A 186,993-nucleotide genomic window follows, 5' to 3' on the forward strand; every position below is an offset into this window, starting at 1 on the left:
CCGGCGATCTCGTCGTCGTAACCGGCGTCACCGGGCCGGAGAACAAGGGTCTCTGCAGTGGTCATACGGGCACTGTGCCCGCATAACCTGACAGGTTCCGTCAGGTTTCGGTCAGCTCTCCACCGAGTCGGTGACCGATTCGGCGACCGAGTCGGTGAGCGCCGCGTTCTTCTTCGTCCGCTCCCGCACCAGCGAGACACCGACCACGAACACCGCGACGAGCAGCGAGAGCAGCACCTGCTCGCGGCCGGCGTCGTCGGTCAGCATGTAGACGAGGACGAAGGAGATCGCCGCGATCGTCGCCCAGGTCAGGTACGGGAAGAGCCACATCTTCACGACGAGCTTCTCCGGCTGCTCGCGCAGGATGATGCCGCGCATCTTCAGCTGGGTGAAGCAGATGACCAGCCACACGAACAGGGCGACCGCGCCGGAGGAGTTGAGCAGGAAGTTGAAGACGGTGTCCGGCCACTGGTAGTTGAACCAGACGGCGAGGAAGCCGAAGACGACGGAGCCGAGGATCGCGGCCCGCGGCACACCCCGCGAGGTGGTCTTCGCGAACGCCTTGGGCGCGTCACCGCGCTGGCCCAGCGAGAACGCCATGCGGGAGGCCGTGTACAGGCCCGAGTTGAGGCAGGACAGGACGGCGGTCAGCACGATGACGTCCATGACCTGACCGGCGTGGGGGATGCCGATCGAGTTGAGCGCGGCGACGTACGAGCCCTCGTCCACGATGGACTTGTCGTTCCAGGGCAGCAGCGTCAGGACGATGAAGATCGAGCCCAGGTAGAAGATGCCGATGCGCCAGATCACCGAGTTCGTGGCCTTGGTGACGGCCTTCTGCGGGTCCTCGGACTCACCGGCGGCGAGCGTGACGATCTCGGAACCCATGAACGAGAAGACGACCATCAGCACACCGGTGAGGATCGCGCCCGGCCCCTTGGGGAAGAAGCCCCCGGAGTCGGTCAGGTGCGCCAGACCGCTGCCCGGGTTGTCGGAGCCCGGCAGCAGACCGAACACGGCGAGCAGACCGACGACCACGAACGCGCCGATGGCGACGACCTTGATCCCGGCGAACCAGAACTCGAACTCGCCGTAGGAGCCGACCGCGGCCAGGTTCACCACGGTGAGCACGAGCATGACGAGCAGGGCCCAGCCCCACTGCGGCACGGCCGGTATCCAGCCGTTGAGGATCTTCGCCCCGGCGGTCGCCTCCACGGCGAGCACCACGACCCAGAAGAACCAGTACAGCCAGCCGATGGAGAAGCCGGCCCAGCGCCCGAGCGCCTGGTCGGCGTAGGCGGAGAAGGAGCCAGACGTCGGCCGGGCGGCGGCCATCTCGCCCAGCATCCGCATCACGAAGACGACCATCGCGCCGACCAGCGCGTACGAGATGAGGATGGCGGGGCCGGCGGCGGCGATGCCGGAGCCGGAGCCGACGAAGAGGCCGGCGCCGATGACGCCGCCGATGGCGATCATCGACAGGTGCCGGTTCTTCAGGCCGGCCTTGAGCCCGTCGCCGCTGTCCGGCGAGCCGCTCTCGAGGGTGTCCGTGGTGGGGGCTGACTGCGTGGTCATGCACGGGTCCTTAGATCTGGTGCAAACGAGCGTTCACATTCAAACCACGACAAGGCCGCCGGCGGAACCCCTGAGTCCGTATCGTTGCCAAGCCCGTACCGGCGGCCCCGCCTCGCGCGCGGCGCCGCACCCGGAGGCGGCCCCCCGGCCCCCGGCGTGCCACACTCGGACGCATGCGCGTGTACCTCGGCTCGGATCATGCCGGCTACGAACTCAAGAACCACCTGGTCGAATGGCTCAAGGCCCACGGCCACGAGCCCGTCGACTGCGGGCCCCACATCTACGACGCCCTCGACGACTACCCGCCCTTCTGCCTCCGCGCCGCGGAGAAGACGGCCGCGGACCCGGAGTCGCTCGGCATCGTGATCGGCGGCTCGGGCAACGGCGAGCAGATCGCCGCGAACAAGGTGAAGGGCGTCCGTGCGGCGCTCGCCTGGAGCGAGCAGACCGCCGCGCTCGGCCGCGAGCACAACGACGCCAACGTCATCTCGATCGGCGGCCGCATGCACACCCAGGAGGAGGCGACGAAGTTCGTCGAGATCTTCCTGAGCACGCCGTACTCGGGCGAGGAGCGGCACCAGCGCCGGATCGACATGCTCTCGGCCTACGAGACCACCGGCGAGCTCCCCCCGATCCCGGACCACCACCCGAAGTAAGCCTCTCCGGCCTTCGAGGAGCGGGGCCCGGGACACAGCCCCGTGACCCGGACCCCCGCTCCGCCGGACCCCGCCCGCCCCGAGAGGAACCCAGCGTGCCCGAGGGCCACACGATCCACCGCCTGGCCCAGGACCACGCCGAACGCTTCCAGGGCACGAAAACCCAGGTCACCAGCCCCCAGGGCAAGTTCTCCGACGCCGCCGCACTCCTGAACGGCCAGGAACTCACCCGCACCGAGGCCCACGGCAAGCACCTCTTCCTCGGCTTCGGCCCCGCGGACTCCTGGGTCCACATCCACCTCGGCCTGTTCGGCAAGTACACCCTCGGCGAGACCCCCGCCCCGCCCCCCACCGACACCGTCCGCCTGCGCCTGGTCAACGCCACGCACTACTCGGACCTGCGCGGCCCCACCACCTGCGCCCTGATCACGGACGCCGAGAAGCAGGCGATACACGACCGCCTCGGCCCCGACCCGCTGCGCCCCGCCGACGGCCCCGCCAAGGCGTACGCCCGGATCTCCCGCAGCCGCACCACGATCGCCGCGCTCCTGATGGACCAGAAGATCGTCGCCGGCGTCGGCAACGTCTACCGGGCCGAGGTCCTCTTCCGGCACGGCATCGACCCGTACGTCCTCGGCCGCGACATCGATGAGGCCCGCTTCACCCAGCTCTGGGACGACCTCGTCGCCCTCATGCGCGAGGGCGTCCGCCACAACCGCATCGACACGGTCCGCTCCGAGCACACCCCCGAGGCGATGAACCGCCCGCCCCGCGTCGACGACCACGGCGGCGAGGTCTACGTCTACCGGCGGGCGAACCAGCCCTGCCACCTGTGCGCCACCGAGATCCGCACCGCCGAACTCGCGGCTCGCAACCTCTTCTGGTGCCCCGCCTGCCAGCCCACCGGCGCCCGTTGAACGCCCCCTTCTGATTCCGGCCCGACCCGCAACCGGGTACGGTGCCCGGAAAGGGGGACAAGTGGGACCACCCGTGCGCAGGTCCAGGCCGCACGGATAAGGTCCACGAGCAATGGCGGTACGACGAGAACGGCACGGGCGCGAACAGCGCGCGGAGGCCGACACGCTTCCGGCCCGGTTGAAGATGCGCATGCACCGGGTCCGCACCGCCGTGCGCAAATCCGGCGTCGACTACTTCCGCGGGGACGGCTCGGACTGGATCGCCCTCGTCGGCCTCCTGCTCACCGTGCCGGTCATCGCCTGCTTCACGATCCTCGACCCCGTCTGGTGCTCACCGGCCGTCCTCGTCCTGCCGATCGTCGCGGGCGGACTGCTGCTGCGCCCGGCCAGCCTGCTCGGCCTGTACGCGGCGGCGGCCGTCGCCCTCATCGTGGAGTCCGTCCAGCTCGGCCCCTACGCCGAGCGCACCGCCGCGGTCACCCCCGGCACCGTCCTCACCGTCGCCGCCTGCGGCTTCTTCGGGCTGCTCATCGCCCAGTTCCGCAGCCGCGTCGGCGTGCCCTGGCGGCGCGGCGGCACCATGCTCTTCGACCTGCGCGAGCGGATCCGCACCCAGAGCCGGCTGCCCAAGCTGCCGCAGGGCTGGCACCGTGAGATGGCCCTGCGCCCGGCCGGCGGCCAGTCCTTCTCCGGCGACTTCGTGGTCGCCGCCCGCACGAACAACGGGCGCACGCTGGAGGTCGTCCTCACCGACGTCTCGGGCAAGGGTATGGACGCGGCGTCCCGGGCCCTCCTGCTCGCCGGCGCGTTCAGCGGCCTGCTCGGCTCGCTCCCGCCGCACGCGTTCCTGCCCGCGGCCAACGGATACCTCCTGCGCCAGGACTGGGACGAGGGCTTCGCCACCTCCATCCACCTCGTCCTCGACCTCGAATCCGGCGACTACGAGCTCTACTCGGCCGGTCACCCGCCGGGCCTCCAGCTCAACGCGGGCACGGGCCGCTGGGAGGAGAAGGCCGCGGAGGGCCCGCTGCTCGGGGTCTACGACGGCGCCGAGTTCGACGCGATCAAGGGGACCCTGCGCACGGGTGACGTGCTGATGCTCTTCACGGACGGACTCGTGGAGACCGCCGACCGGGACATCTCGGAGGGCATCGACCGCCTCACCGGCGAGGCCGACCGCTATGTCACCGGCGGCTTCCACGGCGCGGCCTGGCACCTCATCGAGGCGGTAGCCAAGGACGTCAACGACGACCGGGCGCTTCTGCTGATCTGCCGGGACACAGGTCCGCTGGGCTGACGGTCTCGTCGCCGGGTGCGGGCCGGTGGGGCGTCTCGCGCAGTTCCCCGCGCCCCTGGAAGGCATGCGGCTTCGCCGCGCCTTCCCCAGATCACAGGCTCCCCGAGCCTTGATCGGGGAAATGCGCCCGAAGGGCATGCATTTCAGGGGCGCGGGGAACTGCGCGACCAGCCCCCACCGGCCGGTGGCCGCCGACGAACAGACGAACCTACGGCGAACCGGCGACCTACACCCCGGCGCCGACCCGCCCCTCATCCCGCACCGAAGGGGCCCGCACCGGCATGACCCGCCCCAGCCAAGCGGAGCGCCCCGCCGCCAACGGCCCGAGCACGGCCAACACCAGCACATACCCCGCGATGAACGGAGAGAGCCGCGCATCCAGCCCCGCGCCGGCGGCCATCGTCGCCAGGATCAACGCGAACTCCCCCCGAGCGAGCAGCGTCGTGGAGACATTCGCCGCGGCCTGAGGCCCGAACCCGTACACCCGGGCCGCCCCCATCCCCGCCAGCACGTTCATCACCAGCGTCAGAGCGACAGCGACCAGCACGGGCCACACCACACTCGGCAGGTCCCCGGGGTCGATCGACAGCCCGAACGCGAAGAAGAAGATCGCGCCGAACGCGTCCCGCAGCGGATGGACCAGCGTCCGGATCCGGTCCCCGGACGCAGTCGAGCCCAGCATCAGGCCGACCATGAACGCCCCGATCGCGTCGGCGACCCCGAACCACTCGGAGACCCCGGCCACGAACACGGCCGCGCCGAGGAAGGAGATGACGAGCAGCTCGTCGTCCTTGACGGCGAACAGCCGCCCCACGACCCGTGTCCCGAACCGCGCCGCGAGCGCGAGCAGCAGCAGGAACCCGAAGGCTTTCCCGCCGTCGAGCACGGCGGCGGACAGCGAGTCGGCGCCCGACAGGATCGGTTGGAGCGCCGCGAGGTACAGCGCGAGGAAGATGTCCTCGACCACGATGATGCCGAGGATCGGTCTGGTCTCCGGGTTGCCGAGGCGCCCGGTGTCCACGAGCACCTTGGTGACGATCGCGGACGAGGAGATGCCGAGCACCCCGGCGAGGACCAGAGCCTCGGAGGTGCCCCAGCCGAGGGCGAATCCGAAACCGAGGCCGGCGCCGACGTTCAGCGCGAGATACGTCCCGCCCGCGAGGGCCATCTTGCGACCGCCCTCGCGCAGGTCGTCCACGTGGAACTCCAGGCCGAGGTAGAAGAGCAGCAGGACCAGGCCGAGCGCGGAGAGCATCTCCAGGTCGTGCGGGTCCGAGAGCAGGACGACGCCCGGCGTGTGCGGGCCGAGCAGGATCCCGGCCAGGATGAACAACGGGATGGTGGGGAGTCCGATGCGTCCGCCGAGGCGGGCGAGGACGGCGGCGGCGAGAAAGGCGCCGCCCATGGCGATCAAGGTGTCTGCGTGTCCGATGGGCCCGTTCCTCCTGAGGCGAGAACTTTGGTCAAGGGATCGTCAAGAAAGCGTCAATACTTAGCTTACCAAACGACTTTTCGGGACCGTGAGGCCCGCGCGGGGAACGGGTCGGCCTAGGCTCGCCCCATGCGGACGCTGACCCTGGCAGAGATCGAGGCCGTGGCCCGGCAGGCCCACGCGGCCCAGACGGACAAGGCCGGCCGCCCCTACGCGGAGCACCTCCAGGCCGTCGCCGGGGGAGTGGAGCGGCGCGGCGGCACCCCGGACCAGATCGCCGCCGCCTGGCTCCACGACGCCGTCGAGGACGACGCCCTGAGCTCCGAGTGGCTGGACTCCGCCCCGCTCACGGACGCCACAAAAGAAATCGTCCGCGCGCTCACCAAGCGCGCGGACGAATCTCCGCAGACCTATGCCCGTCGCATCCTCGACACCCCGGGCGCCCGCCTCGTCAAGGAGGCGGACCTGGCGCACAACGCCGACCCGGCCCGCCTCGCCGTCCTCGACGAGCCGACCCGCACCCGGCTGACCGCCAAGTACGCGCGGATGCGGGCCCTGCTCGGGCTCTGAAGCTCAGCGGCGCGAGCGCGCCAGCTCCGCCGCGTCCTTCTTGAACGCCCACTCCATCTTCGGCTCCATCGCGAACCGGAAGGCCCGCTGCACGGGGGGCGTGCACAGCAGTGTGACGACCGTCCCCGCGATGACGGTGACGGCGACCTCCCCGAGCGGTTTGTGGATCCACTCCCCGTCGAACCAGCCCCAGAACCGGGAGCCCTTCGCGAGGAAGCCGTGCAGCAGGTAGCCGTACAGGGTGCCCGCGCCCAGCACGGTGAACCACATCTTCCGCCCCGGCACCCAGGCGAAGAAGCACGCGGTCAGCACCATCGAGCAGCCGAACAGGGCGAGCGTCATCACGACACCGGCCCACCACGGCGCCCCCAGCTCCTGCGCGCTGTCACGGTGGTAGAACCAGGCGGACGTCATCCGCGGACCGGCCCAGTACGCGAGCACGAGCGCGGCCAGGAAGACCGGCACCGCGATGATCCGCACCTCGCGCCGCCGCACCAGCTGGAAGTGCTCCGGCTTGAGGAACAGGCCGAGCACGAAGAACGGCAGGAACTGCAGGACCCGCTGGAGGTCCAGGTCGTCGCCGATGTCGGGCGAGATCGAGGCGAGCACCGCGATGCCGAGGGCGACCGGGATCGGCCAGCGGATGACCTTCCACAGCGGCGTCGTGAGCCGCCACACGAACAGCGCGACCAGGAACCAGGTCAGGTACCAGGGGTCGAGCAGGCTGAACGGCTGCGACGGGTCGTCGTCCGCGTACCGCTTGAAGAAGGTGTAGGCGATCTCGAAGATCACGTACGGCACGGCGACGCCGGTGATCAGTCGCCGCAGCCGGTCCGGCCGCATGTCGAAACTGCGCGAGAAGTAGCCGGACACGATGATGAACGCCGGCATGTGGAACGTGTAGACGACCATGTAGAGCGCCTCGGCGGCGCGGCTGCCGTCCGTCAGGGGCTCCCAGGAGTGCCCCATGGCGACGAAAACGATCGCCAGGTACTTCGCGTTGTCGAAGAACGCGTCCCGCTGTTTGGGGGCGGGGGCCGCCGGGGAGGCGGCTGCGGGGCGCGGATCGTGCGGGGCTCGGGGGGAGGGCGTCGCGTCCACGGTCGGTGCGGCCGGAGGCAGCGGCTGACTGCGGTGCGACCCGTGCGCAGTGCGGAACATCTGAGGCACCCTAGTGGCGCCTGTGCGATTTCGTAAAACTCCCGACGTCATTCCCGCTTTTCTCTCGGGCGCGCTCGGGATTCACGCGAGCCGAGATGGGTGTGTCAGCCATGGATCCGTCATGGACTTATTGCCGACCTGTCCGGTATCGCGCTTTTCATCCCACTTAAACGGTGCATAACATCCGTTACCGACCCGGCAAGTTGTCGCATTGGTCACTATCGTCCCCGAGCGGTGATCGCATGGATAACGGGCGGTGATCGCGCGATGCTGCGCGTCGCCGAATTCTGAGGATTCTCTTTAATTTGCTCGCGACCGCGCCGCGTGCGTGGGTGTGATCACGCCGAGGGGAAAGTGAGGAAATGGCGCACGGGACCTGGGCGGACCTGCGGCGGGCGTGCGAGGGGCATGTGTGCGCCGCATGTGCCCCATGGAAACGATCAAGCCGATTTCGCCGGCGCTCCCACCCCCGCCCCCGGCGCGCCGACCACCCCGCCCACGTGCGCTGCTCGTGCGCCCCGGGGGTGCCCGGGCCCCGCTCCCTCACGCGCGCGTGGCCGACGATGCGTCACCGGCCGCATACGGAGCCCGCGTTGGTGGCACGATGGTTCTGGCGGGGGGTGTGGGGCTGTACCCCCCGGGCCGGGAGAGCGGACCGACCTAGGGTGTGATCAGTGTGGCCATTTCGCTGTCAGTGGTGCTGTTGTTGGCGATCGTCCTCGTCGTGCTGATGCGAGGTGGTTCGATCAAGGCGGGGCCCGCCATAGTGGCGGTCCTCTTCGGCTTCTTCCTGGCCTCGACCGGAATGGCGCCCGCGATCAACAACTTCCTCAACTCCGTCGCGTCGAGCATCGCCGCGATCAAATTCTGAGCGGCCGGACGCCGGGAGCGAAAAAGCCCCCGGCCCGGTCCACCTGGGTTGGATCCGGGCCGGAGGCCTTGGAAGAGAGCGGGCGACGGGAATCGAACCCGCGTAGCTAGTTTGGAAGACTAGGGCTCTACCATTGAGCTACGCCCGCACGCAGGACACCAGATCTCGGTGACCGCGGTACGCAGGCATCGTAGCGGGTCCCCGGGCCGGACCGCACACCCGTTGTCCGACTCGCGCCGGCCGCCCCGTCCACACCCTGCGCCCCACCCCCTGCAAAGGGGGGAGTAGCACTGCCTGCGGGCATGTACCCTACGTGTCGCACCGACGGGGTGTGGCGCAGCTTGGTAGCGCGTCCGCTTTGGGAGCGGAAGGCCGTGGGTTCAAATCCCGCCACCCCGACCAGCGTTCCGGACGGCCGCCCACCGGCGGCCCCCACGCTCGTCGTCGGCTCCGCGGGGCTCCCCATGATCGCGTTGTGGGTCGACTCCTGCTTGCCGTTACTATGCAAGCTGCGTGCCCGTGTGTCTCTCAGACCGTGTCTCTCAAGACCGGGCAGGAACCCAGAAGTCAGCCCCCAAGGAGACCGAACCGTGAAGAGCGCCGTGGAGACCCTGAACCCGACCCGGGTTCGGCTCAGCATCGAGGTGCCCTTCGAGGAGCTCAAGGACAGCCTCGACGCGGCGTACAAGAAGATCAACCAGCAGGTCACGGTGAAGGGCTTCCGCAAGGGCAAGATCCCGGCCCGCGTCATCGACCAGCGCTTCGGCCGCGGTGCGGTCCTCGAAGAGGCCGTCAACGACGCGCTTCCGAAGTTCTACACCGAAGCGGTCAACGAGGCGGAGCTCAACGTCCTGGGCCAGCCCGAGGTCGACATCACGGAGCTGAAGGACGGCGAGACGCTGAACTTCACCGCCGAGGTCGACGTCCGCCCGACCATCGAGATCCCGGACTACTCCGGCATCGAGGTCGAGGTCGACGCGGTCGAGGTCACCGACGAGGACGTGGACAAGTCGGTCGAGCAGCTCCGTGAGCGCTTCGCCTCCACCTCCCCGGTCGAGCGTGCCGCCGAGGACGGCGACGTCGTGACGATCGACCTGGAGGCCAAGGTCGAGGGCGAGGTCCTCGAGGACGGGGTCGCTTCCGGCGTCTCCTACACCATCGGCTCGGGCGAGCTGCTCGACGGCATCGACGAGGCCGTGAAGGGCCTGGAGGCCGGTGGCGAGGCCACCTTCACCTCCGAGCTCAAGGGCGGCTCCGCCGAGGGCAAGGAGGCCGAGGTCACCGTCAAGGTCACCCAGGTCGCCGCCCGCGAGCTCCCGGCCCTGGACGACGACTTCGCCCAGCTCGCCTCCGAGTTCGACACCCTCGACGAGCTGAAGGCCGACAGCCGCAAGCGCCTCGAGAACATGAAGCAGTACGACCAGGCCACCCAGGCCCAGGAGCGCGTCCTCGAGAAGCTGCTCGAGCTGGTCGAGGTCCCGGTCCCCGAGAAGCTGCTCGAGGACGAGGTCCAGACCCGCAAGCACAACCTCGAGCACCACCAGCTCGGCCAGATGGGCCTCGACATCGAGAAGTACCTCGAGATCCAGGGCAAGACGGTCGAGGAGTTCGACGCCGAGACGCGCGAGCAGGCCGTCAAGGGCATCAAGACGCAGTTCGTCCTGGACGAGCTCGTCAACAAGGAGAAGCTGAACGTCAACCAGGAGGAGCTCACCGAGCACCTCATGCGTCGCGCCGCTTCCTCCGGCATGTCCCCCGACCAGTTCGCCCAGGCCGTCGTCGAGGGCGGCCAGGTCCCGATGCTGGTCGGCGAGGTCGCCCGCGGCAAGGCCCTCGCGGTCGTCGTCGAGGCCGCCACGGTCAAGGACACCAACGGTGAGGTCGTCGACCTCGAGGACGACGAGGAAGAGGTCGCCGAGACCGTCGTCGCCGACGCCGAGTCCTCGGAGCCCTCGGAGGAGCAGGCCCAGGCCTGACCCCCGTAGCACCACCTGCAGCAGGCCCCCGGGACCCCGTCCCGGGGGCCTGCTGCACCCCACGCCCGGGGTCACGACCAGTAGCCCTCTGGGGGCGCGCGGGGTGTGCCCTTCAGGGGCGCGGGCCTGTGTCCGTTCAGCGACTCCGTCGCGGGGCGCGCCCGGCATGCCTCTGGGGGGCGCGCGGGATGTGCCCTTCAGGGGCGCGGGGAACTGCGCGACCAGCCCCGTACAAGCCGCACCCGCCGTGAGACCGCCAACGGCAGACGCGACCGCGCCCCCGCCGAGGGGCCGATCGCAACCCCGGCCGAGTCATGACCCCGCACCCCAGCGGAGCGCATGCGCTCACAGCGAACAGTTCCATTCCCGGGATTCCCCGGAGGGGCCCGCGCGTTAGGGTCCATGAATACGAGGGCAGGGGAGTCCCCGAGCGAGGGCCCCGGCCTCAGTTAGAGACGCGAGACGGCGCGCTAGCCGTCAGAGACGAGCAGGTGGATACGTGACGATTCAGATGCCTTCCGCCGCCGGCGAGCCGTCCATCGGTGGTGGCCTCGGCGACCATGTCTACAACCGGCTGCTCGGCGAGCGAATCGTCTTCCTCGGCCAGCAGGTCGACGACGACATCGCCAACAAGATCACCGCGCAGATGCTTCTCCTGGCAGCGGACCCGGAGAAGGACATCTACCTCTACATCAACAGCCCCGGCGGCTCGGTGACGGCCGGCATGGCGATCTACGACACCATGCAGTACATCCCGAACGACGTGGTCACGATCGGTATGGGCATGGCGGCCTCCATGGGCCAGTTCCTGCTCACCGGCGGTACGGCGGGCAAGCGCTTCGCGCTCCCGAACACCGACATCCTGATGCACCAGGGCTCCGCCGGCATCGGCGGCACCGCCTCCGACGTCAAGATCCAGGCCGAGTACCTGCTGCGCACGAAGCAGCGCATGGCGCGGATCACGGCCCAGCACTCCGGCCAGACCGTCGAGACGATCATCCGTGACGGCGACCGCGACCGCTGGTACACCGCCGAGGAGGCCAAGGAGTACGGCCTCATCGACGAGATCATCACTGCCGCTACGGGTGTTCCGGGCGGCGGCGGCACGGGCGCCTGATCCCCGCGATCAGCACCGGCCGACCCAGCCCACTGCTTCCTTCACCAGGACGGAACACCGCCATCATGAACAACATCCCCGGCAGCGGCCTCTACACGGGCCCGCAGGTCGACAACCGCTACGTGATCCCGCGCTTCGTCGAGCGCACCTCGCAGGGCGTGCGCGAGTACGACCCGTACGCGAAGCTCTTCGAGGAGCGCGTGATCTTCCTCGGCGTGCAGATCGACGACGCGTCGGCCAACGACGTCATGGCGCAGCTGCTGTGCCTGGAGTCGATGGACCCGGACCGCGACATCTCCATCTACATCAACAGCCCCGGTGGCTCGTTCACGGCCCTCACGGCCATCTACGACACGATGCAGTTCGTGAAGCCGGACATCCAGACGGTCTGCATGGGCCAGGCGTCCTCCGCGGCCGCCGTGCTCCTCGCCGCCGGCACCCCGGGCAAGCGCATGGCCCTGCCGAACGCGCGCGTGCTGATCCACCAGCCCTCCGGCGGCACCGGCCGTGAGCAGCTCTCCGACCTGGAGATCGCGGCCAACGAGATCCTCCGCATGCGCACGCAGCTGGAGGAGATGCTGGCCAAGCACTCGACGACGCCGATCGAGAAGATCCGCGACGACATCGAGCGCGACAAGATCCTCACGGCCGAGGACGCGCTCGCGTACGGCCTGATCGACCAGATCATCTCGACGCGCAAGATGAACAACGAAGCGATCGCGTAACCGCACGCTGTATCGTCTGCCGTTCCCCGGCACGGTTCACGTCGAAGTGAACCGTGCCAAGGGGGGCCCGAACGGGGGGCCCGGCAAGGTACCGTCGGATACAGGCACCAGGAGCCGCTTGTGCGAGCGTCTCCCAGGCGAAGGGGAAGCACCTCGTGGCACGCATCGGTGACGGCGGCGATCTGCTCAAGTGCTCGTTCTGCGGAAAGAGCCAGAAGCAGGTCAAGAAGCTCATCGCAGGCCCCGGTGTGTACATCTGCGACGAGTGCATCGACCTCTGCAACGAGATCATCGAGGAAGAGCTCGCGGAGACGAGCGAGGTGCGCTGGGAGGAACTGCCCAAGCCTCGCGAGATCTACGAGTTCCTCGAGAGCTACGTCGTGGGCCAGGAGGCCGCCAAGAAGGCGCTCTCCGTGGCCGTGTACAACCATTACAAGCGCGTCCAGGCCGGCGAGAACGGCGGAGCGCAGGGCCGTGACGACGCGATCGAACTCGCGAAGTCCAACATCCTGCTCCTCGGCCCCACGGGCTCGGGCAAGACACTTCTCGCCCAGACGCTGGCGCGCATGCTGAACGTCCCGTTCGCGATCGCCGACGCCACCGCCCTCACGGAGGCGGGCTACGTCGGCGAGGACGTCGAGAACATCCTGCTGAAGCTGATCCAGGCCGCGGACTACGACGTCAAGAAGGCCGAGACCGGGATCATCTACATCGACGAGATCGACAAGGTCGCGAGGAAGAGCGAGAACCCCTCGATCACCCGCGACGTGTCGGGCGAGGGCGTCCAGCAGGCCCTCCTGAAGATCCTCGAGGGCACGACGGCCTCCGTCCCCCCGCAGGGCGGCCGCAAGCACCCGCACCAGGAGTTCATCCAGATCGACACGACGAACGTGCTGTTCATCGTGGGCGGCGCGTTCGCCGGTCTGGAGAAGATCATCGAGTCGCGGGCCGGCGCCAAGGGCATCGGCTTCGGCGCGACGATCCACTCCAAGCGCGAGCTGGAGGAGAAGGACCAGTTCCAGGAGGTCATGCCGGAGGACCTGGTGAAGTTCGGGATGATCCCCGAGTTCATCGGCCGTCTCCCCGTCATCACCTCGGTCCACAACCTCGACCGCGAGGCCCTGCTCCAGATCCTCGTCGAGCCGCGCAACGCGCTGGTGAAGCAGTACCAGCGCCTCTTCGAACTCGACGGCGTGGAGCTGGACTTCGAGCGTGAGGCCCTGGAGGCCATCGCCGACCAGGCCATCCTCCGCCGCACCGGCGCCCGAGGCCTGCGCGCCATCATGGAGGAAGTCCTCCAGTCGGTGATGTACGAGGTCCCGTCCCGCAAGGACGTCGCCCGCGTCGTCATCACGGCGGAAGCTGTCCACTCGAACGTGAACCCGACCCTGATCCCGCGCGACGCCCGCGGCACGGGCAGCGGCGAACAGAAGTCGGCGTAGCCGCACGGCGGTTGGCGCGAGCTGACAAGGAGAGGGGCCCCGGTCGGACAACCGACCGGGGCCCCTCTCGTCACGTTTCCGCGGGTGCGTGTCAGGCCTTGACGCGGACCTCGGAGCGGAACTTCGCGGTGAGTTCCGAGGCGGCCTTCAGGTCGGGCGACTTGCCGGACATCATGTCCGCGACGTCGGCGCTGACGACGATCGCCATGGTGCTGTTGTCGCTCCAGATGCACACGGGCATGTGCATCTCCTTGGGGCCGGTCGCGCTCGCGCTGCTGCCGGGCTCCATCTTCATCTCCTGGCACTTCAGGATGAAGTCGTCCGTGCTGTAGTCGGTGGGGCTGCCGACGAGCGAGGCCTTGTCGTCGCTGCTGTCGCTGCCCTTGGCGGCCTCGAGGGCCCCCTTGGTGAACATGCCGTCGACGAGCTTCTCCGGGTCCTCGATCTCGCCGTAGGCACCCTGGAAGCTGATCACCTTGGTGGCCAGCGGGTTCGACGCGTTCTTGGTCCCGTAGGCGGCGTTGACGGGCGTGCCGTTCTTCAGGCCTTCCTTCTCCGCGTCCTTCATGTCCTTGGAGTCGAAGCCGTCGTTCTCCTTCGCGTCCTTCTGGTACTCGCCCAGGACTGTCGCCGGAGTCGTCAGCTTGTGCGGGCCGTCGTCCGCGACCGAGGCGCCGCCACCGCCGCCGAAGACGAAGTACGCGCCGACGCCGATCGCGGCCACGACCGCGACGGCGCCGATGATCAGGCCGGTCTTCTTGCCGCCGCCGCCACCGGCCGGCGGGGCCGGCGGGTACTGGCCGCCGTACGGGGCCTGCGGCTGCTGGCCGTAGGGGCCGGGCTGCTGCGGCTGGCTGTAGCCGCCCTGCTGCGGCGGGACACCCTGGGGAGCCTGCTGGGGGTAGCCGTAGCCGGGCTGCGGCGCCTGGGGCTGCTGGCCGTACGGTCCCGGCTGCTGCGGCTGCTGGCCGTAGGGCCCGGGCTGCTGGGGCTGCTGGCCTCCGTACGGGCCCGGCTGGTTGTAGCTCATTACTGGGGTTCCCTCCCGCTGTTTATGTGCTCCCGACATCCTGACGTACGCGCGTGCGGATCGGTCCCCCGGATTCGGTTTCAGTACGGGACTGTGACCCCTCTAAACTGACCCCGTGACCGAGAACACTCAGCAGCAGACAGCGCCCACCTCCGAACTGCCGACCCAGTACGCGCCGGCCGAGGTAGAGGGGCCGCTGTACGAGCGCTGGGTAGAGCGTGGGTACTTCGAGGCGGACGCGAAGAGCGAGAAGCCGGCGTACACCATCGTCATCCCGCCGCCGAACGTCACGGGCTCGCTCCACCTGGGCCACGCCTTCGAGCACACGCTGATCGACGCCCTCACCCGCCGCAAGCGCATGCAGGGCTACGAGACGCTGTGGCAGCCGGGCATGGACCACGCGGGCATCGCCACGCAGAACGTCGTGGAGCGCGAGCTCGCCAAGGAGGGCAAGTCCCGCCACGACCTGGGCCGCGCGGCGTTCGTCGAGCGCGTCTGGGAGTGGAAGGCCGAGTCCGGCGGCCAGATCGCCGGCCAGATGCGGCGCCTCGGCGAGGGCCTGGCGTGGAGCCGGGACCGGTTCACCATGGACGAGGGCCTGTCCCGCGCCGTCCAGACCGTCTTCAAGAAGATGTTCGACGACGGCCTCATCTACCGCGCCGAGCGCATCATCAACTGGTGCCCGCGCTGTCTGACGGCGATCTCCGACATCGAGGTCGACTACCAGGACGACGACGGCGAGCTCGTCTCCATGAAGTACGGCGAGGGTGACGACACCATCGTCGTCGCCACGACCCGCGCGGAGACGATGCTCGGCGACACCGCCGTCGCCGTCCACCCCGACGACGAGCGCTACGCCCACCTGATCGGCAAGCAGATCAAGCTGCCGCTGACCGACCGGTCCATCCCGGTCGTCGCCGACACGCACGTCGACCCGGAGTTCGGCACCGGCGCCGTCAAGGTGACCCCGGCGCACGACCCGAACGACTTCGCGATCGGTCAGCGCCACGACCTGGAGGCCATCGAGGTCCTCGACGAGCGCGGCGTGATCACCGCCCACGGCCCCTTCCAGGGCCTGGACCGGTTCGAGGCCCGCTCCGCGATCGTCGCCGCCCTGCGCGCCGACGGCCGGATCGTCGCCGAGAAGCGCCCCTACGTCCACTCCGTCGGCCACTGCTCGCGCTGCAAGACGACGCTGGAGCCGCGTCTGTCCCTGCAGTGGTGGGTCAAGGTCGAGACGCTCGCCAAGGCCGCGGGCGACGCGGTCCGTGACGGCCGGGTCGACATCCACCCGGCCGACATGTCGCAGCGCTACTTCGACTGGGTCGACAACCTGAACGACTGGTGCATCTCGCGCCAGCTGTGGTGGGGCCACCGCATCCCCGTCTGGCACGGTCCCGACGGCGAGCTGGTCTGCGTCGGCCCCGACGAGGAGCCGCCCACGGGCGAGGGCTGGAAGCAGGACACCGACGTACTCGACACGTGGTTCTCCTCCGGCCTGTGGCCGTTCTCCACGCTCGGCTGGCCCGAGCAGACCCCGGACCTGGAGAAGTTCTACCCGAACTCGGTCCTGGTCACGGGCTACGACCTGATGTTCTTCTGGGTCGCCCGCATGATGATGTTCGGTCTCTACGCGATGGACGGCCAGCCGCCGTTCCGCACGATCGCGTTCCACGGCATGGTCCGTGACGAGAACGGCAAGAAGATGTCGAAGTCGTTCGGCAACGTCGTGAACCCGCTGGACTGGATGGACAAGTACGGCTCCGACGCCCTGCGCTTCACCCTGGCCAGGGGCGCCAACCCGGGCATCGACGTCCCGATCGGCGAGGACTGGGTCCAGGCCTCCCGCAACTTCGCCAACAAGATCTGGAACGCGACCCGCTTCGCGCTCATGAACGGCGCGACGGTCGAGGGCCCGCTGCCCGAGCCCGAGCAGATGTCGGCGACCGACCGCTGGATCCTGTCGCGGCTCAACAAGACGGTGGCCGAGGTCGACGGGCTCTACGACGACTACCAGTTCGCCAAGCTCAGCGACGCGCTCTACCACTACGCGTGGGACGAGGTCTTCGACTGGTACGTCGAGCTGTCGAAGACGACGTTCATGGCGGGCGGCGAGCAGGCCAAGGTGTCCGGCCGGGTCCTCGGTGAGGTCCTGGACGTGACGCTGCGCCTGCTGCACCCGATCGTCCCGTTCGTCACGGAGACGCTGTGGACGACGCTGACGGGCGGCGAGACGGTCGTCCTGGCCGAGTGGCCGAAGGACTCGGGCTTCCGTGACGAGGCCGCGGAGAAGGAGATCGAGACGGTCCAGCAGGTCGTCGTCGAGGTCCGCCGCTTCAAGGCCGAGCAGGGCCTCAAGGCCGGCCAGAAGGTCCCGGCCCGCCTCGCCCTCGAAGGCAGCGCGCTCGCCGCGCACGAGGCCGCCATCCGCCAGCTGCTGAAGCTGCAGCCGGAGGGTGACGCGTTCGCCGCCAGCGCCACGCTGCCGGTGGCCGGGGTCGAGGTCGCCCTCGACCTGTCGGGTGCGATCGACGTGGCCGCCGAGCGCAAGCGCCTCGCCAAGGACCTCGCCGCCGCGGAGAAGGACAAGGCCGCGGCCGAGGGCAAGCTGGGCAACGAGGCGTTCCTCGCCAAGGCCCCGGACAACGTCGTGGACAAGATCAAGGGCCGCCTGGCCAAGGCGGACGAGGACATCGCCCGCATCCAGGCCCAGCTGGACCGCCTCCCGCAGGCGTGACCCGACCCCGTACGACGGCCGAAGGCCCCCGGAACCGAAGGGTTCCGGGGGCCTTCCCCGTGGGGCGGGCGGTCAGCGCGGTCCCGGGCCCTTGTCCTTGCCGCGCACCACGGGGACGAGGCTGCGCACGGCGAGGCCGGCGGCGATCAGGGTGAGGCAGCCGACGATCAGGGCGAGGATCGCGAGCGGGGACGAACCGGTGGCGGCGAGGGTGCCGGTGCCGCCACCGCCGAGTATCGCGGCGTCCGTGGGCTTTCCGTACATGGGTGAACTCCTGTCGGTGGAAACGGTGTTGACGGTGGTGCGGGTTCAGGTGGCGACCCAGCGGGCCTCGCGGCGCAGGGCCAGGTCGAGCAGGGAGCGCAGGAACACGGCCTGGCGGAACGCGTCGTAGAGCAGCTCCGGGACCAGGGGAGCGGCGAGCAGGGAGGCCCGCCAGCCGAGGCGGCGGACGGTCAGGGTGCGTTCGACGACGAAGAGCAGCGTGATCGCCGTCCAGAACACCGAGAAGCCCTGCCAGCCGACGAGGGTGAGGCTGAGCACGGCGAAGGTGGCGAACAGGCCGAGGGCGAGGGCGCCGACGCCGAGCTGCAGCTGCTGGCGGAAGTAGGGGGCGGTGACCGGGGTCCAGCCGTAGTCGCGCAGGTTCTCCAGGGCGCCGCGCTGCCAGCGCAGCCGCTGGTGCCACAGCTTGCCGAGCGAGGGCATGACCTCGGTGACCAGCCAGCAGCCGTCGGGGGAGACGGTGCGGTGGCCGAGCGTCTTGACGGCCTTGGTGATCTCGTCGTCCTCGGTGAGCGAGGCCAGCGAGTAGTAGCCGTCGCCGCCGCCGACGGTGCCGGCGAGCCGGGCCGCGCGGACCTCGCGGAGCACGGACGCGCGGAACAGGGTGCCGGTGCCGGTGAGGACGACGGCCTCGTTCTTCTTGCGGCGGATCTCGCCGGCGTAGCGCTGGTACTCCATGCGCTGGAGCAGGCCGAGCAGGCCGCCGCCGGGCTCCCCGTAGAAGATGCCGCCGACGGCGCCGACCTCCGGGTCGGCCATCGCGTCGACGGCGCAGGCGACGAAGTCGGGGTTGAGGACGGTGTCGGCGTCCTGCACGAGGACGTAGGCGTCGTCGTCGAGCTCGTCGAGCAGCGGGCCGAGCGCCTGGTTGAGGGCGCCGGCCTTCTTGTCGCGGTTGTCGGTGGGCACGAAGACCTCGGCCCCGCAGTGCGCGGCGATCCGGGCCGTCTCGTCCGTGCAGTTGTCGGCGACGACCACGATGCGGTCGGGGCGCGAGGTCTGCCGGTACAGGCCGGCCAGGGTGGCGACGATCCGGTCCTGTTCGTCGTGTGCGGGGATGAGGGCTACCAGGGACATGGGAGACGACTGTGGGGCGTCGTGGTGGCCGCGGCGGCGCGCTCAGGTCGCGCGCGGGTCGCAGAGCGCGGCGCGGGACGGAACGGGGCTTTGGGCCCGGGACCTACGCCCGCGCGGGCCGGGGCGGCACGTACCGGTAGCCGACGCCGCGGACGGTCTCCACGGGGGCGTCCTGGCCGGTGGCACGGGTGATGCTGCGGCGCAGGCGCAGCACGGCGTGCTTGACCTTCGTGGAGTCGCCGTCGGGGCGGGACCGCCAGGCGCGGGCGAGGAGCTGCTCGGGGGTGAGCACCTGGCCGGCGTTGAAGGCGAGCGCGAACAGGAGGTCGAACTCCAGGGCGGTCAGCGGGACGAAGGTGCCGGCGAGGGAGGCCTCGCGGGTCAGCAGGTCGAGTCGCAGGACGCCGTCGTCGAGGAGCTGGCCCGCCGGGTCGGCGGGCATCGCGCGCCGCAGCCGGGCCAGGATCAGCGCCTTGGCGAAGGGGAGCGGCACGTCGAGCCAGAGCACGTCGTCGGCGCCGGCCTCCAGGGCGCGCAGCGCGGTCCGCTCGCGGTAGGTGCGGTCGAGCGCCATGACCCGCAGGTCCTCGGTCATCTCGCGGACCCGCTGCAGCACGTCCCACGGACCCGGGTCGCGCAGCCGCAGGCTGAGCAGCAGCAGGTCGGGCCGGTACCGGTACAGGTCGCGCAGCGCGTCCTGCCCGGTGTGCACCATGCGGTACGTGAAGCGCGCGTCCCGCAGGGTCGTCAGGACGTGCGGCGGGGCGTCGGCCGGCGCCGCGACGAGGAGCAGCGGCAGAGCGCGGCCGGTCGCCGTCATACCGTGCGCAGCCCCAGCCGGACGAGTTCGGCCTCGGCGAGGGCGTCCAGGGTCGCCGGGTCGCCCTCGCGCCAGCCCTCGGCGAGGCTGCCGGGGGTGGAGTCGGGCAGGGCGCCCGCGGTGCGGCCCACGTCGTCGAGGGGGCGCAGGAGGGTGCGCAGGGCGAGGAGTTCGCGGCCGTCCTCGGTGGCGGCGAGGTCGCGGGCGGCGGCGGCCTGCCGCACCCAGCGCAGCCGCCGCGGCAGCCACAGCGTGAGCAGCAGCCCCACGGGCACCACGAACAGGGCGACGGCGGCGAGCAGCGCGAGCGCCTGGGCCGGTGCGGGGCCCGCGGGCGTCGTGTCGGCGAGCCGGTCGCCGGCCAGCGCGACGTCGTGCAGGGTGCCGTTCACGCGCGGGCCGAGCAGCGGCAGCCGGGCGTTCGCGTGCGGGGCGGGGCGGTCCGGCTCGGAGATCAGCCGGTGCGCGGCGACGGCGGCCGAGGCCCAGCCGCCGGTCCACAGCAGGACGGCGCCGTCACCGAGGATCTGCCGTGTGCGACGGCCGGGTTGATGTGCGTACCACATGGTCAGATTGGACCCCCGGGCTCCGGGAGGGGAGGCGAACCGCGCCGAGCGGGCGGGGCGGTTTACGGCGGATGGACGCGTGCCCCGGGGACGGGGGGCGGCGGTGTCGGCGGGGCTCCGTAGACTGGCGGGTGTGAGTGACCTCCCCCCGCACGACAGCAGCGACGACCACGAGCCCGACGGTGTGCCCGGCGCCCCCGACGCCTTCGACGACATCGTCGGCGAAGAGACGACCCGTGATCCCGACCTCGCGGTGATCGAGGCGGGCAGCCGCACCCTGCGCACCCAGGGCGGCCCCCCGCAGGGCGACGGGATCCCGGCCCGCCCCGAGGAACCCGAGGTGGAGAAGGCGCTGCGCGCGGTCGAGGCCGACCTGGCCACGCGCTGGGGCGAGACGAAGCTGGAGCCCTCCGTCAGCCGCATCGCCGCGCTGATGGACGTGCTGGGCGAGCCGCAGCGCGCGTACCCGTCGATCCACATCACGGGGACGAACGGGAAGACGTCGACGGCCCGCATGATCGAGGCCCTGCTCGGCGCCTTCGAGCTGCGCACCGGGCGGTACACGTCGCCGCACGTGCAGTCCGTCACCGAGCGCATCAGCCTGGACGGCGCCCCGATCAGCCACGAGCGCTTCATCGAGACGTTCGAGGACGTCAAGCCGTACGTCGAGCTGGTCGACGCCCAGCAGGAGTACCGGCTGTCGTTCTTCGAGGTGCTGACCGGCATGGCCTACGCGGCCTTCGCTGACGCCCCCGTGGACGTCGCGGTCGTCGAGGTCGGCATGGGCGGCAGCTGGGACGCGACGAACGTGATCGACGGCTCCGTCGCCGTGATCACGCCGATCGACCTGGACCACACCGACCGGCTCGGCTCCACGCCCGGCGAGATCGCGGGGGAGAAGTCCGGGATCATCAAGCAGGGCGCCACGGTGATCATGGCGCAGCAGCCGGTGGACGCCGCGCAGGTCATCCTCAAGAAGGCCGTGGAGACGGACGCGACCGTGGCCCGCGAGGGTCTGGAGTTCGGCGTCGTCGCGCGGCAGGTCGCGGTCGGCGGGCAGCTCGTGACGCTGCGCGGGCTCGGCGGCGAGTACGAGGAGGTCTTCCTCCCGCTGCACGGCGCCCACCAGGCGCACAACGCGGCGGTGGCGCTCGCCGCGGTCGAGGCCTTCTTCGGCATCGGCTCGCAGCACACGCGCCCGCTCGACATCGACACGATCCGCACCGCGTTCGCCTCGGTGAGCTCGCCGGGCCGCCTGGAGGTCGTGCGCCGCTCGCCGACCGTGGTCCTGGACGCGGCGCACAACCCGGCGGGGGCGCGGGTCACCGCCGAGGCGATCGGTGAGGTCTTCGACTTCAGCCGGCTGATCGGTGTCGTCGGCGCGAGCGGCGACAAGAACGTACGAGGGCTGCTGGAGGCCTTCGAGCCGATCTTCGCGGAGATCGTCGTCACGCAGAACTCGAGCCATCGCGCGATGGACGCGGACGAGCTCGCCGCGGTGGCCGTCGAGGTGTTCGGGGACGACCGGGTGGTCGTCGAGCCGCGGCTCGACGACGCGCTGGAGGCCGCGATCACGCTCGCCGAGGAGGAGGGCGAGTTCGCGGGCGGGGGCGTGCTCGTCACCGGGTCCGTGATCACGGTCGGCGAGGCCAGGCTGCTGCTGGGGAAGGGCTGATCCGCTGTGCGTACGTTGTGTTCCTCGACCCTGATCGGTGAGTTCTTCATCATCGGGTTCGCCGGGCTCGTGGCCATGAAGGACCCCGATCTGTCGTCCGGGCTCGTGTGGACGGTGTGCGGGGTCGCGATGCTGCTCAGCGTGCTGCTGTGCGGGATGGTGACGCGGCCCGGGGGTGTCCAGCTGGGCTGGGCGCTGCAGATCCTGCTGGTGCTGAGCGGGTTCTTCGTGCCGCTCATGTTCTTCCTGGGGCTGTGCTTCGCGGGGTTGTGGTGGGCCTCGGTCCACTTCGGGCGCCGGATCGACGAGGCGAAGCTCCGCTGGGCCGCCGCGCAGAAGTCGTCCGGCACGGCTTGATCGGGCCGCGCCGTAGGTCCGGTCGTTTCGTCGCCGGGTGCCGCGCCGTCGTGGCTGGTCGCGCAGTTCCCCGCGCCCCTGGAAGGCATGCGGCTTCGCCGCGCCTTCCCCAGATGGCAGGCGCCCTGCGCCTTGATCGGGGAAATGCGGCGCGCAGCGCCTGCATTTCAGGGGCGCGGGGAACTGCGCGAGGAGCCCCACCGGCCGCTCTCGGCGACGGGACCGCCGGAGCTACGGCGAGGGGCCGGGCCCAGGGCACCCCATGACCCCCGTAAACTCAGCCGCACCGCACCACAAGGCCGTACAAGGAGTCCAGCCGAATGACCCAGCGCACGCTCGTCCTGCTCAAGCCCGACGCGGTCCGCCGTGGCCTGATCGGGGAGATCATCGGCCGCATCGAGCGCAAGGCCGGGTGGACGATCAGCGCCCTGGAGCTGCGCTCCCTGAGCCAGGAGACGCTGGAGCAGCACTACGGCGAGCACCAGGGCAAGCCGTTCTACGAGCCGCTGGTCGCGTTCATGTCCTCCGGCCCCGTCGTCGCGCTGGTCGTCGAGGGCGAGCGGGTCATCGAGGGCGTGCGCCAGCTGGCCGGCCCGACGGACCCGATCGCGGCCGCCCCGGGTTCGATCCGCGGCGACTTCGGCGTCATCGTCCGGGAGAACCTGATCCACGCCTCGGACTCCGAGGAGTCCGCCGAGCGCGAGCTGAAGATCTTCTTCCCGGGTCTCGTCTGATCCGACCGATCCATGAGCGGCCCGAGAAATCAGGCCGCTCTTTGGCATATGCGCCCCGATCGGGGGAACGCGACCCCCCGTCGGCACGTCCCCAATAGCGGGGCGGGGATTCATCTGCTGACAATGGCGAAGACCCTCGCGCCGCGCGTGTGCAGGCGAGACTACGATGGAGCCTCGCACGCGCGCACCGCGTCCAACCTCGCCATCCTGACAAGCAATCAAACGCTCCACTTGGGAAGGCCAGACGAATCCTGATGGGGAACTCAATGTCGTTCATCGGCCGTGACATGGCTGTCGACCTCGGGACCGCCAACACGCTGGTGTACGTCAGGGGCCGCGGGATCGTACTCAACGAGCCGTCCGTGGTCGCGATCAACACCAACACCGGTGGCATCCTCGCGGTCGGCGCCGAAGCCAAGAAGATGATCGGCCGCACGCCGGGCAACATCGTCGCCGTGCGTCCGCTCAAGGACGGTGTGATCGCCGACTTCGAGATCACCGAGCGCATGCTCCGCTACTTCATCCTGAAGATCCACAAGCGGCGCTACCTCGCCCGGCCTCGCGTCGTGGTCTGCGTACCCTCCGGCATCACCGGCGTCGAGCGCCGCGCGGTCATCGAGGCCTCCTCGCAGGCCGGCGCGCGCCAGGTGCACATCATTGAGGAGCCCATGGCCGCGGCCATCGGCTCCGGCCTCCCGGTCCACGAGGCCACGGGCAACATGGTGGTGGACATCGGCGGCGGCACCACGGAGGTCGCGGTCATCTCGCTCGGCGGAATCGTCACAGCACAGTCGATCCGGGTCGCCGGCGACGAGCTGGACAACGCGATCATCCAGCACATCAAGAAGGAGTACTCGCTCCTCCTCGGTGAGCGGACCGCCGAGCAGATCAAGATCACGATCGGTTCCGCGTACGACCTGGACTCCGACGAGCACACCGAGATCCGCGGCCGCGACCTCGTGTCCGGACTGCCCAAGACCGTCGTCATCTCGGCCGCCGAGGTGCGCAAGGCGATCGAGGAGCCGGTCAACGCGATCGTCGACGCGGTGAAGACCACCCTCGACAAGTGCCCGCCCGAGCTCTCGGGCGACGTGATGGACCGCGGCATCGTCCTGACCGGCGGCGGCGCTCTGCTGCGCGGCCTCGACGAGCGACTGCGCCGTGAGACCGGTATGCCGATCCACATCGCCGAGGACCCGCTGGACTCGGTGGCCCTCGGTTCCGGAAAGTGCGTGGAGGAGTTCGAGGCGCTCCAGCAGGTGCTGGACGCCCAGCCGCGCCGATGAGCGAAGCGCGCACACCTTAAAGGGTGGGTCCGCCGCACGAGTGCCTGCCACTTCGTGCGGCGGATCGTTGATATATAGGCAAGACAGCGCAATCCATCACAAGGCGGCGCACGATGCCACACGACACTGCGCGACCTCACGACGACATCGCAAGACCATAAATATTTCCCCGACATCCCAGACACACCAGATATCCCAGACATACTGAGTGACCCGTTTTCTGATTTCTGATTGAGGAAGGCACGGCCGCCGCACGTGAGGGACACACGAGAGAGCCGGCTGCTCCTGGTGCTGCTGATCGCCATCGCGTTCGCTTTGATCACGGTGGACATCCGGGGTGGGGAGGACTCGCCGGCCCAGGGTGCCCGCCAGGCCGCCGCGAAGGTCTTCGGCCCGGTGGAGAACGGCGTCTCCGGAGCGGTCGATCCGATCGGCAACGCCATAAGCGCGGTACGCGACTCCGGAGCCCGGCACGACCGGATCAGCCGGCTCGAGCGGGAGAACGCGGCGCTGAAGGCGAAGCTCGGCAGCGACGACCGCAACCGCAGCAAGATCCACCAGCTCGACAGCATGCTGAAGACCGCCGGAGCCGGCCAGTACGGCATCAAGGGGGCGCAGGTCATCGCCATAGGGTCCGCACAGGGCTTCTCCTGGACCGTGACCATCGACGCGGGAGCCAGTGACGGCATCCAGCGCGACATGACGGTCCTCAACGGGGACGGCCTCGTCGGCCGCGTCACCACCGTCGGCCCGAACACCGCGACGGTCCTGCTCGCCAACGACCCCGACTTCACCGTCGGCACCCGCATGGAGAAGACCGACGAGCTCGGCTTCGCGTCCGGCCAGGGCGACCGCCCGCTGCGTGTCCAGCTACTCAACGGCAAGGCCAAGGTCAAGAAGGGCGACCGCCTCGTCACCTTCGGCTCGCAGGCCGACAAGCCCTTCGTACCCGGCGTCCCGGTCGGCCGGGTCGTCCGCGTGGATCCGTCCGGCGGCGACCTGACCCGTACCGTCTACGTCCAGCCGTACGTCGGCTTCACCAAGCTCGACATCGTCGGCATCGTCGTCCAGGCCCCGCGCTCCGACCCGCGCGACCAGGTCCTGCCCGCCAAGCCGAAGCCCGCGCCGACCGTCACGGTCACCGCGACCCCGTCGGCGCCCGCCAACGGCGAGAACCCGGCCCAGAACAACCCGGCGGGGAACAACGAAGCCGGCGGCGACCCGGCCAGGAACAACCCGGCAGACAACAACGCGGCCGGCGACAACGCGGCCGACACCGACCAGTAGCAGGGGGACCCGAGAAAGATGCGCGTCAACCGGATCCTCCTGTCCTCCGTACTCGTCGTCGTCGCCCTGGTCGTCCAGGTCTGCATCCTGTCCCGGCTCCAACTGCCCGGCGCCGTACCCGACCTGCTGCTCCTGACCGTCCTCGGGCTCGCGCTCGTCTACGGACACGTCGGCGGCGCCCTCGTCGGCTTCGGCGCCGGACTCCTCGCCGACATCGCCCCGCCCGCCGACCACGCGGCCGGCCGCTACGCCCTCGTCCTGTGCGTCATCGGCTACCTCGCCGGCCTCGCCAAGCCCGACAACGGACGGCTGCGGACCGCCTCGGGCCCCATGCTCGTCGTGGTCGCCGCCGCCGTCGGCACCACCCTCCTGTACGCGGGCGTCGGCGCCCTCGTCGGAGACACCGCGGCCCGCCATGTCGGCCTCGGCAGCCTGCTGTTCACGGCCGCGCTCTACGACCTGCTGCTCGCCCCGTTCGTCGTGCCCGGCGTCATGGCCCTCGCCAGACGCGCCGAGAACGATCCGCTGGCCGACAGCTCGGGGGGCAGCTCCAAGGCCACCGACGTCTCCGCCGGCTGGCTCTCCTCCGGCACCGGGCTGCGCATCGGCAGCCAGCGCGGCGGACTGCGGATGAAGGCCGTGAAGGCGCGCTCGGCGCGCGCCGGACGCATCAAGGGGGTCAAGCGCCTGTGACCAACATTCCTGAGACCGGACGGACGCCCCGCGTCCAGATCCGCCTCATCGTGCTGCAGATCCTCGTCCTCTCGCTCCTGCTCACCCTCGGTGGCCGCCTCTGGTATCTCCAGGTGCGCAACGGGGACGAGTACGCCAAGGAAGCCTCCGGCAACCACGTCCAGCAGGTCGTCACCCCCGCCGTGCGCGGCTCGATCCTCGACGCCCGCGGCATCCCCCTCGCCGACAACGAGACCCGCCTCGTGGTCTCCGCCTCCCGCACCGACCTGATGAAGATGGAGGACGACGGCAAGGGCGTCCTCACCAAGCTCGCCGACGTCCTCGGGATGAAGCCCAAGGAGGTCATGGAGAAGGTCCGGCTGTGCGACGCCAAGACGCCGCAGCCCTGCTGGAACGGCTCGCCGTACCAGCCCATCCCCATCACCGACGAGGCCACCCCCAAGCAGGCCCTGCAGATCCGCGAGCGCGGCGAGGACTTCCCCGGCATCACCGCCGAACCCACCGCCGTACGCCGCTACGCGGGCCCCGGCGGCTCCAACACCGCACAGGTCCTCGGCTACCTCTCCCCGGTCACCGACGCCGAGATCGAGCAGGCGAAGGACACCGAGTCCCCCTACCTGCGCTCCGACCAGGTCGGCCGCTCCGGCCTGGAGCGCACGTACGACAAGGAACTGCGCGGCAAGGCCGGCGTCACCCGCTACGAGGTCGACAACCTCGGCCGGGTCATCGGCCGCGCCAAGAGCGACGACGCCCAGCCCGGCGCCAACGTCGTCACCTCCATCGACGCCCGCGTCCAGTCCGTCGCCGAGTACGAGCTCAACGAGGCGATGAAGGCCGCCCGCCACGAGTTCGACAAGAACACCGGCGAGAACTACAAGGCCGACTCCGGCGCCGTCGTCGTCATGGAAGCCAAGACCGGCCGCGTCGTCGCCATGGCCTCCAACCCGTCCTACGACCCGAACGCCTGGGTCGGCGGCATCAGCGGCAAGGACTACGCCAACCTCACCGGCAAGAAGTCCAACTACCCGCTGCTCAACCGCGCCACCCAGGGCCAGGCGGCCCCCGGCTCGATCTTCAAGGTCGTCTCCACGACCGCGGCGGTCAACGCGGGCTACCCGTTCAACGGCCGCTACCCCTGCACCAGCTCGTACTCCATCGGCAGCCAGGTCTTCAAGAACTTCGAGTCGGAGAACTTCGGCCCGATCAACCTCGGCCGCGCCCTCGAAGTCTCCTGCGACACCGTCTTCTACGGACTCGCGCACAACGAGTGGAAGAAGGACGGCGGCACCAAGCCGAAGAAGAACGCCAACGACTGGTTCTTCAAGACCGCCAAGCAGTTCGGCCTCAGCAAGAAGACCGGCATCGACCTGCCCAGCGAGGTCAGCGGCCGCATCCCGGACCGCAAGTGGAAGCAGGACTTCTGGAAGGCCAACAAGGACGCCTGGTGCAAGGCCGCCAAGAAGGGCGGCGACTACATCCAGCGGCTCTCCTACGAGAACTGTCTGGAGGGCAACCAGATGCGCGCCGGTGACGAGGTCAACTACTCCATCGGCCAGGGCGACACCCTCGTCACCCCCATCCAGATGGCGTCCATCTACGCGGCGATCTCCAACGGCGGCACCCTGCACCAGCCCCAGGTCGGCAAGGCGGTCATCAGCCCCGACGGCAAGCAGACCACCGAGCTGCAGCCGAAGGTCAACGGCAAGCTGCCGATGACGAAGAAGACCCGCGACGAGATAGACCAAGCACTGGCGGGAGTGGCGACCCGCGGTACGGCGGCCTGGCGCTTCGGCGGCTGGCCCCAGGACAAGATCCCGATGCACGCCAAGACGGGTACGGCCGAGGTCTACGGCAAGCAGACCACCTCGTGGTTCGCGACGTACACCAAGGACTACTCGATCGTCATGACGATCTCCCAGGGTGGTACGGGTTCCGGCGCGTCCGGCCCTGCCGTCCGCAAGATCTACGACGCCATCTACGGCCTCGACGAGAACGGCAAGCAGAACAAGAAGAAGGCCCTGCTGCCCTCGCCGCAGACCTCCCTGCCGAAGATCGGGTCCGACGGCTCGATCGACGCGCCGAAGATCGAACCGTACGCGCCGCAGAAGGAGGAGCCGCCCGCCGAACAGGAACTCGCCGCCGGGCCGCCCGCCTCCACGTACGGCAGGAGGGACTGACCACCCATGGCCAACGGCTTCTCCGTCTCCGGGTACGGGCCCCAGCGCTCCACCATGTCGCGGCTCATGGCCCGCGACTCGCTGGCCCGCCGGCTCGACTGGCCCATACTGCTCTCGGCGATCACGCTCTCGATGATCGGCGCCGCGCTCGTCTACTCGGCGACCCGCAACCGCACCGAGCTCAACCAGGGCGACCCGTACTACTTCCTCTTCCGGCACCTGCTCAACACCGGCATCGGGCTGGCCCTGATGGTCGGCACGATCTGGCTCGGCCACCGCACCCTGCGCACCGCCGTCCCGATCCTCTACGGCATCTCCGTCTTCCTGGTGCTGCTCGTCCTCACCCCGCTCGGCGCGACGGTGAACGGCGCGCACGCCTGGATCATCATCGGCGGCGGCTTCTCGCTGCAGCCCTCCGAGTTCGTGAAGATCACGATCATCCTCGGGATGGCGATGCTGCTCGCGGCGCGCGTCGACGCCGGTGACCGGGAGCATCCCGACCACCGGACCGTCATGCAGGCCCTCGGGCTCGCCGCCGTCCCGATGATGATCGTCATGCTGATGCCGGACCTCGGGTCCGTCATGGTCATGGTGATGATCGTGCTCGGCGTGCTGCTCTCCTCCGGGGCGTCCAACCGGTGGGTGCTCGGGCTGATCGGCGTCGGGGCGGCCGGGGCCGTCGCCGTCTGGAAACTCGGCGTCCTCGACGACTACCAGATCGCCCGGTTCGCCGCCTTCGCCAACCCGGCGCTCGACCCCGCCGGCGTCGGCTACAACACCAACCAGGCGCGCATCGCGATCGGCTCCGGCGGACTGACCGGGTCCGGGCTCTTCCACGGCTCGCAGACCACCGGGCAGTTCGTGCCCGAGCAGCAGACGGACTTCGTGTTCACCGTCGCCGGTGAGGAGCTCGGGTTCCTCGGGGCGGGCGCGATCGTGCTGCTCCTCGGTGTCCTGCTGTGGCGGGCCTGCCGCATCGCCCGCGAGACGACCGAGCTGTACGGCACGATCGTCGCCGCCGGCATCATCGCCTGGTTCGCCTTCCAGGCCTTCGAGAACATCGGCATGACGCTCGGCATCATGCCCGTGGCGGGCCTGCCGCTGCCCTTCGTCTCGTACGGAGGCTCGTCGATGTTCGCGGTGTGGGTGGCGGTGGGGCTGTTGCAGTCGATCCGGGTGCAGCGGCCCATGTCGGCGTAGCCCTCCGGGGGTTCGGCGGTTCTGGGGCGCTCGGGGCGGGGCTGTTATGGCGCCCCGGCGCCGGGGGCCCCTGGTCCAGCGGGCCTGCGCTGCGGCGGGGTCGTCGTCGGGGCCGAGGGCGTGGCCGTTGAGGCGGCGGTGGTCGTTGCCGGGGCCGAGGGGTGTGGCTGTTGGGGCGGGGGGCGTCGCCGGGTGCCGCGTCGTCGTGGTTGCTCGCGCAGTTCCTCGCGCCCCTGGCGGTGCCTGTCTGGCCCGAGGCGTTTCGCCTCCCGGCGCTGGCTCTCTGGCCTGGCCCGCCCCCTGCTCCCACCCACCCGCCCCCTCCGGGGGCGTCGGCCCGGCGCCCGGCCTGGGGGCAGCACCCCATCTCCGGGGCGCGGGTTCAGGCCCGCCTGGGACGGGTGGGTCAGCCGGGCGCCCGGCGCCGGGTGCGCGATTCGGTTGGCCTCGGCGACAAGGGCTGCCGCCGTAGGGGTTGAGGATCGTCCCCGGGTGCCGGGCCGTCGTGGCTGGTCGCGCAGTTCCCCGCGCCCCTGGCGGCGCCTGTCTGGCCCGGCGCCTTTCGCCTCCGGCGCGGGCTCCTCTGGGTTGGGTCGCCCCAGCTTCCAGTCACCCCTCCCGGTGCCCGGCCTTGGGCAGCAGTTCAGTGCCGGGTACGGGTTCCGGTGGCGTCGGCCGTGGGGCAGGACCTCAGCTTCGGTTCTGATGCGGGCACCGCGTCACCTTGGACCGTCACGCAGTACCTGCGGCCCGGCGTCTTCGCCCTCGGCCCCTCCAGGGGCGTTCAGCGCAGGCCTCCGCCTCGGGAAGTGCGCCCAGCCGGGGCGTGTGCTCGGTTGCCCTCGCCGTGGGTCGGCGCTTCGGGCCCGGGGGGCTGGTCGCGGACTCGGGGCACAGCCGTACATCGATGCAGCCCGTGCCCTGGTGGGGTGTGCCAGGTGCGGGGCCGACGGCCCCCGGAGGGGGCGGGCGGGTGGGAGAGGGGCTGGGGCCAGGCATGGGTTCGGGACGGCGTCCCGGGCGACCGGTGACCGGTTCGGGGCGAGCATCGTCGCCGGGTGCCGGGTGCCGGGTGCCGGGTGCCGGGTGCTGGGTGCCGCGCAGCCCGCGCCGGGGGGCCTTTCCGGTGCGACCGTGTGGCGGTGCCGCATGTCGATGCAGCCCCGCGCCGGAGGCGGTTGCCGTGCTCGCTGGGCCCCGTACGCCCCCGTCGGGCGGCGTGGTCTTTTCGGGGGCGGGGTGGGCGACTAAGTTCGGGTTATGGCGGAGACGAAGCGTGAGGTCGAGCTGAAGTACGACGCCCCGGGGGAGTCCTTCCGGCTGCCTGATCTGCGCAAGGTGGCCGGAGTGCAGGGCGTCGTCGGCAAAGGCGTCGTGGAGCTCGACGCCGTGTACTACGACACCGCCGACCAGCGCCTCGCCGCCGACCACGTCACCCTGCGCCGCCGCACCGGAGGCAAGGACGAGGGCTGGCACCTCAAACTGCCCGTCTCCCTGAGCGAGGGCATCCGCGACGAGGTGCGGGCCCCGCTGACCGACGGGCCCGTACCCCGCACCCTCGCCGGCCTCGTCCGCTCCCGCGTCCGCGACGACGCCCTCGTCCCTGTGATCAGGCTCCGTTCGACTCGCGAGGTGACCGAGCTGACCGGCGCGGACGGCACCCCGCTCGCCGAGGTCAGCGTCGACGCCGTCCGCGCCGAGCGGCCCGGCGGCGAACATCCCGTCACGTGGACGGAGGTCGAGGTCGAGCTCGCGGACGACGCCGACCCGGAGCTGCTCGCGAAGGTCGGCAAACGGCTGCGCAAGGCCGGCCTGCACCGCTCCGCCGCCCCCTCCAAACTGGCCCGCGCCCTCACCGAGACCGGCGCGGCACACGAACCGGCCCCGGAGCCCGAGGCCCCGGGCAAGAAGGCCGGCGCCCACGTCCTGGCCCGCCTGCGCGCCCAGCGCGACGCCCTCGTCGACCTCGACCCGGCCGTCCGCCGCGACCTCCCCGACTCCGTGCACCAGATGCGGGTCGCCACCCGACGGCTGCGCAGCGCCTTCAAGACGTACAAGAAGGTCCTCGACCCGGACGCCACCGGGCCGCTCGGCGAGGAGCTGAAGTGGCTCGCCGCCGAGCTCGGCATCGACCGGGACCGCGAGGTGCTGACCGACCGCATCACCGCCCGCATCGACGCCCTGCCCCGCCCCCTGCTGCTCGGCCCGGTCCGCGGCCGGCTCCGCACCTGGGCCACGGCCCGCCGGCACGGCTCGCGCCGGCGCACCGTCGCCGTACTCGACAGCAAGCGGTACCTGGCCCTCCTCGACGGGCTCGACGCGCTGCTCGCCGATCCGCCGCTGCGCGCGAAGCAGGCCGCCCGCCCGGCCGCCGAGGCCCTCGCCGACGCCGCACTGCGCGACCACGCCAGACTCGCGTCCCGCGTCGAACACGCCCTCGCCCTCGACCCGGGCCCGGACCGCGACCTGGCGATGCACGAGGCCCGCAAGGCCGCCAAACGCGCCCGGTACGCGGGAGAGACGGCCGTGCCCGCGCTCGGCAAGAAGGCGAAGCGCTTCGTCCGCCGGATGAAGGACGTCCAGACGCTGCTCGGCGACCACCAGGACAGCGTCGTCGCCCGCGAGGCCCTGCGCGACCTCGCGGCGCAGGCACACGCGGCGGGGGAGAGCGCCTTCACCTGGGGCCTGCTGTACGGGCAGGAGCAGGCGACGGCGGCGCGGCGGGAGGACGAGCTGCCGGGCCTGTGGCGAAGGGCGGCGGAGGTCCGCCTTTCGGCGGGTTAGGCTTGAGGGTCTCCCTTGTCAGCTCACGAAGGTCCACGGTTATGCCTGCCGAAGCCGCCGCCGCGGCGCCCCAAGCCGTCGAGTCTGTGTTCCCGCAGCTCGAGGCGCTGCTCCCGCATGTGCAGAAGCCGATCCAGTACGTCGGCGGAGAGCTCAACTCCACGGTCAAGCCGTGGGAGTCCTCCGACGTCCGCTGGGCGCTGATGTACCCCGACGCCTACGAGGTCGGTCTGCCCAACCAGGGCGTCATGATCCTCTACGAGGTGCTCAACGAGCGTGAGGGCGTCCTCGCCGAGCGCACGTACAGCGTGTGGCCGGACCTCGAGGCCCTGATGCGCGAGCACGGGGTGCCGCAGTTCACGGTCGACTCGCACCGCCCGGTGAAGGCCTTCGACGTCTTCGGCCTCAGCTTCTCCACCGAGCTGGGCTACACGAACATGCTGACGGCCCTGGACCTCGCGGGCATCCCGCTGCGGTCCCAGGACCGTACGCTCGAGGACCCGATCGTCCTCGCGGGCGGCCACGCGGCGTTCAACCCGGAGCCGATCGCGGACTTCATCGACGCCGCGATCATCGGCGACGGCGAGCAGGCCGTGCTCGACATGACGGAGATCATCCGCGCGTGGAAGGCCGAGGGCCGGCCCGGCGGCCGCGAGGAGGTCCTTTTCCGCCTCGCGAAGACGGGGAACGTGTACATCCCCGCGTTCTACGACGTCGAGTACCTGCCCGACGGCCGCATCGGCCGCGTCGTGCCGAACAAGTCGGGCGTCCCGTGGCGCGTGTCCAAGCACACGGTCATGGACCTCGACGAGTGGCCGTACCCGAAGCAGCCCCTCGTGCCGCTCGCCGAGACGGTGCACGAGCGGATGTCCGTCGAGATCTTCCGCGGCTGCACCCGCGGCTGCCGTTTCTGCCAGGCCGGCATGATCACGCGCCCCGTGCGGGAGCGAAGCATCACCGGCATCGGCGACATGGTCGAGAAGGGTCTCAAGGCGACCGGCTTCGAAGAGGTCGGCCTGCTGTCCCTGTCCTCCGCGGACCACACCGAGATCGGCGAGATCGCCAAGGGCCTCGCCGACCGGTACGAGGAAGACAAGATCGGCCTGTCGCTCCCGTCGACCCGCGTCGACGCGTTCAACGTCGACCTGGCCAACGAGCTGACCCGCAACGGCCGCCGCTCGGGCCTCACCTTCGCCCCCGAGGGCGGCAGTGAGCGCATGCGCAAGGTCATCAACAAGATGGTCAGCGAAGAGGACCTCATCCGTACGGTCTCGACCGCGTACGGCAACGGCTGGCGGCAGGTGAAGCTGTACTTCATGTGCGGTCTGCCGACCGAGACCGACGAGGACGTCCTGCAGATCGCCGACATGGCGATGAACGTGATCCAGAAGGGCCGCGAGGTCTCCGGGTCCAACGACATCCGCTGCACGGTCTCCATCGGCGGCTTCGTGCCCAAGCCGCACACCCCGTTCCAGTGGGCCCCGCAGCTCTCCGCCGAGGAGACGGACGCCCGCCTGGAGAAGCTCCGCGACAAGATCCGCGGCGACAAGAAGTACGGCCGCTCCATCGGCTTCCGCTACCACGACGGCAAGCCCGGCATCGTCGAGGGCCTCCTCTCCCGCGGCGACCGCCGCATCGGCGACGTCATCCGCGCCGTCTACGAGGACGGCGGCCGCTTCGACGGCTGGCGCGAGCACTTCTCGTACGACCGCTGGATGCAGAGCGCCGACAAGGAGCTCGCCAAGTACGGCATCGATGTCGACTGGTACACGACGCGCGAGCGCACGTACGAGGAGGTCCTGCCCTGGGACCACCTGGACTCCGGTCTCGACAAGGACTGGCTCTGGGAGGACTGGCAGGACTCCCTCGACGAGACCGAGGTCGAGGACTGCCGCTGGACCCCGTGCTTCGACTGCGGCGTCTGCCCGGCGATGGACACGAACATCCAGATCGGCCCGACCGGCAAGAAGCTGCTCCCGCTCACCGTGGTGAAGTAGGTGAAGTAGCCGCGCCCGCCCACGCGTTGGAGCCCCCTTCCGATCCGGAAGGGGGCTCCCGCGTGTCCGGGGGTCCCGCCCCCGGCCCGTACCTACTTGCTGACGGCGAAACGCATCAGGGCGTGCTCGTCACCCTGCTTGATCTTGCCGGTCGTGTTGATGACCTCGAGCTTCCAGGTGGCGCCGACGCGGATCGCCTTGGCCACCGCGCAGCCGTTGTCCGACGTCAGCAGGCTCGGCCAGATGTCGGCGACCTGCTGGGTGCTGCCGCCCGTCGCGTCGTACACCTTGAAGCTGATGTTGCGCGCCTTGTTGAACGCGCTGCCCTTCTTGTACGCCGCGGCCACGAACACGATCGACGTGATCTGCTGCGGAACCCGCGAGAACTCGACGGTGACCGTCTCGTCGTCGCCCTCGCCCTTGCCCGTCTGGTTGTCGCCGCTGTGCACCAGCGAGCCGTTGCCCATCGGGTCGAGCGAGTCGAGGCCCGCGAGGCGCACCGGGTCGTTGCCCGACATCGCTATGGCGATGAGGTCGAGGTCCGTGCCCTGCTTGCGGCGCAGGGCGCCGAGAACCCCGCCACTGCTCCCCGAAGTGGGGTCCCAGGACACCCCGATGGACAGGTGGGTCACACCGTCCAGGTCCGCCGGGCCGTCTTCCTTCGTGAGCGTGATCATGCGGGTTCCCCTCCGAATGTCTGGATCTCTACTGCGCAAAGTGTGCCTATACGAGACGGTTCCCGTCCACGCGCGTGGACCGACACGCCCGATCCGGTGGCCCTTTCGTGCATCCGTTCCGTGTGTGACGGCGTCTCAACAGGCATGGAGCGCACGGACATGGAGAAGCGGCGCGGCGAGCCCGAGGGCTGCCTCGTCGCCGCGATCCGGCTGCCGGTGCGCATCGTGGCGCTCGTCGTCGTGGTGCCGGTGCGGCTGGTCTGGGACGCGCTCGTGGTGAGCGGCCGGTTCCTGTACGAGAAGGCGCTCGTGCCGCTGGGCCGGGGTCTCGGCCTGCTGCTCGGGTTCGTCCTCGTGTGGCCGCTCGTGATGCTGGGCCGCGCCCTCGCCTGGCTGTGCCGGGTGCTGATCGCGATCCCGGCGCGATGGCTGTACGCCCATGTCCTGACTCCGCTCGGTCACGGCCTGGCCTGGCTGACGCGGACGTTGATCGTGGCGCCGGCGGTGTGGCTGTACTCACATGTGCTGGTGCCGCTGGGGCGCGCGGTGCTGACGGGGCTGCGGTGGCTGGGGCTCGCGTTCTTCGTGTGGCCCTGGGTGGCGCTGTGGCGGTACGTGCTCACGCCCCTCGGCCACGGCCTTGCCTGGCTGGGCCGCATGCTGATCATGGTCCCGCTGACCTGGCTGTGGCAGTACGTCCTCGCACCGGTCGGACGGGCCCTCGCCTGGGCCGCGGCCGGACTCGGACGCGGGCTCGCCACCCTGCTGCGCTGGGTGTTCGTCGTGCCGCTGGTCGCCCTGTGGCGGTACGTCCTCACCCCCGTCGGCCGCGCCCTGCGCGTCGTCGGCCGGGAGATCATCGACGCGCTCGCCATCGCCTGGCGCATCGCCGGCCGCATCTCGCGCGCCGTCGGCCGGTTCCTGGGACGGCTGCTGCGCTGGACGTTCGTCGAACCCCTCCGCTGGACGTACCGCGCCGTGCTCACCCCGCTGGGACACGCCGTACGGGACCACGTGTGGCGGCCCGCCGCGCGGATCGGCCGCGAGGTGCGGGCCAGTGTCCGGCAGGCCCGGGCCGAGGTGCGGCGCGCGCTGTTCGGCGCGCCGAAGCGCCCCGAGCGGGCCGCGGAGCCCCAGGTCGGGGACCGCAGGGAACCTCACAGCGCGCAGGCACGTACTCTTGGTAGGAGTACGACCCCTCTCACGAAGACCGATATTCACTAAGGACAGGGACACTGGGCAAGCGACAGCCCGTAGGCCCGCCGCCCGCACCCGCGGTGCAGCGCATCCGACTGCGCTACACCAAGCGCGGCCGCCTCCGGTTCACCAGCCACCGTGACTTCCAGCGCGCCTTCGAGCGTGCGCTGCGCCGTGCCGAGGTGCCCATGGCGTACTCGGCGGGATTCACGCCGCACCCCAAGGTGTCGTACGCCAATGCCGCACCCACCGGCACGGGCAGTGAGGCCGAGTACCTGGAGATCGCGCTCACCGCGCAGCGCGACCCCGAGAAGCTCCGTCAGTTGCTCGACGAGTCGATGCCCGTGGGCCTCGACATCATCGACGCCGTCGAGGCCCGCACCTCCGGCCTCGCCGACCGCCTCACCGCCTCCGTGTGGGAGCTGCGGCTCGACGGAGTGAGCGTCGAGGAGGCGGCACGGGCCGCCGAGACGTTCCGCGCCGCCGAGACCGTCGAGGTCCAGCGGCGTACGAAGAGCGGCATCCGGACGTTCGACTCCCGGTCCGCCGTCGTGAGCCTGGAAGCCGTCGCCGCATCCGATGATCCGGTTGATAGGCCCACCGACAAGGCCTGTGCGATACTGCGCCTGGTTGTTCGGCACGTGACGCCTGCCGTTCGACCCGACGACGTCCTGTCCGGTCTCCGCGCCGTGGCCGACCTGGCGCCGCCGGTCCCCGCAGCGGTGACCAGGCTGGCGCAGGGGCCTTTCGATGAAGAGACCGGCACGGTGACCGACCCGCTCGCGCCCGACCGCGAGGCAGACCAGGCCGCCCCACACACGGGGGCCGCAGGTTCTGCCGCCGCGCCGGCGCCTGCCGTGGAAGGTTCCGCGTAAGGCGGTCGTCGTAGCGCCGCCCTCGTACTCGGGAGCCACCTGGGTCGGGCAGCGCACCCACCCAAGGACTTTCGCCAGGCCGGTACGTACATGGCGTACCGGAACCGGCGAGAACAGACAGAGAGCCCCCGTGCGGCGCCCGCGCCCCGGACCGGCGGCACCGCGATCGACACGGTCGCGTGAGCCGCGGACGTCACCGGTCATGGATCAGGCGCGGCGCCCGGGGGCCTGACGGGAGATCCACCCGCATGCCCGAGCCGACCGAACCCACCACCCCTGCCGCGGACAGCCCCAGCGACACCCTGCCCCCGCGCCGCCGGCGCCGGGCCGCGTCGCGCCCCGCCGGACCGCCGCAGGCCGCAGCCGCTGTCGAGCCCGAGCTCGACACCACCGAGGAGACCGCCGACGAGGCCGAGGAGGCCGCCGCCGGGACCCCGGTCGCCGAGGCCCCCGAGCCCGAGGCCGCCCCCGCCCGCCCGCGCCGCCGCGCCACCCGCCGTGCCTCCGCGCCCGCCGGTGCGCCGGCCGCCGCCGAGCCGGTCGCCGAGGAGGCCCCCGCCGCCGAGCCGGTCGCCACCGAGCCCGTCGCCGCCGAGGAGCCCGCCCCGCGCCGCCGCCGTCGCGCCACCCGTACGGTGTCCGCGCCCGAGGCCGTCCAGGCCGCCGAGCCGGTCGCCGAGGAGCCCGCGCCGCGCCGTCGCCGCCGTGCGACCCGCGCCGTCACCGCCCCGGAGGCCACCGAGGCCGCCGAGGCCGCGCAGGTCACCGAGAGCGCCCCCGCCGAGGCCGTCGCCGCGCCCGAGCCGGTCGAGACGCCCGCCGAGGAGCCCGCCCCGCGTCGCCGCCGCCGCGCCACCCGCGCCGTCGCCGCCCCCGAGACCCCCGCGCAGGCCGAGGCCGCCCCGGCCGCCGAGCCCGTCGCCGCCCCGGAGCAGGCCGAGGCCGCCGAGGAGCCCGCCGCCGAGGACGCGGCCCCGCGCCGCGGCCGTCGCCGCGCCACCCGTACGGTGTCCGCGCCCGAGGCCGTCCAGGCCGCCGAGCCGGTCGCCGAGGAGCCCGCGCCCGCCGCCGAGCCCGCCGAGGAGACCGGCCCGCGCCGCGGCCGTCGCCGCGCCACCCGCAAGGCCGCCGGCGGTTTCGCCGAGCCCCGCAGCTCGAAGCAGGACCGTGCCAAGGGCGACTCCGAGGGCGGTCGCCCGAAGCGTCCGTCCGTCGCCGTGTTCCAGGCGCCGGTCTTCACCGAGCCGATGTTCCAGACGCCCGAGCGCGCCGCCGCCGCGGCCGCCGCCGAGGCCGCCGAGGTGCCCGAGCCGGAGGCCGAGGTCGAGACCGAGGTCGTGGCCGAGCCCGCGCAGCTCGCCGCCGTCGAGGAGGAGCAGACGCCGCGCCGCCGCCGTCGCCGCCGCGCCGAGAGCGAGCAGCCGGCCGCCGAGCGCCGCCGGCCCGCGGCCGAGCCCGCCGCCGACACCGAGGCCGAGGCCGAGGTGGAGGAGCCGGAGGAGCAGGCCGACGAGCACGACGACCACGACGAGCACGACGAGCGGCCCACCCGCCGTCGCCGTCGCGGGGGCCGTCGCCGTCGCCGCGGCGAGTCCGCCGACTCCGACAGCGACTCCGAGGCCTCCGCCGACGAGGAGGGCGAGGACGAGGACACCGAGGAGCAGGACGCCGAGGAGCACGAGGACGCGGCCGACGAGCAGGACGGCTCCGGCGGCTCCAGCAGCAGCCGTCGCCGTCGCCGCCGCCGCCGTCGCGCCGGTGACGCCGCCACGGACACCGAGGCGGGCACCGACGACCCCGAGCGCACCGTCGTCAAGGTCCGCGAGCCCCGCAAGAAGGACGACAAGCCCGTCTCCGTCGACGAGGTGCAGTCCATCAAGGGCTCCACGCGCCTGGAGGCCAAGAAGCAGCGCCGCCGCGAGGGCCGCGAGCAGGGCCGCCGCCGCGTCCCGATCATCACCGAGGCCGAGTTCCTGGCCCGCCGTGAGGCCGTCGAGCGCGTGATGGTCGTCCGCCAGAACGGCGAACGCACCCAGATCGGCGTGCTCGAGGACAACATCCTCGTCGAGCACTACGTCAACAAGGAGCAGTCGACCTCGTACGTCGGCAACGTGTACCTGGGCAAGGTCCAGAACGTGCTGCCGTCCATGGAGGCCGCCTTCATCGACATCGGCAAGGGCCGCAACGCGGTGCTGTACGCCGGTGAGGTCAACTTCGAGGCGCTCGGCCTGGCCAACGGCCCGCGCCGCATCGAGACCGCCCTCAAGTCCGGCCAGTCCGTCCTGGTCCAGGTCACCAAGGACCCGATCGGCCACAAGGGCGCCCGCCTGACCAGCCAGGTCTCGCTGCCCGGCCGCTACCTGGTCTACGTGCCCGAGGGCTCGATGACCGGCATCAGCCGCAAGCTGCCCGACACCGAGCGCGCGCGCCTGAAGACCATCCTCAAGAAGATCGTCCCCGAGGACGCGGGCGTCATCGTGCGCACCGCCGCCGAGGGCGCGAGCGAGGACGAGCTGCGCCGTGACGTCGAGCGTCTGCAGGCCCAGTGGGAGGACATCCAGAAGAAGTCCCAGCAGATCTCGACCTCGTCGCCGAGCCTGCTGTACGGCGAGCCGGACATGACCGTCCGCGTCGTGCGCGACATCTTCAACGAGGACTTCTCCAAGGTCATCGTCAGCGGTGACGAGGCCTGGGAGACCATCCACGGCTACGTGAACCACGTGGCGCCCGACCTGTCCGACCGGCTGTCGAAGTGGACCTCCGAGGTCGACGTCTTCGCGACGTACCGGATCGACGAGCAGCTCGCCAAGGCGCTCGACCGCAAGGTGTGGCTGCCCTCCGGCGGCTCCCTGGTGATCGACAAGACCGAGGCGATGATCGTCGTCGACGTCAACACCGGTAAGTTCACCGGCCAGGGCGGCAACCTCGAAGAGACCGTGACCAGGAACAACCTGGAGGCGGCCGAGGAGATCGTGCGCCAGCTGCGGCTGCGCGACCTGGGCGGCATCGTCGTCATCGACTTCATCGACATGGTCCTGGAGTCCAACCGCGACCTCGTCCTGCGGCGCCTGCTCGAGTGCCTCGGCCGGGACCGTACGAAGCACCAGGTCGCCGAGGTCACCTCGCTGGGCCTGGTCCAGATGACCCGCAAGCGGGTCGGCCAGGGCCTCCTGGAGTCCTTCTCCGAGACCTGCGTGCACTGCAACGGCCGCGGCGTGATCGTGCACATGGAGCAGCCGACCTCCGTCGGTGGCGGTGGCGGCGGCAAGCGCAAGAAGCGCGGTCGTGGCGCCGGCGCCGGTGAGCACACGCACGAGCACGAGGCGGCGCAGACCGAGGCCGCCGAGGTCGTCGAGACGGAGGCCGAGGTCGCCGCCGAGGCCGCCGAGCCGACGGCGCTGCCCGAGCCCGACTTCCGGCCCGACGAGGAGCTGTACTCCAGCCCCGCCGAGGCGGAGGCCGCGGCCGGTCGTGGCCGCTCGCGCCGCCGCGCCACGCGCCGTGCGTCGGCCCCGTCCGGTGCGCCTGCCGCTCCGGCTCCGGAGCCGGTCGTCGCGCAGGCCGAGCCGGTCGCGCCCGTCGCCGAGCCCGAGCCTGTCGCCGAGCCCACCGTCGAGCCCGAGGCGGCGCCCGCGCCGCGTGCCCGTCGCCGGGCCGTGCGCAAGGCCAGCGCCCCCGCCGGTTCGCCGAAGGCGTCCGCCGAGGACGTCGTGGTGACCGTCACGGAGCCGGTCAAGGAAGCCGTCAAGGAGCCGGAGCCCGTCGTGGCCGAGTCGGAGCCGGCCGAGGCCGCCGCCCCGGCCCGTCCGCGCCGCCGCGCCGTCCGCAAGGCCACCGCGCCCACCGCGCCCGAGGAGACGGCCGTCATGGTCGTCCCCGCGGCCACGGAGGAGCCGGCCGCCGCGGAGGAGGCCGAGGCGCCCGCCGCCAAGAAGACGGCCCGTAAGACGGCCAAGAAGGCGACGGCCAAGAAGGCCGCGACGACGAAGAAGGCGGCCACCAAGAAGACGGCCGCCAAGAAGACGACGGCGAAGAAGGCCGCCACCACGAAGAAGACCGCGACCAAGAAGACGGCCGCGAAGAAGACGGCTGCGGCTGTCGCCGACGAGTCGTAGGACTCGGCCCGGTTCGGAACGCCCCCGCACAGCTCGGCTGTGCGGGGGCGTTCTGGTTCTCCCGCGTCCCCGGGGCCCGGCGGGGCGCTCTTGCTGGGCCGAGTTTGACCCGGTAGTGGAGGACCCGTAATCTTGACCGTCGGCGTGTCCATCGGACTCGCCTCACTCCCGTAAACCTTTTTCCTCCGGGATCTTCGAAGATTTCTTCGGGGCCGGAGAGGCTGCCTCGTGCGGCTGGACTGCGGGGGTCCCGTTCCGAGCGAGAGAGAGTTCCGCGTGTACGCCATCGTGCGCAGCGGTGGTCGCCAGCACAAGGTTGCTGTCGGCGACATCGTTGAGGTTGACAAGATTTCCACCGCCAAGGTCGGCGACACGGTCGAGCTCTCGACCCTGCTCGTCGTGGACGGCGAGTCCGTGACCAGCGACCCGTGGGTGCTGGCCGGCATCAAGGTCCAGGCCGAGGTCGTGGACCACCACAAGGGCGCGAAGATCGACATCCTTCGCTACAAGAACAAGACCGGCTACCGCCGTCGTCAGGGCCACCGCCAGCAGTACACGGCGATCAAGGTCACTGAGATCCCCGCGGCTGCGAAGTAAGGGACTGAGACAAGATGGCACACAAGAAGGGCGCATCGTCCACTCGGAACGGTCGCGACTCCAATGCTCAGCGGCTCGGCGTGAAGCGCTTCGGCGGTCAGGTCGTCAACGCCGGTGAGATCCTGGTCCGCCAGCGTGGCACCCACTTCCACCCGGGCAACTCCGTCGGCCGTGGCAAGGACGACACGCTGTTCGCTCTCGCCGCCGGTGCGGTGGAGTTCGGTACCCACCGCGGCCGCAAGGTCGTGAACATCGTCCCGGTCGCCTGAATCGCCTGACGGCTTTTCTGACCCGGATTTTCGCGAGGCGGACCTCACTTCCCTGCGGGGAAGCGGGTCCGCCTTTCGCGTGTTGAAGTAGAGACATTCCGTTCGTATCTGGAGGCACTGAACCATGACCACCTTCGTGGACCGCGTCGAGCTGCATGTCGCCGCGGGTAGCGGGGGCCACGGCTGTGCCTCCGTACACCGGGAGAAGTTCAAGCCGCTCGGCGGCCCCGACGGCGGCAACGGCGGCCGTGGCGGCGACGTGATCCTGGTCGTCGACCAGGACGTCACGACGCTCCTCGACTACCACCACTCCCCGCACCGCAAGGCGACCAACGGCGCGCCCGGCGCGGGCGACAACCGCTCCGGCAAGGACGGCCAGGACCTGATCCTGCCCGTGCCGGACGGCACCGTCGTCCTCGACGCGCAGGGCAACGTGCTGGCGGACCTCGTCGGCCAGGGCACCACCTACGTCGCCGCCCAGGGCGGCCGCGGCGGCCTCGGCAACGCGGCGCTGGCCTCGGCCCGCCGCAAGGCCCCCGGCTTCGCCCTCCTCGGTGTTCCCGGCGACGTGCAGGACGTCGTCCTGGAGCTGAAGACCGTCGCGGACGTGGCGCTCGTCGGCTACCCGAGCGCCGGCAAGTCCTCGCTGATCTCGGTGCTCTCGGCCGCCAAGCCGAAGATCGCCGACTACCCGTTCACGACCCTGGTCCCGAACCTGGGCGTGGTCACCGCCGGCTCCACCGTCTACACGGTCGCCGACGTGCCCGGTCTGATCCCCGGCGCCAGCCAGGGCAAGGGCCTCGGCCTGGAGTTCCTGCGCCACGTCGAGCGGTGCAGCGTGCTGGTGCACGTCCTCGACACGGCGACCCTCGAGTCCGACCGTGACCCGGTCTCCGACCTGGACATCATCGAGGCGGAGCTCCGGGAGTACGGCGCGGGCCTGGAGGACCGGCCGCGTGTCGTCGTCCTCAACAAGATCGACGTGCCCGACGGCCAGGACCTCGCCGAGATGGTCCGGCCGGACCTGGAGGAGCGGGGCTACCGCGTCTTCGAGGTGTCCGCCGTCGCCCACAAGGGCCTCAAGGAGCTGTCGTTCGCGCTGGCCGAGCTGGTGGCCGCGCACCGTGCCGCGCAGCCCAAGGAGGAGTCGACCCGGGTCGTCATCCGTCCGAAGGCCGTGGACGACGCGGGCTTCACCGTGGTCCGCGAGGAGGTCGGCGGCGAGCCGCTGTTCCGCGTGCGCGGCGAGAAGCCGGAGCGCTGGGTGCGCCAGACCGACTTCAACAACGACGAGGCCGTCGGCTACCTCGCCGACCGGCTCAACCGCCTCGGCGTCGAGGACTCGCTGATGAAGGCCGGCGCCCGCAACGGCGACGGCGTCGCCATCGGCCCCGAGGAGAACGCGGTCGTCTTCGACTGGGAGCCGTCCGTGACGGCGGGCGCCGAGATGCTCGGCCGCCGTGGCGAGGACCACCGCTTCGAGGCCCCGCGCCCGGCTGCCCAGCGCCGCCGCGACCGGCAGGCGGAGCGGGACGAGGCGCAGCAGGAGTACGAGGGCTTCGAGCCCTTCTAGAGCAGATACCGGCGTCGGTGAAGCCGGTACGTGCGAAGGGGCGGGCCCGGAGGATCTCTCCTCCGGGCCCGCCCCTTCGCACGTCGTGCGACAACCTCAGGCCGCTCAAGGCGCGCCGCCCGTGAAGGTGACGGTCGTTGCGCACCGGCGATATGGCACAGTCGCACCCATCGGTCACCACGGAAGGGAGACGTATGAACTGGCTCGTCACGGGCGGCGCCGGGTACATCGGCGCGCATGTCGTCCGCGCGCTGCGCACCGGCGGTCAGGACGTCGTCGTCTACGACGACCTGTCGACGGGGCTGCGCGAGCGCGTGCCCGGCGACGTGCCCCTGGTGGTCGGCAGCGTCCTGGACGGCCCGCTCCTGGAGCGCACGCTGCGCGAGCACGCGGTGGCCGGGGTCGTGCACATCGCGGGCAAGAAGCGGGTCGCCGAGTCCGTCGAGCGACCGCTGCACTACTACCGGGAGAACGTCACGGGACTCCAGGTCCTGCTGGAGTCGATGGCCGCGACCGGCGTCGACCGCCTCGTCTTCTCCTCGTCGGCCGCCGTCTACGGGATGCCCGATGTCGACCTCGTCACCGAGGACACCGACTGCCGGCCGATCAGCCCGTACGGCGAGACCAAGCTCGCGGGGGAGTGGCTGATCGCGGCGGCTGCCCGGGCCCACGGACTGCGGGCCGCGTCGCTGCGCTACTTCAACGTCGCGGGCGCCGCCGCACCGGAGCTGGCCGACACCGGCGCGTTCAACCTGATCCCGATGGTCTTCGAGAAGCTGGAGGCCGGCGCCCCGCCGCTGATCTTCGGCGACGACTACGCCACCCCCGACGGCACCTGCGTGCGCGACTACATCCACGTCGAGGACATCGCCTCCGCCCACCTCGCCGCCGCCCGCCGCCTGGCGGACGCCGCCGAGGGCACCGCGCTCACCCTGAACATCGGCCGCGGCGAGGGCGCCTCCGTACGAGAGATGGTGGACCGCATCCTCAAGATCACCGGCCGGGACTCGGTCGTCGCCGAGGTCACCGCGCGCCGCCCCGGCGACCCGGCCCGGGTCGTGGCCGCCGCCGACCGCATCCGCGCCGAACTCGGCTGGAGCGCCCGGCACGGCATCGACGAGATGATCGACTCCGCCTGGCGCGCCCGGAGGCACCCGCACGCCTGACCGAGGGCACGAAGAAGGGGGCGGGGGGGGGGGCGGGGGGGGGGGGGGGGGGGGGGCGCCGCCCCGCCGGGGCGGGCGGGGCGGGGGGGGGGGCCGGGGGGGGCGCCCCCCCCCCCCCCCCCCCGGCGCGGCGCCCCGCCGGCCCCGCCCCCCGGCGCCGCCCCCCGCCCCCCCCCCCGGGGGGCCCCCCCCGCGCCCCCCCCCCCCCCCCCCCCCCGCCCCCTTCACGTTCCGCGAGGTCAGCCGGCGACCGTGTTCTCCGGCGCGTCCTCGTCGACCAGGGTCATCGGCTCTGCGGGGGAATCGTCGCGTTGTATCGGAATCTCCGCGGCCTCCCGGGCCTCGGTCCGCACCCGGCGCTCGTCGGCGCGACCGCACAGGGCGCGCACCGCGCCGTTGAACCGGTCGATCGACGGCGGGTCCGACGGGCCCAGCAGGTGCTCCTTCAGCTCCAGGCGGGCCTCGGCGTACACGTCCTCGGTCTCGCCGCGGACGGTCGCGAGCAGCCGGGGCACCTCGACGGCCTCGGGCGTGAGGATCGTCGCGGCGCTCACGGTCGGGAAGCCGAGCCGGAACTCGGACTCCGACAGGCCGGAGGTGTTCGCGACGGCGTACGGCTTCTCGCTGCTCAGCCAGTCGGAGACGACCGAGGAGACGTCGGAGATCAGCACGTCCGCCTGGTTGAAGCAGGTGAAGATCGCCGGGCGGGCCTCGGTGACGATCAGGTGCTCCCACTCGGGGAACGACGCCCAGTACGCCTCTTCCCACGCGGTGGTCGCCGCGCGCACGGCGGCGCTGCGGCCCGGGTCGGGCTCGCCCTGCAGCATCATGCGCTCCATCTCGTCCGCGCTGGAGCGGAACGAGGTGGAGGTCAGCCGGTGCAGCTCGGCGGCGCGCTCGGTCAGCTCGGCGGCGGCGCGGGCGTCGGGCCGGGCCCCGGAGCGGCGGGTGTTCGCCTCCAGGATCATCGCCTTGATGCGCTCGTTGGCGGCGCCCGCGGCGGGGACCTGCGAGCCGGTCATCGGGTGCGGCTTGTAGATCAGCCGGACCCGGTCGTCGGCGAGCAGGTGCCGCACGATGTTCTCACCGGCCAGGACGACCGAGGTGTTGCCCGGGTTGCCGTCCCAGCCCTCCCAGGTGGGGGCGTACAGCACGGTGGTGAAGGGCTTGTCCTGCGCGGCGCCCGTGCCGATCTCGATCGGCGACAGCTGCGGGCGGCCCACCTCCACGACGTCCTTGTCCTCGACGCCGACGTCGGCCTGCTGGTAGCGGTCGCGGGCCGCGGGGCCCGCCACCCACACCTCGTCGTACGCCTTCGCGTACGGGTTGCAGGAGCTCAGCTTGTCGGACTCGCCGTGGTTGATGAACGCGTGCTTGATCGTCGGGATGCGCAGCACCTGGGAGGTCTTCGCGGCGTTCGCCGGGTGCAGCATCATCTTCAGCGTCGAGTTCTCCAGGGAGAACATCGTGGCGACCTTGGGGAAGCAGATGATCGGCACGTCGGTGGCGTCGATCTTGTTCACCATGAAGCGCTCGCGCAGCACGATCAGCGGCTTGCCGTCGACGTCGGCGAGCGTGGAGAGCCACATGTTCGCCTGGTACGCGGAGGTCGTGCCGCCCGAGAAGTACATGGCGACGGTCGGCCGGTAGGCGGCCAGCCAGTTGTCCAGCCACTCCATGACCTGCTCGTCGGAGAGCCGGCGCTTCTTCGGAAGCAGCCAGGTCGCCAGGTAGAACGTTCCGCCGAGGAACAGGGCGAGCGCGATGCCGATGCCGATGCCGCCCCACAGCGCGTTCGTCGTGGCCGCCGTCACGAGCAGGCCCGCGGTGGCGGGGATCGAGAACGTCAGCAGGCGGTGGCTGGAGCGGCGCGACAGGATCCGCGGCGGGGCCGAGGACAGGCGCAGGGCCGAGGTGTCGATGTTGCGCGTGACGATCGGCAGCTGGCGGCGCCGGCGGACCAGGACCGCGGCGGCCTGGCACGCGAAGTGCAGCACGTACACGCAGAGCAGCGCGATCAGCAGCGGGGCCTGCTCGCCGAGCGGCTCGATGCCGTCGATGCGCAGCAGGCCGACGAGGATCAGCATGTCGCGCAGCAGCTGGCGCACGGTGACGTCGAAGCGGACCTTGCCCAGGAGCGAGAGCAGGCCCGGCTGCCGGTACTGCAGATACACGTCGAGGGCGAGGCCGGCCGCGCTCGTGGCCACGAACAGTGGCACGTGGGGCACGAGCGCACTGACGAGCTGGGCCGCATAGAGCGCGAACATCGCGAACAGCGCGGAGAGCTGCAGGATGCGGCGGGGGGCAAGGCCGGCGGAGGGCACGGGCTGGGCTCCTGGCAGGAATTCGAGGGTGGGGGAGGCGTGTGGGGTGTGGAACCGGCGGGTTGGGGGCCCGTCGGAAGAACGCTGACCACAGACCGTATGACTTTCGGTGCCCCCGTAGCAATCTTCCGTGACACCAATCACCAGTAAAATGGATAAAACGTACAGAACGTGGGGGCGGCATTCTGGTCACACAACTGTGCGACTGCTGTGCGTCACGGTGTCCGCTCTGCGAAACCGGAAAGCGTCCAGGACGCCCGGTCGCGTAGATTGCGGAGCATGTCAGGGGCAACAACAGGGGCGGCAACAAGCGTGACAACCGGGGCAACGACCGAGGCGTCGGGCACGACACGGCAAGGCGTGGCGGACGCCCGCCGGATCGTCGTCAAGGTCGGCTCCTCCTCTCTCACCACCGCCGCCGGCGGCCTCGACGCGGACCGCGTCGACGCCCTCGTCGACGTCCTCGCCCGGCACCGCTCCGGCGGGGAGAAGGAGATCGTGCTCGTCTCCTCCGGCGCCATCGCCGCCGGACTCGCCCCCCTCGGCCTCACCCGCCGCCCCAAGGACCTCGCCCGCCAGCAGGCCGCCGCCAGCGTCGGCCAGGGCCTCCTCGTCGCCCGCTACACCGCCTCCTTCGCCCGCTACGGCGTCCGCGTCGGCCAGGTCCTGCTCACCAGCGACGACATGGCCCGCCGCGCCCACCACCGCAACGCCTCGCGCACCCTCGACCAGCTCCTGGCCATGGGCGCCCTCCCGGTCGTCAACGAGAACGACACGGTCGCCACCGACGAGATCCGCTTCGGCGACAACGACCGGCTCGCCGCCCTCGTCGCCCACCTCGTCCACGCCGACCTCCTCGTCCTCCTCTCCGACGTCGACGGCCTCTACGACGGCGACCCCAGCAAGCCCGGCACCTCCCGCATCGCCGAGGTCCGCGGCCCCGCCGACATAGCGCACGTCAAGATCGGCTCCGCCGGGAAGGCCGGCGTCGGCACCGGCGGCATGGTCACCAAGGTCGAGGCCGCTTCCATCGCCGCCGCGGCCGGCATCCCCGTCGTACTGACCTCCGCCTCGCACGCCGCCGACGCCCTCGCCGCCCGCGACACCGGCACCTACTTCCACCGCACCGGCCGCCGCAGCGCCGACCGCCTCCTCTGGCTCCAGCACGCCTCCACCCCGCAGGGCGCCCTCACCCTCGACGCCGGCGCCGTACGGGCCGTCGTCGAGCGGCGCACCTCGCTGCTGCCCGCGGGCATCGCGGCCGTCGAGGGCGAGTTCAGCGCCGGCGACCCCGTCGAACTGCGCGACGAGACCGGCCGGGCCGTCGCCCGCGGCCTCGTCAACTTCGACGCCAAGGAGATCCCCCAGCTGATCGGCCGCTCCACCCGCGAGCTCGCCCGCGACCTCGGCCCCGCCTACGAGCGCGAGGTCGTGCACCGGGACGACCTCGTCCTGCTGCGCCCCTGAACCCTCGCAAGACCCTCACGACGGCCCGGCCGAACCTTCGAAACGGCCGGGCCGGACCTTCGAAACAGCCCGGACGGGCGGCCGAAAGCCTGCCCCCCGCGGGGGACCTTCCCCAAAACCGCCCCACGAAGCTCTGTCGCCTGCTCAACTCTTTGCAGGGGTACCAACGCAGCCAGTCCGCACGACCATTGCGCAAAGGAGGCCGTCGTGAGACGAGCGCGCCCGGGGGCGACGTCCCGAGGGACGGCGGAGCGGACGCTGACGAGCGTGACCGCGGGGGAGACCTTCCCCGCCCAGACCCCCGCCCAGACCCCGGCCCCGGACACCCCCGCCGACAGCGCCGGGACCACCGACGAGGGCCCCCGCCTGTGGCACGTCACCCTCAGCGTCTCCGGCGCCGAGGCCCCGATCGCCGAGGTCCGCCGCGCCCTGGAGCAGCTCGCCCACGACCACCCCTTCCTGCTGACCAGCCGCTACGCCGCCGACCACGCCGAGATCCGCTACTGGGAAGAGGCCCGCGACCTGCACGACGCGGCCGCCGTCGCCCTGCGCCTGTGGGGCGAGCACCGCCGGACCTCCCGCCTGCCCCCCTGGGAGATCGTCGGCCTGGAGGTCATCGACCGCACCACCTACCACCAGCGCATCGCCGCCGGCTACGGACCGCTCCCCGCGACCCCGGTCGGCATCCACCCCTTCTGACGGGCCCGGGCCGCACCCGTTTTCGGCCATGTCTCACCCCCCGGAACAGCGGCTGGACACACCGCCGTGCCCAGTACCCTGCGGGGTATGACGCTCAACCCGTACGACTCGATGACCCCGGTCACGCAGGCCGCCTACCGCGCCCGCGCCGCCGCCCACGACATCGCCTCCCTGCCGCGCGCGGAGAAGGACGACGCCCTCGGCGCCATCGCCGACGCCCTCGAAGTCCGTACGGCCGAGATCATCGAGGCCAACGCCAAGGACATCGCCAAGGCCCGCGAGGCCGGCACCAGCGAGTCGATCATCGACCGGCTCACCCTCACCGCCGAGCGGATCCGCGCCATCGCCTCCGACGTCCGCGACGTCATCGCCCTGCCCGACCCCGTCGGCCAGGTCGTCCGCGGCAACACCCTGCCCAACGGCATCGACCTGCGTCAGGTCCGCGTCCCCCTCGGCGTCGTCGGCATCATCTACGAGGCCCGGCCCAACGTCACCGTCGACGCCGCCGCCCTCTGCCTCAAGTCGGGCAACGCGGTACTGCTGCGCGGCAGCTCCTCCGCCTACGAGTCCAACACCGCGCTCGTCCGCGTCCTGCGCGACGCCGTCGGCGGCTCCGGACTGCCCGCCGACGCCGTCCAGCTCGTGCCCGGCGAGTCCCGCGACTCCGTCACCGAGCTCATGCGCGCCCGGGGCCTCGTCGACGTCCTCATCCCGCGCGGCGGCGCCTCGCTCATCAAGAACGTCGTCGAGAACTCCACGGTCCCCGTCATCGAGACCGGCACCGGCAACTGCCACGTCTACGTCGACGCCACCGCCGACCTCGACATGGCCGTCGACATCCTGATCAACTCCAAGGCCCAGCGCCCCTCGGTGTGCAACGCGGCGGAGACCCTCCTCGTCCACCGCGACATCGCCGACGCGTTCGTGCCCCGCGCCCTCGACGCCCTCGCCGACGCCGGCGTCACCGTCCACGCCGACCCGCGGATCCTCGCCTACGCGGACGCCTCCAAGGCCACCGTCGTCGAGGCGACCCCCGAGGACTGGGACACCGAGTACCTCTCCTACGACATCGCCGCCGCCGTCGTCGACGACCTCGACAAGGCCGTCGAGCACATCCGCCTGTGGTCCTCCGGCCACACCGAGGCCATCGTCACCACCTCGCAGCAGGCCGCCCGCCGCTTCACCCAGCTCGTCGACTCCACCACCGTCGCCGTGAACGCCTCGACACGCTTCACCGACGGCGGCCAGTTCGGCTTCGGCGCCGAGATCGGCATCTCCACCCAGAAGCTGCACGCCCGCGGCCCCATGGGCCTGCCCGAGCTGACCAGCACCAAGTACATCGTCACCGGCGACGGCCACATCCGCTGACCTGTGCGGACCCGGGGCAGGCGGCGGGGAATTCCGGTGAATTCCCTTACCGTCTGCCCAAATTGACCCTTCCGGTCTACTCTGGTCGGGTGCCGGAGGACGTGGGGGGCACGCCGTCCCCGGACGGCTGGGAGCCCGACGACGACCACGACCGCGGGGGCTGGGACGAAGAGTTCGCCTCCGTGGTCTTCGACGAGGACTTCGTGCGAAGCGCCGAGGTCCACGAGCCCACCGCGGTCGAGCGCCTGCTCGCCGCGGCCCAGGCCCGCGCCGAGGCCCAGGAGGCCGAGGCCCGCCGCGCCCGCACCCGCCGCGCCCGCGACGACGACTTCCACGACGACGGCTACGGCTACGACGACACCGGCGAGTTCGGCCCCTTCCGCGACGACGCCGACGACCTCTACGAGGAAGAGCTCGACCGGGACGGCCGCACCGGCCCCTACTCCGGCGGCATGACCCGCTGGCGCCGCCCCGTCGCCTGGGCCCTCGCCCTCCTCATGGGCATCGGCATGGTCGCCCTCGCCTTCACCGCCGTCTACCGCGGCGCCTCCGCCGGCCGCTCCGACGACCGCGTACCGCCGCCCGCCACGACCGAGCTGGAGAAGAACCTCCCGGCCCGCCCCTCCGCCTCCGCCGCCCCCTCCCGGCCCGCCGTCTCCGCCGTCCCGCGCACCCCCTGACCCCACCCCGGCCGGCGGAGACGCAGCCGCGCGACCGGGCCGCACACCAGGGCCCCGCAGCGGAGCCGCCCATGACGTTTACCGGACCGCGCCGCGACCTACCCTGAAGGTATGAGCGGGCCAGGAGACCCACCGGAGGGGACGCCGGACGGCGCCCCGGGCGGTGGCGGAGCGAGCGAGGACGAATACCGATCCGTCGTGTTCGACGAATCGTTCATACGCGCTGCCCGCCTCCAGGAGTTCTCCGCCGACGAGCGCATCGACGACCACACCCCGGCCGTCCGCCGCACCCCCACCCTGCGCCGCGGCCTGACCCGCCAGGCCGTCCTCCTCGTCGTCCTCGTCCTGCTCGCCTTCGGCACCGCCATCTACATGGGCGTCCGCAGCCCCTACCGGACCGCGCCCCTCGGTGCCCGGCACGTCGACCCGCTCCGCATGACCGTCATACCCCTCGCGCCCAGCGGCCCCGTCCCCGGCGCCGACGGCGCCGCCGAGCTCCTCGCGCACAGCCCCGCCGCCTCGTTCGCCACCGCGGCCGACGGCATCGACGAACCCCGCGACACCCCCGGCACCGCCCACTTCTCCGACGGCCAGGTCCGCACCGCCCTCGACCTCGCCAAGCAGTACCTCGTCGCCTCCATGCTCGACCCCGACGTCCTCACCGGGGGAGCCGTCCGGCCCGTCCGCGCCCTCGTCGACCCCCAGCAACTGCCCCAGTTCGACCGCAGCCTCGCCCGCCCCGCCGCCGACGGGCGCTACGCCGCCACCGGCTGGCTGCTGCGCTTCGACCCCGACCAGGTCCGCCTCGCCGGCCCCGGCATCCGCGTCCACGGCACCCTCGACGTCGACGAGAGCGACGCCAACAGCCTCGACGTCCTCTCCGACCACACCTTCGTCTACGCCCTGCGCCCCGCCCACGGCGGCCCGCACGCCCGCGTCTCCCTGTTCACCGTGCGCCGCGCCGTGCACTTCCGCTTCGACCGCGACGACCTGCGCGGCCGCACCGCCGAACTGCTCGCCTCCACCGTCCAGGCCGGACCGCTCGCCTGCGCCACGGACTCCGCCGCCCGGCTGCACCCGCTGCTCGCCGGGCAGCGCGCCGGACGCTCCGGGGAGCAGGACCGCCCGGCCGGCACCGACCCGTACGCGACGGGCGGCCCGGCCGCGCTGTGCGGGGCGCTCGCACCGGGCGCCCAGCCGTCCCTCAAGCCCTGAACCCGCTCCCCGGGCCCGCAGGCCTGCGGATCACTCGTCCTCGTCGGTGCCGTGATTCCCGCTGTTGCCCCCGCCGTTCCCGTTCCCGTTCCCGGAGCCGTTCGCGCCGAAGTTCCCGAAGCCGCGCCGCACCCGGCCGCCCAGGTCGCCCGCACCGCCCGCGAGGTCGCTGACCAGCTTCATCAGCGGGTCCTTCGAGTTCTTCACGTGGTCCGTGTAGTGCGCGGCCGACTCGCGGAACGAGTCCGACACCTTCGTTTCCTTGTCCTCGCTGCGGCGCGGGTAGTGCCCGTCCATCAGCCGCTGGTAGTCCCGCGTCTCGGACCACTTCTTCAGCTCGGCGGCCCGCACCGTCGTGAACGGGTGCGAGCGCGGCATCACGTTGAGGATCTTCAGGACCGAGTCGCGCAGATCGCCCCCGGCCTCGTACTCCTCGGCCTGCTTCAGGAACGCGTCCACGTTCATCTCGTGCAGGTGGTTGCCGCCCGCGATCTTCATCAGGCCGCGCATCGACGCCTGGAGGTCCTGGCCGACCAGGAGACCCGCGCGGTCCGCCGACAGCTCGGACTTGCGGAACCACTCGCGCAGCGCCGTCACGATCGCCATGATCGCGAGATTGCCCAGCGGGATCCACGCCACGCGCAGCGCCAGGCTCGTCAGGAACAGCAGGATCGTCCGGTAGACCGAGTGCCCGGACAGCGCGTGCCCGACCTCGTGGCCCACCACGGCCCGCATCTCCTCCTCGTCGAGCAGCTCGACGAGACCCGTCGTCACCACGATGATCGGCTCGTCCAGACCGATGCACATCGCGTTCGGCTGCGGGTCCTGGTTCACGTACATCGGCGGGACCTTCTCCAGGTCCAGGATGTAGCAGGCGTCCCGCAGCATCGCGTTCAGATGCGCGAACTGCTCGTCGGACACCCGCACCGAGTCCGACAGGAACAGCAGACGCAGGCTCCGCTCGGGCAGCAGCCCGCTCAGCGCCTTGAAGACCGTGTCGAAACCGCTCAGCTTGCGCAGGGCGACGAGGGCCGAGCGGTCCGCCGGGTGCTCGTACGCCCGCGAGGAGATCCCCGGGAAGCGCCGGCGCTGCCTGCTCGGAACGTTGTCGTGCTGCTCGTTCGGTACGTCGGGCATGCGTCCCCCATGTCGATGGCCGGTCGATCGTGTCGACGGCGATTCGGTGTTCGGTTGTGCCCCCGAGGCGGAGTCCACCCTAGGCGGAGATACCGTGGCGGGGCAGCACACAGAAGGAGCGAACCGTCATGGATCATGCCGAACACCTCATCGCCGTCGCCGCGGCCCAGCAGGGCGCGGGCAATCTGTTGCGCATCGTGATCGTGGTGTCCGTCCTCGGTGCGGTGTTTCTCGCCTGGTTCCTGCTGCGCGGCTACAAGCGAGACGAATGACACCACCGGGATGGTTCCGGACACGCGCGGCGATCCGTGGCGCCCGTACGGCAGAGTCGGCGTGAGCACCGCGGAGGGGCCCGCATACGATGGGTCAGAAATCTTTATCCCGATCCCACACCGGATAGGTCCTGCTGAAGATGAGCCTCCACGCCACCGCTGCCCAGCTGGCCACTCTCGCCGCCGAGGGCGGCGAGCACGGCGGCAACCACGAGAGCATCAGCCCCCTCATGACGGGCGGCGCCGCCTTCGTCATCCTCGTTCTGCTGCTGTGGATCACCACCCGCTTCAACCGCGACCGCTGAGCCCGGGCGAGGTCACGGGAACCGGGCCAGTAGGCTCTGCTCGCATGGGAGCGCAGGACATGCCTACCGGCCCGGTCAACAGCCCGGCCGGCGGCCCGGATCGCGAGTGGGACTCGCCCGCCAAGCGGCGCCTCGGCGTCATGGGCGGAACGTTCGACCCGATCCACCACGGACACCTGGTCGCGGCCAGCGAGGTCGCCGCACAGTTCCACCTCGACGAGGTGGTCTTCGTGCCGACCGGACAGCCGTGGCAGAAGAGCGACAAGCACGTGTCGCCCGCCGAGGACCGCTATCTGATGACGGTCATCGCGACCGCCGAGAACCCCCAGTTCTCGGTGAGCCGCATCGACATCGACCGCGGCGGTGCCACGTACACGACGGACACCCTGCGCGACCTGCGCGCGCTCAACCCGGACACGGACCTCTTCTTCATCACGGGCGCCGACGCCCTCAGCCAGATCCTGACCTGGCGGTACACCGAAGAGCTCTTCTCCCTGGCACACTTCATCGGCGTCACCCGGCCCGGCCACACGCTCGCCAACCCCGGACTCCCCGAGGACGGCGTCTCGTTCGTCGAGGTGCCCGCGCTCGCCATCTCGTCCACGGACTGCCGTGACCGAGTCGCCAAGGGCGACCCGATCTGGTACATGGTGCCGGACGGTGTGGTGCGCTACATCGACAAGCGCCAGCTGTACCGCGGCGACTGAACCCTGCACCGCCGAGAGGGGCATCGGTGAACGACCGATACGACGGTTACGACCAGCAGAATTACGAGCTGGTCGGCTACGACGAGTTCGGCCGGCCTGTCTACCGGCCGGCTCAGCAAGCGCCGTCGTACGAGCAGAACGCAGGGTACGGATACGGCTACGACCCGTACGCGGCCGGGCAGCAGCAGCAACAGCAGCAGGCCCCGCAGCAGCCGCAGCCGCAGTACGACCCGTACGCCGGCCACCCGCAGCAGGGCGGCGGCTACGACCCCTACGGCGCCGCCTCCGGCACGGCTCAGCAGCCCCGGCAGACCGAGCAGGCCACCGCGTACATCCCGCAGCAGGCGCCGGCGCCGGAGCCTTCGCCCGCCGCGCCGGAGCGCCGGGACGACCGCGACCACGGCGCCGAGCAGTTCGACTTCGTCGAGGAACCGGACGAGAACTCCGAGGACGTCATCGACTGGCTCAAGTTCACGGAGTCGCGCAGCGAGCGCCGTGAAGAGGCCAAACGGCGCGGCCGCAACCGGATCACCGCCCTCGTCGTCGTCCTCGCCCTGTGCCTCGTCGGCGGCGTCGGCTACCTCGGCTACCAGGGCAAGCTGCCGTTCCTCGGCGGCGACGCCACCAAGAAGGACGGCCCGGCCGCGGCCGGACCGCAGAACCGCGACGTCATCGTCGTCCACCTGCACAACACCAAGGGCGGCGGCACCTCCACCGCCCTCCTGGTCAACAACACCACCACCGGCCAGGCCACCACCGTCCTGCTGCCCAACGCGCTCGCCCTCAGCGGCGAGGACGGCAGCGCCACCACTCTCGCCAAGTCCGTCGACGAGGACGGCTCCGCCGGCACCGGCGACGCCATCGACACCCTCCTCGGCACCGACATCGAGGGCACCTGGCGCCTCGACACCCCCTACCTCAACAACCTCGTCGAACTCGTCGGCAACATCGAGGTCACCACGAACACCGACGTGCCCGACCCCGCCAAGAAGGGCACCTTCCTCGTCCACAAGGGCCAGGAGCAGACCCTCTCGGGCCCGGCGGCCGTCGCGTACGCCACCTACCGCGCCAAGGGCGAGGCCCAGACCGCGCAGCTCCTGCGGTTCGGCCAGGTCATGCAGGGCGTCCTGCGCAAGCTGTCCTCCGACCCGCAGGCCGCGACGACGACCGTGCAGACCCTCGCCCAGATCCTCGACCCCTCGCTCACCGAGAAGGACCTCGGCGCCTTCCTCGCCAAGCTCGCCGACCACGCCAAGGAGGGCGACTACAAGACGGCGCTCCTCCCTGTCGGCCAGGACGGCACCCTCTCCGAGGCCGCCGCGAACTCCGTCGTCGAGGACGTGCTCGGCGGCACCGTGAAGGCCCCCGCCGAGGGCGACGCCCTGCGCGTCGGCGTCAAGAACGCCACCGGCGACAAGGCCCGGTCCGAGAAGGCCCGCATCACCCTGGTCAACGGCGGCTACACCTTCGTCGAGGCCGGCACCGGCACCACGGCCGCCACCTCCCAGGTCACCTACGCCGACGCCGCCCGCAAGGCCGACGCTGTCGAGGTCGCCAAGACCCTCGGCCTGCCCGCGAGCGCCGTGAAGAAGGGCAAGGCGGTGGCCAACGCGGACGTCACCGTCGTCATCGGCCAGGACTACACCGGCGGCAGCTGAACCCCCGGCCGGCGCCCCGCGGCAGGGGCGCCGGTAATGCAGTGAGGCGTGTCGGCGGTCCGTGAGACCCTTGGAGTACCCGCCCGTGCGGGCCCGCACGGGCCACGCCGGGGGTCCTGACCGCCGACCGAAAGCCTTGTAGTGACCGCCACCGACCGTTCCATCGAGCTCATCACCGTCGCCTCCCAGGCGGCCGCCGACAAGCTCGCGCACGACATCATCGCCTACGACGTCAGCGACGTGCTGTCCATCACGGACGCCTTCCTGCTGGCGTCCGCGCCCAACGACCGCCAGGTCAAGTCGATCGTCGACGAGATCGAGGAGCGGCTCAGCAAGGAGCTCGGCGCCAAGCCCGTGCGCCGCGAGGGCGACCGCGACGCCCGCTGGATCCTGCTCGACTACGTCGACATCGTCGTGCACGTCCAGCACAGCGAGGAGCGTGTCTTCTACGCCCTCGAGCGCCTGTGGAAGGACTGCCCCGAGCTCGACCTGCCCGAGGACGCCAAGGCCACCCGCGGCAAGGGCGCCGAGCACGCCGAGCAGACCGCCGCCGCCGACGCGGGGGAGCTGCTTTGACCCGCTCCGCACGGGGGCGGCGGGTCATCCTCTGGCGGCACGGCCAGACGTCCTGGAACCTGGAGCGCCGCTTCCAGGGCTCCACGGACATCGAGCTGACCGAGACCGGCCTCGGCCAGGCCCGGCGCGCCGCCCGGCTCCTCGCCTCCATGAAGCCGGACGCGATCGTCGCGTCCGACCTCAAGCGGGCCGCGGCCACCGCCGCCGAGCTCGCCGCCCTCACCGGCCTCGACGTCACGCACGACGAAGGCCTGCGCGAGACGTACGCCGGCGAGTGGCAGGGCCTCACCCACGAGGAGATCATCGCGCGCTACGGCGAGCAGTACGCGGCGTGGAAGCGCGGCGAACCCGTGCGGCGCGGCGGCGGCGAGCTGGAGACCGAGGTCGCCGACCGGGCCGCCCCCGTCGTGCTGAGCCACGCCGACAAGCTGCCCGAGGACGGGCTCCTTGTCGTCGTCAGCCACGGCGGCACCATCCGCACCACCATCGGCCGTCTCCTCGGCCTGGAGCCCCACCACTGGGAGAGCCTCGGCGGCCTGTCGAACTGCTGCTGGTCGGCCCTCGGCGAGGGCGCCCGCGGCTGGCGGCTGCTGGAGCACAACGCGGGCACGCTGCCCGAGCCGGTCCTCGGCGACGACGACTGACGCGGCCCACGCACGGCGGTGAGGCCGGTCCCCGCAGGCCACGGGGACCGGATTTCACTTTCTGGCTGGTGGCAGGCTAAAGTTCTTCTTGTTCGGCCCGCCGGGGAGAAACCCGGAGGGAAGAACAGAAGCAAGGGGCTATAGCTCAGTTGGTAGAGCGCCTGCATGGCATGCAGGAGGTCAGGAGTTCAATTCTCCTTAGCTCCACAGCAGATCCCGCCCGATCGATCCGATCGGGCGGGATCTTTTTTCATCTCCAGGAGTCCTCCCGGGGCGCCGGGTCCTCCCGGTGGCCGCGGATCCGGGCGAGCCCCTCCCACGACTCCGCGTCCACCGGTGTGTAGACGACGATCCGGCACTCCGGCATCCCGTCCACCGACAAGGACGTCGACGTCATCCGCAGCTCCACCGGGACCGCCCGGTGCCGGAACGTCTTCACGCGTGGCCCCGGCGGCGCCACGTCCCCGCTCTCCCACATCCGCGTGAACTCCGGACTCGCCGCCGCCAGCTCCCGCACGAACTCCTCCCACGCCGGCTCGCCCACATGCCGCCCGTACCCCGAGCGCAGCGTCGCCACCATCACCGGCAGCTCCACCTCACGGAACACCAGCGGGCAGGTCAGCTCCGGTGCCACGAACAGCGTCCACAGCGCGTTCGTCCGCGGGCCCATCGTGGCCGGCCACAGAATGAACAGGTCCCGGTAGGCGGCGTTGGTCGCGAGCAGGTCGAAGCGCGCGTTGTAGACCACCGCCGGCAGCCGGTCCATCGCGTCCAGGACCGCCTGGAGCTCCGGCCCCACCGCCACCGGCGCCGCCTCCCGCGCCGGCTCGTACGGCACCTCCGCCAGGTGGTACAGATGCTCCCGCTCCGGCAGATCGAGCCGCAGCGTGCGCGCCACCGCGTCCAGGACCTGCGCCGACGCGTTGATCGGACGGCCCTGCTCCAGCCACGTGTACCAGGTGACCCCCACCCCGGACAGCTGCGCGACCTCCTCGCGGCGCAGCCCCGGCGTGCGCCGCCGCGGGCCCGCCGGCATCCCCACGTCCTGCGGACTCACCCGCGCCCTGCGCCCCCGTAAGAACGCCGCGAGCTCCGGCCTGCGGCGATCCCCCGGCCGCGGGTGCGCGCCGCCGTGCCGCGATCCGTGCTGCCCAGTGGTCATCGTCGTCACATCCCCCATCCTGTGCTCCCGCGCCGCGCCCCGGAAGGCGCCTGCCGGGTGGTGCCGGTACCAGCATCAGCGGGCTCTCGGTACCCGTGCCGTACCCGCGTCAGTGTTGCCGCCATGACGACAACCGTCCCGGAAAGTCCTCAGCCACCGAAGCCCGCCCCGTCCCCAACTCCCGTATCCAGTAAAGCCCCTGGCGCCGACACCGGGCGCGGCCGGCTCCTCGCGGTCGTGCTCGCCGCCCAGTTCATGGCCGTGCTCGACGTGTTCATCGTGAACGTCGCCGCACCCACCGTCCGCACCGAACTGCACGCCTCCGGCGCCGCGTTGCAGCTCGTCGTCGCCGGATACACCATCACCTACGCCGTCCTGCTGATCACCGGCGCCCGGCTCGGCGACCGCCACGGGCACCGCCGGGTCATCCTCACCGGCCTCGCCGCCTTCACCGCCGCCTCGCTGGCCTGCGGTCTCGCGCAGAGCAGCGGCCAGTTGATCGCGTTCCGCATGACGCAGGGCGCCGGCGCGGCTCTGATGATCCCGCAGGTCCTCAGCCTCGTGCAGCGCCACTTCAGCGGCGAGGCCCGCACCCGCGCCCTCGGCGCGTACGCGGCCGTCCTCGCCGTCGGCGCCGCCGCCGGGCAGGTCCTCGGCGGCCTCCTCGTCAGCGCCGACCTGTTCGGCACCGGCTGGCGCGCCGTCTTCCTCGTCAACGTGCCCGTCGGCCTGGCCCTCCTCGCCCTCGGCGGGCGCGCCCTGCCCCGCGACCCGGCCCGTACGGGCCGGCCCGCCCGCGCCCTCGACCTGCCCGGACTCGTCCTGCTGGGCGGCGCCGTCAGCCTGCTCACCGTGCCGCTCGTGCTCGGCCAGGAACAGGACTGGCCGCTGTGGGCCTGGCTCTGCATGGCCGCCTCCGTCGCCGTGTTCGCCCTCCTGTGCGTCCACGAGTCCGCCCTCGCCCGGCGCGGCGGCGACCCGATCGTCGCCCCGCGCGTGCTGCGCCTGCCCGGCATCGGCACGGCCGCCGCGCGCATCCTGACCGTGATGGCCGTCAACGCCGGCTACCTGTTCGTCCTCACGCTGCACGTGCAGAGCGGGCTCGGCTACAGCGCCCTGCGCGCCGGACTGACCTTCGCCACCACCGCCGTGTCCTTCGGAGCCGTCGGCCTCACCTGGCGCCGCTGGCCCGCCCGGCTGCAACCCGCCCTGATCCCCGCCGGGTTCGCGCTCACCGCCGCCGGGACGCTCGGCACCGGCCTCGCCCTGCGCGACGGCACCGGCGGCGGAATCGCCCTGTACGCCGCCTTCGTGACCACCGGTGCGGGACTCGCCCTCGGCTTCGGACCCACCCTCACCCGCGCCCTCGCCGGAGTGCGCCCGCAGGACGCCGCCGACGCCAGCGGACTGCTCACCACCGTGACCCAGCTCGGCCAACTCGTCGGTGTGGCAGCCTTCGGCACACTTTTCCTCGGCCGCGTCGAGTCGACCGGGGTGCCCGGCCCGTACAGTTCGGCGGACGCCCTCCTGACGTGCGCGTACGCGCTGGCCGCGGCGGCCGTGCTCGGTGCCGTGTCCGGACTGGTACGCCTGCGTCGCTGACCGGGGAGCCCGGGCCGTGGCAGAATCGGACGGCCGGAAGGGGGCTGCGTCCGATCGACGATTACGGCCTGGACGGGAGGGAGCGCGCGATGCCCTTGAGCATCTACGAGGAGGCCGACCGCCTCCTCGCTGTGACCGTGCCTCCCACCGCGTCCGCCGCCCGCGCGCACGCCCCGCTTCCCCTCGACTGTCCGTCCTGCGGCTCCTCCCACGTCGCCCAGATGCTGGGCGACAACGGCGGGATCTCGTACGTGTGCACGGCCTGCGGCCACAGCTGGAGCTGAGCGGAACGACATGGGGTCACACAGGAGGAAGTGCGACTGGTGCGGCAGCGGCACGCCCATCGTGCGCGACATGGAGCCGGTGAACGCCGAGTACCAGTACTGGTGCGAGGAGTGCGCGCGGGCGCTGATCATAAAAGGCGACCCGATCGAGACGTATCGGGAACTGGAGGGCGAGCCGATCTACGGCCGCCTCCTGGACGAGCACTGCACCCTGAAGCGCTTCTACTCCTTCGCCAGAGCCTGAGCCGCAGCCGGATTCCGTGGGGCCCGGAGCCCTCCGGAAACCGATTTGGTGAATCACGGGGGTGACCGTGTAATGTTGGCGTCGCCGCCGGGGAAACCGACAGGAACACCGGGTGGAACACCGCAAGGGGCTATAGCTCAGTTGGTAGAGCGCCTGCATGGCATGCAGGAGGTCAGGAGTTCAATTCTCCTTAGCTCCACAAGAGTTGGAAGCAGTAAGAGAAGCGGGCCGTCCGATCGGACGGCCCGCTTCTTCGTGTGCCGCCTCTAGCGGCGCGCGCGGCTGCGGCCCGGCGGCAGGGCGGGTGGGAGCGGCGGCCGGGGCGGGAGCGCCGCCGGGTCCTCCTCCAGGCGCAGCGCCAGCGCGGGGCAGCGGTGGACGGCCCGTGCCGCGTTCGCCTCCGCGTAGCGCGGCACCGCCGTCTCCGCGACCGTCGGGAAGCCGTCGGGGCCGAGCCGCAGCAGCTCCGGCACGATGTCCGCGCACAGGCCGTGGCCGCGGCACAGCGTCCAGTCCACCGCGAGGCGCTTCCCGGACGGCGAGGAGCCGGCGGGCGCCTGCGCGTGCAGCGGCAGCACACCGAGGACCGGACGGCCGCAGCCGGCGCCCAGCACGTGCGCGGCCAGGTCGTCGGTGAACGCCGCGATCGTCGACTCGATGAACGCGGCCGAACCGTCCGGGTGCTTGCACGCCCCGCGCCGCTTCACCGCGCGCGTGACCTCGCGCAACGCCTCAAGCGCCGTCGGCCCGCCCCCGCTCAGGACGTCCTCCAGGCCGCGCGCCGCCGCCGGCAGCCCGAGATAGCAGGGCCCGCACTGGCCGGCGCTCTCCGCCGCCAGCCACTGCGCCACCTTCAGCGACTCGCCGAGCGGGCAGGTGTCCGGGCCGATCGGCAGGATCGCGCCCGCCCCCAGCGCGCCGCCGCACGCCTCCAGGGAGGCGCGGGACACGATCGCGTCCTGCGCGCCGACGCCGTCCAGCCACTTGCCGTGATAGCCGCCCGTGAGCACGCCCTGGGGGAGCGGAGGAGCGCCGGCGAGCTGGAGCACGTACCTCAGCGGGACGCCGGAGGGCACCTCCAGGACCATCGGGCGGGCGACCGCCCCGGACAGTGTCAGGAGCACCGTGCCCGGCTCGTCGTGCAGGCCGGTGCGGCCGTAGCGCTCCGCCCCGATCCGGGCGGCCACCGCGAGCTGGGCGAACGTCTCCGCGTTCGACAGCAGGGTCGGGGCGCCGCCCACGCCGGAGTCGGAGGCGCGGACCTTGCGGCCCGGGGGCAGCGGCGGGCCGCCGTCCGCCGAGCGGATCAGCGCCGAGGACTCCCCGGTCACCATCCGCACCGGATTGCGCTGCACCCGCGCGCGCAGCGGCGCGTTCCGCCGGTTCGACAGGCCGCGCTCGGCCAGCGCCGTGCGCATGGACGCCTCCGTCGAGTCCCGGGTGACGCCGACGACAAGGGTGCGGGCGCCGATCGCCTCGGCGGCCAGCAGGGCGCCGTCGAGGATCAGGTGCGGGGCGCGGTTGAGCAGCACGGTGTCCTTGCGGCAGGCCGGCTCGTCCTCGCTGCCGTTGACCACGACGACGGGCCGCACCCCGCGCCGGATCGCCGACTCGGCGACGGCGCGCAGCTTCTTGGCGAAGGGGAAACCGGCGCCGCCCCGGCCGCGCAGCGACACCGCCTGCGCCAGGCGCGCCAGGCGCTCCCCGGGCATGGGCTCCAGGGGGCCGTGCACCTTCAGGTGCATGTCGAGGTCGAGCCGCTCCACGAGGTCGAACCCGGAGGTGAGCTGCGGCAGGCCGACGACGCGGACCTCGGGGACGTCGGGCAGTGCCGTGTTCACCACGTGCCTCCGTAGGGCTGGCTTTCTTCAGAGGGCCAGGTAGGGGGCGGGGGAGCACCCCAGGGCTCTCCCGCGGCGGGCGCCTGGAAGGGGGCCTCGCAGGAACCCGTCTCTTCATAGGGCGCGTGGTCGTCATAGGGCGCGTGGTCGTACCCGTACGTCGCCGGGGGCGGGGCCTGCGCGGGCGGCGGGGGTGACGGGGTGGGCCAGCGCTGCGCGGGCGGCGGCTCGCGGTGCTGCCGGGGCGGCGCCGCGGACACGGCCCGGTAGGCGGCCGAGAAGCCGACACCGGCGGGGGCTCGCGTCGGCGGGGGCGCAGGGGTGGCTTCAGGCCGTACGAAAGGCTCCGTGGAGGGACGTGCGGGCACCTCCGCGGCCGGGGCGGCGGGGCCGGGGTCGAGCAGGGCCAGGATGCGCGCCGCCACCGCGCGCTTCACCTGCGGCGGGGCCGCGCGCAGCGCCACCGCCCCGGCGACGGCCACCAGGCACAGGCCGTAAAGGACCACCACGTACGTCTTGGGCGGCCGGCCCGCGTACAGGCCGTGGATCAGGGCCAGGCACCAGGCCGGGTAGGCGAGCATGTGGGTCGCGCGCCAGCGGGTCGCGAGGCGGGCCGGAGAGGCCATGGAGCTGCGCAGGGCGCCGGTGACGCCGGTCGTCACCATGAGGAGCCCGGCGAGGACGCCCAGGCCGATCAGGCCGCTGCTGCCGGAGAAGCCTGTCCCGAAGGGGATCAGGGCGCCGACCGGCGTCACGTGGGCGAGGGCCAGCTTCACGCTGACGTGGAGCAGCAGGAACCCCAGCGAGCCGATCGCCGTGGCGCGGTGGACGCCCTGGGCGAGCAGCCGCTGCCGCGAGGTCAGGAACAGCCGGTCGGAGGCGACGAGGCCCCATGCGACGGACGCCGTGAGCGACACCAGGCAGAGCACGCCGGTCGTGAAGTCGAGGGCCGCCCGGAAGGCGTCGTCACCCGCCGTCACGACCACGGGTATGAGCAGCAGGACCGCCGCGCTCAGCACCCCCGTCCGTATACGGCGGCCACGGGCGGAGGACGGCGAACTCCACAAGGATTGCGGGGAATTCACGGAGCGGGAGGCGCGAGGGTTCAGAGAGTTCATGGGGGCGACTCCGAAATGTTCGGCACGGTGGACCCACGCCCGCACTCTAGGTCGACACATACCGGCCAGTACGAGGTTTGAGTTATCTCGTCGTTATCTGGCCGTGTCCGGAGGGAGCCGGGCCTTTGTGTTGCCCCGATAGGGGCCGGTACGCGGGGTAACCCCCCGCCCGTGGAAGTCCGTCGCGGCCCGCGCGGAGCCTGCGGTACCCTGACGCCATGCGTGCCGTACGCCTTCTGCTTAGCGAGCCGCGCTGATCAGTCCCGATCCGCCCCCGGGCGTGTGGTCGGAATCGGCGCGGCGTCCCCTCCTGTGCGAGGGGCTTTTTCATTTCCTAGGCAAGGGCCGCCTGGCAGAGACGATCGATGGAGCTTTGAGAATCATGAGCGAGACGAATACCGCTGCCCCGTCCGAGGCGGCGGTCGCGCCGCACCGCTACACGGCGGCCATGGCCGCCGACATCGAGGCACGCTGGCAGGACTTCTGGGACGCCGACGGCACGTACGAGGCGCCCAACCCGAGCGGTGACCTGGCCGGTGACCCGGCGATCGCGTCCCGCCCCAAGAAGTTCGTCATGGACATGTTCCCGTACCCGTCGGGTGCGGGCCTGCACGTCGGCCACCCCCTGGGCTACATCGCCACCGACGTCTTCGCCCGCTTCCAGCGCATGAACGGCCACAACGTCCTGCACACCCTGGGCTTCGACGCGTTCGGCCTGCCCGCCGAGCAGTACGCCGTGCAGACGGGCACGCACCCGCGCACGTCGACCGAGGCCAACATGGAGAACATGAAGGCGCAGCTGCGCCGCCTGGGCCTGGGCCACGACAAGCGCCGGTCGTTCGCCACGATCGACCCGGAGTACTACAAGTGGACGCAGTGGATCTTCCTGCAGATCTTCAACTCCTGGTACGACGACGACCTGAAGAAGGCCCGACCCATCACCGAACTGGTCCAGCAGTTCGAGACCGGTGAGCGCGCCGTCCCCGGCGGCCGCACCTGGAGCGAGCTGAACGAGACCGAGCGCGCCGACGTCCTGGGCGAGTACCGCCTGGCCTACGCCTCCGACGCGCCCGTCAACTGGGCGCCCGGCCTGGGCACCGTCCTGGCCAACGAGGAGGTCACCGCCGACGGCCGCTCCGAGCGCGGCAACTTCCCCGTCTTCAAGGCCAAGCTGCGCCAGTGGAACATGCGCATCACCGCCTACGCGGACCGCCTGATCGACGACCTGGACGGCCTGGACTGGCCCGAGGCCATCAAGCTGCAGCAGCGCAACTGGATCGGCCGCTCCGAAGGCGCCCGCATCGACTTCGGCTTCGACGCCTCCGACGAGGTCATCACCGTCTTCTCGACCCGCCAGGACACCCTGTTCGGCGCCACCTACATGGTGCTGGCGCCCGAGCACGACCTGGTCGACACCATCGTCCCCGCCGCCTGGCCCGAGGGCACCCACGACGTGTGGACCGGCGGCCACGCCACCCCCGCCGACGCCGTCGCCGCCTACCGCAAGCAGGCCGCCTCCAAGTCCGACGTCGAGCGCCAGGCCGAGGCCAAGGACAAGACCGGCGTCTTCACCGGCGCGTACGCCACCAACCCGGTCAGCGGCGAGCAGGTCCCCGTCTTCATCGCCGACTACGTCCTGATGGGCTACGGCACCGGCGCGATCATGGCCGTCCCCGCGCACGACGCCCGCGACTTCGCTTTCGCGCGCGCCTTGGAGCTGCCCATGCGCTGCGTCGTCGAGCCGTCCGACGGCCGCGGCACCGACCCGTCCACGTGGGACGACGCCTTCGTCGCCCACGAGGCCGAGCTGGTCAACTCGGCGAGCGACGAGATCAGCCTGGACGGCCTGGGCGTCGCCGACGCCAAGGCCCGCATGACCGAATGGCTGGAGCGCAAGGGCATCGGCCACGGCACCGTCAACTTCCGGCTGCGCGACTGGCTGTTCAGCCGCCAGCGCTACTGGGGCGAGCCCTTCCCGATCGTCTACGACGAGGACGGCATCGCCCACTCGCTGCCCGAGTCGATGCTGCCCCTGGAACTGCCCGAGGTCGACGACTACACGCCGCGCACCTTCGACCCGGACGACGCCGACACCGAGCCCGAGACGCCCCTGTCCCGCAACCAGGACTGGGTCAACGTCACGCTGGACCTGGGCGACGGCCGCGGCCCGCGCAAGTACCGCCGCGAGACCAACACCATGCCCAACTGGGCCGGCTCCTGCTGGTACGAGCTGCGCTACCTGGACCCGCACAACAGCGACAAGCTGGTCGACCCCGCCATCGAGCAGTACTGGATGGGCCCCCGCGAGGGACAGCCGACCGGCGGCGTCGACCTGTACGTCGGCGGCGCCGAGCACGCCGTGCTGCACCTGCTGTACGCGCGCTTCTGGTCCAAGGTCCTGTTCGACCTGGGCCACATCTCCTCGGCCGAGCCGTTCCACAAGCTGTTCAACCAGGGCATGATCCAGGCCTACGTCTACCGGGACGCGCGCGGCATCGCCGTACCGGCCGCCGAGGTCGAGGAGCGGGACGGCGCCTACTACTACGAGGGCGAGAAGGTCTCCCGCCTGCTGGGCAAGATGGGCAAGTCCCTGAAGAACGCCGTCACGCCCGACGAGATCTGCTCCGAGTACGGCGCCGACACCCTGCGCCTGTACGAGATGGCGATGGGCCCCCTGGACGTCTCCCGCCCGTGGGACACCCGCGCGGTCGTCGGCCAGTTCCGCCTGCTGCAGCGCCTGTGGCGCAACATCGTCGACGAGACGACCGGCGAGATCACCGTCGCCGACGTCCCCGAGGGCGACATCGACGCCGACACGCTGCGCGCCCTGCACAAGGCGATCGACGGAGTCCGCGGCGACCTGGAAGGCATGCGCTTCAACACCGCCATCGCCAAGGTCACCGAGCTGAACAACCACCTGACCAAGGCCTATGCGGGCGGCGGCCTGCCGCGCGCCGTCGCCGAGCGCCTGGTGCTGCTGGTCGCGCCGCTGGCCCCGCACGTCGCCGAGGAACTGTGGCGCAAGCTGGGCCACGGCGACTCCGTCGTCCACCAGGACTTCCCCGTCGCCGACCCGCGGTACGTCGTCGACGAGACGGTCACCTGCGTCGTGCAGATCAAGGGCAAGGTCAAGGCCCGCCTGGAGGTCTCCCCGAGCATCTCCGAGGAGGACCTGGAGCGCACCGCGCTGGCCGACGAGAAGGTCGTCGCCGCCCTGGACGGCGCCGGCATCCGCAAGGTCATCGTCCGCGCGCCGAAGCTGGTGAACATCGTGCCTGCGTAAGGCACTCGGGGTTCTTCCCTACGGGCAGGTTGGGGGTCGTTCAGGAACCCTCGGCCTGCCCGCTCCGTTTACGGTGGAGACAGCACGCGCCGCGGCGATCGGCGGCAGAAGCGAAGAGGTGGGTGGGAGGAGCGTCATGGAAGCCGTGATCCTGATCGTGGTGCTGATGTTCGTGGCGTTCCTCGCCCTCGGCGCGTACGCGACGGTCAAGGCCGTCGGCGCCGCCAAGCGCGGCGTCGACCGCAAGGTCGAGCAGGCACGCCGCGCCGTCGAGGACACCACCCTGCGCGCCCGCAGCTTCGCCCAGCCGGGCGCCGCCAGCGAGCTCGCCCAGCTGCGGCTCCGACTGCGTGGCTCCATGCGCGCCACCCAGGACGCCCTGCACGCCGGCGTCGGCGACGACCCCACCCTCCAGGAGTCCCTCGGCCTCTTCGACCGGCTCAGCACCCACGGCCGCGAGCTGGACGCCGACCTCAAGCGCCTGGAGAGCGAACCGGACAAGGCGCACGTCGCCCGCCTGCTCCCCGACCTGAGAGCACGCACCGAGCAGATCACCGGGTCCGCCGACGCGCTGCGGCACGCCGCCCGCGACCGCGCCAGCCACTTCGCGAGCGACGACCTGGACGACCTCAGCCGCCAGATCGACGTGGAGGCCGGCGCCCTGCGGCACTGGACGACCACGGACACCCCGCAGACCGGACCCGCTCCACAGACCGGTTCCATTCCGCAGACCGGTCCCACCCCGCGCACCGCCCCCGCCCCGGAGGCCGCCCCGCAGCCCGGACCGGAGCGCTCCCGCCCGCAGATCACCCCGCCCGGACCACGCCCCGTCTACCCGTGGCAGAAGAAGCCGCGCCCCGAGAGCACCACCTGATCACCGGCCCCCGCACAGGGGCCGGGCTGCCGCGCGCGATCCCCGGCGGGTAATCTCCGGAGCATGTCCCGCCATGTCGCGATCGTCACCGATTCCACGGCCTACCTGCCGCACCTGACGATGGAGCGCCACGGCATCACGGCGGTGCCGCTGACCGTGGTCCTGGGCGACCGAGCACTCGAAGAGGGCACCGAGATCTCCGCCCGCTCGCTCGCCGAAGCACTCCAGAAGCGTCGCCCGGTGACGACGTCGAGACCCAGTCCGGAACTGTTCGCCGAGACCTATCGCAAGGTCGCCGAGTCCGGCGCCACCGGCATCGTCTCGCTCCACCTCTCCTCCGAGTTCTCCGGGACGTACGACGCGGCCGTGCTCGCCGCCCGCGAGGCGCCCGTGCCCGTACGGGTCGTCGACACCGGCATGGTCGCCATGGCCCTCGGCTTCTGCGCCCTCAGCGCCGCCGAGACCGCCGACGCGGGCGGCAGCATCGACGAGGCCGTCCTCGCCGCGGAGAAGCGGGCCGCCGGCACGTCCGCCTACTTCTACGTCGACACCCTCGACTACCTGCGCCGGGGCGGCCGCATCGGCGCCGCCCAGGCCCTCTTCGGCTCCGCCCTCGCGGTCAAGCCGCTGCTCCAGCTCGACGGCGGCCGCATCGAACTCCTCGAGAAGGTCCGCACCGCCTCCAAAGCCATCGCCCGGCTCCAGGAGATCGTCGCCGAACGCGCCGGCAGCGGGCAGGTCGACATCGCCGTCCACCATCTCGCCGCGCCCGAGCGGGCCGAGGCGCTCGCCGCGTGGCTGCGGGAGCGGGTGCCGGGCCTCGCCGAGCTGCATGTCAGCGAGGTCGGGGCGGTCATCGGGGCGCACACCGGGCCGGGACTGCTCGGGGCGGTCGTGTCGCCGAGGGCGTGAGGCCGGTGTGAGGCCGGGTGGGGTTGCTGGGGGCTGTGCTCGCGGCTGCGGCTCGTGTGGGTGACGGAGTTATCCACAATCGCCGTGTCGTCCCCGGGAATTGACCAAGATCCACTGTGCGGGGCGTCCGTGCCTAGCGTCTCGTGGCATGGCACTTCGATCACTGACCAGGACAGCCCGTACGACCACGGGACCCGGGCGCACTCCCGGGTCCGACAGCCGCGCACGCCACCGTGACGGGGCGCGACGCCGGCGCGCCCGGCACCGCCGGGTCGCGGCCGAGCGGACCCGCGCCCATGCGCTCTTCGCTCCGCATGCGGTGCCGGGTGACGAGGCGCCGACTGTGCCTGTGCCTGTATCAATGGCTACGCCTGTGCGGGCTTCGGCGGCGGCGATGCCTCCGGATGAGCCGGAGCCGTTGCCCGCGCCGGATCCGCCGCCTCCCGAGCCACGGGTCGCCGCCGAGTCCTGGCGGACCAGGGCCGCCCTCGCGGTACGGGACCGGCTGCCTCTCTGGATGCAGACGCGCTGCGGCATCGAGCGGCGCGGGGCCGTCGCCCTCGTCGTGCTCACCGCCGCCGTTGCCCTGTTCGCAGTGCAGCACTTCTGGACCGGCCGGCCTCAGCCGGTGCGGCCCCCGGAGTCGGTGCGCGAGGTCGGGCCCCACGCGGGATTCGCCCGGGACGAGCAGAAGGCGTCCGGCACCCCGCCCTCGTCCGCCCCTTCGGCGGCGGGCGGCGCCGGAGTCGTCGTCGACATCGCCGGCAAGGTGCGCCGCCCCGGGCTCCGCCGGCTGCCCGCCGGGTCCCGGGTCGCGGACGCGCTGCGAGCCGCGGGTGGGGTCCGCCCCGGGACGGACACGGAGGGCCTGAACCAGGCGCGGCTGCTCATCGACGGCGAGCAGGTCCTCGTCGGCGTACCGGTGACGGCAGCCCCGCCGGCCGCACCGCCCGGCTCCACCGGCACCGGAGCGGGCGGCACGCCGACCACGCCGATCGGGCTCAACACGGCGACCGCCGATCAGCTCGAAGCGCTGCCGGGCGTCGGCCCCGTGCTGGCCCAGCACATCGTCGACTACCGCACGGAGCACGGCGGTTTCCGCTCCGTGGACGAACTCCGCGAGGTGAACGGCATCGGGGACCGCCGCTTCGAGGACCTGCAGAATCTCGTGCGGCCATGACGACCACGGGGGAGCGGGGCCGCGAGGACGCCCCGGGAGAGGCGCGGCACACCGATCTGCGGCTGGTGCCGCCCGCGCTCGCGACGTGGGCGACCGCGGCGGTGACCCTCACGACACCGGCCCTGACGACGGCGCTCGTCGCGGGCGCATGCCTCATCGCCGGGGTGACGCTGCTGATCGTGGCCCGGGCCGGCGACATCGGAGCCGGTGCGGGTACCGGCACCGGGCAGTCGGCACCGGCACGTTGGCGGAGCCCGTCAGCCGCCGCGCTGCTGCTGTGCGTCGCCGCGGCGGCGGTCTCGGCCGGCCTCCACGGCGCCGAGCCGCGCAGCGGTCCCGTACCGGACCTCGCCGAGCGGCACGCCACGGTACGGGCCGAGATCGAGCTCACCGGCGACGCACGGCTCACCCGGCCCCGGGTCGCCGGAGACCGCACGACACCGCCCGCCGTCCTGGTGAAGGCCGACGTCGTGGGGCTGACCACGGCGGACGGCGCTCGGACACGGGGCCGCACCCCGGTCCTGGTCATCGCCGACGGCTCGGCGACCAGCCGCGGCCACTGGCTGTCGCTCCTGCCGACCACCCGGCTCCGCGTCGAAGGCAGACTCGCGCCACCCGTCGTCGACGGCGACCGGATCGCGGCGGTGCTGCGGGTCGGGAAGGACGATCCGCCGCGGGTCGTCGGCGCGCCGAGCCGGGCGCAGCGTCTGGCCGGGGCCCTGCGCGCGGGGCTGCGCGAGGCGACGGACGGGCTGCCGCAGGACGCGCGGGCGCTGCTGCCGGGACTCGTCGTCGGCGACACGGCCCGGGTCGGCCCGGAGCTCCACGCGGCCTTCGAGGAGACCGATCTGCTGCACCTCATGGCCGTCAGCGGCGCCAACTTCACCATCCTGCTGGCCCTGCTGATCGGACCGCCCGGCACCGCGCAGCGAGCCGAACGGCGGGGCCTGGCACCCCGGATCGGGCTGCCGCTGCGCGGTACGGCGGCGCTCGGCGGGGCGCTCACCCTGGGCTTCGTCGTGGTGTGCCGGCCCGAGCCGAGCGTGCTGCGGGCCGCGTCCTGCGGACTGATCGCCCTGCTCGCCATCGCCACCGGACGCCGCAGGTCCCTGATCCCGGCGCTGGCCACGGCCGTTCTGCTGCTGGTCCTCTACGACCCGTGGCTGGCCCGGAGTTACGGATTCCTGCTCTCGGTCCTCGCGACCGGCGCCCTCCTGACCGTGGCCCCCCGCTGGAGCGCGGCCCTCACCGCGCGCGGGGTGCCGGCCCGGATCGCGGAGGCGCTCGGGGCTGCCGCGGCGGCACAGGCCGTGTGCGCGCCCGTGGTGGCGGTGCTCGCCGCGAGGGTGAGTCTGGTGGCGGTGCCGTGCAATCTCCTCGCGGAGTTCGCCGTCGCACCCGCGACCGTGTTCGGGTTCGCGGCGCTGGCCACCGCGCCGTGGGCGATGCCCGTCGCGAAGAGCCTGGCCTGGTGCGCGGGATGGCCCGCGGGCTGGATCGCGGACATCGCGCGGACCGGCGCCGCGCTGCCGGGCAGCGGCATCGACTGGCCGGACGGCTGGCACGGCGGGGCCCTGCTCGCCCTCGCCATCGCGGTACTGATCGCGCTGGGCCGAAGAGTGGTCAGGTCGCCCTGGGCGCTGGGAGGTTGCGCGGTGCTGCTGGTGCTGTTCGTCGTCCAGCCGCCGCCGGTGACCCGGGTGCTCACGGGCTGGCCCCCGCCGGGATGGCGGCTGGTCATGTGCGACGTGGGACAGGGCGACGCCCTGGTGCTCGCGGCCGGGCCGGGCACCGGGGTGGTGATCGACGCGGGCCCCGATCCGCTGCTCGTCGATCGCTGCCTGCGCTCGCTCGGCATCACACGGATCCCGCTCGTGCTGCTCACCCACTTCCATGCCGATCATGTGGCGGGTCTGGCCGGGGTGTTGCGGGGGCGCGCGGTGGGGGCGATCGAGACGACGGGGTTCGGGGAACCGGCGGACCAGGCGGCGCTCGTGCGGCGGGTCGCGGCGCGGTACGGGGTGCCCGTGAGCCGGGCGGCGGCGGGGGAGCGGCGGCGCGCGGGTCCGCTCGACTGGCGGGTGCTGTGGCCGCCGGGCGGCACGCCGGCGCGGCCGGCCCCGACGCCGGACGGGCCGAACGACGCGAGCGTGACGCTGCTCGTGCGGACGGCGGGGCTGAGGCTGCTGCTGCTCGGCGATCTCGAACCGGCGGCGCAGCGGGCGCTGTTGCGGGCGACCGGCGGGGCCGGGCTCTCCCGGGTGGACGTGCTGAAGGTCGCGCACCACGGCTCGGCGTACCAGGACCCGGGGCTGTTGCGGACGGTGGCGCCCCGGCTCGCGCTGATCTCCGTAGGAGCGGACAACACGTACGGACACCCGGCGCCGCGCACCCTGGCGGCGCTGCGCGGACAGGGGGCGACGGTCCTGCGGACGGACCGGGGCGGGGCGATCGCGGTGGTGGGAGGCGCGGGCGTGCGGGGTGAGGACGGGGCACGGGTGAGGCTCGGGGTGGCCCGACGCTGATCGCCGAGCGCCCCGATTGCCCCGATCGACTGTCGCCGGAGGTTGTACCGCAACGTGGCGCGTATCGAACCCCGAACGGGCGACGGGAGGAGGTCGGGGGCAGAGGGACAGGGTGGGCGTGTCGCCGTCCGTGGTCGCTCCGGCCCCCACGGTGAGGGGGCGGAGAGCGGTGCGCCGAAAGTTTCGCGGAATGTGCGCACGCGGTTGCTACCGGTGAGTAAAAAAGCCGCTGAGCTGGCGAAACGCTAACCGGAGTAGGTAATTCGGGCCCGAGGTCGCCTTCTCTGCGATTCCCGCGTTGTGGGCTCGTGTTGCCTCGAAAGCCGCAACGATGGTCGAATACGTCTTCGTTCATCTAGCAACTACTGTTGTCAAGACGCACTGGGGTAGGTAGTTCATGTTCGGCCGCTGGCTGGGAAACCGTACGAACCGGGCACAACGGACCAATCCCCTGGCGGAGATGGCGGTGCCACCCAGCGCGGGGATGCTGAGCTGCCGGGTCCTCGACCCCGTCAACGAGCCGATACGCACCGCCGAACTCGTCGTCAACGACGCCATGGGGCGCCAGGTGGTCACGGGAGGGACGGACCCGTTCGGTTCGTTCATGGCCACGGTGCCCGCCGGGGACTACCGGCTCGCGGTGACCGCCGACGGCTACACGCCGTTCCACGGCAACGCCAGCGTCGCCGAGAGCGGGCACGCGTCCGTGGGCGACGTCATGCTCCAGGTCGCCCAGCCGCCGCAGCTGCCCGACGCGGGCGACTGGGAGATCGAGCCGATGCACTCCTCGATCGCGTTCACGGCGCGGCACATCGGACTCGCCCGGATCCACGGCCGGTTCAACACCTTCGCGGGCGCGCTGCGCGTCGCCGAGCGCGTCGAGCAGTCCGCGATGCACGTCGTCATCGACGCCTCGTCCATCGACACGAACGTGCAGATGCGCGACGACCACCTCAGGTCCGCCGACTTCCTGGACGTCGAGCGGTTCCCGACGCTGGAGTTCTACAGCGACAAGTTCACGCACAAGGGCGGCAGCCGCTGGGCCATCACCGGCGCGCTCTCCCTGCACGGCGTGACCCGCACCGTCACGCTCGACGCCGAGTACCTGGGCCTGGGCAACGGCATGGAGGGCGAGACCCGCGCCGCCTGCCGCGCCACCGCCGAACTGCACCGCGACGACTTCACCATCAGCTGGCAGACCATGCTCGCGCGCGGCATCGCCGCCGTCGGGACCAGCGTGAAGATCGAGCTGGACATCCAGGTCGTGCCCAAGGGCTGACCCGGGCCGCCCGGTGCGGGCCGCGGGGCGCGCGTGCCCGAAGATGGTGCCGTGAGCGATGTGAGACACGTACTGGTGCTGCCGGACCGCGACGCCGCGGAGGAGGCCGCCGAGGCGCTCGGGGAGCGCTTCGGCGTCACCGAGGAACCCCAGCTCGTACGGGACGCGCTGGCCGGGGAGGACGACGCGGAGGACGCGCAGTGGCTCCTGGTCGTCGAGGACCCGGACGAGGCCCTGGACCCGGCGGCGCTGGACACGTTCGCCGGGGAGTGGGACGGCTGGCGCGAGGAGCCGTAGGGCGCCCCGCGGGAGTCGGCCGCGGCCGGGCTGTCAGTGCCCCGTGGGATGCTTGACCGCGATGGCCAGGAAGACTGCAAACGACGATCCGCTCGCTCCGCTCACCGTCGCGGTGGGCCAGGAGGACCTGCTGCTCGACCGCGCGGTGCAGCAGGTGGTCGCCGCCGCGCGCGCGGCCGACGCCGACACCGACGTGCGCGACCTCGCCCCCGACCAGCTGCAGCCCGGCACGCTGGCCGAGCTGACGAGCCCGTCGCTGTTCGCCGAGCGCAAGGTCGTCGTCGTGCGCAATGCGCAGGACCTGTCGGCGGACACGGTCAAGGACGTGAAGGCGTACATCGGTTCGCCCGCCGAGGAGATCACGCTCGTCCTGCTGCACGCCGGCGGAGCCAAGGGCAAGGGCCTGCTGGACGCGGCGCGCAAAGCGGGGGCCCGGGAGGTCGCCTGCCCGAAGATGACGAAGCCGGCGGACCGGCTGGCGTTCGTGCGCGGGGAGTTCCGGGCGCTCGGGCGGTCCGCGACGCCGGAGGCGTGCCAGGCGCTCGTCGACGCGATCGGGAGCGATCTGCGGGAGCTGGCCTCCGCTGTCGCGCAGTTGGGGGCCGATGTCGAGGGGGCCATCGACGAGGCCGTCGTCGGGCGGTACTACACGGGGCGGGCCGAGGCGTCGAGCTTCACCGTCGCGGACCGGGCCGTCGAGGGACGGGCCGCGGAGGCGCTCGAAGCGTTGCGGTGGTCGCTCGCGACCGGGGTGGCGCCGGTGATGATCACCAGTGCGCTGGCTCAGGGGGTGCGGGCGATCGGGAAGCTGTCGTCCGCGCGGGGTGGGCGGCCCGCGGATCTGGCGCGGGAGCTCGGGATGCCGCCGTGGAAGATCGATCGGGTGCGGCAGCAGATGCGGGGGTGGACTCCGGACGGGGTTGCCGTGGCGTTGCGGGCCGTTGCCGAGGCCGATGCCGGGGTCAAGGGGGGCGGGGACGATCCCGGGTATGCCCTGGAGAAGGCCGTTGTGGCGGTTGCGCGGGCTGCGCGGGCCCGGGGGTAGGTCCCTGTTTCATCGACCGGTTCGTCGTGGCTGGGGTCCGGGGGAGTCGCCCCCGCCGCCCCTTCCCGTCCCGTCCCTGGGGGCTGCGCCCCCAGACCCCCCTGTCGGCCTTCGGCCTCGTCCTCAAACGCCGGACGGGCTTGAAAAACAAAGACCGGACGGGCTTGAAGAGACACCCGCGCCCGGGGTCAGTGGGAGAAATGCCGAATGCCCCCCGTTCCTGTCGGAGGCGGGGGCACTCGGGGCAAGCTGTGAGATGTGAGCCCACACCCGCGTGGCGAACGCAGGCCGCGTGCGGGCTCGGGGGCCGGTCGGGGGCGGATGAGAGAGGGCCCGCCCGGGTCCTTCCGGCGACAGATCAGTCGAAGGTTCAGGCCTTGAGGGACTCGACCTTGGAAGCAAGCGCCGACTTCTTGTTGGCAGCCTGGTTCTTGTGGATGACGCCCTTCGAGACGGCCTTGTCGAGCTTGCGCGAAGCCTCGCGCGCGGCGACGGTGGCCTTCTCGACGTCACCCGCGGCAGCAGCCTCACGGGCCTTGCGGATCGCGGTCTTCAGGGAGGACTTGACGGCCTTGTTGCGCAGCCGAGCCTTCTCGTTGGTCTTGATCCGCTTGATCTGGGACTTGATGTTCGCCACGAAATGAGCCTTTGCAGGTTCAGGCACGGGGCCGGTGAAGGACCCGTACCGGTGATTTTCTCTGAGTGTGTGCCTCGCGCTGAGAGGGCATGAGACACAGCTGCCCACGGTACCAGTCGTCCTCCGGGCGGCCCAAACCGGGCGCAGTCCCGCCGCCGTGGGACCATGGAAGCTACGTGACGATCCCAACCGAGGCCGACCTGAGGACAAGGCGCCTCAAGAGACAGGACCCTGCGTGCCCGCGACCCCTAACAATGTGCCCGAGCCGAGCCGTACCGACCCGGCTCTGATCCGCAATTTCTGCATCATCGCGCACATCGACCACGGCAAGTCCACGCTCGCCGACCGGATGCTCCAGCTGACCGGAGTGGTCGAGCAGCGGCAGATGCGTGCTCAGTACCTCGACCGGATGGACATCGAGCGCGAGCGCGGCATCACGATCAAGTCCCAGGCGGTGCGTTTGCCGTGGGCTCCCACCCACGACAAGAGCAACACGCACATCCTCAACATGATCGACACTCCGGGCCACGTGGACTTCACGTACGAGGTCTCGCGTTCCCTCGCCGCGTGCGAGGGGACGGTCCTGCTGGTCGACGCCGCTCAGGGCATCGAGGCGCAGACCCTCGCCAACCTGTACCTGGCGATGGAGAACGACCTCAAGATCATCCCGGTGCTCAACAAGATCGACCTGCCGGCCGCGCAGCCCGAGAAGTTCTCCGAGGAGCTCGCCAACCTCATCGGTTGCGACCCCGAGGAGGTGCTCAAGGTCTCCGCGAAGACCGGCATGGGCGTCGAGGCGCTGCTCGACCGTGTCGTGGAGCAGATCCCGGCCCCGGTCGGCGTCAAGGACGCCCCCGCCCGCGCGATGATCTTCGACTCGGTCTACGACTCGTACCGCGGTGTCGTCACGTACGTCCGAGTGGTCGACGGCCAGCTCAACAAGCGTGAGCGGATCCGGATGATGTCGACCGGCGCGACGCACGAGCTCCTGGAGATCGGGACGAACTCGCCGGAGATGCTGCCGGCCGACGGTCTCGGCGTCGGTGAGGTGGGCTACCTCATCACCGGTGTGAAGGACGTCCGCCAGTCCAAGGTGGGTGACACGATCACCTCCCTGAACAACGGGGCGACCGAGGCGCTCGGCGGGTACAAGGACCCGAAGCCGATGGTGTTCTCCGGTCTGTATCCGCTGGACGGCTCGGACTACCCCGAGCTGCGCGACGCGCTCGACAAGCTGCAGCTCAACGACGCCGCGCTCGTCTACGAGCCGGAGACCTCGGCCGCGCTCGGCTTCGGCTTCCGCGTCGGCTTCCTCGGCCTGCTGCACCTCGACGTGATCCGTGAGCGGCTGGAGCGCGAGTTCGGCCTCGACCTCATCGCCACCGCGCCGAACGTGGTCTACCGCGTCGACATGGAGGACGGCACCGAGCACGTCGTCACCAACCCGAGCGAGTTCCCCGAAGGCAAGATCGACAAGGTCTACGAGCCGGTCGTGCGCGCCACGATCCTCGCGCCGTCCGAGTTCATCGGCTCGATCATGGAGCTGTGCCAGACCCGGCGCGGCGTGCTCCTCGGCATGGACTACCTCTCCGAGGACCGCGTCGAGATCCGGTACACGCTGCCCCTCGCCGAGATCGTCTTCGACTTCTTCGACCAGCTGAAGTCCAAGACGCGCGGCTACGCGTCCCTCGACTACGAGCCCACGGGCGAGCAGACGGCCAACCTGGTGAAGGTCGACATCCTGCTCCACGGCGACAAGGTCGACGCCTTCTCCGCGATCACGCACCGGGACGCGGCCTACGCGTACGGCGTGCGGCTCGTGGCCAAGCTGCGCGAGCTCATCCCGCGCCAGGCCTTCGAGGTGCCCATCCAGGCCGCCATCGGCTCCCGGGTCATCGCCCGCGAGACGATCCGCGCCATCCGCAAGGACGTCCTCGCCAAGTGCTACGGCGGTGACATCTCCCGTAAGCGGAAGCTGCTGGAGAAGCAGAAGGAAGGCAAGAAGCGGATGAAGATGGTCGGCTCCGTGGAGGTCCCGCAGGAGGCCTTCATCGCGGTGCTGTCCAGCGACGACAGCGGCGGCAAGGCCAAGAAGTAGGCCCCCGCCGAGCGGGTTCTGGCGGCGGGTCCGGTGCGCGGTGTGCGTGCCGGGCCCGCCGCTTTCGCGTGCGCGCATCGGAAAGCGCCTGTGAAAGCCGTGTGCGATCCGGGACGGACGGGGCGCCGACCGGGCGTATCCCGCGGAAGTTCAAGGCCGGAGCCTCTTACGCGCCGGGCGAGTGCGCCTTACCCTGATCACTGCTCGATGGTTACTCGCCAGTTAAACAAGCCGCGCTGTCGCGGGCCCCGGAGGACGTCGTGAGCGACACACAGACCCTGATCGAGAACCGGCCGCCGTCCGTCGCGGCCCTCTTCCTGGAGCGCGTGACCGCGACGCCCGATGCCGAGGCCTACCGCTATCCGGTGCCATCGGCTTCCGGTGAGGGCCCCGACGAGTGGAAGTCGCTCAGCTGGGGCCAGGCCGCGCAGCGCGTCCACGCCGTCGCGGCGGGACTCGTCGAGCTCGGCGTGCAGCCCGAGCAGCGCGTCGCCCTCGCCTCCTCGACCCGCGTCGAGTGGATCCTCGCGGACCTCGGCATCATGTGCGCGGGCGCGGCGACCACGACCGTGTACCCGCAGACCAACGCGGAGGAGTCGGCGTTCATCCTGTCCGACTCCGAGTCGAAGGTGCTCGTCGCCGAGGACGCCGCGCAGCTCGCCAAGGCCCGTGAGCGGCGCGCCGAGCTGCCCGAGCTCGCCCACGTCGTGGTGATCGACGCGACCGGCGTGGAGCCGGACGCCGCCGACCCCGACGGCTGGCTGCTCACCCTCGACGACCTGGAGACGCGCGGCGCCGCCTACCTGGAGAAGAACCCCGAGGTCGTCAAGGAGCGCGTCGGCGCGATCGAGAAGGACCAGCTCGCCACCCTCATCTACACCTCCGGCACCACCGGCCGCCCCAAGGGCGTGCGCCTGCCGCACGACAACTGGTCGTACATGGCGAAGGCGATCGCCGCGACCGGCCTGGTCACCAAGGACGACGTGCAGTACCTGTGGCTGCCGCTCGCGCACGTCTTCGGCAAGGTGCTGACCAGCGGCCAGATCGAGGTCGGGCACGTCACCGCCGTCGACGGCCGCGTCGACAAGATCATCGAGAACCTGCCGGTCGTCCAGCCGACGTACATGGCCGCCGTGCCGCGCATCTTCGAGAAGGTCTACAACGGCGTCGCCGCGAAGGCCCGGGCCGGCGGCAACGCCAAGTTCAAGATCTTCCAGTGGGCGGCGGGTGTCGCCCGCGAGTACGCGAAGGTCACCCAGGACAACTTCCGGCGCACCGGCGTCGCCTCCGCGCCGTTCGGCCTCGCCTCCAAGCACAAGGTCGCCGACGCGCTCGTCTACAGCAAGCTGCGCGAGGCCTTCGGCGGCCGGCTGCGCGCCTGTATCTCCGGCTCGGCCGCGCTCGCGCCCGAGATCGGCTACTTCTTCGCGGGCGCCGGCGTGCACATCCTGGAGGGCTACGGCCTCACGGAGTCCTCCGCCGCGTCCTTCGTGAACCCGGGCGAGGCCTACCGCACCGGCACCGTCGGCAAGCCGCTGCCCGGCACCGAGGTGCGCATCGCCGACGACGGCGAGATCCTGCTGCGCGGCCCCGGCATCATGGAGGGTTACCACGGGCTGCCCGACAAGACGGCCGAGGTCCTGGAGTCCGACGGCTGGTTCCACACCGGCGACATCGGCGAGCTGTCCGTCGACGGCTACCTGAAGATCACCGACCGCAAGAAGGACCTCATCAAGACGTCCGGCGGCAAGTACATCGCGCCCGCCGAGGTCGAGGGCCAGTTCAAGGCCGTGTGCCCGTACGTGTCCAACATCCTGGTCCACGGCGCCGACCGGAACTTCTGCACCGCCCTCATCGCGCTCGACGAGCCGTCGATCCTGGACTGGGCGAAGGAGAACGGCCTGGACGGCAAGTCCTACGCGGAGGTCGTCGCCGCGCCCGCGACCGTCCAGCTCGTGGAGGGCTACGTGAAGGAGCTCAACGAGGGCCTGCAGCGCTGGCAGACCATCAAGAAGTTCAAGCTGCTGCCGCGCGACCTGGACATCGAGCACGGCGAGTTGACCCCGAGCCTCAAGCTGAAGCGGCCGGTCGTCGAGCGGCAGTACAAGGAGCTGCTGGACGAGATGTACGCGGGCAGCCGGGAGGGCTGAGCCCGCCCGGTCGCGGCCGGGTCACGGGCGCGGGAGGGCCGGGTTTCCGGCCCTCCCTCGGCCCTCCCGGAACAATGGCCGCATACCACTCTTCTCACCCGTCGCGGACCGGTTCGGTGACTCGCCGCTTATGAGCGGGCCCGGTCTGTCACTCTGTTCCTGTTGGCTGAGGCGTGCGTCCACGCCCGAACAGCTCAGGAGCCGAACAGTGGGGTCCATTCCTCTTCAGCGGGAGACTCAGCGCGAGCCCCGGCGAGAGACCCGGCGGGAGACCGCCTTCTCCACCGGGGACGCGCCCGGCCGCCCCGACGAGGTCCGCACCTCGCTGCCGGGCAACCCGCTGGCGCCCGCTGCCGCCCGCCGTTTCGTCCGGGCCGCGTTCGCCGACTGGACGGCCGCGCCCCGCCCCGCCGCCCCCGTCGGCGACCGCCTCGCCGACGACGCGGTCGTCGTCGTCAGCGAACTCGTCACCAACGCGGTCGTGCACGCCGGCACCGGCGTCGACCTCGTGTGCCGCCGTGAAGGACCGACCGCCGACGACCCCGCGGGCCTCGTCGTCGAGGTCACCGACCACCACCCCACCCGCGCCGTCCGCACCGACCGCGTCTGCCGCACCCCCGAGACCCCCGAGTACGGGCGCGGCCTCCACCTTGTCGCGTCCCTCGCCGACGCGTGGGGCATCACCTACCGGCCCGGCACCAAGACCGTCTGGGCGCGCCTGCCCGCCGACGGCACCGAGACCGGCCCCGACGGCGGCGCGGGACAGCCCGCCGCCCGCCCCGACCGGCGCGGCCTGCGCTCCGCCGAACCGCTCCCGCAGCAGCCCGTGCGCGCCCCGCAGGACGAGGACTGGATCAACCGCGGCGCGCTCGCCTTCCTCGCCGAGGCCTCCGACCTGCTCGCCGGCCAGCTCGACGAGGACATGGTCGCCGCGATCGTCGGCCAGCTCCTTGTTCCCCGGCTCGCCGACTGGTGCGCCGTCTGGCTCCACGACGAGGAGGGCCGCGGGCTGCCCGGCGACACGCTCACCGCCGACGCCGCCGCACGCTCCTACGACCCGCACCCCGCCCCGCGCCTCGCCCGCGTCTGGCACACCCACGAGAGCCGCATCGAGGACCTCACCCGGATCCTCGCCAAGGAACCGCCCCGGCTGCCCGACGCCGCCCGCTCCGCCGCCGTGCCCGTGCCCTGGCCGGGACCGGCCGGCGGCAGCGGCTCCGCGCTCGCCTACCGGCTCAGCGCCGGCGGCCGCACCCTCGGCATCCTGCTCATCGGCCGCTCCGGCCTGGAGCACTTCCCCGACGAGGTCACCGGGCTCGTCGAGGACTTCAGCCGCCGCGTCGCCCTCGCCGTCAGCGCCGCCCGCCGCTACACCCGCCAGGCCACCATCAGCCGCATCCTCCAGCGCGGCCTGCTGCCCAGCGTCGTCGCCGACATCCCCGGCATGGAGCACGCCATCGTCTACGAGCCGAAGGAGGCGGGCGGCCCCGGCGGCGACTTCTACGACATCTTCCCCGCCGGCGACGGCCGCTGGTGCTTCGCCGTCGGCGACGTCCAGGGCAAGGGCCCCGAGGCCGCCGTCGTCATCGGCCTCGCCCGCCCCTGGCTGCGCCTCCTCGCCCGCGAGGGCTACCCCGTCGCCAAGGTCCTCGACCGGCTCAACCGGCTGCTCCTCGACGACGCCACCGAGGCCTCCGACGCCGCCGCCCGCGCCCTCGCCGCCGCCGGCGGCCAGGGCGTCCCGCCCGAGGGTTCCACCTCCCGCTTCCTCTCGCTCCTCTACGGAGAGCTCACCCCGTCGCCCGACGGCGGCGCCGTCCACTGCACCCTGGCCAGCGCCGGCCACCCGCTGCCCCTGCTCATGCGGCCCGGCGGCGAGGTACGGACCGTTGCCACGCCCCAGGTCCTCCTCGGCGTCGTCGACGACCCCGACTACACCAGCGACACCTTCGAGATGACCTCCGGCGACACCCTGCTGTGCGTCACCGACGGCGTCACCGAGCGCCGCAACGGCCCCCGCCAGTTCGACGACGGAGAAGGCCTCGCCCACGCCCTCACCGGCTGCGCGGGCCTCACCGCCCCCCTCCTCGCCGACCGCATCCGCCGCCTCGTCCACGCCTTCGCGGACAGCCCCCCGGACGACGACCTGGCCCTGCTGGTCCTCCAGGCGCAGTGAGCGCGGCGGAGAACGCGCGCGAAGGCTGGACAATGGGGGCATGCCTTCCGCACTTCCCGATGGTGAGCCCGTGCCCGACGACGGGTCGCTGCCCGCCTCCGCCCTGGTCGACGCCGCCGCGCGACCGCTCGGGTTCTACCTGCACGTCCCGTACTGCGCCACGCGCTGCGGCTACTGCGACTTCAACACGTACACGGCGACCGAGCTGCGCGGCAGCGGCGGTGTCCTCGCCTCCCGGGACAACTACGCGGACACCCTGATCGACGAGGTGCGGCTCGCCCGCAAGGTGCTCGGGGACGACCCGCGGCCCGTGCGGACCGTGTTCGTGGGCGGCGGTACGCCGACGCTGCTGGCCGCCGGGGACCTCGTCCGGATGTTGGGGGCGGTGCGGGACGAGTTCGGGCTCGCGGACGACGCCGAGGTGACCACGGAGGCGAACCCGGAGTCCGTCGACGCCGCGTATCTCGCCGAGCTGCGGGACGGGGGGTTCAACCGGATCTCGTTCGGCATGCAGAGCGCCAAGCAGCACGTCCTCGAGATCCTCGACCGTACGCACACGCCCGGGCGGCCCGAGGCCTGCGTCGCCGAGGCGCGCGCGGCCGGGTTCGACCACGTCAACCTCGACCTGATCTACGGCACCCCGGGCGAGAGCGACGACGACTGGCGGGCCTCGCTGGACGCCGCGATCGGCGCCGGGCCCGACCACGTCTCCGCCTACGCGCTGATTGTCGAGGAGGGCACCCAGCTCGCCCGGCGGATCCGGCGCGGGGAGGTGCCCATGACCGACGACGACGTGCACGCGGACCGGTACCTGATCGCCGAGGAGAAGCTGGCACAGGCCGGGTTCGACTGGTACGAGGTGTCGAACTGGGCCACCTCGGACGCCGGGCGGTGCCTGCACAACGAGCTGTACTGGCGCGGGGCCGACTGGTGGGGCGCCGGACCCGGAGCGCACTCCCACGTCGGGGGCGTGCGGTGGTGGAACGTGAAGCACCCCGGGGCGTACGCCGCCGCGCTCGCCGGTGGGAAGTCGCCGGGGGCCGGGCGAGAGGTCCTGGCCGACGAGGACCGCCGGGTCGAACGGATCCTGCTGGAGCTGCGCCTGAAGGACGGATGCCCGCTGGATCTGCTGAAGCCGGCCGGGGCGGACGCGGCCCGCCGCTTCCTGGGCGACGGACTTCTCGATCCCGACTCCTTCGACGCCGGGCGGGCGGTCCTCACCCTGCGGGGGCGTCTCCTGGCCGACGCGGTGGTCCGCGACCTGGTCGACTGACCCGCGTCCTTTGCCCAGCCGCTCACGCCGTCCGGACCGCCGGCCCGGCGCGGGCCTGCACCGATGGGCGGCTCCGCTGCGCGGACGCGGGGCTGTACCCGTTTCAGCGACTCCGTCGCGCCGCCGCCGTGGGGGCTGACGATCGTCGCCGGGTGCCGCCCGGTGGGGCTTCTCGCGCAGTTCCCCGCGCCCCTGAAGACACGCTCCGCGTGTCCCAGGGGCCCAAGGGGGGCCTGGGTCAGGGGGCTGTGACGAAGTCGATGAGTTCTTCCACTCGGCCCAGGAGGGCCGGTTCGAGGTCCTTGTAGGTGTGGACCCGGGACAGGATGTGCTGCCAGGCCTCGCCCGTGTGGGCGACCTTCCAGCCCAGGGCGCGGCAGACGCCCGTCTTCCAGTCCTGGCCGCGCGGCACCCGGGGCCAGGCCTCGATTCCGACCGAGGACGGCTTCACGGCCTCCCAAATGTCGATGTAGGGGTGGCCGACGATCAGGGCGTGCTCGGTGGTGACGGACTGGGCGATGCGCCACTCCTTCGTACCGGGCAGGAGGTGGTCGACCAGGACGCCGAGGCGCGCGTCGGGCCCCGGCTCGAACTCCGCCACGATCGCCGGAAGATCGTCGACGCCCTCCAGGAACTCGACCGCGACCCCCTCGACGCGCAGATCGTCGCCCCAGACCCGTTCGATGAGCTCCGCGTCGTGCTTGCCCTCGACGTAGATGCGCCCCGCGCGGGCCACACGCGCGCGGGCCCCGGGCACCGCGACGGAGCCGGACGCGGTCCGCGTGGGCCGCACCGGACCGCCCGCGCTCGGCCGGACCAGCGTCACGACCTTGCCCTCCAGGAGGAAACCGCGCGGCTCCATCGGGAACACCCGGTGCTTGCCGAATCGGTCCTCCAGCGTCACCGTCGGCCCCTGCGCGGTCTTCTCGACCCGGACCACGGCCCCGCAGAAACCGGTCGTGACCTCCTCGACGACGAGATCGGGCTCGGCCGGAACCTCGGGGGCCGGCGTGTTCCGCTTCCACGGGGGAGTCAGGTCGGGGCTGTACTGGCGCATTCGGCCGACGATAGGAGAAACCGGCAGGCCAGGACTACGACACGCCGAAACGCGCGGCCAGCGCAGCCCGCTGCGCCCGGACAAACTCGGCATTCACCGCGGAACCGTGCCCGGGCACGTACACCGCGTCCTCCCCGCCCAGGTCGAGCAGCCGGTCCAGCGCCGCCGGCCAGTGCCGGGGAGCCGCGTCCGGCCCGGCCTGCGGCTCGCCCGACTCCTCCACGAGATCCCCGCAGAAGACGATCTCGCGGGCGCCCGGCACGAGCACCGCCAGGTCGTGGCCGCTGTGCGCGGGCCCCACGTTCGCGAGCAGCACCTGCAGCCCGCCGCCCAGGTCGAGCGTCCACTCGCCGCACACCCGGTGCTGCGGGGCGACCAGCACGTCGGTCGCCTCGGCCGCCTCGCGGGGGCCGAGCCCGTTGCGCACGGCATCCGTGCACAGTTCTTCGCGCGCGCGTGCCTGGGCGAAGAGCGCGTCGACGCCCACCGCCCCGAACACCTCCACGCCCGAGAACGCCGCCGTGCCGAAGACATGGTCGAAATGGGGGTGGGTCAGCGCGATGTGCGTCACGCGCGCGTGCGGGCCGAGCAGCCGCCGTACGTCCCCGCGCAGCCGGGCTCCCTCGCGCAGTGAGGATCCCGTGTCGATCAGCAGCGCCGCGCCGTCCCCGGCGACGAGACCGGCCGTGCAGTCCCAGCCCGGCAGCCGGACCCGGCCCACGCGCGGGGCCAGTTCCTCCCAACCCGTCCCCACCCAGTCGATACGTTCCATGACCCCGACGCTAGCGCCCTTGCTAGGGGCGTACCCACCGGCCGTACACTGACCGGGGACGACTGGCACTCGCCCACAGGGAGTGCCAACAGCGTCCGAGAGACAGAGACCGAGCGGGAAGTCGCTGGAGGTGTGCGCCGATGCTCAGTGAACGCAGGCTCGAGGTGCTGCGCGCCATCGTCCAGGACTACGTCGGCACCGAGGAGCCGGTCGGCTCCAAGGCGCTGACCGAGCGCCACCGGCTGGGCGTCTCCCCGGCCACGGTGCGCAACGACATGGCCGCCCTGGAGGACGAGGGATACATCGCCCAGCCGCACACCAGCGCGGGCCGCATCCCGACCGACAAGGGGTACCGCCTCTTCGTCGACAAGCTCACCAGCGTCAAGCCGATGACCCTGCCCGAGCGGCGCGCGGTCCAGAACTTCCTGGAGGGCGCCGTCGACCTCGACGACGTCGTCGGCCGTACGGTGCGGCTGCTCGCGCAGCTCACCCGGCAGGTGGCGATCGTCCAGTACCCGTCCCTGACCCGGTCCACGGTGCGCCACGTCGAGCTGCTCTCGCTGGCGCCCGCGCGGCTGATGCTCGTCCTGATCACGGACACCGGCCGGGTCGAGCAGCGGATGATCGACTGCCCGGCGCCGTTCGGCGAGAGCTCGCTCGCGGATCTGCGGGCCCGGCTCAACAGCCGGGTGGCGGGACGCCGGTTCGCCGACGTGCCGCAGCTGGTGCAGGATCTGCCGGAGGCCTTCGAGGCGGAGGACCGCGGCACGGTCTCGACGGTGCTCTCCACTCTTCTGGAGACGCTCGTCGAGGAGTCCGAGGAGCGGCTGATGATCGGCGGCACCGCCAATCTCACCCGCTTCGGACATGACTTTCCCCTCACCATCCGGCCCGTCCTCGAGGCACTCGAGGAGCAGGTCGTGCTCCTCAAGTTGCTGGGTGAGGTGGGGGATTCGGGCATGGCCGTACGGATCGGTCATGAGAACGCACACGAGGGACTCAACTCCACGTCCGTCGTGTCGGTCGGCTACGGTTCGGGCGGCGAGGCAGTCGCCAAGCTCGGCGTCGTCGGACCGACACGCATGGATTACCCGGGAACGATGGGAGCAGTACGCGCAGTGGCACGTTACGTCGGACAGATCCTGGCGGAGTCGTAAGTGGCCACGGACTACTACGCCGTACTCGGCGTGCGCCGCGACGCTTCCCAGGACGAGATCAAGAAGGCCTTCCGGAGGCTGGCCCGCGAGCTTCACCCGGACGTGAATCCGGACCCGAAGACGCAGGAGCGCTTCAAGGAGATCAACGCCGCCTACGAGGTCCTCTCGGACCCGCAGAAGAAGCAGGTCTACGACCTGGGGGGCGACCCCCTGTCGCAGTCCGGCGGAGGCGGTGCGGGCGGGTTCGGAGCCGGTGGCTTCGGCAACTTCTCGGACATCATGGACGCGTTCTTCGGTACGGCGTCGCAGCGCGGCCCGCGCTCGCGCACGCGCCGTGGCCAGGACGCCATGATCAGGCTGGAGGTCGAGCTCGACGAGGCGGCCTTCGGCACCACCAAGGACCTCCAGGTCGACACGGCCGTCGTCTGTACGACGTGCAGCGGCGAGGGCGCGGCCCCCGGTACCTCCGCGCAGACCTGTGACATGTGCCGCGGTCGCGGTGAGGTCTCGCAGGTCACGCGGTCCTTCCTGGGCCAGGTCATGACCTCGCGGCCGTGCCCGCAGTGCCAGGGTTTCGGCACCGTGGTCCCGACCCCGTGCCCCGAGTGCGCGGGCGACGGCCGCATCCGTTCCCGCCGCACGCTCACGGTGAAGATCCCGGCCGGTGTGGACAACGGCACGCGGATCCAGCTCGCGGGCGAGGGCGAGGTCGGCCCCGGCGGCGGCCCCGCCGGCGACCTGTACGTGGAGATCCACGAGCTGCCGCACCCGACCTTCCAGCGGCGCGGCGACGACCTGCACTGCACGGTCACCATCCCGATGACGGCGGCGGCTCTCGGCACGAAGGTGCCGCTGGAGACGCTCGACGGCGTCGAGGAGATCGACATCCGGCCCGGCACCCAGTCCGGCCAGTCGATCCCGCTGCACGGACGCGGCGTCACGCACCTGCGCGGCGGGGGCCGCGGCGACCTCATCGTCCACGTCGAGGTCCTGACCCCGTCCAAGCTGGACGCCGAACAGGAACGCCTGCTCCGCGAACTGGCCCAGCTCCGAGGCGAGGAACGCCCCACGGGCCAGTTCCAGCCGGGGCAGCAGGGTCTGTTCTCTCGGCTGAAGGACGCGTTCAACGGGCGTTGAGCCGTTGCTCGGGATGCGTTCGGAGGGGTTCGGGGAGTTTGCTTTCCGGGCCCCTTTTGCGCGGGGCCGGGGCGATTCGGTCGGGCGGGGGTGACATGGCACGATGCCGGTATGTCCTCCGCGCTGAACGATCTCTTCCCCCACCCGATCGTGCAGGCCCCCATGGCGGGCGGCGCCTCCTGTCCCGAGCTCGTCGCCGCCGTGTCCGAGGCGGGCGGGCTGGGTTTCCTGGCCGCCGGGTACAAGACGGCCGACGGCATGTACCAGGAGATCAAGCAGGTGCGGGGGCTCACCGGGCACCCCTTCGGCGTCAACCTCTTCATGCCGCAGCCCGAGGTGGCCGACCCCGCCGCGGTCGACGTCTACCGGCATCAGCTCGCCGGTGAGGCCGGCTGGTACCGGACCCCGCTCGGCGACCCCGACGGAGGCCGCGACGACGGCTACGACGCCAAGCTCGCCATCCTCCTCGACGACCCCGTCCCGGTCGTCTCCTTCACCTTCGGCTGCCCCACCCGCGAGGTCGTCCACGCCCTCCAGCGCGTCGGCACCCGCGCCGTCGTCACCGTCACCACGGTCGAGGAGGCGCAGGCCGCGCAGGACGCCGCCGCCGACGCCGTCTGCGTCCAGGGCGTCGAGGCCGGCGGCCATCAGGGCACCCACCGCGACAACCCCGAGACGGACGGCGCCGGGATCGGCCTGCTGACCCTGGTCACCCAGGTCCGGGAGGCCGTACGGCTGCCGATCGTCGCGACCGGCGGCATCATGCGGGGCGCGCAGATCGCCGCGGTCCTCACCGCCGGCGCCGATCTCGCGCAGCTCGGCACCGCGTTCCTGGTCGCCCCCGAATCAGGGGCGCCCACCGTGCACAAGGAAGCCATGACCGATCCGTTGTTCACCCGTACCGAACTCACCCGCGCCTTCTCGGGGCGGCCCGCGCGCGGGCTCGTCAACCGGTTCCTGCGCGAGCACGGACCGTACGCGCCCGCCGCGTATCCGCAGGTCCACCACATGACCGCGCCGCTGCGCAAAGCCGCCGCGCGGGCCGGTGACCCGCAGGGCATGGCGCTCTGGGCCGGGCAGGGCCACCGGCTCGCCCGCGCGCTGCCCGCCGGGCAGCTCGTCGAGGTGCTCGCCGCCGAACTCGACGCCGCGCGTGCCGCGTCGGGTCAGCGGGGTGCGGCATGACGGCGCCGGTGTTCGTGGTCGAGGGCCCGGTGCCCGGCGACCGTACATACGTGCTCGACGGGGCGGAGGGGCGGCACGCCGTCTCCGTGAAGCGGTTGCGGGCCGGCGAGGAGGTCGTCCTCACCGACGGGCTCGGCGCCTGGACCGAGGCCGTCGTCGTGAGCAGCGAGGGCAAGGACCGGCTCGTCGTCGAGGCCGGGCCGGTACAGGTCGAGCCGGAGGAGCGGCCCCGGATCACCGTGGTGCAGGCGCTGCCCAAGGGGGACCGCGGGGAGCTCGCCGTCGAGACCATGACCGAGACCGGGGTCGACGCGATCGTGCCCTGGGCCGCGTCGCGGTGCATCACCCAGTGGCGGGGCGAGCGCGGGGTGAAGGCGCTCGGGAAGTGGCGGGCGACCGCGCGCGAGGCCGGCAAGCAGTCGCGCCGGGTCCGGTTCCCGGAGGTGGCCGAGCTCGCCTCCACGAAGGAGGTGGCGCGGCTGCTGGGTTCGGCGGATCTGGGTGTGGTGCTGCACGAGGACCGGGACTGTGTGAGCTCGGCGCTCGCGTCTGCGGATCTGCCGTCCGGCGGGGAGATCGTGCTGGTCGTCGGGCCCGAGGGTGGGGTTTCGCCGGAGGAGTTGAAGGTGTTCGGGGAGGCGGGGGCCGGGACGTATCGGTTGGGGCGGAGTGTGTTGCGGACCTCTACGGCGGGTACGGCGGCGGTTGCGTTGCTGTTGGGGCGGACCGGTCGCTGGGGGTGACCGGGTGTGCCGGTTCGGATGCGCGCCGTAGGTGGTTGCGTGTTCGTTGCCGGGTGCCGCCCGGTGGGGCTTCTCGCGCAGTTCCCCGCGCCCCTGAAGGGGCACACTCCGTGCGCCCCCAGGGGCGCTTCAATTCCAGCCCCTCATTCAGATGTTCGACGTAAAATGAGGGCATGGAACTTGCCCAGGTGCGGTTGCTGGTTTCCGATTTCGGAGCTTGTTATCGGTTCTACGCCGATGTGCTGGGGCTCAAGCCGCAGGCCGGCTCGGAGCAAGGGCCCTACGAGAAGTTCTCCCCCGCGGGCGGGGGCGCCGGGATCGCGTTGCAGGACCGGGCCATGATGGCCGAAGTCCTCGGCGAACTGGGCGATTCGGCGACAGGTCACCGCTCGCTCGTCGTGCTCCGCGTCGACGACCTCGACGCCTACTGCGAGGAGGTCGCCGGGCGCGGCGGCGTTCTCGTGCACGGGCCCGCACCCATGACGGACCGGATGCGCGTCGCCCACCTCAAGGACCCCGAGGACAACATCGTGGAGCTCCAGGAGTGGCTCCTGCTACGCGGCTGACGCTTCCCGGCCAAGTGATCAGAACGGGCTGACGGGGCCGGAGCGCAAATTTAGGGTGGGCGGGGTGACGAATCCTGCCTACCTCCGGTTCCCGCACCCGCACGGCGAGTTGGTGGTCTTCACCGCCGAGGACGACGTGTGGGCCGCGCCCCTCGACGGCGGCCGTGCCTGGCGGGTCAGCGCCGACAACGTGCCGGTGAACCACCCCCGCCTGTCGCCCGACGGCACCACCGTCGCCTGGACCTCGCGGCGCGACGGCGCCCCCGAGGTGCACATCGCCCCGGTCGACGGCGGACCGGCGAAACGGCTGACGCACTGGGGCAGTTGGACCACTTCGGTGCGCGGCTGGACCCCCGACGGGCGCGTCCTCGCCGTCACCACCCACGGCCAGGCCTCGCTGCGCCGCAGCTGGGCCCGGGCCGTCCCGCTCGACGGCGGCCCTGCCGAGACCCTGCCCTACGGTCCGGTCGGCGGCGTCGCGCACGGGCCCGACGGGCGGGTGCTGCTGCTGTCCGCGCCGATGGGCCGCGAGGCCGCCTGGTGGAAGCGGTACCGGGGCGGCACGGCCGGCAAGCTGTGGATCGACCGGAACGCCGAAGTCGCCGAGGGTGCAACGGAGTTCGAGCGGCTGCATCAGGAACTCGACGGGAACGTCGAGTGCCCGATGTGGGTCAGGGAGCGCGTCGCGTTCCTCAGCGACCACGAGGGCGTCGGCGCCGTGTACTCCTCCCTGCCCGACGGCTCCGACCTGCGCCGGCACACCCCGCTCGACGGTTTCTACGCCCGGCACGCGAGCACCGACGGCCACCGCGTCACCTACGCGAGCGCCGGCGAACTCTGGCTCCTCGACGGCCTCGACGCGAGCACCGAGCCCCGCCGGATCGACGTCCGGCTCGGCGGGCAGCGCACCGACCTCCAGCCGCGCCCCGTCGACGCCGCCCACTGGTTCGGCGACGCCTCGCCCGACCACACCGGACGCGGCAGCGCCGTCGCCGTGCGCGGCGCCGTCCACTGGGTCACCCACCGCTCCGGCCCCGCCCGCGCCCTCGCCGCCACGCCCGGCGTCCGCAACCGCCTCCCGTACACCTTCCGCGTCGACGGCGAGGAGCACGTGGTGTGGGTGACGGACGCCGAGGGCGACGACGCCCTGGAGTTCACGCCCGCCACCGGCGCCGCACCCGGCGCCACCCCGCGCCGGATCGGCGCCGGACGCCTCGGCCGCGTCCTCGCGCTGACCGTGTCGCCCGACGGGGGCCGCGTCGCCGTCGCCGCACACGACGGCCGCGTCCTCCTCGTCGAGCGGGACAGCGGAGACGTACGGGAGGTGGACCGCAGCGAGGACGGGCACGCGAGCGGGCTCACGTTCTCCCCGGACTCGGCGTGGCTCGCCTGGTCGCACCCCGGCCCGCACGGACTGCGCCAACTGAAGCTGGCCAACGCCACCGACCTCGCCGTCACCGAGGCGACCCCGCTGCGCTTCCGCGACTTCTCGCCCGCGTTCACCCTCGACGGCAAACACCTGGCGTTCCTGTCCGCCCGCGCCTTCGACCCGGTCTACGACGAGTACGCCTTCGACCTGGCCTTCGTCGGCGGCGTCCGCCCGTACCTGATCGCGCTCGCCGCGACGACCCCGTCCCCGTTCGGACCGCAGCGCCACGGGCGGCCGTTCGAACCCGTCGACAAGGACGAGACGCCCGACAGCGAGGGCGCGCCCGCCACCCGCGTCGACCTGGAGGGCCTCGTCGACCGGATCGTCCCGTTCCCCGTCGAGGCCGCCCGCTACTCGACGCTGCGCACCGCCAAGGACGGCGTCCTGTGGCTGCGGCACCCGGTGGCCGGAGTCCTCGGCGACTCCCGGGCCGGACGCGACGACCCCGCGGCCCCGTCCCGTCTGGAGCGCTACGACCTCGCCCAGCAGCGCCTCGAACAACTCGGCGCCGACGCCGATCACTTCGAGGTCACCGGCGACGGCAAGCGCGTCCTGCTGTGGACCGGCGAGGTCCTCAAACTCGTGCCCAGCGACCGGCGTCCCGCCCACGACGACGACAGCGACACGAACATCACCGTCGACCTCGCCCGCGTCTCCCAGACCCTCGACCCGGCCGCCGAGTGGCGTCAGATGTACGCGGAGACCGGCCGCCTGATGCGGGACAACTTCTGGCGCGCCGACATGAACGGCGTCGACTGGGACGGCGTCCTCGACCGCTACCGCCCGCTCCTCGACCGCGTCGCCACCCACGACGACCTCGTCGACCTGCTCTGGGAGGTGCAGGGCGAACTCGGCACCTCCCACGCTTACGTCACCCCGCGCGGCGGCGCCGGTGCCGCCGCGCGCCGCCAGGGGCTGCTCGGGGCCGACCTCTCCCGCCACGAGGACGGCACCTGGCGCGTCGACCGGGTGCTGCCCTCCGAGACCTCCGACCCGCGCGCCCGCTCGCCGCTGGCCGCGCCCGGCGTCGCCGTACGCGCCGGGGACGCCGTCGTCGCGGTCGGCGGGCGGCCCGTCGACCCCGTCACCGGGCCCGGGCCGCTGCTCGTCGGCACCGCGGACCGGCCCGTCGAGCTCACCGTCTCGCCCGCGGGCGGCGGCGACCCCCGGCACGTCGTCGTCGTGCCGCTCTCCGACGAGGAGCCGCTGCGCTACCACGCGTGGGTCGCGGACCGGCGGGCGTACGTCCACGAGCACTCGGGCGGGCGGCTCGGCTACCTCCACGTGCCGGACATGCAGGCGCCCGGCTGGGCGCAGATCCATCGGGACCTGAGCGTGGAGGTGGCGCGGGACGGGCTGATCGTCGACGTCCGCGAGAACCGGGGCGGGCACACCTCCCAACTCGTCGTCGAGAAGCTCGCCCGGCGGGTCGTCGGCTGGGACGTGCCGCGCGGCAGCCGGGCCTTCTCGTACCCGATGGACGCGCCGCGCGGTCCCGTCGTCGCCGTCGCCAACGAGTTCTCCGGGTCGGACGGGGACATCGTCAACGCGGCGATCAAGGCGCTCGGCATCGGGCCCGTCGTCGGGGTCCGTACGTGGGGTGGTGTCATCGGCATCGACAGCCGGTACCGGCTGGTGGACGGGACGCTCGTGACCCAGCCGAAGTATCCGATCTGGCTGGAGGGTTACGGGTGGGGCGTCGAGAACCACGGGGTCGATCCGGACGTGGAGGTCGTCGTCACGCCACAGGACCATGCGGCCGGTCGTGACCCGCAGTTGGACGAGGCGGTTCGCATTGCGTTGGCCGCGCTTGCGGAAAACCCGGCGAAGGAGCCTCCGGCGCTACCGGATCCGCCCCCGTCTGCGGGGTGACCCTCTCGTCGCGGGCTGCGGGCCGGTGGGGGCTGGTCGCGCAGTTCCCCGCGCCCCTGAAATGCAGACGCTTCGCGTCGCATTTCCCCGACGGGTGGCCGCCCGATGGAGATCGCGCACGAAGCGCGCATCTCCAGGGGCGCGGGGAACTGCGCGACCAGCCACACTCCACCCGCACTCGGCAACCCGCCCCGACCCGGCAGATACGATGCCGCCAGACCCGTACCCATCCGACCCGCACACAAAGGGGACCGCCACCGTGACTGGGGAACCGCAGGCCGACTGCCTGTTCTGCAAGATCGTCGCCGGGGACGTACCCGCCACGATCGTCCGCGAGACGCCGACCACCGTCGCGTTCCGCGACATCAACCCCCAGGCCCCGACCCACGTCCTGGTCATCCCGCGCGTCCACCACCCGGACGCCGCCGCCCTCGCCGCCGCGGAGCCCCAGATCGCCGCGGACGTGCTGCGCGAGGCCGGCGAGGTTGCCGTCGAGGAGAAGCTGGACAGCCACCGCATCGTGTTCAACACGGGCAGCGGCGCCGGCCAGACCGTGTTCCACGCGCACGCCCACGTGCTCGGTGGCCGCGGCCTCCAGTGGCCCCCCGGATAACCGACCGTGTCCGTACGTGAGTTCGTCGTCCTCGGCACCGCGAGCCAGGTGCCGACGCGGCACCGCAACCACAACGGCTACCTGCTGCGCTGGGACGCCGAGGGCATCCTCTTCGATCCCGGAGAGGGTACCCAGCGCCAGATGCTGCGGGCCGGGGTCGCCGCGCACGACCTGAACCGGATCTGCGTCACGCACTTCCACGGCGACCACTCCCTCGGCCTCGCGGGCGTCATCCAGCGCATCAACCTGGACCGGGTCCCGCACCCGGTGACGGCTCACTACCCGGCCTCCGGGCAGCGGTTCTTCGACCGGCTCCGGTACTCCACCGCGTACCGGGAGACGGTCCACATCGCCCAGGAGCCGGTCGCGGGGGAGGGCGCGGTGCTCGCCGAGACCCCCGCGTACCGGCTGGAGGCGCGACGCCTGTCGCACCCCGTCGAGTCCTACGGGTACCGGCTGGTGGAGCCCGACGGCCGCCGCATGCTGCCCGAGGCGCTCGCCGAGCACGGCATCGCCGGACCCGACGTGGGCCGCCTCCAGCGGGACGGCGAGCTGCGCGGCGTCACGCTCGACGACGTGAGCGAGGTGCGCCACGGGCAGCGTTTCGCCTTCGTGATGGACACGAGGATGTGCGCGGGCGTCCCGGAGCTCGCCGAGGGCTGCGATCTGCTCGTCATCGAGTCGACGTTCCTCGACGAGGACGAGCAGCTCGGTGCCGATCACGGGCATCTGACGGCAGGACAGGCGGCCCGCGTCGCCGCCGAGGCCGGGGTGCGGCACCTCGTGCTCACCCACTTCAGCCAGCGCTACTCCGACCCCGGCGAGTTCGAGCGGCAGGCGCGGGCCGCCGGGTACGAGGGCGAGCTGACCGTCGCCCGCGACCTCGACCGGGTACCGGTGCCCAAGCGCCGCTGAGCCGCCCCGGCACCGGGTCGGCCGCTGCGTACGATGGCCGGATGTCCCTCGCACCACTCGCCCGCATCCCCAAGGCCGAACTCCACCTGCACATCGAAGGCACCCTCGAACCCGAGCTGGCCTTCGAGCTCGCCGCGCGCAACGGCGTCACCCTGCCGTACGCCGACACCGAGGCGCTGCGGCAGGCCTACCTGTTCGAGGACCTGCAGTCCTTCCTCGACCTGTACTACGCGCTGATGGCCGTCCTCCTCACCGAGGACGACTTCGCGGATCTCGCCGACGCCTACCTCGCCCGCGCCGCCGAACAGGGCGTGCGGCACGCCGAGATCTTCTTCGACCCGCAGGCCCACATGGCGCGCGGCGTCGGGATGGGGACCGTCGTGGAAGGCCTCTCGCGGGCGCTCGCGCGCAGCGAGGAGCGGCACGGGATCTCCACGAAGCTCATCATGTGCTTCCTGCGCGACCGGTCCGCCGAGTCGGCGATGGAGACGCTGGAGGCCGCCAAGCCGCATCTCGACCGGATCGTGGGCGTCGGCCTCGACTCGGCCGAGGTCGGCAACCCCGCGTCCAAGTTCCGTGAGGTGTACGCGGCGGCCGGCGAGCTCGGGCTGCGCAAGGTCGCGCACGCGGGCGAGGAGGGCGACCCGTCGTACGTGTGGGAGGCCCTCGACGTGCTCGGTGTCGAGCGCGTCGACCACGGGCTGCGGTCCATGGAGGACCCGAAGCTCGTGGAGCGCCTGGTACGGGACCGGGTGCCGCTGACGCTGTGCCCGCTGTCGAACGTGCGGCTGCGGACGATCGACGTCCTGGAGGACCATCCGCTGCGCGCGATGATGGACGCCGGGCTGCTGTGCACCGTCAACTCCGACGACCCCGCCTACTTCGGCGGATACGTCGGGGACACCTTCCACGCCGTGCACGAGGCACTGGACATCGACCCCGAACGGGTGCGGGAGCTCGCCCGCAACTCGTTCGAGGCCTCCTTCCTCGACGGCAGCGAGGAGGACGAGGCCCGACGGGCCCGCTACCTCGCCGAGGTCGACGCCTACGAGTTCTGAGCGCCCGTCAGGACTGTGCCGTACGGGCCTGCGGGCCCGCCGCCGTGAAGTCGCCCTGGACCGGGTCCGGGGCGGCCTCCGCGACAGCCGCCGGCATCTCGATCTCCACCACCGACTGCTCGGGCACACCGGACGGCGGGACGATCGCGCCGACCGGGGCGCCGCTGCTGCGCCGGGCCGCACCCGCGAACAGGGGGCGCCCGCCGGTGTGCAGGGCGACCGCCGTGAGCGGCAGCGCGAGCAGGACGAGGAGCGTGGCGAGCGCCGCGCCCATCACCGGGAAGCCGACCGCCTGCGACAGCGAGCTGCCCACGAGCGGGCCGCAGGCCGTGCCCAGCGAGGACGCCGAGCCGACCAGGACCGCCCAGCGACCGCGCGGGTCGAGCGAGGCCGCCAGACCCAGCAGGTAGGAGAGCACCACCGGGTACAGGGTGTTCCAGGCGATCTCGCCGGTCGCGAAGGTGCCCAGTCCGTCCGCGCGGGCGCTGACCGCGATGCAGCAGGCGATCAGGGCCGTGCCGAGGCCGATGGGAAGGGCGCGGCCCAGCCGGGCACCGAGCGCGCCCGCGCCGATCACGCCGAGCAGCCCGGCGCCGAGCGCCACCGCGAACACGCTGCCGACCGTGATCTCGCTCAGGCCCGCCTGCTGGGTGCCGATGCGGCTGCTGACGCCCCACAGCGAGTTCTGGGCCATCGACCAGCACACGATCACCGCGGCCAGGACCAGGCCCGAACGGGCGTGGGGGAGCGGGGTGTGCGGGGCCTGGACCGGGCTGTTGTCGGGGGTCGCGGGCTCCGGCAGGCGGCTCGTCGCCGGCCACACCGCGAGGGCCGTCAGCGCGAGGGCCGCGAACGGGACCGCGTGGCCCGTACTGATCCTCGGGATCGTCAGATAGAGGGCGCCCGCGAGCGCCGAGACGCTCAACAGGCCCAGCGTGGACGCCCGGTGAGGGTCCTTCTGCGCGGCGATCCCCGTCGCGGCCACCGCCGTCGCGGTGCCCGAGCCGAAGCCGCCGAGCATCGCACCCGCGACGACCAGCGGGACGGTGCCGGTGAGCGCCGCCGTGCCGTAGCCGACGGCGGCCAGGAGCAGACCCGCGCGGGCCGCTCTGCGGGCGCCGATCCGTTCGACGCGGGACGCGAGCGTGAAGCCCGCGGTGGCCGAGCTCAGCAGCAGCGCGCTGCCGACGAGACCGGCCTGAGTGGGAGACAGTGCCAGGCTGTCGGCCACCCGGCCGACGACGGTGGGCAGCAGATAGGCGGCGAGATATCCGGCGGTGAAGAGGGCTACGAGAGCGGGCCGGGGGGTGCGCGACGACACGGGCGATCCTGGAGAACGGCCCCCTGCCTTGGACGCTGTTTTGGGCAAGGGGGTGGTAAGGCCGGGGGAGGGGGTGAACGCCGACGTCTTTGCGAACGGGACGGACCGGGGACGTCGGGTGCGGGCCAATTTGTATCAAGCGGGAAGGGGGTCGCGGGGGGCGAGGTGGTGTGAGCCGGGACACATCTGGTTTGGGTGGGGCGGGGGCGGGTAGCCGCGAGGTTTTCCTCGGGGTGGTCCTTCGTGACGGGTTGATGTCGGGACGCCGTCGGACGGGGGTGTTTCGGGCACACTGTGCGGACTCGTACCACCTGCAGGGAGCGTGATGTGAACCCCGCCGAAACGGACCGCACCGACCCCCTTGCCGCGCTGCGCCGGTCCGGCGACCCGGCCTGCGACGTCTATCTGACGGGGACCGTCTTCCTCGACATCGTGTTCACCGGGCTCGACAGCGCGCCCGTGCGCGGCACCGAGTCCTGGGCCCGCGGCATGGGGTCCAGCCCCGGAGGCGTCGCCAACATGGCCACCGCGCTGGCCCGGCTCGGGCTGCGGACCTCGCTCGCGGCGGCCTTCGGGGACGACCACTACGGCGAGTACTGCTGGGACACCCTGGAGCGCGGCGAGGGGATCGACCTCGGACTCTCGCGGACCGTCCCGGGATGGCACTCGCCGGTCACCGTCTCGATGGCGTACGAGGGCGAGCGGACCATGGTCAGCCACGGGCACGAGCCGCCGCCGGAGGAGCCCGCGCCCCGCTGCCCGCCGCCGGCCCGGGCGGCCGTGGCCTCTCTTGTCCCCGGGGTCTCCGCGCCCTGGGTGGCGGACGCGGCGCGGGCCGGGACGCGGATCTTCGCCGACGTGGGCTGGGACGACACCGGACGGTGGGATCTGGGGGCCCTGGGGGACCTCGGGCAGTGCGAGGCCTTTCTGCCGAACGCGGAGGAGGCCATGCGGTACACGGGGACGTCCTGTCCCCGGGCCGCCGCGCACGCGCTGACGGAGCATGTGCCCCTCGCCGTGGTGACGCTCGGGGCGGAGGGCGCCTACGCGGTGGACGGGCGGACCGGGGAGACCGCGTCCGTGCCGGCGATCGAGGTCGAGGCGATGGATCCGACCGGGGCGGGGGACGTGTTCGTCGCCGGGTTCGTCACCAGCACGCTGGCCGGCTGGCCGCTGGCGGACCGGCTGGCCTTCGCGGGGCTCACGGCGGCCCTCTCGGTGCAGGAGTTCGGCGGGTCCCTGTCGGCGCCGGGGTGGTCGGAGATCGGGGCGTGGTGGCGGCAGATCCAGGCGTACGAGGAGCGCGGGGCGCAGGATCCGGCGGCCCTGGAGCGGTACGCCTTTCTCGAGCCGCTGGTGCCGGAGGGCGTGCGGCCGTGGCCGCTGCTGCGGGCCGTGCCGACCATCGGGTTCGGCCGCTCCATGTGAGCGCGCGCGGGCGGGGCGGGGCGCCGGAAAACGGCTCGGTCGGCGAGGTGGGGGCGTCGTACTCTTGAACGCGTCAGACCACGGCTGTCACAAGGAGACTGCGGCCCCCTGGGCCCGCCCATGACGCAGACATCTACCCGCGCGCAGTTCACCGTTCCCGCGAAGCACCCCATGGTCGAGGTGCTCGGTTCGGGCGACGCGCTGCTGCGAGTCATCGAGAGGGCCTTCCCGGAGGCCGACATCCATGTCCGGGGCAATGAGGTCAGCGCGGTGGGTGAGCCGCGGGACGTGGCGCTCATCCAGCGGCTGTTCGACGAGATGGTGCTGGTGCTGAGGACGGGGGCTCCGATGTCGGAGGATGCGGTCGAGCGGTCGATTGCGATGCTGAAGGGCGAGGGGGAGGAAACTCCGGCGGAGGTTCTCACGCAGAACATTCTGTCGTCGCGGGGGCGGACCATCCGTCCGAAGACGCTCAACCAGAAGCGCTATGTCGACGCCATCGACAAGCACACGATCGTCTTCGGGATCGGCCCCGCCGGTACCGGCAAGACCTACCTGGCCATGGCCAAGGCCGTGCAGGCGCTGCAGAGCAAGCAGGTCAACCGAATCATCCTGACCCGGCCCGCGGTCGAGGCCGGCGAGCGCCTGGGATTCCTCCCCGGGACGCTCTACGAGAAGATCGACCCCTATCTGCGCCCCCTCTACGACGCGCTGCACGACATGCTGGACCCGGACTCGATCCCGCGTCTGATGGCAGCGGGCACGATCGAGGTGGCCCCGCTGGCGTACATGCGTGGTCGCGCCCAGCCGCTGTTCACGAACGTCCTGACGCCGGACGGCTGGCGGCCCATCGGGGATCTCCAGGTCGGTGACCTGGTCGTCGGCTCGAACGGTGAGCCGACCCCGGTGCTCGGCGTCTATCCGCAGGGTGAGAAGGACATCTACCGTGTCACCGCCCAGGACGGCTCCTGGACGCTGGCCTGCGGGGAGCATCTCTGGACGGTCAGAACGCGTGACGACGCCCGCCGCGACAAGCCGTGGCGGGTCCTGGAGACCCAGGAGATGATCGGCAATCTGAGGGCCGCGCACGCGCGACGTTACGAGCTGCCGATGCTGACCGCTCCGGTGGAGTTCCCCGCGCGCGAGGTCCCGATGGACCCGTACGCGCTGGGGCTGTTGCTGGGTGACGGCTGTCTGACGGGCTCGACGACACCGTCGTTCTCGACGGAGGACGGGGAGCTCGCGGAGGCGCTCGACGCCGTGCTGCCGGGTGTCACGGTGCGCCACAAGCAGGGGCCTGACTACGTCCTCAACCGGATCAAGTCGCCCGGCGACACCGTCACGATCGAGAACCCGGTCACGGGCATGCTGCGTCAGCTGGACCTGATCGGCACGCGCTCCCACTCCAAGTTCGTCCCGGACGAGTACCTGTACAACACCTCGGAGGTCCGCCTCGGCGTGCTTCAGGGGCTCCTCGACTCCGATGGCGGCCCGGTCACGCAGCAGGACCGCACCTGCCGCATCCAGTTCTCGACGACGTCGATCCTTCTGCGCGACGACATCATCGCCCTGGTCCAGTCGCTCGGCGGTGTCGCGTACACCCGCCGTCGCCTTGCCGAGGACCGCAAGCAGGGCACGGCGCTGGCCGCCCACCGCTACGACTCCCACGTCGTGGACATCCGCCTTCCCGAAGGCATCGAACCCTTCCGCCTCGCCCGTAAGCGCGACAAGTACCACGCGGCTGGTGGGGGCGGGCGCCCGATGCGTTTCATCGACTCGATCGAGCCTGCGGGCCGCGAGGAGACGGTCTGCATCCAGGTGGCGGCCGAAGACTCCCTGTACGTCACGCAGGACTACCTGCTGACGCACAACACGCTCAACGACGCCTTCATCATCCTGGACGAGGCGCAGAACACCAGCCCCGAGCAGATGAAGATGTTCCTCACGCGGCTCGGGTTCGAGTCGAAGATCGTCATCACCGGTGACGTGACGCAGGTCGACCTGCCGGGTGGGACCAAGAGCGGGCTGCGGCAGGTGCAGGAGATCCTCGAAGGGGTCCCCGACGTGCACTTCTCGCGGCTGTCGTCGCAGGATGTCGTCCGGCACAAGCTGGTCGGCCGTATCGTCGACGCGTACGAGAAGTACGACACCGAGCACGGTACGGAGAACGGCACCCACCAGGGCCGCCCCAGAGGGAAGTAGAACGACTGCGTCATGTCGATCGACGTCAACAACGAGTCCGGCACCGAGGTCGACGAGCAGGCGATCCTCGACATCGCCCGCTACGCGCTGATGAGGATGCGCATCCACCCGCTCTCCGAGCTCTCGGTGATCGTGGTGGACGCCGACGCCATGGAGCAGCTCCATGTGCAGTGGATGGACCTGCCGGGGCCCACGGACGTCATGTCCTTCCCCATGGACGAGCTGCGGCCGCCCCAGAAGGACGACGAGGAGCCCCCGCAGGGCCTGCTCGGGGACATCGTGCTGTGCCCCGAGGTGGCGAAGAAGCAGGGTGAGGACGCGCCGACCCAGCACTCCATGGACGAGGAGCTTCAGCTGCTGACCGTCCACGGCGTGCTGCACCTGTTGGGCTACGACCACGAGGAGCCCGACGAGAAGGCCGAGATGTTCGGTCTCCAGGCGGCGATCGTGGACGGGTGGCGCGGTGAGAAGGGGCTGACGGGGCCGTCGCCGGCGCCGACCGTGTCATGAGCTTCTCGTTGATCGCCGGCGCTGTCGCGCTGGTTGTCGTGGCCTGGCTCGCCGCCTGTGCCGAGGCCGGGCTCGCGCGGGTCTCCAGCTTCCGGGCCGAGGAGGCCGTGCGGTCCGGGCGGCGGGGCGGGGTCAAGCTCGCCCAGGTCGCGGCGGATCCGACGCGCTATCTGAACGTGGCCCTGCTGGTGCGCGTCGCCTGCGAGATGGCCGCCGCGGCCCTGGTGACGTACGCCTGTCTCGAGGAGTTCCGCGAGACCTGGCAGGCGCTGCTGGTCGCCATCGGGGTCATGGTGCTCGTCTCGTACGTGGCCGTGGGTGTCTCCCCGCGGACCATCGGGCGCCAGCATCCGCTGAACACGGCCACGGCGGCGGCGTACGTGCTGCTGCCGCTGGCCCGGATCATGGGGCCCATCCCCTCGCTGCTCATCCTGATCGGCAACGCGCTGACCCCCGGCAAGGGCTTCCGGCGCGGACCGTTCGCCTCCGAGGCCGAGCTGCGGGCCATGGTCGACCTCGCCGAGAAGGAGTCCCTCATCGAGGACGAGGAGCGCCGCATGGTGCACTCCGTCTTCGAGCTCGGCGACACCCTCGTGCGCGAGGTCATGGTGCCGCGCACCGATCTCGTGGTCATCGAGCGGTACAAGACCATCCGGCAGGCGCTGACCCTGGCGCTGCGGTCCGGGTTCTCGCGGATTCCCGTGGTCGGGGAGAGCGAGGACGACGTGGTGGGCATCGTGTATCTGAAGGATCTGGTGCGCAAGACGCACATCTCCCGGGACGCCGAGGCCGAGCTGGTCTCCACGGCGATGAGGCCCGCCGCGTTCGTTCCGGACACCAAGAACGCCGGCGATCTGCTGCGCGAGATGCAGCAGCTGCGCAATCACGTCGCTGTCGTCATCGACGAGTACGGCGGCACGGCCGGCATCGTGACCATCGAGGACATTCTCGAGGAGATCGTCGGGGAGATCACGGACGAGTACGACCGTGAGCTGCCGCCCGTGGAGGAGCTGGGCGACGACCGGTTCCGGGTCACCGCGCGGCTCGACATCGGGGACCTCGGCGAGCTGTACGGCCTGGAGGAGTTCGACGACGAGGACGTGGAGACCGTGGGCGGGCTGCTCGCCAAGGCTCTGGGCCGGGTGCCCATCGCGGGTGCCTCCGCGACGGTCGAGCTGCCCGACGGGCGGGTGCTGCGGCTGACCGCCGAGGCACCGGCCGGCCGGCGGAACAAGATCGTCACCGTGCTCAGTGAACCGGTGGAGGGCAAGGAGTGACTCCGGAGGAGCTGCGGGGTTTTTGCCTCTCCTTCAACGCCGCGGTCGAGGAGTTCCCCTTCCGGCCCGAGATCTCCGTGTTCAAGGTGCTGGGGAAGATGTTCGCCCTCAGCCATCTGGACGGGGATCCGCTGACCGTCAATCTGAAGTGTGATCCGGAGGACGCCGTCCGGCTCCGGACCCGGTACGAGGGGCTCGTCGTGCCCGGGTGGCACATGAACAAGCGGCACTGGAACACCGTCAGCGTGGGCGAGTTGCCCGAGCGGGTGGTGCGTGAGCTCATCGAGGACTCGTACGACCTCGTGGTCGCCGGACTGCCCCGGGCGGAGCGGCTCAAGCTCGATCGCTGACCGCGTCAGAGGTTCAGGTCGCGCAGCTGGGCGCGGGACGTGATGCCCAGCTTCGGGAACAGCTTGTAGAGGTGGTAGCCCGCCGTCCGGGGACTCATGGTGAGGCGGGCGCCGATCTCCTTGTTCGACAGGCCCTGGGCCGCCAGCCGGGCCACCTCGTGCTCCTGGGGCGTGAGGTGCGGCAGGGCGGTGGGGGCCGCGCCGCCCGCCGCGCGCAGTTCGGCGCGGGCCCGGTCCCGCCAGACCGTCAGACCCAGGCCTTCGAAGAGGGCCGCGGCACGGCGCAGATGTTCCCGGGCCGCCGCGGCTTTGCGGGCCCGGCGGAGGTGCTCGCCGTGGGCGAGTGCGGCCCTGGCCCGGACGAACGGGTCCGCGGCGGACCCGTCGGCCTCGGCTCCGGGGTCCGCCCCCAGCGCCTGCGCCAGGTCAGGGGCGCTGAGGCGGGCGATTCTGCGGTGGATGCGCGGGACGGGCAGCAGATGTTCGGCCGCCTCCGCCGTGTCGCCCTGGGCCAGGGACAGGAGCGCGCGGGCCCAGGAGGCCTCGGCCTGCGCCGCCCGGTTGCGCAGGGGCAGGGCCAGGGCCGTCGCCTCGTCCGCGTACGTGCGGCAGGCCGGGTCCGCGTGCAGGGCCGCGATGCGGGCGAGCAGGGCCAGGGCGTCGGCCCGTGCCACCGGCTGGTCCAGGTCCCGGGTGCAGCGCAGCGCCTCCTGCGCGTGCTCGGCCGCCGCCGCGATCCGGCCCGTGCGGCACTCCAGGTCGGCCAGCCACAGCAGGGGGCGCGGGAGCAGGGCCTGGACTCCCTCGGCGGCGATCTCCGCGCACGCCCTTTCGGCGAAGTCCCGTACGAGCGCCGGGTCCGGGGCGTCGCGGGTGATCGCGAGGGGCCACAGCCAGCGGTGCACCCGGCTCGTGCCCAGCTCCTCGGGGGCGGCCTCCAGGACGGCCCAGGGATCGTGGTGGGCGCCGGGGCCGGCGGCGAGCAGGCGTCCGTACGCGTGGTGGCGGGGCGGCAGGTCGAGGGTGGTGATCCGCAGGGCGGTGCGGCGCAGGTCCTCGTCCAGGCCCGCGTGTTCGGCCGCGTCGCAGGCCATGAAGAGCAGGGCCGCCGCGGCCGCGGGGGCGTGTGCGGCGTGCGTCTCGGCGGCGCGGACCAACTGCCGCAGGGCGCCCGGCTGGTCGCCCGAGGAGTAGGCGATCAGGCCTTCCAGGCGGGCGAGTTCGGGGGAGCCCCCGTCGGTGCGGGCCGCCAGGGTGCGGGCCTCCTCCGGGTGGCCCGACTTCCAGGCGGCGTGGGCCGCGGACGCGAAGCGGCGGGTGCGGTGCGCCGGGTCCGGGCTCAGTTCCGCGGCGCGGGTCAGCACCGTGGTGGCGGCGGTGAGGCCGCCGCGTCCGGCGATCGCGTCGGCGTCGCGCTCCAGGGCCGCCGCGAGGTCCTCGTCGGGCTCCGTCGCGGCCAGCGCCCGGTGCCGGAGCGCCTCGTGCCCGGTGAGGGTGAGGGCCAGGGCCCGGTGGACGCGGGCCCGGTCCGCGGACGGGGCGTCGGCGTAGAGAACGGAACGCAGCAGGGGGTGGCGGAAGCGCAGGGTGGGGCCCGTGACGTCGAGGAGGCCGGCGGTCTCGGCGCCGGCCAGTGCCGTCGCGGGGAGCTTCAGGTGACGGGCGGCGGCGAGGACGGATGCGGTCGCGCCCCGGCTCTCGGCCGCGGCGGTGAGCAGCAGGGTCCGGGTGTCCGCCGGCAGGTCGCGGGCGCGGTCCGCGAAGGCCGAGCGCAGCCGGTCGGGCAGGGGCGCCGGGCCGGGCTCGGGGAGTTCGGTCAGGGCGAGCGGATTGCCTTCGGCCGCCGCGATCAGGGCCGCCGTGTGCGCGCCGCGCACCCCGCGCGCGTCGAGCAGGGCGCGGGCGGCGTCCGCGTCGATCCCGGTGAGGTTCAGGGTGGGCAGGTCGTGCCGCTCCGGGCCCGTGCGGGCGGCCAGGAGGACGGCGGTGCCGGGGACCGGTCGGCGGGCGAGGAACAGGAGCGCGCCGCGGGTCGCCGGGTCGAGGTCCGGGACGTCGTCCGCGACGAGCAGCACCGGGGCGGGGAGGGCGGCGAGGAGGGTGCGCAGCGCGGTGCGGACCGTGAGTTCGCCGGTCTGCGCGGTGGGCGGGCACAGGCCCAGGGCTTCGGTGAGGGCCCTGCGCTGGAAGTCGGGGAGGGACTGCGTGTGGTCCAGGACCGGGGTCAGGAGGTCCAGGAGGCCGCTGAAGGGGAGCGCGGCGTCCGGTTCGCCGCCCGCGCAGCGCAGCACCGTGGTGCGCGGGCGGTGGTCCATGGCGTGGGCCACGGCGTCGTCGAGCAGGGCGGTCTTTCCGGTGCCCACGTCGCCGCGCAGCAGCAGGACCGGACCGGTCTGCGCGTCGGTGACCAGCGCGTGCAGCAGGGCCCGTTCGCGCCGGCGCCCGTACAACTCCTGTTTCCTCGGCACGTCTTGAGGCTAACCGGACCGGTCGAAGTGACGGATGCCCGGTGCGGGTGGGGTGGCCGAGAGTCGAAGGCGTCCAGACGAGAAGGTCCGGAGGTTTCCGGAGAGATGGAGTTCCCCATGCCCGCGAGTTCGTTCAGCCGCCGTGCCGCGCTCTCCGGCGCCGTGGCCGCCGCCGCGACGGTCGCCGCCGCGCCCCGGGCGCGGGCCGCGGACGCGCCCGGCCGCCGGTTCGCCGGGAAGGTCGTCGTCGTCACCGGAGCCACGTCCGGCATCGGCCGGGCCACCGCGAGGGCGTTCGCCGCCGAGGGCGCCCGGGTCGGCTTCTGCGGGCGCCGGAGGGAGCTGGGCCGGGAGGTGGAGCGGGAGATCCGGCAGGCGGGCGGCGAGGCCACGTACCTGCACGCGGACGTCCGGGAGGCCGAGCAGGTCGAGGCGTTCGTGGACGGGATCGCCCGGCGCTACGGCGGGCTCGACATCGCTTTCAACAACGCCGGGGTCGAGACGTCCAAGGCCCTGCACGAGATGACCGTCGCCGAGTGGGACGACCTCCTCGCCACGAACGAGCGGGGCGTCTTCCTCGGCGTGAAGTACGAGATCCCGCATCTGCTGCGGCGCGGCGGCGGCGTCATCGTGTGCACGTCGTCGGCGGGCGCGGAGCGGGTCAGGCCCGGACACGCGGCGTACGCGGCGAGCAAGCGCGGCGTCGAGGGCATCGTGCGCGCCGCCGCGATGGACTACGGGGACCGGGGTGTGCGGATCAACGCGATCCGGCCCGGCACGACCGACACCCCGCTGGTGCGCCCGGCCGGGGTGCCGGACGCCGACTGGGAGGCGTTCAAGAAGGCGTGGGGGCCGCTGAACGTCGCCGGGCTGCGCCGGATGGCGACGGCGCGGGACATCGCGGCCGCCGTGCTCGCGCTCGCCGGGGACGATCTCGGCTATGTGACCGGCGCGGAGATCGCCGTGGACGGCGGCACGACGGCGGGCGGCCCGCAGGTGTGGCCGCAGGGCTTCCCGAAGCCGCCGGGTGTGTGAGCCCGGGGCGGCGCTCTTTATGCTCACCCCATGACTGAGAGCACCGACCTCACCGCAGAGGACCGCAAGATCGTCACGCTGGCCCGTTCGGCCCGGGCCCGGAACGGGGTGCCCGAGGGGGCGGCCGTGCGGGACGAGACGGGGCGCACGTACGTGGCCGGGACGGTCGCGCTGGACTCGCTCAAGCTCAGCGCGCTGCAGACGGCCGTCGCGATGGCCGTCGCGTCCGGGGCGCAGTCCTTGGAGGCCGCCGCCGTGGTGACCGAAGCGGAGGCCGCCGCGGACGCGGACCGGGCGGCCGTGGCGGATCTCGGCGGGGCGGCGACGCCGGTGCTCGTGGCCGGGCCGGACGGGGTTGTGAAGGCGTCCGTCACCGCCGGCTGAGCGGCGGGAGATTGAGCGGTCCGTGCTGAGGCACGGGCCGCTTTTTGTTGCTCAACTGACAGGTGATCCAGGGAACTTGCCATCATCTGATGGCCCATCAGCTGATGCGGTTCGGCTCCATTGACTTTTCACACAACCCACACGTCAATGTGCGCAGTCGGCGCGGAACCGGCACCGGAGCCGCTGCGCCCACACCCATCAGGAGGGGACGTCCATGGGTTCGAAGAGTCGAAGACGCCGCGGCTGGGCCGCGCTGCTCGGGGCCGCCGCGCTCGCGGTCACCGCGGGCGGCGCGCTCGCCACGCCGGCCGGCGCCGCCGCCCAGTCCACCGACGTGGACTTCGCCACGCACTGCATCCCGCCCGCCATCGCCGGCATCCCGCCGATCGACGGCACCACCTCGGCCCGGATCGACGTCGACAACGCCGCCCCCAAGGTCGGCGACACCGTCACCGTGACGTACACCGTGGTCAAGCCCGCCGCCAGCAACCCGGTGGACCTCGCGCTGCCCGCCGACATCATGACGCCGACCGGCAAGGTCGTCCTCGGGGGCGCGCAGGGCGGGGAGATCACCGTCGCCGGGCCGAAGAAGAACGACCCGGTGCCCGGCAAGGGCGCCTTCCCGTCCTTCTCCATGACCGGCACGTTCACGGTCACGGCGCCGGGCGCGATCAACCTGTCGCCCGGCGACTACAACATCCACACCAGCTACATCATGGAGCTGGACACCCCGTGCACGGTGACGAACGGGCCCGCGCCCGTCTCCGAGACCGTGAACGCCACGGACGGCGGCGGCACCACCAACCCGCGGACGATCCAGCTGGGCGGCGCCTCCGGGAAGCCGGGTGACGCGGTCACCGTCTCCGGCAGCAAGTTCACCCCGGGTGCCTCCGTCACGCTGGCCGGCCGCGCCGGTGCCGCGCAGACCGGCGACACCGCCACCGTCACCGCCGACGCCCAGGGTTCCTTCAGCGGCTCCCTGACCGTCAACGACAAGACGACCACCGGGGTCGTCGCCTACGAGGGAGGTGCCTGGAGCGACGACAAGGGCGCCGGGCCCGCGGCGTACGTCGTCATCGACGACAGTCCGGTGCCGCCGGGCAGCCAGAAGATCAAGGCGTCCGTGAAGGCGGGCACGCTGTCGATGACCCAGGCCGGTGACACCGTCGAGCTCGGTGCCGTCGACTACGGGCAGGGCGGCGCCGCCAAGGGCGACCTGCAGACGGTGACCGTCAAGGACTTCCGCGGCGGCCCCGCGGGTTGGTCCCTGACCGGCAAGGTCACCGACTTCACCGGGCCCGGCGGAGCCTCCATCGGCGGCGACAAGCTGAGCTGGACCCCGAAGTGCGCCACCAAGGCGGGCAGCCCGAGCACCTGCAAGGCCGGATCCGCCGGGGCCGTCGGTTCCGCGGGCGCCACCCTCGCGTCGACACCGGACGCCGCCGCCACCGGCGGTGAGTTCACGGTCGACGCCGGGCTCTCACTGAACGTGCCGCAGTTCACCGCGCCCGGATCGTACGCGGGCGTTCTCACCCTCACCCTCGCCTGAGTCCCGCCCCGGACGAGCCGTGAGCGAGCCGGGCGCGCACCCGCCCGGCATCGCCGTTCCCCTCCTCTCTTCTCCTCTCTCCTCCTGTCTTCGTTCTCCTCCGCCTTCGCCGCCCGCCCCGGGGGTCCCGCACCGATGCGCAAGCCGTCCTGTGCCGTCCTGCTTCTGCTGCTCCTCGGCCTCCTGCTGAGCGGCGCGCCCGCCCAGGCCGCCGACAACGGCAGCTGGTCCGTCTACCCCTACGCCACCGAGCTCGCCGCGCGCCCCTACTTCCACCTCTCGGCCGACCCCGGCGACACCGTCCGCGACCGGGTCGTCGTCGCCAACAAGACGGCGCGCCCCCTCAGCTTCCGGCTCTACGCGGCCGACGCCTACAACACCGCGCGCGACGGCGGCTTCGCCGTGCGGACCCGCAAGGAGAAACAGCGGGGCGTCGGCGTCTGGGCCCGCCCCGCCCGCACCCGCGTCACCGTCCCGCCCCGCGGCCGGGTCACCGTGCCGATCACCGTCAAGGTGCCCGAGCGCGCCGAGCCCGGTGACCACCCCGGCGCGATCGTCGCCCTCGACGAGCGGATCGACCGCGGCGACGGCTCCCTCGCCCTGGGCGTGCAGCGCGCCGTCGCCGCCCGCGTCTACCTGCGGGTCAGCGGCCCGACGATGCCCGCGATCAGCGTGGAGCGGGTGAAGGTCGAGCACAGCCGGCCCCTGGTGCCCGGTACCGGGCCGAGCACCGCCGTCATCTCGTACACCCTGCGCAACCGCGGCAACGTCACCCTCGACCCGTCCGTGCGGCTGCACGCCAGTGGGCTCTTCGGGCGCACGCTGCTGGCCCGCTCCCTGTCCGGGACGCCCGCCGAGCTACTGCCCGGCCAGCGGGTGCGGCTGACCGCGCGCTGGAACGGGGCCCCGCAGTTCGACCGGGGCGACATCACGCTCACGGCGAGCGCCCGCGCGACCCGGGAGTCCGCGAGCGTCTCGTATCTGGCGCTTCCGTGGGTGTTCGTGCTCGCCGTCGCCGCGATCCTCGTGACCGGGGTCACCGTGACCGTGCGGACCAGGCGCTCCCGGAGAGGCGCAGGTCACATATAAGCCCAGATCAGGGGCTTACGTGAGCGTCCTCACGTCGGGCTCGGGCGGGGCCGGAAGACCCCTCGGGCGAATCGGACAAAACAGCGTGTTTAAGGCGTGCAAGGGACTTTGGTCCCGGTACTTATGGGGACCGAAGAAAGGACCAAAGTCCCGTTCGGTGGGACCGGGGACCCACAAAACGAGCCGTGCCGCGGGCCATGGTGGAGCAGTCGCCCGGCGCCGAGAGGTTCCGGCAGCGCCCCCCGTCACGGGAGGCGCGGCGACACCCCCCGACCCCGAACAAAGGTTTCTTACGTGTTCAGCATCGCCCGTACCGCCACCGCCGCCCGCACCCACCGCGCCCGTCGCTTCGCCGCCGGAGTCGTGCTCGCCGGCGCCGTCGGCACCGCCGTCTTCGCCGGCACCGGCAGCGCGTCCGCCGCGCCCGCCGCCTCCGGCTGGGACGCCGTCGCGCAGTGCGAGTCGACCGGTAACTGGTCGGCGAACACCGGCAACGGCTTCTCCGGCGGCCTGCAGTTCACGCCGTCCACCTGGGCCGCGTACGGCGGCACCCAGTACGCCCCGGCCGCGCACCAGGCCAGCAAGAGCGAGCAGATCGCCGTCGCCAACAAGGTGCTCGCCTCGCAGGGCAAGGGCGCCTGGCCCGTCTGCGGCGCCAAGCTCTGAGCCGCACCACCACCAGTCAGTAACTGACTCACACGGCGTCGGGGCCCCGTTCGCCCGTCCGCACCCGCACCACGGTGTCGACGGGCACGGCCCAGACCTTGCCGTCGCCGATCTTCCCGGTGCGCGCCGCCCGCACGACCGCTTCCATCACGGGCTCCGCGTCGTCGTCCGCGACGACGACCTCGATGCGCACCTTCGGCACCAGATCCACCCGGTACTCGGCGCCCCGGTACACCTCCGTGTGACCCCGCTGGCGCCCGTACCCGATGGCCTCGGTCACCGTCAGACCGTGCACACCCAGCTCCTGCAGCGCCGTCTTCACCTCGTCGAGGCGATACGGCTTCACGACCGCGGTGATCAGCTTCATGACGTGACCCTTCCGGCGACAGGAGTGCTGCCCTGCGGGGCACCGTGCCCGAGGACGCCGTGATCGTACGCAGTCTCCGCGTGCGCCGTCTGGTCCAGGCCCGTGCGCTCCTCGTCCTCCCCGGCCCGCAGGCCCATCAGCCGGTCGATCGCCTTCCCGATCCCGTACGTCACGACGAACGTGTACGCCGCCACGACCAGCACCGCGAGCAGCTGCTTGCCCAGCTGGCCGAACCCGCCGCCGTACAGCAGACCCTCCTTGTCCGCCGAGCCCGTCATCGCCGACGTGGCGAACAGGCCGATCAGAACCGTGCCCACCACACCGCCCACGAAGTGCACGCCGACCACGTCCAGCGAGTCGTCGTAGTCGAAGCGGAACTTCCAGGCGACCGCGTACGAGCACACCACCCCGGCCGCGAGCCCGACCACGGCCGCGCCGAGCACGCCCACGACCCCGCACGCCGGGGTGATCGCGACGAGTCCCGCGACCGCGCCCGACGCGGCGCCGAACGTCGTCGGATGCCCGTCCCGCTTCTGCTCCACGAACAGCCAGCCGAGCAGCCCCGTGCAGCCCGCGATCAGCGTGTTGAACAGGGACGCCGCGGCCAGCCCGTTCGCGCCGAGCGCCGAACCCCCGTTGAAGCCGAGCCAGCCGAACCAGAGCAGGCCCGCGCCCAGGATCACCATCGGCAGGTTGTGCGGGCGCATCGCGTCCTTCTTGAACCCGAGCCGCGGCCCGAGCACCAGACACAGCGCGAGCCCCGACGCGCCCGACGCGATCTCGACGACCAGACCGCCCGCGAAGTCCAGCGCGCCCAGGTGATGCGCGATCCAGCCGCCCGGCCCCCACACCCAGTGCGCGACCGGGACGTATACGAGCAGCGCCCACACCGGCACGAACACCAGCCACGCCCCGAACCGCGTACGGTCCGCGACCGCGCCGCTGATCAGCGCCGCCGTCAGGATCGCGAAGGTCAGCTGGAACGTGGTGAAGAGAAAGGTGGGGACGGTGCCGGTCACGTCGTCCGGGCCCACGCCCGCCATGCCCGCGTGCCCCAGATCCCCGATCAGACCCGCGAACGCGTCGTCGCCGAAGGCCAGCGAATAGCCCGCCACCAGCCACACCACCGTCACCAGGGCGATCGACACGAAGCTCATCATCAGCATGTTGAGCACGCTCTTCGTGCGGACCATGCCCCCGTAGAACAGGGCCAGGCCCGGGGTCATCAGCAGGACGAGCGCGGTCGCGGCGAGCAGCCAGGCCGTGTCACCCGTGTCGAGGGCTGCGGCAACCGGGGCGGCGAGAGGTGGGGTCGTGGGAGGCATGCGGGCCAGCGTCACCGGCCCGCGTTTCCGTTGCCGCACCCCGGGGTTTCCGCCGTGTTTCGTGTCACCCCGGTGTTACAAGGCCCTCACGGTGCCGCACGGCTTCGCGGATCAGGGACAATGGGCGCCATGAGCGTTCACACCCCCGCTGCCGGACCTGCCCACCGCGCCGGCTTCGCCTGCTTCGTCGGCCGCCCCAACGCGGGCAAGTCCACCCTCACGAACGCTCTGGTCGGCAAGAAGGTCGCGATCACCGCCGACCAGCCGCAGACCACGCGGCACACCGTGCGCGGCATCGTGCACCGCGAGGACGCGCAGCTGATCCTGGTCGACACCCCCGGACTGCACAAGCCGCGCACCCTGCTCGGCGAGCGGCTCAACGACGTGGTGCGCACCACCTGGGCCGAGGTCGACGTCATCGGCTTCTGCCTGCCCGCGAACGAGAAGCTCGGCCCCGGCGACCGGTTCATCGCCAAGGAGCTCGCGTCGATCAAGAAGACGCCGAAGATCGCGATCGTCACCAAGACCGACCTCGTCGACAGCAAGCAGCTCGCCGAGCAGCTCATCGCCATCGACCAGCTCGGCAAGGAGCTCGGCTTCGAGTGGGCCGAGATCATCCCGGTCTCCGCCGTCGGCGACAAGCAGGTCGACCTGCTCGCCGACCTCATCGTGCCGCTGCTGCCCGAGGGCCCCGCGCTCTACCCGGAGGGCGACCTCACCGACGAGCCCGAGCAGGTCATGGTCGCCGAGCTGATCCGCGAGGCCGCGCTCGAAGGCGTCCGCGACGAGCTGCCGCACTCCATCGCCGTCGTCGTCGAGGAGATGCTGCCGCGCGAGGACCGCCCCGCCGACAAGCCGCTCCTCGACATCCACGCCTTCGTCTACATCGAGCGGCCCAGCCAGAAGGGCATCATCATCGGCCCCAAGGGCAAGCGCCTCAAGGACGTCGGCATCAAGTCCCGCAAGCAGATCGAGGCGCTCCTCGGCACGCCGGTCTACCTGGACCTGCACGTGAAGGTCGCCAAGGACTGGCAGCGCGACCCCCGCCAGCTCCGCAAGCTCGGCTTCTAGTCCAGACCCCGATTCCTGGTCTCGTACGCGGTGGGGCTCGGGGCCAGGTCCTGGAGCCCGATCACGCGCAGCAGCTCCAGCCGCTCGTGCGCGGGGGTGCCCGGCCGCGCCGAGTGCACGACGAGCTGCTGGTCGTGGCCGGCCCCCAGCAGCACCTCGCAGTCCAGATCGAGCACGCCGACGACCGGGTGCACGAAACGCTTCGGCGACGGGCGGTCCACGACCACGTCGTGCGCCGCCCACAGCTCCTCGAACTCCCGTGACGCGGCCCGCAGTTCGCGGACGAGCGCGGCCGGGCCCGGGTCGTCCGGGCGGGCCGCGACGACCGCCCGCAGTCCTGCCACGTGGGCGCGGCCGAGGCCCTCGTGCTGGTCGGCGGGGAACAGGGTGCGGGTCGCCGGGTCCGTGAACCAGCGACGGATCATGTTCGTGCCCACGTGGTCGCCGGTCAGCGCCATCGACATCGCGTTCTGCGCGAGCACCTCGCCCCAGTCGCCGAACACCGTCGCCGGCAGATCGTGCAGCCGGTCCAGGATCAGCAGCAGCCCCGGGCGGACGTGCCCCGAGGAGGTGCCGGGCCGCGGTGGCTCCTCACCGGCCAGATGGAACAGATGGTCCCGCTCCGCGTCCGTCAGGCGCAGCGCGCGGGCCAGGGCCGTGAGCATCTGGCGCGAGGGGTGCGAGCCGCGGCGCTGTTCCAGCCGCGTGTAGTAGTCCGCGGACATCCCGGCGAGCTGCGCCACCTCCTCGCGGCGCAGGCCGGGCGTACGGCGCCGCGGGCCGGTGGGCAGGCCCACGTCCGAGGGGTTCAGGCGGCTGCGGCAGCGGCGCAGGAAGTCGGCGAGTTCGGCACGGTTCACGCCTTTCAGCATGGCTCGCCGCCGGGTTCGTATCCAGGGAGTACCGGTCCCTGGATAACCGCGTCTCTCCCGCCGGGCCGGCGACGGGCGGAGGCTTCAGCCATGGCCGGTACGGCTGGAACGGCTGGTACGGCCACTTTGGCTACGAGGACGAGGAGGCGGCCATGCTGACATTGGTGACGGGTGCGACGGGTCAGGTCGGGCGGCGGTTCGTGCCGCGACTGCTGCGGGCGGCCCCGCACGGGGACCGGGTGCGGGTGCTGGTCCGGGAGGCGGAGCGCGGAGAGGAGTTCGCGGAGCTCGGGGCGGAGATCGTCGTCGGGGACCTGCGGGACGCGGAGATGCTCGGCAAGGTGACGGCCGGGGTGGACGCGGTCGTGAACGTCGCGGCGGCGTTCCGCGGCGTGCCGGACGAGGAGGCGCGCGCGGTCAACCGGGACGCGGCGATCGAGCTCGGACGGGCCGCGGTGGCCTCCGGCGTCGGCAGGTTCGTGCAGGTCAGCACGGGGCTCGTGTACGGCGTCGGGCGGGGCCGGGCCCTCGTCGAGTCGGACGAATCCGTACCCGGCGGGCACATGTGGGGCGCCTACCCCGAATCGAAGTGGGAGGCCGAACAGGGGCTCGCGGCGCTGTCCGGGCTCGGTGACCTGCGGATCGGGCGCCTGCCCTTCGTGTACGGGGACGGGGACCCGCACCTCGACACGGCGGTGGAATGGGCCCCCGGCTGGGCCGGGATGCAGCGACTGCACCTCGGACACCACGCGGATGTGGCCCAGGGCCTGCTGCGACTGCTGTACGCGCCGGGCGCGTCCGGCGCCTACAACATCGCGGACGACGCCCCGCTGACCACGATCGACCTGCTGACCTTCGCGGGCGTTGAGGTCCCGCCCTCCGTGTCCGAGCGGGAGACCGCGGACCCCTGGCACGCGGTCCTCTCCACCTCGCGCATCCGCCACGAACTGGGCTACCGCCCCCTGTACCCGTCCCTCTGGTCAGCCAAGGCCTCCGGCGCCCTCTAACCACCGGCCACCGGCCCAAGGTGTCCGGCGCCCTGTGACCACCGGGCCGACGCCGGCTGTATAGGTGTGCGGCTCTTCCCCGATGGGGCGGTGCTCGGAGCCGGCACTGCGGCCGAGGCCCGACGAGCAGACACGCGGCGCCGGGCATCGCCCTTGGCCCCGGCCCCGCTCCCACCCATCCGCCGCCTCCGGGGGCGTCGCCCCGGCACCTTGCGCAGCGCTGGGCATCGCCCTTGGCCCCAGCCCGGCTCCCACCCACCCGCCCCCTCCGGGATCGTCGGCCCGGAGCCCGGAGCCCGGAGCCCGGAGCCCGGAGCCCGGAGCCCGGAGCCCGGAGCCCGGAGCCCGGCGCAGCGCGGGGCAGCGCCCTTGGCTCTAGCCCCGCTCCCACCCACCCGCCCCCTCCGGGGGCGTCGGCCCGGCACCGAGCGCAGCGCTGGGTATCGCCCTTGGCTCTAGCCCGGCTGCCACCTACCCGCTCCCTCCGGGATCGTCGGCCCGGAGCCCGGAGCCCGGAGCCCGGAGCCGGGCGCAGCGCTGGGCATCGCCCTTGGCCCCAGCCCCGCTCCCACCCACCCGCCCCCTCCGGGGGCGTCGCCCCGGCACCGAGCGCGCCCCCAGGGGTGCGGGGCCGAACCGATGCGCGGCCCCGGCGCGGGGCACGACCAACCGGCGCCCCTGGGGCGCGGCCTGTGCCGATCAGCGACTCCGCCGCGGGGCGAAACCAACGGCCCCTGGGGCGCACGGAGTGCGCCTTCAGGGGCGCGGGGAACTGCGCGAGAAGCCCCACCGGACGGCACCCGGCGACGATCGTCCGCCCCTACGGCGGCGCCGTTTTGGCCGAGGCCCAAGGGGACGCGCACCCGGCACCGGGGTGCCGCCTTGCCCACCGGTGCCGCCCCAGGCGGCAGACTGCCCAAGGTGGGGTCGACCGGATGCGCGCCCTGGGCCGGAGTGCTGGCCCGGGGGCCGGGTTGCTGCCCGAGGCGGGGCGCCGGGCCGACGCCCCCGGAGGGGGCGGGTGGGTGGGAGCAGGGCTGGGGCTATGGGCGAGGCTGCCGGACAGCGCACGCGGCATCGGGGTGCCGTCTTGCCCACCCTCCCGCAAGCTCTCGGCTTCGTTCGAGTAGTAGGGGGTACCCCCATCGCCCCAGGCGGCAGACTGCGCAAGGCTGGGGAGACCGAACGGGCACCGGGCTGAAGTGCTGCCCCGAGGGAGCAACTTAAGCGCGTGCCCGAGGCCGGGCGCCGGGCCGACGCCCCCGGAGGGGGCGGGTGGGTGGGATCAGGGCCGGGGCCATGGGCAAGGTCGGCCGCAGGCGTATTGCGGGCGAGCGCGTCGCCGGACATGCACCCCCGGCGCCGGGAGCAGGGCCAGGACTATGGGCAAGGCCGGCCGGGGCACGTCGCAGCCGACCGCATCGCCAGAGTCCGCCCCGGGACACGGCCCGGCTACCCCGCCCACCCCGCGCCGAGCGGTCACCGCCCGGCTACCCCGTCCGCCCCGCGCCGAGCGCGTCGCCGGACACCGCCCCCGGGACCCCGCCCACCCCGCGCCGAGCGGTCACCGCCCCGTTCACCCCGCCCGCCCCGCGCCGAGCGGCCCGCCGAGCGCCCCGCCCCTCACTCCACCCCCTTGATGCGACGAACCAGCAGCGCTCCCGCCAGGCCGATCGCCGCCGAGACCAGGTACAGGACCCGGTATCCGCCCAGCTGTCCGACCAGTGGGGCGGCCAGGACGGGGGCGGCCACCTGGGGCAGGGAGTTCGCGATGTTGATGACGCCGAGGTCCTTGCCCCGGTCGAGGGCGGCCGGGAGCACGTCCGTCATCAGGGCGAAGTCGACGGAGGTGAAGACACCGAAGCCGACCCCGAGCACCGCGGCGGCGACCAGCGCCCCGCTCCACGTCTGCCACCCGGACAGCACCCCGGTCGCGACAGCGATGAGCACCCCGGACCAGAGGACGAACGGCTTGCGCCGGCCGACCCGGTCCGACCAGACCCCACCCACGACGACGGTCGCGAGCAGCGTCACCCCGTTGACCGCCGTGAGGATCAGCACCCCGGACTCCGGGTCCGCGTAGTGGAGTTGATCGCGGAGGTAGTAGAAGAGGTAGAGCAGCACCAGCGCGTTGCCCAGGTTGATCAGGAACCGGGTCAGCCAGGCCCACGCGAAGTCGGGGTGGGCGCGCGGGCTCAGCCAGAACCCCGCCGCGAAGGACCGCCACGACCACGCGGGCCGATCGGCCGGAGCGAGCCGCAGATCGGGATGGCGCAGCACGTACGGCGCGACCCCGACCAGGGTGAAGACGGCGCAGGCCGCATACCCGGCCCCCGTCCCGCCGGCCAGCGTCGCGAGCCCCGTCCCGCCGACGACCCCGAGGATCTGCGCGGCCCCGAGCCACCCGCCGACCGCCCCGCGCTGCAGCCGGGGCACCCGGTCCGGCACGGCCGCGGTGACCGCCGCGAACGCCGCGTTCAGGGTCAGCTGCACCAGGCACCAGCCCAGGAACAGCACCCAGACCGCGTCGGCGACCCCGAGCAGCAGCAGGGACAGCGCCCCGCCCACGGACCCGGCCACGATCCACGGCGTACGCCGCCCGTAGCGGGACACGGTCCGGTCGGACAGCGCCCCGAACAGCGGGTTCGCGGCGAGGGAGACGACGGCCCCGACGCCGGCGACCCAGGCGAGCAGCGACTCCTTCGACAGGCCGGTGCCGGGCGCGAACCGCTCCGACTGCTGGGCGAGCAGGATCTGCAGCGGCCCGTACCAGCCCACCCAGATCGCACCGTTGGCCAGCGACAGTGCGACCGTCCAGCCGCGCCGGACCCGCTCGGAGGGCTCCTCCAGGGCGAGCGCGCTCATGAGTGCTCCGCCCTCTGCGCCCGCAGGGCGTCCCGCAGCCAGGCGTACGAGGCCTTCGGCGTACGGGTCCCGGTCGCGTAGTCGACGTGGACCAGTCCGAAGCGCTTGGTGTAGCCCTCGGCCCATTCCCAGTTGTCGAGGAGCGACCAGACGAAGTAGCCGCGCACGTCGGCGCCCGCCTCCATCGCCCGGTGCAGGGCCCGCAGATGCCCGTCCAGGTAGGCGATCCGGTCCCGGTCGTCGAGGCCCTCGTACGCGCAGCCGTTCTCGGTGACGACGACGGGCGGCAGCCGGTCACCGTAGCGCTCGCGGAAGGAGGCGAGGAGTTCGGTGAGCGCGTCGGGGACGACGGGCCAGCCGAAGTCCGTCACCGGGTAGCCCTCGATCTCCCGTACCGCGAAGGGCAGTTCGGCGGGCAGCGTCAGTCCGGAGAACTCCACGTCCGCGCCGCCGGGCAGCGGCGCCCCCACCTTCGTCGGCTGGTAGTAGTTCACGCCGTACCAGTCGAGCGTGCCCTCGGAGATCACCGACAGGTCGGCGGCGAGGTCGTCGGCGGGCATCAGCTCGCCGAAGCCGTCGGGGTAGCGGCCGAGCAGCAGCGGGTCGGAGAAGAGCCGGTTGAGGATGACGTCGTAGAGGTCGGCGGCGGCCGCGTCGGCCGGTCCGGCGGAGGCGGGCCAGGTCGGGCCGTGGGAGTTGGCGATGCCGATGTCGGTGGCGCCCGCCGCGCGCAGCGCCTGGGCGGCGAGCCCGTGCGCGAGGAGCTGGTGATGGGTGGCGGGCAGCGCGTCGAACAGCAGCTTCCTGCCGGGGGCGTGCTCGCCGAGCGCGTGGCCGAGCAGGGTGTGCTCGGCGGGCTCGTTGAGGGTGATCCAGGTGCCGGTGCGGTCGGCGAGCCGCGCCGCGACGGTCTGCGCGTGGGCGGCGAAGCGGGAGGCGGTGTCCCGGGACAGCCAGCCGCCGGCCTCCTCGACCTCCGTCGGCAGGTCCCAGTGGAAGAGCGTCGGCACCGGCCGCACGCCTCGCGCGCACAGCTCGTCGACGAGCCGGTCGTAGAAGTCGAGCCCGCCGGGCCGCAGCACCCGCGGCCAGGACACCGAGAAGCGGTACGCGCCGACCCCGAGGTCGTGGACGAGGCCCACGTCCTCGCGGTAGCGGGCCACGTGGTCGCAGGCCGTGTCCGCCGTGGAGCCGTCCTTGATCCGTCCGGGTTCGGCGCCGAACGCGTCCCAGATCGAGGGCGCGCGTCCCTCGACGGCGCCCTCGATCTGGTGGGCGGAGGTGGAGACGCCCCACAGGAATCCGGGCGGGAACGTCGGGAGCGGGGGCGCGTCCGGGGTGGCTGGCATGGGCGCGATCATCCGTACCGACCGGTAGAGAAGTCAACGCCCATGCAGCGACCAGTAGTTACCGCAGGTATCACCCGGGTCGGGAACCCCGGGGGCCGGCGACCGTCAGGCGCCCTCCTTCAGGACGCGGGTGATCAGCCTGCGCTGCTCCGCGGTGAGCCGGGGGTCCGCGCAGTACACGGTCCGCCCGTCCACCGTGATCGTGTAGCTGAACCCGTCGGGCACCCCGCCGGGCGGGCTGTCCCGGCCCTCGGCGAGCGCCGCCTCGGCCAGCTCCCGCCACTCGTGCTCGTCGCCGTGGCCCGCCGTGTCGATCTCGGCCTGCCGGGGGACCCCGGCGAAGCCGCCCGTGCGCCTGACGTGAATCCGCATGGCTCCCGCCTACCCGTTCAGCTCGTGGGCACCCCGACCTGTTCCCAGGCCTTGAGGACGGCCCGGGTCTCGTCCCCCGCCCCGTAACGCTCCTGGGCGGTCTTCGCGGTCAGCTGCGCGAAGTCCGCGAAGGAGGCGTCCTGCGCCAGCTCGCCGCCGGTGAGGGTGTCGAACCAGATCTGCCCGGCCCGCTCCCACGCCTGCCCGCCGAGCTCGGTGGCCAGCAGGTAGAAGGCGTGGTTGGGGATGCCGGAGTTGAGGTGGACGCCGCCGTTGTCCTCCTCGGTGTCCACGTAGTGCTCCATGTCGGCGGGCTGCGGGTCCTTGCCGAGCACGTCGTCGTCGTACGCGGTGCCCGGCGCCTTCATGGAGCGCAGCGCCACGCCCTGGACGCTCGGCGCGAGCAGTCCCGCGCCGATCAGCCAGTCCGCCTCGGCGGCGCTCTGGCCGAGCGAGTACTGCTTGATGAGGGAGCCGAAGACGTCGGAGAGCGACTCGTTGAGGGCGCCCGGCTGGCCCGCGTAGGTCAGGTTCGCCGTGTACTGGGTGACGCCGTGGGTGAGTTCGTGGCCGATCACGTCGACGGGCAGGGTGAAGTCGAGGAAGATCTCGCCGTCCCCGTCGCCGAACACCATCTGCTCGCCGTTCCAGAACGCGTTGTTGTAGTCCCGGTCGTAGTGGACCGTCGCGTCGAGCGCGAGCCCGTTGCCGTCGATCGACCAGCGCTCGTACTTCTGCAGGTACAGCTCGAAGGTGGCGCCGAGGCCGGCGAACGCCCGGTTGACGGTGGCGTCCTGGCCGGGTGCGTCGCTCTCGCCGCGCACCTTCGTGCCGGGCAGTTCGGTGCCGTGCGCGGCGTCGTAGATCGTGCGCTTCGGCTTCTGGTCCTCGGGGGCGACGGGCCGGGGGACGACGGCGGTGCGGGCGACGACGGTGTCGCGGCGCCGGCCGCGCTCCAGGGCGTCGCGTTCCAGGGTGAGGCGGGCGCGCTCGGCGGCCGTCGCGTTCGAGGACCGGGCCACCTTGTCGAGCAGGTGCGGGGGGACGATCGAGCAGAAGACGGGCTGGAAGCCAGCGGGGTTCGAGGTCATCATGCAAAGGTGGCACTGCGTCATCGCGCTGTCACGAGGTGCGACGGTGATTAGCGAAATAGAGCGAAATAGCGGGAGGGAGGGGTCGAAATGGAGGCGTACATCACCTATGTCCGGTTACTCGCCGGTCGTCCCGCATACTGATACGACCCTCCGCACAAGAGCGGGACTCGGTTAAGGTGCTCAGCATCATGCGATTCGGGCTGCTTCTCCTTAGCTGCCGCGGCGAGGGCCTGTAGTCGAGGCCGACCCCCTCCCCGCGGAGTTTGGCGTTGCGCCGTCGGCCGCCTTACCGGCCATCCTCTGAGGAGCCCCGCATCATGGCGAACCGCCAGCAGACCAGCCGCATGCCCATCCACAAGTACGGTCAGTACGAGCAGGTCGACATCGCCGACCGCACCTGGCCGAACCAGCGGATCACCACTGCTCCTCGCTGGCTCTCCACGGACCTGCGCGACGGCAACCAGGCCCTGATCGACCCGATGTCGCCCGAGCGCAAGCGCCGGATGTTCGACCAGCTGGTCAAGATGGGCTACAAGGAGATCGAGGTCGGCTTCCCGGCCTCCGGCCAGACCGACTTCGACTTCGTCCGCTCGATCATCGAAGAGCCGGGCGCCATCCCGGACGACGTGACGATCTCCGTACTGACCCAGGCCCGCGAGGACCTGATCGAGCGCACGGTGGAGTCGCTGAAGGGCGCCAAGCGCGCCACGGTCCACCTGTACAACGCCACCGCCCCCGTCTTCCGCCGCGTGGTCTTCCGCGGCTCCAAGGACGACATCAAGCAGATCGCCGTCGACGGCACCCGCCTGGTGATGGAGTACGCGGAGAAGATCCTGGGCCCCGAGACCGAGTTCGGCTACCAGTACAGCCCCGAGATCTTCACGGACACCGAGCTGGACTTCGCCCTGGAGGTCTGCGAGGCCGTCATGGACGTCTACCAGCCGGGTCCGGGCCGCGAGATCATCCTCAACCTGCCCGCCACGGTGGAGCGTTCGACCCCGTCGACGCACGCGGACCGCTTCGAGTGGATGGGCCGCAACCTGTCCCGCCGTGAGTACGTCTGCCTGTCGGTCCACCCGCACAACGACCGGGGCACCGCCGTCGCCGCCGCCGAGCTGGCCGTGATGGCCGGCGCCGACCGCGTCGAGGGCTGCCTGTTCGGCCAGGGCGAGCGCACCGGCAACGTCGACCTGGTCACCCTGGGCATGAACCTGTTCTCGCAGGGCGTCGACCCGCAGATCGACTTCTCCGACATCGACGAGATCCGTCGCACGTGGGAGTACTGCAACCAGATGGAGGTCCACCCGCGCCACCCGTACGTGGGCGACCTGGTCTACACGTCCTTCTCCGGCTCCCACCAGGACGCCATCAAGAAGGGCTTCGACGCGATGGAGGCCGACGCGGCCGCCAAGGGCGTCACCGTGGACGACATCGAGTGGGCCGTCCCGTACCTGCCGATCGACCCGAAGGACGTCGGCCGCTCCTACGAGGCCGTCATCCGGGTCAACTCGCAGTCCGGCAAGGGCGGTATCGCCTACGTCCTGAAGAACGACCACAAGCTGGACCTGCCGCGCCGCATGCAGGTCGAGTTCTCCAAGGTCATCCAGGCCAAGACCGACGCCGAGGGCGGCGAGGTCACGCCGAAGGACATCTGGAACGTCTTCCAGGACGAGTACCTGCCCAACTCCGGCAACCCGTGGGGCCGCATCCAGGTCAAGACGGGCCAGACCACGACGGACACCGACGGTGTGGACCGCCTGACGGTCGAGGCCGAGGTGGACGGCACCGAGCAGGTCCTGACCGGCACGGGCAACGGTCCGATCTCCGCGTTCTTCGACGCGCTGCAGGCCATCGGCGTCGACGCCCGCCTGCTGGACTACCAGGAGCACACGATGAGCGAGGGCGCCTCGGCCGTCGCCGCCTCGTACATCGAGGTCGCCATCGAGGACAAGGTCCTGTGGGGCATCGGCATCGACGCGAATACGACACGTGCGTCGCTGAAGGCCGTCGTCTCCGCGGTGAACCGCGCCGCCCGCTGACTCCTCTGAGCTGGCATTTCCCGGCCCCGTGCACCTTTTGTCGGTGCGCGGGGCCGCGTCATGTCTCGGCCAGGACGCCTGTTCGCCGTGATCCCGTCGTGACCAAGGTACTGACGCCGCGTCGGCAATGTGGCTAACATCACGCCAGCGTCGCGATGTTGCGGCGCCGTTACGGAGGTGTGCACGTGCTGCCGAAGCTGGGACAAACACGGCGAACCGGGCTCACGCGTGTACTCGGCGTGCACACCACCTGGACCACCGTGGGCGACGGGGAGTTCTTCTGCCCCGGCTGCGGCGGTGACCGCAACTATCAGCGGCGCACCGGCCGGCGCCGCTTCACCGTGCTCGGCGTCCCGCTCGTGCCGCGCGGCCACACCGGCCCCGTCGTCCAATGCGCCGCCTGCGAGCACCGGTTCGGCATGGACGCCCTCGACCACCCGACCACGCACCGCTTCTCGGCGATGCTCCGCGACGCCGTGCACACCGTCGTCCTCGCCGTCCTCGCCACCGGCGGGACGGCCTCCCGCACCACCCTCGAGTGCGCGGTCGGCATCCTGCGCGGCGCCGGCTTCGACGACACCTCCGAGGCCCAACTCGCCGCGCTCGTCGAGGCGTTGGTGACCGACGCGGGCCGGCTGCCCGAGCACGCCGGCTCCGGCGCGGGGCTCGCCATCGAACTCCACGAGGCGCTCGACCCGATCGCCGCGCACCTCGCGCCCGCCGGACGGGAATCCATCCTGACCCAGGGCGCCCGCATCGCCCTCGCGGACGGCCCGTACTCGGCCGCCGAGCGCGATGTCCTGTGCACCGTCGGCGCCGCCCTCACCATGTGCACGGACGAGGTCTCCGCACTGCTCCTCGCGGCGGCCCGCACCCCCAGCTGATCCGTCCGCAGTACTCCCGCGGGGCGTCCGTCCGGGGCGGGCGGCACCCTGACGCACCCGGCCGCGAGCACCGGACCGGGCCTCTGTCAGGCGACGGACGACGGACGACGGGCGAACAGGCCTTCGGGGCGGGGGCGGCGGCGTCACCCTTTCGGCTCAAGGGCGCGGCCTTGCCGGGCCTATCCGGGGGCCGCCGCGTTAGCGGTGGCGGATACCGCACCCGGAGTTGCAGAAAGGTTTCTGATGACCGTCCTGTCCATCGACTTCACCCAGGGGCTGAACGATGCCTGGTCGAAGGTCGCTCAGTTCGTCCCCCAGCTCGCCGCCTTCCTGATCATCCTGGTCGTCGGCTGGTTCGTCGCCAAGGTGATCCGCAACGTGCTCGACCGCGTCCTGCGCGGGGCCGGTTCCGAACGCCTGGCTCGCACGGCGGGCGCCGACAAGCTGCTCAAGGGCGCGTCCTTCGACCTGACCGGGCTCGTCTGCAGAATCGTTTACCTGGCCCTGATGCTGATCATTCTGCAGCTCGCCCTCGGCACCTTCGGGCCCAACCCGGTCAGCGACATGATCAACGGCCTCGTCGCCTGGCTGCCCCGCGCCGTCGTCGCCGTCGTGCTCGTCGTCGTCGCCATGGCCGTCGCCAACGCCGTCCGCTCCATCACCGCGGGCGCCCTGTCCAGCACGTCGTACGGGCACACGGTCGCCGGAGTCCTGTGGGGAGCCGTCGTCGCGCTCGGGGTCATCGCCGCGCTCGGCCAGGCCGGGATCGCCACCACGGTCACCCAGCCGGTGCTCTACGCGATCCTCGCCACCGTCGCGGGCATCCTGATCGTCGGCGTGGGCGGCGGCATGATCATGCCGATGCGGCAGCGCGTGGACCGCTGGATGAACGCCGCCGAGCAGGAGGCCGCCCGGGCCAAGGGCGCCGCCGCCCCGACCGCGTACCAGGCCGGCCACCAGGACGCCCACATCCGGGCCCAGCAGCCGCACCCGCAGGCCCAGGCCCAGCAGCCGCCGTCGCAGCCGCAGGCCCACCCGTACCCGCAGGGCACGTACGCCCCGGGCACGGGCCCGACGTACGGCGGGCAGCACCAGGGCGGCCCGGGCTGGTAGACCCCGCCCCGGCCGTGCCGACGCCCCCGCCCGCGACCTCCGAAGTCCGGGACGGGGGCGACGGGCCGCCGCCGACCGGTTCTGGATCAGGTCAAATCCCGCCCAGGGAACCGGTGTTCGAGGCAGGCTGCGACGGTGACCCACGCAGACGATCTCGCGGGCGAGCCCCGCACGCCCGACACCACCGCCGTCCGCACGGAGACGACCGACATCCCGGTCCCGGGCGCGCCGACCCGCATGACCACCTACCTGGCCCGTCCCGCCGAGCCCGGCGACCACCCGGTCGTCCTCCTCGGCGGCGAACTCTGGGGCCTCAACGACGACATCCGGGCCGTCGCCCGCCGGGTCGCGGCCCTCGGCCACGTCGCCGTCGTCCCGAACCTGTACCACCGCACCGACCCCGCCTCCCGGGACGGCTTCGCCCACTCCGACGCGAACCGCGCGCACGCCTTCGACCTCGTCGGACGGCTCACCCGCGACGAGGTCGAGGCCGACTTCCGCGCCGCCGCCGACCACGCGCGGCCCCACGCGGGCGCCGCCGACCGCACCGGCATCCTCGGCTTCAGCCTCGGCGGCCACCTCGCCTACTTCGCCGCGACCCGCCTGCGCCTGGCCGCCGCCGCGATCTACTACCCCGGCTGGCTCGCCGGCACCGGCACGGCACTCAGCCGGCCCACGCCGCTCCTCGACGACACCGGACGCCTCGCCGAACACGGCACGCGCGTCGCGCTGTTCTACGCCGGGCGCGACCACATCATCGACGCCGCTCAGGTCGAGGCGGCCCGCACCGCCCTCACCGAGGCCGGGGTCCGCCACGAGATCACCGTCCACGAGGAAGCACCGCACGCGTTCTTCTTCCCTGGACACGACACGTACGACAAGGTGGCCGCGGACCTTTCCTGGGAACGGGTCGCGGACCTCTTCCGGACCGAGCTGCGGCACGGCAACGGGTGACGACGGAACAAAAAAGGGGGGACGGTATGCCGAAGGCGGCATTCCGGTTCACGGCACTTCAGGCGCAGGACCCGGTGGAGCTGGGGGACTTCCGGCCGGTGGCACGACTGGGGGAGGGCGGGATGGGCCAGGTGTTCATCGCGTTCTCGCCGGGCGGGCAGCCGGCCGCGGTCAAGGTGATCCGCCCCGAGTTCGCGCGGGACGCGGAATTCGGGGCGCGGTTCGAGCGGGAGGTGCGGGCCGCGCAGAAGGTCCGCGGCGCCCATCTCGCTCCGCTCCTCGACGCGGACCCGCACGCCGAACAGCCCTGGCTGGCCACGGGGTTCGTCGCCGGGCCCACCCTGCGCGACCTCGTCACCGAGTACGGCCCGCTGCCCGCGCCACAGGTGCTGCTGCTGGCCTGGGGCATCGCACACGCCCTCGCCGACATCCACGCCGCGCATGTCGTCCACCGCGACCTCAAGCCCGGCAACATCATGCTGGACGAGACGGGTCCCAAGGTCATCGACTTCGGCATCGTGAAGTCGCTGACCCAGTCCGTGACCTACAGCAGTCACTCCACCCGTGTCGGCACCCCGCTCTACATGTCGCCGGAGCAGGCCATGGGCCGGGCGGTCGGGGAACCGTCCGACCTCTTCGCCCTCGGCTCCACGCTGTACTTCCTCGCCACGGGCCAGGAGGCGTTCGGCGCGGAGAACGAGTGGGGTGTCGCCCACCGCATCGTGGCCGACGACCCGGACCTGTCCGCGATCCGCTCCCAGCCCCTACGCGGACTGCTCGCCGCCTGCCTGGACAAGGAACCGGGCGAACGTCCCACCGCGCAGGAGGTCCTCGAACTCTGCGAGGCGGAACTCGGCGACGACCTCGGCCCCGGCGCCTGGATGCGGATCGGCGGGGCGCGCGCCGCCATTCAGGAACGGACGGGGGCGCTGCGCACGCTCGCGCGGCACGACGACGACCCGGCCTCCGCCGTGACCGTGCCGCGTCCGCGTGACGTGCCGAAGACCCGGGAGAGCACCGAACTGCGCCTGAGGGACGCGATGAAGGCCCGGGCCGCCGATCTGGAACCGCCGGCGCCCACGCCGACCAAGGTCGCGCAGCCGCCCGTGCCGGAGCCGAAGAGTCCAGGTCGCACGGGTGGCGTCGTCGCCGTCCACCTGGTCAAGCTCGCGCTCGCGGCGATCGTCCTCTTCATCGCCACGGCCAATCCGATCATGACCGAGACATGGACCAGCGACTCCACGGGAGCGCAGGTCTCCCAGGTGACCGGCTCCTTCGACTGGGCGGACCCCTGGCGGTCGTACGCCAGCGGCATCCCGGGCGTGTCCTCGGACTGGGCGGTCGTTCCGGTCGGCGTCCTCGGCACGGCCGGGCTCATCGTGTGCGGGCTGCTGTACCTGCTGCGGCTGTCCTCGGACTCCGACTACCGGGCCTGGTCCGGTGCGGGAGTCGCGGGCGCGGTCATCTGGGGCATCGTCGTGACCCTCATGGGGATCTTCCTGATCCTGATGACCCTCGGAATGACGATCGACGACGACAACCCCGCGTACAACATCCGGTCCGTGCTCGAACCCGGTGGCTGGCTGCTGCTCCTGGCCAACGTCGTCGCGATCGAGGCGATCTGGCACACGTCCAACCGCCTCGACGCGCTCAGCAAGGCCGCCTGACCCCGTCCACGAACGCGGCCCAGGCCCCGGCCCCGATCACGACGACGTCCCCGTCCGCGACCTTGGAGTCCCGGACGGGGACGACCCCGGGGACGCCGTGGGCGACCTCAACGCAGTCGCCGCCTTCCTGGTTGCTGTAGCTGCTCTTGTGCCAGCGGGCATCGTTCAGGTCGTACGCGCGCATCGTCTGAAGTCCTCCGCCGCCGATTCGATCAGAGCCAGGGACGCCTCCGGCGGTAGCGCGGCGACCCTGATGAGATCGTATGCACGCTGGGCCCGCTTCACCACGGCCGGATCGTCGAGCAGCGTTCCCGAGAACGCCGTCTCTGTATAGGCGACCGGCGGTGCGTCCTCGAACTCCATGAGCTTGAGCGGGCCGCCCATCGATGCGTACGCCCCATGTGAGTACGGGATGACCAGGACGAGCACCTTGCGCTCCCGCGCCATGGCCGTGATGTGAGTCAACTGGTCGGCCATCGTGGCGTTTCCGCCGACCGGTGTGCGGAGAATGTTCTCGTGCAGCACGGCCCAATACAGGGGCCTTGTAGCGTCCCTCAGGATCTGGGCGCGCTCCGTGCGGGCGGACGCCAACTCGTCGACGTACTCATCCGTCACGAACGGGTTCATCGCCAGCGTCGCCACCCGGGCGTACTCCCGCGTCTGCAGGAGCCCCGGAACCAGAGACGGCGCGAACTCCCGGATCTCCGTGCACTGCCGCTCCAGTTCGAGAACCTCGGCGAAATAGGCGGCGTAGCGGCAATCATCGATGAGCTGTCGCCACATCCGCTCGAAAATACCGTCGGTTTGCAGCGCCTCGTCAATCCTCTGGGCTACATCCAACTGCGGCTTGCGAATTGCCTGTTCGAACTGGCCGATGTAGCCACCGGAAACGAATACGCGTAACCCCAACTCCACTTGGGTCAGAGCCGCGTCCTCGCGGCGCCGCTTCAGTTCGAGCCCGAAGAACTCCCACGCCGCTTGTCGCGAACCATTGGCCATGGCCAACCCCCAGATGCAGCCCCGCAGTTGTAGTGCACAGAGCCTTCCCCACTGTAGAGACGTGACGCCACGGTTGAGGGGAGAAGCGTGAAATCGAATCGGGAAGGGGAGCCACGTGAAGGACAGCGGGAACCATGCCGCGCGGTGCGTGGAGGAAGCCGAGGAAACGGTGGAGAATGTGCGAGCCGCACTCGCGAGGGTCGGAATTGTGCTGCCGTCACTGGGCCTGGATGCCGGGTCAATCGCACGGAGTGCCCCGTGTCCATTGGTGGAATTGGGGCGTTGTTCGGTTGACGCGGCGGCCCGTCTCGCCGCCGTCCTCCTCGCAAGCCCGGACGACAGGAGCGCAGCGCGATGAAGCCACCGATCGGTTCGTACGCGGTCGACACGAGCACCGGTCAGGTGGGACGGGTGATGGGGCACGAGGGTCCGTACGTGCAGCTGCGGCCGTACGGGGGCGGCCGGGAGTGGGACTGTCCGCCCGAGGTGCTGCGCGAGGCGACGACGCACGAGCGCCTGCGGGCGGCGACGACCTACGCGAACCGGCGCAGCCGGGGCGAGGTCCCTTAGGGCGGTCGGAGCGTCTACCCGAGTACGAACTGCTCGTCGCCGAAGTCCGCCACGATCTTGAGCTTGCCCCCCAGGGCGCGGACGTACGAGGCGAGGGTTTCGACCTCGCTACGTTCGAGCTGGCCGTGCTCGATGCGGGAGATGCGGGCCTGGGTGACGCCCATGGCTTTGGCCACGTCGACCTGGGTGACGTGCTGACGCTTGCGGATCTCGGCGAGGCGGTGGGCGCGGGCGGTGGCGATCATCTGGTCGGCCCGGTGATCGATGTCGGCTCGTTCCTCGGGGGAGAAGTCGAATTCCTCGACCAGGTCGTCCCAGCGTGCACTCTGCCCGGGGTGAGGCTTCTTGTTCACCGTTCGTCCTCCTCGATCTGCCGCAGATGCGCTTCGTAGACCTGTTCCGCGATGGGGATATGTGTGTCGTACCAGTTATGCCAGTTACCGGACTTGTCGCCGCCCACCAGGAACACCGCCCGACGAACGGGGTCGAAGGCGAACAGCATCCTGACCTCGCTGGAGCCTGCGGAGCCGGGCCGCAGTTCCTTGAGGTGCGTGAGTCGGGAGCCTCGGACGGTGTCGACCAAGGGGCGGCCGAGCCCAGGGCCTTCCCGCTGGAGTGCAGTGATGGCGGCGCTGATCAGGACCAGGGTCGCGCGCTCCTCCTTGCGTAGGCCGTGAAGCCAGGACAGTGCCGGTTCGAGCACGATTACTTCCCAGGGCACGCTTCGCTCCTCTGATTATGACAGCTGAGGCATATAGTGCAAGCGACATATCCTCTGGTGGGGGAGAGCGGGAAGCGCTCACACGCATGAGTGATGCGGGCGGCGCCGGCAGGGCCCGATCTGGGCTCCCTGCGCACGATTCGGTGGGGGACAATAGGCGGCATGAGTCTGTTCCGCGACGACGGCATCGTGCTGCGCACCCAGAAGCTGGGTGAGGCGGACCGGATCATCACCCTCCTCACCCGTGGGCACGGCCGGGTGCGGGCCGTCGCCCGCGGGGTGCGGCGGACCAAGTCGAAGTTCGGGGCGCGGCTCGAACCCTTCTCGCACGTGGACGTGCAGTTCTTCGCGCGGGGCAGCGAGCTGATCGGGCGCGGGCTGCCGCTGTGCACGCAGAGCGAGACGATCGCCGCGTACGGTGGCGGGATCGTCACGGACTACGCCCGCTACACCGCCGGGACGGCCATGCTGGAGACGGCGGAGCGGTTCACCGACCATGAGGGCGAGCCCGCGGTGCAGCAGTATCTGCTGCTCGTCGGCGCCCTGCGCACCCTCGCCCGCGGCGAGCACGAGCCGCACCTGATCCTCGACGCCTTCCTGCTGCGCTCCCTCGCGGTGAACGGGTACGCGCCGAGTTTCACGGACTGCGCGCGGTGCGGAATGCCCGGTCCCAACCGGTTCTTCTCGGTCGGCGCCGGCGGCTCGGTTTGCGTCGACTGCCGGGTACCGGGCAGCGTCGTACCCTCACCCCAGGCCCTCGACCTGCTCGGTGCGCTGCTGACCGGCGACTGGGAGACCGCGGACGCGTGCGAGGCACGGTTCGTGCGCGAGGGCAGTGGGCTGGTGTCGGCGTACCTGCACTGGCACCTGGAGCGCGGGCTGCGCTCGTTGCGTTACGTAGAGAAAAGCTGAGCTAGGGGAGAGGCCCGGAACATGGCACGTCGAGGAATCCTCGGACGGTCCCGTCGTGAGTACAAGACGCCCGAACCGCACCCGTCGGGCGCCCGGCCGCCGAAGATCCCGGGCGAGCTGGTGCCCGAGCACGTGGCCATCGTCATGGACGGCAACGGGCGCTGGGCCAAGGAGCGCGGGCTGCCCCGCACCGAGGGCCACAAGGTGGGCGCCGAGCGCGTCCTCGACGTCCTCCAGGGCGCCGTCGAGCTGGGTGTCGGCGCGATCTCGCTCTACGCCTTCTCCACGGAGAACTGGAAGCGCTCCCCGGACGAGGTGAAGTTCCTCATGAACTTCAACCGGGACTTCATCCGCAAGACCCGCGACCAGCTCGACGAACTGGGCATCCGGGTCCGCTGGGTGGGCCGCATGCCCAAGCTGTGGAAGTCGGTCGCCAAGGAGCTGGAGATCTCCCAGGAGCAGACCAAGGGCAACGACAAGCTGACCCTCTACTTCTGCATGAACTACGGCGGCCGTGCCGAGATCGCCGACGCCGCGCAGGCGATCGCCGAGGACGTGAAGGCGGGCCGGCTCGACCCGTCGAAGGTCAGCGAGAAGATGTTCGCGAAGTACCTCTACTACCCGGACATGCCGGACGTCGACCTGTTCCTGCGCCCCAGCGGCGAGCAGCGCACGTCCAACTACCTGCTGTGGCAGAGCGCCTACGCCGAGATGGTCTTCCAGGACGTCCTGTGGCCCGACTTCGACCGCCGCGACCTGTGGCGGGCCTGCGTCGAATACGCGTCGCGTGACCGCCGCTTCGGTGGGGCGACGCCCAACGAGGTGCTGCTTCAGCTGGAGCGTGGCGGTAAGTAGGGGTTCTTTTTCTGCGGGCCGGTGGGGGCCGGCCGCGCAGTTCCCCGCGCCCCTGGAGATGCGCACTTCGTGCGCGATCTCCATAGGGGCGGTGCCTCACCGGGGAAATGCCGCCCGAAGGGCGTGCATTTCAGGGGCGCGGGGAACTGCGCGAGAAGCCCCACCGGCCCGCAGCCGCGAAACCGGCCGACGTCACCCCGCGGTGGCGGCACCCGCACACTCGGAACACGTGCCGAAGATCTCGACCGTGTGGGCCACGTTCACGTAGCCGTGTTCCGAGGCGATGGACTCGGCCCACTTCTCGACGGCCGGGCCCTCGACCTCCACCGCCTTGCCGCACATCCGGCACACCAGATGGTGATGATGGTCGCCGCTGGAGCAGCGGCGGTAGACCGCCTCGCCCTCCGTCGTGCGCAGCACGTCGACCTCGCCCGCGTCCGCGAGGGACTGCAGGGTGCGGTAGACCGTCGTCAGGCCCACCGAGTCGCCCTTGTGCTTGAGCACGTCGTGCAGCTCCTGGGCGCTGCGGAACTCGTCCACCTCGTCGAGCGCCGCCGCCACGGCCGCGCGCTGGCGGGTCGACCTGCCTCGAACCGGGGCTGCCACGGGTTCCTCCTCACGTCCCTGCCACCTGCGTACCGCCGCCATTGTGCCAGGCTGCGGTGCGCGCGGGTCAGACCTTCTCGGGCGCCTGCGCGGGGATCGCGCACTCCGCCGGGTCCCCGGCGACGGTGCCCGCCGCACGCGCCCGGCGCCGGGCCAGCGGCGTCGCGAGCAGCGTCAGCGCGATGAACACCGCGATGGTCAGCAGGACAATGGTCGCGCCCGGCGGCACGTCCTGGTAGTACGAGGTCACGGTGCCGCCGAGCGTCACGACGACGCCGATCGCGACCGCGATGACGAACGTCGCCTTGAAGCTGCGGGTCAGCTGCTGCGCGGCGGCGACCGGCACCACCATCAGGGCCGACACCAGGAGCAGGCCGACGACGCGCATCGCGACGGTGACCGTGACCGCGGCGGTGAGGGCGATCAGCAGGTTCAGGGCGCGCACCGGCAGGCCCGTGACCCGCGCGAACTCCTCGTCCTGGCTCACCGCGAACAGCTGCCGCCGCAGGCCCACCGTCACCAGGATCACGAACGCCGCGAGGACGACGATGGCCGTCACGTCGGACGGGGAGACCGTGGTGAGCGAGCCGAAGAGGTAGGAGCCGAGGTTGGCCGTGGAGCCGCCCGGCGCCAGGTTGATCAGCATCACGCCGCCGGCCATGCCGCCGTAGAACAGCATGGCGAGCGCGATGTCGCCGCGCGTCTTCCCGTACCAGCGGATCAGCTCCATGATCAGCGCGCCGAGCGCGGACACGGCCATCGCCATCCACACCGGGGAGGTGGAGAGGAGAAAGCCGAGGCCGACGCCGGTCATCGCGACATGGCCGATGCCGTCGCCCATGAGGGCCTGGCGGCGCTGGACCAGGTAGATGCCGATCGCGGGGGCCGTGATGCCGATGAGGACGGCGGCGAGCAGCGCCCGCTGCATGAAGGCGAAGTCGAGGAGTTCCATCAGCTCAGCAGTCCTGTACGGATCGGTTCGGCGTCCGCGGCGGTGTGCGGGTGGACGTGGTCGTGGCCGGGCAGCGCGTGCTGGCCGACGGCCTTCGGGGGCGGCCCGTCGTGCAGGACGCAGCCGTCGCGGAGCACGACGGCCCGGTCGATCAGCGGCTCCAGCGGGCCCAGCTCGTGCAGGACGAGCAGCACGGTGGCGCCCGCGGCGACCTGCTCGCGCAGGGTGGCCGCGAGGACCTCCTGGCTGGCCAGGTCGACGCCGGCCATCGGCTCGTCCATGATCAGCAGCTCGGGTTCGGCGGCGAGGGCGCGGGCGATCAGCACGCGCTGGTGCTGGCCGCCCGACAGCGCGTTCACCGAGTCCTTGGCCCGGTCGGACATCCCGACGAGGTCGAGGGCGCGGGACACCGCCTCACGGTCGGCCTTGCGCATCAGGCCGAAGCGGGTGCGGGACAGCCGGCCGGAGGCGACGACCTCGGCGACCGTCGCCGGGACCCCGCCCGCCGCCGTCGTGCGCTGCGGCACGTACCCGACGCGTGCCCACTGCCGGAACCGGCGCCGCGGGGTGCCGAACAGCTCGATCGAGCCGCCGGTGAGCGGCACCTGCCCGATGACGCTGCGCACGGCCGTGGACTTGCCCGAGCCGTTGGCCCCGAGCAGCGCCACGACCTCGCCGCGGCGCACGGTCAGGTCGATGCCGCGCAGCACGGGGCGGGCGCCGAGCTCGGCCGTCACCCCGCGCAGTGCGATGACGGGGGCCTCGGTGTTGTTCGCGCTCATGTCGCTGCCGCCCTTCGAGCCGTTTGATCCGTACGTCACTTGGCGCCGAGCGCCTTCTGCAGGGCGGCCAGGTTCGACTCCATGACCTGGACGTAGTCCTCGCCCTTGGACTTCTTCGTGATGCCTTCGAGGGGGTCGAGCACGTCCGTCTTCAGGTGCGCGTCGCCGGCCAGGGTCTTCGCCGTCTTGTCGCTGACGAGGGTCTCGTAGAAGACGGTCGTCACGCCGTCGGCCTTCGCCATCTTCTGGAGGTCCTTGACGCGGGCCGCGCTGGGCTCGCTCTCCGGGTCGAGGCCGCTGATGGCCTCCTCGGTGAGGCCGTAGCGCTCGGCGAGGTAGCCGAAGGCGGCGTGGGTGGTGATGAAGACCTTGGAGTCCGTGTGCGCCAGGCCGTCCCTGAACTTCTGGTCGAGCTTGCCGAGGTCGGCGACGAGCGTGGCGGTGTTCTTCTTGTAGTCGGCCGCGTGGTCCGGGTCGGCCTTCTCCAGCGCCTTGCCGACGCCCTGGGCGACCTCCGCGTACTTCACGGGGTCGAGCCAGATGTGCGGGTCGGAGCCTTCCTCGCCGCCGTGGTCGTGACCCTCGTGCTCCCCGTGCTCGTCGTGCTCCTCGGCGTGGCCGCCGACCTCGGAGCCGTGCTTCTCCAGGGAGGTGAGCGAGGCCGCGTCGACCTTGGTCTTGATCCCGGACTGGCTGATCGCCTCGTCGACGGAGGGCTGCAGGCCCTTGAGGTAGAGCGCGACGCCGGCCTGCTCGATCCGGCCGCGCTGCTGGGCGCTGACCTCGAGGTCGTGCGGCTCCTGGCCCGGCTCGGTCAGGTTGGTGACGCTGACGTGCTCGCCGCCGATCCGCTCGGCGAGGAACTGCATCGGATAGAACGACGCGACGACGTCCAGTTTGCCGTCGCTGTTCTTCCCGTCCGCGGCGCTCGTCGCGGAGCACGCGGACAGGGCGGTCAGACCGAGGACGGTCGTCGCGGCGACGGCGGTCGTGGATATGAGTCGGCGGCCGGAGAGCCGGGGCAGGCGTACGTTCATGACAGTCATTTTCAACAAAACTGGAAACGATTGTCAACAAGCTCTGGTCGAGACCTTCGTCCCACTCTGTGGCGACTCCGGACCCGGAACCGATTTGGTTCGGGGGGTGGCCGCGCCGGTAACCTGAAGCATTCGCTCCCGGAGTGCGTATCCAGCGCACTCGCCGTCGTCGTAATGAAGAGAGCACCGTGGCCGCCGACAAGATCGAAACCATCGTCAGCCTCAGCAAGCGCCGTGGCTTCGTCTACCCCTGCAGCGAGATCTACGGCGGTCAGCGTGCCGCCTGGGACTACGGTCCGCTGGGCGTGGAGCTGAAGGAGAACCTCAAGCGTCAGTGGTGGCGCTACATGGTCACCTCGCGCGAGGACGTCGTCGGTATCGACTCGTCCGTGATCCTGGCGACCGAGGTCTGGCAGGCCTCCGGTCACGTCGCCACGTTCACCGACCCGCTCACCGAGTGCACCTCCTGTCACAAGCGTTACCGCGCCGACCACTTGGAAGAGGCGTACGAGGAGAAGAAGGGCCGCCTCCCCGAGAACGGCCTCGCGGACCTCAACTGCCCGAACTGCGGCACCAAGGGCGCCTTCACCGAGCCCAAGCAGTTCTCCGGTCTGCTCGCCACGCACCTCGGCCCGACGCAGGACAGCGGCTCCGTCGCCTACCTGCGCCCCGAGACCGCGCAGGGCATCTTCACCAACTTCAGCCAGGTGCAGACGACTTCCCGCCGCAAGCCGCCCTTCGGCATCGCGCAGATGGGCAAGTCGTTCCGCAACGAGATCACGCCCGGCAACTTCATCTTCCGCACCCGCGAGTTCGAGCAGATGGAGATGGAATTCTTCGTCAAGCCCGGCGAGGACGAGCAGTGGCAGGAGTACTGGATGGAGCAGCGCTGGAACTGGTACACCGGCCTGGGCCTGCGCGAGGAGAACATGCGGTGGTTCGAGCACCCGAAGGAGAAGCTCTCCCACTACTCGAAGCGCACCGCTGACATCGAGTACCGCTTCCGCTTCGGCGGCAGCGAGTGGGGCGAGCTCGAGGGCGTCGCCAACCGCACGGACTACGACCTGTCCGCCCACTCCAAGGCCTCCGGCCAGGACCTCTCCTACTACGACCAGGAGAAGGGCGAGCGCTACACGCCGTACGTCATCGAGCCCGCGGCCGGTGTCGGCCGCACGATGCTGGCCTTCATGCTCGACTCCTACTTCGAGGACGAGGCGCCCAACGCCAAGGGCAAGATGGAGAAGCGCACCGTCATGCGCTTCGACCCGCGCATCGCCCCGGTGAAGGTCGCGGTCCTCCCGCTGTCCCGCAACCCGGAGCTGTCGCCGAAGGCCAAGGGCCTGGCCACGGCGCTGCGCCAGCACTGGAACATCGAGTTCGACGACGCCGGCGCCATCGGTCGCCGCTACCGTCGCCAGGACGAGATCGGTACGCCGTTCTGCGTCACCGTCGACTTCGACACCCTGGACGACAACGCGGTCACCGTGCGCGAGCGCGACACGATGAAGCAGGAGCGGGTCTCTCTCGACCAGATCGAGGGCTACCTCGCTGCGCGGCTCATCGGCTGCTGATCGCCTCCGGCGTGCTTGAGCCCCGGGTCCCCCTGAGCGTTCAGGGGACCCGGGGCTTTCGCGTGCGGTCCCGCCTGCCTCACCCCTCGGGGCTCCGCCCCGGACCCCGCTCCTCAATCGCCGGAGGGGCTTGATCGGGCGCACGGAGTGCGCTTCAGGGGCGCGGGGAACTGCGCGAGCAACCACGACGCACCCGTCACCCGGCGACGAACGCGCAACCCCAACGGCGCCCCCCGAATTCGGCTAGGCGGCGACGCCTCGTAGGACGAGGGTGAGGACCGCCTCGAAGGCGGGCCTGGTTTCGGGGCGGGGCCACTCGGCGGCGTAGGCCGGGTCGTGGAAGTGGGCCGTGGCCTCGAAGACGGCGCGGGCCGTCGCGGGGAGGTCGGGGGCCTCGAAGGCGCCCTGCTCGACCCCCTCGGCGAGGATCGCCGTCAACTGCCCCACGAGCTCGGCGACATGGGCGTCGACCACGCCCCCGTTCTCGCTGGTCAGCACCGTGTACGTGGCGAACAGCTCCGGGTCGTCGCCCGCCTTGTGCCGCTTCGCCTCGAAGAGTGCCGAGAGCCAGTGCCGCAGCTTGGCGGGCGGTGCCTCGTCGGCCGCGACGACCTCGGCCAGCACGCCGGTCGTGCGGTCCAGCCAGCGCTTGGTCACCGCGCCGCGCAGCTCCGCCTTCGTGCGGAAGTGCCGGTACACCGAGCCGTGGCTGACCCCCAGCGCGCGGGCCACGTCGACCACGGTCGCCTTCGCGGCGCCGTGCCGGCGCAGCACCTCCTCGGTCGCGGCGAGGATGCGCTCGGGGGTCAGGGTCTCGGTGGGCGGTGCCATGGCTGTGACCGTACCGGGAGCCGATCAGTGCTCGCTGTCCAGGTGTGCCATCTGTGCGGCCGGGTAGCGCTCGCCGGCCGCGGCATCCGCGGGCACCGCCGCCTCGATCGCGGCCAGGTCGGCCGCGTCGAGCGTCACGTCGAGGGCGCCGAGCGCCTCGGTGAGGCGGGCCCGGGTGCGGGCGCCGACCAGCGGCACGATGTCCTCGCCGCGCGAGAGCACCCACGCGATCGCGATCTGCGCGACGCTCACGTCCTTCTGTTCGGCGATCTTGCGCAGCCGTTCGACGAGGTCGAGGTTGTGCGCCAGGTTCTCGCCCTGGAAGCGGGGGCTGAAGCTGCGGAAGTCGTTCGCCGCCAGCTCGCGGTCGCGGGTGAAGTGCCCGGAGATGAGGCCGCGCGAGAGCACTCCGTACGCGGTGACGGAGATGCCCAGCTCGCGGGTGGTCGGCAGGATCGACTCCTCGATGCCGCGCGAGATCAGCGAGTACTCGATCTGCAGGTCGCTGATCGGGGCCGTCGCCGCCGCCCGGCGCACCGTGTCCGCGCCGACCTCCGACAGTCCGATGTGCCGGACGTGGCCCTGCTCGACGAGCTCGGCGACGGCGCCGACGGTCTCCTCGATCGGCACGTCCGGGTCGAGGCGGGCCAGCCGGTAGACGTCGATGTGGTCGACGCCGAGGCGCTGGAGCGAGTACGCGGCGAAGTTCTTCACCGCCGCGGGCCGGCCGTCGTACCCGGACCAGCCGCCGTCCGGGTCGCGCAGGGCGCCGAATTTCACGCTGGTCAGCGCCTGCTCGCGGGTGGCGGCGGGGGCCGTGCGCAGGGCTTCGCCGATGAGCATCTCGTTGTGCCCCATGGCGTAGAAGTCGCCGGTGTCGAGCAGGGTGACGCCCGCGTCGAGCGCGGCGTGGATCGTGGCGATCGACTCGGCGCGGTCGGCTTCCCCGTACAGGGCGGACATGCCCATGCAGCCGAGGCCGAGGGCGGAGACGCGGGGGCCGGTCGTGCCGAGGGGGCGGGTGGGGAGGGTCATGAGAACTCCTAGGTGGGGTGTCTCCACCTTCGCATGACAGATGACAGATTTCAATATCTGTCATCTGTCACCTGTCATCTGTCATGCGTCGCCTCCGTCCTGCTCAGCGGATCGTCCGGGGAAGGCGCAGGCTCAGGGCGAAGGTCAGGGCCACCGTGGCCAGTTGTGCGGCGAGGGTGAGCAGGAGGGCGTCGCGCATGCCGAGGCCGGGGGTGAGCGACAGGAACAGGGAGCCGAGCGTGGCCACGCCCAGGGCCATCGACGCCTGCTGGGCCGTCGTCATCACACCGCCGCCGACTCCGGCCCGCGCCGCCGGCACCTCGGAGAGGATCACGCGGAAGAGGATCGGCAGTTGCAGCGCCTGCCCCGCCCCCGCGACGGCCGCCCCCGGCAGCAGCTGGAGCACGCTCAGGTCCGGCCAGGTCCGCCACGCCGCGAGCCCGATCAGCACGAGGCCGGTCGCCTGCAACAGGCCTCCCGCCGTGACGACCCGCGTCCCCCAGCGCGCGACGAGCCGCGGCCCTGCGAGCGACGTCACGAAGAACGCCGCCGCCATCGGCGCGAGCGCGAGCCCCGCCGAGACCGGACCCATCCCCGCGCCCTGCTGGAGCGCCACCGCGATCACGAACATGAACCCGGAGAAGCCGAGCGCGAACGGCACGATCATCGCGAGGCCGCGCCGCAGACTGACCAGCCGGAACAGCGACGGCGGGACCAGCGGGGTCCGGCCGGCCCGGTCCGCCGTGCGCTCCACCGCGTAGAAGCCGTACGCGAGGAACGGGGTCGCGGCCAGCGACAGCCACGTCCACAGCGGCCAGCCCGCCGCCCGGCCCTCGGTCAGCGGGGCGAGCAGCGCGGTCAGGGTCAGCGCGAGCAGCACCGTGCCGGGGCCGTCGAGCGGTTCGGGCCGGGCCGAGCGGGTCTCGGGGACCGTGCGCGCGGCGAGCAGGAGACCGAGCAGCACCGCCGGAACGTTCACCAGGAACACCGAACGCCAGCCCGTGCCGAACAGGTCCGCCGCGACCAGGACCCCGCCGAGCACCTGCCCGGCGACCATCGACAGACCCGCCGTCGCCCCGTACATGCTCATCGCGCGCGCCCGGCGCGGGCCCTCGGTCGTCGCCTGGATCGTGGCGAGCACCTGCGGCAGCAGCGCCGCCGACGCCGCGCCCTGCGCGACCCGCGCGATCACCAGCACCCAGGCCGTCGGCGCGAGCCCGCAGGCCAGCGAGGTCAGTCCGAACGCGGCCAGACCGCCGAGGAACATCCGACGCCGGCCCAGCAGATCCCCGAGCCGGCCGCCGAGCACCAGCAGCACGGCGTACGCGATGCCGTACCCGGCGACGACCAGCTCCAGGACCGGCTCACTCGCGTGCAGATCGTGGCCCATCGTGGGCAGGGCGACATTGACGATGAAGAAGTCGACGAGAGGAAGGGCGGCGCCGAGCAGCACGGTCAGCAGCCCGCCGCGGCCCAGGGCCGGGGTGGCCGGCGCGGCGGGTGCCAGGCCGGCCGGGCTCGGCGCGGTGTGCGTGTGGGTGGTCATGACATCGAGGGTCCGCCCTCGCACAGAGTGGTACCAGAGTGTTCTTATCCTGGTAGAACGGCTACCTGGAAACAGGCTCGGACCCGGTCCACGCTGGAGGCATGACCACCATGACGCAGGATGTTCAGGACGTACGGCCCGCCGAGATCCGGCGCCACGAACTGGCCGGGTTCCTGCGCAGCCGCCGCGAGCGGATCACGCCCGAGGAGGTCGGCCTGCCGCGCGGACGGCGCCGCCGCACCCCGGGCCTGCGCCGCGAGGAGGTCGCCCAGCTCTCCGCGGTCGGCGTCACCTGGTACACGTGGCTGGAGCAGGCCCGCGACATCCAGGTCTCCGCGCAGGTCCTCGACGCGCTGGCCAAGACGCTGCGCCTCGACGTGGGGGAGCGGGCCCACCTCTTCGGGCTGGCCGGTGCGGTCGACCCGGCCCCGGCCACGGTCTGCGCCCCGCTCAGCCCCGAACTCGTCGCGCTGATGGATCAGTTGGAGCCGATCCCGGCCTGCGTGCAGAACAGCCGCTACGACATCCTCGCCTACAACAGCACCTACCGGCTGCTGCTGTGCGACCTGGACGAGATCCCGCCCGAGGACCGCAACTGGATGCTGCTCGCCTTCACCCACGAGGGCTGGCGCTCCTCGATCGTCGGCCTCGACGAGGTGATGCGCACCCTCGCCGCGAAGTTCCGGGCCGGCATGGCCGAGCATCTCGCCGAGCCCGCCTGGAAGGCGGTCCTCAAGCGGCTCACCGAGGAATCGGCCGAGTTCCGCGAGGTGTGGGAGCGGCACGAGGTCGTCCAGTCCGTGGCCAGCAAGGTCAAGCACTTCCACAACCCGTACGTGGGCCCGCTCGCCCTCGTCCACACCGACCTGTGGCTCACCCGGGGCGGCGGCTCCCGCCTGGTGACGTACACGCCGGCCGACGCCACCTCGCGCGAGCGCCTCGACCGGCTCCAGGAACTGGCGCTCAGCCGCGCGGTGTGACCGCGGGCCACGCCCCCTCCTCCTGCGGCGCCGCGAACCGCTCCGCCGTGCGCCGCGCCGTCTCCCGAGCCCAGCGCCCGCTGGTCACCAGGCCGAGCACCAGCACCGCCAGACCGCACCCGGCGATGATCCACCAGCAGGCCCGCGCGGCGCCGGTGAAGGACGCGGCGTACGAGGATCCGGCGACGCCCGAGGCGAGGACCGCGCCGATCACCGCGACACCGAGCGTCGAGCCGATCTGCCGGCTGGTCGAGGCGACGGCCGCCGCGACCCCGGCCTGGGCGCGGGGCATCCCGGACACGGCGGTGTTGGTGATGGGCGCGTTCACGAAGCCGAAGCCCAGGCCGAACAGGACATAGCCGAGCACCAGCGTCCCGTTCGAGGTCTGCGCGTCGAACGCCGCGAACAGCACCCCGCTCGCCGTCATCGCCACACCCGCGACCAGCAGCGAGATCCGCGGCCCCCGGCTGCCGACCAGCCGGCCCGACAGCGGCGCGCAGACCAGTGTCATCGCCGCCATCGGCAGCATCCACAGCCCCGCGTGCAAGGCGTTCAGCCCGCGCACGTCCTGGAGGTACAGCGTCGACAGGAACAGGAACCCGGCGAGCGCCGCGAACGCGCTGATCGCGACGACGGTGGCGCCGCTGAACGGGGCCGAGCGGAAGAACCGCAGATCGATGAGGGGTTCGGTGCGCCGGGGCTCGTAGAGGAGGAGACCGATCAGCGCGGCGAGCGCGAGGCCGCCGAAGCACAGGATGCGCCCGGACGCCCAGCCCGCGTGCGGGCCCTCGATGATCGCGTACGTCAGCGAGCCGAGCAGCGCGATCATCAGGAGCTGCCCGACCGGGTCCGGGCGGCGGGCCTTCGGCGCGCGCGACTCGGGGACGAACCGCCAGGTCAGGGCGAGCGCGGCGAGGCCGACCGGGAGATTGACCCAGAAGATCGAGCGCCAGCCGACCGAGTCCACGAGCAGACCGCCCACCAGCGGGCCCGCCGCCATCGACAGGCCGACGACGCCGCCCCACACACCGATGGCGCGAGCCCGCTCGGCCGGGTCGGTGAACGTGTTCGTGATGATCGACATGGCGACCGGGTTGAGCATCGAGCCGCCGACGGCCTGGAGCATGCGGAACGCGACGAGCGCCTCCAGGTTCGGCGCGAGGGAACAGGCCACGGACGCGGCCGTGAACACGATCAGGCCGATCATGAAGATCCTGCGCCGGCCGACGCGGTCGGCCGTCGACCCGGCCAGCATCAGCAGCGAGGCGAGGACCAGCGTGTAGGCGTCGATCGCCCACTGCATGCCCGGGAGCGTCGCCCCGAAGTCCTTCGCCATGCTCGGCAGCGCCACGTTCAGCACCGTGGTGTCGAGGCTGACGATCAGCAGGCTCATGCAGCAGATCGCCAGGACCAGCAGGCGCCGGCGGTGGGACAGCGCGGACGGGGCCGGCGGGGTCGGCGGGGTCGGGGCATCGGACATGTTTCCGAAGGTAGCCCGATCCGTCGGATGCGGAGAGCGGGGGGCAGAGGAGGTCATGCCCCGACGATCGCGCACCCCTCAGCCGGGTACCAGAGCCTGCTCATCCTGTTACAGGCAGCACCTGGCAACGGGATGAGCGCGGGGGCACCCTGGAGGGCATGACCACAGCTGTCACGGCCGGATCGGCCCAGGCCCGGCGGGACGAACTCGCCGCGTTCCTGCGGAGCCGGCGGGAGCGGATCAGTCCGGAGCAGGCAGGCGTGCCGCGGACCGCACGCCGGCGGACACCGGGGCTGCGGCGGGAGGAGGTCGCGTTCCTCGCCGCCGTCGGCGTCACCTGGTACACGTGGCTCGAACAGGGGCGCGCGATCAACGTCTCGCCCGGCGTCCTCGACGCCGTCGTCCGGGCCCTCCAGATGGACCCCACCGAGCGCGCCCACGCCTTCGCGCTCGCCGGCACCGTTGACCCGCACGCCGCGACCGCCTGCTCGCCCGTCACCGAGACGACCCTGCGCACCATGCACAAGCTGGCGCCCTACCCGGCCACCGTGAAGAACGCCCGCTACGACATCCTCGCCGCCAACCAGGCCTACGCCGACGTGTTCGGGGACCCGCAGGAGCTCGCCCCCGAGCACCGCAACGCGCTGTGGCTCATGGCCACCAGCGAGCGCTGGCGCACCCAGTTCGTCGAGCGGGACGCGATGCTGCCGGTCATCGTCGCCAAATTCCGGCAGGCCATGGCCGAGCACGTCGCCGAGCCCGCCTGGCAGGCCCGGCTCGACGGGCTGCTCGCCGCGTCGGAGGAGTTCCGCGCGCTGTGGGAGCTGCACGACGTCGCGCCGATGGCCCCGCACGTGAAGCGGTACCTGCACCCCGACCCCGAGATCGGCATGCTGCGCCTGGAACACCGCCACCTGTGGCTCAGCCCGGACGCCGGCGGACACCGGCTGGTCGCGTACGTGCCCGTGGACGAGGAGAGCGAGCGGCGCCTGGAGAAGCTGGCCGCCCGGGGCGGGGCCCTCGCCGGGTGAGGGACAATGGGTCCTTGCCCCCAGCCCCGTACGTTCCGGAGAACCCTGCGATGTCCGCTCTGACCATCGGCCCCCACCTGGTGCAACCGCCGGTGGTCCTCGCGCCCATGGCGGGGATCACGAACGCCCCCTTCCGGACGCTGTGCCGGGAGTTCTCCGGCGGCAAGGGTCTCTTCGTCAGCGAGATGATCACGACCCGGGCGCTGGTCGAGCGCAACGAGAAGACCATGCAGCTGATCCACTTCGACGCGACCGAGAAGCCGCGCTCGATCCAGCTGTACGGCGTCGACCCGGCCACCGTCGGCAAGGCCGTCCGCATGATCGCGGAAGAGGACCTCGCCGACCACATCGACCTGAACTTCGGCTGCCCCGTCCCCAAGGTGACCCGCAAGGGCGGCGGCTCCGCGCTCCCGTACAAGCGGAACCTGCTGCGCGCGATCCTGAAGGAAGCCGTCTCCGGGGCCGGTGACCTGCCGGTCACGATGAAGATGCGCAAGGGCATCGACGACGACCACATCACGTACCTGGACGCGGGCCGGATCGCCGTCGAGGAGGGCGTCACCGCGATCGCGCTGCACGGCCGCACGGCCGCCCAGCACTACGGCGGCACCGCCGACTGGGACGCGATCGCCCGCCTCAAGGAGCACGTCCCCGAGATCCCGGTGCTGGGCAACGGCGACATCTGGTCCGCCGACGACGCGCTGCGCATGGTCCGCGAGACCGGCTGCGACGGCGTGGTCGTGGGCCGCGGCTGCCTCGGCCGGCCCTGGCTGTTCGCCGACCTCGTCGCCGCGTTCGAGGGCCGCGAGGAGCGGGTGCGGCCCACGCTGCGGGTGGTCGCCGACGCGATGGTGCGGCACGCGACGCTGCTCGGCGAATGGATCGGCGACGAGGCCCGGGGTGTCATCGACTTCCGCAAGCACGTGGCCTGGTACCTGAAGGGCTTCTCGGTCGGCTCCGAGATGCGCAAGCGGCTCGCGATCACCTCGTCGCTGGCGGAGCTGCGGGCGGGCCTGGACGAGCTGGACCTGGACCAGGACTGGCCCGCGGGCGCGGACGGCCCGCGCGGTCGCACCTCCGGCAACAATCGCGTGGTGCTCCCGGACGGCTGGCTCAAGGACCCGTACGACTGCGCGGGCGTCTCGGAGGACGCGGAGCTGGACACCTCCGGGGGCTGAACCCGCACGCCGCGCACAGATGAGCGGCGCTCATTCGGGACGAGGCGCCCGTCGGTCGATGACCGGCGGGCGCCTCCGCGTTGTCCGGATGCTGAAATCCGGGTGTCCGAACGGGCTCTTCCGGTGCGTGATCCTCGCCACCCCTGATAGGGGTTGCGCTCAGATGAGCGCTTATTCGCTGACTGCGCTTCTTCAATGCCTGGCACTGAGTGCCACTGCGCGATCATTTATGATGTGAACGCAAGTGAGCCAGAGACCCGCTCACATGAGCGTTATAGCGGGTCCACGGGGGTTGTGGGTTCAAGAAGTAAACAAACGGCCTCTGGCGACCTTGCCAACCCATTACTTTCAATCTGCTGGCGGACGGGTGGTTGGGGCCCCAGGACGGCTGAGTGGACGTACCCATCAGCCTTGGATCTGGGTATGTTCCTGGCCGTCAGGGCAGCCACCGAGCCTCAAGGGGTCGAGACCCGTGTCGGAAAACAACACTCCCCAGGTAGCGAAGTTCGTCTACGACTTCACCGAGGGAAACAAGGACCTCAAGGACCTCCTCGGCGGCAAGGGTGCCAACCTCGCCGAGATGACCAACCTGGGTCTCCCGGTCCCTCCCGGCTTCACCATCACCACCGAGGCCTGCAAGGTCTACCTCGACAGTGGCGAGGAGCCGGTGGCACTGCGTGACGAGGTGTCCGCCCACCTGGACGCCCTCGAGCAGCAGATGGGCAAGAAGCTCGGCCAGGCCGACGACCCGCTGCTCGTCTCCGTCCGCTCGGGCGCCAAGTTCTCCATGCCCGGCATGATGGACACGGTCCTGAACATCGGTCTCTCCGACAAGTCCGTGCAGGGCCTCGCCAAGCAGGCCGGCGACGACCGCTTCGCGTGGGACTCCTACCGCCGCCTCATCCAGATGTTCGGCAAGACCGTGCTGGACGTCGACGGCGACCTCTTCGAGGAAGAGCTCGAGAAGGCCAAGCGCGCCAAGAAGGTCACGGTCGACACCGACCTCGAGGCGGCCGACCTCAAGAAGCTCGTCACCAAGTTCAAGAAGATCGTCAAGACCGAGGCCGGCCGCGACTTCCCGCAGGACGCCCGCGAGCAGCTCGACCTCGCGATCCACGCGGTCTTCGACTCCTGGAACACCGACCGCGCCAAGCTGTACCGCCGCCAGGAGCGCATCCCCGGCGACCTCGGCACCGCGGTCAACATCTGCTCGATGGTCTTCGGCAACCTCGGCCCCGACTCGGGCACCGGCGTCGCCTTCACCCGCGACCCCGCCTCCGGCCACGCCGGCGTCTACGGCGACTACCTGCAGAACGCCCAGGGCGAGGACGTCGTCGCGGGCATCCGCAACACGGTCCCCCTGGCCGAGCTGGAGCAGATCGACAAGAAGTCGTACGACCAGCTCATGCAGATCATGCAGACCCTTGAGAACCACTACAAGGACCTCTGCGACATCGAGTTCACCATCGAGCGCGGCCAGCTGTGGATGCTGCAGACCCGCGTCGGCAAGCGCACCGCCGGTGCCGCCTTCCGCATCGCGACGCAGCTCGTGGACCAGGGCCTGATCGACGAGGCCGAGGCCCTGCAGCGCGTCACCGGCGCGCAGCTCGCCCAGCTGATGTTCCCCAAGTTCGACGAGGACGCGAAGGTCGACCAGATCGGCCGCGGCATCGCCGCCTCCCCGGGCGCGGCCGTCGGCAAGGCCGTCTTCGACTCCTACACGGCCGTCAAGTGGTCGCGCTCCGGCGAGAAGGTCATCCTGATCCGCCGCGAGACCAACCCCGACGACCTGGACGGCATGATCGCCGCCGAGGGCATCCTGACCTCGCGCGGCGGCAAGACCTCCCACGCTGCCGTCGTCGCCCGCGGCATGGGCAAGACCTGTGTCTGCGGCGCCGAGGAGCTCGAGGTCGACACCAAGCGCCGCCGGATGACCACCACCTCCGGCGTGGTCGTCGAGGAGGGCGACGTCGTCTCCATCGACGGCTCCACCGGCAAGGTCTACCTCGGTGAGGTGCCGGTCGTCCCGTCCCCGGTCGTCGAGTACTTCGAGGGCCGCATGCACGCCGGCGCCGACGATGCCGACGAGCTCGTCGGCGCCGTGCACCGGATCATGGCGTACGCGGACCGGGTCCGCCGTCTGCGGGTCCGCGCCAACGCGGACAACGCCGAGGACGCGCTGCGCGCCCGCCGCTTCGGCGCCCAGGGCATCGGCCTGTGCCGCACCGAGCACATGTTCCTCGGTGACCGCCGCGAGCTCGTCGAGCGCCTGATCCTGGCGGACACGGAGAGTGAGCGCGAGGAGTCCCTCCAGGCGCTGCTCCCGCTCCAGAAGAAGGACTTCATCGAGCTCTTCGAGGCGATGGACGGCCTCCCGGTCACCGTCCGCCTGCTCGACCCGCCGCTGCACGAGTTCCTGCCCGACATCACCGAGCTGTCGGTGCGCGTCGCGCTCGCCGAGTCCCGCAAGGACCCGAACGAGAACGACCTGCGGCTCCTCCAGGCCGTGCACCGTCTGCACGAGCAGAACCCGATGCTGGGTCTGCGCGGTGTCCGCCTCGGTCTGGTCATCCCCGGCCTGTTCACCATGCAGGTCCGCGCCATCGCCGAGGCCGCGGCCGAGCGCAAGAACGCCAAGGGCGACCCGCGCGCCGAGATCATGATCCCGCTCGTCGGCACCGTCCAGGAGCTGGAGATCGTCCGCGAGGAGGCCGACCAGGTCATCGCGGAGGTCGAGGCCGCGACCGGCGTCAAGCTCAAGCTCGCCATCGGCACGATGATCGAGCTGCCGCGCGCCGCGCTCACCGCCGGTCAGATCGCCGAGGCCGCGCAGTTCTTCTCCTTCGGCACGAACGACCTGACGCAGACCGTGTGGGGCTTCTCCCGCGACGACGTGGAGGCCTCCTTCTTCACGGCGTACCTGGAGAAGGGCATCTTCGGCGTCAGCCCCTTCGAGACGATCGACAAGGACGGCGTGGGCTCCCTGGTCCGCAACGCCGTCGAGGCCGGCCGCGCCACGCGCCCCGACCTCAAGCTCGGCGTCTGCGGCGAGCACGGCGGTGACCCGGAGTCGGTCCACTTCTTCCACGAGGTCGGCCTGGACTACGTCTCCTGCTCCCCGTTCCGTATCCCCGTCGCGCGCCTCGAGGCGGGCCGCGCGGCCTCCACGTCGGAGGGCAGCGACCACCGCTGACCCCACCCGTGAACCCCGGAGCCGCCGTCGGTCCCTGACCCTCACCGATCCTTCGGCGGCCCCGGTCACCTACGAGAAAGCGGCACCCCTGTGCGGGGGGTGCCGCTTTTTCGTTTCCCCGGCGTCCGTGGCCCGCGGAAGGACCACCCGATCAAGTGATCGTCACTTTGAGTAATCGGTTCGGCACTTTTCGTACGACTACTGTCTGTGATCCCGGGTCGCCGCTGGAGTGCTCGGGGCTACTTGGAGGGTGTGCGCGTCGTGCGTTTGTGGAGTGTGAAGAACGGTGTGGTGGGGCTGGTCGCGGCCGGGGTGTTCGCGGGTGGGGCGGGGGTGGCGGTGGCGGCTTCGTGGCACGAGCTGCCAACCCGGAGGAGCGGGGGTGTGTTGTTCGCGGAAGCCACGTACCGGCTCAATGAACCGGGTGTCAATCACGGGTCCTTCGAGTGGCGCGGTGAGCTGACAGACGTCTCCCACACGGACGGACACAACGTGTACGTGCTGGTGAAGGTCGCTGGTCACGGCTGGGTTCGCTACAACGGCAAGCAGAAGAAGACCGTCACCCTGCACCACTCCAACTGGGACGGCGCCGAGCGGTACACGTCGGACGCGTATCTGCGGGCCTGCCGCGACCGGGGGTCGCTGAATCCCGACAACTGCTCGCCCGAAGTGCACTACCACCGCGACTGACTGATCACGATTCGGCTCGGGGCGCCACGGAGCGCCCCGGGCTGTTCCCAGGAGGGCTGGATGCAGGCGTTCTCAGAGGCGTCAGAGGTGCTGGTCGCTCGTGATGTCGAGCTCCGTTACGGAGCGACTCCGGCGGTCAAGGGAGTGTCGCTCACCGTGCGGCGCGGAGAGGTGGTCGCCGTGACCGGGCAGAGCGGGTCGGGCAAGTCGTCCCTGCTGTACTGCCTGGCCGGGGTGCTTCCCGTGTCGGCGGGCGGGGTGTGGTTCGAGGGGCATGTGCTGGGGGAGCTGGATGACGAGGAGCTGAGCACGCTGCGGCGCGAGCGGTTCGGGTTCGTGTTCCAGTACGGGGAGTTGCTGCCGGAGTTGACCGTGGAGGAGAACGCGGCCTTGCCCTTGCGGCTGGCCGGGCAACGCAAGTCGGAGGCGCTCGCCCTGGCGGGGGACGTGTTGCGGCGACTGGGACTCGACTCAGTACGGGACCGGCGGCCGGCACAGGTATCAGGCGGGCAGAGTCAACGGGTCGCCGTGGCCCGGGCATTGATCCACCGGCCGGGAGTTGTCTTCGCGGACGAGCCGACCGGGTCGCTGGACAGCGCCAATGCGAACACGGTCCTGGAGGAGTTCCTGGTTCTGGCCAAGGCGCAGGGCACGGCGGTCGTGCTGGTCACCCACGATCCTGCAGTCGCGGCGCGGGCCGACACGCGCTACGTCATGACCGACGGGGTTCTTGGTGTGGAGGCCTTGGCATGAAGGAATTCCTGCTCGGCCTGCGTCTGTTAGCCGGTTCCGGCCGCGGCAACCGGGTTCGGTTCGCCCTGACGGTGGTCGGTGGAGCTGTCGGCGTGTGCTGCTTTGCCATCGTGCTGTCCATCTCCGGAATCCTCGATGCCCGGGACGCTCGAGTCGCCGCGCGCCAGCCGACGGTGTCCGCGCCTGGCCGGCTCGCGCGTGCGGATGCGGCCTTGGCGGAGACACGAGACGACCCCTACGGATCCCAGCAGTTCACCCGGGTCTTCCTGGCCCCGGGCAGGACCGAGAGACCACCGGCGCCACCGGGCCTTGACCGGCCGCCGCGGCCTGGCGAGTTCTTCGTTTCGCCGCACCTGGCGGAGGTTCTGGCCGAACAGCCGGGGCTCAAGCAAAGGCTGCCGGGACGGCTGGCCGGTGTCATCGGTCGTGAAGGAGTGGCCGATCCCGATGAGCTCTTCGCGTACGTAGGTGTCCGCCATGGGCAGCTCCCGGACGGCTATCGCGTCGACTCGTTCGGCATGCCGTACGTCGGTATGCCGACCGTCGAGCCCGGGGCGCTCGACATCGTCCGCTTCACCATGGTCGGAGTCGTCCTGCTGCCCCTCGGTGTCTTTCTCGCCGTTTGCGCTCGACTGTCCGCCGCCAGCCGAGCCCGCAGGCTCGCCGCGCTGCGCCTGCTCGGCCTGAGCGCGAAGAGGACTCAGCGGGTCAACGCGGCGGAGACCGTCGTCGCCGCACTGCTGGCGGGGCTGCTCGGACTGGGGCTCTACACGGCACTCAACCAGGTGGGCGCCAAGATCGGGCTGCCAGGCCTGGCGTGGTACCCGGGGGACGGCACTCCGGACCTCATGACCGTGACCGCGTGCCTGGTGGGGTGCCCGGCACTTGCTTGGTGCGTGAGCCGTGCGGGGACGAGGGATGCCGTGCGGAACCCGCTTTCGGTCCGGCGCTCCGCGGCGGAGCGCAGGCCCACGCGGTGGGGATTTCTTCCGCTGCTGGCGGGCACGGGCATCGCCGTCGGCTACTGCGTGGCCGGGGCCACGGGACACGCGCCCCGCACGACGGGCCTCTCCGCGATCCTCATCCCCACGTCGGTCATCCTTGTCGGCGCCGGCCTCGCCCTCAGCCTGCCGGTCCTCGCCCGGTTCCTCGCCCGACGGCTGGCGGTCTCCACCCGATCATTCGTTCTTGGCCTGGCCATGCGGCGCAACGAGGTCGAGGCGGGGAGCGCGCTCAGGGTGGCCACGGGTCTGGTGCTCGTGGTCTTTGCCGCGTCCCTGACCCAGGGGGTTCTGATCGAACTGGATCAGGTGTACCGGAACGACTCGCCCCAGCAGGAGTACTCGTTGGAGGCCGACCGGTTGTCGGACGCACAGATCCGCCGGTTGGGCCGGATCCCGGAGGTCCGCGCACAGGTCATGACCGCGGATACGTGGCGGGACCTCAATTCGGACCGGGACGAACCAGGCCTGGGCTTTCTCATCGCCACCTGTGCTCAACTTGCCACCCTCAGCGAGCGGGTGGACGGATGTGTGGACGGCAGGATGCAGCTACTGCGCGGTTCGCAAGGCGTGTTGGACCTGGACGCGAAGCCGGGTGCTGTCTTCCCCGTACGGCTGGACCGAGGCGGGCACCGGCACATGTGGAAGCTGACTGTGCCGGACCAGGAGGTACGGGTGTCCTCGTACGGTCTCTCGGTGGTGGACGCCGTCTCCGTCCTCGTCCCGCCCTCAGCCATCCCGGAGGGTGCCCGTCCCGAAGGCGCCAGTGTCGATCTGGCCTCCGGGTCGGACGTCGACACCGTCCGTACCACCCTCGACAGCATCGGAGGCATTGCCCCCATCGTCGATGCCCGCCCCGCCGGCATCAACATCGACGGCATCCGCCAAGTCGCCCTCATCAAATCCCTCCTCGGCGTCGGCATGGTCCTGGGCCTGATCATCGGCGTCGCCGCCTACCTCGTCGCCGCCGGGGACCGGGCCGTGGAGCGGCGGGGGCAGGTCACCGCGCTGACGCTGCTCGGGACGCGGCGGCGGACGCTGCGGGCCGTGCAGGTGGCTCAGGTCGTCATGCCGCTGGGCGTCGGGCTCGTCCTCGCCCTGGTCACCGGGAAGCTCGTCGAGTCCAGCTATCTGGTCAGCGGCGGCGGCGACGTGTTCTGGGACGGAGACGGGGTACCGCTCCTGATCGGCAGCGCGCTCGGGGTCGTCGGGATCGCGGCCCTCGGCTCGCTGCCGCTGGTCGGGAGACGGATCGACCCGGAGCTGATTCGCAGGGACTGACCGGCGACGACGGGGCGTACTCTGCGGTAACCCTGCCGTCGACGCATCAGGAGAGAGGCCCCACGATGAGCGCCGCATGGAACGCGACCCGGATCCCCGACCAGCGCGGCCGGACCGCCGTCGTCACCGGGGCCAACAGCGGGATCGGGTACGTCACCGCGCGGGAGCTCGCCCGGGCCGGCGCCCGGGTCGTGTTCGCGTGCCGGAGCGAGGCGCGGGGGAGCGCCGCCGTCGAGCAGGCTCAGAAGGAGGTGCCGGGGGCGGAGGTCGAGTTCGCGGCGCTCGATCTCGGGGACCTGGCTTCCGTGCGGGCGTTCGCCGAGGCGTGGCAGGGCCGCACCCTCGACCTGCTCGTCAACAACGCCGGGGTCATGGCCCTGCCCCACTCCCTCACCGCCGACGGCTTCGAGACCCAGTTCGGGGTCAACCACCTCGGGCACTTCGCGCTGACGGGACTGTTGCTCCCGAGCCTGCTCGCCGCCCCCGCGCCCCGCGTCGTCAGCGTCTCCAGCGGGATGCACGCCCTCGCCAACATCGACATCGACGACCTCAACAGCGAGAAGAAATACGGCAAGTGGATCGCGTACGGGCGGTCCAAGACGGCCAATCTGCTGTTCACGCACGCGTTGGCGCGGCGGGCGACCGCCGCCGGGACCGCGCTCGTCGCCGCCGCCGCGCACCCCGGCTACGCCGCGACCTCACTCCAGACGCGCGGCGCACGCATGGAGGGACGCAAGGGCGCCGAGCGGATCTTCGAGCTGGGCAACCGGATCTTCGCCCAGCCCGCCGAGGACGGCGCCCTGCCCACCCTCTACGCCGCCACCGTCCCGGGCGTCCGGCCCGACGACTTCTACGGGCCCCGCGTCCTGATGACCCGCGGCGCCCCGGCCAAATCCTGGCGGGCGCCGTGGACCCTCGACGACACGGCGGGCGAACGGCTCTGGGCCGCGTCTGAGCAGCTCACGGGCATCGCGTACGACAGCGCGCTCAAGGGATGAGACGTCACACCGCCGTAGTGGGTCTGTCGTAATTCCCTTGCATGGTTGATCGTTGGGCGGTCGAGTTCATGTGTACGGATGCATGAGTACGGGCCACGGACGGACAACTGGGGGCGACAGCATGACCATCAGCCGTAGAGGAATGCTCGGGAGCGCCGCCGCGCTCGGACTGCTCACCGCGTGCGGATCGAACACCGGCCGGGACGGCGGTGGCGACGACGGAGGCGGCAGCGGCCCGAAACTCTCGCACTGGTACCACCAGTACGGCGAACAGGGCACCGAGCAGGCCGTGAAGAAGTACGCGGCGGCCTACGACAAGGCGCGGATCGCCGTCCAGTGGCGGCCCGGCAACTACGACCAGCAGACCGCCGCCGCGCTGCTCACGAAGTCGGGCCCGGACGTCTTCGAGGTCAACGGGCCGACCCTGGACCAGATCCAGGGCAAGCAGGTCGTGGACCTCACCGACCTGTTCGAGGGCGTCAAGGACGACTTCAACCAGGCGGTCCTCGCGCCGAAGACGTACGACGGGAAGATCTGGGGCATCCCGCAGGTCGTCGACATGCAGATGCTCTACTACCGGAAGAGTCTGCTGGACGATGCCGGGGTGCAGCCGCCTCGGACGCTCGATGAACTCGTCGACGCGGCAAAGAAGTTGAGCAGCAAGAAGGTCAAGGGGCTGTTCCTGGGGAACGACGCCGGGGCCGGGGTGCTCGGCGGGACGCCACTGCTCGCGGCCGGGCTCGAACTCGTCACCGAGGACGGCAAGGTCGGCTTCGACGACCCCGCCGCGGCCCGCACCCTCGGCAAGCTCCACCGGCTCTACGCCGACAAGTCGCTGCTGCTCGGCGCCCCCGCGGACTGGTCGGACCCGTCGGCGTTCGTCCAGGGCCTCACCGCCATGCAGTGGTCCGGGCTGTGGGCACTGCCCGCCGTCCAGAAGGCACTCGGCGACGACTTCGGCGTGCTGCCGTTCCCGAAGGACGGCGCGCAGGGCCGGCCCGCCGTCCCGGTCGGCGCGTACGCCGCGGCCGTCTCCACCCGCACCGCGCACGAGCAGGCCGCCAAGGACTACCTGAAGTGGCTGTGGATCGAACGCACCGACTACCAGGAGGACTTCGCGCTCTCCTACGGCTTCCACATCCCCGCCCGGATCTCCCTCGCGAAGAAGGCCGCCAAGCTGCGCACGGGCGCCGCCGCCGACGCCGTCCGGTTCACCACCGACCACGGCTTCGCCCAGCCCCTGCAATGGACCCCGGCCGCGCAGACCGCGTACCAGGACGCGCTCAACCGGATCATCAAGGACGGTGCGAGCCCGGACAGCGAGCTGAAGACCGTCGTGCGGAAGGTGTCGGCCGAGCTCGACCGTGTGAAGAGCAAGTGAGCCGAGAGAAACAGGACGGACGAGAGACACAGGACGGACGAGGGAGACAGGAGAAGCATCGGGCCCGGTGGTTCTGGGTGTTCGTCGGGCCGTTCCTGCTCGGGCTGGTCGTCTTCACGTACGTCCCGCTCGGCTGGAGCGTCTACCTCAGCTTCTTCGACGCCCACAACACCGTGACGCCCACCGAGTTCGTCGGGCTCGGCAACTACACGGCGCTGCTGCGGGACGACGCGTTCACCAGCAGCCTGGGGACGTTCTGCCTGTTCACGCTGTTCATCGTGCCGACGACCTACGCCGCCTCGCTCGCCCTCGCCCTCATGGTGAACCGGCTGCGGCGCGCCCAGGCCTTCTTCCGGTCCGTCTTCTTCCTGCCGGCCGCGTGCAGCTACGTCGTCGCGGCCCTCATCTGGAAGATGTCCCTCTTCAACGGCGTGCGCTTCGGTCTCGCCAACACCCTGCTCGGCTATGTCGACGTCGACCAGATCGCCTGGCTGTCCACGACGGACCCGCCCTGGTACTGGCTGGTCATCGTCACCGTACGGCTCTGGCTCCAGGCAGGCTTCTACATGATCCTCTTCCTGGCCGGGCTCCAGCGGATCAGTCCGACGCTGTACGAGGCGGCGGCCGTCGACGGGGCGCGGCCGGGCTGGCAGGTGTTCCGGCACATCACGTTCCCGCAGCTGCGCACGACGTCCGTCGCGGTCGTCCTGCTGCTCGTCATCAACGCCTTCCAGGCCTTCGACGAGTTCTACAACCTGCTGTCCGACGCCCGCGGCTACCCGCCCTACGCCCGCCCGCCCCTCGTCTACCTCTACTACCTCGCACTCGGCCAGGGACAGAACCTCGGCCTGGGCAGCGCCGGCGCCGTCCTGCTCGCGCTGATCGTCGCCGTGGTGACGATCGGGCAGGCCCGCTGGTTCGGGCTCGGCAGGAAGGAGGCCGACGCGTGAGCTCCCCCCACAGGTACCGGGACGACGGGTTGGTGCGGGCCGGGCGCGCCCTGCGGCTCGCGCTGCTCGTCGCCCTCGCCCTGCTCTTCCTCGTCCCCTTCTACCTCCTGGTCCGCAACGGCCTGGCGACCGAGCAGGAGATCACCTCTCCGGACTGGACGTTCTTCCCCTCGGACCTGCGCTGGGGCAATGTCACGGAGCTGTTCGAGGACAGCTCGGTCCCGTTCGCGCGCTCCCTGCTCAACTCGGCGCTCATCGCCGTCGCCACGACCCTCGGCACCCTCGTGCTCGCCTCCCTCGCGGGCTACGGCCTGGCCCGCATCCCGTACCGGCACGCGAACAAGGTCTTCTACGCGATCCTCGGCACGCTGATGGTCCCGGCGGCCGTCACGTTCGTACCGAGCTTCGTGCTGGTGTCCTCGCTCGGCTGGGTGTCGACGCTGCGCGGACTGATCGTGCCGACGCTGTTCTCGGCGTTCGCCTGCTTCGTCTTCCGGCAGTACTTTCTCGGGTTCCCGGGGGAGCTGGAGGACGCCGCGCGGGTCGACGGGCTCGGGTACTGGCGCACCTACTGGCGGGTGGTCGTGCCGAACTCCCGGCCCGTCTTCGCGGCCGTCGGCACGATCGTGTTCATCGGCGCGTGGAACTCGTTCCTGTGGCCGCTGGTCATCGGGCAGGACCGGAACTCCTGGACGGTGCAGGTGGCGCTGTCCTCGTTCACGACGGCTCAAGTGGTGCGGCTGCACGAGCTGTTCGTGGCAGCCGCCGTGTCGATCCTGCCGCTGCTGCTCGTGTTCCTGCTGTTCCAGAGATGGATCGTGGCGGGCGTCGAGCGCTCCGGCATCGACTGACCCGCCGGAGCGCCCGCCGACGGGTCAGGCCGCGCGCACCTCGTACGCCTCGACGGCGATGCCCTCGTCGTCGAGGCAGCGGCCCGTCTCCAGGTCGAAGCGCTGCTTCAGGAGCGGGGAGGCGACGAACGGGCGGCCTCCGGCGGTGCCGAGCAGGCCGCGCGAGAGGACGGCCGCGCCGGTGAACGGGTCGGTGTTGTCGATGGCGTAGACCCGCCCGGCGCGGTCGCGGAACAGGGCGGCCTGCCGGCCGTCGGGCAGGAGGGCGGCGACCCCGCGCCCGGGGACGAGCCGGTCGAGGGCGCACACCTCCAGCCACTCCTCGTCCAGAGCGAGCTGCACGGTGGTCGCGGGGGCGATCGTCGTCAGGGTCATCGGGCTGCGGTTCCTTCCAGGGAGGACAGCGAGATCAGCGGCAGTTCGGGCTTGATCTGGTCCCGCTCCGGGACGAAGCGGACCGTCGGGTCGGGGGTGCCCGGCGCGTTCACGAAGGACACGAAGCGGGCCAGGCGCTCCGGGTCGTCGAGGGTCGCGGCCCACTCGTCGCGGTAGTGCGCGACGTGGGCCCGCATCAGGGACTCCAGCTCGTCGCAGATGCCGAGCCGGTCGTGCACGACGACGTCCCGTACGTGGTCGAGGCCGCCCTCGATCCGGTCCAGCCAGGTCGAGGTCCGCTCCAGACGGTCCGCGGTGCGGATGTAGAACATCAGGAAGCGGTCGATCAGCCGGATCAGCTCGGCGTCGCTCAGGTCCTGCGCGAGCAGGTCGGCGTGGCGCGGGGTCATGCCGCCGTTGCCGCCCACATACAGGTTCCAGCCGTTGGCCGTGGCGATCACGCCGAAGTCCTTCGACTGGGCCTCCGCGCACTCGCGGGCGCAGCCGGAGACCGCCGACTTCAGCTTGTGCGGGGAGCGCAGGCCCCGGTAGCGCAGCTCCAGGTCGATGGCCATGCGGACCGAGTCCTGCACGCCGTAGCGGCACCAGGTCTGCCCGACACAGGACTTCACCGTGCGCAGCGCCTTCCCGTACGCGTGCCCCGACTCGAAGCCCGCGTCGACCAGTCGGCCCCAGATCGCCGGGAGTTGATCCACCCGCGCCCCGAAAAGGTCGATGCGCTGACCGCCCGTGATCTTCGTGTAGAGGCCGAAGTCGCGGGCCACCTCGCCGATCACGATCAGCCTCTCCGGGGTGATCTCGCCGCCGGGGACCCGGGGCACCACCGAATAGGAGCCGTTCTTCTGGAGGTTGGCGAGGAAGTGGTCGTTCGTGTCCTGGAGGGCCGCCTGCTCGCCGTCCAGGACATAGCCGTCCGCGCCGATCGACGGGGCGAGCGAGGCGATGATCGAACCGACCGTCGGCTTGCACACCTCGCAGCCCTCGCCGCCCTGCGCCGCCTCCCGGCCGTGCTCGTCGAGGACCTGCGCGAACGTCGTGATCCGCCTGACCCGCACGATCTCGTACAGCTCCTGGCGGGTCAGCGCGAAGCAGCCGCACAGGCCGCCGTCGCCGGACTTCGGCAGCAGCTGCCCGATGAGCTTGACGCAACTCCCGCAGCCCGTACCGGCCTTGGTGCACTTCTTCACCTCGGGCAGTGAGGTGTGCGCGCAGATCTCGCCCTTGGTGACGTTGTGGCAGGAGCAGATGACGGCGTCGTCGGGCAGCGCCTCCGGACCGAGTTGCGCGGGGGCGCCCGCACCGGCCGGCAGCACCAGGGCCTCCGGCGCGACGGGCGGCACCGTGCCGGTCAGCGCCCGCAGCGTCCCGTACGCCTCCGCGTCCCCGACCAGGATCCCGCCGAGCAGCTCGCCGCCGGAGCCGATCACGAGCTTCTTGTACGTGCCCGAGCGCGAGTCCGAGTAGACGACGTCGAGGCAGCCCTCCGCCGTCCCGTGCGCGTCGCCGAACGAGGCCACGTCCACGCCGAGCAGCTTCAGCTTCGTGGACAGGTCGGCGCCGGTGAAGCCGTCGCCCGCCGTGCCGAGGATCGCGTCGGCGGCCGTCCGCGCCATCTCGTAGCCCGGCGCCACGAGCCCGTACACCCGTCCGTCCACGGCCAGGGCGCACTCGCCGATCGCGAACACCGCCGGGTCGCTCGTGCGGCACTCCGCGTCGACCGCGATCCCGCCGCGCTCGCCGACCGTCAGCCCCATGTCGCGGGCCAGCTGGTCGCGCGGCCGGACCCCGGCCGAGAAGACGACGAGGTCGGTCGCCAGCTCCGAGCCGTCCGACAGCTTCATCGCCCGTACGGCGTCCCGGTCGCCGGTGACGATCTCCTGGGTGCCGACGCCCGTGTGGACGCTCAGCCCCATGTCGCCGATCGTCCGGAGCAGGGCCGCGCCGCCGCCCTCGTCGACCTGCACCGGCATCAGGCGCGGCGCGAACTCCACGATGTGCGTGGTCAGTCCGAGCCCCTTCAGCGCACCCGCCGCCTCCAGACCGAGCAGCCCGCCGCCGACGACCGCGCCGACCGTCGCGTGGTTCTTCGCGTACTCCTCGATCGCGTACAGGTCCTCGATCGTGCGGTACACGAAACAGCCGGTCGCGTCCTTGCCGGGCACCGGCGGCACGAACGGGTACGAGCCGGTGGCCAGGACCAGAGTGTCGTACGTGAACTCCAGGCCGGACCGGGAGCGCACGGTGCGGGCCGCTCGGTCGACGGACTCGGCCGGGTCACCGACGTGCAGTTCGATGCCGTGCGCGGTGATGAACTCCGGGTCCGTCATGGACAGTTCCTCGGGCGTCGTGCCCGAGAAGTACGAGGTGAGCTGGACCCGGTCGTAGGCGGGGCGCGGCTCCTCGCAGAGCACGACGACGCGATGGCTGCGGGTCAGGCCGCGCTCGGCGGCGGCTTCGAGGAAGCGCTGGCCGACCATGCCGTGGCCGATGAGAACGAGGGTGGGCATGTCAGAGGCCTCCGTCGTGGGTGAGCAGATGGAGCAGTGGCGCGCCGACGGCGTCGTCGGCGGCCAGGGATTCGTTCGCCTCCCAGGCGAGGGCGAGCGCGCCGACGCTGGCGAGCTCCCCGACCAGGACGCCGCCGACCAGCCGGTCGCCGCGGACCACGACCTTGCGGTACGTGCCGCGGGTGGCGTCGGTGAGCTGCACGACGTCGTCGCCGGGCAGCGGGTCGGGCTCACCGAACGCGGCGAGGTCCAGGGGACCGGCCTCGTGCGGGAGCGTGAGCCGGGTCAGGGTGCGGGTGCCGGTGTACGCGGCCTCGGCGCCGGTCAGCAGCGCCGCGAGCGTGTCCGCCTGTTCGAGGGCGGGGGTGGCCAGGCCGTAGACCGTGCCGGCGTGCTGGGCGCAGTCGCCGACCGCGCGGATGTGCGGGTCGCTGGTGCGGAGCTCGTCGTCGACGACGATCCCCTTGCGCACGTCGAGGCCCGCGGCCTGCGCGAGGCCGGTGCGGGGGCGGACCCCGCAGGCCAGCACGGTGACGTCGGTGTCGAGCATGAAGCCGTCGTGCAGTTCGACGCGGCGGACGTGCCCGTCCTCGACGCGGACGCCACGCACCCGGCACTCGGTGTGGATCTCGACGCCCAGCTCGGCGAGGTGCCGGTGGACCAGCGCGCTCGACCGGGGGTCCAGCTGGCGCTCCATCAGCCGCTCCGCCTGCTGCGTCAGCACCACCTGGGCGCCGCGCCGGGCCAGCGCGCGGGCCGCCGACACGCCCAGCAGCCCGCCGCCGATGACGACCGCGCGGGTGCCCTCGGTGACGGCCCGCGACAGGGCGAGACAGTCGTCCATCGTGCGGAACGCGTGCACGCCGAGGGGGAGTTCGGTGGCGCCGGGGGCGAAGAGGCCGCGCAGCGGGGGCAGCACCGGGTTCGAGCCGGTGGCCAGGACCAGGGTCTCGTACGGGACCTCGGTGCCGTTCTCGCACTGGATCACGCGGCGCTCCCGGTCGATCCGGACGGCGCGGGTGCGCAGGGGGGAGGCGGGGGTGCGGGGGAGGGCGATGACGTCCGGGGCGTACGTGCCGGCCAGGACCTCGGCGAGGAGCACGCGGTTGTACGGGGCGTGCGGTTCCTCGCCGATGAGCACGGCGTCCTCGCCCAGGCGCTGGGCCAGGCGGGTACCGGCGAGGCCGGTGCCGATGATCACTGGGCGGGGGGTCGGTGCGGGCATGCGGTTCAGCGTGCGGGGTGGGTGTTTCTCGGGGGCGTCCCGTCGGTTTCTCCCGCGGTACGGGGTGCTCCGCGGGTGGTTCGGGGCTGTGTGAGGCGGCGCCGGGGGCGCCTTCTCGTCTGCCGGGTTCCTCGTCGCGGGCGGCTCTCCCACCGTCGTGGCTGATCGCGCAGTTCCCCGCGCCCCTGAGATGCGCACTTCGTGCGCGATCTCCATAGGGGCGGTGCCCCATCGGGGAAATGCGACGCGAAGCGTCTGCATTTCAGGGGCGCGGGGAACTGCGCGACCAGCCCCCACCGGGCCGCGGTCGACGTACGACTATCGGCTGGAGGTCAGGTGGGCGAAGACGACTACGTTGCCTTCGTACCCGGTGCCCCGCGCGTAGCGGCCGCCACACGTGATGACCCGCAGCTCGGGGCGCCGGCTCGCCCCGTACACGGTCCGGTCCGGGAAGGACTTCGCGTCGTAGACCTCGACGGAGTCCACCGTGAAGACGGCCACGGAACCGTCCCGCCGGTCGACCTCGATCGTGCGGCCCCGGGTGAGCGCCCCGAGGTCGTAGAAGACGGCGGGCCCGTCGGCGTTGTCGACATGCCCGGCGACCACCGCCGTACCCGTCTCACCCGGCGTCGTCCCGGCCTCGTACCAGCCGGCCAGGTTCTTCTTCTGCGGCGGCGGCACGTCGAGGCTGCCGCTCCGGGTCAGCCGCAGCCCCATGAGCGGTGCGTCGACCCGGATGGACGGGATGCGGATGCGGTCCGGCGGGGACGGGGACAGCGGGGCCGCGCCGGGCGGGGCGTACCGGTCGGTGCCCGGACGGGCCTGCGCCGCGGACGGCTGCGGGGGCGGGTGCCCGCCGGAGTTGGTGGACAGCAGCCACGCCCCGGTGCCGAGAGAGAGCACGGTGACGGTCGCTATCGCGGAGTTGACGGCCTTGCGCGATCGCACGGGACCTCCTGGGACGAACGTCGCCCGCCCCTCCGGTCCGCGAGGGGCTGCGGCCGGAGGGGTGGGGACTGGCGGTACCGGTGGGCGGGCGGGTCACGGACGGCGGAGGATGTCCGCGACCCGGTCCGTCCGTGGTGACTCCTGCGGATCCCTTCAGATCCCCTCGCCTCTCGCCCGGCGATGCAGGAGCCAGGTACCGCCCGCGGCGGCGACGGCCAGAGCCGCCACGCCCGCCGCGGTCTGCACGGGGTCGGGTCCGAGCGTGCCGCCGACCCCCGTCTTCACATGGCCTTTCGGCATCTGCGCACCCGGTGTGCCGGCCTGGGCGAGGGACACGATGAGATCGCCGGTGACGCGCGTGCCGCCGGCGCACTTCGCGACGATCTCGTACGTGCCGGGCTGCGCGGACGCGGGCACCGCGAAGTGTCCCGCCGCGTTGTCGCCGTCCGAGGCCGGGGCGAGCGTGAACGCGCCCGCGCCGACCGTGCGGGCGTCACCGGCCGCCGTGCCCCGGGTGCCGCACGCGGTGGTGTCCACGGTGACCGTGGTGCCCGGGGCGGCCGTCGCGGGGTAGACCTCGAGCCCGCCCTGCGCGGCGGCGGCCGGGGCGGCGCCGAGACCGGCGAGGGCGACGGCGAACGCGGCGGCGGTCAGCGGTCGGCCTGTGCGCATCGTGGAGCTCCTTCGCGGGCGTCGGACGCGCCCTGCAAGACCGAGGTAAGTACCAGTCGCCGCGGTACGCCTGCTGATGCGGCGTCAGATAGGGGGGTCGGGCAGGGGTTCTGACGGGGTGACGGGTGCGTCGTCGCAGGTCATCGGCGTGTCGGGGGATGTGGAGCGTGGGGCGCGGCGCGGGCGTACGACCGGGTGACCGGACACTCCGTCAGGCGGCGGCGCGGGGCGCGGAGGTCACAATGGGGGCGTGGAGATCACCGACGAGACCGTGCTGACCGTACTGACGACGACGGACGCCCCGGACCGGGCGGACACCCTGGCCCGCGGCGCCGTCGAGGCCCGCCTCGCGGCGTGCGCGCAGGTGTCCGCGGCGGTGACGTCCGTGTACCGGTGGGAGGGGGCGGTCGAGACGGCCCGGAAGTACCAGGTCCTTCTGAAGACGACCGCCGCGCGGTACCCGGAGCTGGAACGGTGGCTGACGGACCACCACGACTACGACACGCCCGAGATCGTGGCCGTGCCGGTCGTCAGGGGTGCCCCCGGCTACCTCGGTTGGGTGCGGGGCGAGACGGCTTGAACCGTAGCTCCGGCGGGTTCGTCGCCGAGTGCCGCCCGGTGGGGCTTCTCGCGCAGTTCCCCGCGCCCCTGGAGATGCGCACTTCGTGCGCGATCTCCATCGGGGCGGTGCCCCATCGGGGAAATGCGACCCGAAGGGTCTGCATTTCAGGGGCGCGGGGAACTGCGCGACCAGCCACGACGCACCCGCAGTCGCCCACGCAGGGTCACTCGGCAGACGAAAGGCGAGGCCCCACCGGACCCGCACCGCACCCGGCGACGTCGCTACACCCGTTCGACCCGTACCGCGCACACCTTGAACTCGGGCATGCGTGAGGTCGGGTCGAGGGCCGGATTGGTCAGGGTGTTGGCCCGGCCGGGGCCCGGCCAGTGGAAGGGCATGAAGACCGTGTCGGGGCGGATGCCGGGCGTCAGCCGGGCCGGGGCGACCGCGCGACCACGCCGCGAGACCACCGCCACGTCCTCGCCCTCGGCCACGCCGAGCCGCGCCGCGAGCCGGGGGTGCAGCTCGACGAAGGGGCCCGGGGCCGCCCGGTTCAGCTCGTCGACCCGTCGGGTCTGGGCGCCCGACTGGTACTGGGCGACGACCCGCCCCGTCGTCAGATGCACCGGGTACTCCGCGTCGGGCTCCTCGGCGGCCGGACGGTGCGTCACCGGGACGAACCGGGCCCGGCCGTCCTCGTGCGCGAACCGGTCGAGGAAGAGGCGGGGCGTGCCCGGGCCGGCCGGGTCCGGGCAGGGCCAGAAGACGCCGTCGCCCTCGGCGAGGCGCGCGTAGGAGATGCCCGCGTAGTCGGCCGGTCCGCCCGCGGAGGCGCGGCGCAGCTCGCCGAAGACCTCCTCGGGGTTGGCCGGGAACCCCTTCTCCAGGTCGGGGGCGAGACGCGCGGCGAGTTCGCGGAGCACTTCGAGGTCGGAGCGGACGCCGTCCGGCGGGGTGAGGGCGCGGCGGCGCAGCAGCACGCGGCCCTCCAGGTTCGTGACCGTGCCGGTCTCCTCCGCCCACTGCGTCACCGGCAGCACCACGTCCGCGAGTTCGGCGGTCTCGGACAGGACGACGTCGGCCACGGCGAGGAAATCGAGCGAGCGCAGCCGCTGCTCGACGTGGGCCGCGCGGGGCGCCGAGACGACCGGGTTCGACCCCATCAGGAGCAGCGCGCGGATGTCACCGCCGAGCGCGTCGAGCAGCTCGTACGCGGAGCGGCCGGGGCCCGGCAGCGACTCCGGGTCCACGCCCCAGACCCCGGCGACATGGGCGCGGGCGGCCGGGTCGGCGAGCTTGCGGTAGCCGGGCAACTGGTCGGCCTTCTGACCGTGTTCGCGACCGCCCTGCCCGTTGCCCTGGCCGGTGAGGCAGCCGTAACCGGAGTGCGGGCGGCCCGGGCGGCCGGTGGCGAGGGCCAGATTGATCCACGCGGAGACCGTGTCCGTGCCCTTGGCCTGCTGCTCGGGCCCGCGCGCGGTCAGCACCATGGCCTCACCGGCCCCGGCGAACAGGTCGACCGCCTCGCGCAGCCGCGGCACCGGCACCCCGGTGACCCGCTCCACGTACTCCGGCCAGTGCGCCATCGCGGCGGCCCGCGCCCCCTCCCAGCCCGAGGTCCGCTCCCGGATGTACGCCTCGTCGGTGCGGCCCTGTGCCACCACGAGGTGCAGCAGGCCGAGGGCGAGTGCGAGATCCGTGCCGGGGCGCGGGGCCAGGTGCAGGTCGGCGAGTTCGGCGGTACGGGTGCGGCGCGGGTCCACGACGATCAACGTGCCGCCGTTGGCCTTCAGTTCGGTCAGATAGCGCAGGGCGGGCGGCATGGTCTCGGCCGGGTTCGAGCCGACCAGGAGCACGCAGCCGGTGTGCGGGATGTCCGCGAGCGGGAACGGCAGGCCCCGGTCGATCCCGAAGGCCCGCTGCCCGGCCGCCGCCGCCGACGACATGCAGAACCGGCCGTTGTAGTCGATCTGCGAGGTCCGCAGCACCGTGCGGGCGAACTTGCCGAGCGCGTACGCCTTCTCGTTCGTGAGTCCGCCGCCGCCGAACACGGCGTTCGCGTCCGGGCCGTGCGCGGTGCGGGCCCGGTCGAGGGCCGCGGCGATCGTGTCCAGAGCCTCGTCCCAGCCCGCCGGTTCCAGGCGGCCCGTCGTGGCGCTGCGCAGGAGCGGGCCGGTGAGCCGCACCCGGGACGACAGCACCTCGGCGGCGCTCTGCCCTTTGCCGCACAGGGCGCCCCGGTTCACCGGGAAGTCCTCCCGCCCGCTCACCGTGGCGTCCGGGGCGACCCGCATCCCGCACTGCAGCGCGCAGTACGGGCAGTGCGTGGGCGTGGCGGCGGGCGGCTCGGAGGCGGTGACCGTGTGCATACGGGCCAGCGTGCGGGCCCGTTGTTACGCGGTGAGGGGCGGGGCGGTTACGCACGGGGTACGCGGTCCTCCCCGCGCCCGGGGGCCGGTCGTGAGGTCAGCGGCGCAGGGCGTCCGTGATGCCGCTCTCGCGCGGGCCGAGGAAGTGCGGGTCGGGGCGGACGACCGCGTCCAGGGCCGCCTTGCCCGCCGCGAGGACCTCCCGGGCGCCGCCCGCGTACCAGGTCACGTCGTGCCGTTCGTCCACGCCGACGCCGTACGAGGACACGCCGGCGGCCTCGCACAGGGCGAGCGCCCGCCGGATGTGGAAGCCCTGGCTGACCAGGACCGCGCGGCGCACCCCGAAGATCTTGCGGGCCCGCACGCAGGAGTCCCAGGTGTCGAACCCGGCGTAGTCGCTCACGACGGCGCGACCCGGAACGCCGTGCCGGGTCAGGTAGTCCCGCATGGCGTCGGGTTCGTCGTAGTCCTCGGTGCTGTTGTCGCCGGTGACCAGGACGGCCCGGACACGGCCCGTACGGTACAGCTCCGCGGCGGCGTCGAGCCGGTGCGCCAGATAGGGAGAGGGCTCCCCGTCCCACAGCCCGGCGCCGAACACGACGGCCACGTCGGTACGGGGCACGTCCCCGAGCCCCTTGACCCGGTCACCGGTCGACGTGAACAGCCACGTCGCCGGCAGAAGCGCGAGCACGCACAGCCCCATGACGACCTGCACGGCGACCCGCCGCCCCCGAGTGCTCCGCGGCACCCGCACCCTGACTCCGGCCAGCTTCAAAGGTGACTCTCTCCTCAGACGAGCCGACGGAACTTCCCTCTCACCGACCCAGACGCCACAACCCCCGAGAAGGTTCGCCCCGAGTCCGCGACGCGGCGTCGACATGCGGCTCCGCCGCTTGGTGGGCTGGGGTAAGGCGCGATCGGGGGGGGGCAGATGCGCCCCGTCAGGGGCGCGGGGCTGTGACATAAGCGGCTGCGCCGCGGGGCGCGAGAAGCCCCACCGGCCGGCGGTCCGGGACGATGGCGAGCACACCACGGCGGTGCTGCCCGAGGCGGGACGCCGGGCGGATGGGCGGGGCAGGGCTGGGGCAAGGCGATATCGCGGGGCAGGTGCGCCCCGTCAGGGGCGCGGGGCTGTGACATCAGCGGCTGCGCCGCGGGGCGCGAGAAGCCCCACCGGCCGGCGGCCCGCGACGAGAGCGATCACGCCACGGCGGTGCCGGGGCCACCGGAGCAGAGGCGCCGCTCACCCATGAACACGCCACACAGTGAACCCGCGGCAACCACTCGTCACCGCCCCGCAACAACACGGCAACCCCCACCCGGCACGATCGCTCCATGACGGACGAGTTCACCCGCACGGGCACCACCAGCACGGCAGGACTCCTCACCATGATCAGCGACCAGCTCGGCACCCAGCTCAGCCACGTCTCCCTGAGCGGCCGCAGGAAACCACCCGCCCTCGTCCTCGTGGCCCACGGAAGCCGGGACCCCCGCGCCCTCACCACCGTCACCGCCCTGGCCCAGCGGATCCGGGAACTCCGCCCCGCCCTCCCCGTCCACCTGGGCCACATAGAACTCAACGAGCCCCTGCTCACCGACACCCTCGCCCGAATGCGCCCCGGCCGAGCCGTCCTCGTCCCCCTCCTCCTCTCCCGCGGCCACCACGTCAAGCACGACATCCCCGGCGCGGCCGACGCCGCGGAGCACCTCCGCACCCGCGTCGCCGCCCCCCTCGGCCCGCACCCCCTCCTCGTCGACGCCCTGCACGACCGTCTCGTCGAGGCCGGCTGGCCGGCGCAGCAGTCCGAGCGGGCCCGCCGCCGCAGCGGCGTCGTGCTCGCCGCCGCCGGCTCCCGCGACCCCGACGCCGCCGCCGACATCCGCCGCACCGCCGACCTGCTGGCCCACCGCCTCGGCGTCCCCGTCGTCCCGGCCCACCCGGGCTCGGCCGAGGCCCCCGACGTCCCGGCGGCCGTCCGCGCCCTCGCCGCCCGCGGCAGGACCCGTACGGCGGTCGCCGCGTACTTCACGGCCCCGGGCCGGTTCGCCACCCAGGCCGCGACCGCCGCCCCCGGCATCGCGGCGGCCCCCCTCGGCACCCATCCGGCCCTCGCCCGCCTGGTCCTGCACCGCTACGACACGGCGCTGACCGGCGCCCCGCAGACCGCCCCGCACTCCGCGCTGCCCGATCTGGCGACCGCCTGACAGTGGCGGCGTCTACTGTCGCCCCATGGAACGCAGCAACACGAACGGCCCGCACGACACAGGCATCGACACCGACACCGGTTACGACCCCGCCGCGGCCGAGCGCTGGGCCCCCGAGCCCGACAAGCGCCCCGGCCGCACCGCGTTCCAGCGCGACCGCGCCCGCGTCCTGCACTCCGCCGCGCTGCGCCGCCTCGCCGGCAAGACCCAGGTCGTCACGCCCGGCACCCGCAGCCGGCACTGGGACGCCAGCCCCCGCACCCGCCTCACCCACTCCCTGGAGTGCGCCCAGGTCGGCCGGGAGCTCGGCGCGGCGCTCGGCTGCGACCCCGACCTCGTCGAGACGGCCTGCCTCTCGCACGACCTCGGCCACCCGCCCTTCGGACACAACGGCGAGCAGGCGCTCAACGAGGTCGCCGGGGACTGCGGCGGCTTCGAGGGCAACGCCCAGTCGCTGCGCCTGCTCACCCGCATCGAGCCCAAGCGCTTCGTCCACGCCCCCGGCACCGGCGAACTCGTCAGCGTAGGACTCAATCTGACCCGCGCAGCCCTCGACGCCGCCACCAAGTACCCGTGGCCGCGCGGCGCCCACCCCACCGACCCCGACTCGCCCAAGTTCGGTGTGTACGAGGACGACCGGCCGGTCTTCGACTGGGTGCGGGAGGCCTCGCCCGGCCGGCGCACCTGCTTCGAGGCCCAGGTCATGGACTGGGCCGACGACGTCGCGTACTCGGTGCACGACCTGGAGGACGGCCTGCACGCGGGCCACCTCGACCCGAACGCACTGCATGCCGAGCCCGAGCGCGCCGACGTCTTCGCGGTAGCCGTCGGGCGCTACGTGCCGGCCGACACCGACCCCGCCGAGCTGGCCGCCGCCCTCGACCGGCTCCTCGACCAGGAGTGGTGGCCGCACGGCTACGACGGCACCGCCGTCGCGCAGGCCCGCCTCAAGGACGCCACCAGCCAGCTCATCGGCCGTTTCTGCCTGGCCGCCGAGGGCGCCACCCGCGCCCGCTACGGCTCGGGCCGCCTCACCCGCTACGGGGCCGAACTGGTCGTCCCCCGCGAGGCCCGCCTGGAGTGCGCCGTCCTCAAGGCCGTCGCCGACCGCTACGTGATGCAGCGCCCCCAGCAGGAGGTGCTCCGCGCCGACCAGCGCGTCGTCGTGGCCGAACTGGCCGAGGCCCTCACCGCCCGCGCCCCCGACGGCCTGGACCCCCAGTTCCGCGCCCTGTTCGACGAGGCCCCCGACGACCGGGCCCGCAAGCGCGTGGTGATCGACCAGATCGCCTCCCTGACCGACGCCACGGCCCGATCCCTGCACGCCTCCCTCACGGCCCCCCGCGCCTGAGCCCCGCCACGCTCCCTCCCGGCCGCCCTCCGTCCATGACCGTGTCCCCGAGGGGCGTCCTGCGGTGCAGCACCGTGTTCCCGCGCCGCTCCGACACGACCAGACCCGCCTCGCGCAGGACCGTCGCGTGCCGGCTCGCCGTCGAGGCCGTCAGCCGGAGCAGCTCCGCCAACTGGCCGGTCGTGCGCGGATGGTCCAGCGCGTCGAGGACCAAGGCCCGGGTCGGGCCGATCAGTTGGGCGACCGGTGGCGATACCGCGCCGTGCGCGCGGGTGCGGGCCAGCCAGCCCGGGGCCGGGCCCAGCGGGTGGACCAGGACCGGGTCGAGCGAGTCGTCGGCCAGCACGACCGGCGCCACCACGCAGAAGAACCCCGGCACGATCGTCAGCGGACGTCCGCCGAGCGGCAGCCGCCGCGCCACCGGATACGCGGCGACCAGCGCCCCCGCGTTCAGCGTCACCGTGGGCCCGTAACTCTCCAGGAGCCCGGCCGCGCCGCCGCGCAGCGCCGCGTCCGCCCGTACCGAGCGGTCGTCGGCGACCGCGCCCCGCATCGCCGGCAGATACGGGGCGACCGCGACCGCGTGGTAGGCCCGCAGCGCCCGCCCGAGCCGCTCCAGTGCCCCCACGTCCCCCTCGGCGAGCCGTCGCGCCCCCGGCGGCACCGGCCCGTGCGCGTACACCTCGGACAGCTCCGCCGACAGCCGGCGCCGCGGCGTGCTCAGCACCGCCTCGATCCCCTCCCCCAGACCGCCGTCGCCCTGGCCGGGCGTGAGGAAGTCCGGGAAGTACGCGGCCCACGGCGACAGGCGCATCAGCGCCGCCGTCACCTCCGTGAGCCCGCTCCGCGCCAGCGCCGCCCGCACCTCGCGCCGCCACGGGTCGAACACCACGGCCGCCTGACGGTTCTGCAGCAGATGCAGACTCAGCACGATCTCCCACAGCGGATCGGTGTCCGGCGCGACACGGACCCGCGCCAGATCCTCCCCGGTGACCTCGATGCGCAGCATCGCCCAGGATCCCCCCGCTCCCTTTGCGTTGTGGACGAATTACCCCACAACTCCCCGCTATTACCGCACGGTTGGGCCCGGGGAAGCACGCGGGACACGGGGATATCGGGGGATGGCCGTGGACGGGGTGGACTGGTGCGCGCTGCTCGCGGTGGCGCTCGCGGCGGGATGGCTGGACGCGGTGGTCGGAGGCGGGGGACTGGTGCAGGTACCGGCCCTGATGGTGCTGCTGCCCACCGCCCCCATGGCGACGCTGCTCGGCACGAACAAGCTGGTGGCGATCACCGGCACCTCGTCCGCGGCGTGGACGTACGCGAGACGCGTGGGCCTGGGCGGCAAGGGCACCGTCCGCGCGGCCCTGATCGGGATCCCGACCTCCTTGCTGGGCGCGATGACCGCCTCGTACCTGCCCGAGGGAGTCTTCCTGCCGGCGGTCCTGGTGACCCTGCTGGCCGTCGGCGCCTGGGGCCTGTTCGGCGCGGGCGCCGTGCGGCGACGGACCCCGGACGGGCCGGGGGAGCGGCCCGGCGGCCCCGGCCGCCGCGCCCTGAGCGCCGTCGCCGTCATCGGCTACTACAGCGGAGCCATCGGCTCCGGCACCGGCGTCCTCCTCGTCGCCCTGTTCACCGCCACGCTCGGCACCGGCTTCCTCAAGGGCTCGGCCACCGCCAAGGCGGTCTCCGTCGGCACCGACCTCGGCGCCCTCGTCCTGTTCGCCTCCCTCGGCCACGTGCTGTGGGCGACCGGCGCCGCGATGGCCCTCGCCAACATCACGGGCGGCGCCATCGGAGCCCGTACGGCCATCCGAGGGGGCGCCGGATTCGTGCGCGCCGCCCTGCTCTGCACGGTCGTCGCCCTCGTCACCAAGCTGGCTCTCGACCACTGGGCGTGACGGTCCGGCGGGCCGCGCCGAAACCGCCCCAAAGGAAAAATCGGAGAAAACCGCTGAAAAACGGAGAGAAAGGTGCTGTGATCGGGCCGCGCCCCCTTCCCGCATCACGCTCCGTGCGGGACGCTCGCATATGACGGCACGGCTTGACGGGCTTGACGGCTCGGCAACGAGGAGGAATCACGTGGTCGACGCGGACCAGACGTTCGTCATCGTCGGGGGAGGGCTCGCCGGCGCGAAGGCCGCCGAGACGCTCCGCTCGGAGGGCTTCACCGGCCGGGTCATCCTGATCGGCGACGAACGGGACCACCCGTACGAACGCCCACCCCTGTCCAAGGGCTACCTCCAGGGCAAGGAGGACCGCGACAGCGTCTTCGTCCACGAACCGGCCTGGTACGCGAGCAACGACATCGAGCTCCACCTGGGCCAGACGGTCACCGCCATCGACCGCACCGCCAAGACCGTGCAGCTCGGCGAGGGCACCGCCGTGCGCTACGACAAGCTGCTGCTCGCCACCGGCGCCGAGCCCCGACGCCTCGACATCCCCGGCACCCACCTCGCCGGCGTCCACCACCTGCGCCGGCTCTCCCACGCCGAGCGCCTCAAGCACGTCCTCGCCTCCCTCGGCCGGGACAACGGGCACCTGGTGATCGCCGGAGCGGGGTGGATCGGCCTGGAGGTGGCCGCCGCCGCCCGCCAGTACGGCGCCGAGGTCACGATCGTCGAGCCCGAGGCCACCCCGCTGCACGCGGTCCTCGGCCCCGAACTCGGCCAGATCTTCACCGAGCTGCACAGCGACCACGGCGTCCGCTTCCACTTCGGCGCCCGGCTCACCGAGATCACCGGCCAGGACGGCATGGTCCTCGCGGCCCTCACCGACGACGGCGAGGAGCACCCCGCGCACGACGTGCTCGCCGCCATCGGCGCCGCCCCGCGCACCGCCCTCGCCGAGGCCGCCGGCCTGGAGATGGCGCCCCGCGAGCACGGCGGCGGCATCGCCGTCGACATCGCGCTGCGCACCTCCGACCCCGACATCCACGCCGCGGGCGACGTCGCCGCCGTCCAGCACCCCCTGTTCGACACCCGCCTGCGCGTCGAGCACTGGGCCAACGCGCTCAACGGCGGCCCCGCCGCCGCCCGCGCCATGATGGGCAAGGACGTCGTCTACGACCGGGTGCCGTACTTCTTCTCCGACCAGTACGACCTCGGCCTGGAGTACTCGGGCTGGGCGCCCCCGGGCTCGTACGACCAGGTCGTGCTGCGCGGCGACGCGGGCAAGCGCGAGTTCATCGCCTTCTGGCTCAAGGACGGCCGCGTCCTCGCGGGGATGAACGTGAATGTGTGGGACGTCACGGAGCACATCCAGAAGCTGATCCGCACGGGCGTCCGCCCGGGCGCCGAGCGCCTGGGCGACCCGTCCGTGCCGCTGGGCACCCTGCTGGAGGAGTGAAGGGAGTTCTCGCCGGTGCCCGTAGAATTCACGCGTGGCAGGCAGGATCAATGACGAGGACGTGAAAGCGGTTCGGGACGCGGTCCCGATCGACGCCGTCGTGTCCGAGTACCTGCAACTGCGCAACGCGGGCGGCGGCAACCTGAAGGGCCTGTGCCCCTTCCACGACGAGAAGTCACCGTCCTTCCAGGTCAGTCCGAGCAAGGGGTTCTTCCACTGCTTCGGCTGCCAGGAAGGCGGCGACACCATCACGTTCGTGATGAAGATCGACCACCTCACCTTCTCCGAAGCGGTCGAGCGCCTCGCCGGTCAGGCGGGCATCACGCTGCGCTACGAGGAGGGCGGCTACAACCCCTCCCACCAGCGCGGGGAGCGCATCCGCCTGGTCGAGGCGCACAAGATCGCCGCACAGTTCTACGTGGACCAGCTGGAGTCCCCGGAAGCCGAGATCGGCCGGAAGTTCCTCGCCGAGCGCGGCTTCGACCAGGCCGCGGCCGCCCACTTCGGCGTCGGCTACAGCCCGGCCGGCTGGGACCACCTCACCCGCTTCCTGCGCGGCAAGGGCTTCACCGACAAGGAGCTCACCCTCTCCGGCCTCTCCCAGGAAGGCCGCCGCGGCCCCATCGACCGCTTCCGCGGGCGCCTCATGTGGCCCATCCGCGACATCGGCGGCGAGGTCGTCGGCTTCGGCGCCCGCCGCCTGCGCGAGGACGACAACGGGCCGAAGTACCTGAACACGCCCGAGACCCCCATCTACAAGAAGTCCCAGGTCCTCTACGGCATCGACCTCGCCAAGAAGGAGATCGCCAAGTCCTCCCGCGCGGTCGTCGTCGAGGGCTACACGGACGTCATGGCCTGCCACCTCGCCGGGGTGCCCATCGCCATCGCCACCTGCGGCACCGCCTTCGGCAGCGACCACATCAAGATCCTCCGCCGCCTCCTCATGGACAACGGGTCGGCGCGGGTCATCTTCACCTTCGACGGCGACGCCGCCGGCCAGAAGGCCGCCCTGCGCGCCTTCGAGGACGACCAGAAGTTCGCCGCCGAGACCTACATCGCCATCGCGCCGGACAACATGGACCCGTGCGACCTGCGCCTCGCCAAGGGCGACGAAGCGGTCGCCGACCTGGTCGAACCCCGCACCCCGCTCTTCGAGTTCGCGCTGCGCCAGATCGTGAGCCGCTACGACCTGGAGACCCCCGCCGGGCGCGCCGCCGCGCTCGACGAGGCCGCGCCCGTCGTCGCCCGGATCAAGAACAGCGCATCCCAGCACGAGGTCGCCGTCCAGCTCGCCGGCATGCTCGGCATCCTCGACACCCAGTTCGTCGTCAAGCGCGTCGCCCAGATCGCCCGCTGGGCCCGCGACCGCGGCGGCAAGGGCCCCGCCCCGGCCCGCGGGGGCAACGCGTCCCTGCCCGCGGCCACGCCCGCCGCCGCCGGCTTCGGCGGCCCCGCCCTCACCCTGCGCAACCCCGTCTACGCCACCGAGCGCGAGCTCCTCAAGCTCGCCCTCCAGCACCCGCACCTCGTCTCCCCGGCCTTCGACGCGTACGGCATCGACGAGTTCACCGCCGCCCCCTACGCGGCCGTGCGGCAGGCCGTCCTGGAGGCGGGCGGCGCCGAGCAGGGCGTCCAGGACCCGCAGGCCTATCTCGTCGCCGTCCGCGAGGCCGCGCCCGACGACGCCGTGCGCGCCATGGTCACCGAGCTCGCCGTCGAGGCCATCCACCGCAAGACCGTCGACGAGGCCTACGCGGGCGAGCAGCTCGTCTGGGTCCGCCGCCGCGCCGTCGACCGCCGCATCCGCGACGTCCAGGGCACCCTCACCCGCCTCGGCAACGGCGGCGACCCGGCACAACTGGCCGCGGTGCAGAACGAGTTGTGGGTGCTCCAGCAGTACGGCCAGGCCCTGCGCGAGCGCGGCGCCGAGGCCCTGTAGCCCGGCCGCGCACCGACGCGCCGTTTGGTCCCGCCCCCCGCGGGGAAGGCCGGCCGAACCTACAGCTCGGTAACCGTCCGGTCACGCACCGGACTCAAAAAGTCGTCGCACACCCCTCGTGGCGGGAGTGTGTCGTACCCCACACTGAGTCCGGTGCCTGAGTCCCCGGAGCGCGGCCGGAGCACGGACGCCCCCTCGGCCGCACGCCTCAGCAGCGATCACCTGGAGGTCGCCCCCGTGCAGACCCAGACCCTCACCCCGAGCGACAGCACAGCGCAGGCCGATCCGCCCGCCGCTCCGGCGGACGACGTGCTCCCCGCGGTGCCCTCGCAGAGCCGCTCCGCGCACCACCCCGAGGCGGCCGGCACCGGGGCCCCGCAGGACGAGCCGGACGAGACCGTGCCCGCCGATCCGCCCGAGCCCCGGCGCGCCGCCCGCGCCGACACCGGCGGACCCTCGTCCGACCTGTTCCGCCAGTACCTGCGCGAGATCGGCCGCATCCCGCTGCTCAGCGCCGCCGAGGAGGTCGAGCTCGCCCGCCGCGTCGAGGCCGGCCTGTTCGCCGAGGAACGCCTCACGTCGGGTGCCGCCCTCGACTCCGGGCTCGCCCTGGACCTCGACCGGCTGGTCGTCATGGGCCGCATGGCCAAGCGCCGCCTCATCGAGTCCAACCTGCGCCTGGTCGTCTCCGTCGCCAAGCGCTACGTGGGCCGCGGCCTGACCATGCTCGACCTCGTCCAGGAGGGCAACCTGGGCCTCATCCGCGCCGTCGAGAAGTTCGACTACGCCCGGGGCTACAAGTTCTCGACGTACGCCACCTGGTGGATCCGCCAGGCCATGAGCCGCGCCCTCGCCGACCAGGCCCGCACCATCCGCGTCCCCGTCCACGTCGTCGAGCTCATCAACCGCGTGGTCCGCGTCCAGCGCCGGATGCTCCAGGAACGCGGCTACGAGCCGACGCCCGAAGAGGTCGCCGCCCACCTCGAACTGCCGCAGGAGCGGGTCAGCGAGGTGCTGCGCCTGGCCCAGGAACCCGTCTCCCTGCACGCCCCCGTGGGCGAGGAGGACGACGTGGCGCTCGGCGACCTCATCGAGGACGGCGACGCGGCGAGCCCCGTCGAGTCCGCCGCGTTCCTCCTGCTCCGCGAGCACCTGGAGGCGGTCCTCTCCACCCTCGGCGAACGCGAACGCAAGGTGGTCCAGCTCCGCTACGGCCTGGACGACGGCCGCCCCCGCACGCTGGAGGAGATAGGCCGCATCTTCGGCGTCACCCGCGAACGCATCCGCCAGATCGAATCCAAGACCCTCAACAAACTGAGGGACCACGCCTTCGCGGACCAGCTGCGGGGCTACCTGGACTGAGCCCCGTCAGGGGCGCGGGGAACTGCGCGACCAGCCACGACGAACCGGTGGCCGAACAACTCCCCACGCCCCCGCGGCGCTTAGTCGACCTCGGCGACCGCCTGCGCGAACTGGGCCTCGTACAACCGCTGATACGCCCCGCCGGAGGCAACCAGCGCGTCGTGCGAGCCCTGCTCCACGATCGCCCCGTCCTCCATGACCAGAATCGTGTCGGCGTCGCGGATCGTCGAGAGACGGTGCGCGATGACGAACGAGGTCCGCCCGGAGGCGAGCCGCGCCATGGCCTTCTGGATGAGCACCTCGGTGCGGGTGTCGACGGAGGAGGTCGCCTCGTCGAGCACGAGGATCACGGGGTCGGAGAGGAACGCCCGCGCGATCGTGATGAGCTGCTTCTCACCCGCGCTGACCCCCGTCCCCTCGTCGTCGATCACCGTGTCGTACCCGTCGGGCAGCGTCCGGATGAACCGGTCCGCGTGCGCCGCCCGGGCCGCCCGCTCGACGTCCTCCCGGGTGACCTCCTTCGCCGCGCCGTACGCGATGTTGTCCGCGATGGTTCCGCCGAACAGCCACGTGTCCTGGAGCACCATGCCGATCCCGGCCCGCAGCTCGTCCCGCGACATCGCCGCGATGTCGACCCCGTCGAGCGTGATCCGCCCGCCGGTGACGTCGTAGAACCGCAGCAGCAGATTGACCAGCGTCGTCTTGCCCGCACCCGTCGGCCCCACGATGGCGACCGTGTGCCCGGGCTCCGCCGTCAGCGACAGGTCCTCGATGAGCGGCCGGTCCGGGTCGTAGCGGAAGGCGACGTGCTCGAACTCGACGTGCCCGCGCAGCCGTTCCGGCTTCTCGGGGGCCTCCGGGTCCGCCGACTGCTCCTCGGCGTCGAGCAGTTCGAAGATCCGCTCGGCGGAGGCGACGCCCGACTGCACCAGGTTCGCCATCGACGCGACCTGCGTCAGCGGCATCGAGAACTGGCGCGAGTACTGGATGAACGCCTGCACGTCACCGATGGACAGCGACCCGGACGCCACCCGCAGACCGCCGACGACGGCCACGAGCACATAGTTCAGGTTCGACACGAAGAACATCAGCGGCTGCATGATCCCGCTGTTGAACTGCGCCTTGAACGAGGCCTCGTACAGCGCCTCGTTCTGCTCGGCGAACTGCTCCGCCGACTCCTTCTGCCGGCCGAACACCTTCACCAGCGTGTGGCCCGTGTACATCTCCTCGATGTGCGCGTTCAGCACACCCGTGGTCTTCCACTGCTGCACGAACTGCGGCTGCGACCGCTTGCCGACCTTCGCCGCGACGACCACCGAGAGCGGCACCGTCACCAGCGCGACCAGCGCGAGCAGCCACGAGATCCAGAACATCATCACCAGCACGCCGACGATGGTCAGCAGCGAGTTGAGCATCTGCCCCATCGTCTGCTGGAGCGTCTGCCCGATGTTGTCGATGTCGTTGGTCGCCCGGCTCAGCACCTCGCCGCGCTTCTGCTTGTCGTAGTACGACAGCGGCAGCCGCTGCAGCTTGGCCTGCATGTCGCCGCGCAGCTTGGCCACCGCCAGGTTGATCGCGCGGTTGGCGAGCCGGGTGCCGATCATCATCGAGAAGCCGGCCACCGCGAACACGGCGAGCGCGAGCAGCAGCACCTCCCCGATCGCGTCGAAGTCGACGCCCTGGCCGGGGGTGAAGTCGACGCCGCCGAGCATGTCGGCCATGCCGCCGTCGCCCTTGGCCCGCAGGCCCTCGATGACCTGCTCCTTGGTCGCGCCGGGCTTCATCTGCCCGCCGACGATCCCGCCGAACAGCAGGTCGGTGGCGTGCCCGAGGATCTTCGGGCCGACCACCGAGAGCCCCACGCTGATCACCACGGCGACCAGCACGCCGGCCACCGCCGTCCGGTGCGCGGCGAGCCGCTTGAGGAGCCGCTTCCCGGACCCCTTGAAGTCCATCGAGCGCGAACCGGGCCCACCGGCCGCCATCCGCGCCGCCATCGGCCCACTCATCAGGCCGCCTCCGCTTCCGTCAGCTGGGAGAGCACGATCTCCCGGTACGTCTCGTTGTCGGCCATCAGCTCGTGGTGGCGCCCGGTGCCGACGACGCGGCCCTCGTCGAGGACGACGATGCGGTCGGCGTCACGGATCGTGGAGACCCGCTGCGCGACGATCACCACGGTCGACTCGGCCGTCTCGTCGCCCAGCGCGCGGCGCAGCGCCGCGTCCGTCGCATAGTCGAGCGCGGAGAACGAGTCGTCGAACAGGTAGATCTCCGGCCGCTGCACGAGCGTGCGCGCGATCGCGAGCCGCTGCCGCTGGCCACCGGACACGTTCGTGCCGCCCTGGGTGATCGGCGCGTCGAGCCCGCCCTCCAGCGCCGCCACGAACTCCCGGGCCTGCGCCACGCCGAGCGCGTGCCACAGCTCCTCGTCGGTCGCGTCCGGCCGCCCGTAGCGGAGGTTGGACGCCACCGTCCCGGAGAACAGGTACGGCTTCTGCGGTACGAGGCCCACGGTGCGGGCCATCAGCTCGGGGTCGATCCCGCGCACGTCCTCGCCGTCCACGAGCACGGCACCGGAGGTGGTGTCGTACAGGCGGGGCACGAGGCCGAGCAGCGTCGACTTGCCGCTGCCGGTCGAGCCGATGATCGCGGTGGTCTCGCCGGGCCGGGCGACCAGGTCGACGGCGCGCAGCACGGGCTCCTCGGCGCCCGGGTAGCCGAAGTCGGCGCCCCGGATCTCCAGGTGACCGCGCTGCAGCAGCTCCCGCACCGAGGTCTCGGGCGCCGGCGGCACCACGCTGGACTCGGTCGAGAGGACCTCCTGGATGCGCTCGGCGCACACCTCGGCGCGCGGCACCTGCATGAACATGAAGGTGGCCATCATGACGCTCATCACGATCTGCATGAGGTACGCGAGGAACGCGGTCAGGTCACCGATCTGCATGCCGCCGCTGTTGATCCGGTGGGCACCGAACCAGACGACGGCGATCGAGGCGACGTTCACGATCGTCATGACGAACGGGAACATCAGCGCCATGATCCGGCCGGTGGCCAGCGAGGTCTGCGTCAGATCCCAGTTGGCCTCGCCGAACCGGCCCTTCTCGAAGTCGTCGCGCACGAAGGCGCGGATGACCCGGTTGCCGGTGATCTGCTCGCGCAGCACCCGGTTCACCGTGTCCAGCTTGACCTGCATGGACCGGAACAGCGGCCGCATCTTGCGGATGATCAGCGTGAGGACGGTCGCCATCACGGGCAGCACGGCGAGCAGCACACCGGACAGCGGCACGTCGAGGCCGAGCGCCATGACGACGCCGCCGACGCACATGATCGGCGCCGACACCATCAGCGTGAACGCGAGCAGCGCCAGCATCTGGACCTGCTGCACGTCGTTCGTCGTCCGGGTGATCAGCGAGGGCGCGCCGAACTGGCCGACCTCGCGGGCGGAGAAGGACTGCACCCGGTCGAAGACGGCGGCCCGCACGTCACGGCCGAGCGCCGCGGCGGTCCGGGCGCCGTAGAACACGGCCCCCGTGTTGCACACGACCTGGACGACGGTGACGCCGAGCATCAGGGCGCCGAAGGTCAGGATGTAGCCGGTGTCGCCCTCGACGACACCGTTGTCGATGATGTCCGCGTTGAGGGTGGGCAGGTACAGCGAGGCACAGGTCTGCAGGAACTGCAGCAGCACCAGCAGCCCGATGGGTTTCTTGTACGGGCGGAGGTGGGCCCGCAGAAGTCTTATGAGCACGCTCGGTCTCTCGGTGGTCGGCGATCAGGAGTGTGAGCGGTTGGGGAGTGGGGAGGCGCGCCGCCGCCGCAACGGTGACGCATGGACCCCTATCGTCGAACACTCCCCCCGCGTTACCTCAACCGATTAACCCAAGAGCGCTCAAAACTCCGGCCCCCGGCGGCGGAACGGGTGGTTCAGGCGAACGCGCCCGGGTGGATCTGCTCGCGCACCGCCCGGTACTGCTGCCGCACCGCCTGCCCCACGGCCAGCTCCTCGCCCGGCTCGAAGACCTGCGCCGCCGCGCCCTGCCACAGCGGCAGCTGCCCGGTCATCGCCCACGCGGCCTGCCGCGCCGCGCCGAGCGCCGCGTAGTCCGCGGGCTGCGGCACCACGACCTGCGTGCCGAACAGCATCGGGGCGACGGCCTGCACGGCGTGCAGCTCGGCGGCGGCGCCGAGCAGGAACACCCGGCGGATGTCGACCCCGCGCCCGCGCAGCACGTCCATCGCGTCGGCGAGCCCGCACAGCATGCCCTCGAACGCGGCCCGCGCCAGGTGCTCCGGCTTCATCGACTCGCGCCGCAGCCCGCTCAGGGTCCCCGCCGTGTGCGGCAGGTTCGGCGTCTTCTCGCCCTCCAGATAGGGCAGGAGGACGAGCCCGTGGGCGCCCGGCGTGGACTTCACGGCCAGCTCGGACAGCTCCTCCGGGCCGCCGTCGAGCCCGAGCATCTCGGCGGTGCCGCGCAGCGCCCGTACCGCGTTGAGCGTGTGGACGACCGGAAGGTGCATGCCGGTCGCGTCGGCGAGCGAGGTGATGGAGCCGCTCGGGTCGACGAGCGCCTCGTGGTGCACGGCCATCACGGACCCGGACGCGCCGAGCGACACGACGGCGTCACCGGTCTGCACACCGAGGCCGAACGCGGCGGCCATGGTCTCCCCGGTGCCGGCCGAGATGACCAGGCCCTCCGGGGTGGTGCCCGCGGCGTCGCCGGGACCGAGCACCTCGGGCAGCATCGCCTGCTGCCCGAGGGCGAGTTCCACGAGGTCGGGCCGCCAGGAACCGGTGGCCGCCGACCAGTAGCCGGTGCCGGACGCGCCGCCGCGGTCGGTCGTCCGGCGCGCCGGACGACCGAGCAGCTGCCAGACGAGCCAGTCGTGGGCCTGCATGAGCGCGGCCACGCGCTGCGCGTTCTCCGGCTCGGTGCGGGCCAGCCAGCGCAGCTTCGTCACGGGCTGCGCCGACTGGGGGACGCTGCCGACGGCCTGCGCCCACGCCTCGCGCGAGCCGAGCCGGTCGACGAGGTCGGCGGCCGCGACCTGGGCCCGCTTGTCGTTGCCGACCAGGGCCGGGCGCACCGTGTTGCCCTGGTGGTCCAGCGGGACCAGAGCGCCCGCCTGCGCGGACACGCCGATCGCCTGCACGCCTTCGAGAAGCCCCCCGCCGGCCGCCTCGCCGAGCGAGAGCAGCCAGGCCTGGGGGTCCACGTCGGTGGGGCGTCCGCCGCCCTCCACCGGTTCCAGCGGGTGCGGGGCGTACCCCTGCCGCAGCACGGCCCCGGTGTCGGAGTCACAGACCACAATGCGCGTGAAATCGGGCGAACTGTCCAGCCCGGCGACTATCCCCATGACGGAAATTCTGCCGTACCGCGCGGCCGTCCGGGACCGCGGCCGTCAGGTGTTGCTGGTGCCCCAGTCGTCGTCCTCGGCGCCCGCGCCGCGCTCCCGCAGCGAACGCACCCGGCCGGCGACGGAGTCGGGCACCTTGCCGCCGACCTTCTCGGTGACGGAGTGCAGGGCCTTGCCCGCGTACTGGCGGGTCTGCTGGGCGCCGGCCTCCGCCGTGTTCCGCACGGCCGGGTTCTCGGCGACCGCGCGGGCCGCCTTCTTCAACTTCTCGTACTGGTCGCGTCCGGCCCGCGTCCCCAGTACGTAACCCAGGGCCAGACCGGCGAAGAATGTGAGCCGGTAGCGCATGACGGGCCACCCTTTCCGTAGCTCGGTGATCACCGGGGGGAACCGATTGGCGGAGCACCCCCCTGCTTGCGCTAATGTATGTGTCGCAGCGAGCGCACGCCGCCTGGCACTAGCCCAGGGGGACGCGTTCGAGGCGACGAGACATTCCCCTGTAGCTCAATTGGCAGAGCAGCCGGCTGTTAACCGGCAGGTTACTGGTTCGAGTCCAGTCGGGGGAGCTCGATCTCCTGTAGCTCAATTGGCAGAGCAGCCGGCTGTTAACCGGCAGGTTACTGGTTCGAGTCCAGTCGGGAGAGCTGTCGGACAAGCCCTTCGAAGTTCACTTCGGAGGGCTTTTTCGTGCCTGGTGGAACCGCGTGCGCCGCACCGGAGTCCTCAAGGTCGTGCAGAGCCGAACCATCCGAGGCAGGAGATCGTATGAGCGGCTATGCTGCGGCAGACGGCGCGTACACATGTACGCGCCACGCCGTGTAGGGGCGGTAGCTCAGCCGGTTAGAGCAGCGGACTCATAATCCGTCGGCCGTGGGTTCGAGTCCCACCCGCCCCACCTAAGAAAAACGTTCTGAGCTGCGTGAAAGCGGCTCGGGGTGTGGTCCGGCCCAGGGGGGTGACGCCGTGATGATGCTTCCACGGCGACCCCACGGCTCTCCCGTGTGACGCGCCCCACATCACACCGAAGGCGCTCTCATTCGCCCCATTGGTCGAGCAGCGCGTCGACCGGATCGGTGTCGGGTTCGCCCGCCCCCAGGGCCTGTTCGGTCCAGATGATCTTTCCGCGGGACGTGTAGCGGGTGCCCCAGCGCCGGGCGAACTGGGCGACCAGGAACAGGCCGCGCCCGCCCTCGTCGGTGGTCTTGGCCCGCCGCAGGTGCGGCGAGGTGCTGGAGCCGTCCGCGACCTCGCAGATCAGATGGTTCCGGTCGTGCAGGAGGCGCAGCCGGATGGGCCGGCTGCCGTACCGGATGGCGTTGGTGACCAGTTCGCTGATGATCAGCTCGGTGGTGAAGCCGATCTCGTCCAGGCCCCAGGCCTCCAGCTGACGGGCCGCCTCGCCCCGCACGCCGGCGACCGCCGCCGGGTCCGAGGGCACGTCCCACTCGGCGACCCGCATCGGGTCGAGGAGCCGGGTGCGGGCGACGAGCAGCGCCACGTCGTCCCGCGGGCGCTCGGACAGCAACGCGTCGACCACGGCCCGGCAGGTCTCCTCGGGGCCGCGGTCCGGGTGCCCCTCCAAGGTCGTGCGCAGCAGCTCCAGACCGGTGTCGAGATCGCGGCCGCGGTCCTCGACGAGCCCGTCCGTGTACAGCACGAGCCGGGAGTCGGCGGGCAGATGCAGCTCGGCGGTCTCGAACGGCGTGGTGGCGCCCAGGCCCAGCGGCGGCGAGACCGGCAGCTTCGGGAACGTGACGGCGCCGTCCGGGTCCACCACGGCCGGGCCCAGATGCCCGGCCGTCGCGACGGCGGCCCGCCCGGTGCTCGGGTCGTAGATGGCGTACAGGCAGGTGGCACCGGTGACCGCCGGTCCTTCCTGGTCGGCGACGGCCCGGTCGCTGTCGATGTGGGCGACCAGCTCGTCCAGATGACCGAGCAGCTCGTCGGGGGCCAGGTCCAGGGCGGAGAAGTTGTGCACCGCCGTGCGCAGCCGGCCCATGGTCGCCGCGGCGTGCAGGCCGTGCCCGACCACGTCGCCGACGACCAGGGCCACCCGCGCGCCGGGCAGCGGGAGGATGTCGAACCAGTCGCCGCCCACCCCGGCCCGGGCCGGCAGATAGCGGTGCGCCACCTCCAGGGCCGACTGCTCGGGCAGGGCGCGGGGCAGCAGGCTGCGCTGGAGGGTGACGGCCATGCCGTGCTCGCGGGTGAAACGGCGGGCGTTGTCGATCGCCAGCGCCGCCCGCGCGGCCAGCTCCTCGGCGGCCGACAGGTCGTCGTGCTCGAACGGCTCGTGCGCCGAGCGCCAGAAGTCGGCCATCCCGAGGACCACTCCGCGGGCCCGCAGCGGCACCGAGATCAGGGACCGGATGCCGTAGTCGAGGACCTGCCGCGCCCGCTCCGGATCCTGGGAGCGCCAGCGCTCGGAGGCCGCCAGATCCGCCTCCAGGACCGCGCCGTCGTCCGCGATGGGATGGTCGGGGGACACGAAGTGGATCAGCTCGCCGACGGGGTAGAGCGGCGGGTCCTCGCTGATGCCGCGGAAGGCGGCGCGGCGCATCTTCATGGGGGTGCCGGCCGGCTCCTCGCCCCGCAGGACGGGGTCGAGCAGCTCCACGGTGACGTAGTCCGCGAACCGGGGGACCGCCACCTCCGCCAGCTCCTCGGCGGTACGGGTCACGTCCAGCGTCGTACCGATGCGCACCCCGGCGTCGTAGAGCAGCCGCAACCGCTCCCGTGCCACCTCGGCCCGGCCCGCCAGCGCCCGCAGCTCGGTGGTGTCACGCAGCGTCGCGACGGTACCGGGGCCGCCGCCGTGCGGCTCGGTGGGTCGGATGTTGACCGCGAGCAACCGGTCCCCGGCCGGGTGGACCTCGTCGGTGGCCGTGCGCCCCGAGCCCAGCAGCCCGGCCGTCTCCGGCTCCAGGCCCAGTTCGTCGATCCGGTGCCCCTCCGCGTCCGCCGGCAGGTCGAGCAGGCGCCGCGCCTCGTCGTTGGCCAGCACCAGCAGTCCGTCGCCGCCGACGATCAGCACGCCCTCCCGCACCGCGTGCAGCACCGCGGCGTGATGCTCGTACATCCGGGTCATCTCCGCCGGGCCCAGGCCGTGGGTCTGGCGGCGCAGCCTGCGGCCCACCAGGCCCGCCCCGACCGTGGCGATGACCAGCGCGGCGGCGGCGGAGCCGAAGAGGACCGGCAGATGCCGGCCCAGGGCGTTGTTCAGCGTCTCGATCTTGACCCCGCCGGACACGATGCCGACGACGGTCCCGTCGGGCCGGGTGATGGGGACGGCGGAGACCACGGAGGGGCCCTGGCTCCCGTTGAAGGTCTCCGTGACGGTCCGGCCGGCCCGCACGTCCGCTATGACGCTCTTCGGGCCGATGATGTGTTTGCCGATCAGGCTGGGGTCGGGGTGGGTGAGACGGGTACCCGAGTCGTCGGAGACGACGATGGCGTCGACCCCGGCTCCCTTGCGGGCCGCCTCCGTGAGCGGCTGCAGCACCGCCGTCGGATGGGGGCTGTCGAGCGCCTGGAGGATGCCCGGGGCGTGCGCGAAGGACTCGGCGGCGGCCAGCGACCGGTGGCGGGCGTCCTGCGCGGTGTCGTGCCGCACCTGCACCACCATCGCCACCACCGCGGCGGCCACCAGCAGCAGCACGGTCGCGACCTGCAACAGGAACACCTGGCCGGCGACGGTGCGGGCGCTCAGCAGGGAGCCCAGGCGTCGCCCCGGCGACCGGTGCGGCGCCTTCCGCCGGTCTCCGGCCCGAGTCACGGCCCGGTTCCCGGATGCGGAACCTCACGCCGATGCATATCCATATGTTCCTCCATGTTCCCCGGCCCCGCCTCGGCGCCCGCCCGGCAGCGGCAGGACAGAGGGACAATTGTTCCAAGGGGAGAGCGACCACTCCGCGGGGGGATGCTCCGCAGAGGATCGCCCCCGAGTTCTCGGGAGGCCTCGATGGCACAGACCCGGTTCGCGCCCGACCGCGGGCTCACCTCACGCATGGTCGCGACGATGTTCTTCATCGGCCTGCTGTACGTGGTCGTGGTCGGCGTGCTCGTCGTGCTCCTCAAGGGGGCGTGGGCGTTCGTGCTGCTCTTCTCGGGCGCGCTGTTCATCGGTCAGTTCTGGTTCAGCGACCGCATCGCCGCCTTCAGCATGGGCGCGCGCGAGGTCACCCCGGAGCAGGCCCCCGAACTGCACGCCGCGGTCGACCGGCTCTGCGCGCTCGCCGACATGCCCAAGCCGCGCGTCGCCGTCGCCGACTCGGACGTCCCCAACGCGTTCGCGACCGGCCGCAACCGCAAGAACGCGATGGTGTGCGCCACCACCGGCCTGCTGCGCCGCCTCGAACCCGAGGAGCTGGAGGGCGTTCTCGCGCACGAGATGTCGCACGTCGCGCACCGCGACGTGGCCGTGATGACGATCGCCTCCTTCCTCGGCGTGCTGGCCGGCCTCATCACCCGCTCGGCGATCTGGAGCGGCTTCGGCCGCAGCAACCGCGACAGCAACACGGCGGTCGCCGTCCTGATCGTCACCGCGGTCAGCGCCGTCGTCTACGCCATCAGCTTCCTGCTCACCCGGCTGCTGTCCCGCTACCGCGAGCTGTCCGCCGACCGGGCCGCCGCGCTGCTCACCGGCCGCCCCTCCGCCCTCGCCTCCGCGCTGACCAAGGTCACCGGGCAGATCGCCCGTATCCCGACCCGGGACCTGCGCAAGGCCGAGCCGTTCAACGCGTTCTTCTTCGCGCCCGCCTTCAGCAAGGAGAGCGCCGCCCGGCTCCTCGCCTCGCACCCCACGCTCGAACAGCGCCTCGACCAGCTGAGCCGGATCTCGGCCCAGCTCGGCCGCCCGTGACAGGACGCCGCATGGGATTCCTCGACGCCCTCCTCGGCCGGAGCAAACCCGTCCGGCCCGACCTCGACCAGCTCTTCGCGCTGCCCTCGGCCGCCGTCACCCTCCAGGCCGCGGCCGGGCTCCTGCCCACCGGGGAGGGCTCGGTCTGCTTCGCGAGCGTGGAGGGCGGCGCCTTCGACCGGATCCAGGACGAGCTCGCCGAACTGCTCGACGGGCCCGTCGAGTTGACAGAGGACGGTCTCGGCTACACCTGGCTCCACGTGCGCCACGCCCCGGACGACGTGGCCGGACTGGTCAACGACCTCCACGCGGTCAACACCTCCCTCGAGGAAGGGGGGTTCGGGCCGCACCTGCTGTGCTCCCTGATCGCCTTCCGGGACCCGCGCGAGGCACGCTCCGTGGCGCTCGTCTACCTCTACAAGCGCGGCACCTTCTACCCCTTCGCGCCGCGGCCCCACCAGGAGCGGAAGCGGGACAACACACTGGAGTTGGAGGTGCGGGCCGCGCTCGGCGACGACCTGCGCGTGGAGCCCGATCTGGGCCGCTGGTTCCCGGTCTGGGACGCCCCGGGACTGGCGTGAAAGCTCGCACGAACAAAAGTCCTGACGCGCACAACCGTTTGGGTCTTCCGCGGGTCTACACCGCGAGTCAACCGAAGGCTCACTCGAATCACACGGCTTCTTCACGCTCGCGGGGTACACGGGCCCGCGGGACCACAAGAGCCGTACTTCTCAACTGGAGAAGCATCCATGCGCATTCGTGCCAGTCTGGTCGCCGCGATGTCCGGCGCCGCGGCTCTGACCGCCTTCGTCGCCCCGGCCGTACAGGCGGACGACGCTCCCTCCGCCCCGTCCGCCGCGGACGCCGTGGCGCCGCTGGTGGTCGGTGAGCAGAAGAGCACCTCGTCGACGGCCGCCGTCGACGACATCGAGATCACCAAGGTGACCGTCAACTCCAACAAGGACGTCGTCGTCGGCGGTGTCCTCGCCAAGACGTTCAGCGTCTACGTGACGGCCACCAACCCCGAGGGCATCGAAGGCGTCCAGGCCTTCCTGTGGCACGGCACCGACCTCTCGACCGAGGACGGCATCGACGGCGCCATCATCCCGACCTCCGACGACATCTCGCGCGACTGCGAGTACTGGAGCGCGACGAAGGCCACCTGCAAGATCGTCCTCACGGCCGACCCGCGGACGAACATCTACAAGAGCTCGCTCGCCGGCAAGTGGAACGTGTACGCCGCCGCCGTCGGCAAGGACGGCGACGTCGCCGAGAACGACGTCTACAAGAACCACTGGGTCAAGCGCGCCGCTCACTTCGCGTCGTTCAACGCCTCGCCCGAGCCGGTCGCCAAGGGCAAGCCGATCACGCTCGCCGGCGGCCTGAGCCGGATCAGCTGGACCTACCTCAAGTACTACGGCTACGCCGCCCAGCCGGTCCAGGTGCAGTTCAAGAAGGCCGGCAGCAGCACCTACACCACGGTCAAGACCGTGAACAGCTCCTCCACCGGCCAGGTGAAGACCACCATCACGGCTTCCACCGACGGCACGTGGCGCCTGTACTACCCGGGCAACAGCACGACGTCCGTGGCGACGTCCTCCGCCGACTACGTCGACGTGCGCTGATCGCTCCGAGCTGACACGAACGGCCCGGAACCTCCAGGAGGTTCCGGGCCGTTCGTCCGTGCCGGGGCAGGTCAGCCCTGCAGCTCCTCGGCCACGTACGCGGTCAGCCAGGTCCGGAAGTCGGGGCCCAGGTCCTCGCGTTCGCAGGCGAGGCGCACGATCGCCTTGAGGTAGTCGCCGCGGTCGCCGGTGTCGTAGCGGCGGCCCTTGAAGACGACGCCGTGGACGGGGCCGCCGACCTTCCCCGCGGCAGTAGTCGCTGATTGATACGTCGCCGCGAGCTGCTGGAGGGCGTCGGTGAGCTGGATCTCGCCGCCGCGGCCGGGTTCGGTCTTGCGCAGTATGTCGAAGACGTGGGGGTCCAGGACGTAGCGGCC

Annotated in this window: 156 protein-coding genes, 7 tRNA genes and 2 pseudogenes (1 of these 165 running past the window's edge); 110 read left to right on the forward strand and 55 right to left on the reverse strand. The window is 71.9% G+C overall.

Features of this window, described 5'->3' with window-relative positions; translation table 11 throughout:
* On the reverse strand, positions 1 to 65 hold the beginning of the coding sequence (locus ACZ4E1_RS20445) for an FAD-binding oxidoreductase (RefSeq protein WP_467541052.1). It extends 1,261 nt beyond the left edge of the window; 65 of the gene's 1,326 nt are visible here — the first part of the coding sequence; the start codon lies at positions 63 to 65; its stop codon lies beyond the left edge, outside the window.
* A gap of 46 nt (positions 66 to 111) precedes the next feature.
* Entirely contained in the window at positions 112 to 1,575 is a 1,464-nt protein-coding gene (locus ACZ4E1_RS20450) for an amino acid permease (protein WP_467541054.1), read from the reverse strand.
* Positions 1,576 to 1,748: 173 nt separating this feature from the next.
* Here ACZ4E1_RS20450 and ACZ4E1_RS20455 point away from each other — a divergent pair, with 173 nt between their 5' ends.
* From ACZ4E1_RS20455 to ACZ4E1_RS20465, 3 genes are all read left to right on the forward strand, one after another.
* Entirely contained in the window at positions 1,749 to 2,231 is a 483-nt protein-coding gene (locus ACZ4E1_RS20455) for a ribose-5-phosphate isomerase (protein WP_399126193.1), read from the forward strand.
* Positions 2,232 to 2,326: 95 nt separating this feature from the next.
* Entirely contained in the window at positions 2,327 to 3,148 is an 822-nt protein-coding gene (locus ACZ4E1_RS20460) for an Fpg/Nei family DNA glycosylase (protein ID WP_467541056.1), read from the forward strand.
* A 112-nt stretch (positions 3,149 to 3,260) separates the two neighbouring features.
* A complete protein-coding gene (locus tag ACZ4E1_RS20465; RefSeq protein ID WP_467541058.1) occupies positions 3,261 to 4,445 on the forward strand; it encodes a SpoIIE family protein phosphatase in 1,185 nt (394 codons plus the stop codon).
* A gap of 226 nt (positions 4,446 to 4,671) precedes the next feature.
* Here the strand turns inward: ACZ4E1_RS20465 and ACZ4E1_RS20470 are convergent, their stop codons facing one another.
* Positions 4,672 to 5,850, reverse strand: a complete 1,179-nt coding sequence (locus tag ACZ4E1_RS20470; protein ID WP_467541060.1) for a cation:proton antiporter — start codon at positions 5,848 to 5,850, stop codon at positions 4,672 to 4,674.
* Positions 5,851 to 6,006: 156 nt separating this feature from the next.
* On the opposite strand from ACZ4E1_RS20470, the gene ACZ4E1_RS20475 reads away from it, so the two are divergent.
* Positions 6,007 to 6,447: an HD domain-containing protein gene (locus tag ACZ4E1_RS20475; RefSeq protein ID WP_467541062.1), complete on the forward strand. Its 441-nt coding sequence runs from the start codon at positions 6,007 to 6,009 to the stop codon at positions 6,445 to 6,447.
* A 3-nt stretch (positions 6,448 to 6,450) separates the two neighbouring features.
* Here ACZ4E1_RS20475 and ACZ4E1_RS20480 read toward each other — a convergent pair whose 3' ends face one another.
* Entirely contained in the window at positions 6,451 to 7,608 is a 1,158-nt protein-coding gene (locus ACZ4E1_RS20480; protein WP_467541064.1) for an acyltransferase family protein, read from the reverse strand.
* A 676-nt stretch (positions 7,609 to 8,284) separates the two neighbouring features.
* Here ACZ4E1_RS20480 and ACZ4E1_RS20485 point away from each other — a divergent pair.
* Positions 8,285 to 8,479: a hypothetical protein gene (locus ACZ4E1_RS20485; RefSeq protein ID WP_188338944.1), complete on the forward strand. Its 195-nt coding sequence runs from the start codon at positions 8,285 to 8,287 to the stop codon at positions 8,477 to 8,479.
* Positions 8,480 to 8,556: 77 nt separating this feature from the next.
* On the opposite strand, the gene ACZ4E1_RS20490 is transcribed toward ACZ4E1_RS20485, so the two are convergent.
* Positions 8,557 to 8,627: transfer RNA gene (locus ACZ4E1_RS20490), tRNA-Gly, on the reverse strand.
* Between the two features lie 177 nt (positions 8,628 to 8,804).
* Between ACZ4E1_RS20490 and ACZ4E1_RS20495 the strand changes: the two genes are divergently transcribed.
* From ACZ4E1_RS20495 to clpX, 5 genes are all read left to right on the forward strand, one after another.
* Positions 8,805 to 8,881 (forward strand) — tRNA-Pro (locus ACZ4E1_RS20495).
* Between the two features lie 188 nt (positions 8,882 to 9,069).
* Positions 9,070 to 10,455 carry a trigger factor gene (gene tig / locus ACZ4E1_RS20500; RefSeq protein WP_467541066.1) on the forward strand — a complete coding sequence of 462 codons (1,386 nt, stop codon included), beginning with the start codon at positions 9,070 to 9,072 and terminating at the stop codon, positions 10,453 to 10,455.
* A 511-nt stretch (positions 10,456 to 10,966) separates the two neighbouring features.
* On the forward strand, positions 10,967 to 11,572 hold the full coding sequence (locus ACZ4E1_RS20505) for an ATP-dependent Clp protease proteolytic subunit (protein WP_188341570.1): 606 nt from the start codon (positions 10,967 to 10,969) through the stop codon (positions 11,570 to 11,572).
* A 65-nt stretch (positions 11,573 to 11,637) separates the two neighbouring features.
* Positions 11,638 to 12,297: an ATP-dependent Clp protease proteolytic subunit gene (locus ACZ4E1_RS20510; RefSeq protein ID WP_188338946.1), complete on the forward strand. Its 660-nt coding sequence runs from the start codon at positions 11,638 to 11,640 to the stop codon at positions 12,295 to 12,297.
* A gap of 155 nt (positions 12,298 to 12,452) precedes the next feature.
* Positions 12,453 to 13,739 (forward strand): ATP-dependent Clp protease ATP-binding subunit ClpX, encoded by a 1,287-nt coding sequence (gene clpX, locus ACZ4E1_RS20515; RefSeq protein ID WP_161300949.1) that lies wholly within the window; start codon positions 12,453 to 12,455, stop codon positions 13,737 to 13,739.
* Positions 13,740 to 13,830: 91 nt separating this feature from the next.
* On the opposite strand, the gene ACZ4E1_RS20520 is transcribed toward clpX, so the two are convergent.
* A complete protein-coding gene (locus ACZ4E1_RS20520; RefSeq protein WP_467541070.1) occupies positions 13,831 to 14,769 on the reverse strand; it encodes a hypothetical protein in 939 nt (312 codons plus the stop codon).
* Between the two features lie 115 nt (positions 14,770 to 14,884).
* Here ACZ4E1_RS20520 and ACZ4E1_RS20525 point away from each other — a divergent pair, with 115 nt between their 5' ends.
* Positions 14,885 to 17,506 carry a valine--tRNA ligase gene (locus ACZ4E1_RS20525; protein WP_467541072.1) on the forward strand — a complete coding sequence of 874 codons (2,622 nt, stop codon included), beginning with the start codon at positions 14,885 to 14,887 and terminating at the stop codon, positions 17,504 to 17,506.
* 72 nt (positions 17,507 to 17,578) lie between these two features.
* On the opposite strand, the gene ACZ4E1_RS20530 is transcribed toward ACZ4E1_RS20525, so the two are convergent.
* The 4 genes from ACZ4E1_RS20530 to ACZ4E1_RS20545 all read right to left on the reverse strand — a co-directional run bounded on the left by ACZ4E1_RS20530 (position 17,579) and on the right by ACZ4E1_RS20545 (position 20,254).
* Entirely contained in the window at positions 17,579 to 17,770 is a 192-nt protein-coding gene (locus ACZ4E1_RS20530; RefSeq protein WP_399126184.1) for a hypothetical protein, read from the reverse strand.
* 45 nt (positions 17,771 to 17,815) lie between these two features.
* Positions 17,816 to 18,868, reverse strand: a complete 1,053-nt coding sequence (locus ACZ4E1_RS20535) for a glycosyltransferase family 2 protein (RefSeq protein ID WP_467541075.1) — start codon at positions 18,866 to 18,868, stop codon at positions 17,816 to 17,818.
* A gap of 103 nt (positions 18,869 to 18,971) precedes the next feature.
* The gene (locus ACZ4E1_RS20540) at positions 18,972 to 19,688 is read right to left on the reverse strand and encodes a winged helix-turn-helix transcriptional regulator (RefSeq protein WP_467541077.1); all 717 of its coding nucleotides are present in this window, start codon (positions 19,686 to 19,688) and stop codon (positions 18,972 to 18,974) included.
* A complete protein-coding gene (locus ACZ4E1_RS20545; RefSeq protein WP_467541079.1) occupies positions 19,685 to 20,254 on the reverse strand; it encodes a hypothetical protein in 570 nt (189 codons plus the stop codon). Before ACZ4E1_RS20545 ends, ACZ4E1_RS20540 begins: the two co-directional genes overlap by 4 nt.
* 133 nt (positions 20,255 to 20,387) lie before the next feature.
* On the opposite strand from ACZ4E1_RS20545, the gene folC reads away from it, so the two are divergent.
* From folC to ACZ4E1_RS20595, 10 genes are all read left to right on the forward strand, one after another.
* Positions 20,388 to 21,929, forward strand: coding sequence for a bifunctional tetrahydrofolate synthase/dihydrofolate synthase (folC, locus tag ACZ4E1_RS20550; protein WP_467541081.1), 1,542 nt, complete (start codon positions 20,388 to 20,390; stop codon positions 21,927 to 21,929).
* A 6-nt stretch (positions 21,930 to 21,935) separates the two neighbouring features.
* Positions 21,936 to 22,286: a DUF4233 domain-containing protein gene (locus tag ACZ4E1_RS20555; RefSeq protein ID WP_467541083.1), complete on the forward strand. Its 351-nt coding sequence runs from the start codon at positions 21,936 to 21,938 to the stop codon at positions 22,284 to 22,286.
* Between the two features lie 320 nt (positions 22,287 to 22,606).
* On the forward strand, positions 22,607 to 23,020 hold the full coding sequence (gene ndk, locus ACZ4E1_RS20560) for a nucleoside-diphosphate kinase (RefSeq protein ID WP_161300954.1): 414 nt from the start codon (positions 22,607 to 22,609) through the stop codon (positions 23,018 to 23,020).
* Positions 23,021 to 23,286: 266 nt separating this feature from the next.
* Positions 23,287 to 24,306 (forward strand): rod shape-determining protein, encoded by a 1,020-nt coding sequence (locus ACZ4E1_RS20565; RefSeq protein ID WP_059131610.1) that lies wholly within the window; start codon positions 23,287 to 23,289, stop codon positions 24,304 to 24,306.
* Between the two features lie 255 nt (positions 24,307 to 24,561).
* Complete coding sequence (gene mreC / locus ACZ4E1_RS20570; RefSeq protein ID WP_467541087.1) at positions 24,562 to 25,593, forward strand: rod shape-determining protein MreC; 1,032 nt, start codon at positions 24,562 to 24,564, stop codon at positions 25,591 to 25,593.
* A gap of 18 nt (positions 25,594 to 25,611) precedes the next feature.
* Positions 25,612 to 26,286, forward strand: a complete 675-nt coding sequence (gene mreD / locus ACZ4E1_RS20575) for a rod shape-determining protein MreD (RefSeq protein WP_467541089.1) — start codon at positions 25,612 to 25,614, stop codon at positions 26,284 to 26,286.
* A complete protein-coding gene (gene mrdA / locus ACZ4E1_RS20580) occupies positions 26,283 to 28,463 on the forward strand; it encodes a penicillin-binding protein 2 (protein ID WP_467541090.1) in 2,181 nt (726 codons plus the stop codon). The genes mreD and mrdA overlap by 4 nt, the downstream gene beginning before the upstream one ends.
* Positions 28,464 to 28,469: 6 nt before the next feature.
* Positions 28,470 to 29,663 (forward strand): rod shape-determining protein RodA, encoded by a 1,194-nt coding sequence (rodA, locus tag ACZ4E1_RS20585; RefSeq protein ID WP_467541092.1) that lies wholly within the window; start codon positions 28,470 to 28,472, stop codon positions 29,661 to 29,663.
* Positions 29,664 to 30,923: 1,260 nt separating this feature from the next.
* Complete coding sequence (locus ACZ4E1_RS20590; protein ID WP_467541094.1) at positions 30,924 to 32,447, forward strand: CYTH and CHAD domain-containing protein; 1,524 nt, start codon at positions 30,924 to 30,926, stop codon at positions 32,445 to 32,447.
* A 41-nt stretch (positions 32,448 to 32,488) separates the two neighbouring features.
* Positions 32,489 to 34,444, forward strand: a complete 1,956-nt coding sequence (locus tag ACZ4E1_RS20595; RefSeq protein WP_467541096.1) for a TIGR03960 family B12-binding radical SAM protein — start codon at positions 32,489 to 32,491, stop codon at positions 34,442 to 34,444.
* Between the two features lie 92 nt (positions 34,445 to 34,536).
* On the opposite strand, the gene ACZ4E1_RS20600 is transcribed toward ACZ4E1_RS20595, so the two are convergent.
* Positions 34,537 to 35,121, reverse strand: a complete 585-nt coding sequence (locus tag ACZ4E1_RS20600; protein ID WP_467541098.1) for a TerD family protein — start codon at positions 35,119 to 35,121, stop codon at positions 34,537 to 34,539.
* Between the two features lie 159 nt (positions 35,122 to 35,280).
* Between ACZ4E1_RS20600 and ACZ4E1_RS20605 the strand changes: the two genes are divergently transcribed.
* The 7 genes from ACZ4E1_RS20605 to galE all read left to right on the forward strand — a co-directional run bounded on the left by ACZ4E1_RS20605 (position 35,281) and on the right by galE (position 44,913).
* On the forward strand, positions 35,281 to 36,345 hold the full coding sequence (locus tag ACZ4E1_RS20605; RefSeq protein WP_467541100.1) for a hypothetical protein: 1,065 nt from the start codon (positions 35,281 to 35,283) through the stop codon (positions 36,343 to 36,345).
* A gap of 53 nt (positions 36,346 to 36,398) precedes the next feature.
* A complete protein-coding gene (locus ACZ4E1_RS20610) occupies positions 36,399 to 37,193 on the forward strand; it encodes a TIGR03936 family radical SAM-associated protein (protein ID WP_467541102.1) in 795 nt (264 codons plus the stop codon).
* A 248-nt stretch (positions 37,194 to 37,441) separates the two neighbouring features.
* The gene (locus ACZ4E1_RS20615) at positions 37,442 to 41,308 is read left to right on the forward strand and encodes an Rne/Rng family ribonuclease (protein ID WP_467541104.1); all 3,867 of its coding nucleotides are present in this window, start codon (positions 37,442 to 37,444) and stop codon (positions 41,306 to 41,308) included.
* Positions 41,309 to 41,584: 276 nt separating this feature from the next.
* On the forward strand, positions 41,585 to 41,905 hold the full coding sequence (gene rplU / locus ACZ4E1_RS20620; RefSeq protein WP_166630448.1) for a 50S ribosomal protein L21: 321 nt from the start codon (positions 41,585 to 41,587) through the stop codon (positions 41,903 to 41,905).
* A 14-nt stretch (positions 41,906 to 41,919) separates the two neighbouring features.
* Positions 41,920 to 42,174, forward strand: coding sequence for a 50S ribosomal protein L27 (gene rpmA / locus ACZ4E1_RS20625; protein ID WP_188338968.1), 255 nt, complete (start codon positions 41,920 to 41,922; stop codon positions 42,172 to 42,174).
* A gap of 124 nt (positions 42,175 to 42,298) precedes the next feature.
* Positions 42,299 to 43,747 carry a GTPase ObgE gene (obgE, locus tag ACZ4E1_RS20630; protein ID WP_467541108.1) on the forward strand — a complete coding sequence of 483 codons (1,449 nt, stop codon included), beginning with the start codon at positions 42,299 to 42,301 and terminating at the stop codon, positions 43,745 to 43,747.
* A 194-nt stretch (positions 43,748 to 43,941) separates the two neighbouring features.
* Positions 43,942 to 44,913 carry a UDP-glucose 4-epimerase GalE gene (galE, locus tag ACZ4E1_RS20635; protein WP_467541110.1) on the forward strand — a complete coding sequence of 324 codons (972 nt, stop codon included), beginning with the start codon at positions 43,942 to 43,944 and terminating at the stop codon, positions 44,911 to 44,913.
* A gap of 239 nt (positions 44,914 to 45,152) precedes the next feature.
* Here galE and ACZ4E1_RS20640 read toward each other — a convergent pair whose 3' ends face one another.
* Positions 45,153 to 47,237, reverse strand: coding sequence for a hypothetical protein (locus ACZ4E1_RS20640; protein WP_467541112.1), 2,085 nt, complete (start codon positions 47,235 to 47,237; stop codon positions 45,153 to 45,155).
* Between the two features lie 360 nt (positions 47,238 to 47,597).
* On the opposite strand from ACZ4E1_RS20640, the gene proB reads away from it, so the two are divergent.
* From proB to ACZ4E1_RS20665, 5 genes are all read left to right on the forward strand, one after another.
* Positions 47,598 to 48,704 carry a glutamate 5-kinase gene (proB, locus tag ACZ4E1_RS20645; protein ID WP_384628667.1) on the forward strand — a complete coding sequence of 369 codons (1,107 nt, stop codon included), beginning with the start codon at positions 47,598 to 47,600 and terminating at the stop codon, positions 48,702 to 48,704.
* Positions 48,705 to 48,911: 207 nt separating this feature from the next.
* The gene (locus ACZ4E1_RS20650; protein WP_467541114.1) at positions 48,912 to 49,403 is read left to right on the forward strand and encodes a hypothetical protein; all 492 of its coding nucleotides are present in this window, start codon (positions 48,912 to 48,914) and stop codon (positions 49,401 to 49,403) included.
* Positions 49,404 to 49,490: 87 nt separating this feature from the next.
* Positions 49,491 to 50,771: a glutamate-5-semialdehyde dehydrogenase gene (locus tag ACZ4E1_RS20655; protein WP_467541116.1), complete on the forward strand. Its 1,281-nt coding sequence runs from the start codon at positions 49,491 to 49,493 to the stop codon at positions 50,769 to 50,771.
* Positions 50,772 to 50,860: 89 nt separating this feature from the next.
* A complete protein-coding gene (locus ACZ4E1_RS20660; protein ID WP_467541118.1) occupies positions 50,861 to 51,451 on the forward strand; it encodes an SCO2584 family spore wall biosynthesis protein in 591 nt (196 codons plus the stop codon).
* Between the two features lie 111 nt (positions 51,452 to 51,562).
* A complete protein-coding gene (locus ACZ4E1_RS20665; RefSeq protein ID WP_467541120.1) occupies positions 51,563 to 52,666 on the forward strand; it encodes an SCO2583 family membrane protein in 1,104 nt (367 codons plus the stop codon).
* A 30-nt stretch (positions 52,667 to 52,696) separates the two neighbouring features.
* Here the strand turns inward: ACZ4E1_RS20665 and ACZ4E1_RS20670 are convergent, their stop codons facing one another.
* Positions 52,697 to 53,803: a M48 family metallopeptidase gene (locus ACZ4E1_RS20670; RefSeq protein ID WP_467541123.1), complete on the reverse strand. Its 1,107-nt coding sequence runs from the start codon at positions 53,801 to 53,803 to the stop codon at positions 52,697 to 52,699.
* A gap of 128 nt (positions 53,804 to 53,931) precedes the next feature.
* On the opposite strand from ACZ4E1_RS20670, the gene ACZ4E1_RS20675 reads away from it, so the two are divergent.
* The 7 genes from ACZ4E1_RS20675 to ACZ4E1_RS20705 all read left to right on the forward strand — a co-directional run bounded on the left by ACZ4E1_RS20675 (position 53,932) and on the right by ACZ4E1_RS20705 (position 58,172).
* Positions 53,932 to 54,075 carry a hypothetical protein gene (locus ACZ4E1_RS20675; protein WP_399126154.1) on the forward strand — a complete coding sequence of 48 codons (144 nt, stop codon included), beginning with the start codon at positions 53,932 to 53,934 and terminating at the stop codon, positions 54,073 to 54,075.
* A 140-nt stretch (positions 54,076 to 54,215) separates the two neighbouring features.
* A complete protein-coding gene (locus ACZ4E1_RS20680; RefSeq protein WP_399126153.1) occupies positions 54,216 to 54,380 on the forward strand; it encodes a hypothetical protein in 165 nt (54 codons plus the stop codon).
* Between the two features lie 44 nt (positions 54,381 to 54,424).
* Positions 54,425 to 55,087, forward strand: coding sequence for a nicotinate-nucleotide adenylyltransferase (gene nadD / locus ACZ4E1_RS20685; RefSeq protein WP_467541126.1), 663 nt, complete (start codon positions 54,425 to 54,427; stop codon positions 55,085 to 55,087).
* 26 nt (positions 55,088 to 55,113) lie between these two features.
* A complete protein-coding gene (locus ACZ4E1_RS20690; protein ID WP_467541128.1) occupies positions 55,114 to 56,745 on the forward strand; it encodes an LCP family protein in 1,632 nt (543 codons plus the stop codon).
* Between the two features lie 141 nt (positions 56,746 to 56,886).
* On the forward strand, positions 56,887 to 57,321 hold the full coding sequence (gene rsfS, locus ACZ4E1_RS20695; RefSeq protein ID WP_467541130.1) for a ribosome silencing factor: 435 nt from the start codon (positions 56,887 to 56,889) through the stop codon (positions 57,319 to 57,321).
* Positions 57,318 to 57,965 (forward strand): histidine phosphatase family protein, encoded by a 648-nt coding sequence (locus tag ACZ4E1_RS20700; RefSeq protein WP_467541132.1) that lies wholly within the window; start codon positions 57,318 to 57,320, stop codon positions 57,963 to 57,965. The genes rsfS and ACZ4E1_RS20700 overlap by 4 nt, the downstream gene beginning before the upstream one ends.
* Positions 57,966 to 58,099: 134 nt before the next feature.
* A tRNA-Ala gene (locus ACZ4E1_RS20705) sits at positions 58,100 to 58,172 on the forward strand.
* 43 nt (positions 58,173 to 58,215) lie between these two features.
* On the opposite strand, the gene ACZ4E1_RS20710 is transcribed toward ACZ4E1_RS20705, so the two are convergent.
* On the reverse strand, positions 58,216 to 59,145 hold the full coding sequence (locus tag ACZ4E1_RS20710) for a helix-turn-helix transcriptional regulator (protein WP_467541134.1): 930 nt from the start codon (positions 59,143 to 59,145) through the stop codon (positions 58,216 to 58,218).
* 219 nt (positions 59,146 to 59,364) lie between these two features.
* Here ACZ4E1_RS20710 and ACZ4E1_RS20715 point away from each other — a divergent pair, with 219 nt between their 5' ends.
* The 4 genes from ACZ4E1_RS20715 (at position 59,365) to ACZ4E1_RS20730 (ending at position 61,456) form a co-directional block, all read left to right on the forward strand.
* Positions 59,365 to 60,729, forward strand: a complete 1,365-nt coding sequence (locus ACZ4E1_RS20715) for an MFS transporter (RefSeq protein ID WP_467541136.1) — start codon at positions 59,365 to 59,367, stop codon at positions 60,727 to 60,729.
* Between the two features lie 89 nt (positions 60,730 to 60,818).
* Positions 60,819 to 61,013 carry a hypothetical protein gene (locus ACZ4E1_RS20720; protein WP_467541138.1) on the forward strand — a complete coding sequence of 65 codons (195 nt, stop codon included), beginning with the start codon at positions 60,819 to 60,821 and terminating at the stop codon, positions 61,011 to 61,013.
* 10 nt (positions 61,014 to 61,023) lie between these two features.
* Positions 61,024 to 61,257 carry a hypothetical protein gene (locus tag ACZ4E1_RS20725; protein WP_188338988.1) on the forward strand — a complete coding sequence of 78 codons (234 nt, stop codon included), beginning with the start codon at positions 61,024 to 61,026 and terminating at the stop codon, positions 61,255 to 61,257.
* Positions 61,258 to 61,383: 126 nt separating this feature from the next.
* Positions 61,384 to 61,456 (forward strand) — tRNA-Ala (locus ACZ4E1_RS20730).
* A gap of 67 nt (positions 61,457 to 61,523) precedes the next feature.
* On the opposite strand, the gene ACZ4E1_RS20735 is transcribed toward ACZ4E1_RS20730, so the two are convergent.
* Positions 61,524 to 63,098, reverse strand: coding sequence for an NADH-ubiquinone oxidoreductase-F iron-sulfur binding region domain-containing protein (locus ACZ4E1_RS20735; protein ID WP_467541140.1), 1,575 nt, complete (start codon positions 63,096 to 63,098; stop codon positions 61,524 to 61,526).
* Complete coding sequence (locus ACZ4E1_RS20740; protein WP_467541142.1) at positions 63,095 to 64,117, reverse strand: hypothetical protein; 1,023 nt, start codon at positions 64,115 to 64,117, stop codon at positions 63,095 to 63,097. Before ACZ4E1_RS20740 ends, ACZ4E1_RS20735 begins: the two co-directional genes overlap by 4 nt.
* Before the next feature lie 481 nt (positions 64,118 to 64,598).
* Here ACZ4E1_RS20740 and leuS point away from each other — a divergent pair, with 481 nt between their 5' ends.
* The 8 genes from leuS (at position 64,599) to holA (ending at position 75,611) form a co-directional block, all read left to right on the forward strand.
* A complete protein-coding gene (gene leuS / locus ACZ4E1_RS20745) occupies positions 64,599 to 67,499 on the forward strand; it encodes a leucine--tRNA ligase (protein ID WP_467541144.1) in 2,901 nt (966 codons plus the stop codon).
* Positions 67,500 to 67,635: 136 nt separating this feature from the next.
* A complete protein-coding gene (locus ACZ4E1_RS20750; protein WP_467541146.1) occupies positions 67,636 to 68,373 on the forward strand; it encodes a hypothetical protein in 738 nt (245 codons plus the stop codon).
* 63 nt (positions 68,374 to 68,436) lie between these two features.
* On the forward strand, positions 68,437 to 69,285 hold the full coding sequence (locus ACZ4E1_RS20755) for a DegV family protein (protein ID WP_467541149.1): 849 nt from the start codon (positions 68,437 to 68,439) through the stop codon (positions 69,283 to 69,285).
* 361 nt (positions 69,286 to 69,646) lie between these two features.
* Positions 69,647 to 70,465, forward strand: a complete 819-nt coding sequence (locus ACZ4E1_RS20760; protein ID WP_467541150.1) for a ComEA family DNA-binding protein — start codon at positions 69,647 to 69,649, stop codon at positions 70,463 to 70,465.
* A complete protein-coding gene (locus ACZ4E1_RS20765) occupies positions 70,462 to 72,990 on the forward strand; it encodes a ComEC/Rec2 family competence protein (RefSeq protein ID WP_467541152.1) in 2,529 nt (842 codons plus the stop codon). The genes ACZ4E1_RS20760 and ACZ4E1_RS20765 overlap by 4 nt, the downstream gene beginning before the upstream one ends.
* A 397-nt stretch (positions 72,991 to 73,387) precedes the next feature.
* The gene (locus ACZ4E1_RS20770) at positions 73,388 to 74,269 is read left to right on the forward strand and encodes a YceI family protein (RefSeq protein ID WP_467541153.1); all 882 of its coding nucleotides are present in this window, start codon (positions 73,388 to 73,390) and stop codon (positions 74,267 to 74,269) included.
* Between the two features lie 51 nt (positions 74,270 to 74,320).
* Positions 74,321 to 74,566 (forward strand): hypothetical protein, encoded by a 246-nt coding sequence (locus tag ACZ4E1_RS20775; protein ID WP_467541154.1) that lies wholly within the window; start codon positions 74,321 to 74,323, stop codon positions 74,564 to 74,566.
* A 61-nt stretch (positions 74,567 to 74,627) separates the two neighbouring features.
* Positions 74,628 to 75,611: a DNA polymerase III subunit delta gene (gene holA, locus ACZ4E1_RS20780; RefSeq protein WP_467541155.1), complete on the forward strand. Its 984-nt coding sequence runs from the start codon at positions 74,628 to 74,630 to the stop codon at positions 75,609 to 75,611.
* A 370-nt stretch (positions 75,612 to 75,981) separates the two neighbouring features.
* On the opposite strand, the gene rpsT is transcribed toward holA, so the two are convergent.
* Entirely contained in the window at positions 75,982 to 76,248 is a 267-nt protein-coding gene (gene rpsT, locus ACZ4E1_RS20785; RefSeq protein ID WP_467541156.1) for a 30S ribosomal protein S20, read from the reverse strand.
* Positions 76,249 to 76,483: 235 nt separating this feature from the next.
* On the opposite strand from rpsT, the gene lepA reads away from it, so the two are divergent.
* From lepA to hemW, 4 genes are all read left to right on the forward strand, one after another.
* Positions 76,484 to 78,346, forward strand: coding sequence for a translation elongation factor 4 (gene lepA / locus ACZ4E1_RS20790; RefSeq protein WP_467541157.1), 1,863 nt, complete (start codon positions 76,484 to 76,486; stop codon positions 78,344 to 78,346).
* A gap of 260 nt (positions 78,347 to 78,606) precedes the next feature.
* Entirely contained in the window at positions 78,607 to 80,496 is a 1,890-nt protein-coding gene (locus ACZ4E1_RS20795; protein WP_467541158.1) for an AMP-dependent synthetase/ligase, read from the forward strand.
* A gap of 208 nt (positions 80,497 to 80,704) precedes the next feature.
* Entirely contained in the window at positions 80,705 to 82,672 is a 1,968-nt protein-coding gene (locus tag ACZ4E1_RS20800) for a SpoIIE family protein phosphatase (RefSeq protein WP_467541159.1), read from the forward strand.
* A gap of 40 nt (positions 82,673 to 82,712) precedes the next feature.
* Positions 82,713 to 83,945 (forward strand): radical SAM family heme chaperone HemW, encoded by a 1,233-nt coding sequence (hemW, locus tag ACZ4E1_RS20805; RefSeq protein ID WP_467541161.1) that lies wholly within the window; start codon positions 82,713 to 82,715, stop codon positions 83,943 to 83,945.
* Positions 83,946 to 84,183: 238 nt separating this feature from the next.
* Here the strand turns inward: hemW and ACZ4E1_RS20810 are convergent, their stop codons facing one another.
* Positions 84,184 to 85,002, reverse strand: coding sequence for a DUF3097 domain-containing protein (locus tag ACZ4E1_RS20810; RefSeq protein WP_399126129.1), 819 nt, complete (start codon positions 85,000 to 85,002; stop codon positions 84,184 to 84,186).
* Between the two features lie 34 nt (positions 85,003 to 85,036).
* The gene (locus ACZ4E1_RS20815; RefSeq protein ID WP_467541164.1) at positions 85,037 to 85,774 is read right to left on the reverse strand and encodes an MBL fold metallo-hydrolase; all 738 of its coding nucleotides are present in this window, start codon (positions 85,772 to 85,774) and stop codon (positions 85,037 to 85,039) included.
* A gap of 140 nt (positions 85,775 to 85,914) precedes the next feature.
* Between ACZ4E1_RS20815 and hrcA the strand changes: the two genes are divergently transcribed.
* The 9 genes from hrcA to ACZ4E1_RS20860 all read left to right on the forward strand — a co-directional run bounded on the left by hrcA (position 85,915) and on the right by ACZ4E1_RS20860 (position 96,449).
* Complete coding sequence (hrcA, locus tag ACZ4E1_RS20820) at positions 85,915 to 86,931, forward strand: heat-inducible transcriptional repressor HrcA (protein WP_467541166.1); 1,017 nt, start codon at positions 85,915 to 85,917, stop codon at positions 86,929 to 86,931.
* Positions 86,932 to 88,068 (forward strand): molecular chaperone DnaJ, encoded by a 1,137-nt coding sequence (gene dnaJ / locus ACZ4E1_RS20825; RefSeq protein ID WP_467541168.1) that lies wholly within the window; start codon positions 86,932 to 86,934, stop codon positions 88,066 to 88,068.
* A 111-nt stretch (positions 88,069 to 88,179) separates the two neighbouring features.
* On the forward strand, positions 88,180 to 89,253 hold the full coding sequence (locus tag ACZ4E1_RS20830; protein WP_467541170.1) for a nitronate monooxygenase: 1,074 nt from the start codon (positions 88,180 to 88,182) through the stop codon (positions 89,251 to 89,253).
* Positions 89,250 to 89,996 carry a 16S rRNA (uracil(1498)-N(3))-methyltransferase gene (locus tag ACZ4E1_RS20835; RefSeq protein WP_467541172.1) on the forward strand — a complete coding sequence of 249 codons (747 nt, stop codon included), beginning with the start codon at positions 89,250 to 89,252 and terminating at the stop codon, positions 89,994 to 89,996. The genes ACZ4E1_RS20830 and ACZ4E1_RS20835 overlap by 4 nt, the downstream gene beginning before the upstream one ends.
* Positions 89,997 to 90,169: 173 nt before the next feature.
* Positions 90,170 to 90,562: a VOC family protein gene (locus tag ACZ4E1_RS20840; RefSeq protein ID WP_467541174.1), complete on the forward strand. Its 393-nt coding sequence runs from the start codon at positions 90,170 to 90,172 to the stop codon at positions 90,560 to 90,562.
* A 64-nt stretch (positions 90,563 to 90,626) separates the two neighbouring features.
* Positions 90,627 to 93,863 carry a S41 family peptidase gene (locus ACZ4E1_RS20845; RefSeq protein ID WP_467541176.1) on the forward strand — a complete coding sequence of 1,079 codons (3,237 nt, stop codon included), beginning with the start codon at positions 90,627 to 90,629 and terminating at the stop codon, positions 93,861 to 93,863.
* A 259-nt stretch (positions 93,864 to 94,122) separates the two neighbouring features.
* Positions 94,123 to 94,476, forward strand: a complete 354-nt coding sequence (locus tag ACZ4E1_RS20850; RefSeq protein ID WP_467541178.1) for a histidine triad nucleotide-binding protein — start codon at positions 94,123 to 94,125, stop codon at positions 94,474 to 94,476.
* Positions 94,477 to 94,482: 6 nt separating this feature from the next.
* Positions 94,483 to 95,391, forward strand: a complete 909-nt coding sequence (locus ACZ4E1_RS20855; protein ID WP_467541180.1) for a ribonuclease Z — start codon at positions 94,483 to 94,485, stop codon at positions 95,389 to 95,391.
* A gap of 41 nt (positions 95,392 to 95,432) precedes the next feature.
* The gene (locus ACZ4E1_RS20860) at positions 95,433 to 96,449 is read left to right on the forward strand and encodes an adenosine deaminase (RefSeq protein ID WP_467541182.1); all 1,017 of its coding nucleotides are present in this window, start codon (positions 95,433 to 95,435) and stop codon (positions 96,447 to 96,449) included.
* Between the two features lie 7 nt (positions 96,450 to 96,456).
* Here the strand turns inward: ACZ4E1_RS20860 and ACZ4E1_RS20865 are convergent, their stop codons facing one another.
* Positions 96,457 to 97,770, reverse strand: coding sequence for an MFS transporter (locus tag ACZ4E1_RS20865; protein WP_467541184.1), 1,314 nt, complete (start codon positions 97,768 to 97,770; stop codon positions 96,457 to 96,459).
* 294 nt (positions 97,771 to 98,064) lie between these two features.
* On the opposite strand from ACZ4E1_RS20865, the gene ACZ4E1_RS20870 reads away from it, so the two are divergent.
* The 5 genes from ACZ4E1_RS20870 to ACZ4E1_RS20890 all read left to right on the forward strand — a co-directional run bounded on the left by ACZ4E1_RS20870 (position 98,065) and on the right by ACZ4E1_RS20890 (position 103,537).
* Complete coding sequence (locus ACZ4E1_RS20870; RefSeq protein WP_467541186.1) at positions 98,065 to 99,198, forward strand: carbohydrate kinase family protein; 1,134 nt, start codon at positions 98,065 to 98,067, stop codon at positions 99,196 to 99,198.
* A 120-nt stretch (positions 99,199 to 99,318) separates the two neighbouring features.
* Positions 99,319 to 101,400, forward strand: a complete 2,082-nt coding sequence (locus tag ACZ4E1_RS20875; RefSeq protein ID WP_467541188.1) for a PhoH family protein — start codon at positions 99,319 to 99,321, stop codon at positions 101,398 to 101,400.
* 12 nt (positions 101,401 to 101,412) lie between these two features.
* The gene (ybeY, locus tag ACZ4E1_RS20880; protein ID WP_467541190.1) at positions 101,413 to 101,910 is read left to right on the forward strand and encodes an rRNA maturation RNase YbeY; all 498 of its coding nucleotides are present in this window, start codon (positions 101,413 to 101,415) and stop codon (positions 101,908 to 101,910) included.
* Positions 101,907 to 103,187 carry a hemolysin family protein gene (locus tag ACZ4E1_RS20885; protein ID WP_467541192.1) on the forward strand — a complete coding sequence of 427 codons (1,281 nt, stop codon included), beginning with the start codon at positions 101,907 to 101,909 and terminating at the stop codon, positions 103,185 to 103,187. The genes ybeY and ACZ4E1_RS20885 overlap by 4 nt, the downstream gene beginning before the upstream one ends.
* Positions 103,184 to 103,537, forward strand: coding sequence for an MmcQ/YjbR family DNA-binding protein (locus tag ACZ4E1_RS20890; protein WP_467541194.1), 354 nt, complete (start codon positions 103,184 to 103,186; stop codon positions 103,535 to 103,537). Before ACZ4E1_RS20885 ends, ACZ4E1_RS20890 begins: the two co-directional genes overlap by 4 nt.
* Positions 103,538 to 103,542: 5 nt before the next feature.
* Here ACZ4E1_RS20890 and ACZ4E1_RS20895 read toward each other — a convergent pair whose 3' ends face one another.
* Positions 103,543 to 106,005 (reverse strand): helix-turn-helix transcriptional regulator, encoded by a 2,463-nt coding sequence (locus ACZ4E1_RS20895; RefSeq protein ID WP_467541197.1) that lies wholly within the window; start codon positions 106,003 to 106,005, stop codon positions 103,543 to 103,545.
* 117 nt (positions 106,006 to 106,122) lie between these two features.
* Here ACZ4E1_RS20895 and ACZ4E1_RS20900 point away from each other — a divergent pair, with 117 nt between their 5' ends.
* The 5 genes and pseudogenes from ACZ4E1_RS20900 to ACZ4E1_RS20920 all read left to right on the forward strand — a co-directional run.
* Complete coding sequence (locus ACZ4E1_RS20900; RefSeq protein ID WP_467541199.1) at positions 106,123 to 107,040, forward strand: SDR family NAD(P)-dependent oxidoreductase; 918 nt, start codon at positions 106,123 to 106,125, stop codon at positions 107,038 to 107,040.
* Between the two features lie 30 nt (positions 107,041 to 107,070).
* The gene (locus tag ACZ4E1_RS20905; RefSeq protein WP_467541201.1) at positions 107,071 to 107,424 is read left to right on the forward strand and encodes a cytidine deaminase; all 354 of its coding nucleotides are present in this window, start codon (positions 107,071 to 107,073) and stop codon (positions 107,422 to 107,424) included.
* A 214-nt stretch (positions 107,425 to 107,638) separates the two neighbouring features.
* Complete coding sequence (locus tag ACZ4E1_RS20910) at positions 107,639 to 108,973, forward strand: WxL domain-containing protein (protein WP_467541203.1); 1,335 nt, start codon at positions 107,639 to 107,641, stop codon at positions 108,971 to 108,973.
* Positions 108,974 to 109,108: 135 nt separating this feature from the next.
* On the forward strand, positions 109,109 to 110,062 hold the full coding sequence (locus tag ACZ4E1_RS20915; RefSeq protein ID WP_467541205.1) for a COG1470 family protein: 954 nt from the start codon (positions 109,109 to 109,111) through the stop codon (positions 110,060 to 110,062).
* Positions 110,063 to 110,425: 363 nt separating this feature from the next.
* Positions 110,426 to 110,725: pseudogene (locus ACZ4E1_RS20920) on the forward strand (transglycosylase family protein); the annotation flags it as partial.
* Positions 110,726 to 110,756: 31 nt separating this feature from the next.
* Here ACZ4E1_RS20920 and ACZ4E1_RS20925 read toward each other — a convergent pair.
* On the reverse strand, positions 110,757 to 111,095 hold the full coding sequence (locus tag ACZ4E1_RS20925; protein ID WP_467541207.1) for a P-II family nitrogen regulator: 339 nt from the start codon (positions 111,093 to 111,095) through the stop codon (positions 110,757 to 110,759).
* Positions 111,092 to 112,420: an ammonium transporter gene (locus ACZ4E1_RS20930; protein ID WP_467541209.1), complete on the reverse strand. Its 1,329-nt coding sequence runs from the start codon at positions 112,418 to 112,420 to the stop codon at positions 111,092 to 111,094. The genes ACZ4E1_RS20925 and ACZ4E1_RS20930 overlap by 4 nt, the downstream gene beginning before the upstream one ends.
* A gap of 120 nt (positions 112,421 to 112,540) precedes the next feature.
* On the opposite strand from ACZ4E1_RS20930, the gene era reads away from it, so the two are divergent.
* Positions 112,541 to 113,491 (forward strand): GTPase Era, encoded by a 951-nt coding sequence (gene era, locus ACZ4E1_RS20935; protein ID WP_467541211.1) that lies wholly within the window; start codon positions 112,541 to 112,543, stop codon positions 113,489 to 113,491.
* Here era and ACZ4E1_RS20940 read toward each other — a convergent pair.
* The gene (locus ACZ4E1_RS20940; protein ID WP_467541214.1) at positions 113,488 to 114,351 is read right to left on the reverse strand and encodes a helix-turn-helix transcriptional regulator; all 864 of its coding nucleotides are present in this window, start codon (positions 114,349 to 114,351) and stop codon (positions 113,488 to 113,490) included. The genes era and ACZ4E1_RS20940 overlap by 4 nt on opposite strands.
* A 164-nt stretch (positions 114,352 to 114,515) precedes the next feature.
* Between ACZ4E1_RS20940 and ACZ4E1_RS20945 the strand changes: the two genes are divergently transcribed.
* Positions 114,516 to 115,370 (forward strand): NAD-dependent epimerase/dehydratase family protein, encoded by an 855-nt coding sequence (locus tag ACZ4E1_RS20945; protein WP_467541216.1) that lies wholly within the window; start codon positions 114,516 to 114,518, stop codon positions 115,368 to 115,370.
* Between the two features lie 1,623 nt (positions 115,371 to 116,993).
* On the opposite strand, the gene ACZ4E1_RS20950 is transcribed toward ACZ4E1_RS20945, so the two are convergent.
* From ACZ4E1_RS20950 to ACZ4E1_RS20965, 4 genes are all read right to left on the reverse strand, one after another.
* Positions 116,994 to 118,235 (reverse strand): MFS transporter, encoded by a 1,242-nt coding sequence (locus ACZ4E1_RS20950; RefSeq protein WP_467541218.1) that lies wholly within the window; start codon positions 118,233 to 118,235, stop codon positions 116,994 to 116,996.
* Entirely contained in the window at positions 118,232 to 119,584 is a 1,353-nt protein-coding gene (locus ACZ4E1_RS20955) for a GH1 family beta-glucosidase (protein WP_467541220.1), read from the reverse strand. Before ACZ4E1_RS20955 ends, ACZ4E1_RS20950 begins: the two co-directional genes overlap by 4 nt.
* 105 nt (positions 119,585 to 119,689) lie before the next feature.
* Positions 119,690 to 119,956 carry a protealysin inhibitor emfourin gene (locus ACZ4E1_RS20960; protein ID WP_467541222.1) on the reverse strand — a complete coding sequence of 89 codons (267 nt, stop codon included), beginning with the start codon at positions 119,954 to 119,956 and terminating at the stop codon, positions 119,690 to 119,692.
* A 17-nt stretch (positions 119,957 to 119,973) separates the two neighbouring features.
* Positions 119,974 to 121,047 (reverse strand): M4 family metallopeptidase, encoded by a 1,074-nt coding sequence (locus ACZ4E1_RS20965; protein WP_467541224.1) that lies wholly within the window; start codon positions 121,045 to 121,047, stop codon positions 119,974 to 119,976.
* 320 nt (positions 121,048 to 121,367) lie between these two features.
* On the opposite strand from ACZ4E1_RS20965, the gene leuA reads away from it, so the two are divergent.
* From leuA to ACZ4E1_RS20990, 5 genes are all read left to right on the forward strand, one after another.
* Positions 121,368 to 123,089 (forward strand): 2-isopropylmalate synthase, encoded by a 1,722-nt coding sequence (gene leuA / locus ACZ4E1_RS20970; RefSeq protein ID WP_467541226.1) that lies wholly within the window; start codon positions 121,368 to 121,370, stop codon positions 123,087 to 123,089.
* A gap of 185 nt (positions 123,090 to 123,274) precedes the next feature.
* On the forward strand, positions 123,275 to 123,973 hold the full coding sequence (locus tag ACZ4E1_RS20975) for a tellurite resistance TerB family protein (protein WP_467541228.1): 699 nt from the start codon (positions 123,275 to 123,277) through the stop codon (positions 123,971 to 123,973).
* Between the two features lie 243 nt (positions 123,974 to 124,216).
* The gene (locus tag ACZ4E1_RS20980) at positions 124,217 to 125,086 is read left to right on the forward strand and encodes a membrane protein (RefSeq protein WP_467541230.1); all 870 of its coding nucleotides are present in this window, start codon (positions 124,217 to 124,219) and stop codon (positions 125,084 to 125,086) included.
* 135 nt (positions 125,087 to 125,221) lie between these two features.
* Entirely contained in the window at positions 125,222 to 126,040 is an 819-nt protein-coding gene (locus tag ACZ4E1_RS20985) for a dienelactone hydrolase family protein (protein ID WP_467541232.1), read from the forward strand.
* Positions 126,041 to 126,066: 26 nt separating this feature from the next.
* Positions 126,067 to 127,707 carry a serine/threonine protein kinase gene (locus tag ACZ4E1_RS20990; protein ID WP_467541234.1) on the forward strand — a complete coding sequence of 547 codons (1,641 nt, stop codon included), beginning with the start codon at positions 126,067 to 126,069 and terminating at the stop codon, positions 127,705 to 127,707.
* On the opposite strand, the gene ACZ4E1_RS20995 is transcribed toward ACZ4E1_RS20990, so the two are convergent.
* Both ACZ4E1_RS20995 and ACZ4E1_RS21000 read right to left on the reverse strand, forming a co-directional pair.
* Positions 127,691 to 127,891, reverse strand: coding sequence for a DUF397 domain-containing protein (locus ACZ4E1_RS20995; protein WP_467541236.1), 201 nt, complete (start codon positions 127,889 to 127,891; stop codon positions 127,691 to 127,693). The two genes, ACZ4E1_RS20990 and ACZ4E1_RS20995, sit on opposite strands and share 17 nt — an antisense overlap.
* Positions 127,873 to 128,706 carry a helix-turn-helix domain-containing protein gene (locus ACZ4E1_RS21000; RefSeq protein WP_467541238.1) on the reverse strand — a complete coding sequence of 278 codons (834 nt, stop codon included), beginning with the start codon at positions 128,704 to 128,706 and terminating at the stop codon, positions 127,873 to 127,875. The genes ACZ4E1_RS20995 and ACZ4E1_RS21000 overlap by 19 nt, the downstream gene beginning before the upstream one ends.
* 354 nt (positions 128,707 to 129,060) lie before the next feature.
* On the opposite strand from ACZ4E1_RS21000, the gene ACZ4E1_RS21005 reads away from it, so the two are divergent.
* Positions 129,061 to 129,276, forward strand: a complete 216-nt coding sequence (locus ACZ4E1_RS21005; protein WP_188339042.1) for a hypothetical protein — start codon at positions 129,061 to 129,063, stop codon at positions 129,274 to 129,276.
* A gap of 14 nt (positions 129,277 to 129,290) precedes the next feature.
* Here the strand turns inward: ACZ4E1_RS21005 and ACZ4E1_RS21010 are convergent, their stop codons facing one another.
* Together ACZ4E1_RS21010 and ACZ4E1_RS21015 are read right to left on the reverse strand one after the other, a co-directional pair.
* On the reverse strand, positions 129,291 to 129,629 hold the full coding sequence (locus ACZ4E1_RS21010) for an XRE family transcriptional regulator (RefSeq protein ID WP_399126085.1): 339 nt from the start codon (positions 129,627 to 129,629) through the stop codon (positions 129,291 to 129,293).
* Positions 129,626 to 129,997 (reverse strand): type II toxin-antitoxin system RelE/ParE family toxin, encoded by a 372-nt coding sequence (locus ACZ4E1_RS21015; RefSeq protein WP_467541241.1) that lies wholly within the window; start codon positions 129,995 to 129,997, stop codon positions 129,626 to 129,628. The genes ACZ4E1_RS21010 and ACZ4E1_RS21015 overlap by 4 nt, the downstream gene beginning before the upstream one ends.
* A gap of 162 nt (positions 129,998 to 130,159) precedes the next feature.
* Between ACZ4E1_RS21015 and recO the strand changes: the two genes are divergently transcribed.
* Entirely contained in the window at positions 130,160 to 130,909 is a 750-nt protein-coding gene (gene recO, locus ACZ4E1_RS21020; protein ID WP_467541243.1) for a DNA repair protein RecO, read from the forward strand.
* A gap of 21 nt (positions 130,910 to 130,930) precedes the next feature.
* A complete protein-coding gene (locus ACZ4E1_RS21025; RefSeq protein ID WP_467541245.1) occupies positions 130,931 to 131,764 on the forward strand; it encodes an isoprenyl transferase in 834 nt (277 codons plus the stop codon).
* Positions 131,765 to 131,956: 192 nt separating this feature from the next.
* Here ACZ4E1_RS21025 and ACZ4E1_RS21030 read toward each other — a convergent pair whose 3' ends face one another.
* From ACZ4E1_RS21030 to ACZ4E1_RS21045, 4 genes are read right to left on the reverse strand one after another with little or no spacing between them, the layout of a single operon-like run.
* Positions 131,957 to 132,412 carry a Fur family transcriptional regulator gene (locus ACZ4E1_RS21030; RefSeq protein WP_467541247.1) on the reverse strand — a complete coding sequence of 152 codons (456 nt, stop codon included), beginning with the start codon at positions 132,410 to 132,412 and terminating at the stop codon, positions 131,957 to 131,959.
* A gap of 25 nt (positions 132,413 to 132,437) precedes the next feature.
* Entirely contained in the window at positions 132,438 to 133,322 is an 885-nt protein-coding gene (locus ACZ4E1_RS21035) for a metal ABC transporter permease (RefSeq protein ID WP_467541249.1), read from the reverse strand.
* A complete protein-coding gene (locus ACZ4E1_RS21040; RefSeq protein WP_467541345.1) occupies positions 133,322 to 134,104 on the reverse strand; it encodes a metal ABC transporter ATP-binding protein in 783 nt (260 codons plus the stop codon). The genes ACZ4E1_RS21035 and ACZ4E1_RS21040 overlap by 1 nt, the downstream gene beginning before the upstream one ends.
* A 35-nt stretch (positions 134,105 to 134,139) precedes the next feature.
* Positions 134,140 to 135,141 (reverse strand): metal ABC transporter substrate-binding protein, encoded by a 1,002-nt coding sequence (locus ACZ4E1_RS21045; protein WP_467541251.1) that lies wholly within the window; start codon positions 135,139 to 135,141, stop codon positions 134,140 to 134,142.
* A 188-nt stretch (positions 135,142 to 135,329) separates the two neighbouring features.
* Between ACZ4E1_RS21045 and ACZ4E1_RS21050 the strand changes: the two genes are divergently transcribed.
* Positions 135,330 to 136,712, forward strand: a complete 1,383-nt coding sequence (locus ACZ4E1_RS21050) for a glycine--tRNA ligase (protein WP_467541253.1) — start codon at positions 135,330 to 135,332, stop codon at positions 136,710 to 136,712.
* Between the two features lie 243 nt (positions 136,713 to 136,955).
* Here ACZ4E1_RS21050 and ACZ4E1_RS21055 read toward each other — a convergent pair whose 3' ends face one another.
* The 3 genes from ACZ4E1_RS21055 to ACZ4E1_RS21065 all read right to left on the reverse strand — a co-directional run bounded on the left by ACZ4E1_RS21055 (position 136,956) and on the right by ACZ4E1_RS21065 (position 140,124).
* Entirely contained in the window at positions 136,956 to 137,543 is a 588-nt protein-coding gene (locus tag ACZ4E1_RS21055; RefSeq protein WP_467541255.1) for a TetR/AcrR family transcriptional regulator, read from the reverse strand.
* 24 nt (positions 137,544 to 137,567) lie between these two features.
* Positions 137,568 to 138,578 (reverse strand): aldo/keto reductase, encoded by a 1,011-nt coding sequence (locus tag ACZ4E1_RS21060; RefSeq protein ID WP_467541257.1) that lies wholly within the window; start codon positions 138,576 to 138,578, stop codon positions 137,568 to 137,570.
* A gap of 103 nt (positions 138,579 to 138,681) precedes the next feature.
* The gene (locus tag ACZ4E1_RS21065) at positions 138,682 to 140,124 is read right to left on the reverse strand and encodes an MFS transporter (RefSeq protein WP_467541259.1); all 1,443 of its coding nucleotides are present in this window, start codon (positions 140,122 to 140,124) and stop codon (positions 138,682 to 138,684) included.
* Between the two features lie 101 nt (positions 140,125 to 140,225).
* On the opposite strand from ACZ4E1_RS21065, the gene ACZ4E1_RS21070 reads away from it, so the two are divergent.
* A complete protein-coding gene (locus ACZ4E1_RS21070; RefSeq protein ID WP_467541261.1) occupies positions 140,226 to 141,104 on the forward strand; it encodes a helix-turn-helix transcriptional regulator in 879 nt (292 codons plus the stop codon).
* Here ACZ4E1_RS21070 and ACZ4E1_RS21075 read toward each other — a convergent pair.
* A complete protein-coding gene (locus tag ACZ4E1_RS21075; RefSeq protein ID WP_467541263.1) occupies positions 141,088 to 142,584 on the reverse strand; it encodes an MFS transporter in 1,497 nt (498 codons plus the stop codon). The two genes, ACZ4E1_RS21070 and ACZ4E1_RS21075, sit on opposite strands and share 17 nt — an antisense overlap.
* A 158-nt stretch (positions 142,585 to 142,742) precedes the next feature.
* Here ACZ4E1_RS21075 and ACZ4E1_RS21080 point away from each other — a divergent pair, with 158 nt between their 5' ends.
* The 5 genes from ACZ4E1_RS21080 (at position 142,743) to ACZ4E1_RS21100 (ending at position 149,429) form a co-directional block, all read left to right on the forward strand.
* Positions 142,743 to 143,615: a helix-turn-helix transcriptional regulator gene (locus tag ACZ4E1_RS21080; protein ID WP_467541265.1), complete on the forward strand. Its 873-nt coding sequence runs from the start codon at positions 142,743 to 142,745 to the stop codon at positions 143,613 to 143,615.
* Between the two features lie 50 nt (positions 143,616 to 143,665).
* A complete protein-coding gene (gene dusB / locus ACZ4E1_RS21085; protein ID WP_384617007.1) occupies positions 143,666 to 144,793 on the forward strand; it encodes a tRNA dihydrouridine synthase DusB in 1,128 nt (375 codons plus the stop codon).
* A gap of 472 nt (positions 144,794 to 145,265) precedes the next feature.
* Complete coding sequence (gene ppdK / locus ACZ4E1_RS21090; RefSeq protein ID WP_467541269.1) at positions 145,266 to 147,986, forward strand: pyruvate, phosphate dikinase; 2,721 nt, start codon at positions 145,266 to 145,268, stop codon at positions 147,984 to 147,986.
* Positions 147,987 to 148,370: 384 nt separating this feature from the next.
* Positions 148,371 to 148,676: a hypothetical protein gene (locus ACZ4E1_RS21095; RefSeq protein WP_467541271.1), complete on the forward strand. Its 306-nt coding sequence runs from the start codon at positions 148,371 to 148,373 to the stop codon at positions 148,674 to 148,676.
* A 60-nt stretch (positions 148,677 to 148,736) separates the two neighbouring features.
* Positions 148,737 to 149,429 carry an ABC transporter ATP-binding protein gene (locus ACZ4E1_RS21100; RefSeq protein WP_467541273.1) on the forward strand — a complete coding sequence of 231 codons (693 nt, stop codon included), beginning with the start codon at positions 148,737 to 148,739 and terminating at the stop codon, positions 149,427 to 149,429.
* Between the two features lie 26 nt (positions 149,430 to 149,455).
* Here ACZ4E1_RS21100 and ACZ4E1_RS21105 read toward each other — a convergent pair whose 3' ends face one another.
* Positions 149,456 to 149,908, reverse strand: a complete 453-nt coding sequence (locus ACZ4E1_RS21105; protein ID WP_467541275.1) for a hypothetical protein — start codon at positions 149,906 to 149,908, stop codon at positions 149,456 to 149,458.
* Between the two features lie 39 nt (positions 149,909 to 149,947).
* On the opposite strand from ACZ4E1_RS21105, the gene ACZ4E1_RS21110 reads away from it, so the two are divergent.
* The 5 genes from ACZ4E1_RS21110 (at position 149,948) to ACZ4E1_RS21130 (ending at position 155,891) form a co-directional block, all read left to right on the forward strand.
* Complete coding sequence (locus tag ACZ4E1_RS21110; RefSeq protein ID WP_467541277.1) at positions 149,948 to 151,711, forward strand: ABC transporter permease family protein; 1,764 nt, start codon at positions 149,948 to 149,950, stop codon at positions 151,709 to 151,711.
* A gap of 65 nt (positions 151,712 to 151,776) precedes the next feature.
* Entirely contained in the window at positions 151,777 to 152,709 is a 933-nt protein-coding gene (locus ACZ4E1_RS21115) for an oxidoreductase (RefSeq protein ID WP_467541279.1), read from the forward strand.
* 121 nt (positions 152,710 to 152,830) lie between these two features.
* Positions 152,831 to 154,090 (forward strand): ABC transporter substrate-binding protein, encoded by a 1,260-nt coding sequence (locus ACZ4E1_RS21120; RefSeq protein WP_467541281.1) that lies wholly within the window; start codon positions 152,831 to 152,833, stop codon positions 154,088 to 154,090.
* A gap of 77 nt (positions 154,091 to 154,167) precedes the next feature.
* Entirely contained in the window at positions 154,168 to 155,040 is an 873-nt protein-coding gene (locus ACZ4E1_RS21125) for a carbohydrate ABC transporter permease (protein WP_467541283.1), read from the forward strand.
* Complete coding sequence (locus tag ACZ4E1_RS21130; RefSeq protein WP_467541284.1) at positions 155,037 to 155,891, forward strand: carbohydrate ABC transporter permease; 855 nt, start codon at positions 155,037 to 155,039, stop codon at positions 155,889 to 155,891. The genes ACZ4E1_RS21125 and ACZ4E1_RS21130 overlap by 4 nt, the downstream gene beginning before the upstream one ends.
* A gap of 24 nt (positions 155,892 to 155,915) precedes the next feature.
* On the opposite strand, the gene nirD is transcribed toward ACZ4E1_RS21130, so the two are convergent.
* From nirD to ACZ4E1_RS21155, 5 genes are all read right to left on the reverse strand, one after another.
* A complete protein-coding gene (gene nirD, locus ACZ4E1_RS21135; RefSeq protein ID WP_467541286.1) occupies positions 155,916 to 156,266 on the reverse strand; it encodes a nitrite reductase small subunit NirD in 351 nt (116 codons plus the stop codon).
* Positions 156,263 to 158,794: a nitrite reductase large subunit NirB gene (gene nirB / locus ACZ4E1_RS21140; protein ID WP_467541288.1), complete on the reverse strand. Its 2,532-nt coding sequence runs from the start codon at positions 158,792 to 158,794 to the stop codon at positions 156,263 to 156,265. The genes nirD and nirB overlap by 4 nt, the downstream gene beginning before the upstream one ends.
* Before the next feature lies 1 nt (position 158,795).
* Positions 158,796 to 160,019, reverse strand: coding sequence for an NAD(P)/FAD-dependent oxidoreductase (locus ACZ4E1_RS21145; RefSeq protein ID WP_467541290.1), 1,224 nt, complete (start codon positions 160,017 to 160,019; stop codon positions 158,796 to 158,798).
* A gap of 318 nt (positions 160,020 to 160,337) precedes the next feature.
* Complete coding sequence (locus tag ACZ4E1_RS21150; RefSeq protein ID WP_467541292.1) at positions 160,338 to 160,967, reverse strand: class F sortase; 630 nt, start codon at positions 160,965 to 160,967, stop codon at positions 160,338 to 160,340.
* Positions 160,968 to 161,120: 153 nt separating this feature from the next.
* Positions 161,121 to 161,639, reverse strand: coding sequence for a hypothetical protein (locus tag ACZ4E1_RS21155; protein WP_467541294.1), 519 nt, complete (start codon positions 161,637 to 161,639; stop codon positions 161,121 to 161,123).
* 256 nt (positions 161,640 to 161,895) lie between these two features.
* On the opposite strand from ACZ4E1_RS21155, the gene cutA reads away from it, so the two are divergent.
* Positions 161,896 to 162,219: a divalent-cation tolerance protein CutA gene (gene cutA / locus ACZ4E1_RS21160; protein WP_467541347.1), complete on the forward strand. Its 324-nt coding sequence runs from the start codon at positions 161,896 to 161,898 to the stop codon at positions 162,217 to 162,219.
* A 263-nt stretch (positions 162,220 to 162,482) separates the two neighbouring features.
* Here the strand turns inward: cutA and ACZ4E1_RS21165 are convergent, their stop codons facing one another.
* Both ACZ4E1_RS21165 and ACZ4E1_RS21170 read right to left on the reverse strand, forming a co-directional pair.
* Positions 162,483 to 164,570, reverse strand: coding sequence for a molybdopterin oxidoreductase family protein (locus tag ACZ4E1_RS21165; RefSeq protein WP_467541296.1), 2,088 nt, complete (start codon positions 164,568 to 164,570; stop codon positions 162,483 to 162,485).
* Positions 164,571 to 164,667: 97 nt separating this feature from the next.
* Positions 164,668 to 165,273 carry a SanA/YdcF family protein gene (locus ACZ4E1_RS21170; protein ID WP_467541349.1) on the reverse strand — a complete coding sequence of 202 codons (606 nt, stop codon included), beginning with the start codon at positions 165,271 to 165,273 and terminating at the stop codon, positions 164,668 to 164,670.
* A gap of 632 nt (positions 165,274 to 165,905) precedes the next feature.
* Here ACZ4E1_RS21170 and ACZ4E1_RS21175 point away from each other — a divergent pair.
* Positions 165,906 to 166,775 carry a sirohydrochlorin chelatase gene (locus ACZ4E1_RS21175; RefSeq protein ID WP_467541298.1) on the forward strand — a complete coding sequence of 290 codons (870 nt, stop codon included), beginning with the start codon at positions 165,906 to 165,908 and terminating at the stop codon, positions 166,773 to 166,775.
* 25 nt (positions 166,776 to 166,800) lie between these two features.
* On the forward strand, positions 166,801 to 168,126 hold the full coding sequence (locus ACZ4E1_RS21180; protein WP_467541300.1) for a deoxyguanosinetriphosphate triphosphohydrolase: 1,326 nt from the start codon (positions 166,801 to 166,803) through the stop codon (positions 168,124 to 168,126).
* On the opposite strand, the gene ACZ4E1_RS21185 is transcribed toward ACZ4E1_RS21180, so the two are convergent.
* On the reverse strand, positions 168,107 to 169,135 hold the full coding sequence (locus ACZ4E1_RS21185; RefSeq protein WP_467541302.1) for an ArsR/SmtB family transcription factor: 1,029 nt from the start codon (positions 169,133 to 169,135) through the stop codon (positions 168,107 to 168,109). The genes ACZ4E1_RS21180 and ACZ4E1_RS21185 overlap by 20 nt on opposite strands.
* 112 nt (positions 169,136 to 169,247) lie before the next feature.
* Between ACZ4E1_RS21185 and ACZ4E1_RS21190 the strand changes: the two genes are divergently transcribed.
* From ACZ4E1_RS21190 to ACZ4E1_RS21205, 4 genes are all read left to right on the forward strand, one after another.
* Positions 169,248 to 170,027: a sulfite exporter TauE/SafE family protein gene (locus ACZ4E1_RS21190; RefSeq protein WP_467541304.1), complete on the forward strand. Its 780-nt coding sequence runs from the start codon at positions 169,248 to 169,250 to the stop codon at positions 170,025 to 170,027.
* A gap of 181 nt (positions 170,028 to 170,208) precedes the next feature.
* Positions 170,209 to 171,474 carry an NAD(P)/FAD-dependent oxidoreductase gene (locus ACZ4E1_RS21195; RefSeq protein WP_467541306.1) on the forward strand — a complete coding sequence of 422 codons (1,266 nt, stop codon included), beginning with the start codon at positions 170,209 to 170,211 and terminating at the stop codon, positions 171,472 to 171,474.
* A 34-nt stretch (positions 171,475 to 171,508) separates the two neighbouring features.
* Entirely contained in the window at positions 171,509 to 173,413 is a 1,905-nt protein-coding gene (gene dnaG / locus ACZ4E1_RS21200) for a DNA primase (RefSeq protein WP_467541308.1), read from the forward strand.
* 153 nt (positions 173,414 to 173,566) lie between these two features.
* Entirely contained in the window at positions 173,567 to 174,775 is a 1,209-nt protein-coding gene (locus tag ACZ4E1_RS21205; RefSeq protein ID WP_467541310.1) for an RNA polymerase sigma factor, read from the forward strand.
* An 80-nt stretch (positions 174,776 to 174,855) separates the two neighbouring features.
* Here the strand turns inward: ACZ4E1_RS21205 and ACZ4E1_RS21210 are convergent, their stop codons facing one another.
* From ACZ4E1_RS21210 to ACZ4E1_RS21225, 4 genes are all read right to left on the reverse strand, one after another.
* A complete protein-coding gene (locus ACZ4E1_RS21210; protein ID WP_467541312.1) occupies positions 174,856 to 176,784 on the reverse strand; it encodes an ABC transporter ATP-binding protein in 1,929 nt (642 codons plus the stop codon).
* On the reverse strand, positions 176,784 to 178,523 hold the full coding sequence (locus ACZ4E1_RS21215) for an ABC transporter ATP-binding protein (RefSeq protein WP_467541314.1): 1,740 nt from the start codon (positions 178,521 to 178,523) through the stop codon (positions 176,784 to 176,786). The genes ACZ4E1_RS21210 and ACZ4E1_RS21215 overlap by 1 nt, the downstream gene beginning before the upstream one ends.
* 176 nt (positions 178,524 to 178,699) lie before the next feature.
* Entirely contained in the window at positions 178,700 to 180,130 is a 1,431-nt protein-coding gene (locus ACZ4E1_RS21220; RefSeq protein ID WP_467541316.1) for an FGGY family carbohydrate kinase, read from the reverse strand.
* Between the two features lie 45 nt (positions 180,131 to 180,175).
* Positions 180,176 to 180,478, reverse strand: coding sequence for a YtxH domain-containing protein (locus ACZ4E1_RS21225; protein ID WP_467541319.1), 303 nt, complete (start codon positions 180,476 to 180,478; stop codon positions 180,176 to 180,178).
* Positions 180,479 to 180,623: 145 nt separating this feature from the next.
* Here ACZ4E1_RS21225 and ACZ4E1_RS21230 point away from each other — a divergent pair.
* The 3 genes from ACZ4E1_RS21230 (at position 180,624) to ACZ4E1_RS21240 (ending at position 181,025) form a co-directional block, all read left to right on the forward strand.
* A tRNA-Asn gene (locus ACZ4E1_RS21230) sits at positions 180,624 to 180,696 on the forward strand.
* A 5-nt stretch (positions 180,697 to 180,701) separates the two neighbouring features.
* A tRNA-Asn gene (locus ACZ4E1_RS21235) sits at positions 180,702 to 180,774 on the forward strand.
* Between the two features lie 177 nt (positions 180,775 to 180,951).
* A tRNA-Ile gene (locus ACZ4E1_RS21240) sits at positions 180,952 to 181,025 on the forward strand.
* 138 nt (positions 181,026 to 181,163) lie between these two features.
* Here the strand turns inward: ACZ4E1_RS21240 and ACZ4E1_RS21245 are convergent.
* Complete coding sequence (locus tag ACZ4E1_RS21245) at positions 181,164 to 183,755, reverse strand: SpoIIE family protein phosphatase (protein WP_467541351.1); 2,592 nt, start codon at positions 183,753 to 183,755, stop codon at positions 181,164 to 181,166.
* A gap of 336 nt (positions 183,756 to 184,091) precedes the next feature.
* Here ACZ4E1_RS21245 and htpX point away from each other — a divergent pair, with 336 nt between their 5' ends.
* From htpX to ACZ4E1_RS21260, 3 genes are all read left to right on the forward strand, one after another.
* Complete coding sequence (gene htpX / locus ACZ4E1_RS21250) at positions 184,092 to 184,991, forward strand: zinc metalloprotease HtpX (RefSeq protein ID WP_188339083.1); 900 nt, start codon at positions 184,092 to 184,094, stop codon at positions 184,989 to 184,991.
* An 11-nt stretch (positions 184,992 to 185,002) separates the two neighbouring features.
* Complete coding sequence (pspAB, locus tag ACZ4E1_RS21255; protein WP_467541321.1) at positions 185,003 to 185,572, forward strand: PspA-associated protein PspAB; 570 nt, start codon at positions 185,003 to 185,005, stop codon at positions 185,570 to 185,572.
* A 168-nt stretch (positions 185,573 to 185,740) separates the two neighbouring features.
* Positions 185,741 to 186,616: a calcium-binding protein gene (locus ACZ4E1_RS21260; protein WP_467541323.1), complete on the forward strand. Its 876-nt coding sequence runs from the start codon at positions 185,741 to 185,743 to the stop codon at positions 186,614 to 186,616.
* Positions 186,617 to 186,687: 71 nt separating this feature from the next.
* Here ACZ4E1_RS21260 and ACZ4E1_RS21265 read toward each other — a convergent pair.
* Positions 186,688 to 186,993 (reverse strand): annotated as a pseudogene (locus ACZ4E1_RS21265) (UTP--glucose-1-phosphate uridylyltransferase); the annotation flags it as partial.

Source organism: Streptomyces sp. NPDC025806 (genome assembly GCF_055558275.1).

Coding starts and splice junctions, on each gene's coding strand:
- ACZ4E1_RS20450 (WP_467541054.1), bottom strand. CDS start 1,575: ATGACCACGCAGTCAGCCCCCACCACGGACACCCTCGAGAGCGGCTCG.
- ACZ4E1_RS20455 (WP_399126193.1), top strand. CDS start 1,749: ATGCGCGTGTACCTCGGCTCGGATCATGCCGGCTACGAACTCAAGAAC.
- ACZ4E1_RS20465 (WP_467541058.1), top strand. CDS start 3,261: ATGGCGGTACGACGAGAACGGCACGGGCGCGAACAGCGCGCGGAGGCC.
- ACZ4E1_RS20470 (WP_467541060.1), bottom strand. CDS start 5,850: ATGGGCGGCGCCTTTCTCGCCGCCGCCGTCCTCGCCCGCCTCGGCGGA.
- ACZ4E1_RS20475 (WP_467541062.1), top strand. CDS start 6,007: ATGCGGACGCTGACCCTGGCAGAGATCGAGGCCGTGGCCCGGCAGGCC.
- ACZ4E1_RS20480 (WP_467541064.1), bottom strand. CDS start 7,608: ATGTTCCGCACTGCGCACGGGTCGCACCGCAGTCAGCCGCTGCCTCCG.
- ACZ4E1_RS20505 (WP_188341570.1), top strand. CDS start 10,967: ATGCCTTCCGCCGCCGGCGAGCCGTCCATCGGTGGTGGCCTCGGCGAC.
- ACZ4E1_RS20510 (WP_188338946.1), top strand. CDS start 11,638: ATGAACAACATCCCCGGCAGCGGCCTCTACACGGGCCCGCAGGTCGAC.
- ACZ4E1_RS20520 (WP_467541070.1), bottom strand. CDS start 14,769: ATGAGCTACAACCAGCCGGGCCCGTACGGAGGCCAGCAGCCCCAGCAG.
- ACZ4E1_RS20530 (WP_399126184.1), bottom strand. CDS start 17,770: ATGTACGGAAAGCCCACGGACGCCGCGATACTCGGCGGTGGCGGCACC.
- ACZ4E1_RS20535 (WP_467541075.1), bottom strand. CDS start 18,868: ATGTCCCTGGTAGCCCTCATCCCCGCACACGACGAACAGGACCGGATC.
- ACZ4E1_RS20540 (WP_467541077.1), bottom strand. CDS start 19,688: ATGACGGCGACCGGCCGCGCTCTGCCGCTGCTCCTCGTCGCGGCGCCG.
- ACZ4E1_RS20545 (WP_467541079.1), bottom strand. CDS start 20,254: ATGTGGTACGCACATCAACCCGGCCGTCGCACACGGCAGATCCTCGGT.
- ndk (WP_161300954.1), top strand. CDS start 22,607: ATGACCCAGCGCACGCTCGTCCTGCTCAAGCCCGACGCGGTCCGCCGT.
- ACZ4E1_RS20565 (WP_059131610.1), top strand. CDS start 23,287: ATGTCGTTCATCGGCCGTGACATGGCTGTCGACCTCGGGACCGCCAAC.
- mreD (WP_467541089.1), top strand. CDS start 25,612: ATGCGCGTCAACCGGATCCTCCTGTCCTCCGTACTCGTCGTCGTCGCC.
- rodA (WP_467541092.1), top strand. CDS start 28,470: ATGGCCAACGGCTTCTCCGTCTCCGGGTACGGGCCCCAGCGCTCCACC.
- ACZ4E1_RS20590 (WP_467541094.1), top strand. CDS start 30,924: ATGGCGGAGACGAAGCGTGAGGTCGAGCTGAAGTACGACGCCCCGGGG.
- ACZ4E1_RS20595 (WP_467541096.1), top strand. CDS start 32,489: ATGCCTGCCGAAGCCGCCGCCGCGGCGCCCCAAGCCGTCGAGTCTGTG.
- ACZ4E1_RS20600 (WP_467541098.1), bottom strand. CDS start 35,121: ATGATCACGCTCACGAAGGAAGACGGCCCGGCGGACCTGGACGGTGTG.
- ACZ4E1_RS20605 (WP_467541100.1), top strand. CDS start 35,281: ATGGAGAAGCGGCGCGGCGAGCCCGAGGGCTGCCTCGTCGCCGCGATC.
- ACZ4E1_RS20615 (WP_467541104.1), top strand. CDS start 37,442: ATGCCCGAGCCGACCGAACCCACCACCCCTGCCGCGGACAGCCCCAGC.
- rpmA (WP_188338968.1), top strand. CDS start 41,920: ATGGCACACAAGAAGGGCGCATCGTCCACTCGGAACGGTCGCGACTCC.
- obgE (WP_467541108.1), top strand. CDS start 42,299: ATGACCACCTTCGTGGACCGCGTCGAGCTGCATGTCGCCGCGGGTAGC.
- galE (WP_467541110.1), top strand. CDS start 43,942: ATGAACTGGCTCGTCACGGGCGGCGCCGGGTACATCGGCGCGCATGTC.
- ACZ4E1_RS20655 (WP_467541116.1), top strand. CDS start 49,491: ATGACGCTCAACCCGTACGACTCGATGACCCCGGTCACGCAGGCCGCC.
- ACZ4E1_RS20665 (WP_467541120.1), top strand. CDS start 51,563: ATGAGCGGGCCAGGAGACCCACCGGAGGGGACGCCGGACGGCGCCCCG.
- ACZ4E1_RS20670 (WP_467541123.1), bottom strand. CDS start 53,803: ATGCCCGACGTACCGAACGAGCAGCACGACAACGTTCCGAGCAGGCAG.
- ACZ4E1_RS20675 (WP_399126154.1), top strand. CDS start 53,932: ATGGATCATGCCGAACACCTCATCGCCGTCGCCGCGGCCCAGCAGGGC.
- ACZ4E1_RS20680 (WP_399126153.1), top strand. CDS start 54,216: ATGAGCCTCCACGCCACCGCTGCCCAGCTGGCCACTCTCGCCGCCGAG.
- nadD (WP_467541126.1), top strand. CDS start 54,425: ATGGGAGCGCAGGACATGCCTACCGGCCCGGTCAACAGCCCGGCCGGC.
- ACZ4E1_RS20710 (WP_467541134.1), bottom strand. CDS start 59,145: ATGGGGGATGTGACGACGATGACCACTGGGCAGCACGGATCGCGGCAC.
- ACZ4E1_RS20720 (WP_467541138.1), top strand. CDS start 60,819: ATGCCCTTGAGCATCTACGAGGAGGCCGACCGCCTCCTCGCTGTGACC.
- ACZ4E1_RS20725 (WP_188338988.1), top strand. CDS start 61,024: ATGGGGTCACACAGGAGGAAGTGCGACTGGTGCGGCAGCGGCACGCCC.
- leuS (WP_467541144.1), top strand. CDS start 64,599: ATGAGCGAGACGAATACCGCTGCCCCGTCCGAGGCGGCGGTCGCGCCG.
- ACZ4E1_RS20750 (WP_467541146.1), top strand. CDS start 67,636: ATGGAAGCCGTGATCCTGATCGTGGTGCTGATGTTCGTGGCGTTCCTC.
- ACZ4E1_RS20755 (WP_467541149.1), top strand. CDS start 68,437: ATGTCCCGCCATGTCGCGATCGTCACCGATTCCACGGCCTACCTGCCG.
- ACZ4E1_RS20760 (WP_467541150.1), top strand. CDS start 69,647: ATGGCTACGCCTGTGCGGGCTTCGGCGGCGGCGATGCCTCCGGATGAG.
- ACZ4E1_RS20765 (WP_467541152.1), top strand. CDS start 70,462: ATGACGACCACGGGGGAGCGGGGCCGCGAGGACGCCCCGGGAGAGGCG.
- ACZ4E1_RS20770 (WP_467541153.1), top strand. CDS start 73,388: ATGTTCGGCCGCTGGCTGGGAAACCGTACGAACCGGGCACAACGGACC.
- holA (WP_467541155.1), top strand. CDS start 74,628: ATGGCCAGGAAGACTGCAAACGACGATCCGCTCGCTCCGCTCACCGTC.
- hemW (WP_467541161.1), top strand. CDS start 82,713: ATGCCTTCCGCACTTCCCGATGGTGAGCCCGTGCCCGACGACGGGTCG.
- ACZ4E1_RS20810 (WP_399126129.1), bottom strand. CDS start 85,002: ATGCGCCAGTACAGCCCCGACCTGACTCCCCCGTGGAAGCGGAACACG.
- ACZ4E1_RS20815 (WP_467541164.1), bottom strand. CDS start 85,774: ATGGAACGTATCGACTGGGTGGGGACGGGTTGGGAGGAACTGGCCCCG.
- hrcA (WP_467541166.1), top strand. CDS start 85,915: ATGCTCAGTGAACGCAGGCTCGAGGTGCTGCGCGCCATCGTCCAGGAC.
- ACZ4E1_RS20830 (WP_467541170.1), top strand. CDS start 88,180: ATGTCCTCCGCGCTGAACGATCTCTTCCCCCACCCGATCGTGCAGGCC.
- ACZ4E1_RS20835 (WP_467541172.1), top strand. CDS start 89,250: ATGACGGCGCCGGTGTTCGTGGTCGAGGGCCCGGTGCCCGGCGACCGT.
- ACZ4E1_RS20840 (WP_467541174.1), top strand. CDS start 90,170: ATGGAACTTGCCCAGGTGCGGTTGCTGGTTTCCGATTTCGGAGCTTGT.
- ACZ4E1_RS20860 (WP_467541182.1), top strand. CDS start 95,433: ATGTCCCTCGCACCACTCGCCCGCATCCCCAAGGCCGAACTCCACCTG.
- ACZ4E1_RS20875 (WP_467541188.1), top strand. CDS start 99,319: ATGACGCAGACATCTACCCGCGCGCAGTTCACCGTTCCCGCGAAGCAC.
- ybeY (WP_467541190.1), top strand. CDS start 101,413: ATGTCGATCGACGTCAACAACGAGTCCGGCACCGAGGTCGACGAGCAG.
- ACZ4E1_RS20885 (WP_467541192.1), top strand. CDS start 101,907: ATGAGCTTCTCGTTGATCGCCGGCGCTGTCGCGCTGGTTGTCGTGGCC.
- ACZ4E1_RS20900 (WP_467541199.1), top strand. CDS start 106,123: ATGCCCGCGAGTTCGTTCAGCCGCCGTGCCGCGCTCTCCGGCGCCGTG.
- ACZ4E1_RS20905 (WP_467541201.1), top strand. CDS start 107,071: ATGACTGAGAGCACCGACCTCACCGCAGAGGACCGCAAGATCGTCACG.
- ACZ4E1_RS20910 (WP_467541203.1), top strand. CDS start 107,639: ATGGGTTCGAAGAGTCGAAGACGCCGCGGCTGGGCCGCGCTGCTCGGG.
- ACZ4E1_RS20915 (WP_467541205.1), top strand. CDS start 109,109: ATGCGCAAGCCGTCCTGTGCCGTCCTGCTTCTGCTGCTCCTCGGCCTC.
- ACZ4E1_RS20925 (WP_467541207.1), bottom strand. CDS start 111,095: ATGAAGCTGATCACCGCGGTCGTGAAGCCGTATCGCCTCGACGAGGTG.
- ACZ4E1_RS20930 (WP_467541209.1), bottom strand. CDS start 112,420: ATGCCTCCCACGACCCCACCTCTCGCCGCCCCGGTTGCCGCAGCCCTC.
- era (WP_467541211.1), top strand. CDS start 112,541: ATGGGCGCCATGAGCGTTCACACCCCCGCTGCCGGACCTGCCCACCGC.
- ACZ4E1_RS20945 (WP_467541216.1), top strand. CDS start 114,516: ATGCTGACATTGGTGACGGGTGCGACGGGTCAGGTCGGGCGGCGGTTC.
- ACZ4E1_RS20950 (WP_467541218.1), bottom strand. CDS start 118,235: ATGAGCGCGCTCGCCCTGGAGGAGCCCTCCGAGCGGGTCCGGCGCGGC.
- ACZ4E1_RS20955 (WP_467541220.1), bottom strand. CDS start 119,584: ATGCCAGCCACCCCGGACGCGCCCCCGCTCCCGACGTTCCCGCCCGGA.
- ACZ4E1_RS20960 (WP_467541222.1), bottom strand. CDS start 119,956: ATGCGGATTCACGTCAGGCGCACGGGCGGCTTCGCCGGGGTCCCCCGG.
- ACZ4E1_RS20965 (WP_467541224.1), bottom strand. CDS start 121,047: ATGACCTCGAACCCCGCTGGCTTCCAGCCCGTCTTCTGCTCGATCGTC.
- leuA (WP_467541226.1), top strand. CDS start 121,368: ATGGCGAACCGCCAGCAGACCAGCCGCATGCCCATCCACAAGTACGGT.
- ACZ4E1_RS20980 (WP_467541230.1), top strand. CDS start 124,217: ATGACCGTCCTGTCCATCGACTTCACCCAGGGGCTGAACGATGCCTGG.
- ACZ4E1_RS20990 (WP_467541234.1), top strand. CDS start 126,067: ATGCCGAAGGCGGCATTCCGGTTCACGGCACTTCAGGCGCAGGACCCG.
- ACZ4E1_RS20995 (WP_467541236.1), bottom strand. CDS start 127,891: ATGCGCGCGTACGACCTGAACGATGCCCGCTGGCACAAGAGCAGCTAC.
- ACZ4E1_RS21000 (WP_467541238.1), bottom strand. CDS start 128,706: ATGGCCAATGGTTCGCGACAAGCGGCGTGGGAGTTCTTCGGGCTCGAA.
- ACZ4E1_RS21005 (WP_188339042.1), top strand. CDS start 129,061: ATGAAGCCACCGATCGGTTCGTACGCGGTCGACACGAGCACCGGTCAG.
- recO (WP_467541243.1), top strand. CDS start 130,160: ATGAGTCTGTTCCGCGACGACGGCATCGTGCTGCGCACCCAGAAGCTG.
- ACZ4E1_RS21025 (WP_467541245.1), top strand. CDS start 130,931: ATGGCACGTCGAGGAATCCTCGGACGGTCCCGTCGTGAGTACAAGACG.
- ACZ4E1_RS21030 (WP_467541247.1), bottom strand. CDS start 132,412: ATGGCGGCGGTACGCAGGTGGCAGGGACGTGAGGAGGAACCCGTGGCA.
- ACZ4E1_RS21035 (WP_467541249.1), bottom strand. CDS start 133,322: ATGGAACTCCTCGACTTCGCCTTCATGCAGCGGGCGCTGCTCGCCGCC.
- ACZ4E1_RS21040 (WP_467541345.1), bottom strand. CDS start 134,104: ATGAGCGCGAACAACACCGAGGCCCCCGTCATCGCACTGCGCGGGGTG.
- ACZ4E1_RS21045 (WP_467541251.1), bottom strand. CDS start 135,141: ATGAACGTACGCCTGCCCCGGCTCTCCGGCCGCCGACTCATATCCACG.
- ACZ4E1_RS21055 (WP_467541255.1), bottom strand. CDS start 137,543: ATGGCACCGCCCACCGAGACCCTGACCCCCGAGCGCATCCTCGCCGCG.
- ACZ4E1_RS21060 (WP_467541257.1), bottom strand. CDS start 138,578: ATGACCCTCCCCACCCGCCCCCTCGGCACGACCGGCCCCCGCGTCTCC.
- ACZ4E1_RS21065 (WP_467541259.1), bottom strand. CDS start 140,124: ATGACCACCCACACGCACACCGCGCCGAGCCCGGCCGGCCTGGCACCC.
- ACZ4E1_RS21070 (WP_467541261.1), top strand. CDS start 140,226: ATGACCACCATGACGCAGGATGTTCAGGACGTACGGCCCGCCGAGATC.
- ACZ4E1_RS21075 (WP_467541263.1), bottom strand. CDS start 142,584: ATGTCCGATGCCCCGACCCCGCCGACCCCGCCGGCCCCGTCCGCGCTG.
- ACZ4E1_RS21080 (WP_467541265.1), top strand. CDS start 142,743: ATGACCACAGCTGTCACGGCCGGATCGGCCCAGGCCCGGCGGGACGAA.
- dusB (WP_384617007.1), top strand. CDS start 143,666: ATGTCCGCTCTGACCATCGGCCCCCACCTGGTGCAACCGCCGGTGGTC.
- ACZ4E1_RS21100 (WP_467541273.1), top strand. CDS start 148,737: ATGCAGGCGTTCTCAGAGGCGTCAGAGGTGCTGGTCGCTCGTGATGTC.
- ACZ4E1_RS21105 (WP_467541275.1), bottom strand. CDS start 149,908: ATGGCGGACACCTACGTACGCGAAGAGCTCATCGGGATCGGCCACTCC.
- ACZ4E1_RS21110 (WP_467541277.1), top strand. CDS start 149,948: ATGCCGTACGTCGGTATGCCGACCGTCGAGCCCGGGGCGCTCGACATC.
- ACZ4E1_RS21115 (WP_467541279.1), top strand. CDS start 151,777: ATGAGCGCCGCATGGAACGCGACCCGGATCCCCGACCAGCGCGGCCGG.
- ACZ4E1_RS21120 (WP_467541281.1), top strand. CDS start 152,831: ATGACCATCAGCCGTAGAGGAATGCTCGGGAGCGCCGCCGCGCTCGGA.
- nirD (WP_467541286.1), bottom strand. CDS start 156,266: ATGACCCTGACGACGATCGCCCCCGCGACCACCGTGCAGCTCGCTCTG.
- nirB (WP_467541288.1), bottom strand. CDS start 158,794: ATGCCCACCCTCGTTCTCATCGGCCACGGCATGGTCGGCCAGCGCTTC.
- ACZ4E1_RS21145 (WP_467541290.1), bottom strand. CDS start 160,019: ATGCCCGCACCGACCCCCCGCCCAGTGATCATCGGCACCGGCCTCGCC.
- ACZ4E1_RS21155 (WP_467541294.1), bottom strand. CDS start 161,639: ATGCGCACAGGCCGACCGCTGACCGCCGCCGCGTTCGCCGTCGCCCTC.
- ACZ4E1_RS21165 (WP_467541296.1), bottom strand. CDS start 164,570: ATGCACACGGTCACCGCCTCCGAGCCGCCCGCCGCCACGCCCACGCAC.
- ACZ4E1_RS21170 (WP_467541349.1), bottom strand. CDS start 165,273: ATGGGGCTGTGCGTGCTCGCGCTTCTGCCGGCGACGTGGCTGTTCACG.
- ACZ4E1_RS21175 (WP_467541298.1), top strand. CDS start 165,906: ATGACGGACGAGTTCACCCGCACGGGCACCACCAGCACGGCAGGACTC.
- ACZ4E1_RS21180 (WP_467541300.1), top strand. CDS start 166,801: ATGGAACGCAGCAACACGAACGGCCCGCACGACACAGGCATCGACACC.
- ACZ4E1_RS21185 (WP_467541302.1), bottom strand. CDS start 169,135: ATGCTGCGCATCGAGGTCACCGGGGAGGATCTGGCGCGGGTCCGTGTC.
- ACZ4E1_RS21190 (WP_467541304.1), top strand. CDS start 169,248: ATGGCCGTGGACGGGGTGGACTGGTGCGCGCTGCTCGCGGTGGCGCTC.
- ACZ4E1_RS21210 (WP_467541312.1), bottom strand. CDS start 176,784: ATGAGTGGGCCGATGGCGGCGCGGATGGCGGCCGGTGGGCCCGGTTCG.
- ACZ4E1_RS21220 (WP_467541316.1), bottom strand. CDS start 180,130: ATGGGGATAGTCGCCGGGCTGGACAGTTCGCCCGATTTCACGCGCATT.
- ACZ4E1_RS21225 (WP_467541319.1), bottom strand. CDS start 180,478: ATGCGCTACCGGCTCACATTCTTCGCCGGTCTGGCCCTGGGTTACGTA.
- ACZ4E1_RS21245 (WP_467541351.1), bottom strand. CDS start 183,755: ATGGTGGTGCAGGTGCGGCACGACACCGCGCAGGACGCCCGCCACCGG.
- htpX (WP_188339083.1), top strand. CDS start 184,092: ATGGCACAGACCCGGTTCGCGCCCGACCGCGGGCTCACCTCACGCATG.
- pspAB (WP_467541321.1), top strand. CDS start 185,003: ATGGGATTCCTCGACGCCCTCCTCGGCCGGAGCAAACCCGTCCGGCCC.
- ACZ4E1_RS21260 (WP_467541323.1), top strand. CDS start 185,741: ATGCGCATTCGTGCCAGTCTGGTCGCCGCGATGTCCGGCGCCGCGGCT.